This window comes from Streptomyces rubiginosohelvolus (assembly GCF_014649875.1).
In the GTDB taxonomy this organism is placed as follows: Bacteria; Actinomycetota; Actinomycetes; order Streptomycetales; family Streptomycetaceae; genus Streptomyces; species Streptomyces rubiginosohelvolus.
The window spans coordinates 1-227,587 of the sequence record NZ_BMTW01000002.1 but is presented as its reverse complement, the minus strand read 5'-3'; the positions used below and the strand labels follow the sequence as shown (position 1 = coordinate 227,587).

The 227,587-nt window shown below is 72.3% G+C and carries 204 protein-coding genes and 1 pseudogene (1 of these 205 cut by a window edge); 107 read left to right on the top strand and 98 right to left on the bottom strand.

From position 1 onward, the window contains the following. Positions 1-108, top strand: the final stretch of a protein-coding gene (locus IE134_RS08385; RefSeq protein WP_030709837.1) for a GDSL-type esterase/lipase family protein. Its footprint begins 1,287 nt before the window's first position; only the last 108 of its 1,395 coding nucleotides appear in the window; the start codon falls outside the window, past its left edge; its stop codon occupies positions 106-108. A gap of 56 nt (positions 109-164) precedes the next feature. Here IE134_RS08385 and IE134_RS08380 read toward each other — a convergent pair whose 3' ends face one another. From IE134_RS08380 to IE134_RS08355, 6 genes are all read right to left on the bottom strand, one after another. Continuing rightward, on the bottom strand, positions 165-2,294 hold the full coding sequence (locus IE134_RS08380) for a 3-hydroxyacyl-CoA dehydrogenase NAD-binding domain-containing protein (RefSeq protein WP_189430083.1): 2,130 nt from the start codon (positions 2,292-2,294) through the stop codon (positions 165-167). Beyond that, the gene (locus tag IE134_RS08375) at positions 2,291-3,511 is read right to left on the bottom strand and encodes a thiolase family protein (protein WP_030709839.1); all 1,221 of its coding nucleotides are present in this window, start codon (positions 3,509-3,511) and stop codon (positions 2,291-2,293) included. The genes IE134_RS08380 and IE134_RS08375 overlap by 4 nt, the downstream gene beginning before the upstream one ends. Before the next feature lie 150 nt (positions 3,512-3,661). Then, positions 3,662-4,360: a ferritin-like domain-containing protein gene (locus tag IE134_RS08370; protein ID WP_189430081.1), complete on the bottom strand. Its 699-nt coding sequence runs from the start codon at positions 4,358-4,360 to the stop codon at positions 3,662-3,664. A gap of 30 nt (positions 4,361-4,390) precedes the next feature. Continuing rightward, entirely contained in the window at positions 4,391-5,665 is a 1,275-nt protein-coding gene (locus IE134_RS08365; RefSeq protein ID WP_030709842.1) for an HRDC domain-containing protein, read from the bottom strand. A gap of 115 nt (positions 5,666-5,780) precedes the next feature. Then, positions 5,781-6,443 (bottom strand): response regulator transcription factor, encoded by a 663-nt coding sequence (locus IE134_RS08360; RefSeq protein ID WP_003965521.1) that lies wholly within the window; start codon positions 6,441-6,443, stop codon positions 5,781-5,783. 212 nt (positions 6,444-6,655) lie between these two features. Beyond that, positions 6,656-7,318 (bottom strand): DUF3000 domain-containing protein, encoded by a 663-nt coding sequence (locus IE134_RS08355; RefSeq protein ID WP_032786866.1) that lies wholly within the window; start codon positions 7,316-7,318, stop codon positions 6,656-6,658. 92 nt (positions 7,319-7,410) lie between these two features. On the opposite strand from IE134_RS08355, the gene hemE reads away from it, so the two are divergent. Then, a complete protein-coding gene (gene hemE / locus IE134_RS08350) occupies positions 7,411-8,508 on the top strand; it encodes a uroporphyrinogen decarboxylase (RefSeq protein ID WP_030709846.1) in 1,098 nt (365 codons plus the stop codon). A 42-nt stretch (positions 8,509-8,550) separates the two neighbouring features. Here the strand turns inward: hemE and IE134_RS08345 are convergent, their stop codons facing one another. Both IE134_RS08345 and IE134_RS08340 read right to left on the bottom strand, forming a co-directional pair. Then, the gene (locus IE134_RS08345; RefSeq protein WP_098018883.1) at positions 8,551-9,939 is read right to left on the bottom strand and encodes an FAD-dependent oxidoreductase; all 1,389 of its coding nucleotides are present in this window, start codon (positions 9,937-9,939) and stop codon (positions 8,551-8,553) included. A 67-nt stretch (positions 9,940-10,006) separates the two neighbouring features. Continuing rightward, complete coding sequence (locus IE134_RS08340) at positions 10,007-10,984, bottom strand: DUF4349 domain-containing protein (RefSeq protein WP_098018881.1); 978 nt, start codon at positions 10,982-10,984, stop codon at positions 10,007-10,009. A gap of 126 nt (positions 10,985-11,110) precedes the next feature. Between IE134_RS08340 and hemG the strand changes: the two genes are divergently transcribed. Both hemG and hemQ read left to right on the top strand, forming a co-directional pair. Next, positions 11,111-12,574 (top strand): protoporphyrinogen oxidase, encoded by a 1,464-nt coding sequence (hemG, locus tag IE134_RS08335; RefSeq protein WP_189430079.1) that lies wholly within the window; start codon positions 11,111-11,113, stop codon positions 12,572-12,574. 4 nt (positions 12,575-12,578) lie between these two features. Further along, on the top strand, positions 12,579-13,307 hold the full coding sequence (hemQ, locus tag IE134_RS08330) for a hydrogen peroxide-dependent heme synthase (protein ID WP_006128414.1): 729 nt from the start codon (positions 12,579-12,581) through the stop codon (positions 13,305-13,307). Between the two features lie 153 nt (positions 13,308-13,460). On the opposite strand, the gene IE134_RS08325 is transcribed toward hemQ, so the two are convergent. From IE134_RS08325 to IE134_RS08305, 5 genes are all read right to left on the bottom strand, one after another. Next, a complete protein-coding gene (locus IE134_RS08325; RefSeq protein WP_030709855.1) occupies positions 13,461-15,023 on the bottom strand; it encodes an alpha/beta hydrolase in 1,563 nt (520 codons plus the stop codon). Between the two features lie 147 nt (positions 15,024-15,170). Further along, positions 15,171-16,205, bottom strand: coding sequence for a TIGR04222 domain-containing membrane protein (locus IE134_RS08320; protein WP_030709856.1), 1,035 nt, complete (start codon positions 16,203-16,205; stop codon positions 15,171-15,173). Positions 16,206-16,210: 5 nt separating this feature from the next. Continuing rightward, entirely contained in the window at positions 16,211-17,593 is a 1,383-nt protein-coding gene (locus tag IE134_RS08315; RefSeq protein WP_030709858.1) for an MbnB/TglH/ChrH family RiPP precursor modification enzyme, read from the bottom strand. A 122-nt stretch (positions 17,594-17,715) separates the two neighbouring features. After that, complete coding sequence (locus tag IE134_RS08310; RefSeq protein ID WP_030709860.1) at positions 17,716-18,462, bottom strand: DUF4142 domain-containing protein; 747 nt, start codon at positions 18,460-18,462, stop codon at positions 17,716-17,718. Positions 18,463-18,663: 201 nt separating this feature from the next. Next, positions 18,664-19,392 (bottom strand): peptidyl-tRNA hydrolase, encoded by a 729-nt coding sequence (locus IE134_RS08305; protein WP_030709862.1) that lies wholly within the window; start codon positions 19,390-19,392, stop codon positions 18,664-18,666. 71 nt (positions 19,393-19,463) lie between these two features. On the opposite strand from IE134_RS08305, the gene IE134_RS08300 reads away from it, so the two are divergent. Then, positions 19,464-20,138: an AIM24 family protein gene (locus tag IE134_RS08300; RefSeq protein ID WP_030709864.1), complete on the top strand. Its 675-nt coding sequence runs from the start codon at positions 19,464-19,466 to the stop codon at positions 20,136-20,138. Further along, positions 20,135-20,353 carry a hypothetical protein gene (locus IE134_RS08295; protein WP_030709866.1) on the top strand — a complete coding sequence of 73 codons (219 nt, stop codon included), beginning with the start codon at positions 20,135-20,137 and terminating at the stop codon, positions 20,351-20,353. Before IE134_RS08300 ends, IE134_RS08295 begins: the two co-directional genes overlap by 4 nt. A 70-nt stretch (positions 20,354-20,423) precedes the next feature. On the opposite strand, the gene IE134_RS08290 is transcribed toward IE134_RS08295, so the two are convergent. From IE134_RS08290 to zapE, 5 genes are all read right to left on the bottom strand, one after another. Continuing rightward, complete coding sequence (locus IE134_RS08290) at positions 20,424-20,789, bottom strand: hypothetical protein (protein ID WP_189430077.1); 366 nt, start codon at positions 20,787-20,789, stop codon at positions 20,424-20,426. Positions 20,790-20,806: 17 nt separating this feature from the next. Beyond that, positions 20,807-21,523 carry a polysaccharide deacetylase family protein gene (locus IE134_RS08285; protein ID WP_229823460.1) on the bottom strand — a complete coding sequence of 239 codons (717 nt, stop codon included), beginning with the start codon at positions 21,521-21,523 and terminating at the stop codon, positions 20,807-20,809. Positions 21,524-21,774: 251 nt separating this feature from the next. Further along, positions 21,775-23,148 carry an alkaline phosphatase PhoX gene (locus IE134_RS08280; RefSeq protein WP_098895182.1) on the bottom strand — a complete coding sequence of 458 codons (1,374 nt, stop codon included), beginning with the start codon at positions 23,146-23,148 and terminating at the stop codon, positions 21,775-21,777. A gap of 184 nt (positions 23,149-23,332) precedes the next feature. Next, positions 23,333-23,758 carry an OsmC family protein gene (locus IE134_RS08275; RefSeq protein WP_010059393.1) on the bottom strand — a complete coding sequence of 142 codons (426 nt, stop codon included), beginning with the start codon at positions 23,756-23,758 and terminating at the stop codon, positions 23,333-23,335. 83 nt (positions 23,759-23,841) lie between these two features. Next, complete coding sequence (gene zapE / locus IE134_RS08270) at positions 23,842-24,936, bottom strand: cell division protein ZapE (protein ID WP_189430075.1); 1,095 nt, start codon at positions 24,934-24,936, stop codon at positions 23,842-23,844. A 37-nt stretch (positions 24,937-24,973) separates the two neighbouring features. Here zapE and IE134_RS08265 point away from each other — a divergent pair, with 37 nt between their 5' ends. The 4 genes from IE134_RS08265 (at position 24,974) to msrB (ending at position 28,308) form a co-directional block, all read left to right on the top strand. Then, on the top strand, positions 24,974-25,762 hold the full coding sequence (locus IE134_RS08265) for a pyrimidine reductase family protein (RefSeq protein ID WP_098018869.1): 789 nt from the start codon (positions 24,974-24,976) through the stop codon (positions 25,760-25,762). Positions 25,763-25,924: 162 nt separating this feature from the next. Next, the gene (locus tag IE134_RS08260; RefSeq protein ID WP_030709875.1) at positions 25,925-26,377 is read left to right on the top strand and encodes a hypothetical protein; all 453 of its coding nucleotides are present in this window, start codon (positions 25,925-25,927) and stop codon (positions 26,375-26,377) included. Positions 26,378-26,449: 72 nt separating this feature from the next. After that, a complete protein-coding gene (gene murC / locus IE134_RS08255; protein ID WP_098018867.1) occupies positions 26,450-27,850 on the top strand; it encodes a UDP-N-acetylmuramate--L-alanine ligase in 1,401 nt (466 codons plus the stop codon). A gap of 50 nt (positions 27,851-27,900) precedes the next feature. After that, positions 27,901-28,308 (top strand): peptide-methionine (R)-S-oxide reductase MsrB, encoded by a 408-nt coding sequence (msrB, locus tag IE134_RS08250; RefSeq protein ID WP_030709879.1) that lies wholly within the window; start codon positions 27,901-27,903, stop codon positions 28,306-28,308. A gap of 111 nt (positions 28,309-28,419) precedes the next feature. Here msrB and IE134_RS08245 read toward each other — a convergent pair whose 3' ends face one another. Together IE134_RS08245 and IE134_RS08240 are read right to left on the bottom strand one after the other, a co-directional pair. Next, the gene (locus IE134_RS08245; RefSeq protein ID WP_010059383.1) at positions 28,420-28,566 is read right to left on the bottom strand and encodes a hypothetical protein; all 147 of its coding nucleotides are present in this window, start codon (positions 28,564-28,566) and stop codon (positions 28,420-28,422) included. 82 nt (positions 28,567-28,648) lie between these two features. Beyond that, the gene (locus IE134_RS08240; protein ID WP_030709881.1) at positions 28,649-29,119 is read right to left on the bottom strand and encodes a hypothetical protein; all 471 of its coding nucleotides are present in this window, start codon (positions 29,117-29,119) and stop codon (positions 28,649-28,651) included. A 284-nt stretch (positions 29,120-29,403) separates the two neighbouring features. On the opposite strand from IE134_RS08240, the gene IE134_RS08235 reads away from it, so the two are divergent. From IE134_RS08235 to IE134_RS08225, 3 genes are all read left to right on the top strand, one after another. Next, complete coding sequence (locus IE134_RS08235) at positions 29,404-29,982, top strand: maltokinase N-terminal cap-like domain-containing protein (protein ID WP_030709883.1); 579 nt, start codon at positions 29,404-29,406, stop codon at positions 29,980-29,982. A gap of 248 nt (positions 29,983-30,230) precedes the next feature. Next, entirely contained in the window at positions 30,231-30,782 is a 552-nt protein-coding gene (locus IE134_RS08230; protein ID WP_189430073.1) for a hypothetical protein, read from the top strand. 33 nt (positions 30,783-30,815) lie between these two features. Beyond that, positions 30,816-31,643 carry a hypothetical protein gene (locus IE134_RS08225; RefSeq protein WP_189430071.1) on the top strand — a complete coding sequence of 276 codons (828 nt, stop codon included), beginning with the start codon at positions 30,816-30,818 and terminating at the stop codon, positions 31,641-31,643. Positions 31,644-31,650: 7 nt separating this feature from the next. Here IE134_RS08225 and IE134_RS08220 read toward each other — a convergent pair whose 3' ends face one another. Further along, complete coding sequence (locus tag IE134_RS08220) at positions 31,651-31,896, bottom strand: DUF397 domain-containing protein (protein ID WP_189430069.1); 246 nt, start codon at positions 31,894-31,896, stop codon at positions 31,651-31,653. Then, on the bottom strand, positions 31,893-32,771 hold the full coding sequence (locus IE134_RS08215; RefSeq protein ID WP_189430066.1) for a helix-turn-helix domain-containing protein: 879 nt from the start codon (positions 32,769-32,771) through the stop codon (positions 31,893-31,895). The genes IE134_RS08220 and IE134_RS08215 overlap by 4 nt, the downstream gene beginning before the upstream one ends. A gap of 153 nt (positions 32,772-32,924) precedes the next feature. Here IE134_RS08215 and IE134_RS08210 point away from each other — a divergent pair, with 153 nt between their 5' ends. Both IE134_RS08210 and IE134_RS08205 read left to right on the top strand, forming a co-directional pair. After that, entirely contained in the window at positions 32,925-33,386 is a 462-nt protein-coding gene (locus IE134_RS08210) for an ATP-binding protein (protein WP_179888162.1), read from the top strand. 108 nt (positions 33,387-33,494) lie between these two features. Then, positions 33,495-34,232, top strand: a complete 738-nt coding sequence (locus IE134_RS08205; RefSeq protein ID WP_098018901.1) for a dienelactone hydrolase family protein — start codon at positions 33,495-33,497, stop codon at positions 34,230-34,232. A gap of 17 nt (positions 34,233-34,249) precedes the next feature. Here the strand turns inward: IE134_RS08205 and IE134_RS08200 are convergent, their stop codons facing one another. Continuing rightward, positions 34,250-34,699 carry a MarR family winged helix-turn-helix transcriptional regulator gene (locus tag IE134_RS08200; protein ID WP_098018845.1) on the bottom strand — a complete coding sequence of 150 codons (450 nt, stop codon included), beginning with the start codon at positions 34,697-34,699 and terminating at the stop codon, positions 34,250-34,252. 63 nt (positions 34,700-34,762) lie between these two features. Here IE134_RS08200 and IE134_RS08195 point away from each other — a divergent pair, with 63 nt between their 5' ends. Further along, positions 34,763-35,131 carry a VOC family protein gene (locus IE134_RS08195; RefSeq protein ID WP_030709899.1) on the top strand — a complete coding sequence of 123 codons (369 nt, stop codon included), beginning with the start codon at positions 34,763-34,765 and terminating at the stop codon, positions 35,129-35,131. Between the two features lie 158 nt (positions 35,132-35,289). Further along, the gene (locus IE134_RS08190; protein ID WP_098018843.1) at positions 35,290-35,712 is read left to right on the top strand and encodes a hypothetical protein; all 423 of its coding nucleotides are present in this window, start codon (positions 35,290-35,292) and stop codon (positions 35,710-35,712) included. A gap of 25 nt (positions 35,713-35,737) precedes the next feature. On the opposite strand, the gene IE134_RS08185 is transcribed toward IE134_RS08190, so the two are convergent. Further along, positions 35,738-38,218: a GTPase-associated protein 1-related protein gene (locus IE134_RS08185; protein WP_189430064.1), complete on the bottom strand. Its 2,481-nt coding sequence runs from the start codon at positions 38,216-38,218 to the stop codon at positions 35,738-35,740. Between the two features lie 165 nt (positions 38,219-38,383). On the opposite strand from IE134_RS08185, the gene IE134_RS08180 reads away from it, so the two are divergent. The 7 genes from IE134_RS08180 (at position 38,384) to IE134_RS08150 (ending at position 48,473) form a co-directional block, all read left to right on the top strand. Next, positions 38,384-39,223, top strand: coding sequence for an alpha/beta fold hydrolase (locus tag IE134_RS08180; RefSeq protein ID WP_189430062.1), 840 nt, complete (start codon positions 38,384-38,386; stop codon positions 39,221-39,223). Between the two features lie 137 nt (positions 39,224-39,360). After that, positions 39,361-40,191 carry a hypothetical protein gene (locus tag IE134_RS08175; RefSeq protein ID WP_098018837.1) on the top strand — a complete coding sequence of 277 codons (831 nt, stop codon included), beginning with the start codon at positions 39,361-39,363 and terminating at the stop codon, positions 40,189-40,191. A gap of 9 nt (positions 40,192-40,200) precedes the next feature. Further along, positions 40,201-42,600, top strand: a complete 2,400-nt coding sequence (locus IE134_RS08170; protein ID WP_189430060.1) for a bifunctional serine/threonine-protein kinase/ABC transporter substrate-binding protein — start codon at positions 40,201-40,203, stop codon at positions 42,598-42,600. Between the two features lies 1 nt (position 42,601). Beyond that, complete coding sequence (locus IE134_RS08165; RefSeq protein ID WP_189430058.1) at positions 42,602-44,968, top strand: bifunctional serine/threonine-protein kinase/ABC transporter substrate-binding protein; 2,367 nt, start codon at positions 42,602-42,604, stop codon at positions 44,966-44,968. A gap of 254 nt (positions 44,969-45,222) precedes the next feature. Further along, on the top strand, positions 45,223-46,251 hold the full coding sequence (gene tdh, locus IE134_RS08160) for an L-threonine 3-dehydrogenase (RefSeq protein ID WP_030709918.1): 1,029 nt from the start codon (positions 45,223-45,225) through the stop codon (positions 46,249-46,251). A gap of 44 nt (positions 46,252-46,295) precedes the next feature. Next, positions 46,296-47,498, top strand: a complete 1,203-nt coding sequence (locus IE134_RS08155) for a glycine C-acetyltransferase (protein ID WP_189430056.1) — start codon at positions 46,296-46,298, stop codon at positions 47,496-47,498. Positions 47,499-47,546: 48 nt separating this feature from the next. Beyond that, the gene (locus IE134_RS08150) at positions 47,547-48,473 is read left to right on the top strand and encodes a LysR family transcriptional regulator (RefSeq protein ID WP_030709921.1); all 927 of its coding nucleotides are present in this window, start codon (positions 47,547-47,549) and stop codon (positions 48,471-48,473) included. A gap of 35 nt (positions 48,474-48,508) precedes the next feature. Here the strand turns inward: IE134_RS08150 and IE134_RS08145 are convergent, their stop codons facing one another. Further along, positions 48,509-49,765: a low temperature requirement protein A gene (locus tag IE134_RS08145; protein ID WP_030709922.1), complete on the bottom strand. Its 1,257-nt coding sequence runs from the start codon at positions 49,763-49,765 to the stop codon at positions 48,509-48,511. A gap of 6 nt (positions 49,766-49,771) precedes the next feature. Here IE134_RS08145 and IE134_RS08140 point away from each other — a divergent pair, with 6 nt between their 5' ends. Beyond that, complete coding sequence (locus IE134_RS08140; RefSeq protein WP_098020090.1) at positions 49,772-50,707, top strand: TetR/AcrR family transcriptional regulator C-terminal domain-containing protein; 936 nt, start codon at positions 49,772-49,774, stop codon at positions 50,705-50,707. 25 nt (positions 50,708-50,732) lie between these two features. Here IE134_RS08140 and IE134_RS08135 read toward each other — a convergent pair whose 3' ends face one another. Next, the gene (locus IE134_RS08135) at positions 50,733-51,125 is read right to left on the bottom strand and encodes a VOC family protein (protein WP_030709928.1); all 393 of its coding nucleotides are present in this window, start codon (positions 51,123-51,125) and stop codon (positions 50,733-50,735) included. Positions 51,126-51,226: 101 nt separating this feature from the next. Here IE134_RS08135 and IE134_RS08130 point away from each other — a divergent pair, with 101 nt between their 5' ends. Both IE134_RS08130 and IE134_RS08125 read left to right on the top strand, forming a co-directional pair. Continuing rightward, positions 51,227-51,901 (top strand): nucleoside/nucleotide kinase family protein, encoded by a 675-nt coding sequence (locus IE134_RS08130; RefSeq protein ID WP_179892678.1) that lies wholly within the window; start codon positions 51,227-51,229, stop codon positions 51,899-51,901. 246 nt (positions 51,902-52,147) lie between these two features. Then, entirely contained in the window at positions 52,148-53,296 is a 1,149-nt protein-coding gene (locus IE134_RS08125) for an aminopeptidase P family protein (RefSeq protein WP_030709936.1), read from the top strand. A gap of 24 nt (positions 53,297-53,320) precedes the next feature. On the opposite strand, the gene treZ is transcribed toward IE134_RS08125, so the two are convergent. After that, positions 53,321-55,081: a malto-oligosyltrehalose trehalohydrolase gene (treZ, locus tag IE134_RS08120; protein WP_030709938.1), complete on the bottom strand. Its 1,761-nt coding sequence runs from the start codon at positions 55,079-55,081 to the stop codon at positions 53,321-53,323. Between the two features lie 171 nt (positions 55,082-55,252). Here treZ and IE134_RS08115 point away from each other — a divergent pair, with 171 nt between their 5' ends. Together IE134_RS08115 and IE134_RS08110 are read left to right on the top strand one after the other, a co-directional pair. Next, positions 55,253-56,671 carry a GH1 family beta-glucosidase gene (locus tag IE134_RS08115; RefSeq protein ID WP_030709940.1) on the top strand — a complete coding sequence of 473 codons (1,419 nt, stop codon included), beginning with the start codon at positions 55,253-55,255 and terminating at the stop codon, positions 56,669-56,671. A 15-nt stretch (positions 56,672-56,686) separates the two neighbouring features. Then, positions 56,687-57,817, top strand: a complete 1,131-nt coding sequence (locus tag IE134_RS08110; RefSeq protein WP_189430054.1) for an alpha-L-fucosidase — start codon at positions 56,687-56,689, stop codon at positions 57,815-57,817. Here the strand turns inward: IE134_RS08110 and IE134_RS08105 are convergent. Both IE134_RS08105 and IE134_RS08100 read right to left on the bottom strand, forming a co-directional pair. After that, positions 57,789-58,700 (bottom strand): GNAT family N-acetyltransferase, encoded by a 912-nt coding sequence (locus tag IE134_RS08105; RefSeq protein ID WP_098895980.1) that lies wholly within the window; start codon positions 58,698-58,700, stop codon positions 57,789-57,791. The two genes, IE134_RS08110 and IE134_RS08105, sit on opposite strands and share 29 nt — an antisense overlap. A gap of 239 nt (positions 58,701-58,939) precedes the next feature. Beyond that, positions 58,940-59,917 carry a GNAT family N-acetyltransferase gene (locus IE134_RS08100; protein ID WP_189430052.1) on the bottom strand — a complete coding sequence of 326 codons (978 nt, stop codon included), beginning with the start codon at positions 59,915-59,917 and terminating at the stop codon, positions 58,940-58,942. 142 nt (positions 59,918-60,059) lie between these two features. Between IE134_RS08100 and IE134_RS08095 the strand changes: the two genes are divergently transcribed. Next, positions 60,060-60,797 (top strand): DUF1707 and FHA domain-containing protein, encoded by a 738-nt coding sequence (locus IE134_RS08095; protein WP_098020094.1) that lies wholly within the window; start codon positions 60,060-60,062, stop codon positions 60,795-60,797. Between the two features lie 196 nt (positions 60,798-60,993). Next, positions 60,994-62,028, top strand: a complete 1,035-nt coding sequence (locus tag IE134_RS08090; protein ID WP_189430051.1) for a cytochrome P450 — start codon at positions 60,994-60,996, stop codon at positions 62,026-62,028. 121 nt (positions 62,029-62,149) lie between these two features. Here IE134_RS08090 and treY read toward each other — a convergent pair whose 3' ends face one another. Next, positions 62,150-64,522 (bottom strand): malto-oligosyltrehalose synthase, encoded by a 2,373-nt coding sequence (treY, locus tag IE134_RS08085; protein ID WP_030709951.1) that lies wholly within the window; start codon positions 64,520-64,522, stop codon positions 62,150-62,152. A gap of 67 nt (positions 64,523-64,589) precedes the next feature. Then, the gene (glgX, locus tag IE134_RS08080; protein ID WP_030709953.1) at positions 64,590-66,719 is read right to left on the bottom strand and encodes a glycogen debranching protein GlgX; all 2,130 of its coding nucleotides are present in this window, start codon (positions 66,717-66,719) and stop codon (positions 64,590-64,592) included. Between the two features lie 392 nt (positions 66,720-67,111). On the opposite strand from glgX, the gene IE134_RS08075 reads away from it, so the two are divergent. Together IE134_RS08075 and IE134_RS08070 are read left to right on the top strand one after the other, a co-directional pair. Then, positions 67,112-68,347, top strand: a complete 1,236-nt coding sequence (locus IE134_RS08075) for a DUF5919 domain-containing protein (RefSeq protein WP_029182173.1) — start codon at positions 67,112-67,114, stop codon at positions 68,345-68,347. Between the two features lie 98 nt (positions 68,348-68,445). After that, positions 68,446-69,159, top strand: coding sequence for a 3'-5' exonuclease (locus IE134_RS08070; protein WP_189430049.1), 714 nt, complete (start codon positions 68,446-68,448; stop codon positions 69,157-69,159). A gap of 116 nt (positions 69,160-69,275) precedes the next feature. Here IE134_RS08070 and IE134_RS08065 read toward each other — a convergent pair whose 3' ends face one another. From IE134_RS08065 to IE134_RS08040, 6 genes are all read right to left on the bottom strand, one after another. After that, positions 69,276-69,629: a DUF4333 domain-containing protein gene (locus tag IE134_RS08065; protein WP_030709962.1), complete on the bottom strand. Its 354-nt coding sequence runs from the start codon at positions 69,627-69,629 to the stop codon at positions 69,276-69,278. 91 nt (positions 69,630-69,720) lie between these two features. Next, complete coding sequence (locus tag IE134_RS08060) at positions 69,721-70,233, bottom strand: hypothetical protein (protein WP_189430047.1); 513 nt, start codon at positions 70,231-70,233, stop codon at positions 69,721-69,723. 63 nt (positions 70,234-70,296) lie between these two features. Continuing rightward, complete coding sequence (locus tag IE134_RS08055; protein ID WP_030709966.1) at positions 70,297-70,794, bottom strand: hypothetical protein; 498 nt, start codon at positions 70,792-70,794, stop codon at positions 70,297-70,299. 58 nt (positions 70,795-70,852) lie between these two features. Beyond that, entirely contained in the window at positions 70,853-72,181 is a 1,329-nt protein-coding gene (locus IE134_RS08050) for a hypothetical protein (protein ID WP_189430046.1), read from the bottom strand. A gap of 11 nt (positions 72,182-72,192) precedes the next feature. After that, positions 72,193-72,600: an ANIS5 family metal-binding protein gene (locus IE134_RS08045; RefSeq protein WP_229823428.1), complete on the bottom strand. Its 408-nt coding sequence runs from the start codon at positions 72,598-72,600 to the stop codon at positions 72,193-72,195. 95 nt (positions 72,601-72,695) lie between these two features. After that, entirely contained in the window at positions 72,696-73,562 is an 867-nt protein-coding gene (locus IE134_RS08040) for a phosphotransferase enzyme family protein (protein WP_098020098.1), read from the bottom strand. Positions 73,563-73,706: 144 nt separating this feature from the next. On the opposite strand from IE134_RS08040, the gene IE134_RS08035 reads away from it, so the two are divergent. From IE134_RS08035 to IE134_RS08010, 6 genes and pseudogenes are all read left to right on the top strand, one after another. Beyond that, positions 73,707-74,723 carry a carbohydrate ABC transporter permease gene (locus IE134_RS08035; protein WP_189430042.1) on the top strand — a complete coding sequence of 339 codons (1,017 nt, stop codon included), beginning with the start codon at positions 73,707-73,709 and terminating at the stop codon, positions 74,721-74,723. Continuing rightward, complete coding sequence (locus tag IE134_RS08030) at positions 74,720-75,589, top strand: carbohydrate ABC transporter permease (protein WP_050513244.1); 870 nt, start codon at positions 74,720-74,722, stop codon at positions 75,587-75,589. Before IE134_RS08035 ends, IE134_RS08030 begins: the two co-directional genes overlap by 4 nt. After that, entirely contained in the window at positions 75,589-76,887 is a 1,299-nt protein-coding gene (locus tag IE134_RS08025; protein WP_189430040.1) for an ABC transporter substrate-binding protein, read from the top strand. Before IE134_RS08030 ends, IE134_RS08025 begins: the two co-directional genes overlap by 1 nt. Then, a pseudogene (gene mgt / locus IE134_RS08020) lies at positions 76,887-78,153 on the top strand (macrolide-inactivating glycosyltransferase). The gene IE134_RS08025 and the pseudogene mgt overlap by 1 nt, the downstream one beginning before the upstream one ends. A gap of 568 nt (positions 78,154-78,721) precedes the next feature. Next, entirely contained in the window at positions 78,722-79,924 is a 1,203-nt protein-coding gene (locus IE134_RS08015; protein WP_030709983.1) for a S8 family peptidase, read from the top strand. Between the two features lie 155 nt (positions 79,925-80,079). Continuing rightward, the gene (locus IE134_RS08010; protein ID WP_189430036.1) at positions 80,080-80,625 is read left to right on the top strand and encodes a DUF1697 domain-containing protein; all 546 of its coding nucleotides are present in this window, start codon (positions 80,080-80,082) and stop codon (positions 80,623-80,625) included. An 8-nt stretch (positions 80,626-80,633) separates the two neighbouring features. Here the strand turns inward: IE134_RS08010 and IE134_RS08005 are convergent, their stop codons facing one another. Then, on the bottom strand, positions 80,634-82,145 hold the full coding sequence (locus tag IE134_RS08005; RefSeq protein ID WP_189430034.1) for an alpha/beta hydrolase: 1,512 nt from the start codon (positions 82,143-82,145) through the stop codon (positions 80,634-80,636). A gap of 163 nt (positions 82,146-82,308) precedes the next feature. On the opposite strand from IE134_RS08005, the gene IE134_RS08000 reads away from it, so the two are divergent. From IE134_RS08000 to IE134_RS07965, 8 genes are all read left to right on the top strand, one after another. Then, a complete protein-coding gene (locus IE134_RS08000; protein ID WP_030709993.1) occupies positions 82,309-83,136 on the top strand; it encodes a MerR family transcriptional regulator in 828 nt (275 codons plus the stop codon). 78 nt (positions 83,137-83,214) lie between these two features. Further along, positions 83,215-84,906: an ABC transporter ATP-binding protein gene (locus IE134_RS07995; RefSeq protein WP_189430032.1), complete on the top strand. Its 1,692-nt coding sequence runs from the start codon at positions 83,215-83,217 to the stop codon at positions 84,904-84,906. Continuing rightward, complete coding sequence (locus tag IE134_RS07990; RefSeq protein WP_189430031.1) at positions 84,903-86,756, top strand: ABC transporter ATP-binding protein; 1,854 nt, start codon at positions 84,903-84,905, stop codon at positions 86,754-86,756. Before IE134_RS07995 ends, IE134_RS07990 begins: the two co-directional genes overlap by 4 nt. 67 nt (positions 86,757-86,823) lie before the next feature. Further along, positions 86,824-87,882, top strand: coding sequence for an iron-siderophore ABC transporter substrate-binding protein (locus IE134_RS07985; protein ID WP_030710002.1), 1,059 nt, complete (start codon positions 86,824-86,826; stop codon positions 87,880-87,882). 83 nt (positions 87,883-87,965) lie between these two features. Continuing rightward, complete coding sequence (locus IE134_RS07980; RefSeq protein WP_189430030.1) at positions 87,966-88,991, top strand: FecCD family ABC transporter permease; 1,026 nt, start codon at positions 87,966-87,968, stop codon at positions 88,989-88,991. 2 nt (positions 88,992-88,993) lie between these two features. Next, the gene (locus IE134_RS07975; protein WP_229823426.1) at positions 88,994-90,205 is read left to right on the top strand and encodes a FecCD family ABC transporter permease; all 1,212 of its coding nucleotides are present in this window, start codon (positions 88,994-88,996) and stop codon (positions 90,203-90,205) included. A gap of 3 nt (positions 90,206-90,208) precedes the next feature. Then, positions 90,209-91,048: an ABC transporter ATP-binding protein gene (locus IE134_RS07970; RefSeq protein ID WP_189430027.1), complete on the top strand. Its 840-nt coding sequence runs from the start codon at positions 90,209-90,211 to the stop codon at positions 91,046-91,048. Between the two features lie 85 nt (positions 91,049-91,133). Continuing rightward, positions 91,134-91,772 (top strand): mycothiol-dependent nitroreductase Rv2466c family protein, encoded by a 639-nt coding sequence (locus IE134_RS07965; RefSeq protein ID WP_189430025.1) that lies wholly within the window; start codon positions 91,134-91,136, stop codon positions 91,770-91,772. Between the two features lie 19 nt (positions 91,773-91,791). On the opposite strand, the gene IE134_RS07960 is transcribed toward IE134_RS07965, so the two are convergent. The 16 genes from IE134_RS07960 to IE134_RS07890 form a co-directional block, all read right to left on the bottom strand. After that, on the bottom strand, positions 91,792-92,646 hold the full coding sequence (locus IE134_RS07960; RefSeq protein WP_189430023.1) for a class I SAM-dependent methyltransferase: 855 nt from the start codon (positions 92,644-92,646) through the stop codon (positions 91,792-91,794). A gap of 110 nt (positions 92,647-92,756) precedes the next feature. Further along, a complete protein-coding gene (locus IE134_RS07955) occupies positions 92,757-93,509 on the bottom strand; it encodes a sirohydrochlorin chelatase (protein ID WP_030710009.1) in 753 nt (250 codons plus the stop codon). Positions 93,510-93,517: 8 nt separating this feature from the next. Further along, positions 93,518-94,444 carry an ABC transporter permease gene (locus IE134_RS07950; RefSeq protein ID WP_089116986.1) on the bottom strand — a complete coding sequence of 309 codons (927 nt, stop codon included), beginning with the start codon at positions 94,442-94,444 and terminating at the stop codon, positions 93,518-93,520. Next, positions 94,431-95,222 (bottom strand): ABC transporter ATP-binding protein, encoded by a 792-nt coding sequence (locus IE134_RS07945; RefSeq protein ID WP_030710012.1) that lies wholly within the window; start codon positions 95,220-95,222, stop codon positions 94,431-94,433. The genes IE134_RS07950 and IE134_RS07945 overlap by 14 nt, the downstream gene beginning before the upstream one ends. Positions 95,223-95,270: 48 nt before the next feature. Further along, positions 95,271-96,383, bottom strand: coding sequence for an aliphatic sulfonate ABC transporter substrate-binding protein (locus IE134_RS07940; RefSeq protein WP_030710014.1), 1,113 nt, complete (start codon positions 96,381-96,383; stop codon positions 95,271-95,273). A gap of 230 nt (positions 96,384-96,613) precedes the next feature. Beyond that, a complete protein-coding gene (locus IE134_RS07935) occupies positions 96,614-97,948 on the bottom strand; it encodes a sulfate adenylyltransferase subunit 1 (RefSeq protein ID WP_030710016.1) in 1,335 nt (444 codons plus the stop codon). Continuing rightward, positions 97,949-98,887: a sulfate adenylyltransferase subunit CysD gene (cysD, locus tag IE134_RS07930; RefSeq protein WP_030710019.1), complete on the bottom strand. Its 939-nt coding sequence runs from the start codon at positions 98,885-98,887 to the stop codon at positions 97,949-97,951. Continuing rightward, positions 98,884-99,429, bottom strand: coding sequence for an adenylyl-sulfate kinase (gene cysC / locus IE134_RS07925; protein WP_010059288.1), 546 nt, complete (start codon positions 99,427-99,429; stop codon positions 98,884-98,886). Before cysC ends, cysD begins: the two co-directional genes overlap by 4 nt. A 23-nt stretch (positions 99,430-99,452) precedes the next feature. Continuing rightward, positions 99,453-100,169: a phosphoadenylyl-sulfate reductase gene (locus tag IE134_RS07920; protein ID WP_030710021.1), complete on the bottom strand. Its 717-nt coding sequence runs from the start codon at positions 100,167-100,169 to the stop codon at positions 99,453-99,455. Further along, the gene (locus tag IE134_RS07915) at positions 100,166-100,345 is read right to left on the bottom strand and encodes a hypothetical protein (RefSeq protein WP_098019648.1); all 180 of its coding nucleotides are present in this window, start codon (positions 100,343-100,345) and stop codon (positions 100,166-100,168) included. Before IE134_RS07915 ends, IE134_RS07920 begins: the two co-directional genes overlap by 4 nt. Beyond that, the gene (locus tag IE134_RS07910; RefSeq protein ID WP_030710023.1) at positions 100,342-102,039 is read right to left on the bottom strand and encodes a nitrite/sulfite reductase; all 1,698 of its coding nucleotides are present in this window, start codon (positions 102,037-102,039) and stop codon (positions 100,342-100,344) included. Before IE134_RS07910 ends, IE134_RS07915 begins: the two co-directional genes overlap by 4 nt. Positions 102,040-102,153: 114 nt before the next feature. Beyond that, complete coding sequence (locus IE134_RS34600) at positions 102,154-102,237, bottom strand: putative leader peptide (RefSeq protein ID WP_309486338.1); 84 nt, start codon at positions 102,235-102,237, stop codon at positions 102,154-102,156. A 210-nt stretch (positions 102,238-102,447) separates the two neighbouring features. Then, positions 102,448-103,044, bottom strand: a complete 597-nt coding sequence (locus tag IE134_RS07905) for a GNAT family N-acetyltransferase (RefSeq protein ID WP_032786985.1) — start codon at positions 103,042-103,044, stop codon at positions 102,448-102,450. Positions 103,045-103,126: 82 nt separating this feature from the next. Then, positions 103,127-104,425, bottom strand: a complete 1,299-nt coding sequence (locus IE134_RS07900) for a helix-turn-helix domain-containing protein (RefSeq protein ID WP_030710027.1) — start codon at positions 104,423-104,425, stop codon at positions 103,127-103,129. Positions 104,426-104,667: 242 nt separating this feature from the next. Continuing rightward, positions 104,668-105,450 (bottom strand): SigB/SigF/SigG family RNA polymerase sigma factor, encoded by a 783-nt coding sequence (locus IE134_RS07895; protein WP_098019649.1) that lies wholly within the window; start codon positions 105,448-105,450, stop codon positions 104,668-104,670. 256 nt (positions 105,451-105,706) lie between these two features. Further along, the gene (locus IE134_RS07890; RefSeq protein ID WP_032768104.1) at positions 105,707-106,084 is read right to left on the bottom strand and encodes a DUF4267 domain-containing protein; all 378 of its coding nucleotides are present in this window, start codon (positions 106,082-106,084) and stop codon (positions 105,707-105,709) included. A 196-nt stretch (positions 106,085-106,280) separates the two neighbouring features. Here IE134_RS07890 and IE134_RS07885 point away from each other — a divergent pair, with 196 nt between their 5' ends. After that, positions 106,281-106,841, top strand: coding sequence for a DoxX family membrane protein (locus tag IE134_RS07885; protein ID WP_030710032.1), 561 nt, complete (start codon positions 106,281-106,283; stop codon positions 106,839-106,841). A gap of 54 nt (positions 106,842-106,895) precedes the next feature. Here IE134_RS07885 and IE134_RS07880 read toward each other — a convergent pair whose 3' ends face one another. Continuing rightward, positions 106,896-108,533 carry an acyl-CoA dehydrogenase family protein gene (locus IE134_RS07880; RefSeq protein ID WP_030710034.1) on the bottom strand — a complete coding sequence of 546 codons (1,638 nt, stop codon included), beginning with the start codon at positions 108,531-108,533 and terminating at the stop codon, positions 106,896-106,898. A gap of 74 nt (positions 108,534-108,607) precedes the next feature. Between IE134_RS07880 and IE134_RS07875 the strand changes: the two genes are divergently transcribed. Together IE134_RS07875 and IE134_RS07870 are read left to right on the top strand one after the other, a co-directional pair. Further along, positions 108,608-109,759 carry a YihY/virulence factor BrkB family protein gene (locus IE134_RS07875; protein ID WP_032768106.1) on the top strand — a complete coding sequence of 384 codons (1,152 nt, stop codon included), beginning with the start codon at positions 108,608-108,610 and terminating at the stop codon, positions 109,757-109,759. Positions 109,760-109,777: 18 nt separating this feature from the next. Continuing rightward, entirely contained in the window at positions 109,778-110,548 is a 771-nt protein-coding gene (locus IE134_RS07870; protein WP_189430021.1) for a DUF6597 domain-containing transcriptional factor, read from the top strand. Here the strand turns inward: IE134_RS07870 and IE134_RS07865 are convergent. From IE134_RS07865 to IE134_RS07850, 4 genes are all read right to left on the bottom strand, one after another. Then, positions 110,476-110,883, bottom strand: a complete 408-nt coding sequence (locus IE134_RS07865; protein WP_189430018.1) for a VOC family protein — start codon at positions 110,881-110,883, stop codon at positions 110,476-110,478. The two genes, IE134_RS07870 and IE134_RS07865, sit on opposite strands and share 73 nt — an antisense overlap. A gap of 71 nt (positions 110,884-110,954) precedes the next feature. Further along, a complete protein-coding gene (locus IE134_RS07860) occupies positions 110,955-112,505 on the bottom strand; it encodes a 3-hydroxyacyl-CoA dehydrogenase (protein ID WP_189430017.1) in 1,551 nt (516 codons plus the stop codon). A gap of 16 nt (positions 112,506-112,521) precedes the next feature. Continuing rightward, complete coding sequence (locus tag IE134_RS07855) at positions 112,522-113,307, bottom strand: CoA-transferase subunit beta (RefSeq protein WP_189430014.1); 786 nt, start codon at positions 113,305-113,307, stop codon at positions 112,522-112,524. After that, positions 113,304-114,215, bottom strand: coding sequence for a CoA transferase subunit A (locus IE134_RS07850; protein ID WP_179888315.1), 912 nt, complete (start codon positions 114,213-114,215; stop codon positions 113,304-113,306). The genes IE134_RS07855 and IE134_RS07850 overlap by 4 nt, the downstream gene beginning before the upstream one ends. Before the next feature lie 148 nt (positions 114,216-114,363). Between IE134_RS07850 and IE134_RS07845 the strand changes: the two genes are divergently transcribed. Together IE134_RS07845 and IE134_RS07840 are read left to right on the top strand one after the other, a co-directional pair. After that, complete coding sequence (locus IE134_RS07845) at positions 114,364-115,269, top strand: LysR family transcriptional regulator (protein ID WP_098895958.1); 906 nt, start codon at positions 114,364-114,366, stop codon at positions 115,267-115,269. A 137-nt stretch (positions 115,270-115,406) separates the two neighbouring features. Continuing rightward, positions 115,407-116,627, top strand: a complete 1,221-nt coding sequence (locus IE134_RS07840; protein WP_030710047.1) for an acetyl-CoA C-acetyltransferase — start codon at positions 115,407-115,409, stop codon at positions 116,625-116,627. Between the two features lie 22 nt (positions 116,628-116,649). On the opposite strand, the gene IE134_RS07835 is transcribed toward IE134_RS07840, so the two are convergent. Together IE134_RS07835 and IE134_RS34525 are read right to left on the bottom strand one after the other, a co-directional pair. Next, positions 116,650-117,924 carry an FAD-dependent monooxygenase gene (locus IE134_RS07835; RefSeq protein WP_229823457.1) on the bottom strand — a complete coding sequence of 425 codons (1,275 nt, stop codon included), beginning with the start codon at positions 117,922-117,924 and terminating at the stop codon, positions 116,650-116,652. Between the two features lie 196 nt (positions 117,925-118,120). Continuing rightward, a complete protein-coding gene (locus tag IE134_RS34525) occupies positions 118,121-118,798 on the bottom strand; it encodes a chaplin (protein ID WP_097945979.1) in 678 nt (225 codons plus the stop codon). A 555-nt stretch (positions 118,799-119,353) separates the two neighbouring features. Between IE134_RS34525 and IE134_RS07825 the strand changes: the two genes are divergently transcribed. The 6 genes from IE134_RS07825 to IE134_RS07800 all read left to right on the top strand — a co-directional run bounded on the left by IE134_RS07825 (position 119,354) and on the right by IE134_RS07800 (position 122,202). Further along, positions 119,354-119,755, top strand: coding sequence for a rodlin (locus tag IE134_RS07825; protein WP_030710050.1), 402 nt, complete (start codon positions 119,354-119,356; stop codon positions 119,753-119,755). Between the two features lie 249 nt (positions 119,756-120,004). Further along, positions 120,005-120,238, top strand: coding sequence for a chaplin (locus IE134_RS07820; protein WP_098895959.1), 234 nt, complete (start codon positions 120,005-120,007; stop codon positions 120,236-120,238). A gap of 246 nt (positions 120,239-120,484) precedes the next feature. Further along, complete coding sequence (locus IE134_RS07815) at positions 120,485-120,775, top strand: hypothetical protein (protein ID WP_010056891.1); 291 nt, start codon at positions 120,485-120,487, stop codon at positions 120,773-120,775. Between the two features lie 69 nt (positions 120,776-120,844). Further along, positions 120,845-121,255, top strand: coding sequence for a rodlin (locus tag IE134_RS07810; protein WP_030710052.1), 411 nt, complete (start codon positions 120,845-120,847; stop codon positions 121,253-121,255). Between the two features lie 199 nt (positions 121,256-121,454). After that, complete coding sequence (locus IE134_RS07805; RefSeq protein WP_189430012.1) at positions 121,455-121,676, top strand: hypothetical protein; 222 nt, start codon at positions 121,455-121,457, stop codon at positions 121,674-121,676. Positions 121,677-121,794: 118 nt separating this feature from the next. Next, the gene (locus tag IE134_RS07800; RefSeq protein ID WP_030710059.1) at positions 121,795-122,202 is read left to right on the top strand and encodes a rodlin; all 408 of its coding nucleotides are present in this window, start codon (positions 121,795-121,797) and stop codon (positions 122,200-122,202) included. Positions 122,203-122,354: 152 nt separating this feature from the next. On the opposite strand, the gene IE134_RS07795 is transcribed toward IE134_RS07800, so the two are convergent. Beyond that, entirely contained in the window at positions 122,355-122,855 is a 501-nt protein-coding gene (locus IE134_RS07795; protein WP_030710061.1) for a DUF5949 family protein, read from the bottom strand. A gap of 357 nt (positions 122,856-123,212) precedes the next feature. On the opposite strand from IE134_RS07795, the gene rsgA reads away from it, so the two are divergent. Together rsgA and IE134_RS07785 are read left to right on the top strand one after the other, a co-directional pair. Beyond that, entirely contained in the window at positions 123,213-124,376 is a 1,164-nt protein-coding gene (gene rsgA, locus IE134_RS07790) for a ribosome small subunit-dependent GTPase A (protein WP_030710063.1), read from the top strand. A 72-nt stretch (positions 124,377-124,448) separates the two neighbouring features. Then, positions 124,449-125,822 carry a DNA-3-methyladenine glycosylase 2 family protein gene (locus IE134_RS07785; protein ID WP_308431876.1) on the top strand — a complete coding sequence of 458 codons (1,374 nt, stop codon included), beginning with the start codon at positions 124,449-124,451 and terminating at the stop codon, positions 125,820-125,822. A 24-nt stretch (positions 125,823-125,846) separates the two neighbouring features. Here the strand turns inward: IE134_RS07785 and IE134_RS07780 are convergent, their stop codons facing one another. Together IE134_RS07780 and IE134_RS07775 are read right to left on the bottom strand one after the other, a co-directional pair. Continuing rightward, the gene (locus IE134_RS07780) at positions 125,847-126,329 is read right to left on the bottom strand and encodes a DUF456 domain-containing protein (RefSeq protein WP_030710067.1); all 483 of its coding nucleotides are present in this window, start codon (positions 126,327-126,329) and stop codon (positions 125,847-125,849) included. Between the two features lie 80 nt (positions 126,330-126,409). Then, positions 126,410-127,402 carry a helix-turn-helix transcriptional regulator gene (locus tag IE134_RS07775; protein WP_010064317.1) on the bottom strand — a complete coding sequence of 331 codons (993 nt, stop codon included), beginning with the start codon at positions 127,400-127,402 and terminating at the stop codon, positions 126,410-126,412. Between the two features lie 210 nt (positions 127,403-127,612). On the opposite strand from IE134_RS07775, the gene IE134_RS07770 reads away from it, so the two are divergent. The 3 genes from IE134_RS07770 to IE134_RS07760 all read left to right on the top strand — a co-directional run bounded on the left by IE134_RS07770 (position 127,613) and on the right by IE134_RS07760 (position 135,280). After that, on the top strand, positions 127,613-131,380 hold the full coding sequence (locus IE134_RS07770; protein ID WP_189430009.1) for a S8 family peptidase: 3,768 nt from the start codon (positions 127,613-127,615) through the stop codon (positions 131,378-131,380). Positions 131,381-131,586: 206 nt separating this feature from the next. After that, entirely contained in the window at positions 131,587-133,425 is a 1,839-nt protein-coding gene (locus IE134_RS07765; RefSeq protein ID WP_030710072.1) for a protein phosphatase 2C domain-containing protein, read from the top strand. Positions 133,426-133,537: 112 nt separating this feature from the next. After that, a complete protein-coding gene (locus IE134_RS07760) occupies positions 133,538-135,280 on the top strand; it encodes a pyruvate dehydrogenase (protein WP_030710074.1) in 1,743 nt (580 codons plus the stop codon). 5 nt (positions 135,281-135,285) lie between these two features. Here IE134_RS07760 and IE134_RS07755 read toward each other — a convergent pair whose 3' ends face one another. Continuing rightward, entirely contained in the window at positions 135,286-138,399 is a 3,114-nt protein-coding gene (locus IE134_RS07755) for an alpha-mannosidase (RefSeq protein ID WP_189430007.1), read from the bottom strand. A gap of 76 nt (positions 138,400-138,475) precedes the next feature. After that, complete coding sequence (locus tag IE134_RS07750) at positions 138,476-138,910, bottom strand: guanyl-specific ribonuclease (RefSeq protein ID WP_032787025.1); 435 nt, start codon at positions 138,908-138,910, stop codon at positions 138,476-138,478. 356 nt (positions 138,911-139,266) lie between these two features. Here IE134_RS07750 and IE134_RS07745 point away from each other — a divergent pair, with 356 nt between their 5' ends. After that, the gene (locus tag IE134_RS07745; RefSeq protein ID WP_030710080.1) at positions 139,267-139,632 is read left to right on the top strand and encodes an ATP-binding protein; all 366 of its coding nucleotides are present in this window, start codon (positions 139,267-139,269) and stop codon (positions 139,630-139,632) included. 23 nt (positions 139,633-139,655) lie between these two features. On the opposite strand, the gene IE134_RS07740 is transcribed toward IE134_RS07745, so the two are convergent. Further along, complete coding sequence (locus IE134_RS07740; RefSeq protein WP_030710082.1) at positions 139,656-140,750, bottom strand: DUF2637 domain-containing protein; 1,095 nt, start codon at positions 140,748-140,750, stop codon at positions 139,656-139,658. 192 nt (positions 140,751-140,942) lie between these two features. Continuing rightward, positions 140,943-141,791, bottom strand: a complete 849-nt coding sequence (locus tag IE134_RS07735; protein WP_189430004.1) for a (2Fe-2S)-binding protein — start codon at positions 141,789-141,791, stop codon at positions 140,943-140,945. A 146-nt stretch (positions 141,792-141,937) separates the two neighbouring features. Between IE134_RS07735 and IE134_RS07730 the strand changes: the two genes are divergently transcribed. Then, on the top strand, positions 141,938-142,744 hold the full coding sequence (locus IE134_RS07730; RefSeq protein WP_189430002.1) for a GntR family transcriptional regulator: 807 nt from the start codon (positions 141,938-141,940) through the stop codon (positions 142,742-142,744). Between the two features lie 48 nt (positions 142,745-142,792). Here IE134_RS07730 and IE134_RS07725 read toward each other — a convergent pair whose 3' ends face one another. Both IE134_RS07725 and IE134_RS07720 read right to left on the bottom strand, forming a co-directional pair. Continuing rightward, positions 142,793-143,575: a hypothetical protein gene (locus IE134_RS07725; protein WP_097974204.1), complete on the bottom strand. Its 783-nt coding sequence runs from the start codon at positions 143,573-143,575 to the stop codon at positions 142,793-142,795. A 182-nt stretch (positions 143,576-143,757) separates the two neighbouring features. Beyond that, a complete protein-coding gene (locus IE134_RS07720) occupies positions 143,758-145,506 on the bottom strand; it encodes a PucR family transcriptional regulator ligand-binding domain-containing protein (RefSeq protein WP_189430000.1) in 1,749 nt (582 codons plus the stop codon). Positions 145,507-145,808: 302 nt separating this feature from the next. On the opposite strand from IE134_RS07720, the gene IE134_RS07715 reads away from it, so the two are divergent. The 7 genes from IE134_RS07715 (at position 145,809) to IE134_RS07685 (ending at position 157,340) form a co-directional block, all read left to right on the top strand. After that, the gene (locus IE134_RS07715; protein ID WP_010064300.1) at positions 145,809-146,699 is read left to right on the top strand and encodes an FAD binding domain-containing protein; all 891 of its coding nucleotides are present in this window, start codon (positions 145,809-145,811) and stop codon (positions 146,697-146,699) included. A 2-nt stretch (positions 146,700-146,701) separates the two neighbouring features. After that, positions 146,702-147,301, top strand: coding sequence for a (2Fe-2S)-binding protein (locus IE134_RS07710; RefSeq protein ID WP_010064299.1), 600 nt, complete (start codon positions 146,702-146,704; stop codon positions 147,299-147,301). Next, positions 147,298-149,748 carry a xanthine dehydrogenase family protein molybdopterin-binding subunit gene (locus IE134_RS07705; protein WP_189429997.1) on the top strand — a complete coding sequence of 817 codons (2,451 nt, stop codon included), beginning with the start codon at positions 147,298-147,300 and terminating at the stop codon, positions 149,746-149,748. The genes IE134_RS07710 and IE134_RS07705 overlap by 4 nt, the downstream gene beginning before the upstream one ends. Positions 149,749-150,077: 329 nt before the next feature. After that, entirely contained in the window at positions 150,078-151,535 is a 1,458-nt protein-coding gene (locus IE134_RS07700; RefSeq protein WP_098895347.1) for an NCS2 family permease, read from the top strand. 36 nt (positions 151,536-151,571) lie between these two features. After that, positions 151,572-152,714, top strand: coding sequence for an XdhC family protein (locus tag IE134_RS07695; RefSeq protein WP_030710101.1), 1,143 nt, complete (start codon positions 151,572-151,574; stop codon positions 152,712-152,714). 204 nt (positions 152,715-152,918) lie between these two features. Further along, positions 152,919-156,584 (top strand): S8 family peptidase, encoded by a 3,666-nt coding sequence (locus IE134_RS07690; RefSeq protein WP_189430212.1) that lies wholly within the window; start codon positions 152,919-152,921, stop codon positions 156,582-156,584. Positions 156,585-156,668: 84 nt separating this feature from the next. Further along, on the top strand, positions 156,669-157,340 hold the full coding sequence (locus tag IE134_RS07685) for a hypothetical protein (RefSeq protein ID WP_098019835.1): 672 nt from the start codon (positions 156,669-156,671) through the stop codon (positions 157,338-157,340). Between the two features lie 42 nt (positions 157,341-157,382). Here the strand turns inward: IE134_RS07685 and IE134_RS07680 are convergent, their stop codons facing one another. From IE134_RS07680 to IE134_RS07665, 4 genes are all read right to left on the bottom strand, one after another. Then, positions 157,383-157,757 carry a hypothetical protein gene (locus IE134_RS07680; protein ID WP_189429995.1) on the bottom strand — a complete coding sequence of 125 codons (375 nt, stop codon included), beginning with the start codon at positions 157,755-157,757 and terminating at the stop codon, positions 157,383-157,385. 126 nt (positions 157,758-157,883) lie between these two features. Further along, complete coding sequence (locus IE134_RS07675) at positions 157,884-159,437, bottom strand: peptidoglycan-binding protein (RefSeq protein ID WP_189429993.1); 1,554 nt, start codon at positions 159,435-159,437, stop codon at positions 157,884-157,886. A gap of 234 nt (positions 159,438-159,671) precedes the next feature. After that, entirely contained in the window at positions 159,672-160,403 is a 732-nt protein-coding gene (locus IE134_RS07670) for a nitroreductase family protein (RefSeq protein ID WP_189429991.1), read from the bottom strand. An 88-nt stretch (positions 160,404-160,491) separates the two neighbouring features. Next, entirely contained in the window at positions 160,492-160,938 is a 447-nt protein-coding gene (locus tag IE134_RS07665; protein ID WP_030710117.1) for a nitroreductase family deazaflavin-dependent oxidoreductase, read from the bottom strand. Positions 160,939-161,202: 264 nt separating this feature from the next. Here IE134_RS07665 and IE134_RS07660 point away from each other — a divergent pair, with 264 nt between their 5' ends. Genes IE134_RS07660 through IE134_RS07650 form a run of 3 tightly spaced genes read left to right on the top strand, consistent with a single transcriptional unit; the run spans position 161,203 to position 163,644 of the window. Next, complete coding sequence (locus IE134_RS07660; protein WP_006128548.1) at positions 161,203-161,436, top strand: acyl carrier protein; 234 nt, start codon at positions 161,203-161,205, stop codon at positions 161,434-161,436. Beyond that, positions 161,433-162,698, top strand: coding sequence for a beta-ketoacyl-[acyl-carrier-protein] synthase family protein (locus IE134_RS07655; protein ID WP_189429989.1), 1,266 nt, complete (start codon positions 161,433-161,435; stop codon positions 162,696-162,698). The genes IE134_RS07660 and IE134_RS07655 overlap by 4 nt, the downstream gene beginning before the upstream one ends. Positions 162,699-162,720: 22 nt before the next feature. Beyond that, positions 162,721-163,644, top strand: a complete 924-nt coding sequence (locus IE134_RS07650; protein WP_030710121.1) for an alpha/beta fold hydrolase — start codon at positions 162,721-162,723, stop codon at positions 163,642-163,644. Between the two features lie 37 nt (positions 163,645-163,681). Here IE134_RS07650 and IE134_RS07645 read toward each other — a convergent pair whose 3' ends face one another. After that, on the bottom strand, positions 163,682-166,093 hold the full coding sequence (locus IE134_RS07645; protein ID WP_189429987.1) for a DUF8508 domain-containing protein: 2,412 nt from the start codon (positions 166,091-166,093) through the stop codon (positions 163,682-163,684). A gap of 533 nt (positions 166,094-166,626) precedes the next feature. Between IE134_RS07645 and IE134_RS07640 the strand changes: the two genes are divergently transcribed. The 8 genes from IE134_RS07640 to IE134_RS07605 all read left to right on the top strand — a co-directional run bounded on the left by IE134_RS07640 (position 166,627) and on the right by IE134_RS07605 (position 178,036). Next, positions 166,627-167,934: an ROK family transcriptional regulator gene (locus IE134_RS07640; RefSeq protein WP_030710125.1), complete on the top strand. Its 1,308-nt coding sequence runs from the start codon at positions 166,627-166,629 to the stop codon at positions 167,932-167,934. A 389-nt stretch (positions 167,935-168,323) separates the two neighbouring features. After that, entirely contained in the window at positions 168,324-168,839 is a 516-nt protein-coding gene (locus IE134_RS07635) for a flavin reductase family protein (protein ID WP_098895844.1), read from the top strand. 21 nt (positions 168,840-168,860) lie between these two features. Then, entirely contained in the window at positions 168,861-169,943 is a 1,083-nt protein-coding gene (locus IE134_RS07630) for an ABC transporter substrate-binding protein (protein WP_030710129.1), read from the top strand. 76 nt (positions 169,944-170,019) lie between these two features. Next, complete coding sequence (locus tag IE134_RS07625) at positions 170,020-170,913, top strand: ABC transporter permease (RefSeq protein ID WP_030710131.1); 894 nt, start codon at positions 170,020-170,022, stop codon at positions 170,911-170,913. Next, on the top strand, positions 170,889-171,638 hold the full coding sequence (locus tag IE134_RS07620) for an ABC transporter ATP-binding protein (protein ID WP_189429985.1): 750 nt from the start codon (positions 170,889-170,891) through the stop codon (positions 171,636-171,638). The genes IE134_RS07625 and IE134_RS07620 overlap by 25 nt, the downstream gene beginning before the upstream one ends. Before the next feature lie 160 nt (positions 171,639-171,798). Beyond that, entirely contained in the window at positions 171,799-173,175 is a 1,377-nt protein-coding gene (locus tag IE134_RS07615) for an LLM class flavin-dependent oxidoreductase (protein ID WP_030710136.1), read from the top strand. Then, entirely contained in the window at positions 173,172-177,005 is a 3,834-nt protein-coding gene (locus tag IE134_RS07610) for an ABC transporter ATP-binding protein (protein WP_189429983.1), read from the top strand. Before IE134_RS07615 ends, IE134_RS07610 begins: the two co-directional genes overlap by 4 nt. Then, positions 177,002-178,036: an aldo/keto reductase gene (locus IE134_RS07605; protein WP_030710141.1), complete on the top strand. Its 1,035-nt coding sequence runs from the start codon at positions 177,002-177,004 to the stop codon at positions 178,034-178,036. Before IE134_RS07610 ends, IE134_RS07605 begins: the two co-directional genes overlap by 4 nt. Positions 178,037-178,058: 22 nt before the next feature. Here IE134_RS07605 and IE134_RS07600 read toward each other — a convergent pair whose 3' ends face one another. Then, entirely contained in the window at positions 178,059-179,138 is a 1,080-nt protein-coding gene (locus IE134_RS07600; RefSeq protein ID WP_189429980.1) for a glycoside hydrolase family 5 protein, read from the bottom strand. A gap of 194 nt (positions 179,139-179,332) precedes the next feature. Continuing rightward, on the bottom strand, positions 179,333-179,728 hold the full coding sequence (locus IE134_RS07595; protein ID WP_029182718.1) for a VOC family protein: 396 nt from the start codon (positions 179,726-179,728) through the stop codon (positions 179,333-179,335). A gap of 129 nt (positions 179,729-179,857) precedes the next feature. Between IE134_RS07595 and IE134_RS07590 the strand changes: the two genes are divergently transcribed. Beyond that, complete coding sequence (locus tag IE134_RS07590) at positions 179,858-181,357, top strand: MFS transporter (RefSeq protein WP_030710146.1); 1,500 nt, start codon at positions 179,858-179,860, stop codon at positions 181,355-181,357. Beyond that, on the top strand, positions 181,354-182,403 hold the full coding sequence (locus IE134_RS07585; protein WP_189429978.1) for a glutathione S-transferase family protein: 1,050 nt from the start codon (positions 181,354-181,356) through the stop codon (positions 182,401-182,403). Before IE134_RS07590 ends, IE134_RS07585 begins: the two co-directional genes overlap by 4 nt. Before the next feature lie 9 nt (positions 182,404-182,412). Here IE134_RS07585 and IE134_RS07580 read toward each other — a convergent pair whose 3' ends face one another. Further along, complete coding sequence (locus tag IE134_RS07580; RefSeq protein WP_229823419.1) at positions 182,413-183,285, bottom strand: DMT family transporter; 873 nt, start codon at positions 183,283-183,285, stop codon at positions 182,413-182,415. A gap of 120 nt (positions 183,286-183,405) precedes the next feature. Between IE134_RS07580 and IE134_RS07575 the strand changes: the two genes are divergently transcribed. Next, positions 183,406-184,542 carry a winged helix DNA-binding domain-containing protein gene (locus IE134_RS07575; RefSeq protein ID WP_098020139.1) on the top strand — a complete coding sequence of 379 codons (1,137 nt, stop codon included), beginning with the start codon at positions 183,406-183,408 and terminating at the stop codon, positions 184,540-184,542. Positions 184,543-184,565: 23 nt separating this feature from the next. Here IE134_RS07575 and IE134_RS07570 read toward each other — a convergent pair whose 3' ends face one another. After that, positions 184,566-185,408, bottom strand: coding sequence for a response regulator transcription factor (locus IE134_RS07570; protein ID WP_030710158.1), 843 nt, complete (start codon positions 185,406-185,408; stop codon positions 184,566-184,568). A 129-nt stretch (positions 185,409-185,537) separates the two neighbouring features. On the opposite strand from IE134_RS07570, the gene IE134_RS07565 reads away from it, so the two are divergent. Together IE134_RS07565 and IE134_RS07560 are read left to right on the top strand one after the other, a co-directional pair. Then, the gene (locus IE134_RS07565) at positions 185,538-187,214 is read left to right on the top strand and encodes an AMP-binding protein (RefSeq protein WP_189429976.1); all 1,677 of its coding nucleotides are present in this window, start codon (positions 185,538-185,540) and stop codon (positions 187,212-187,214) included. Continuing rightward, the gene (locus tag IE134_RS07560) at positions 187,211-188,818 is read left to right on the top strand and encodes an AMP-binding protein (RefSeq protein WP_189429974.1); all 1,608 of its coding nucleotides are present in this window, start codon (positions 187,211-187,213) and stop codon (positions 188,816-188,818) included. The genes IE134_RS07565 and IE134_RS07560 overlap by 4 nt, the downstream gene beginning before the upstream one ends. A 22-nt stretch (positions 188,819-188,840) precedes the next feature. On the opposite strand, the gene IE134_RS07555 is transcribed toward IE134_RS07560, so the two are convergent. The 3 genes from IE134_RS07555 to IE134_RS07545 all read right to left on the bottom strand — a co-directional run bounded on the left by IE134_RS07555 (position 188,841) and on the right by IE134_RS07545 (position 190,470). Beyond that, a complete protein-coding gene (locus IE134_RS07555) occupies positions 188,841-189,038 on the bottom strand; it encodes a hypothetical protein (protein ID WP_010072609.1) in 198 nt (65 codons plus the stop codon). 9 nt (positions 189,039-189,047) lie between these two features. After that, positions 189,048-189,677: a GNAT family N-acetyltransferase gene (locus tag IE134_RS07550; RefSeq protein ID WP_030710164.1), complete on the bottom strand. Its 630-nt coding sequence runs from the start codon at positions 189,675-189,677 to the stop codon at positions 189,048-189,050. An 82-nt stretch (positions 189,678-189,759) separates the two neighbouring features. Beyond that, positions 189,760-190,470: a hypothetical protein gene (locus tag IE134_RS07545; protein ID WP_097882096.1), complete on the bottom strand. Its 711-nt coding sequence runs from the start codon at positions 190,468-190,470 to the stop codon at positions 189,760-189,762. Positions 190,471-190,730: 260 nt separating this feature from the next. Here IE134_RS07545 and gcl point away from each other — a divergent pair, with 260 nt between their 5' ends. Further along, on the top strand, positions 190,731-192,515 hold the full coding sequence (gene gcl, locus IE134_RS07540) for a glyoxylate carboligase (protein ID WP_030710168.1): 1,785 nt from the start codon (positions 190,731-190,733) through the stop codon (positions 192,513-192,515). A gap of 71 nt (positions 192,516-192,586) precedes the next feature. On the opposite strand, the gene IE134_RS07535 is transcribed toward gcl, so the two are convergent. Next, the gene (locus tag IE134_RS07535) at positions 192,587-193,336 is read right to left on the bottom strand and encodes an alpha/beta fold hydrolase (RefSeq protein ID WP_098020134.1); all 750 of its coding nucleotides are present in this window, start codon (positions 193,334-193,336) and stop codon (positions 192,587-192,589) included. A gap of 105 nt (positions 193,337-193,441) precedes the next feature. Here IE134_RS07535 and IE134_RS07530 point away from each other — a divergent pair, with 105 nt between their 5' ends. After that, the gene (locus tag IE134_RS07530) at positions 193,442-194,002 is read left to right on the top strand and encodes a TetR/AcrR family transcriptional regulator (protein WP_032768111.1); all 561 of its coding nucleotides are present in this window, start codon (positions 193,442-193,444) and stop codon (positions 194,000-194,002) included. Positions 194,003-194,437: 435 nt separating this feature from the next. On the opposite strand, the gene IE134_RS07525 is transcribed toward IE134_RS07530, so the two are convergent. The 8 genes from IE134_RS07525 to IE134_RS07490 form a co-directional block, all read right to left on the bottom strand. Then, positions 194,438-195,895 carry a catalase gene (locus IE134_RS07525; RefSeq protein ID WP_010064265.1) on the bottom strand — a complete coding sequence of 486 codons (1,458 nt, stop codon included), beginning with the start codon at positions 195,893-195,895 and terminating at the stop codon, positions 194,438-194,440. A gap of 211 nt (positions 195,896-196,106) precedes the next feature. Beyond that, positions 196,107-197,000: a 2-hydroxy-3-oxopropionate reductase gene (locus IE134_RS07520; RefSeq protein WP_030710177.1), complete on the bottom strand. Its 894-nt coding sequence runs from the start codon at positions 196,998-197,000 to the stop codon at positions 196,107-196,109. A gap of 68 nt (positions 197,001-197,068) precedes the next feature. Then, on the bottom strand, positions 197,069-197,908 hold the full coding sequence (locus IE134_RS07515) for a TIM barrel protein (protein WP_030710181.1): 840 nt from the start codon (positions 197,906-197,908) through the stop codon (positions 197,069-197,071). A 228-nt stretch (positions 197,909-198,136) separates the two neighbouring features. Then, on the bottom strand, positions 198,137-199,573 hold the full coding sequence (locus tag IE134_RS07510; RefSeq protein ID WP_030710182.1) for a cellulose binding domain-containing protein: 1,437 nt from the start codon (positions 199,571-199,573) through the stop codon (positions 198,137-198,139). Between the two features lie 37 nt (positions 199,574-199,610). Further along, positions 199,611-201,221 (bottom strand): beta-N-acetylhexosaminidase, encoded by a 1,611-nt coding sequence (locus IE134_RS07505; RefSeq protein WP_189429972.1) that lies wholly within the window; start codon positions 201,219-201,221, stop codon positions 199,611-199,613. A gap of 61 nt (positions 201,222-201,282) precedes the next feature. Beyond that, the gene (locus IE134_RS07500) at positions 201,283-202,128 is read right to left on the bottom strand and encodes a carbohydrate ABC transporter permease (protein WP_098020133.1); all 846 of its coding nucleotides are present in this window, start codon (positions 202,126-202,128) and stop codon (positions 201,283-201,285) included. After that, entirely contained in the window at positions 202,125-203,117 is a 993-nt protein-coding gene (locus IE134_RS07495; RefSeq protein WP_030710187.1) for a carbohydrate ABC transporter permease, read from the bottom strand. The genes IE134_RS07500 and IE134_RS07495 overlap by 4 nt, the downstream gene beginning before the upstream one ends. Positions 203,118-203,165: 48 nt before the next feature. Next, positions 203,166-204,434, bottom strand: coding sequence for an extracellular solute-binding protein (locus IE134_RS07490; protein WP_030710189.1), 1,269 nt, complete (start codon positions 204,432-204,434; stop codon positions 203,166-203,168). Positions 204,435-204,714: 280 nt separating this feature from the next. On the opposite strand from IE134_RS07490, the gene IE134_RS07485 reads away from it, so the two are divergent. The 11 genes from IE134_RS07485 to IE134_RS07435 all read left to right on the top strand — a co-directional run bounded on the left by IE134_RS07485 (position 204,715) and on the right by IE134_RS07435 (position 215,177). Continuing rightward, positions 204,715-205,554, top strand: coding sequence for a GntR family transcriptional regulator (locus IE134_RS07485; protein ID WP_030710190.1), 840 nt, complete (start codon positions 204,715-204,717; stop codon positions 205,552-205,554). A gap of 124 nt (positions 205,555-205,678) precedes the next feature. Beyond that, positions 205,679-206,911 (top strand): lactonase family protein, encoded by a 1,233-nt coding sequence (locus IE134_RS07480; RefSeq protein WP_030710191.1) that lies wholly within the window; start codon positions 205,679-205,681, stop codon positions 206,909-206,911. A 112-nt stretch (positions 206,912-207,023) separates the two neighbouring features. After that, entirely contained in the window at positions 207,024-207,275 is a 252-nt protein-coding gene (locus IE134_RS07475; protein ID WP_006128581.1) for a YkoF family thiamine-binding protein, read from the top strand. Then, the gene (locus IE134_RS07470) at positions 207,272-207,670 is read left to right on the top strand and encodes a helix-turn-helix domain-containing protein (RefSeq protein ID WP_030710192.1); all 399 of its coding nucleotides are present in this window, start codon (positions 207,272-207,274) and stop codon (positions 207,668-207,670) included. The genes IE134_RS07475 and IE134_RS07470 overlap by 4 nt, the downstream gene beginning before the upstream one ends. Before the next feature lie 164 nt (positions 207,671-207,834). Beyond that, positions 207,835-208,371 carry a 2-oxo-4-hydroxy-4-carboxy-5-ureidoimidazoline decarboxylase gene (uraD, locus tag IE134_RS07465; protein WP_189429970.1) on the top strand — a complete coding sequence of 179 codons (537 nt, stop codon included), beginning with the start codon at positions 207,835-207,837 and terminating at the stop codon, positions 208,369-208,371. Between the two features lie 20 nt (positions 208,372-208,391). Beyond that, positions 208,392-208,781 (top strand): hydroxyisourate hydrolase, encoded by a 390-nt coding sequence (gene uraH, locus IE134_RS07460; protein WP_030710199.1) that lies wholly within the window; start codon positions 208,392-208,394, stop codon positions 208,779-208,781. A 7-nt stretch (positions 208,782-208,788) separates the two neighbouring features. Then, a complete protein-coding gene (pucL, locus tag IE134_RS07455) occupies positions 208,789-209,712 on the top strand; it encodes a factor-independent urate hydroxylase (protein ID WP_010064248.1) in 924 nt (307 codons plus the stop codon). 68 nt (positions 209,713-209,780) lie between these two features. Continuing rightward, a complete protein-coding gene (locus IE134_RS07450; protein ID WP_030710200.1) occupies positions 209,781-211,184 on the top strand; it encodes a nucleobase:cation symporter-2 family protein in 1,404 nt (467 codons plus the stop codon). 45 nt (positions 211,185-211,229) lie between these two features. Then, positions 211,230-212,618 carry an 8-oxoguanine deaminase gene (locus IE134_RS07445; protein ID WP_030710201.1) on the top strand — a complete coding sequence of 463 codons (1,389 nt, stop codon included), beginning with the start codon at positions 211,230-211,232 and terminating at the stop codon, positions 212,616-212,618. Positions 212,619-212,959: 341 nt separating this feature from the next. Beyond that, on the top strand, positions 212,960-214,372 hold the full coding sequence (locus tag IE134_RS07440) for a nucleobase:cation symporter-2 family protein (protein WP_229823416.1): 1,413 nt from the start codon (positions 212,960-212,962) through the stop codon (positions 214,370-214,372). 121 nt (positions 214,373-214,493) lie between these two features. Continuing rightward, a complete protein-coding gene (locus IE134_RS07435; RefSeq protein WP_030710203.1) occupies positions 214,494-215,177 on the top strand; it encodes an alpha/beta fold hydrolase in 684 nt (227 codons plus the stop codon). A gap of 31 nt (positions 215,178-215,208) precedes the next feature. Here IE134_RS07435 and IE134_RS07430 read toward each other — a convergent pair whose 3' ends face one another. After that, complete coding sequence (locus tag IE134_RS07430; protein WP_030710204.1) at positions 215,209-215,586, bottom strand: VOC family protein; 378 nt, start codon at positions 215,584-215,586, stop codon at positions 215,209-215,211. 162 nt (positions 215,587-215,748) lie between these two features. Continuing rightward, positions 215,749-216,378 carry a TIGR03086 family metal-binding protein gene (locus tag IE134_RS07425; RefSeq protein WP_097983714.1) on the bottom strand — a complete coding sequence of 210 codons (630 nt, stop codon included), beginning with the start codon at positions 216,376-216,378 and terminating at the stop codon, positions 215,749-215,751. Between the two features lie 161 nt (positions 216,379-216,539). Between IE134_RS07425 and IE134_RS07420 the strand changes: the two genes are divergently transcribed. Together IE134_RS07420 and IE134_RS07415 are read left to right on the top strand one after the other, a co-directional pair. After that, positions 216,540-217,532, top strand: a complete 993-nt coding sequence (locus tag IE134_RS07420) for a fibronectin type III domain-containing protein (RefSeq protein ID WP_189429968.1) — start codon at positions 216,540-216,542, stop codon at positions 217,530-217,532. Between the two features lie 166 nt (positions 217,533-217,698). Continuing rightward, the gene (locus IE134_RS07415; RefSeq protein WP_189429966.1) at positions 217,699-218,304 is read left to right on the top strand and encodes an SMI1/KNR4 family protein; all 606 of its coding nucleotides are present in this window, start codon (positions 217,699-217,701) and stop codon (positions 218,302-218,304) included. Between the two features lie 312 nt (positions 218,305-218,616). Here the strand turns inward: IE134_RS07415 and aceB are convergent, their stop codons facing one another. Together aceB and IE134_RS07405 are read right to left on the bottom strand one after the other, a co-directional pair. After that, on the bottom strand, positions 218,617-220,236 hold the full coding sequence (aceB, locus tag IE134_RS07410; RefSeq protein WP_097990669.1) for a malate synthase A: 1,620 nt from the start codon (positions 220,234-220,236) through the stop codon (positions 218,617-218,619). Between the two features lie 285 nt (positions 220,237-220,521). Continuing rightward, positions 220,522-221,151 carry a nucleotidyltransferase family protein gene (locus tag IE134_RS07405; protein WP_373296748.1) on the bottom strand — a complete coding sequence of 210 codons (630 nt, stop codon included), beginning with the start codon at positions 221,149-221,151 and terminating at the stop codon, positions 220,522-220,524. Positions 221,152-221,353: 202 nt separating this feature from the next. On the opposite strand from IE134_RS07405, the gene IE134_RS07400 reads away from it, so the two are divergent. Beyond that, entirely contained in the window at positions 221,354-221,656 is a 303-nt protein-coding gene (locus IE134_RS07400; RefSeq protein WP_179888262.1) for a DUF5955 family protein, read from the top strand. Positions 221,657-221,715: 59 nt separating this feature from the next. On the opposite strand, the gene IE134_RS07395 is transcribed toward IE134_RS07400, so the two are convergent. Together IE134_RS07395 and IE134_RS07390 are read right to left on the bottom strand one after the other, a co-directional pair. Then, positions 221,716-222,369 (bottom strand): response regulator, encoded by a 654-nt coding sequence (locus IE134_RS07395; RefSeq protein ID WP_098895726.1) that lies wholly within the window; start codon positions 222,367-222,369, stop codon positions 221,716-221,718. Continuing rightward, positions 222,366-223,634 (bottom strand): sensor histidine kinase, encoded by a 1,269-nt coding sequence (locus tag IE134_RS07390; RefSeq protein ID WP_189429964.1) that lies wholly within the window; start codon positions 223,632-223,634, stop codon positions 222,366-222,368. The genes IE134_RS07395 and IE134_RS07390 overlap by 4 nt, the downstream gene beginning before the upstream one ends. A gap of 110 nt (positions 223,635-223,744) precedes the next feature. On the opposite strand from IE134_RS07390, the gene IE134_RS07385 reads away from it, so the two are divergent. Then, entirely contained in the window at positions 223,745-224,824 is a 1,080-nt protein-coding gene (locus IE134_RS07385) for an FtsX-like permease family protein (RefSeq protein ID WP_098895725.1), read from the top strand. Continuing rightward, entirely contained in the window at positions 224,821-225,501 is a 681-nt protein-coding gene (locus tag IE134_RS07380) for an ABC transporter ATP-binding protein (RefSeq protein ID WP_098020359.1), read from the top strand. Before IE134_RS07385 ends, IE134_RS07380 begins: the two co-directional genes overlap by 4 nt. 15 nt (positions 225,502-225,516) lie before the next feature. Here IE134_RS07380 and IE134_RS07375 read toward each other — a convergent pair whose 3' ends face one another. Further along, the gene (locus IE134_RS07375; protein ID WP_010064232.1) at positions 225,517-226,320 is read right to left on the bottom strand and encodes an IclR family transcriptional regulator; all 804 of its coding nucleotides are present in this window, start codon (positions 226,318-226,320) and stop codon (positions 225,517-225,519) included. 350 nt (positions 226,321-226,670) lie between these two features. Between IE134_RS07375 and allB the strand changes: the two genes are divergently transcribed. Beyond that, a partial coding sequence (allB, locus tag IE134_RS07370) for an allantoinase AllB (RefSeq protein ID WP_189429961.1) occupies positions 226,671-227,587 on the top strand: 917 nt, incomplete at its 3' end.

Here is a 227,587-nt window from a genome sequence, read left to right as displayed (position 1 = left end):
TTCAAGGTCGTCGGCATCCCGGAGAACAGCGGCATCCGCGCGGCCGGCAGCTCCCGTGAGGAGTGCGGCGAGGTGTGCAACCACCGCCCCTTCAGCGGCACTTGGTGATGCGGAACGGGCCGTACGGGATGATCCCGTACGGCCCGTTCGTCGTGAACCGGGCGTTACGCCGGAACGCTCGCCACACCCTGCGCGAGGAACGGCTTGCCGTTCACCCGCTGGGAGACGCCCTCACGGTCCAGGTACGGCGTGATGCCGCCCAGGTGGAAGGGCCAGCCCGCACCGGTGATCAGGCACAGGTCGATGTCCTGGGCCTCGGCGACGACGCCCTCCTCCAGCATCAGGCCGATCTCCTGCGCCACCGCGTCGAGCACGCGGTCGCGCGTCTGCTCCTCGGTCAGGACGGTGTCGCCCTGCTTGAGGAGCGCCGCGACCTCGGGGTCGAGGACCGGCGCGCCGGAGTCGTAGACGTAGAAGCCGCGCTTGCCGGCCTTGACGACCGCCGCGAGGTTCTGCGAGACGGTGAAGCGCTCCGGGAAGGAACGGTTCAGGGTCTCGGAGACGTGCAGGCCGATGGCCGGGCCGACCAGCTCCAGGAGCACCAGCGGGGACATCGGCAGGCCGAGCGGCTCGACGGCCTTCTCCGCGACCTCGACCGGGGTGCCCTCGTCGATGACGTTCTGGATCTCGCCCATGAAGCGGGTGAGGATGCGGTTGACGACGAACGCCGGGGCGTCCTTCACCAGGACCGCGGTCTTCTTCAGCTTCCGGGCCACACCGAACGCCGTGGCCAGCGAGGCGTCGTCCGTCTGCTCGCCGCGCACGATCTCCAGCAGCGGGAGGATCGCGACCGGGTTGAAGAAGTGGAAGCCGACGACCCGCTCGGGGTTCTTCAACTTCGACGCCATCTCGGTCACCGACAGCGAGGAGGTGTTGGTGGCGAGGATCGCGTGCGCCGGGGCGACCGCCTCGACCTCCGCGAACACCTGCTGCTTGACGCCGATCTCCTCGAAGACGGCCTCGATGATGAAGTCCGCGTCCGCGAAGCCCTCGGCCTTGTCGAGGACACCGGAGACCAGGCCCTTGAGGCGGTTGGCCTTGTCCTGGTTGATGCGGCCCTTGCCGAGCAGCTTCTCGATCTCGGCGTGGACGTAGCCCACACCCTTGTCGACGCGCTCCTGGTCGATGTCCGTGAGGACGACCGGGACCTCCAGGCGGCGCAGGAACAGCAGCGCCAGCTGCGAGGCCATCAGACCGGCGCCGACGACGCCGACCTTGGTGACCGGGCGGGCCAGGTTCTTGTCCGGGGCGCCGGCCGGGCGCTTGGCGCGCTTCTGGACCAGGTTGAAGGCGTAGATGCCGCTGCGCAGCTCGCCGCCCATGATCAGGTCCGCGAGCGCCTGGTCCTCGGCGTCGAAGCCGACGGACAGGTCGCCGTCCTTGGCCGCCGCGATGATGTCCAGCGCGCGGTACGCGGCCGGGGCCGCGCCGTGCACCTTGGAGTCCGCGATGGCCCGGCCGCGGGCGACGGCCGCGTCCCAGCCCTCGCCGCGGTCGATCTCGGGCCGCTCGACGGCGAGCTCGCCCTTGAGGACGGCCGCGGTCCAGATCAGCGACTGCTCCAGGAAGTCCGCGCCCTCGAAGATCGCGTCGGCGATGCCGAGCTCGTAGACCTGCTTGCCCTTGAGCTGACGGTTCTGGTTGAGCGAGTTCTCGATGATCACCGAGACCGCGCGGTCCGCGCCGATCAGGTTCGGGAGCAGCGCGCAGCCGCCCCAGCCGGGGACCAGACCGAGGAAGACCTCGGGCAGCGAGAACGCCGGGATCGCGGTGGAGACGGTGCGGTAGGAGCAGTGCAGACCGACCTCGACACCGCCGCCCATCGCCGCGCCGTTGTAGTACGCGAACGTCGGGACCGCGAGGCCGGAGAGGCGGCGGAAGACGTCGTGGCCGCCCTTGCCGATGGCGAGCGCGTCCTCGTGGCGGCCGAGCAGCTCGACGCCCTTGAGGTCGGCGCCGACGGCGAAGATGAACGGCTTGCCGGTGATGCCGACGCCGGTGATGGTGCCCTCCGACGCCTCCTTCTCGACCTGGTCGATCGCGGCGTCCAGGTTCGCCAGCGACTGCGGTCCGAAGGTGGTCGGCTTGGTGTGGTCCAGGCCGTTGTCCAGCGTGATGAGCGCGAACCGCCCGGCACCGGACGGCAGGTCCAGGTGGCGTACGTGCGCCTGCGTGACGACCTCGCCGGGGAACAGCTCGGCCGCACCCTTCAGAAGCTCAGTGGTGGAGCTCACTTGTTGCCTCCGTCGAAATTCGGGTTCTCCCAGATGACCGTGGCGCCCATGCCGAAGCCGACGCACATCGTCGTCAGGCCGTAGCGGACCTCGGGCTGCTCCTCGAACTGCCGGGCCAGCTGCGTCATGAGCCGGACACCGGAGGAGGCGAGCGGGTGGCCGTACGCGATCGCGCCGCCGTACTGGTTCACGCGGGCGTCGTCGTCCGCGATGCCGTAGTGCTCCAGGAAGGCGAGCACCTGCACGGCGAACGCCTCGTTGATCTCGAAGAGACCGATGTCGGAGATCGAGAGACCGGCCTGGGCCAGCGCCTTCTCGGTCGCCGGGATCGGGCCGTAGCCCATGACCTCCGGCTCGACGCCCGCGAAGGCGTACGACACGAGGCGCATCTTGACCGGGAGGCCCAGCTCGCGGGCGACGTCCTCGGCGGCGAGCAGCGAGGCGGTGGCGCCGTCGTTGAGACCCGCGGCGTTACCGGCCGTCACCCGGCCGTGGGCGCGGAAGGGGGTCTTGAGGCCCGCCAGCGACTCCAGCGTGGTGCCCGGGCGCATCGGCTCGTCGGCGGTGACCAGGCCCCAGCCCGTCTCGCCCGCCTCGGCGTTGGTGCGGCGCACCGAGACCGGTACCAGGTCCTGCTGGATCTTGCCGTTGGCGTACGCCTTGGCGGCCTTCTCCTGCGAACGCACCGCGTACTCGTCGGCGCGCTGCTTGGTGATCGTGGGGTAGCGGTCGTGCAGGTTCTCCGCCGTCATGCCCATGAACAGGGCGGACTCGTCGACCAGCTTCTCCGACACGAAGCGCGGGTTCGGGTCGACGCCCTCGCCCATCGGGTGGCGGCCCATGTGCTCGACGCCACCGGCCACGACGACGTCGTACGCGCCGAAGGCGATGGAACCGGCCGTCGAGGTGACGGCGGTCAGCGCGCCCGCGCACATGCGGTCGATCGAGTAGCCGGGGACGGACTGCGGCAGACCGGCCAGGATTCCGGCGGTGCGGCCCAGCGTGAGGCCCTGGTCCCCGATCTGCGTGGTCGCGGCGATGGCGACCTCGTCGATCTTCTTGGGGTCCAGGTCCGGGTTGCGGCGCAGCAGCTCCCGGATGGCCTTCACGACGAGGTCGTCGGCGCGGGTCTCGTGGTAGATGCCCTTCGGGCCCGCTTTGCCGAACGGGGTGCGGACGCCGTCGACGAAGACGACGTCCCGGATGGTACGAGGCACGGTGGCTCTCCTCCAGGGTGCGGGATGGCACTGCTGCGGGGCGCGCCACGGGGACGCACCGCCTGCCATCATGCTACTTGCGGGTAACCAGACTGCCCACCCCCCACGGCCGGAGCGTCGAAGGTCACACCGCCCCGGGTGGCCTCCCCCTCACCGCATCGTCGCGGCGATCGGCCCCGAGGACCGGACCACCTCCGCCACGAACCGTCCCCGGCCCACCCCCAGCCGCCGCAGCGCCGGGCCGTGGTCCACGGCCACCACCAGCGCGACCCCGGCCAGGGCGGCCCGCCACCCGGAGGTCACCAGCACCCGCACCGGCGGCGGCAGCGGGTGCAGCGCGCGGCGCAGGCGGTGGCAGTGGAAGGGCACGTGCCGCTCCTCGTCGGCGAGGATCCGCCCCGCCACCTCCCGCGTCAGCGCGTCGTCGGCCCCGTCCCGCAGGGTCCGGTAGTACCGCAGCGCGACCACCTCCGCGATCATCAGGACCAGCAGTTCGAGGCGGAGCCCCAGGGCCCGGCGGAGCGTCACGAAGACCCGGTCGCTCCAGTGCGAGGCGATCACCGGCGCGCCGCCGGAGGCCAGCAGAAGCGCCAGCAACCTGGCGTGATTTCGCTCCTCCGCGACGAACATCCGCACCGCCGACGCGTACTCCGCGTCACCGGCCGCCTCCGCTTTGGTGATCAGCTCGACCCCGTCGCCGTCCTCGCCGACCTGGAAGCGCTGGACACTGCGCCGGATCGCGGGGTGCAGGGGGACCCCGGTCCGCCATTCCGGATCGCCCCGCTCGGCCCGCTCGTCGCGCGCCGCCTCGAAGTCGCGTATCCAGTCCCCGTACGCCGTGGTCCCCATGCCCGCCCCCGGGTCAGCTCCTCGCGGGTGTCAGGCGGTGGCGTCCAGCGCCCGGACCAGGAGCGGGGCCACCTGCTGGATCTGCCAGTTCCGCGCCCCGTATCCGGCGAGGGTGTCCTCGACGGCGCCCGGGGTCGGGTTCTTCGGCGGCTCCCAGCAGATCCGGCGCACGGTGTCCGGGGTGATCAGGTTCTCCTGGGGCATGTGCAGGCGCTCCGCCAGCTCGGAGACCGCCGTGCGGGCGGCCGAGAGCCGGGCGGCGGCGGCCGGGTCCTTGTCGGCCCAGGAGCGCGGCGGGGGCGGCCCGGCCGGCTGCTGGCCCGGCTGCGGCAGCGCCGACTCCGGCAGCGCCTTGGCCCGGTCCACGGCCGCCTGCCACTGCTCCAGCTGACGGCGGCCCATGCGGTGGCCGAATCCCGGCAGCGCGGTCAGGGCTTGCACATCGACCGGCAGCGAGAGCGCGGCCTCGACGATCGCGGCGTCGCCGAGCACCTTGCCCGGCGAGACGTCCCGGCGCTGGGCGACCTGGTCACGGGTGGTCCACAGCTCCCGGACGACGGCCATCTGACGGCGGCGGCGCACCTTGTGCATGCCCGACGTACGGCGCCAGGGGTCCTTGCGGGGCGGGGCCGGCGGCGCGGCGGCGATGGCGTCGAACTCCTCCCGGGCCCACTCCAGCTTGCCCTGCCGCTCCAGCTCCTCCTCCAGCGCGTCGCGCAGGTCGATCAGGAGCTCGACGTCGAGGGCGGCGTAGCGCAGCCAGGGCTCGGGCAGCGGGCGGGTGGACCAGTCGACCGCGGAGTGGCCCTTCTCCAGGGCGTATCCGAGGACGTTCTCCACCATCGCGCCGAGGCCGACACGCGGGAAGCCCGCGAGCCGCCCCGCCAGCTCGGTGTCGAACAGCGAGGTGGGGGTCATGCCTATGTCCCGCAGGCACGGCAGGTCCTGGGTCGCGGCGTGCAGGATCCACTCGGTGCCGTCCAGCGCGGTGCCGAGACCGGAGAGGTCGGGGCAGCCGACCGGGTCGACCAGGGCGCTGCCCGCGCCCTCGCGGCGCAGTTGTACGAGGTAGGCGCGCTGGCCGTAGCGGTACCCCGAGGCGCGCTCGGCGTCGACGGCCACGGGGCCGGTGCCCGCGGCGAAGGCGGCGATCACCCGGGCGAGGGCGTCGTCGGACGTCACCACCGGGGGAATTCCCTCGCGCGGCTCCAGCAAGGGGATCGGCGCCGGGGCGACGTCGTCCGGGGGAGCGCCCCCGGTGGTTCGCAGTGAAGTGTCTGCTGCGGTCTCTTGGGCGTCGGTCACGTGTCAAGGGTATCTGTGTATGCACGGAGCCCGTCGACGGAACGTTCCGTCGACGGGCGGCCATGCACGTAATCCAGCCGGAGACGCATCGGTGCACGTCCTGGCGGGGGTGCGGTCAGTGGATGATGCCCGTCCGCAGGGCGACGGCGACCATTCCGGCACGGTCTCCGGTGCCGAGCTTGCGGGCGATGCGGGCGAGGTGGGACTTGACGGTCAGGGCGGAGAGGCCCATCGAGACGCCGATGGCCTTGTTGGACTGGCCTTCGGCGACCAGGCGGAGGACCTCCACCTCACGTCCGGAGAGTTCGCGGTAGCCGCCCGGGTGGCTCGGGGAACCGGGAGGCCTGCGGTGCATCCGGGCCGCGTTGGCGCCGATGGGGGCGACGCCGGGGCGGGTGGGGTGGCCGATGTTGGTTCGGGTGCCGGTGACGACGTAGCCCTTCACGCCGCCCGCGAGGGCGTTGCGAACGGCGCCGATGTCGTCGGCGGCGGACAGGGCGAGACCGTTGGGCCAGCCTGCGGCGCGGGTCTCGGACAGCAGGGTCAGCCCGGAACCGTCGGGCAGGTGGACGTCGGCAATGCAGATGTCGCGCGGGTTGCCGACGCGGGGACGTGCCTCCGCGATGGACGACGCCTCGATGACGTCACGTACTCCGAGGGCCCACAGATGGCGGGTGACGGTGGAACGGACGCGCGGGTCGGCCACGACGACCATGGCCGTCGGCTTGTTCGGGCGGTAGGCGACCAGGCTTGCGGGCTGCTCAAGGAGAACGGACACCAGGCCTCCTGGGGGGAGTGGCGGGACGGGCCGGCTCGGGGGATGAAGCCGGGGGCGAACCGTGCTTGAAGGGTCATTGACCTCTTCGGCAGCGGACCCGTCCTCCTTTAGGGGAAGATCACGATTTGGTGAGTAACAATTCGGGCAAATAGGACGCGCGATCGATTGTACGAAAAGAGATCCGGCGTATGTGCGATACGGGTGACGGAGTGTTACGAAACCTGTGGCCCGCGCCGCTGCGGCAACGTCACCACCGCCGCGTCGGACAGATCGGACGGCGGCAGCCCCGCGATCTGGCACAGCAGATCGCCCCAGGCCATCAGGTGTGACGCGGTGTCCGGGATCCCGCCGCGCCACTCCTTCGGCGTCCACGAGGCGCGGATCTCGATCTGGGTCGCCGGACGGCGCGCGGAGAGCGCACCGAAGTAGTGCGATCCGGCGCGTGTCACCGTCCCGCCGGCCTCCCCGTACGACAGGCCCCGCGCGTCCAGCGCACCCGTCAGCCAGGACCAGCACACCTCCGGCAGCAGCGGGTCCGCCGCCATCTCCGGCTCCAGCTCCGCGCGGACCAGGGTCACCAGCCGGAACGCCCCCTGCCAGGCGTCGTGCCCCGCCGGGTCGTGCAGCAGGACCAGTCTGCCGTCCGCGAGATCGTCCTCGCCGTCCACCACCGCCGCCTCCAGGGCGTACGCGTGCGGCGCGAGGCGCTGGGGCGGCCTGGTCGCCTCCACCTCCAGCTCCGGCCGCAGCCGCGCGGAGCGCAGCGCGTCCACCGCCGCCAGGAACGCGGGAGGCACGGGAGGGCCCTCCTCCCCGCGGTCCTTGTCCTCAACGCCGTCGGAATGATCGGAAAACTGTCCCTGAGCCGGAGCCATGCGGGGAAGAGTAGGCGGAAGGCGGGCCGCGCGCAGGGACAGACACCCGTGCGGGGCCGGGCTCCTTCGGCACGCGTGCGAAGATTCTGTGCGTGAGTGCCAACGACAGCCCTTCGGGCCAGCAGACGACGACCTCCGCCAGCCTCGACGCGGTCCGCAACGCCACCCACGACTCGGCGTTCCTCAAGGCCTGCCGCCGCGAACCCGTCCCGCACACACCGGTCTGGTTCATGCGCCAGGCGGGACGCTCGCTGCCCGAGTACCTGAAGGTCCGCGAGGGCATCGCGATGCTCGACTCCTGCATGATGCCGGAGCTGGTCGCCGAGATCACCCTGCAGCCCGTACGCCGCCACAAGGTCGACGCCGCGATCTACTTCAGCGACATCGTCGTGCCCCTGAAGGCCATCGGCATCGACCTCGACATCAAGCCCGGCGTCGGCCCCGTCATCGCCGAGCCGATCCGCACCCGCGCCGACCTGGCCCGGCTGCGCGACCTCACCCCCGAGGACGTCCCGTACGTCACCGAGGCCATCGGGATGCTCACCGCCGAGCTGGGCGCCACCCCGCTCATCGGCTTCGCCGGGGCCCCGTTCACGCTCGCCAGCTACCTCGTCGAGGGCGGCCCCTCGCGCAACCACGAGCGCACCAAGGCCATGATGTACGGCGACCCGCAGCTGTGGGCCGACCTCGTGGACCGGCTCGCGGAGATCACCGGCGCCTTCCTCAAGGTGCAGATCGAGGCCGGCGCCTCCGCCGTCCAGCTCTTCGACTCCTGGGTCGGCGCACTGGCCCCCGCCGACTACCGCCGTGCGGTGCTCCCCGCCTCCGCGAAGGTCTTCGACGCCGTCGCCCCCTACGGCGTCCCCCGCATCCACTTCGGCGTCGGCACCGGCGAGCTGCTCGGTCTGATGGGCGAGGCCGGGGCGGACGTCGTGGGCGTCGACTGGCGCGTCCCGCTGGACGAGGCCGCCCGCCGCGTCGGCCCCGGCAAGGCGCTCCAGGGCAACCTCGACCCGGCGGTGCTCTTCGCGCCGACCCCGGCCGTCGAGACCAAGACCCGCGAGGTGCTGGACGCCGCCGCCGGTCTGGAGGGCCACATCTTCAACCTGGGCCACGGCGTCATGCCGAACATGGACCCGGACGCGCTCACCCGCCTCGTGGGGTACGTCCACGAGCAGACCGCGCGCTGAAATACCCCGGGGGCCGGCCGGAAGGCCGGCCCCCGGGGTATTTCAGCTCCCCGCGCCCCGCACCGCCGCCACCGTCTTGCGGGCGGCCACCAGCACCGGGTCCCAGACCGGCGAGAACGGCGGGGCGTAGCCGAGGTCGAGCGCCGTCATCTGCTCCACCGTCATCCCGGCCGTCAGCGCCACCGCCGCCACGTCCACCCGCTTGGCCGCCCCGTCCCGGCCGACGATCTGCACCCCGAGCAGCCGGCCCGTACGCAGCTCCGCGATCATCTTCACCGTCATCGGCTTCGCCCCCGGGTAGTACCCCGCCCGCCCCGTCGACTCGATCGTCGCCGTGACATAGCGCAGCCCCACCGCGCGGGCGTCCTTCTCCCGCAGCCCGGTCCGGGCGATCTCCAGGTCACAGACCTTGCTCACCGCCGTACCGACCACACCGGGGAACGTGCCGTAGCCGCCCCCGATGTTGGAACCGATCACCTGGCCGTGCTTGTTGGCGTGGGTGCCCAGCGCGATGTGCCGGGTGCGGCCCGCCACCAGGTCCAGGACCTCCACGCAGTCGCCGCCCGCCCAGATGTTGTCGTGGCCCACGACCCGCATCGCCAGGTCCGTCAGCAGTCCGCCGTGCGGCCCCACCGGCAGGCCCGCGTCGCGCGCGAGCCCCGTCTCCGGCTCCACGCCGATGCCGAGGACCACCACGTCCGCCGGATACGTCCTCGCGTCCGTCGCCACCTCGGTGACCCGGCCGTCGGGACCCGTGAGGATCTTCGTCACGGCCGCCCCGTTGACCGTGGTGATGCCGAGACCGTCCATCGCCTCGTGGACGAGCCGCCCCATGTCCGCGTCGAGCGTCGCCATCGGCTGCTCGCCCCGGTTGAGGACGGTCACCTCGAAGCCCCGCTTGAGCATCGCCTCGGCCATCTCGACGCCGATGTACCCTGCGCCCACCACGACCGCCCGCCGGGGCCCCTCGGAACGCAGCGCGTCCAGCGAGTCCAGCAGCGCCTGCCCGTCGTCCAGGGTCTGCACCCCGTGCACCCCGGCCGCGTCCATCCCCGGCAGCGCCGGGCGCACCGGACGGGCCCCGGTGGCGATGACCAGCTTGTCGAAGCCCGTCCAGTACGTCTCCCCGCTCTCCCGGTCCAGCGCCTTCACCCGCTGACCGGCCACGTCCAGCTCGGTCACCTCGGTCCGCATCCGCAGATCGATGTCCCGCTCGCGGTGCTCCTCGGGGGTGCGCGCGATCAGGTCGTCCCGGGCCTCGACGTCGCCGCCCACCCAGTACGGGATGCCGCAGGCGGAGTACGAGGTGAAGTGGCCGCGCTCGAACGCGACGATCTCCAGCGCGTCCGGCCCCTTCAGCCTGCGGGCCTGAGACGCGGCGGACATGCCCGCCGCGTCACCGCCGATGACCACCAGTCGCTCCGCTGCCATGCCGGGTCCCTTCCGCCGGTTCGCCGCATCGGCGAATCAGGGCCCCACGCTACGACGCCGGAGCGCTTCAGGAGGCCGAGGCACCGTCCTTCCCGGCCGGGGCCGTCGTCACCACCGGAGCCGCACGGCGCGAGGCCTTGCGCTTCCGCAGCACCCGCCACACCACGACCGCCAGGGCCGCCGTGAGCAGGAACGGGAACGCGGCCCCGAACGCCACCGCGATCCACCGCAGCATCGTCACGAACGCGTCCCAGCCGCCACCCAGCGCGTCCAGGAACCCGGGGTCCTCGTCCTTCGACCCGTCGTCGCCCGGGGCGTCCGGCGGCGTCAGGTCCAGCGTGATCGTCGCCAGCGAGGTCCGGTCCTTCAGGCTCGCCTGCTGGGCCAGCAGCGACTCCAGATCGGACTGACGGCTGCTCAGCTCGCCCTCCAGGGCCACCACATCGCTGATCTTCTCCGCCTGGTCCATCAGCTCCCGCACCCGCGCCACACTCGCGCGCTGGGTGGAGATCCGGCTGTCCACGTCGACCACCTGGTCGGTGACGTCCTTCGCGTTCGAGGTGCGCGACAGCAGCTTCCCGGAACCCGCCAGCTCCCGCAGCACCTCCTGGAACCGCTCCTGCGGCACCCGCAGCACCAGGTGCGAGGTCTCGTAGGTGTCGTCGAGCCGCTCGGTGTTCTCCGACGCGACCAGGCCCCCCGCGCCTTCCGCCGCACCGCGCGCGGCGGCCACGGCCTTCGGGACGCTCTTCACCTCGACGGACAGCGTGGCCGTACGGATCACATGGGTGCCCCCCGGCTTCGGTGCCGCCTTCTTCCCGGCCGCCTTCCCGTCCGCCTGCTCCTCGGAAGCGGCGGAGGCGGCTGCCCCGCCCTCGTCCGCGAACCCCTCGCGCGGCGCGGACTTCACGTCCGCCTTCGCGCCGTCCGACGAGTCGCCCGACGCCCCGCAGCCGCCGACGGCGAGCAGCAGGCCGAGCGACCCGGCCACGAGCGCCGCACGTGCGCGGACGAACGACCGCCCGCTCTTGCTCTCCACATCCATAACTGGTCCCCCCAGGACGTTCGTTGATGGTGAACGTTCGACGCGGCGGCTCCGGCACCGGTTGCCGGAGGGCGGTTTCGAAGCGGTCACGGTCAGGACTCGGTACGGGTTTGAGAGAGTGGACCCATGCAGCGTTCTCAACAGCGTGCGGAAACGCCCCCGGGGCACGTCGTCGTCATCGGCGGCGGCATCGCCGGTCTGGCGGCCGCCCACCACCTGGTCGCCACCGGCCTGCGGGTCACCCTCCTGGAGGCCACGGACCGGCTCGGCGGCAAGCTCATGACCGGCGAGATCGCGGGCGTCCAGGTCGACCTGGGGGCCGAGTCGATGCTCGCCCGGCGCCCCGAGGCGGTCGCGCTGGCCGAGGCGGTGGGCCTCGGCGACCGGCTCCAGCCGCCCGCCACCGCCACCGCGTCGCTCTGGACGCGCGACGCGCTGCGCCCCATGCCCAAGGGCCACGTCATGGGAGTCCCCGGCGACCCGGCGGTCCTCGGCGAGGTGCTGTCCCCCGAGGGCCTGGCCCGGATCGCCGAGGACCGCGACCTCACCCCGACCCCCGTCGGCGACGACGTCGCGGTCGGCGCGTACGTCGCCGACCGGCTCGGCCGCGAGGTCGTGGACCGGCTGGTGGAGCCCCTCCTCGGCGGGGTCTACGCCGGAGACGCCTACCGGATCTCGATGCGCGCCGCCGTACCCCAGCTCTTCGAGGCCATGAAGGAGGGCGGCCCGCTGCTCGACGGCGTCCGCCGCATCCAGGAGCGGGCCGCCGCCCGGCAGCAGACCGGCCCCGTCTTCCAGGGCATCGCGGGCGGCATCGGCACCCTCCCGGCCGCCGTCGGCGACGCCGTACGGGCCGGGGGCGGTGAGATCCTCACCGAGACCCCCGTCCTCGGCCTGACCCGTACGGAATCGGGCTGGGCCGTCCGCACCGACACCCGGACCATCGCCGCCGACGGCATCGTCCTCGCCACCCCCGCCTGGTCGGCCGGCACCCTGCTGGCCGCCGAGTCCCCGGCCGCCTCCGCCGAGCTGTCCGGTGTCGAGTACGCGTCGATGGCCCTGGTCACCCTGGCCTTCCGGCGCACCGACATCGAGGCGTACGAGGCCCTGCGCGGCCGCTCCGGCTTCCTCGTGCCGCCGGTCGACGGGCACACGATCAAGGCGTCCACGTTCTCCAGCAACAAGTGGCAGTGGGTCGCCGACGCCGCCCCCGACCTGTTCGTGCTCCGCACCTCCGTCGGCCGCTACGGCGAGGAGGACCACCTCCACCGCGAGGACGAGGAGCTCGTCGCCGTCTCCCTGCGCGACCTCGCCGCCGCCACCGGCCTCACCGCCCGGCCCGTCGACACCGAGGTCACCCGCTGGATCGGCGGCCTGCCGCAGTACCCGGTCGGCCATCTGACCCGGGTCGCCCGCATCCGCGACGAGGTCGCCAAGCTGCCCGCCCTGCGGGTCTGCGGCGCGGTCTACGACGGGGTGGGCATCCCCGCCTGCATCGCGAGCGCCCGCCGCGCGGCCGACGAGATCGCGAGCGAGATCATCGCCACGCCGACCCTGGTTCGGGGCACGGGGAGCGAGGCGGGACAATAGCCGTATGAGTGCTCCTGAGACTGTGACATCAAGCAAGAGTCCGAACGCCGGCAAGAAGGCCAAGGACCTCAACGAGGTCATCCGCTACACCCTGTGGTCGGTCTTCAAACTGCGCGACGTCCTCCCGCTGGACCGCGCGGGCTACGCCGACGAGGTCCAGGAGCTGTTCGACCAGCTCGCGGCCAAGGACATCACCGTCCGGGGCACCTACGACCTGTCCGGGCTGCGGGCCGACGCGGACATCATGATCTGGTGGCACGCCGAGACCTCGGACCAGCTCCAGGACGCGTACAACCTCTTCAGGCGCACCAAGCTCGGCCGCGCGCTCGACCCGGTCTGGTCGAACATGGCGCTGCACCGCCCCGCCGAGTTCAACAAGTCGCACATCCCGGCGTTCCTCGCCGACGAGACGCCCCGCGACTACATCAGCGTCTACCCCTTCGTCCGGTCCTACGACTGGTACCTGCTGCCCGACGAGGACCGCCGCCGCATGCTCGCGGACCACGGCAAGATGGCCCGGGGCTACCCGGACGTCCGCGCCAACACCGTCGCCTCGTTCTCGCTCGGCGACTACGAGTGGATCCTCGCCTTCGAGGCGGACGAGCTGTACCGCATCGTCGACCTGATGCGTCACCTGCGCGCCTCCGAGGCACGGCTCCACGTGCGCGAGGAGGTCCCGTTCTACACGGGCCGCAGGAAGAGCGTCGCAGACCTGGTGGCCGGGCTCGCATAACCAGCGAGTCCCGCACCACCCCAACCCGGAAGATCAGAGAGTCGGGCACCGGGCACCGATCGTGCCGTCCGCCTCTCCAGCGACACCGGGTTCGGCTTCGGGGGCCGTCGCACCGTAAAGGTGCGGCGGCCCCCGCTCCGTTCTCTCCCGACGTCAGTCCAGCGACACGGGGTTGGGCTCCGGGTGCGCGGCACAGTCCGCACCCCGCCCCGGCACCTCACCGGTCAGCAGATACCGGCGCAGATGATCGTCGACGCAGGTGTTACCCGCCCCGCCGATGCCATGCGTACCCGCGTCCCGCTCCGTCACCAGCGACGAGCCGGGCAGCCGCTTCCGCAGCTCCAGCGCCCCCTTGTACGGGGTCGCCGCGTCCCGCTCCGCCGCCAGGATCAGCGTGGGCGGCAGCTCGCCCCACCCCACGCGGACGTCCAGCGGCCGCTGCCGGGGAGCGGGCCAGAAGGCGCACGGCAGGTTCGAGAAGGCGTTGTCCCACGTCTCGAAGGGCGCGACGCGCGCCAGCTCCGTGTGGTCCCGGTCCCAGACCTCGAAGTCCTCGGGCCAGGGCGCGTCGTTGCACTCGACGGCCGTGTACACCGCCTGGGCGTTCTCGTTGTCCTTCGCCGCCACCGCGCGCGGCGACGCCTGCGCGACCAGCGGCTCCGGGTTGCCCCGGACGTACTCCGACAGGGCCGTCGCGCGCATCGCCCAGTAGTCGTCGTAGTAACCGGCCCCCAGGAACGCCGAGTGCAGCTGCCCCGGCCCGACCTTGCCGCCGGCCGGCTTCACCGCCAGCTCGGCCCGCACCTCGTCGTAGCGCCGTTGCACCGCCTCGGGGGTGGTCCCCAGGTGGTACACGGCGTCGTGCTTGGCGACCCAGCGGCGGAAGTCCTCCCAGCGCGCCTCGAAGGCCAGCGACTGGCCCATGTTGGAGCGGTACCAGATCTGCTCCGGGTCCGGGTCGACCGCCGAATCGAAGACCATGCGGCGTACGTGGGAGGGGAACAGCGTCGCGTACAGCGCCCCGAAGTACGTCCCGTACGACGCCCCCATGAACGTCAGCCGGCTCTCGCCGAGCGCGGCCCGCAGCACGTCCAGGTCCCGGGCGTTGTTCAGCGAGGTGTAGTGCCGCAGCGTCTCGCCCGCGTGCTCCGCGCACCCCTGCGCGTACGCCTTCGCTCGGGCGACGCGCCGCTCCTTGTACTCCTGGGTCGGATGCGTCGGCGCCTCGGTCGGGCCCTTGGTGTACGCGGCGGGGTCCTGGCAACTCAGCGGCGCGGAGGAGCCGTTCACCCCGCGCGGGGCGTAGCCGACCAGGTCGTACGCCTCGGCGATCTCCTTCCACTCCGGCAGCTCCCCGGCCAGAGGGAAGGTGATGCTGGACGCGCCGGGGCCGCCCGGGTTGTAGACGAACGCGCCCTGCCGCTCCTTCGCCGGACCGGTGGCGGGCGTCCGGCTGACGGTCAGTTCGAGCTGCCGCCCGTCCGGCTCCGCGTAGTCGAGGGGCACCGTCACCGTGCCGCACTTCAGGGAGTCCGGGAGCATCTCCTCCTCGGGGCAGGCGGCGAAGTCGATCCCGGCGGCGGTGGCCCGGGCGGCGGCGATCGCGGCGCCCCGGGCCTCGGCGGAACCGGGGCGTTCCCAGGCCCCCGCCGGAGCGGCGGCGAGGGCGGACAGGACCAGGGAGCCGATCGATGTGTAGAGCGCAGCAGTTCTCACGCGCGGGGGCCTCTCTGCGGATGCGGAGAGGAAGGGTCGGGCGGTCAGGAGGATATGTCCAGCACCGCCCTGGAATGTCGCCGGAATCCACCCTGATGGGCGGTCAAGATCCCTACATGAGCGCCTTGTTCAGGCCTGGAGCCTGCTTCACGACCCACCACCGCCGCAGCCGCCGCCCCCGCCTCCGCCTCCGCAACTGGAACCACCGGAGCTGCCGCAGCTCGACCCGCCGCCGCCTCCGCACCCGGACCCCGAGGAGCACCCGGAGCCGCCCCCGCAGCCCGATCCGGAGCCGCCCCCGGTCGACCCGCCGCAACTGGAGCCGCCCGGACCGGACGCGGCGCACCAGACCGTCGCCACGCCGACGGCGGTGACACCCGTCGCCGTGGATCCGCCGACCCGCGCGGAGGACCGCCGACGCGGAGCGCTCAGCCGTGCCGCGGCCGTCAACTGGGCCTGGAGCACCGGGTCCGGCAGGGCGCGCAGGCCCAGGGTGGCGACGAGATGGGCGGGGGTCACCACATGGGCGTAGGCGGCCCGGAACGACTGGGCGGCGTGGCGCCCCGACGCCGTGAGGCGGCCCGCGGCGGAGTTGGCGACGATCAGCCCGGTGAACGAGCCGATCACGATCGCGGGCAGCATCTTCATGATGAACGGGACCGAGAAGTCCAGGGAGTCGTCCGTGGCGAACTGGACGAACGTCAGCAACATGCTCAGCGGCACAGCGATCAGGCACACGATCCCCTGGGTCAGCCCCCACCGCCGCAGCGGGCGGAGCCGGTGGGGTGGCACCAGCAGCCCGCGCGCCGCGAGCCCGTCGCCGACCTCCTGGACCGCCGGGTGCCGCATCACCGCTTCCCGCAGGACGTGCAGGGCGCCGTTCGGGGCGGCGGCCAGCTCCTGGAGCACCGCGCGTTCCACCGGGTCGTTCGCCTGAGCCCGCTGGACGGCGACGATGCCGGGCCCGCCGACGGCCAGCCGGCCGTCCGCGTGCAGGGCGGTCAGGGCGGTGTCCACGACCCTCGCCGGACCGCCGTTGAGGAACGCGACCTCGTACAGGTCGTGAAGGGCGACGCCGGGGCCCGGAGAGGGGCGGCGGGACCGCTCGACCACCGCTTTGACGACGAGCAGCACCGACGAGACGACGACCGCGAAGGTCGCCAGCAGAGCGAGCGTGTTCATGGCGGTCACTTCCCCACGAGGACGGCACGGGCCGCCCGGACCAGACGGGTGGTACGGCGCGGGGGCCGGGCGCCCGACCGGTCCTGCCACCAGTACGTCAGCCGGCGCCGCGCCACCGGATCGGCCGGACCGCCCGCGATGAGCACGTGCTCCGCGAAGTCCAGGGCGTCACGGCGGTAGCCGCCGGACATCGGGCGGCTCCCGGCGTACGCGAGGAACGCGGCGCGGTAGCCGTCGCCGAGGATCTCCGGCAGTTCGGGGGCCACCTTGGCGACGACGTCGGCACGCTTGGCGGCCAGCGCCCGGCTCTGCACCCGCAGCCGCCGGTGGTCGAAGCCCTCGGGGGCGGGCGTTCCGGCGACCAGGGCGGAGAGCAGGGCGGTCTGCGCGACGGCGGTACGGTCACGGGTGCCGGCGGGCACGGGGGCGGGTGCGGTCGTGCGGGCCCCGGTGCCGGCGCTGCCGTCGGACGCGGGACCAGGGGCCGGGCTCGAGAGCGGCCCCCGGTCCGCCGAGGGGACGGCCTTCCGTGGCGCTGCCCGGTCCGGCCCCGCGTCCGCCGAGGGCGCCGCCTTCCGCAGCGTCGCCCGGATCGCGTCCAGTTCGCCCGCCAGCTCCGCGCCCGGCGGGAAGGCGTCGTCGCGCTCCAGCAGCACGCCGGGCGGATCGACCCGGGAGCGCAGCTCGGCCAGCACCTCCAGGACGGGTTCGGACACCGGGTGGGCGTGCGTGTCGTGCCAGACGCCGTTCTTCTCGACCCCGCCCGCCACATGGACGTACGCGATGGCCTCCACGGGCAGTTCGTCCAGCGCCTTCGCCGGGTCCTGGCCGAGGTTGACGTGGTTGGTGTGCAGATTGGCCACGTCGATCAGCAGCCGCACCCCGGTCCGCTCGACCAGCTCCGCCAGGAACTGCCCCTCGGTGAGCTCCTCGCCGGGCCAGGTGATCAGCGCGGCGATGTTCTCCAGGGCGAGCGGCACCGGCAGCGAGTCCTGCGCGATCCGTACGTTCTCGCACAGCACGTCCAGCGCGTCCCAGGTGCGGGGCACCGGCAGCAGGTGCCCCGCCTCCAGCCTCGGCGACGCGGTCAGTGGCCCCCCGGCCCGTACGAACGCGATGTGCTCGGTCACCAGGGGCGCCCCCAGCAGTTCGGCGCGCGCCGCGAGACCGGCGAGCCGGTCGGGGTCGGGGCGGTCCGCGCCGCCGAGGCCGAGCGCCACCCCGTGCGGCACGACGGTCACCCCGCGCTCGCGAAGCCGCACCAGGGAGTCCGGGAGGTGGTCGGCGCAGAGGTTCTCCGCGACCGCCTCCACCCAGTCGATCCCGCTCAGCGACTCCACCTCGGCCGCGATCTCCGGCCGCCAGCCGATACCGATACCCAGTTCCATGACGTCCCCCGTCCCCCTGCTCACCTCGTTCTGTTCAGGGGTCATGGCCCCGTCGCGCGGCGATGAACCCGACCGGGGGGACGTTCAGAGCTTCATTTGAGGTTCCGGACCCGCCGCCGTCGTTATGGCATCGGCATCATCGTGGGTGGCACCGGGCGTGAGGTGAAGGACTGGTCGCCGGTCGGCGTCACCGGCACCGGGGCCAGCGGGGCCTGGCCGTCGCGGGGCATCGACGGGCCGGAAGGACTGGACGTCGACCCGCTCACCGCTTCGCGCGCCAGGGCGTCGAAGTCGACGAACCCGGTCGCCTCCAGCATGGTGATGTGGTCCAGCACGGTCTGGTTGGCATCGCTCGCCAGCTGCCGGATCAGCGTGTTCCGGGTGGTGTGGCGGACCTGGCCGATCAGGCCGAAGACCTTGCCGTGGGCGGCGCGCAGGATGTTGGCGAACTTCCGCTCGTACGCGTCCCCGCTCGCCGCCGTCAGCTCCCGCAGCCACTCCTGCTGCTGGGCGGTCGGCTGGTTGGGCAGCTCCACCCCGAGCTTCGCCGCCACGTCCCGGGCCCGCCGGTCCAGGTCCGTGTGCCCGACGACGAGATGGTCCCCGGCGGCCTTCGTCGCCTCGCTGGGCGCCCGCTCGATCGCCTGCTGCCCGGCGGGCAGCTCCCACAGGCCGGCGAGCCGAACCTTGACCAGGAAGTCCCGGTCGGTCGCGGAGAGCGGCCCCCACTGGGTGGCGACGCTGGACGCGTTGAGATTCGCCTCGCCGGTGCCCGAACGGTCCGCGTAGGACCAGACGGGGAACGCGATCGCGCCGACTGTGGCGACCAGTGCCGCGATGATGAGGGCCGTGCCGTTGATGCGTCGCAACAAGGTGTCTCCCGGGCCGAGGCGTGACAGCGTCGATCGAACAGGCGTCAATCAACCGCCAATCGACTGGCTGTGCAGGCTACTTGGCGGTAATGCCGATGGGGCAGTACCGGGAGATACGTCAGAGGAACGAGAAACGTTCAGCGCGCGGGCGATGAGGTCGCGGCTCCGCGACGGGGCCCGCTGTGGTCGCCGTCCCGTTCAGCGGCGCAGCGCCGGGTGGTCGGCGATCACCGTGCAGGAGCCCGGGGCGATCTCGGTGAACCCCGCGTCGCGCACCACCGGCAGCCCGCCGGCCGTCAGCTCCCGCCAGCGCTCCGCCCCGGGGGTGGCCACGGAGAGCGGGAACCCGGCCTCGCGCCAGGCCTTGCGCTCGGTCTCGGACAGCTCCCACCAGGCGAGCTGCGCCCCGTGCCCGGCCTGGGCCATTGTCTTGCCCGCCGACATGTCGACATCGGGGTTCAGCCACAGCACCGGGCCCGAGAGGTCGGGCGCGGCGGGCGGCTCGGGGTCGTCCAGGTCGGTGCCCGACACCTGGAGCTTGGCCAGCTCCTTGGGCCAGCCGTCCAGCGGAATCGGCGGGAACACCCGTACTTCCGCGCCGTCCTCGCCGGTCACCGTGATGCCGTCGAGCGCTGCCGCCTTGCGCCACTCCGCACCGCGCGCCCGGCGCACGACCTTCCGGATCCGGGCGTCCTGCCAGTCCCGCATGGCCGCGGCCCACTCGCCGTCGCCGAGGGACCGCTCGTCGGAGAGGATCGTCAGCACCGCCCGGGCGGCGGCCCGCAGCGCGTCGGTGCGGGCGGGCGGGTCCGTCTTCTCCAGGTGGAGCACCAGAGGCAGGACGAACTGCGGCGCCTGGTCGCGGTCGGTCGGGCCGCTGCGGAACGGGCTCCCGGAGGCGGGGGAGGGGGTGTCATGGCTGGTCACCGTCCCAGTCTGCCAGGCGGACGAGGTCACCTGCTTGGCGGAACGACCGGGTCCGGGTGAGGATGCTCCGCATGAAGAGCGATCTCTTTTCCAGCGAGCACATGGCCCAGCCGGCCACCGCCCCGGGGATGACCCTGCAGAACGCGAAATCCATCAAGTACGCCGTCAACGGGGAGATGCACGCCCGGCAGGGCTCGATGATCGCCTTCCGCGGCAACCTCCAGTTCGAGCGCAAGGGCCAGGGCATCGGCGGCATGCTCAAGCGTGCCGTCACCGGCGAGGGGCTGGCCCTCATGGCCGTCCGGGGCCAGGGCGAGGCATGGTTCGCGCACGAGGCGGCGAACTGTTTCATCGTGGAGCTGGACCAGGGCGACTCGATCACCATCAACGGCCGCAACGTCCTCTGCTTCGACCCCACCCTCTCCTACGAGATCAAGACCGTGAAGGGCGCCGGAATGGCCGGCGGCGGCCTCTTCAACAGCGTCTTCACGGGCTACGGCAAGCTCGGCCTGATGTGCGAGGGCACCCCGATCGTGATCCCCGTGACGGCCGCCCAGCCGGTGTACGTGGACACGGACGCGGTCGTCGGCTGGAGCCAGCAGCTCACGACCAGCCTGAACCGCTCCCAGAGCGTCGGCTCGATGGTCCGCGGCGGCTCCGGCGAGGCCGTCCAGCTGATGCTCCAGGGCGAGGGCTTCGTCATCGTCCGTCCCAGCGAGGCCCGGCCCGAGAAGACCTCCAATTGAGCCGGGAAACGGTCGACCCGTACGACGGGGGCACGTACTGCGACTCCCCGGAGCCGAGCACGACCGCCCCGCCCGCCGGGACTGCCGAAGGGCCTCCGTACGCCGAGTGCGTGCTGTGCCGCGAGCCGACCGAGTACCCGGAGTCGACGAAGGGCGCCACGCTCTGCCCGGTCTGCGCCTGGCAGGAGGCGGGCCGCACGGCCTGTTCCGGCTAGGGCGTACTGCCCGGCGGGGCGTTCGTGCGTGGCCGCGCCGGGCCACGCACGAGGGGTGCCAAGACACCCCCTAGAGCCCGCCGGCCCACCCGAAGGTGAGGTTGTACGCGCGCTGGAGCGCGTGCCGGCCCTGGTCGCCGTCGGCGTACGTCCAGGAGAGGGTCGCGGCGAACCAGAGAAGGAACACCCCGCTCACGACGGCCAGAGCGACCCACTGGCCGAACCAGCCGAGGAGTATCAGGGCCACCGCCACGATGGCCGCGCCGAGGTGCGCTTCCCGCGAGTCGAGTCCCGCGGCCTTGCGTCTCGCTCTGCGCGCGTCTCGCTCCGCGGCGAAGCGCTCCTCGCGCACGGCCTGTGGTTCGTTCTCGTCGAAGTACATGTCGTGCCCCCCCTCGTCCCCGGCCCTGACCATACCGGCGTTCGGAACGGGCACGTCGGGCAGTCCTTGCGTCAGGCGCCGCCCTCCATCAGCTCCGACACCTTCACGAACCGGTACCCGCGCTCCCGCAGCTCCGGCACGATCCGGCGTACCGCCGCCTCGGTGGCCGGGGCCGCGCTGCGGGTGCAGTGCATCACCACGAGCGAGCCAGGCCGGACCCCGTCCAGCACCTGCTCGGCGACCGCGTCCGCGTCCGTGGCGAAGGCGTCGCCGCTGACCACGTCCCACTGGACGGCCGTCACGTTCGCCGGGGCCAGGGCGCGCAGCGCCGTGTCGTCGTAACAGCCTCCGGGGAAGCGGAAGTACGGCACCACGTTCCGCACCCCCGCCTTCCGGAATGCGGTGAAGGCCCGTTCGACGTCGCGGGTCATCGCGTTCTTGCCGACCACCGGCAGCCCGTAGCAGGGGGAGCTGAACGCGTGGTGGCTGTAGGAGTGGTTGGCGACCTCGAACAGGGGGTCGGCGCCGATGGCCTTCGCCTGGGCCGGGTACTCCTCGGCCCAGCGGCCGGTCATGAAGACCGTGGAGGGCACCTTCAGCCGGCGCAGCAGCGTGACCAGCTCCGGATTGTCGAACCGCTCGCCCGAGGCGGCCCGGGGGCCCTGGTCGGCCGTCATGTCGGCGTCGAAGGTGAGGGCCACGACCTTCTCCGCCGGGCCGCCGCCCGCGCCCCCGCCCGTCGTTCTCCGTTCGAAGACCGGGGTGCGGCCCGCCGGGCCGGGGGCCATCGTCGGCGGCTTCTTCGGGGCGGGGGAGGCCGAAGCGGGTGGCGGCGGGGGAGCGGGTGCGGGGGACTCGCCCCCGCACCCGGTCAGGGCGGTGCCGGTCAGCACCCCCGCGACCGCCAGAACCGTCGTCTGCCGTGCCTTCCGGGCCTTCCGAGTCTTCCGTGCAGCAGTGATCACTCACGGAAAATATCCGACAATATGGTTATTTCGGTCGGTGGCACTCCGAAGGTGGGCGCCGGGAAACGGCTACCTCAGCACCACGGCCCCGTCACCGCGAACGTCGTCCCCGGCGTGTAGCAGTTCACGTACATCGTCGAGCCGTCCGGCGAGAACGTGACCCCCGCGAACTCGCCCCATTCCGGCTCCTCGGGCGTCCCGATGTTCTGCCGCCCGCGCGCCATCGCGTACACCTCGCCGCGCCGGGTCACCCCGAGCACATGCTGCGCGCCGCCGCCGTCCTCGCAGACCATCAGCCCGCCGTCGGCCGCCAGGCAGATGTTGTCCGGGGACTCGCCGGGCAGCTGGATGTCGGTGTCCGGGCCGAAGATCACCACCAGGGTCAGCCGTCGCTTCTTCGGCTCGTAGCGCCACACCTGCCCGTAGTGGTCGGCCGCCGAGCCCTCGTCGCGGTGGGCGAAGCTGGAGACGAAGTAGACCGAGGACCCGCCCCAGTAGCAGCCCTCCAGTTTCTGCGCGTGCGTGATCCCCTTCGGCCCGAAGTCCTGGAAGCGGATCGCCGTCTCCTTCGCCAGCGGGTCCGGTACGGGGACCCACTCGATCCGGTCGAAGCTCGTGCCGGTCTCCTGGACGACGGAGAGGTCGGGCACGCCCGGGACTCGCATCGCCTCCAGTTCCCCGCCCGCCCGGAGCGAACCGGTGCCGCCGAGCGGCTTCTCGGGGAGGAAGCGGTAGAAGAGCCCGAACGGCTTCTCGAACGCGTCCTCCGTCTCGTACACGATCCCCGACTTCGGGTCGACGGCGATCGCCTCGTGCTGGAATCGGCCCATCGCGGTCAGCGGGACGGCCCCGGTGCGGCGCGGATCGGCGCCGTCCACCTCGAAGATGAAGCCGTGGTCCTTGGTGTACCCGTTGGTCCCGGCCTTGTCCTCGTTCTCCTCGCAGGTCAGCCAGGTGCGCCAGGGGGTGGGCCCGCCCGCGCAGTTGACCGCCGTACCCGCGATGGCGACCCGCTCGCCGAGCACCTTGTTGCGGCCGTCCAGCTCCAGCGACGTACAGCCGCCCTTGGCCGCCGGGTCGTACGTCAGCCCCGGAATCGTCGGCACGCCGATCTCGGCCGTGTGCCGGTTCTCGTGATTGCGGACCAGGTGGATCCGCCCGTTGCGGCCCCGCAGGGCGGCCATGCCGTCGTGGTTGCTCGGCACCGGGCCCTCGCCGGAGCGCAGCGGCTCGCCCTCCCGGGACAGCACCCGGTAGCGGAATCCTTTCGGCAGGTCGAGCAGACCGTCCGGATCGGGGACGAGGGGGCCGTAACCGTTGTGGCCGCGCGCGGCTGCTGTGCCCGCGAAGAGTTCGGAGAAGGCCCCCGTGAAGGCGATCGCTGCGGCTGCGCCGCTGCCTGCCAGGACCTGACGTCGGGTTGCGGTGGAGCGGGGTGCGGTTGACATGAGGTGACTCCCTGTTGGCGGACAGGTGAAGTGACCCGCACGTGTGTAGCACGCACAGAGGCGCGGGGGAACCATGCGCGCCCCCGCGCCCCGTGTTGCTGCTGGGACGGCCCAGACGGGAAGAGCCGTCCGTGGCCGGTCGGTCCGGCGTCGGCCGACGGGCCGGTCCGGCGAGGCCGACCGGTCAGGCCAGCGAAGCCGACAGCGTGATCGTCGTGCCCGTCAGCGCCTGGCTGACCGGGCAGTTCGCCTTGGCGTCCTCGGCCGCCTTCACGAAGCCGGCCTCGTCGAGACCGGGGACCTCACCCACGACGCTGAGGTGGATTCCGGTGATACCGGTGCCGGGCTGGAAGGTGACATCCGCCTTCGTCTCCAGCTTCGTCGGCGCGGTGCCGGCCTGGGCAAGACCGTGCGAGAGCGCCATCGAGAAGCAGCTGGAGTGCGCGGCGGCGATCAGCTCCTCCGGGCTGGTCTTGCCGTTCGCCGCCTCGGAGCGGGACGGCCAGGAGACGTCGTACTCACCGATGCCGGAGGAGTCGAAGGTGACGACCCCCTTGCCCTCGATCAGGTTGCCTTCCCAGACCGTGTGCGCCTGACGCGTGGTAGCCATGCTGGATCCCTTCGAACGGTGTGCGCGGTTGTACGGGATAACACGGGCACCTCGCGGTGTCCCGTTGCGTTACGCCCCCGAACCTACTGCGCCACCAGCCCCTTCGCGTCACGCGCCAGCGCCGTCAGCCGGGAGATCGCCCGGAAGTACTTCTTCCGGTACCCGCCGTTCAGCATCTCGTCGCTGAACAGCCGGTCGAACGGCAGCCCGGAGGCGAGCACCGGGACCTCCCGGTCGTACAGCCGGTCGGCCAGCACCACCAGGCGCAACGCCGTCGACTGGTCGGGCACCGCCGTCACCCCGGTCAGGCAGACCGCGCCCAGCTCGTCGGTGAGCGCGCCGTACCGGCTCGGGTGCACCTTCGCCAGGTGGTCCAGCAGCCCCGGGAAGTCGTCCAGCGACGCGCCCGGCGTGGCGTACGCGGCCCGGGTCACCTGTTCGTCGCTGTACGGCGGCGGGGCCTCGGGCAGACCGCGGTGCCGGTAGTCCTCGCCGTCGATGCGCAGCGGGCGGAAGTGCGCGGACAGGCCCTGGATCTCGCGCAGGAAGTCGGCGGCGGCGAACCGGCCCTCACCGAGCTTGCCCGGCAGGGTGTTCGAGGTCGCGGCGAGCGCCACCCCTGCCTCCACGAGCCGGCTGAGCAGCGAGGACACCAGCACGGTGTCGCCCGGGTCGTCCAGCTCGAACTCGTCGATGCACAGCAGCCGGTGACCGCTGAGCGTCCGCACGGTCTGCTGGAACCCCAGCGCGCCCACCAGGTTGGTCAGTTCCACGAACGTGCCGAACGCCTTCAGTGACGGCTCGGCGGGCGTGGCGTGCCAGAGGGAGGCCAGCAGGTGGGTCTTGCCGACGCCGTAGCCGCCGTCGAGATACACCCCGCGCGGCCCGGCCGGCGCGGCAGGCTTCTTGCTCCCGAACCACTTGCGGCGGCCGGAACCCGTCGCGTGCGCCCCGCCGAGCCCGGCGGCGAACCCCTCCAGGACCGTGACCGCCTCGCTCTGGCTGGGCTGGTCGGGGTCGGGTACGTACGTGTCGAAGCGCACCGAATCGAAGCGCGGCGGCGGCACCATCTCGGCGACCAGACGGTCGGCGGGGACGTGCGGCTCGCGGGCGCACAGGGACAGCGGGGCCGTTTCGGCAAGGGGGCTCTGCCCCGGAAACGCGGTGGATGACGACACAACTCTCCACCCTAAGGCCCGTGCCAGACTGCAACCCATGCGAAGCCTGTTCCCTGTGACGGACCTGACAACGACGGGCGCCGCCGCCCCCGACCGCGAGTGGAGCCTCGACGAGCTCGCGGAGGCGTACGCCTACCCGGCCGCCCTCCCCGACGGGACCCCCTGGCTGCGCGCCAACATGGTCTCAACGCTCGACGGGGCCGCCCAGCACGACGGCCGCTCGCAGCCCATCTCCTGCGCCGCCGACATGCGGATCTTCGGCACCCTGCGGGGCCTGGCCGACGTGGTGATCGCCGGGGCCGAGACCGTACGGCAGGAGGGATACCGTCCGGCCCGCGCCCGGGAGGCGTTCGCGGAGCGCCGGGCGGCCGCCGGGCAGGGTCCCGCGCCCGCCGTCGCGGTGGTGACCGGCTCCCTGGACCTGGACTTCTCGCTGCCGCTGTTCACCGAGCCGCTCGTCCCGACCCTCGTCGTGACCGGCGCCGGGGCCCCCGCCGACCGGATCGAGGCGGCCCGGAAGGCGGGCGCCGACGTGGTGATCGCGGGCGACGGGACCCGGGTGGACCCGGCCCGCGTGGTGCGCGAGCTGGCCGCCCGGGGGCTGCGCCGCCAGCTCACCGAGGGAGGGCCCCGGCTGCTCGGCCAGTTCGTGGCGGCCGGCGTGCTGGACGAGCTCTGCCTGACGCTCTCCCCGATGCTCACTGCGGGTGACGCTCAGCGCATCGCCGGAGGTCCCGGGGTCGCCCTGCCGGAACGTTTTTTCCTGGCATCGCTGCTGGAAGAGGCCGGTTTCCTCTTCTCTCGGTACCGTCGGACTGACAGTTAGCGGAATTTACCGTTCCGCTTAGCTTCGGCTGGGCACACTTACCCCTGCAACCCCGTGGAAGCGCGGGGAAGGATGGTTTCAGCAAACGACCGTCGACGGTCGAGCCGGCGGTCGACGAGACGAAGAAGCGGAAGGGCGCCTGTCGTGTTCACAAGCGTTTTGATGATCGAGAAGCCGCTCACTCCCGAGGACGTGGACTTCGTCACCACGCTCCACGGCGAGGAGCGGATCTCGTTCGTCGTTCTGTTGCAGCCGCGCGGTGACCAGGCCGATGTTCTGCTGCGCGCGATCGACGACGTGGCGATGGGAGAGCTGAAGGAAGCGGTGCGCGAAGGGGAGGAGCCGGAGGGCAGCGAGGCCCGTGAACCCGCCGAGATCGGCCTGGAGTACTCCCTACGGGCCCTGCGCCAGGCCGGCTCCGAAGCCGTCGGACAGGTGGTCGAGGATCACCCTCTGGACAAACTGACGACCGTCGTCGAGGAGGCGGGCGCGGACGAGGTCATCGTCCTGACGGCCCCGCACTACGTGGAGGAGTTCTTCCACCGCGACTGGGCCTCCCGGGCCCGCCACAAGGTGGGCGTCCCGGTGCTCAAGCTCTTCGCGCACAGCGAATAGGCTGAAGCCGCGCGGTCCGGGCTGGCCCTCGGCCGCCTCATCGGAACCCGAACCACGACCGCAGGAGTACAGATGGCACCCGGCATTCCCGCCGCCATGGAACGACCCCACTTCATCGGCATCGGCGGCGCCGGAATGTCGGGCATCGCGAAGATCCTCGCCCAGCGGGGCGCGAAGGTGGCGGGCAGCGACGCCAAGGAGTCCGCCACCGCCGAGTCGCTGCGGGCGCTGGGGGCGACCGTGCACATCGGGCACGCGGCAGGGCACCTGGCCGAGGACGCGTCCTGCGTGGTCGTCTCCAGCGCCATCCGCGCCGACAACCCGGAGCTGCTCCGGGCCAACGAGCTGGCCGTCCCGGTCGTCCACCGCTCGGACGCCCTGGCCTCCCTGATGAACGGCCTGCGGGCCATCGCGGTGGCCGGCACGCACGGCAAGACGACCACCACCTCCATGCTGGCCGTCGCCCTCTCCTCGCTGAGCCTGGCCCCCTCGTACGCCATCGGCGGCGACCTGGAGGGCCCCGGCACCAATGCCACGCATGGCGAGGGGGACATCTTCGTCGCGGAGGCGGACGAGAGCGACCGCAGCTTCCAGAAGTACGACCCCGAGGTCGCGATCGTCCTCAACGTCGAGCTGGACCACCACGCGAACTACGCCTCGATGGACGAGATCTACGACTCCTTCGAGACCTTCGTCGGCAAGATCGTCCCCGGCGGCACCCTCGTGATCTCCGCCGACCAGCCCGGCGCGGTCGAGCTGACCCGCCGGGTCCGTGACCTCTCCGACCTCAAGGTCGTCACCTACGGCTCCGCCGAGGACGCCGACGTACGCGTCCACAAGGTCACCCCGCGCGGCCTGACCAGCGAGGTCACCGTCCTGCTGAACGGCAAGTTCCTCACCTTCACGGTCTCCGTCCCCGGCGCCCACTACGCCCACAACGCGGTCGCCGCGCTCGCCGCCGGGGTCGCCCTCGGCATCCCGGCGCACAACCTGGCCTCCGCCCTCGGCAGCTACACCGGGGTCAAGCGCCGCCTCCAGCTCAAGGGCGAGGCGGCGGGCGTGCAGGTCATCGACTCGTACGCGCACCACCCGACCGAGATGACCGCCGACCTGGAAGCCATGCGCGGCGCGGCCGCCGACGCCCGCATCCTGGTCGTCTTCCAGCCGCACCTGTTCTCCCGTACACAGGAGCTGGGCACCGAGATGGGCCAGGCCCTCGCCCTGGCCGATGCCTCCGTGGTCCTGGACATCTACCCGGCCCGAGAGGACCCGATCCCCGGCATCACCAGCGCCCTGATCATCGACGCGGCGAAGGCGGCCGGGGCCGAGGTCACCGCCGTCCACGACCAGGCCGACGTGCCGGCCGCGATCGCGGGAATGGCGAAGCCCGGCGATCTCGTTCTCACCATGGGAGCGGGCGACGTCACCGACCTCGGCCCGCGCATCCTGGACCACCTGTCGAGCGCCCGGTAGCCGAGAGGCGACCGGGGCGAGCGACCACCTGTCGAGCTGAGGAGCGAGCCGTGCCGTACGACGTCGAGAAGCCGGACGAGCAGTGGCGGGAAGAGCTGACCCCCGCCGAGTACGCGGTGCTGCGCCAGGCCGGCACCGAGCCCGCCTTCCGCGGTGAGTACACGGACACCAAGACGGCGGGCGTCTACTCCTGCCGGGCCTGTGGGGCGGAGCTGTTCCGCTCCGACACCAAGTTCGAGTCGCACTGCGGCTGGCCGTCCTTCTACGACCCGAAGGACACCGACGCGGTCGAGCTGATCGAGGACCGCAGCCACGGCATGGTCCGCACCGAGGTGCGCTGCGCCCGCTGCGGCTCGCACCTGGGCCACGTCTTCGAGGGCGAGGGCTACGCCACCCCGACGGACCAGCGTTACTGCATCAACTCGATCTCCCTGACGCTGGCGCCGGACGAGAGCTGAGCCGTACGCCGACGGACCGGAACGCGAAGATGCCCGCACGGGGAGACCTGTGCGGGCATCTTCTGCGTTCGCTTCCCGTCGCCGCTCCGGCCTTCCGCCGGAGCGCCGGGGTCACCGGCGTCCGCGCAGCCGTCCGAGCAGGCCGCGGGCCTGGGCGCGCTTGCGGGGGTCGGCCGCGGCACGCCGGGCCGACGCGATGGTCCGACGGCCCTGGGGGCTGCGGGTGAACTGGGTGATGCGGGCGATCAGGCGGGACATGGTTCCTCCTCGGTGGCGTCTGCCTCTCGCTTACCCCGTAAACGCCCGGTCGCACGCTCCCGATCCTTCACTGACGCGCACCTCACTCCTGGCGGGGCCCCTCGGCCGCCTCCGACCGCAGCAGCGGGTGGATGACCCCCGGGAAGACGGTCGCCTGCACGACCTCCTCGGCCGACCCGCCCTTGACGACGGTCTCGGCGACGCCCCAGGGCCGCCCGGCCAGGTGGACGGTGAGGGTGTACGAGGAGGAGCAGCCGGTGCACTCGTAGCGGTCGGCCCAGGTCTCGACCTCGGTGGTGGAGCCCGGGTAGCGCTTCACGTGCCGGTGGCGGGCGTGACAGTGGTCGCAGGTCTCGCCCGGCTCGCAGGTCCCGCCGCAGGGGCAGGGCACGTCGAACGAATCGGCGGGCGTCCAGCGCTGCACGAGGACGGCGTCGCGGGTGGCGGCGGTGTCCTTCATGGCCTTGAGATTGCGGGCGGCGACGTTGTACGACTCGCCGGTGGCGGCCATCCGGTCGCGGATGACGTCCTTGCGTCCACGGTTGGTCGTCATGGTGGGGCAGGTCCTCCTGGGTCTGGGTGCACGCAGCCCGTCAGGAGGCTCACGAGTCGTACGGATCTCCCTTTACGGTACCGGCCCGGCCCGGGCGCTCCGGACCGCGCGGGCCGCCCGCCGCCGGAACACCCCTTCCTGCGGGAAGCAGCCCTCCGCTAGGCCGGTCCGACAGAGCGGTGGCTCGGCCCTCACACGCTCGTGCGAGCCAGGATAGGTTCGCTCACGCCCCCCGTCCCGCCCCATGGGAGGACGGACGCAGACCGACCGATGAGGGAGCCTCCGTGGCCACCGTTCACCGCACCACCATGACGCCCACCAAGCTGGAGCTGATCACCCGCTGGCTGCCGCAGCAGAAGTGGTACGCGGGCCCCACGGGAACGCCGGATCTGACGAGCGCCGGCGGGTTCCGGCTGGACGACCCGGCGGGCGAGGTCGGGATCGAGTTCATGGTCGTGGTGGACACCGCCGCAGGGGAGCCGGTGGCGTACCTGGTGCCGCTGAGCTATCGCGGTGCGGCCCTGGAGGACGCCCCCGACGAGGCTCTGATCGGCACCGCCGAGCATGGGGTGCTCGGCACCCGGTGGATCTACGACGGCGCCCACGACCCGGTGGTACTGGCGCAGTTGGGTGCTCTGCTGCGCGGTGAGACGGAACCGCAGCACCAGCGCGAGAGCGACACCCCCGACCCGACCGTCACCGTCCGGGGAACCGGTCCGGCCGAGGGGTTCGACGTCCGTATCAACCGGGTCCTGCCGTCCACGGGGGCCGAGCAGCAGCCGACGGCACACCTGGTCGCCGCGTGGACCTGGCCGGACGGCACGGCCGCGCAGGGCGTGTTCGCGGCCGTCGCGACGCGGTAGACGCGGGAGGGGCCGTCCGCGAGGGCGGACGCCCCCTCGGGAACGCCGTGACCCGACGCCACGCCCCGCAGGTCAGTCGAGGATCTCGGCCGCCTGGTCATCGGCCCCCCTGCACAACCGGTGCTCATCGGTCCCGCCGGTTCGAACAGCAGGATCGCGGTCTCCTCGATCGCGCCACCCCCCTGCGGCGGAGGCGGATCATCACGCGGCGGGACGTGCCGGGCCGGGCGGTGCGGGAGGTTCGGGTCATGACGACGAACCCCACCACGCCCGCCCCCGGGGTGCTGCCGCCTCCGCGGTGGGCGGTGCGTGCAGCCCACGTCGTGGCCTGGTCGACCGTCCCCTCCGGGATGTGGCGGATCGCGCTCGTGCTGGGGGTGCCGGTGGGGGTGATGGAGCGGGAGGAATTCCTCGCCGGGTTCCCCGGCCACTCGCCGCTGATCGCGATGGCCTACGTCCTGCTGATCGGCGCGGTCGCCGAGACCGCCTCGTACCTCACGCTCGGCCTGGTACGGCCCTGGGGCGAGGTGGTCCCGCGCTGGATTCCGCTCCTCGGCGGACGCCCCGTCGACCGGCGGTTCGCGGTCCTCGCCGCTTCGCTGGGAGCCCTCGCGGTCACGGTCCTGTGGTGGGTGCTCTTCTTCGGCGGCCTGCTGACCGCCCCCAGCCCGGACCCCGGCATATCGGCGGGGGAGGTCCTCTTCGTCGCCTCGTACGCCCCGCTCCTGCTGTGGGGCCCGCTGCTGGCGGCGGTGACCTGGTCGTACCACCGACGGCACCGGGTACGCGCGGGGGCGTGACCGGGACCGGACCGGCGCGGGTACCGTGCCCGCATGTGCATATCGACAGGTGAGGCGGCGTTCTCCGGCACGATCCTGTACTGCGGGCGCCAACACCACGGCGAGCACGGCCTCATCCACGTCCTGGGCTACCAGAACACGGCGGTCAACCTGGCGGACGGCCCGAACGCCATGCTGCTGCACGTGCCGACGAGGCAGCTCACACCGCGACACTTCCTCTCGGCGGGGCGCTCCGGCGACGTCCTGCGGCGCATGGTCTCCGCCGTGGAGGACGCCGCAGCGGCGGCCGACGGCATCGCGTGGATGGGCGCGGAACCGCGGGCGGCCGTCCAGGTCTTCGACCATGACGTCTACACGGTGCTCCTGGCGGACGACCCCACAGCCGTCCCCGCCGCACTGTGGCAGGTGCCGCCGCACCGACGCCCCGATCTCGACCCGGAGCTCCTGCACTTCTACGCCGAGCACCTCCCGGACCACACCATCGTCGTGTGCTGCTTCGACAACGCCGAAGCGCGCCAGGCCAAGCCCCTGCTGCTGTGGTACCAGCCCCTGGACCCCGACCGGCTGACCGTACCGGCCCTGGACAGCCACACCGGCAAGGCACCGGACCTCGACGCCGCCGTACTAGTGGACCACTGGGTGCTGTTCTCCACCGACGAGGCCGCCGCCGACTGGGGCGCGCCGGTCGAGTACTCCGGGGGCATGCGCCACAGCATGCGCGAGTTTCTCCCCGCAGCGGTCATCGGGCGGCAGTACGGAGACGGGCAGACGCTGCCGAACGGGGACTTCACCATCAGCCATGGTGATCTGCTCGGCGGCGACCCGGACCGGATCGAGCGTCGGCAGCCGGCCCGGCGTTGACTGCTGCTCAGCCCTGGACGGCGTATGAGAGGAAGCGCGTCCAGGAGGCGGGGGTGAGGGCGAGTTGGGGGCTCTCGTCGAGCTTGGAGTCGCGGACGTGGACGGTGGAGGGGCAGGTGGCGACCTCGACGCAATCGTCACCGGAGCCGCTGCTGTAGCTCGACTTGCGCCACTCCAGGGCGACCTCGACGCAGGAGTCGCCGGAGCCGCTGCTGTAGCTGCTCTTGAACCAGGCCAGGGGTGTGGTGCTCATCTCGCTCCTCGCATCCGCCGCATCAGGCTCTTGGAGTCGTCCAACGAGAGAGCCTGTGAACGCATACTTGCACACCGCATTTGGAGTGCGCTGATCACTTTGGGGTCGGAGACGAACTGCCCTTGCTCCTGCCCTTCCAGATAGCCGAACCACTGGTGATCCGGCGTCTCCAGTAGCCGCATCGGCCCATGCAGCCCCGCGTGGTGATGGCGTACGAGCGGCATGATCTGGATGTCCACGTTGCGCAGCTCGGACAGGTCGAGGATGTGGTCGAGCAGTTCCCGGGTGACTTCCTTGCCCCCCAAGTCCCGGAGGAACAGATGCTCTTCGAGGATGAAGCTGAAGGAGGTGTTCGGCCGCTCACGCAGCAGTTGCTGACGCTCCAGCCGAGCCGCGAGCTGCGCCTCGATCTGCTCGTCGGTGAGCGGCGGCAACTGATCGGCGAACAACGTCCGCGCGTACGCGGCCGTCTGCAACAGCCCCGGAATCAACCGGCACTCGTACGTGTACAGGCTCAGCGCCGACAGCTCCAGTTCCGCCCACTGCCGGAACCAACTCGCCAGCCCCTTGCGCCGCGTCAGATGCTTTGCCGCCGCCAGGATCACCCCGAACGCGTCGAGGATGCTGTCCGCGCGCTCCGCGAAGTCCGGTGGTGGGAGGCGGCGGCCCTGCTCGATGGAGGCGACGGTCTCGGGGGAGTACCCGACGAGCGGGGCGAACTGTTCCTGCGTCAGCCGTGCCCGCTTGCGGAAGGTCTTGACGACTTCCCCGAACATCTTGAGGCTGTACTGCGGTTCGGGCTCGGCGCTGCGCACGCTGCCGTTGCCGAAGGTCCCGTGGATCGGGCTGTCCATGCTGTCCGTGCCGTGCGTCATGTACGGCCACCTCCCCGTGCGCCTGTCCTGGTTCGCGACCCGTCCATGCTCACGGAACGTGACCCGTACCGTCTACCCTTCGCGCCCGTACGCTGACGCAGCGTACGGGTTTCTGACCTGGTGAGTGAGGCCCGCGCCCCGGAATCTGGGGGCATGGAAGCGCCTACGACGACCCAACCTCCCGTAACCGTACGTGTGTTCAACCGGCAATTCGTCTCGGAACCACGCGGCGCCCGGCTCGCCCGCCGCGTCGGCCTGCACAAGCTGCACACCTGGGGCATCCCGTACCTCGGTGACGCCTCGGAGTCGGCGGCCCTGATCATCGGGGAGCTGACGGCCAACGCGGTGACTCATGGCCGCGTCGCCGGCCGCAACTTCGAACTGCGCCTGTCACACATGCCCGGCGATCCGGAAACGCCGGGCCTCCTGCGGATCGAGGTCTCCGACGCCCGGGGTGAGCGCCGGCCGCCCTTCCCCGGCGAGATCACGGCCCCGGCGGACGGTTCCGACAGCGGGCGCGGGCTGCTGATCGTGGAGGCCCTGGCGGACCGCTGGGCGGTGCTCGACCGCAGCCCGGGCAAGACGGTCCGGGCGGAGCTGGACCTGCTGTACTGAGAGAAATAGCCAGGTGTGCGGCGGGTGAACTCCCGCGCTGTTCTGCCACTGGCAGAACAGCGGCCGGACCGGGCTCGACGGTCGGTACGGTCCCGTCTTATGACGGCGATGACAGCGGTGACGACGCGTACGGTCGAGTATCCGGCCGACGGTTTGACGATGGTCGGGTACCTCGCGCTCCCGGCCGGTGTCGACCCCCGGCCCGCCGTTCTGCTCGGGCCGGAGGGCATGGGGCTCAGCGACGTCGAGCGCCGCCGTGCCGACGCGCTGGCCGAACTGGGCTACGTAACGCTGGCCTTCGACCTGCACGGCGGGCGCTACCTGGGCGATCCGGAGGAGATGCTGGCCCGTTGCCTGCCGCTCCTGGCTGACCCGGACCGGATGCGGGACATCGGCCATGCGGCGCTCGACGTGTTGCGCGCCGAACCGCGGACCGACCCCGACCGGATCGCCGCCGTCGGCTACGGCACCGGGGGAGCCATCGGGCTGGAGCTCGGGCGCGACGGTGTCGACCTGCGTGCGATCGGGACCGTCAACGCGACGACCACGGGCCGACCGGGCGAGGCGGCGAACATCCGCTGCCCGGTGTGGGCCGGGGTCGGGTCGGAGGACCCGATCATGTCGCCCGAGCAGCGGAACGCGTTCACCGCCGAGATGCAGGCCGCGGGCGTCGACTGGCGCCTCACGGTCTACGGCGGAGCCTTGCACGCCTTCCACCACCCGACGGTCGACCACGCCACGGTCCCCGGCGTCGGCCACCACCCCCGGCACGCGCGACGCGCCTGGCGCGACGTCGTCGAACTGCTCGCCGAGTGCGTGCCAGTGGCGGACGAGCTGGGGGCGTGAACCCAGGGGCTGGTGGGCTATGCGGGGCCGCGCAGTGAATCGATCATGCTCCGGAGGGCCCGGAACGCGATTTCCTGCTCGTCCTCGGTCATGCCGGCCAGCATTCTGACCTCGACGGCCCTGACCGCCGCGGACGCCTCCTCCAGGCTCTGTCGTCCACGAGGTGTGAGCTGTGCGGGGAGGACCTTCCCCACTGCCGCCTCGGCGGGCCTGGTCACGTAGCCGTCCCGTTCCAGGGCCTGGAGCAGCACGTTCATCGACTGCCGGGTCACGAACGCGCCGCGCGCGAGCTCGGAGTTCGACATGCCCGGCCGTTGGGCCAGCAGTTCGAGGCAGGAGTAGTGCGTCACGGTCATCCCGAGGGGGCGCAGGACCTCCTCCATGGCTACCCGCAGGGCGGTCGAAGCCTCTTTCAGCAGGTAGCCCAGCGAGGTGTCCAGGTCGACGCCGGTGTCTCTTTTGCTCATGTCAGGAGTCTGACATACAGTGGTGCGTGTCAGGAATCTGACACGAAGAGAAGGAGTGCCACCATGCCCGCCACCGGTCCCGACTTCATCTCGTTCCAGGCGCGCGACCTCGCCGCCTCGCAGGCGTTCTACGAGCAGTACCTCGGCCTCGTCCGCTCACCGGCCGGACCCCCGCACGCCGTCGTCTTCGAGACGAAGCCGATCGCGTTCGCCCTGCGCGAGGTCATTCCCGGGACGGATCTCGCATCGGTCGCCCAGCCCGGCATCGGCGCCGCGATCTGGCTCCACGCCACGGACGTCCAGGCCATCCACGACGCGCTCGCCGCCGACGGCCACGCCATCGTCTCGGCGCCGATCGACGGCCCCTTCGGCCGGACGTTCACCTTCGCGGACCCCGACGGCTACCATGTCACGCTGCACGACCGCGCATGACGGGCCGGTTCTGTCCGAAGCGATCCCGCGGAGGCACCCGCGCTCTGCCCCCGAGATGCCGGGTCGCCCAGGGTGCCGACCTGTCCTGGGCGAGCAGGGGCAACGTATGCGTGTGCGATGGAGAGACAATCGGCGGCCGGTTTCAGTGGGAGAAACGCGTGGGTGGGTACAACTTCGATCTGCCGCCGAAAGCCACCCCGGAGGTCATCACTGAGCGCGGGCAACTGGCCGACGAGGCCTGCCGTGCACTGGTTCGGGCGGGTATCTCCGCCTACCGAGAAGACCTCGACGAGCATTCCGGCGGCAGACCCGGTGCGCACGTCCGGGTGGACCCTCTCGCGGACGGTGGTGTCCTGGTGGACTGGAATACCCAGGCGGAACTGACGGCCGCAGCGGTAGACCTTCTGGAGCGGGGTGTTGATCCGTCGCATCTGCCCCGGGAGATCCGCCACTTCGAAACCGTGCAGACCTGTATGCGGGACGCCGTCCTGGGCATTCTTGCCTCGGCGGGGTTCCAGGTGGAGAAGGCGGACGCGCACAGTTACGGAAATGCCGTTCAGGTGAAGGGATTCACCCACTGACCCCACACGGTCGGGCTCTCGGGGCTCACCCCCGCCGCACCCGCCCCGCGATCCGGCGGCCCAGACGGCCCAGCGTGCTCGAACGGTTCCAGGTGCGGAAGGCCTCCGCCCGGCCGCTGCTGCCCGTGCGGCCCACCGTCGCCTCGACCTCCGCGACGTCCTCGGCCGACATGGCGCGGACGGCCGGGCGCAGGACCTCGTCGAGGAGGGCGGCGGCGACCGGGGGCCAGGTCCTGCCCGCGTGCGGGTGGGCGGTCCAGACGGTGAAGCAGTCCGCCGCGTAGGCGGGCTGGGTGCGCAGCCGGGTCCGTACCGTTTCCGTCCGGGCGGTGCGGTTGTACGCGGCGATCAGCTCCGTGTCGTCGCCGTGGACGAAGTCGTACAGCTCGGCGCCCGGGCGGTCCGGGGCCAGCAGCCGTTCGACCAACGCCGCGTGGGCCCGCTCCCTCAGTGCCGGTTCGACCGGTTCCGCCTGGGCGCACAGGGTGCGGACCGTCTCCGCCCAGCCGGGTTCCGGCGCACCCGTGCGCAGTTCGCGGACCAGGTCCAGCAGCAGGAGGCCCGCCCGCTCCCGGCCGCCGATCTCCCCGGGGAAGCCGCGCAGGAGGTCGTGGGCGAGGGCCGCCGCCTCGTCGGTGCTCGCAGCGGACGGGCCGGTCGAGGGCGTTCCCGTGGCGGACGCGCTCAACGCCGCCTCGACCAGGCGGGCCCACGTACCGGCCGCGCGGTGCGAGTCCGACGTGGCCGCGTCGAGCAGGAGGCGGGCCTCCTCGACCGTCGGGGCCCGGTCCTCCCACACCAGGCCCACCGCCGTGCGCAGGACCAGCGGTTCGGCGAAGGGGGAGAGGCCGGCCGCCCGCAGCACCCGGTGCCACACCGCCGCCCGGTCCCCGCCCAGCGTCGCCATCGCCCCCGGTACCTCGGCGCACATCCGCAGGTGCGGCAACGCCTGCGTCCCCGTGAACGGCAGCGCCACCCGCTCCAGGAACCGGGCCACCGCCCCGGGGTCCTGCGGGGCGATCCGGTCCAGCGCGCCCAGCAACGCCGTCCGCACCTCGAACTGCTCGTCCAGCAGTTCCAGCAGGGCCGGGGCGAAGTCAGGGGTGTCCGCTCCTCCCTCTGCCGCGGCCTCCGCCAGTAGCGCCGGTGCCAGGCGGTCCACGACCTCCGGCAGCGCATCCGTACCGTCCACGCCCAGCAGCCGTGCCACCCGCAGCAGTTGGACGGTCCGCGCCACCGAACGGGTCCCGGCCGTATCACTCAGCTCGGTGAGGATCTCCGGGGCGAGCCGCTCCGCTACCGCCGCGCCCTCCGGCCCCACGAACGCGTCCCGGCGCGGCAGTTCCAGCGAGCCGTTGCCGCCCCGTACGGCCTCCGTCACCAGCATGGCCGCCAGCGGAGCGGTCACCGCTGCGGGGCAGCGGCCCTCCAGGGCGCCGAACAGCCGTCCCGCCGCGTCGAATTCGGGGCCCGTACGGTCGTCGATGCCGGGGGAGGTGAGGGCCTCGACCAGCTGGCCCGTACGTTTGGCGTCCAGGGCGTACGGACGGTCCGCCGCCCAACCGGCCGCCGCCGCACGCTCGTCCGGCCCGAGCGCGATCCCCGCGCACAGGGCCGTCACCGCCAACGGGCCTGCCGCGAAAGGCTCCCCGGGCAGTTCCCGCGCCTCCCGGAACAGCTCAGGCGAGCGGCTCCGCCACACCCGCGCCGCCGTCGCCGCCCACGCGTCGTCCATACCGCCGGCCGACGGGGGCTGCCCCGCGCACACATGTACCCGCAGGCCCGCCGCCCGGGCCGCCTCCGCGTCCTCGGGCAGCACTCCCACCACCCGCGCCGCCGAACTCCCCGGCCGCCGGGTGTACGTGGTGAACGTCAGCCGCTCCGCGCTCTCCCTCGGCAGGGTCACGGACGCGAGCCCCAGCCACCGGGCCACGTCCGCGCACTGCCGCTCGACCAGCACCACCGGCCGCCCACCGGGCTCCGTCGGCTCGCTCGCCCGGCGCAGATCCGCCAGGACGGCCGCGAGCCAGGGCCCGCGCGACACGGCGAAGTCGTCCAGGCCTTCCGAGACCGCCGTCGGTCCCGGAGGCAGCGTCAGCGGGTCCGGTATCGCGCCGCCGGGTGTCACCGCCACCCAGTGCGGCGACCGCCACGCCTCGACCGGCAGCCGGTCGCCGGGCAGCGGCACCCCCGGCGGCAGATGCACCGCGTGCGCGTGGAACCGGACCCCCGGCCCCGTGGCGCCGGCCGTGGCCCGTACCGGGGCCGACCGGGACACCAGACGGCTGCCGTCGGAGAGGGCGGCGTACGTGAACGACTGCGGCAGTGAACGCAGTTCGCCGTCCGACGGGCGGTCGGCAACGCCGTCGGGAAGCTCGTGGCGCAGCAAGGGCTCGATCTCCGCCAGCAGCGCCCCGGACACCCCGGGACCGACCGCCGTGAACCGGCCCGCCGTTCCCTCGTCCCCCGGCGCGGCGGAGGTGTAGTGCACCTGTGCAAGGCTCATCTGTCGGCCCTCTTCGTCCTGCCGCGCCCGGTCCCCGTGCCCACCCCGTACGGCTGGGTCGGGGGAGAAGTCCGCAGCCGCGGGGGCGACGTTATCAAGGACGGGGAGGGAATCCCTACGCTGCGTCAGGTGCTGGCCCGAGGGCGGCGGGACTATGTTGACCGCATGGGCGATGTGAGGCTTTCGGCGGGCGTGATCGAGTACCCCGACACCGGTGGCGACGGGCCTGTCGTGGTCCTCCTGCACGGCGTGGCCATGAACGGTTCGCTGTGGGACGAGGTGGTCGCCGGGCTCGGCGACGGGGTGCGGTGCATCGTGCCGACCCTGCCGCTCGGCGGGCACCGCAGGCCCATGGACGCCGGGGCCGACCTGTCCGTCCTCGGGGTCGCGCGGCTGGTCGCCGAGTTCCTGGAAGCCCTCCGACTGGAGGACGTGACACTCGTGATGAACGACTGGGGCGGCGCTCAGGCCCTGGTCGCGGACGGGACGGCCGACCGGATCGGCCGGCTCGTCATCACCTCCTGCGAGGCGTTCGACAACTATCCGCCCGGGCTGCCCGGGCGGAACCTCGCCGCCTTCGCCAGGCTGCCCGGAGGGATCCGGGCCGCCTTCTCCCTGCTCCGGCTGAAGCCCGCCCGGCTGCTGCCCATGACCTGGGGATGGATGAGCAAACGGCCCGTCCCGCACGCCACGATGGACGACTGGTTCCGGCCGCTGCTGACCTCGGCCGAGATCCGGCGCGACCTGCGCGCCTATGTCCTCGGCGTACCGGAGAAGGCCGAACTCCTGCGCTGGGCCGAGCAACTGCGCACCTTCGACCGGCCCGCGCTGGTGGTCTGGGCGACCGAGGACCGGGTCATGCCGCCGGACCACGGGCGACGCCTCGCCGACATCCTCCCGCAGGGACGGCTGGTGGAGGTGGCCGACAGCTACACGCTCCTTCCCCAGGACCGGCCGGACGCCCTCGTCGAGCACCTCCGTACCTTTCTGGCGGAGACCGGCTGACCACCCGGCCGGAACGGCTCCGCGAGAGGCGGAGTGCCCGCATGTCCCGATGAGGCAACAGTGCCCGGACCCCTCCACGGCGACGGCCCGCCGAACCTATGATCGATGCGGCGTCGAGGAGGAGCGGGGGAAGCGCTGTGACCTGTCACGTGCCGTTAAGAGGGGGCCGGTTCGCGCTGTCTCTCGCCCTGGCCGCCGTGCTGCTGGCCGGTTGTACGGGTGCGGCGGACGAACCCGGGACGACGGAGCGGCGGGGCGCCTCGGCGAGCGCGGCCCCGGACTCCGTGGCCGGCACCGACGCCGAACCGTCCGCCGAGCCGACGAAGACACCGGACCCCGACCCCGCCCGGTTCCCCACGACCCGGGCCGCGGCACTGGATCTCATCGACCGGGTCATCGCCGACCCCGACAGCTTCGGTCCCGGGGTGGTGAAGCGGAGCCCGTACGAGAGCGGCCCGGACACCTGGCCCGTGCTCGGCGAGGACTGCGTCTGGCAGCAGCGGAAGCCCGGCCACAGCGTCCTGGCCACCCTCACCCGGTCGTTCGAGGTGCCCGCGGCGGCGGGCAAGGGGCCGGTGCGCCTCGGCGCCGTCGTCACCGTGCACCGCACCCGCCAGGACGCGGCCTGGGAGATGGCGGAGTCGATCGAGGAGACGATGCGCTGCCCCACGCAGCAGCTGCGCGAGGGTGAACTGATCGGATCCATGGTCGCCGCCGCGCTGTTCGGCGGCGAGGCCACCCAGACCAACTCCGAGGACGCCCTCAGTGAGGTGGGGGAGTACCGGAGTTCCGAACTCGGCGGGCCGCACCACTACGCCTGGCAGCAGGCGCAGACCCTCCAGTTCACCGTCGCCGTGACCGGCAAGGGGGCGAAGGGGCGTACTCGGGACGAGATCGACAACCTGGTCGTCCAGGCGCAGGCCGCCATGCTGGTCCGGCTGGAATCCGCCGTCGAGAAGCAGAGCTGAGGCCCGGCGATGGACGACCTGCGACCCACCGACCCCGCCCGGATCGCCGGCCACCGGCTCCTCGGCCGCCTCGGAGCCGGCGGCATGGGTGTCGTCTACCTCGGCCGCACCGATGCCGGAGCGCTCGCCGCGATCAAGGTGATCCTGCCCGAGTACGCCGGGGACGAGGACTTCCGGGCCCGCTTCCGCCGTGAGGCCGAGGCCGCCCGCCGGGTCGACAGCCCCTGGGCCGTGTCCGTCACCGGCGCCGACACGGAGGCCGAACGGCCTTGGCTCGCGACCGAGTTCGTCCCGGGGCCGACGCTGTCCGACGTCGTCGCCCGACGCGGACCGCTGCCCGTGCGCAGCGTCACCGTCCTCGGCCGACTGGTCGCCCGCGCCCTGGCCGCCGTGCACGCCGCCGGGCTCGTCCACCGCGACGTGAAACCGGGCAACGTCCTGCTGACGGCGAGCGGGCCCCGGCTGATCGACTTCGGGATCGCCCGCGCCGCCGACGCGACCGCCCTGACCGCCACGGGGCTGATCGTGGGGACGCCGGGGTTTCTGCCGCCGGAGGGGGTGGCCGGGGGCGCGGGCGGGGCCACCGGGCCGGCCGGGTCCGCCGGGGCGGCCGAGGCCACTGGGTCCGCCGGGGCGGCAGGGTCTGCTGGCCCTACCGGGTCTCCGGGCCCCACCGGGTCTCCGGGCCCTACCGGGTCTCCGGGCCCCACCGGGCCGCCCGGCCCCACCGGGTCTCCCGGGTCCGTCGGCCCCACCGGCCCTCCCGGATCCGCCGGGGACGTCTTTTCGCTCGGCTGTCTCCTGGCCTACGCGGCCACCGGCCGGCCGCCCTTCGGCAGCGGTGCGGTCGACGCCGTCCTCTACCGCACCGTGCACGACGCCCCCGACCTCGGCGGCGTCGAGGACCCCGTACTGCGCGCGCTGCTGGAGCGGTGCCTCGCCAAGGACCCCGGCGAGCGTCCAGCCGCCGCCGACCTCGACACCCTGATCGCCGAGGACCTGCCCGCCGGGGCCACCGCCGACTGGCTGCCCGAGGACGTCGTCCGGATCATCGCGGACCGGGCCGCCGCGCTCCTGGCCCTGCCCGCCATCGACGCCACCGTCGCCGTCGCCGAGGAGCCCGGGCCTCCGCAACCCGCCCCCGGCCGACGGCGGTTCCTGCTCATCGCGGCCGGCGGCGCTCTCGCCCTCGGCGGCGGAGCCTTCGCCGCCGTACGGCTCACCGGCGACGAAGCGGAAGGGGCAGGCGGCGACGGGGCTCCGGGCGGACGGCGCCTGATCATCGGCGTGCACGCCGACCTCACCGGCCCCCTCAGCGCCGCCGGACGCGCCCAGGAACGCGGCGTCCGGCTCGCCGTCGACCGCTTCAACTCCCCCGACGACCAGCCCTTCCGGCTCGCCGTGAAGGTCCTCGACGACCAAGGGGACCCCGCCCGCTCGGCCCGGGTCGCCGAGGAGTTCGCCCATGATCCGGAGGTCGTCGCGGTCATCGGCCCCACGAGCGACGAGTCGGCGGGGGCCGCCCTGTCCGCGTACGACGAAGCCGTGATGCCGGTCCTCACGGTGTCGGCCCTCCAAATAGCCTTCCCGCGCCGCGCGAACGCCTCCTTCTTCCAGGCCGCCCCCTCCTACGCCTCGCTCGCCGTCCCCATCGTCAACCGCCTTCTCCTGCGCCCCGACGTCGAGCGGCTGGGCGTCCTGATCGACCGGGCCGGCGGGCAGGCGGCCTACCAGTCGGGCTACTCGGCCAACCTGCTGACCCCCAGCCTCACCACCGGTACCACCCACCCCCGCGTGGTGCCCGCCGGGACCACCGTCTTCGACCCGGTCATCACCGACCTCCTCGCGCATCGGAGCGACGCCCTCTTCTACGCCGGTGACGCAACCGGCGCCGCCCGGGTCGCCCGCATCCTGGCCGACCTCTCCTTCGCCGGACCATGCATGGCCCAACATGCCGTCATGGGGCCGGAGTTCCTCGAACAGGCGGGCGCGGCAGCCGACGGCTGGGAGTTCGTCGCCCCGTTCATCGACGCCAACGCCCCGGCCGCCGCGACGTTCGCCGCCGCCCACCGCAAACGCTTCGGCGCCGCGCCCGCCGCCTGGTCCGCCGAGGCGTACGACGTGGCCGGGCTCGTCGCCCGCGAACTGGCCGGCCTCGCGGAGGCGGCGGCCAAGGGGGCGACGCCCGCGGCCAAGGGGGCGTCCGCGAGTGTCACGCCCTCCGGCGACGGCCGGCCCACCCGGTCCGCGCTCACCGCCGCGATCGCCGGCGCCCGGTACGAAGGGGTCTCGCGCTCCTACGCGTTCGACAAGGAACGTCAGCAACTCGTCAGCCGGGAAGCCCACTTGTACCGGGTGGAGGACGGCCGCCTCCGCTACCTCGGCCCCGCCCCGAAACCGGAGAGCTGACGTGCGGCCTCTCACCTCCGAGGACCCCCGCACCGTCGGCCCCTACCGCACCCTCGTCCGGCTCGGCGCGGGCGGCATGGGCGTGGTCTACCTGGCGCGCTCGGCGGGCGGGTCGCTCGCCGCCGTGAAGGTGATCCGGGCCGAGCACGCCGCCGACCCCGGCTTCCGGGCCCGGTTCCGTCGCGAGGCCGAGGCGGCCGCCCGGATCACCGGGCCCTGGGTGGTCCCGGTGCTCGGCGCCGACACCGAGGCCCGCGAACCGTGGCTGGCGACCGCATTCGTCCCCGGACCCTCGCTGGCCCAGGTGGTGACGGCCGGCGGCCCGCTGCCCCCGGTCACCGTCCGGGCGCTCGGGAGCCGGCTCGCCGAGGCTCTCGCCGCGGTCCACGAGGCCGGGCTGATCCACCGCGACGTCAAACCCGGCAACGTGCTCCTCGCGCTCGACGGCCCCCGCCTCATCGACTTCGGGATCGCCCGCCACGAGGGCGCCACCGCGCTGACCGCCACCGGCGCGGTGATCGGGACGCCCGGCTACCTGGCCCCCGAGCAGGCATCGGCCGGGCCGCTGGGGCCGCCGTGCGACGTGTTCTCCCTCGGCTGCGTCCTCGTGTACGCGGCGACCGGGCGGGGGCCGTTCGGCGAGGGCGGCGGGGCGGGTGCCCTGTTCCGTACGGTCCACGAGGAGCCGGACCTGACGGGCGTCCCGTCCCACCTGACCCCTCTGATCGCCGCCTGCCTCGCGAAGGACCCGGCCGCCCGGCCGACCGCGAGCCGGCTCCGCGACGCGACGGCGGCGGACGGGGAGCCGGCCCCGGACCCGGGCGAGACCCCGCACCCGGGCGACTTCCGGGCCCCTGCCCCAGCCCGGCCGAGGCCGTCGGATCCCCGCGAGTCCCTCCGCGCCGCCCCGGCCCCGGGCGAGCCCCTGGACCCGGCTCGGCCGCGGACGCCGCACCCGAGCGAAGCACCCGCCCCAGCCCCCACCCCCTGGCAGCCCCCCGCCGGCCTCCCCGCCCTGATCGCCGAGCGGTCCGCCGCCGCCCTCGCGCTGCCGGACCCCGAGCCGCTGCCCACCACGCTCACCCCTGCCGGGGACGCAACCGCCGGGCACGAAGCCACAGGCCAGGAAGGCGGGCCCACCCGTCGCCGGGTTCTGACCGGCGCGGCCGCCGGGGCCGTCCTCCTCGTCGGCGGATCCGCCGCGGGCTGGAACGCCCTGCGGGGGCGCGGCGGCCGGGCGGGCGGTTCCCCGGCCGGGTCCGGGGAGTCGCCCACGTACACGATCGGGCTCCACGCCGACCTCGGCGGACCCGGCCGGGCCACCGGGCTGGCCCATCAGCGCGGCGCCCAGCTCGCCGTCGCCGACCACAACTCCCGCGAGGACACGGCGTTCCGGCTCGCCCTGCGCACCGAGGACGACGCGGGCGACCCGGCGGCGGCGCTCCGGGTGGCCGGGCGGCTGGCCGCCGATCCCGCGGTCGTCGCGGTCCTCGGGCCGACCGGCGCAGTCCTGCGCGCGGACCTCGTCCAGCGCTACGGAGAGGCGCGCCTCGCCACCGTCGTCGTCGCGGCCGGAACCAGCACCGTCGAGTCCGGCACCGGGCTGAACCTCTGTCTCACCCGCCCCCTGGACCGCATGCTCACCCCCGGCCTGATCGGCTACCTGACCAGCACCCGCCCCGCGACCCGCATCCTCCTCGTCGAGGACGCCGCCGATCCCGGGCTCGCGGGGGAGATCGGGAGCGCGTTCCGCGAGGCCACCCCCACCGGTGCCACGCTCCTCGAACACCCCCTCGCCCGGGGCGACGCGGGCTTCGGGGCGGTCGCCCGTAAGGCCGTGAGCAGCGGGGCGGACGCCGTGGTGCTCGGGGGCGGCGACCCGTCCCGGGCAGCCCGCCTCGCCACCGCACTCGCGGGCGAGGGCTTCACCGGCGCCCGGGTCGGTGTCGGCCCCGCCCTCGGGCCCGCCTTCCTCGACGGGGCGGGCGCGGCGGCCGACGGCTGGGTCTTCGCCGAGGCGTACGCCGACCCCGCCGCCCTCCCCGCGGTCCGGGCGTTCACCGCCGCCCACCGCAAGCGCTTCGGCGCACCCCCGGCGACCTGGGCCGCCGAGGCGTACGACGCGGTCGGACTCATCGCCCGCGCCGCCGGGACCACCAGCGCATCCGGCGAGGTGCGCAGCGGTATCGGCGGGCGGCTCGTGCGCACCGAGCACCGGGGGATCGTGCGGACCCTCGCCTTCGACGCCTCGACCCGCCAGGTGCGCATCCCGGGCGGGATCTTCCTCCACCGGATCGAGAACGGCCGCCCCCGCTTCCTGGGCCCGTACGGGGAGGTCCGGGAGGCGTCCGGCGGCAGCGGTCGGTGAAGCCCCGGCCAGGTGTGAAGATCTCCTGCGGCGGCGCTTAAGAAATCCTCGATGGACCGGGGACCCCGCCGTACGGCAGCCTTCTCGGTGACGGCCGGGGACGGCGCGTGGAGCTTTCCGAGATGCTCCGTCCCGTCCCGCCGAACCCCCACCATGGGGGGTGACACCCAAGACCACCCCGGGCCACAGGGTTCTCCGACATGCCCCGCGGCCCGGGGTATTCACTCGCGTACCGACGTCAGGGAGCCACAGCCGTGAAGGCACTCGTCAAGCAGAAGGCCGAGCCCGGACTGTGGCTGATGGACGTGCCGGAGCCGGAGTACGGCCCCTCCGACGTCCTGATCAAGGTCCTGCGCACCGGCATCTGCGGCACCGACCTGCACATCCGCGCCTATGACGGCTGGGCCCAGCAGGCGGTCACCACCCCGCTGATCCTCGGCCACGAGTTCGTCGGCGAGGTCGCCGCGATCGGCTCCGACGTCGCCGACATCGCCACCGGCGACCTGGTCAGCGGCGAGGGCCACCTCGTCTGCGGCAAGTGCCGCAACTGTCTCGCCGGCCGCCGCCACCTCTGCCGCTCCACGATCGGCCTCGGGGTCGGCCGCGACGGGGCGTTCGCGGAGTACGTCGTCCTGCCCGCCTCCAACGTGTGGGTGCACCGGGTCCCCGTCGACCTCGACATCGCGGCGATCTTCGACCCGTTCGGCAACGCCGTGCACACCGCGCTCTCCTTCCCGCTCGTCGGCGAGGACGTCCTGATCACCGGCGCGGGCCCGATCGGCATCATGGCCGCCGCCGTCGCCAAGCACGCCGGCGCCCGCAACGTCGTCATCACCGACGTCAGCGAGGCCCGCCTCGCCCTGGCCCGCAAGGTCGGCGTCAGCCTCGCCCTGAACGTCGCCGACCGCACCATCGCGGACGGGCAGCGCGAACTCGGCCTGCGCGAGGGCTTCGACATCGGCCTGGAGATGTCCGGCCGCCCCGAGGCGATGCGCGACATGGTCGCGAACATGACGCACGGCGGCCGGATCGCCATGCTCGGCCTGCCCGCCGAGGAGTTCGCCGTCGACTGGGCCCGCATCGTCACCTCGATGATCACCATCAAGGGCATCTACGGCCGCGAGATGTACGAGACCTGGTACGCCATGTCCGTCCTGCTGGAGGGCGGCCTCGACCTCGCCCCCGTGATCACCGGCCGGTACGGCTTCCGCGACTTCGAGGCCGCCTTCGACGACGCGGCGAGCGGCCTCGGCGGCAAGGTCATCCTCGACTGGACCGTCTGACCGTCTCCCACCTGGTCCGTTACCTGATCTCCTAAGGAATCCGCATGTTCGACTCCGTACGCGACGATCTGCGCACCACCCTCGACGAGATCCGCGCCGCCGGGCTGCACAAGCCCGAGCGCGTGATCGGCACCCCGCAGTCCGCGACCGTCGAGGTCACCTCCGGCGGCCGCCCCGGCGAGGTCCTCAACTTCTGCGCCAACAACTACCTCGGCCTCGCCGACCACCCCGAGGTCATCGCCGCCGCCCACGAGGCGCTGGACCGCTGGGGCTACGGGATGGCCTCGGTCCGCTTCATCTGCGGCACCCAGGAGGTCCACAAGGAGCTGGAGCAGCGGCTCTCGGCCTTCCTCGGCCAGGAGGACACGATCCTCTACTCCTCCTGCTTCGACGCCAACGGCGGAGTCTTCGAGACCCTGCTCGGCCCCGAGGACGCGGTCATCTCCGACGCCCTCAACCACGCCTCCATCATCGACGGCATCCGGCTCTCCAAGGCCAAGCGCCACCGCTACGCCAATCGCGACATGGCCGAACTGGAGACGCAGCTCAAGGAGGCGTCCGGCGCGCGCCGCCGCCTCATCGTCACCGACGGCGTCTTCTCCATGGACGGGTACGTCGCCCCGCTCCAGGAGATCTGCGACCTGGCCGACCGCTACGACGCCATGGTCATGGTCGACGACTCCCACGCCGTCGGCTTCGTCGGCCCCGGCGGCCGGGGCACGCCCGAGCTGCACGGCGTGATGGACCGGGTCGACATCATCACCGGCACCCTCGGCAAGGCGCTCGGCGGAGCCTCCGGCGGTTACGTCGCGGCCCGCGCGGAGATCGTCGCCCTGCTGCGCCAGCGCTCGCGCCCGTACCTCTTCTCCAACACCCTCGCCCCGGTCATCGCCGCCGCCTCCCTCAAGGTCATCGACCTGCTGGAGTCCGCCGGGGACCTGCGCGAGCAGCTCGCCGCCAACACCGAGCTGTTCCGCACCCGGATGACCGCCGAGGGCTTCGACATCCTCCCCGGCGACCACGCCATCGCCCCCGTCATGATCGGCGACGCGGGCAAGGCGGGCCGGATGGCGGAACTGCTCCTGGAGCGCGGTGTGTACGTGATCGGCTTCTCGTACCCCGTCGTCCCGCAGGGCGCGGCCCGCATCCGCGTCCAGCTCTCGGCCGCGCACTCCACCGCCGATGTGAACCGCGCCGTGGACGCGTTCGTCGACGCCCGGACCGCGCTGGAGGCGAAAGCCGCCTGACCTGCCGACCGGGTCGGTGGTTCCGCCACCACCTGGGACAATGGGCACATGATCGATGCGCGGCGGCTGCGAATCCTCCGTGCGGTGGCCGACCACCGCACGGTGACCGCGGCCGCCGCCGCGTTGTACCTGACCCCCTCAGCCGTCTCCCAGCAGCTCGCCGCCCTGGAGCAGGAGACCGGCCACCGCCTCGTCGAACGCGGGGCGCGCGGCGCCCGGCTCACCGCCGCCGGGGAGATCCTGCTCAGCCACACCAACCTGGTCCTCGCCCAGCTGGAGCGGGCCGAGGCGGAGCTGGCCGACTACAGCGCGGGCGTCGCCGGTACGGTCACGGTCGCCGCGTTCGCCACCGGCATCGGCCTCGTCCTCGCCCCCGCCCTCACCGAGCTGGCCCGCACCGCGCCCGGCATCCGGGTCAAGGTCCAGGACGCGGAGGGCGACGCGAGCGTGCCGATGGTCCTTGACCGGCAGGTGGATGTGGCGGTCGCCGTCGAATACCGGGGCGCGCCCGCCGAGGACGACCGCCGGCTCACCCGCGTCCCGCTGTACTCGGAGCCGTTCGACGCGGTGCTCCCGGTGGGCCACCGCCTCGCCGACCAGGCCCAGGTGGCGGTCGCGGACCTGGCGAAGGACCCGTGGATCGGGCCCTACCCGGGCAACCCCTGCCATGACGTGGTGGTCCTGGCCTGCGAGTACGCCGGTTTCGCCCCGCGCCTGGACCACTCGTCGGACGACTTCCACGCGGTGGTCGCCCTGGCCGGGGCGGATGCCGGGGTGGCGCTGGTGCCCCGCTCCGCGCTGCGCGGGATGGAGCTGACCGGGGTCGTCGTCCGCCCGGTCGAGGGCAGCGCCCCCACCCGCCGGGTCTTCGCGGCCGTACGCCAGGGGGCCGAGGGCCATCCGCTGATCCGGCCGGTGCTGGACGCGATGGAGGCGGTGGCCGTACGCGAGGCGGGGCTGGCCGCCCGGGCGTGACCCCAGGGCCGTAGGGCCCGGCGCCCCAGGGCCCGTCAGGCAACCCGAGGCACCGTCCGCCGGAGCCTGCGCCCCCGTCGCCCCGCCGGACCCGCTCCCGGAGCCCCCGGGTCGTAGGCGATCTGCCAGCAGACCAGCGCCACCAGGATCCAGATCGTCGCCCAGGCCGGCAGCGCCGCCCCGAGCGGGGCCAGCGCCACCGACACCGCCAGGCACGGCAGTGCCCACCCCAGCAGCCAGATCCGGTCGGACCGGTCCGCGAGCGGAAGCGCCGCCACCAGACCGGCCGCGAAATACCCCGCCATCGCCCCGCACAGCAGCCAGTGCCGGCCCTTCGGCAGCACGTCGTCGACATGCGCGACCGCCGAACCCAGCGCGGTTGCCAGCGCGACCAGGAAGCCGGTCATCACCGCGTGCAGCAGCATCGCCAGCCTCGGCGCGAGCGCTCCCTTGCGCAGATGGGGGATGCCGTTGGTGCCGTAGAGCAGGCTCAGCGTGCAGATCGCGGCCAGCAGCCCGAACGCCCCGAGGCCGGTGGCGGCGAGCGGCCCGTCCCAGCCGTCGCGCTCGGACGCCGCGTCGATGATCTGGATGACGCCCTCGCCCAGCACGATGATCACGTACAGCCCGAGGCGTTCGCCCATGTGCGCGGCGTCGATCCGCGACTCGCCGAGCCGGGGCGGTTCGGCGACGGGACCGTGCGCGGGGCCCGGCGGCGGGCGGCCGTCGCGGCGGCGCGCGGCCCGTTCGCCCGCCCGCCGCAGGGTGCGCTCGCGGGTGGAGACCAGCAGGGTGACGATGTCCAGCGCGATGCCGAGCGCCCAGAGCCAGTAGCGCAGCGGGGTGTCCACGAAGAGCGAGACGAGCCAGGGCACCGCGCCCGCCCCGAACTGGGCCAGCGGCCAGTCCACCACGATGCTGCCCCGCCGCCAGACCTGGCCCGCCTGCCAGCGCAGCGCCACATAGGCGATGACGAAGGCGGTCGCGTGGCTCGACTGGACGGTGTGCACGGAGGCGGCCATCACGGCCATGCCGAACATCGCGATCAGCAGCGTGCGGACCCGGGTCTCGGAGGCCGCGATGTCCCCGTAGACGGCGAACCCGGCCCAGGTGGTCCAGAAGGCCAGGTAGACCACCGCGTACAGGGCGAGGTCCGCCGGCTGGGGGCCGTCGTGCAGCAGCCGGGCCAGCTGGCCGGCCCCGGCGACGACGACGAGGTCGAAGAACAGCTCGTTCCAGCCGGCGTGCCGCTCGGCCGGTGCGACGCTCCCCGTGGACTCCTTGGCCTCCATGGACCCATGGTCATCGGACGGGGTCCGGCCGCGCCTCGGCTGTGGGCCGAATGCCGACTGCCGAATGCCGACGCCCCCGGCCGTCCGGACCAGGGGCGTCGGCCCGGCGCCCGCGTCCCTTCCACCCGGCGTATCACCCAGGACTGGGGCGTCGCCATGGCGACCGCGACGAAGGCGCTCGCCACGCTGCAACAGGACGGTCTGGTGCGCGCGGTGCCCGGCGTCGGCACCGTGGTCGCCGCGTCGGGGAGGGAACGGGACGCGGCTCCCCACCGCGGACTCACCCGCGACCGCATCATCCGCGCGGCGATCGCCCTCGTCGACTCCGAAGGACTCGCGGCGCTCTCCATGCGCCGGGTCGCCACCGACTTCGGCGTCTCCACCATGGCGCTCCACCGCCACGTCCCGAGCAAGGGCGAGCTCGTACGGCTGATGTCGGAGGCGGTGTTCGACGGAGAACCGCCGGGGTCCCGGCCCTCCGGCTGGCGCGCCCAACTGGAGCGGGAAGCACGGTGGTTGTGGACCCGCTATCAGCGCCACCCCTGGCTGGCGCGAGCCATGGCCGCCCTCACCCGGCCGATGGCCTCGCCCCATGCGATGCGGTACACCGAGCGGGTCCTCGCCGCCCTCAAGGGCCCGGGTCTGACCCCGGACCAGATCATCCACGTCCACCTCGCCCTTCACGGATGCGCCCAGGGCGTCGCGGCGGCCGTCGAGCTGGAGGCGCAGGCCCGGCAGGACACCGGCATGACGCCCGAGGAGTGGATGGCCTCCAACGAACTGCGGCTGGCGGAGATCCAGGCTGCCGGTTCCTATCCGAACCTGTCCACGCTCTTCGGCGAGGAGGAATTCGACCTCGAACTCGACACGCTCTTCGAATTCGGGCTCGCCCGGCTGCTGGACGGGGTCGCCTCACTCATCGAGCGGCCCGGGAGCCGATGACCGTCACGGCGTGGCCGCCACGGAGTCAGCCGGCCGGCTGGAGCAGATCCCACCGGTTGCCGTACAGGTCCTCGAAGACCGCGACCGAGCCGTACGTCTCGTGGCGCGGCTCCTCCAGGAAGCGCACCCCGGCCGCGCGCATCCGCGCGTGGTCGGCCGCGAAGTCCTCGGTGTGCAGGAAGAAGCCGACCCGGCCGCCCGTCTGCGCGCCCACGGCCCCGGCCTGCGCCTCGTCCTTCGCCCGGGCCAGCAGCAGCCCCGTGCCGTCCGCCGCCCCGCGCGGGCGCACCATCACCCAGCGGGTGCCGTCGCCCCGGTCGGTGTCCTCCACCAGCTCGAAGCCGAGCGCGTCGCGGTAGAACGCGAGCGCCTCGTCGTAGTCGCGGACGACCAGGGTGACCAGGGCGATGTGGGACATGGGGGGCCTTTCGGAAGCTCTGGGGCGGCGGGGGCCGGGAGTCATGACGTTATACGTAACACTAACGCGTCGGTCCCCGGCCTCCGGGCACAATGCGCCGCATGGACTTCGTGGACGCTACGAGCACCGGCGGCCGGGCCGCGCTGAACGACCGGGCCCGCGCCCTCGCGGACACCGGACAGCGGCGCATCCTCGGGATCGCGGGCCCGCCCGGGGCCGGGAAGTCCACTCTGGCGGACCGGCTGGTCGCGGCCCTGGACGGACGCGCCGCCCTCGTCCCGATGGACGGCTTCCATCTGGCCGCCGCCGAGCTGGACCGCCTCGGCCGCGCCGACCGCAAGGGCGCGCCCGACACCTTCGACGCGGCCGGGTACGGGGCCCTGCTGCGGCGGCTGCGGGCGCCGGACCCGGTGCACGCGGTCTACGCCCCGGCCTTCGACCGGTCCCTGGAGGAGCCGGTCGCCGGGTCGCTGCCCGTCCCGCCGGACGTCCCGCTCGTCGTCACCGAGGGCAACTACCTGCTGCTCGACGACGGGCCCTGGGCCCCGGTGCGCGGACTGCTGGACGAGGTGTGGTTCCTGGATCTCGACCCGGAGGTCCGGGTACGTCGACTTGTCGACCGGCATGTGCACCACGGCAGGCTCCGGCGCGACGCGGAGGAGTGGGTGGCCCGGTCCGACGAGGCGAACGCCCGGCTGGTCGAGCGGGGCCGTGACCGGGCGGACCTGATCGTGCGGCTGCCCGGCGGGCGACGGCCGACGGCGACCGAGGCCTGACGGCGACCGAGACCTGACGGCGACCGAGGCCTGACGGCGACCGAGGCCTGACGGCGACCGAGGTCTGACGGTGACCGAGGTCTGACAGCGACCGGCGCGACCGACGGCTGACGCCCCGGCAGGCACGCCGGGCCGGAAGCCGGTCGCGGACACACCGAGGTCTGACACGCGGCCGGAAGCCGGTCGCGTACGCCCGGCCGGGCGGGCAGGATGCTGTGTGCCGTGTCGCACCGCCAGGAGGTCCTGATGTCGAGCCCGAGCCCGTTCGCCCAGCAGTCCGCTCCGCCCCCGCCCTTCACCGCCGACGACTACCGGGCCCGGATGGCACGGGCCGCCGAGTCCGCCGCCGAGGCCGGGCTCGCCGGGGTGATCGTCGCGCCGGGCCCCGACCTCGTCCACCTCACCGGCTACCGCCCCGTGAGCACCGAGCGCCTCACCCTCCTCGTGCTGCGGGCCGGCCACGACCCGGTGCTGGTGGTCCCGACCCTGGAGGCCCCCGACGCGGCCGCCGCCACCGGGGCGCCCGCGCTGACCCTGCGGGACTGGACCGACGGCAAGGACCCGTACGAGGTGACCGCCCCGCTGCTGGCGGCCGAGGGCCGCTTCGGCGTCAGCGACAACGCCTGGGCCATGCATCTGCTGGGCCTCCAGCGGCAGTTGCCCGGCACCTCCTACACCGCGCTCACCGAGGCCCTGCCGATGCTCCGCGCGGTGAAGGACGCCGCCGAGCTGGAACGGCTCGCCGCCGCCGGGGCCGCCGCCGACGCCACGTACGACGAAATCCTCAAGGTGCGCTTCTCCGGCCGCCGGGAGGTCGACGTGGCCATGGATCTCGCCGCGCTGCTGCGGGAGTTCGGGCACTCCCAGGTGGACTTCACCGTCGTCGGATCCGGCCCCAACGGGGCCAACCCGCACCACGAGGCGGGCGAACGCACCATCGAGCGCGGCGACATGGTGGTCCTCGACTTCGGCGGTCTGAAGCACGGTTACGGCTCCGACACCTCCCGTACGGTCCATGTCGGCGAGCCCACCGCCGAGGAGCAGCGGGTCCACGACATCGTCCGCGAGGCCCAGCAGGCGGGCTGCGCCGCCGTCCGGCCCGGCGTCGCCTGCCAGGAGATCGACCGGGCCGCGCGCGCGGTGATCACCGAATTCGGCTACGGCGACCGGTTCATCCACCGCACCGGCCACGGCATCGGCGTCACCACCCACGAGCCGCCCTACATGATCGAGGGCGAGGAGCAGCCGCTCGTCCCCGGCATGTGCTTTTCCGTGGAGCCGGGCATCTACCTCCCCGGCCGCTTCGGTGTCCGGATCGAGGACATCGTGGCGGTGACCGAGGACGGCGGGCGGCGGCTCAACACCACCGCCCGCGAACTGGCCGTCGTGGAGTAGGAGCGGGAGCGCGGATGAGGGAGTTCAGTCGTCCGCGAGCACCACGCACGACTCCGGCGGCAGGTGCAGCACCCCGTCAGGACCCGGTGCCTCGACCGGTTCCCAGGCCGCCAGCACCCGCCCCCCGGAGCGGCGGTGGCGTCCGAGGCCGAGCGGGATCGCCGCGGGCTTGTCCGCCAGGTTCACCACGACCCGCAGATCCCCCCTGCGGTACGCGAACCACCGCGCGTCCTCGTCGAACGCGGTCTTCACCGCCGCCAGATCCGGGTCGTGCAGATCGGGCAACGTCCGCCGCAGCGCGATCAGTTCGCGATACCAGGCGAGCAGCCGTGCGTGCGGTTCGCGCTCCGGCTCGGACCAGTCGAGGCAGGACCGGTCCCGGGTCGCCGGGTCCTGCGGGTCGGGGATCTCCTCCTCCGCCCAGCCGTGCGCCCCGAACTCCCGCCGCCTGCCGTTGCGTACGGCCTCGGCCAGCTCCGGATCCGTGTGGTCGGTGAAGAACTGCCACGGGGTGCGCGCCCCCCACTCCTCGCCCATGAACAGCATCGGGGTGAAGGGCCCGGTCAGCACGAGCGCGGCGGCGCACGCCTGGAGGCCGGGGGAGAGGGAGGAGGCCAGCCGGTCGCCCAGCGCCCGGTTGCCGATCTGGTCGTGCGTCTGCGCGTACCCGACGAAGCGGTGCGCCGGGGTGCGGGACACGTCGACCGGGCGGCCGTGGGTCCGGCCCCGGAAGCTGGACCACGTCCCGTTGTGGAAGAACGCCGACGTCACCGTCTTGGCGAGGGCGGCCAGCGGGGCGCGGGCGAAGTCGGCGTAGTAGCCCTGCGACTCACCGGAGAGCGCGGTGTGCAGGGCGTGGTGGAAGTCGTCGTTCCACTGGGCGTGCAGCCCGAGGCCGCCCGCCGGGCGCGGGGTCGTGGTGCGCGGGTCGCAGAGGTCGGACTCGGCGATCAGCCCGAGCGGACGGCCCAGCTCCACCGCCAGCGCGTCGACCGCCGCCGACAGCTCCTCCAGGAACGTCAGCGCCCGGGTGTCGGCCAGTGCGTGCACCGCGTCGAGCCGCAGCCCGTCCAGCCGGTAGTCGCGCAGCCAGGCCAGGGCGCTCCCCAGCAGGAACGCCCGCACCTCGTCCGAGCCCGGCGCGTCCAGATTGACCGCCGCGCCCCACGGGGTGTGGTGGGTGTCGGTGAAGTACGGGCCGAAGGCCGGGAGGTGGTTGCCGGAGGGGCCCAGGTGGTTGTGGACGACGTCCAGGACCACCCCGAGCCCCAGCTCGTGGGCCGTGTCGACAAAGCGTTTAAGTCCCTCCGGCCCGCCGTACGGCTCGTGCACCGCCCACAGCGAGACGCCCTCGTACCCCCAGCCGTTGACCCCCGGGAACGGGCACACCGGCATCAGCGACACATGGGTGACCCCCAGCTCCGCCAGATGGCCCAGCCGGGCCGCCGCCGCGTCGAACGTGCCCTCCGGGGTGTACGTCCCCACATGCAGCTCGTACAGCACCGCCCGGTTCAGCCGGCGCCCCGCCCACCCGTTGCGCCAGGCGTACGCCTCCTGGTCGACGACCGCGCTCGGGCCGTCGGGCCCGTCCGGCTGCCGCCGCGACCGGGGGTCCGGCAGGAGGGGCCCGTCGTCCACCCGGAAGCCGTACCGGTCCCCGTCCGAGGCCTCCGCCCGAGCCGTCCACCACCCCTCGCGCTCCGCGTCACGCTCCATGGGGGACCGGACGTCCGCCGCCTCCAGCACGACCGAGTCCGCGTCGGGGGCCCACACCTCGAACTGCATCCACCACTCCTCGTCCCTGGGCGGGGCGCGCGGTCGCCCGGGGCCGGGCTCCACGATCCTCGCGACAGGCTCTGTTGCCGCCCGCCACCGGCGATTAAGGTCTGGTCCTGATCATTGCCCGGCGAGGCGCCCGCTCATACGGATTCCCACGTACGGCTGCTGGAGGCCGCGATGTCCCTGCCGATCTTCCCGCCCGGCTTCCTCTGGGGAGCCTCCGCCTCCGCGTTCCAGACCGAGGGGGCGGTGGACGCGGACGGCAAGGGCCCCTCGGGCTGGGACGCCTTCGCCGCGCTGCCCGGCCGGATCAAGGACGGCACCGACACCACCCGGGGCACCGGCTTCCACGCCCGCTACCGCGAGGACGTCGCCCTGCTGGCCGGGCTCGGCGCCGACGCCTTCCGGTTCTCCGTCAGCTGGCCCCGCGTGGTGCCCGGCGGCAGCGGGGCCGTCAACGCCGACGGGCTCGACTTCTACGACCGGCTCGTCGACGAACTGTGCGCCCACGGCATCACCCCCGCCCCGACCCTCTACCACTGGGACACCCCGCTCCCGCTGGAGGAAGCGGGGGGCTGGCTCGACCGGGACACCGCCTACCGCTTCGCCGAGTACGCCGGCATCGTCGCCGAACGTCTCGCCGACCGGGTCCCCCTGTGGATCACGATCAACGAACCCGCCGAGGTCACCCTCCTCGGCTACGCCTTGGGCGAGCACGCCCCCGGCCGCACCCTCCTCTTCGACGCCCTGCCCGCCGCCCACCACCAGCTCCTCGCCCACGGCCTCGCCGTCCGCGCCCTGCGCGCGGCGGGCGCCGACAACATCGGGGCCGCCTTCTCGCACGCCCCGGTCTGGACGGCCGGCGACAGCGACGAGGACCGCTTCGGCGCGGAGCTGTACGACACGCTCACCAACTGGCTCTTCGCCGACCCCGTCCTCACCGGCCGCTACCCGGACGACGGCCTCGCCGCCCTGATGCCGGGCCCGGTCGCCGAGGACCTGAAGGTCATCTCCACCCCGCTCGACTGGTACGGCATCAACTACTACAACCCGACCCTCGTCGGCGCCCCCCGCCCCGAAGCCCTGGAGACCTTCTCCGGCTTCTCCATGCCCGCCGAACTCCCCTTCGGGATACGGGAGATCGAGGGGTACGAGAAGACCGGCTTCGGCTGGCCCATCGTCCCCGAGGGCCTCACCGAGATCGTCACCACCCTGCACACCCGCTACGGCGACCGCCTCCCGCCGCTCTACATCACGGAGAACGGCTGCGCCCTGGAGGAACCCCTCGCCGACGACCGCCGGATCGCCTATCTGGAGAGCCACCTCACCGCCCTGCGCGCGGCGATGGACGCCGGGGTGGACGTACGCGGCTACTTCACCTGGTCGCTGACCGACAACGTGGAGTGGACGGAAGGGGCCTCGCAACGGTTCGGCCTGGTCCACATCGACTACGAGACCCTGACCCGTACGCCGAAGGCCTCGTACGCCTGGTACCGCGACCTGATCCGCGCACAGAAGACACAGAAGACACAGAAACAGAAGACACAGAAGCGGAACCCGGCGGTCGAGGGGGCTTACGCGGCACCCCCCGAGTGATCAATACTTCCCGCCATGGTCGCTTCATGGTGGTCCCGGGCCCGGCTGGGGATCTTCGTTCACTGGACACCCGCATCCGTCCCCGGCTGGGCCCCGCCCTACGTCCCCGCCGCCGAACTCCCGGCGGCGGGCCGGCGTGCGCCGCTGGGCTGGACCTCGTACGCGGAGTGGTACGAGAACGCGCTCCGCTTCCCCGGCTCCCCGGTCTCCGCCCACCACCGCGCCACCTACGGGAAGCGCCCCTACACGGACTTCGGCCGCGACCTCGAGGACGGGCTCACCGGCTGGGACCCGGCCGCCTGGGCCCGCTCCTTCCGTGAGGCGGGAGCCGGATACGCCGTCCTGGTCACCAAGCACCACGACGGGTTCTGCCTCTGGCCCTCGGAGACGGAGAACCCGCACCGCACCGGCTGGCACACCACCCGGGACGTCGTCGGCGAGTTCGCCGAAGCCGTACGGGCCGAGGGCCTGCGCTTCGGCGTCTACTACTCCGGCGGGCTCGACTGGACCTTCGACGACCGGCCCATCGGCACGGCGGCCGACATGTTCTCCGCCGTCCCGCGCGGACGCTACCCCGCCTACGCCGACGCGCAGCTGCGGGAGCTGATCCGCCGCTACCGGCCGGACATCCTCTGGAACGACATCGCCTGGCCCGCCTCCGCCGACGAGATCCGCTCACTCGTCGACTTCTACCGCTTCACCGTCCCGCACGGCGTCGTCAACGACCGCCTGCTGCCGTACGCACCGCACTGGCGAGGCCTGGGTCTGCCGGGCGCGAAGGCGCTGTACAACTGGTGGGACCGCCGGACGGTGGCGCAGGGCGAAGGTTTCGTCCCGCGCACACCGCCCGTCTTCGACTTCCGTACGCCGGAGTACGCCCGCTACGAGGGCTCCGACCCGTACGAGATCACCCGGGGCGTCGACCACAGCTTCGGCTACAACCGCAACTCCGGCCCGGACGCCTTCATCGACCGCGCGACGCTGACCTCACTGGTCCGCGACACGGCGGCCGACGGCGGCAACGTGCTGCTCAACGTGGGGCCGCGCGGCGAGGACGCGACGATCCCCGCCGAGCAGCGACTCCGCCTGGAGTGGCTGGCCGAGGAGGCCGGCGCCCTCACGCCAGATGGACCCACTCCTGGATGACCGGGTACCCGGCACGGGCGAACGCGGCGGCCATCGGCGCGTTCCCCTGATCCGTGGCCCCCGCGACGAACTCGGCGCCCTGCTCGACCAGGAAGCGTGTGCACTCCACCAGCAGGTCGTAGCCGTACCCGTGCCCGCGCGCCTCGGGCACGACCCCGATGAAGCCGACGCAGGGCCCCGACGGATTGTGCGCGGGCACCTGGATGCCCGCCACCTCACCGTCCGGGGTGTACGCGAGCCGCCACCACTCCCTCGGCGAGGGGCACCAGTGGAAGAACTCCAACTCCTCGCGCGCCGCCGCGTCCAGGCCGCCGGGGCCCTCGATGGCCTTGAGAGCGTGGGCGTCCAGCGTGGCCGAGTGCACCCGGCGCAGCACATCGAGGATGACCGCGTCGTCCGGCTCCGGGCGGTAGGTGAGCCGGCCCGTCCGCTCGGGCAGGGGGCAGCCGGGGGTCCAGCGGTAGCGGTAGCGCTCGACCAGCGGCTTCATCCCGGCGGCCGTCGCGGCGGCGACCCGCTCCTCGACGGCGGCCCGCACCGCCGGGTCGTCCCGCCATCCGGCGGGCGCGATCAGCTCGTACTCCTTGTCGAACGGGGCGCGGCGCAGGAGTTCGGCGCCCGCCTCCGCCTCCCCGTCCGCGAAGTCGAACCAGTTGAGGACGACGGGCTCGGTGTCCTCGGGCCCGCCCCACCAGGCGGCCCTGGCGACCACCTTGCCGTCGCGCAGGGCGACCCAGGTCCAGTCGGGGCGGTACTCGCCGCCGTCGGCGGTCGACGTGTAGTGGTGGCCGAAGGCGGCCCGGCCGACGAAGGGGCTGTCCTGGAACGTGGTGAAGAGTGCGGCGTCGCTCGGCGTGAGCGCGCGGATGACCAGCTCGGTCATGAAGGTGTCCTCCGGGACGGAATGCCGCGCTCCCGGTCAGACGAGGTCCGACACCGCCCGGTGGACGGGACGGGAGCGCGAGAGTGAGTTGCTGCGGGTGGTGGTGCGGCTGTTCGCGCGCATGTCTCTCGCCTCCTTCCACGACGGGCGCCGGATGTCGAAGCAGACCGTAGCCGCCGCCGACGCCCGCCGTCCACCGAATATCAGGGAAGCCGTTCCGGACCCGCCCAGCACCGGTCCTAGCTCTCGTCCTGACCCTTCTCCGCGTCCCACGTCATGTTGAACGCCCGCTCGAAGTTGACGTACCCGAGCCGCTCGAAGGACCTGGCCATCGGTACGTTGCCGAGGTCGGTCGCCGCCCGGATCCGCTCCACGCCCTCGGCCGCCAGCACCCGGGTGCCCTCGGCGAGGAGATCGTCGATGTACCCCTGGCCGCGCCGGGCGGGCAGCACCCCGATGTACGCGATGACCGGGTGGTAGTTGTTGCGGGCCGGGATCACGAAGCCGACCGGTTCGCCGGCGGGCAGTTCGGCGATCCGCCACCAGGCCATCGGGGTCGCATACCCCGCCAGCTCCTCGTCGTAGTGCTTCTCGGCCGCCGCGCGGGCGTCGAGCCCGGACGCCAGGTCCTCCTGCCCGTGGGCGTCGAGGGTGCCCTCCATCACCGGCGTCATCAGCGCCAGCAGATCCTCCCGGCCGGTGACCGGACGGAACACCAGCCGGCCGGAGTCCCCGGGCACCGGCGTACCGGCGCGCCACTCCAGCCGCAGCCGCTCCACCAGCATCCGCGCCCCGGTCGCCTCCGCCGCCGCGATCCGGGCCCCGACGGCTTCCCGGGCCACCGGGTCCTCGCGCCAGTCCGGCGGTACGAACCGCCCGTACTCCGGCCGCTGCGCACCGGCCGGAACCACAGCAGCCGTCGCCGTCTCCAGCAGCCGGACGCCCATCTCGACGCGTTCCGGGGCGGGCAGCGCGTCGTCCAGGTCGAAGAAGTCCAGCGCCACCGGCTCGCCGCCCGGCGCGTTCGTCCACCAGGCGGCCCTGGCGACGACCCGCTCGCCGTCCAGGGCGACCCACATCCACTCCGGGCGGCGGAGTCCGGTGGCGAGGTCGTCGGCCAGCTCATGGTCGAGTACGTACGAAAGACGGAGGAACAGGTCGAGTTCGCCTGGTCCGGACAGCGGACGGAACGTCAGGCGGGATGGCGCAGGGGGCACACGGTCTCCTCGTGGTGGGTGAGCGGCAGACCCTAGCAAGGGGGTCCGGCGGCCGTCGCGCGATAAAGCGGCGCAGGTCAGCGCGGGAGGAAACACGGCCTCGTCTGGACACTCCGGGCCCTTCGGCCCGACAATCGTCGACGTGACATCCTCCTTCGAGTTCCACACGAGTGCCGCGCGGCTGTCGGACGCCCAGCGCGACCGTGTCGTCGGCGTGCTCAGAGAAGGTGCCGCACAGGGCAAGCTGTCGCACGACACCTTCATGCGCCGCATGGAACTCGCCCTCGTCGCCCGCCGCCCGGAGGAACTGGCGGCCCTCACCGCCGATCTGGAGAGCGGCGGCCGCTGGTCGACGGGACTGGTCCGCGCGGTGGGCGGGATCTCCGCCTTCCCCGGGCGGCTGCGCCGCGCCTGGCAGACCGAGCGGCTCCCCAAGCTGCTGCTCCCCGCGCCCGGCCCGTATCCGCTGCTGATCGGCCGCGACCCGGCGAACGGGCTGCGCCTCAACCACGAGACGGTCTCCCGGCTGCACGCCGAACTCTCCGCGCAGAACGGCCGCTGGGTGCTGCGCGACCTCGGCTCCACCAACGGCACCTGCGTCAACGGCCAGCGGCTCGTCGGCTCCATCCCGGTGCGCGACGGCGATCAGGTGAGCTTCGGCCGGATGAGCTTCCGCCTGACCGCCCCGGACCGCCTTCCGGCGCAGCCGTCCCGGCCGCAGGACCGCCTGCCCGAACTGCCCCCGCACGCACCCCGGCCGTCCGCCGCCGCCCCGCCCCAGCTCCCGCCGCGCGCCCCCGAACCCCCGTCGAACGGGCCCGTCCGTCCGGAGCCCGGCTCCGACCGCCCGCCGCAGGGGCCCGGCGTTCCGTCTGTCTGAGTTCGGCCGCCTGCCGCGGGGGTCTGGCGGCCTTCACGCAGCTGCTCGGCGCCCTGCCCACCACCGGAATCCGCCCCGTGTGCCCCGGCGAACCCTCACCCGAACGGCCGTACGCCGACTGCGGCGCGCCTCCGTCGGTGGTCCGCTGAGAGGACGCGCGCCGACCGTCGGCGCACCGAAATCCAGGGGGTGCGGGATGCCGGTCGAACGCCCCGACGCCCTGCCCGCCGCCCGGCGTCCGCACCGGCTCTCGGGTGGCCTGCCGGGCCTGCTGGCGCCGGGGGCCACGACGGATCCGTACAGGCTGCGCCTCTACCGCCTGCTGCGCACCGACTACCCCCTCGGCTACGACCCGGCCCTCGGCGCCTGGCTGCTGAGCCGGTACGGGGATGTGGCCCTGGCCCTCACGGACCCCCGGTTCGCCGGCTACCCGCACGACGGGGCCCCGCGCGGCCGGGCCCCCGTCCCGCTCGGCCTCTGCCGGGGCAGCCTGGTCTGCGGCCCGCTCACCGTGCCGTGGAGCACGGCCGCCCCCGCCGTCGAGCGGACGGCGTACGTCCTGGCCCGCCGGATCGCCGGGCGCGACCAGGCGGACCTGGTCGCCGACTTCTGCCGGTGGCTGCCCGCCGGGGCCGCCGCCGCGGCGGCCGGGCTCGCCCACCCGGACCTGAGCACCCTGCCCCGGGGTGCCCGCCATCGGCGTGCCCTCGGGGGAGCCGGTGACTGCACCGGGTCCACCGCGCTCCGCGAGCACGCCCTCGCCTCGTTCCTCGCGAACATGCTCGACGACCCCGACCTGCTGGCCGCCGCGACCGTCGGAGAAGCGTGCGTCGATGGCTCCGGGTCGCTGCTCGGGCGCGCCTGGGCCGAGACGCTGCGCCGCGATCCGCCCGTCCAGATCGTGCTGCGCCGTACCCGCACCGAGGTCGCCGTCAGCGGCGGTACGCTCCCCGCCGACGCACCCGTCGCCTGCCTCATCGGCGCGGCGGGCCGTGACCCGGCCCGGTTCGCCGCACCCGACCGGTTCGACCCGCTGCGCGCCGACGGCGACCCGCTGCTCATCGGTCCGGCCGGCTGCCCCGCCGCCCTCCTCGGCAGGCTGGAGGCCGAACACGGCCTGCGCGCCCTGCTGACGGCGATGCCCGGCATCCGCTGGGCCGACGGCTTCCGCCCGGTGGCGGGCGGGCTCCTCACCCGCGGCCCGCGCGCCTTGCTCGTACGCCCGTCCTGAGGGCGGGAGCGCGGGCCGCCCGCGCATGCCCCGACGCCCCGGCCGGAGCGCGGGCCGACCGTGCACGTCCCGGGGCGGGCCCCTCCCCGCCGACGCGCGGCCGCTCTCCGGGGCCGCCTCCTCAGTCGCCCACCCGCCGCAGCAGCGCCACCGGCCGCTCGGCGAACAGTTCGCCCGCCGCCACCGTGGCCCCCGTGAACTCCCGGCCGGGCGACGCCGACAGCACATCCCGCCACGGGCCCCCGTCCGGCAGTTCCAGCACCGTGTCCCGCCAGCCCCCGCCCTCGGCCAGCCGCAGCGACAGACGGGTCACCGCCGTGACCACCTCGCCCGAGCGGCAGAAAGCCAGCAGATGCGGGGCGGCCGGACCGGTCGCCGTCAGCGGTGCGTACGTCCCCGACTCACCGAACACGCCCGGCAGTTCGCGGCGCAGCCCCAGCGCGGTCGCCGTCAGCGCCTGCTTCTCGTCCGGAACGTCCGGCCGCCGGAACGGCCGCCGGTTGTCCGGGTCGACCAATGCCAGGTACTCGCTCTCCGTGCCCTGGTAGAGATCCGGCACCCCCGGCATCGTCAGGTGCACCAGCGCCGCCCCCAGCACCTGGGCCCGGACATGCGGGGCGAGCGCGTCCGCGAACTCGGCGATCAGCCTCCGGGGCACGCCCTCCCCGCACCCCGGCCCGGCCGCGACGAAGTCCGACACCGCGCGCTCGTAGGCCGGGTCCGACTCCGTCCAGCTGGTGAAGAGCCCCGCCTCACGCACCGCCTTCAGCAGTGCGGGCTCCAGCCGCCCGCCCAGCTCGCCGGGCGGCAGCTCCGCGCAGCCGTACGCCGACTGCCAGGCGGTCCACGCCAGTTGAGGGTCCGGGGCGGCGACCGGCGTCGCCGCCGTCAGCTCCGCCAGCAGTGCCGCCCACCGCTCCGGGCACTGGGACAGCGCCGCGATCCGGGCCCGGACGTCCGCGCTGCGCTTCGTGTCGTGCGTGGTCAGGACCGTGCCGGTGGCGGGCCAGTCGCGGGCGATCCTGGCGGCGAAGGAGTGGAACTCCTGCGGTGACACGGCGGGTTGCCCCGGGTCGCCGCCCACCTCGGTGGCCGAGATCAGGGGGACGTACCGGTAGAACGCGGTGTCCTCCTCCGACTTGGCGTGCAGCGCCGACGCGGTCTGGGCGAACCGGGCGCAGAAGGCAGCCTGTTCCTCCCCGCCGCCGAGCCGCCCGAGCGCCAGATCCCGTACGACGTCGACGGCCGCAGCCTCCTCCGGGACGGAGAACACCGTCTTCGCCTCCCGTACCGCCGTCTCGGTCAGCGTCTCCTCGGCGATCCGGGTCGGCGGCTCGCCCGCCGTGACGTACGGCCGGTAGACCGGGATGCGCACCAGCAGCTCCCGGATCGCGGTCCGCAGCGCCCACGGGGCGTGGTCCCGCAGCGCCGGGTCCCGGTCGCAGATCGCGGCCGCCAGCCGGGTCAGCCACGCGGTCTCGGCGGCCAGCTCGTGCGTCACCACCCGGTACGCGGCCCGGCGCACCGTCGCCGTCCAGTCACCGCCCCGGTCGCCGGGCGGGCCCGCGAACTCCCGGTAGCGACCGACCAGTTCCTCCGCTCCGGTCGGGTCGGTGAACACCCCGTCAATACGGCGCAGGGCGTCGTACCCGGTGGTGCCCGCGACCGCCCACTCCGCCGGGAGGTGCTCGTCGCCGGTGAGGATCTTCTCCACCACCGTCCAGCGCCCGCCGGTGGCCTCGTTCAGCCGCTCCAGATAGGCGGCGGGTGCGGCGAGGCCGTCGGGGTGGTCGATGCGCAGCCCGTCGAGGACGCCGTCGCGGAGCAGTTCGAGGACCTTGGCGTGGGTGTCCTCGAAGACCTCCGGGTGCTCGACGCGGACCCCGATCAGCTCCGGCACGGTGAAGAACCGCCGGTAGTTCAGCTCGGTGCGGGCCAGCCGCCACCAGCCGAGCCGGTAGTGCTGCTCCGCCAGCAGCTCAGGCAGCGGGAGGTCCGCCGTGCCGGCCCGGAGCGGGAACTCCAGGTCGTGGTAGCGCAGCACCTCCCCGTCCACGGCCAGGTGCTCCAGCTCCTGGCCGAGCGGCCCGGCCAGCACCGGCAGCAGCACCTGGCCGCCGCCCGCCGCCCAGTCGATGTCGAACCAGCGGGCGTACGGGGAGGCCGCGCCCTCGCGCAGCACCTCCCACAGCCGGCGGTTGTGCCGGGGCGAGGCGGCCATGTGGTTGGGCACGATGTCCAGGACCAGCCCGAGCCCGTGCTCCCGGGCGGCCGAGGCCAGCGACCGCAGCCCCTCCTCACCGCCCAGCTCCGCCCGGACCCGGCTGTGGTCGACCACGTCGTACCCGTGGGTGGAGCCGGGGACCGCCTCCAGGACGGGTGAGAGGTGGAGATGCGAGACGCCGAGCGCGGCGAGATACGGCACGGCCTTCTCTGCGGCGGCGAACGGGAAGTCGGGCTGGAGCTGAAGCCGGTACGTGGCGGAGGGCGTCATGGACTTCTACGTACCCCGCCCGGGGCGATCTGTGTCACCCCGGGCGGGACGCTCACCCTCGTCGCCCTCAGGCGGGACGCTTCAGCACGGTCAGGCTGCGCCCGATCAGGGTCACCTGCTCGCCCTCGGCCACCTTCGGCCCCGTGCCGGGCGGCACCCCGTCGGGGCGCGCCGTGTCCACGACGACCTGCCACTGCTCTCCGTGGGCGACCGGGACGGCGAAGTCCAGCGTCTCGGCGCTCGCGTTGAACATCAGCAGGAACGAGTCGTCGGAGATCCGCTCCCCGCGCGGCCCCGGCTCCGAGATCGCGTGGCCGTTGAGGAACACGGTCATCGCCTTGGCGTGCGCCGCCTGCCAGTCCTGTTGCGTCATCTCCTCGCCCTCGGGGGTGAACCAGGCGATGTCGGACAGGTCGTCATGCGTGCCTTCGACCGGCCGCCCGTGGAAGAAGCGGCGGCGCCGGAAGACCGGGTGGTCGCGGCGCAGCCACACCATGGCCCGGGTGAACTCCAGCAGGGTGGACGCCGGGGCGTCGGCCGGCTCGTTGGGATCGGGCCAGTGCACCCAGGCCAGTTCGTTGTCCTGGCAGTAGGCGTTGTTGTTGCCCTTCTGCGTACGGGCGAACTCGTCGCCGTGGCTCAGCATCGGCACGCCCTGCGACAGCATCAGCGTGGCGATGAAGTTCCGCATCTGGCGGGCCCGCAGCTCCAGGATCTCCGGATCGTCGGTCTCGCCCTCGGCGCCGCAGTTCCAGGAGCGGTTGTGGCTCTCGCCGTCGCGGTTGTCCTCGCCGTTGGCGTCGTTGCGCTTCTCGTTGTACGAGACCATGTCGTGCAGCGTGAAGCCGTCGTGGCAGGTGGTGAAGTTGATCGAGGCGAGCGGGCGGCGGCCGTCGTCCTGGTAGAGGTCGGAGGAGCCGGTGAGGCGGCCCGCGAACTCCGCGAGCGTGCGCGGCTCGCCCCGCCACAGATCGCGGACCGTGTCGCGGTACTTGCCGTTCCACTCGGTCCACAGCGGCGGGAAGTTGCCCACCTGATAGCCGCCCTCGCCGACGTCCCACGGCTCCGCGATCAGCTTCACCTGGCTGACCACCGGATCCTGCTGCACCAGGTCGAAGAACGAGGAAAGCCGGTCCACCTCGTGGAACTGGCGGGCGAGCGTGGCCGCCAGATCGAAGCGGAAGCCGTCCACATGCATCTCGGTCACCCAGTACCGCAGGGAGTCCATGATCATCTGGAGGACGTGCGGGGACCGCATGAGCAGGGAGTTTCCCGTGCCCGTGGTGTCCATGTAATAGCGCTGATCGTCGGTGAGCCGGTAGTAGGAGGCGTTGTCGAGACCGCGGAAGGAGAGCGTGGGCCCGAGGTGGTTGCCCTCGGCGGTGTGGTTGTAGACCACGTCGAGGATGACCTCGATGCCCGCCTGGTGGAGCGCCTTCACCGCCTGCTTGAACTCCAGCACCTGTTCGCCGCGGTCGCCCCAGGACGCGTAGGTGTTGTGCGGGGCGAAGAAGCCGATGGTGTTGTAGCCCCAGTAGTTGGCCAGCCCCATGTCCGCGAGGCGGTGGTCCTGGACGAACTGGTGGACCGGCATCAGCTCGATCGCGGTGACACCCAGCTCGGTGAGGTGGGCGATCACCTCCGGGTGCGCGAGCCCCGCGTAGGTGCCGCGCAGCTCGGGCGGGAGCGCCGGATGGAGCATGGTCAGGCCCTTCACATGGGCCTCGTAGATGACGGTCCGGTGGTAGTCCGTACGGGGGAGGCGGTCGTCGCCCCAGTCGAAGTACGGGTTGACCACCACCGAGCTCATGGTGTGCGGCGCGGAGTCGAGGTCGTTGCGGGCGTCCGGCTTGCCGAAGGGGTAGCCGTACACCGCCTCGCCCCACTCGATCTTCCCGGCGATCGCGCGGGCGTACGGGTCGAGCAGCAGCTTCGCGGAGTTGCAGCGCGTCCCGTTCTGCGGTTCGTAGGGGCCGTGCACCCGGAAGCCGTACCGCTGCCCCGGCATGATCCCGGGAAGGTAGGCGTGGCGCACGAACGCGTCCGACTCGCGGAGTTCCACCGCCGTTTCTGAACCGTCGTCGTGCAAGAGGCACAACTCGATCCGGTGGGCGGCCTCGGAGAAGACCGCGAAGTTGGTTCCGGCGCCGTCATACGTGGCGCCGAGGGGATAAGCGTGTCCCGGCCAGACCTGCATGATGAGAACTCTTCCATTCCTGATCCGGGTTCGGAGGCTTTCCGCGGTCCTTCACTCCCCGCATGTTCCCCGAAAACGCGATGCCCACCTAGGACGTCACGCGGTACGTCGGACCCCCGTCGCCCCTGTCCGGCCGACCGGTCAACTTCGGACACCCCCGTGCCGCCCCGGACGTGCTTGCGGACCCCCGCGTTCGGTGAGCGTCCGGATTCCGCTCCGCGACGGGGTCCCAATCACTATGAATCCGCTCACTCCACCCGATCTCGCCGCAAGGAACAAGCCTTACGATCAGGGGAGTTGAGAAAGTCGCCTGCGCATCGGGCTGCGTCGGATCACGCTCCCGGAGTACCCTTCCTTGATCGTTGGGTGGGGGAGTGGAAGGCGGTACGCGGGTGAGCTCGGGAGGGTTCGAGCTACCCCCAGGTGACGCAGGTCACGAGGGGGAATCGACCGATGCCCCGCCCGGGGCGGTGTCCCTCGCGCAGCCCATGGAGATAGGCGCCGAGCTGGACTGGGGATCGGAGGCCTGGGGCGAGGTGCGTACGCGCGCCCAGCGCGCCGGGCGGGCCTATATCTGGCTGAATCTGGTCGAACAACGCCTACGGGCCGTCGTCGCCGCGGTGCTCCGGCCGATCTACGAGCCGGTGCACGGCGAGGAGTGGGTGGTGGCCGCGGCCGGACCGGCCGGGCAGGAGTGGGTGCAGCGCGCCGTCGCCGTACGCGAGGTCTCGCGCCGCAAGGGCTATCTGCTCGACCCGGCCGACGACAACGTCCTCAGCTTCCTCACGCTGCCGCAGCTGCGCGAGCTGATGGTCCAGCACTGGCCGTGCTTCGAGCCGTACTTCGACGACCGGCGCGATGTCGAGCTGGCCCTGGACGAGCTGGAGGTCGCGCGTAACGTGGTCTCCCGCAACCGCGCGCTGAACGAGGCGGTCCTCGCCCAGGCGGAACGGGCCTCCGCCCGGCTGCTCGACATCCTCGGCAGCGGGGCCGGGGTGCCGTCGGCCGACCGGCTGCCGGTGGACGCGGTGGAGGAGCTGGTCGGCGACCGGTACGCGGACGTGGTCTCCGTCCACCCCGACCGGGTCCGGCTCCAGCGCCAGCTGCCCGCCGAGGACCTCTTCGGCGGGGCGCGGCGGCTCGACGCCATCGGCATAGGCCTCAACCTGCTCGTGCAGAACTTCTCCGGCCGCCGGCTCGTACGGCTCGCGGAGTCGGGCTGCCGGGTCCGGCTGCTGTTCATCAACCCGGCCAGCAGCGCGGTGCGCCGCAGGGAGCGGGAACTCGGCCTCAAGAAGGGCGAGCTGAGCCGCTCGGTGGAGATGAACATCCTGCACATGCGCCGCGTCCGCTCCAAGCTCCGCGACCCCGGAGCGTTCCAGATCCAGGTCTTCGACGAGACCCCGCGCTTCACCGCCTACCTGGTGGACGGCGACGGCCCGGACGCGGTGGGCGTCGTCCAGCCCTATCTGCGGCGGGCCCGGGGCATGGAGGCGCCGGTGCTGGTGCTGCGCGGCGGGGGCAGACGCACAGTGGTGCGGGAGGGCCAGGACAACGAGCACGGGCTCTTCGAGACGTACCGCGAGGAGTTCGAATCGGTCTGGACGGACTCGAGGCCGGTCTCCTGACCTCCCCGACCCTCCACCGGCGTTGTCAGTGGCCCGTGCGAAGGTGGTCATCACTCGGGGGGAGCACCACGGGGGAGCACCACGAAGGAGGTATCGGGATGAGCTGGCACCGGGGCACACTGGTCGGCTTCGACCTGGAGACGACGGGGACCGACGTCGAGAGCGACCGGATCGTCACCGCCGCACTCGTCCGGCTGGACCCGGACGGCACGGTCGCCGAGCAGCGGACCTGGCTGCTCGATCCGGGCGTGGTGATACCGGAGCAGGCCTCCGCGATCCACGGCATCGGCACGGACCACGCCCGCAAGCACGGGGCGCGGGCCGCCTCCGCGGTCGAGGAGATCGCCCGGGCGGTCGCCGAAGTGCTGTGCTCGGACGTCCCGCTGGTGGTGATGAACGCCCGCTACGACCTCTCGCTGCTGGACCGCGAATGCCGCAGGTACGGACTGCCGTCGGTCGAGGAGCGCGTCGGCGGCGCGCCGTCACCCGTCATCGACCCGCTGGTCATCGACAAGCACGTCGACAAGTACCGCAAGGGCAAGCGGGCCCTCCAGGCGCTGTGCGACCACTACGGGGTCACGCTCGACGGAGCCCACGACGCGACCGCCGACGCGGTGGCCGCGGTGCGCGTGGTACGCCGGATGGGAGAGCGCCACCGGCCCGTCGCCACCCTGCCGCCCGACGAACTGCACGCCCTTCAGATACGGGCGGCGGCCGAACAGTCGGCCTCGCTCCAGGACTATCTGCGGCGCACCACGGATCCCACGGCGGTGGTCGAGTCGGCGTGGCCGGTCATTCCCCGCGGCGCCTGAGCCGGGCCGGCCGCTCGTTCTCCCGGATGCGCTGACCGTTATCCGGCCAGCGCATCCGGCGGAGAGCCTGCGCGTCCGCGGAAAGATCCGACGTTGTGGCCCAGTCGGTCCGTGTGTCAGTTGGGGGCCGGGGAAGCCGTGTCGTCGGCCTTGATGTCGAAGTTGATCTGATCCCCGTCGACCGAGGTCACCTTGACCGACACGCCCAACGTGCTGCCGTCCTTCGCCGTGAGCGTGCAGCGGGTGGTCGTACCGACCTTCCCAGCGAGGTCCTCGGGACAGGTGATGTCCGGCTTCGGCTGGTTCGTGGTGGCCGCGAGTTTTTCGGAGACCGTCGTGGCGAGCTTGTCCGAAGACAGCTTCGACTCAGAGTTTCCGACGCTGACCGACCCCGAACAGCCGACGAGCAGCGCGCCGGAGGCCACGACGGAGAGGCTCCACGTCACTGTGGTCGAACGGGCTATGGGCATGGGGGCTCCATTTCGAGTAATGCGAGACGGTCGGCGGAAGCATACGTGGCGCCGCGCCGCTGATTTTTTTTGGAGGGTATCGACGGGCCACTCAGAGCTTGCCGAAGATCACTCCGCGCCATGTCCAGCCCGACTGGAGGGTGGTTTCCCTCAGTGGGTCCGTCATCCACGCGCTGTCGAAGCTGAATGTCTTGGTTGCTTCGAGGCGGCCGCTCTCCCCCCGCTGGAGGGTGTACTGGCGTGAAATGGTCCTGCCTCCGCCGCGCGTGTACTTCGCCGAAGTCTGCAGTCGCGGAGGATTTCCGACGCGCTTGACTTCCCAACTTTCCTCAAGGGCGCGCACCTCGGGGACGTCCTCGGCCAGACGCATCCGGATCCGGACGGCGTGCGTCAGCTGGGACTGCACGAAGATGTGCTGCCAGGCGGGCTCGGTGATCCGCCACTGGGCCACGAGATCGGCACCGTGTGCCGCGCCGCCGCTGATGAGGTAGGGGACATCCGGCCCGTTGAGACCAAGCAGGGCTGTCCGCAACTCCTCGGCTGGTCGTGGAGCCGTCTCGGCATTGGGGTGTCTGGTTCCGGTCAACTTGTCGAAGAGTCCCATAAGGTTCACCTGTGAGGGGTCGAATTGTCGGTGCGGGAAAGGCTGGTCGTCCCGGCGGACGCCCTACGACGTCGCGTCGGTGTCCGGGCGGACCGTGCGCACGAAGTCCCGGAAATCCTCGACGACGTCGCCGTGCTGGGCCGCGGTCACCGTCAGGACCAGCCGGATCACCGCTCGCTTGCTCGGATCGTCGACGTCCAGCATGGCCAGGTAGACCTGCGACTGGACGAGGTCGCGGAGCGTGCCCCCTGCGGCCGCTGAGATTGACAAGGTCTGGGTGAGTCCAGGAGCCTCCTCGGAACCGACCTCCCGACGTTCCGTGATGTCGACCGATGCATTGGACCTGCGCAGGTTCTCCACAGATTCGTCAGCGATCTCGGGGAGCGTCGCCGGGTCCGGGCGGAAAGCGCCGTCGACCGTGATGTTCGCGGTGAACCCCTCATACGGGTGCGAGTGGAGGGCGACGAACGCCGTGCCCGGCGCGCCCACTCCGTCCGGTGGCGTGGCGCGCCAGCCATCCGGCAGCTCGAACGCGATCGGTACGGGCAGGGTGGTGGTCATCCCGGTCTCTCCTATCGGTAACGGTGTGCTCACGACAGCGGGTCTGCGCCGACGTGCGTCAGAACAGGCTGCCGATCCCGTCTCCTACCCAACTCGCCGCATCGCCCACGGCCCCAGCCGCATCGCCCACCGTATCCACGACCTTCCCCGGGTCGACGGTGAACTCGAAGCCCACGGCGCCGCCGAGGGCAGGGGAAAGGCCCACCTTCGGGCCGAAGTGCCATACGCCGTTGGCATCCTTACCGGCCAGAGTCACCTCGGCGCCCGGACCGGCCCAGCCCTCGGCTGTGACGCCCACCCCGAGGCCACCGACATCCGCACCTGCACTTGCGCCGGCTTTGGCACCTGCGAAGGCCTCCGCGCTCAGAACTGCTCCGTTCGTACCGGCTCCCACGTTGACTCCGGCCTCCGCGCCGGCCATGGTTTCAGCTCGGCCGTATACGCCAGTGGGGCCGGCGTCGGCGGTGCCGCTGGCCGAGGCCTCACCGCCCGCGAAGCCCTTGGCCTCGGCCTGGGCGCCCTCATTGGTGATGCCCGCAGCTGCCGAGGCCTTGGCGCCCGCATAGGCTTCCGCTTCTCCGGCCAGCTTCGTGGAATCCTTGGTGAGTGTGCCCTCAGCCTTGGCGCGACCGAGGTCGGCGTGCGCCTCGGCTTCGGCCAGCTTGCCCTTTCCGATGTTCGGACCGCTGGCGTCCGTCCCCACTCCTGGCCCCGAGGCCTCGGACTCGCCCTCGGAGACCCACCCGTCCTTCTTGCCCGGCGCGGGGTCCGGCTTGCCAGCCTTCGCCAGATCGCCCACGGCCGACGTGTTGAACCCGCCGATGCCGATGCCGTCCATCGAGACATCGTTCGTCGCGCGGGACAGGGCGCGCTTCACACTCTGGTCGACGTCGTCGACGGCCTTGACCGCCTTGGCTATCTGGTCGGTCCAGCCCTGCGCCTTCTCCCGGGCGTCGGCCAGCAGGCGGGTGTGGTCGGGGTCGTGCTGGAACGCGTACTTCTCCTGCGCGGAGAGGTTGTCGTACCCGACGTAGGTCGCCTTGCCGGCGCTGTCGACCTTGTAGTCCTTCTTCTCGGCGTCCGCGCCCAGTTCTTTGACCGCCTTCTGCAGGCGGCTCAGCTCGGTCTGCGCGTCCGTGAGAAGACTGGCGACGGCCAGCGCCTCGGCCTTCGCCGCCCCGAACTCGAAGGCGGTGGCCTGGGCGCCGCTCTGCTGGGCGCCGAAGGCCTCGCCCTGCCAGTTCCCGTTGGTGAGCACCGCCTGCACGTTCTGCGCGTAGTCGGTCTTCAGCTCACCGAAGCGCTCGCCCATCTTCTTCCACGCGGCGGCCACGTCCGTGAACGAGGACAGATCGGCCGTCATCACGTCCTGATAGTTCAGCGTCATGATGGCGCCCGTCACATCCCGTCGAAGCTGCTGGGCGGGCGAATGGAGTTCAACTGGCCGCCGGTGGCGAGGTCTTGGTTGTTGAAGATGGTCTTCGCACCCTCCAGGCCGTTCAGCTCCCGCTGCAACCGTCCCATCAGCCGGTTGACCTGCGCCTGCCAAGCGCCCAGCGCGTCGGAGACGCCTTGGTCCGAGGCCCAGGCGGAGAGCCCCTTCAGCCCGGTGTCCTGCTTGATCAGAGGGCTCGGGGGAGCCGCCGACGGGGCGAGGAAGGGAACCCGCACCGATCCGCCGTCGGCCGCCATGCTGCCGGCCGACCGGGTGTCGGGCATCATGTGCTCTTTCATGTACTTCGCCGCGCGCTGCTTGTCGCTCGCCGAGCTCGCGAGCTTCTGCTCGCCGCCTTCTCCGGTACCCATGGGCAACCCCCGTTGCAATCGGACCTGTTCGGCCTGGCGGCCGCGATGCATAGTACGGAAGGATCATCAGACGCCGGTCGTCGCCCCCGGGTCGTTCAGAACGGGTACCAGCGGACCTCGGTGTCGCCCTCGCGCAGCGACGCCACCCGGCGGCGGAACTCCGCGAGTGCCTTCGGGTTGGCCGGGGCGTGCTGGGAGACCCAGGCGCAGCTCGCCGTCTCGCGGGCGCCGCGCAGGACCGCGCAGCCCTCCCACTCCCGGACGTCCCAGCCGTACGCGGCGGTGAAGGCGTCGTAGGCCGCCGGGTCGAGGCCGTAGCGGTCGCGGGAGAGGGCGAGGACGACCAGGTCGTGTTCCCGCAGGTCGGCGGAGAACGTCTCCAGGTCGACCAGGACCGGGCCGTCCGGGCCGACATGGACGTTGCGCGGGAGCGCGTCGCCGTGGATCGGGCCCGGGGGGAGGTGGGGGACCAGCGCGGCGGCCGCGGCCGCGAAGCCGTCGCGGCGCTCGCGGAGGTAGTCGGCGTCCGCCGGGTCGATCGCGTCGCCCGCCAGGGTCAGCCAGCGCTCGACCCCGCCGAGCAGCTCGCGGCGCGGCAGCGTGAAGTCCGTCGGGGCGGGCAGCGCGTGCACCCGGGTCAGCAGCGGGGCGAGGTCGCGCGGTTCGGCGGGGCGTACGGCGTCCGGGAGCCGGTGCCACAGCGTCACCGGGTGGCCCTCGACCAGGCGCGGCTCACGCTCGGCCGCGCGGACGGCCGGGACGCCGGACGCGGCGAGCCAGTCGGCGAGCGCCACCTCACGCTCCGCCCGCGCCCGCAGCTCGGGGTGGCCGGTGGCGTCCCGGCCGACCTTGATCACCAGGTCGCCGGCGGCGAACACCGCGTTCTCGCCCAGCGCGAGCAGCTCCGCCGCACCGGAGAACCCGGCGGCTGTCAGCACCTCGCGCGCACGCATCTCGTCCATGGGTGCGATTTTCGCATCCTCGCAGGCCACCTTGACGAACCGACGGCCCGTCAGCACGATGACGGAGGCCTCCCGGGCAGCCGGAACGGGATGAAGTCCGCCTCAGGTACACATCAGATAGCAACGCGACAGAGGGGTCTTCTCGTGACATCGGTGACCGCGACGAAGCGGTCCGGACCGGACGACCCGCACGGCGGGCACAGTGGACGGGACGGACACGGCGGACAGGGAGGACGGCCGCGGAGGTCCTGGCGGCCGGGCCCCTCCGGGCCGCCGCCCCGGGGCAAGGCGTTCGGGGACCGGGCCGCCTGGTTCCTGGTCCTGCCCGCGCTCATCCCGATCCTGATCCTCAGCGTCGGACCGCTCCTCTACGGCATCGCGCTCGCCTTCACCGACGCCCAGTCCGGCCGGACCCGCTCCACCCAGTGGATCGGCACCCTGAACTTCCAGGACCTGCTGCACGACACCCTGTTCTGGGACTCGTTCCGGATCGGCCTGGTCTGGGCCGTCGGCGTCACCGTCCCCCAGTTCCTCCTGGCCCTCGGCCTCGCCCTGCTGCTCAACCAGAACCTGCGGCTGCGCTGGCTCGCCCGGGCGCTGGCGATCGTCCCCTGGGCGATGCCCGAGGTCGTCGTCGGCATCATGTGGCGGCTCGTCTACAACCCGGACGCCGGCATCCTCAACGAGACCATCCGCGATCTCGGACTCGGCGACGGGCGGGACTGGCTGACCGGTCTCGCCACCGCGCTGCCCGCCGTGATCCTCGTCGGCATCTGGGCCGGCATGCCGCAGACCACCGTGGCCCTGCTCGCCGGGCTCCAGAACACCCCGCGCGAACTCCACGAGGCGGCCGCCCTGGACGGCGCGGGCGCCTGGCGCCGGTTCCGTACGGTCACCTGGCCCGCGATCAAGCCCATCGCGCTCGCGATCTCCGCGCTCAACCTGATCTGGAACTTCAACTCCTTCGCCCTGGTCTACGTCCTGACCAGCGGCGGACCCGGCGGCCGGACCCGGCTGCCGATGCTCTTCGCCTACGAGGAGGCCTTCCGCTACGGGCAGTTCGGCTACGCCGCGGCGATGGGCTGCGTGATGGTCGCGGTGATCTCCGTACTCCTCGCCGTCTATCTCGTCGGCCGGCTCAGGGGAGGTGAGGACCGATGAGGCGCGGAGCCGACGCCCGTGAGTCCACCGGGCTGCGTACCGGCCGGGCCGCGCGCACCGGGCAGTATCTGGCCCTCCTGGCGTATCTGGTCTTCCTCGCGTTCCCGTTCGTGTGGCTGATCTCGACCGCCTTCAAACCCGCCCGCGAACTGGGCTCGCTGCACCCCACCTGGATTCCCGAGAACCCCACCCTGGACAACTTCCGGCAGGCCTTCGACGAGCAGCCGTTGCTCCAGGCCGCGGGCAACTCGCTGGTCGCCGCCGTCTCCGCCGCGTTGATCGCCGTCGTGATCGCCACCCCGATGGCCTATGTGATGGCCCGCCACCGGGGCCGCCTCGCCACCGCGGCGACCGGCTGGGTCGTGGTCAGCCAGGCGTTCCCGTTCGTCCTGGTGATCATCCCGCTCTTCCTGATCCTGAAGAACCTGCATCTGATCAACACCCTGTGGGGGCTGATCCTCGTCTACGTCGTCTGGTCGCTGCCCTTCGCGTTGTGGATGCTCGCCGGGTACGTGCGTGCCGTGCCCACCGAGCTGGAGGAGGCCGCCGCCGTGGACGGCGCGGGCCGCGTCCGTACCCTCGTCTCGGTCGTCGCCCCGTTGCTCGCCCCCGGCATCGTCGCCACGGCGCTGTTCGCGTTCATCACCGCGTGGAACGAGTTCTTCTTCGCGCTCGTCCTGCTCAAGACCCCGGAGAAGCAGACCTTGCCGGTCGTCCTCACCCACTTCCTCGGCGCGGAGGGCGTGGCCGACCTCGGACCGCTCGCCGCCGCCGCGTTCCTCGCCACCCTCCCCTCTCTCGTGCTCTTCGCCTTCATCCAGCGGCGGATCACCGGCGGGATGACGGCCGGGGCGGTGAAGCACTGATGCGCGCCACTCTCCGGCGGGCGGCCACCGCCGTCGCCGTCCTGGCCCTGCTGGTCACCGGCTGCTCCGGCGGCGACGGTGACGGGCGGGACGCGGACGGCACGATCCGGCTCCGCTTCCAGTCGCTGGCCTGGCAGAAGGAGTCCGTCGACGCCAACAAGCAGTTGGTGAAGGAGTGGAACGCCGCCCACCCCGACGTCCAGGTGGAGTACGTCCAGGGCAGCTGGGACAGCGTCCACGACCAGCTCCTCACCTCCTTCGAGGGCGGCGAGGCCCCCGACATCATCCACGACGCCTCCGACGACCTGGCCGACTTCGCGTACGGGGGCTACCTCGCCGATCTGCGCCCTCTCCTGCCCACCCGGCTCAAGGCGGACATCCCCGAACAGTCCTGGCGCACCACCACGTTCGGCGAGGGTGTCCACGGGGTGCCCTTCCTCCAGGAGCCCCGGGTCCTGATCGCCAGCACGAAGCTGCTGAAGGCCTCGGGCGCGCGCATCCCGACCCCGGAGCGCCCCTGGAGCTGGGAGGAGTTCCGGCAGGTGACGAAGGAGCTGACGGGGAAGGGGCGGTACGGGATCGCCTGGCCGCTGAAGGAGCCGGTCTCCGTCACCCTCAACCTGGGCCTGTCCGGGGGCGGACAGCTCTTCCACCGCGACGGTGACGGCAAGGCGGTCCTGCGCTTCGAACCGGGCGACGGCGTGGTCACCGGCACCATCCACGACCAGGTCAACACCGATGGCAGCGCGGCCCGCAGCGCGCTGGGCATGGGCGGTTCGGACGCGCTGCCCGGGTTCTTCGGCGGCAAGTACGCGATGCTGCCGCTCGGCTTCTCCTACCGCCAGCAGATCATCCAGCAGGCCCCCGAAGGGTTCGACTGGACGGTCCTGCCGATGCCCGCGGGCGCGGGCGGCGCGGTCCAGGGCGTGAGCCCGCAGACGCTGTCGGTCGCCGAGGAGAGCCCGCACAAGAAGGAGGCCGTCGCGTTCATCGACTTCCTGCTGCGCCCCGCGAACATGGTGCGCCTCGCCCGGGGCGACTGGATGCTGCCCACCGGGACCGAGGCGCTGGCCGATCCGTCGCTGCGCTCCGCCGAGCACGGGTGGGCCGTCGGCGCCGCGCTCGCCGAAGGGCTGCGGCCGGCGCCCGCCCAGTCGGTGCGCGGCTATCCCGAGTGGAAGGACAAGGTGGCGACCCCCGCGTACCAGGAGTTCTACAGCGGCGCGATCGATACCGACGAGCTGAGCAAGAGGCTGGTGGAGGACGGGAATCGGGTGCTGGCCCGCTACCAGCGCTGATCCCGAGCGGATCCGCCCACAGGAAGAAGTTGCACGAGACGTCTCGTCTCGTTTAGAGTCACCGGCATGACGGAATCCCCGCGTGCCCACATCGCCATGTTCTCCATCGCCGCCCACGGACATGTGAACCCGAGCCTCGACGTGATCCGCGAGCTCGTCGACCGTGGACACCGTGTCAGCTACGCCATCCCCACCTCCTTCGCGGAGAAGGTCGCCGCCACCGGCGCCGAGCCGGTGATCTGGACCTCGACCCTGCCGACCGACGACGACCCCGACGCCTGGGGGACGGAGCTGATCGACAACATCGAACCCTTCCTCGCCGACGCCATCCAGGCCCTCCCGCAGCTCGCGGAGGCCTTCGCGGGCGACGAGCCCGACCTCGTCCTGCACGACATCACCTCCTATCCCGCCCGCGTCCTCGCCCACCGCTGGGGCGTCCCCGCCGTCTCCCTCTGGCCCAACCTGGTCCCCTGGGAGGGGTACGAGCAGGAGGTCGGCGAGCCGATGACCGCCGAGCTGAAGCAGACCGAGCGCGGCAAGGCGTACTACGCGCGCTTCGACGGCTGGCTCGCCGAGAACGGCCTCGGTCATGTCCCCAGCGACGACTTCGTGGCCCGCCCCCGCCGCGGCCTCGTCCTGATCCCCGAGGCGCTCCAGCCGAACGCGGACCGGGTGGACCGCGAGATGTACACCTTCGTCGGCGCCTGCCAGGGCGACCGCGCGGACCAGGGGGAGTGGCAGCGGCCCGCCGACGCCGAGAAGGTGCTGCTGGTCTCGCTCGGCTCCTCGTTCACCAAGCAGCCCGCCTTCTACCGCGAGTGCCTCGCGGCCTTCGGTGACCTGCCCGGCTGGCATGTGGTGCTCCAGATCGGCGCGCACGTCGACCCCGCCGAACTCGGTGACGTACCGGGGAATGTGGAGGTGCGCTCCTGGGTGCCGCAGCTGGCCGTCCTCAAGCAGGCCGACGCCTTCATCACCCACGCAGGTGCGGGCGGCAGCCAGGAGGGGCTCGCCACGGGCACCCCGATGGTCGCCGTGCCGCAGGCTGTCGACCAGTTCGGCAACGCGGACATGCTCCAGTCCCTGGGGGTGGCCCGGCATCTGCCGATGGAGGAAGCGAACGCCGCGAGTCTGCGCGAGGCGGTGCTCGCCTTGGTGGAGGATCCCGAAGTGGCCGCCCGGTGCGCGCGCCTGAGCGAGCAGATGGCGGGGGAGGGCGGCACGCCGAGGGCCGCGGACCTCATCGAGGCGGAGCTGTCGCGCTGAGCGGATCCGCCTGACTGATATCCGGACGTTCTCCGTCCCGCCCCGACCGCCGCGACCTGCGGTTACCCGGGGCGGGACGCTTCTGTTACGGCTCCGTGAACCCGATATCGCGGCGGGGGCGGTCGGCGCATCTGCACGCACGCCCTTGCGATTTCACACCCGGGACCGGGCGTTCACCCCTCTTGCGCACACCTTCACGGGTCTTCACATGTCTTCACGCATGGTCACTCCTGCCCCAGAGGGCATGAGGCGGCCGCGGGTGGCGGTCGGGCGAGGAGTGTCCGATGCCTCAAGTGCCGCTCTGAACAGGCGGAATGCAAGGGGAGAGGGCCTTCACGGGGTGGTCACGGAATCGTCGATTCCGGCGAGGTAACTGCTCGACCGGCCGCCACGGCCGTGGTGACCAGCCATGGCCGATTTCTTATTACGAAACCTTGTTGAGCAAGTCACACCTCCATGAGGGTCTTGATCTGCGCTCGTCAATCGGTCAAGGTTTCGACCCAACCCCCGGAGATCTTCCGGCCGAGGGTCAATCCCCCCACAAAGAATGACGAGGAGAACCCTCTCCATGGCCAAGCACCAGCGCACCCGTCGCATCAAGCTCACCGCCGCGATCACCGCCGTGGCGGCCGCCGCCGGAGTCACCCTTCTCGGAACCTCGTTCGCGGGAGCCGCACCGGCCCCCATGGGCACGGTCTACGGCGCGGACGCCGCGACCGCCGTCTCCGGCAGCTACATCGTCATGCTGGACGAGAAGAAGGCCGACAAGTCCGAGCTCGCCAAGGAGTACGGCGGCAAGCTCAAGCGCAACTACGACTCCAGCATCAACGGCTTCTCCGCCAGCGGCCTTTCGGAGACCGAGGCCAAGCGCCTCGCCGCCGACCCGGCCGTCGCGAAGGTGGTGCAGAACAAGAAGTTCAGCATCAACGCCACCCAGGAGAACCCGCCGTCGTGGGGTCTGGACCGCATCGACCAGACCGAGACCGCCGGTGACAAGGCGTACAACTACCCCGACGCCGCGGGCGAGGGCGTCACCGCGTACGTCATCGACACCGGTGTCCGCGTCACCCACGAGGACTTCGAGGGCCGCGCCACCTCCGGCTTCGACGCCATCGACAACGACGACGACGCCGACGACGGCAACGGGCACGGCACCCACGTGGCGGGCACCATAGCCGGGGCCGCGCACGGCGTCGCCAAGAAGGCGAACATCGTGGCCGTCCGCGTCCTGGACGACAACGGCTCGGGCACCACCGAGCAGGTCATCGCCGGGATCGACTGGGTCGCCGCCAACGCCAAGGGCCCGTCCGTCGCCAACATGAGCCTCGGCGGCGGGGCCGACCCGGCCCTCGACGAGGCGGTCCAGAAGGCCATCGCCGCGGGCATCACCTTCGGTGTGGCCGCCGGCAACGAGTCCAGCGACGCCGGCCAGGGCTCGCCCTCCCGCGTCCCCGAGGCGATCACCGTCGCCTCGTCCACGGAGGCCGACGAGCAGTCGGACTTCTCCAACTTCGGTTCGGTCGTCGACATCTACGCCCCGGGCTCGGACATCACGTCCACCTGGAACGACAGCGACAGCGGCACCAACACCATCTCCGGTACGTCCATGGCCACCCCGCACGTCGTCGGCGCGGCCGCCGTCTACCTGGCGGGCCACCAGGACGCCACCCCGGAGGCCGTCGCCACGGCGCTCACCGAGGGAGCCACCCCGGACGCCATCACCAACGCCACCGAGGGCACGGCGAACAAGCTCCTCAAGGTCGTCGAGTAACACCCCGGCCAGTACCCCGGTTCCGACCGGATGCCGGGCGGCGGTGGTCACACACCCCGCCGCCCGGCCACCATCCGCACAGCAGCCGCCGCGCTCGCCCCCACGGGGCGCGGCGGCTGCGGCGTGTCCGGGGATGCGCTCTAGGGTGGGTCGCCATGACGACGTATGCGGCGCTCCTGCGCGGGATCAACGTGGGCGGCAGCAAGAAGGTCCCGATGCCCGAACTGCGCGATGTGCTCGCCGGACTGGGGCACACCGGCATCGCCACGCATCTGCAGAGCGGCAACGCCGTCTTCCGCAGCGACAGCGAGGACGCCGACGCCCTCGGCGCAGCCCTGGAGCAGGCCCTGCGGGAGCGGTTCGGGTTCGCCGTCGACTGCCTCGTCCGCGACGCCGCGTATCTCGCGGCCGTCGCCGACGCCTGCCCCTTCCCCGCCGCCGAGCTGGAGGGCAAGCAGCTCCACGTCACCTACGTCGACCAGCCCCTGGACCCCGAACGCTTCGCGGACCTGGACGCGGAGGCGTTCCTGCCGGAGGAGTTCCGGCTCGGCGACCGCTGCGTGTACCTGTACGCCCCCGACGGCCTCGGCCGCTCCAAGCTGGCCGTCGAGCTGGGCCGCCCCCGCCATGTGAAAGGCATCGTCGCCACCACCCGTAACTGGAACACCGTGGCGAAACTGGTGGAGCTGACCCGGGACTGACCCCCGGCTCAGCCCGCCCGGCAGAACGTGTCCTTCCCGGGCATCTTCCCGTCGACGAGGTAGCGGGTGGTGGTGTTCAGCGCGCAGGGATTGTCGCCGTACACATAGACCCCGTGACCGCTGTCGTCCACGCTGACCAGCCGGGACCGGTCCGCGAACTTCTTCCGCAGCAGCTTCCCGCCGACGTGCGGGGTCGGCACGTCGCGCAGGTTCTGGACGAGCAGGATGTTGCGCGGCCCCTCGTCGTCGATCGCCACCGGCTTCTCGGCCGGGGGGTACGGCCAGGAGGCGCACGGCATGATGTTGGCCGTGGCGGCCCCGAACATCGGGTAGCGCGCACGGTCCTCGGCGACCCCCTTGCGGTAGGTGTCCACGCTCGTGGGCCACGCGATGTCGTTGCAGCTCACGGCCAGGAAGACGGAGAGCTGGTTGTCCAGCGAAGGCGGGGTGTCCGCCGCCCGGCCGCCGGCGTCCGCCACGCGCACGGACGCGGTGTCACCGCTCTTCAGCGCCTGCCAGTGCTGGGCCAGCTTGGCGTACTGCACCTCCTTGAACAGGTAGCCGAAGGTGAGCTGGCGCAGCACGTTGCCGTCGAAGCCGTCGACCGGCTTCTCGTCGAGCCGTTCCGCGAGGGTGAAGTAGGTGCGGCGGACCTCGGCGGGGGTCCGGCCGAGACCGTAGCTGTCGTGACGGGCGGCCGCCCACCGGGCGAAGTCGGGGAACGTCTGCTCCACCCCGAGCGCGTAGCGGCGCATACCGTCACGGTCGAGGTGGGTGTCGCCGATGTTGCTGTCCAGCACGATGCGGTCGGAGCGCTCGGGGAACATCGACGCGTAGGCGGCCCCGAGCGCCGTGCCGTAGGAGTAGCCCAGGAAGCTGGTCTTCTCCTCCCCGAGAGCCGTCCGGATGCGGTCCAGGTCGCGGGCGGTGTTGGCCGTGGTCAGGTGGGGCAGCACCCCGTCCTTGTCGCGCCGCGCGCACTGCTCGGCCACCTCCTTCACCACCTTCGCCCGCGCGGTGACCGCCGCGTCGTCGACCGCGTACGGCGGGATGTTGGCGAAGTAGGGGCCCTCCGGGGTGAATCCGCAGGCCACCGGTGCCGAGCGTCCGATACCCCGGGTGTCCATGCCGATCACGTCGTAGGTGTCCAGCACCTCGGAGGGGATGCCCCGGTTCGCCAGGAACGCGGGCTGCGACAGCCCCGAGCCGCCGGGGCCGCCCGGGTTGAGCATCAGCGTGCCGCGCCGCTTGTCCGGGTTCGTGCTCGCCAGCCGGGAGATCATCAGCTCGATCCGGTCGCCGCCCGGGTCGGCGTAGTCCTTCGGTACGGGGACGGTGCCGCACTCCAGGACGACCGGCGCCGCCTCGGCCGCCACGTCCTCGGGGCAGGCGCCCCACCGTACGGTCGGTCCCTCCTTCTCCTCGGCGCCCGCCGGTCCCGCGACGAGCGACCCGCTCAGGCCGAGGCCGAGGGCGACCGCCAGGGCCGCGCTCCGCCGGATACCGCGTCCTCGTGTCATATCCGCATCTCCCCATGGGCTGAAGGTGGTTGACCGCGCCCATCGCACTCCGTGCCCCAAGGGCACAGTCAAGCCCGACCCGCGCGAGGTGATCCGTGGCGGCCGGGGGGCAGGGGAGAGGCAGGGGCCCCTCCCGGTGACGGAACCCCGGAAAGGGACTCCCATGACATGGAGCACGCGTCAGCTGGCGGAACTCGCGGGCACGACGCTCAAGACGGTCCGGCACTACCACAAGCTGGGTCTGCTGGAGGAGCCGGAGCGCGCTCCGAGCGGCTACAAGCGGTACGACGTACGGCACCTGGTCCGGCTGATGGGCATCCGCCGGCTGACCGACCTCGGCGTGCCGCTCTCCGACATCCCCACGGTGGCCGCCGCCGACGCGCGGTCGACGGAGACCCTCCGCGCCCTGGACGCCGAACTCGCGGCGAACATCGAGCGCCAGCAGCACATGCGCCGCCAACTGGCCGCGATCCTGGAGGACGGGGCCTCGCTCGACCTGCCCGCGGACTTCGGGGCCGCCGCCGCCACGCTGCCCCGGGCCCAGCAGGACCTCCTGGTGGCGTATTCGAGCGTCCTCACGCCGACGGCGATGTCCGTCATCCGGGACCAGTACACGCGCCCCCGGGACGAGGTCGCCGAGGAGTTCGAGCAGCTGCCGGCCGACGCCCCCGAGGACGTGCGCCGCAGACTGGCGGCGCACCTGGCGGCCGAGGTCCGGGCCCAGCGGGCGGACCACTCCTTCATCACGGACCTGGACGCCGCGTCCCGGCGGAACGGGAAGCTCACCCGGTCCGTCGTCACGCAGGCCCTGATCACGTTCTACAACGAGGCCCAGCTCGATGTCCTGCGCCATCTGCACGACCTGCTCGAACAGGAGGAGGCGGACGGCGGCGCGGACGGGGGCGGCCGGGTCGGCCGGGACGGCAAAGGCGAGCAGGATCACGGCGGCGATCACGACCCGCCCCGGGGCACCCCCGGCGCGACAGGTTAGCCTTGCCTTCGTTTGGCCGGAGGCAGGTGGCCTGAAATCCCCCCTCCGCTGTTCGTAGACATGCTGAGGAGCAGGTGAGTGGGGGCTGACAGCGCCGGGCGTGGCGTCATACGCCGTGCTGTCGCGGGACAGCGTCGGGACGTGACCGTCGGATCGGTCCTGGGCGCCTGCCATCAGATCGGCGAGGCGCTCGTCCCCGTACTCATCGGGCTGATCGTCGACCGCGCCGTGGTGCGGCCCGACGGGGGAGCGCTGGCGATCTGGCTGGTGGTCCTCGCCGTCGTCTACACCCTGCTCTCCTTCGGCTTCCGCTTCGGCGCCCGCGCCGGTGAACGCGCCGCCGAACAGGCCGCCCACCAGCTCCGCCTGGACGTCGTCCGCCGGGTCCTCGCCCCGCACGGGGGCGCGGAGGCCGGCCGTCCGCCCGGCGCGCTGGTGAACGTGGCCACCGAGGACGCCCGCCGCGTAGGGGCCGTCAACATGGCCCTGACCCTCGGCATCGCCGCGGTCGTCGGCGTCGTCGCGGGCGCGGTGCTCCTGCTCCGCGCCTCCCTGCCCCTCGGGCTCCTCGTCCTGATCGGCGCCCCGGTCCTGATGGCGCTCGGCCACTTCCTGGCCCGGCCCCTGGAACACCGCAGCGAGGCCGAACAGGAACAGGCCGCCCACGCCTCCGGGGTGGCCGCCGACCTCGTCGCCGGGGTCCGGGTGCTCAAGGGCCTGCGGGCCGAGCGCGCCGCCGTCGACCGCTACCGCGCCACCAGCCAGGCCTCCCGCGACGCCAATGTGCGCGCCGCCCGCGCCGCCGCCCTCCAGACCGGCCTGATGCTCACGCTGACCGGCTCGTTCATCGCGCTCGTCGCCCTCGTCGGCGGCCGCCTGGTCCTCAGCGACTCCATCGGCCTCGGCGCCCTCGTCTCCGCCGTCGGCCTCGCCCTCTTCCTGCCGGGACCGATCAGCGTGCTGGCCTGGGTCGGCGCCGAACTGGCCAAGGGCCGTGCCTCCGCCGCCCGGATCGCCGACGTGCTGGCCGCCCCGGGCGAGACGACCGGCGGCACCGCTGAACCGGCCGCCCCCGCCCCCGGCGAACTGCGCCTGAACGGACTCGGCCACGCCGGACTCGACGCCCTCGACCTGACCGTCCGCCCCGGCGAACACCTCGGCATCGTCGTCACCGACCCGGCCGACGCCGCCACCCTTCTGCACTGTCTGGCCCGCCGCTGCGACCCGGAGCGGGGCAGCGTCGAACTCGACGGCGTCCCCCTCACCGAACTGGCCCCCGCCGCCCTGCGCTCCGCGCTCCTCGTCGCCGAGCACGACGCCCAGCTCTTCGACGGCACCCTCCTGGAGAACGTCACCGCCGCCGCCCCCGACGGGAGCGACCCGCGCGCCGCCATGGACGCCGCCGCCGTCGACGAGGTGGCCTCCGCCCTGGCCGGCGGCACCGGCGGCCGGATCGGCGAGCGCGGCAGCTCGCTCTCCGGCGGCCAGCGCCAGCGCGTCGCCCTGGCCCGCGCACTCGCCGCCGACCGCGGCGTCCTCGTCGTCCACGACCCCACCACCGCGGTCGACGCCGCCACCGAGGCCCGGATCGCCGCCGGCATCCGGCGCGCCCGCACCGGCCGCACCACCGTCCTGGTCACCAGCAGCCCCGCCCTGCTCGCCGCCACCGACCGCGTCGTCCTCGTCGACGGCGGCACGATCACCGCCGAGGCCCCGCACGAGGACCTCGTACGCGACCATCCCGTCTACCGCACGGCGGTGCTCACATGACCACGGACTCGCCCACGCCGGACACCGGCCCCGAGCTGCTCCCCATCGCCACCACCGCCCGCACCCGGGCCGCCCTGCGCACGCTGATCCGCCCCGACCGGGGCCTCGCCCTGACCGGCATCGGCATCCTGGTCGCGGCCACCGCCGTCGGCCTCCTCGTCCAGCCGCTGCTGGGCCGGATCGTCGACATCGTCGCCGACGGCCGCCCCGCCGGGGACCTGACCCTCCCGGTCGTCCTCCTCGTCGCGGTCGCCGTCGTCCAGGGCCTCACCACCACGCTCGGGCTCACCCGGATCGCCCGGCTCGGCGAGACCGTACTGGCCCGGCTGCGTGAGCGGTTCGTCGAACGCGCCCTGAACCTCCCCGCCGACCGGCTGGAACGCGCCGGGGCCGGCGACCTCACCGCCCGCGTCACCGGCGATGTCGCCCGGGTCGCCGAAGCCGTCCGCTCCGCGCTGCCCGAAATGGCCCGCTCCGTCCTCGCGATCGTCCTCACCCTCGGCGCGCTGGCCCTCCTGGACGTACGGTTCCTGCTCGCCGCGCTCCTCGCCGTCCCCGTCCAACTGCTCACCGCCCGCTGGTACGTACGCCGCGCCCTCACCCTGTACGCCGACCAGCGGGTCGCCAACGGGGCCCAGCAGCAACAGCTCCTGGAGACCATCGGCGGCGCCGTGACCGTACGCGGCCACCGGCTGGAGGAGCAGCACACCGAGCGCAGTGCCGGACGCTCGCGCAAGGCCGTCGACCTCACCATGCGCAGCGTCAACCTGGTGCTCGGCTTCTACGGGCGGCTGCACATCGCCGAGTACATCGGCCTGGCCGCCGTCCTGATCGCCGGATTCTGGCTGGTCCGCGACGGCGCGGTGTCGATCGGGACGGCCACCGCCGCCGCCCTCTACTTCCACAGCCTCTTCGGACCCGTCAACGCCGCCCTGGTGCTGCTCGACGACGCCCAGTCGGCGGCGGCCGGACTGGCCCGGCTGGTCGGCGTGACCGACCTCGCGGAGCAGCCGGAGCCGGCGGCCGGGGAGCCGGCGGCCGGAAAGGCTGAGGCCGGAAAGGCCGCGCCCGCCTCCGTACCGCGTCAGCGCATCGCTTCTTCCGAAGCCGCCGTCACCGTGCGCGCCGTCAGCCACGCCTACGGGCCCGGCCGCCCCGTCCTGCACGAGGTCTCCCTCACTCTGGAGCCCGGCGAGCACGTGGCGCTCGTCGGGACCAGCGGGGCCGGGAAGTCGACCCTCGCCCGGATCGTCGCGGGCGTCCAGCAGCCCACCTCGGGCTCGGTCACCGCACCGGCGGGCACTGGCTCCGCAGCTGCCGGCGTGGGCGAACACCCGGTCGTCCTGGTCACCCAGGAGGTCCACGTCTTCACCGGCACCCTCGCCGAGGACCTCCGGCTCGCCCGCCCCGATGCCTCCGACGCCGACCTGCGCACCGCCCTGGCCACGGTGCACGCCCTGGAATGGGCCGAGGCGCTCCCCGAGGGGCTCGCCACCGTCGTCGGCGAGGGCGGCCACCGCCTCGACCCCGCCCGCGCCCAGCAACTCGCCCTCGCCCGGCTCGTCCTGGCCGACCCCGCCCTCGCCGTCCTCGACGAGGCGACCGCCGAGGCGGGCAGCGCGGGCGCCCGGGTCCTCGAACGCTCCGCCGAGGCTGCCCTCGCCGGCCGCACCGCCCTGGTCGTCGCCCACCGTCTCACCCAGGCCGTCGCCGCCGACCGGGTCGTCGTGCTGGAGGCCGGCCGCGTCGTCGAGAGCGGCCCGCACGACGAACTGCGCGACGCGGACGGACCGTACGCCGCCCTCTGGCACGCCTGGTCCGGAAGCCGCACCACCGCACCGCACCCCTGACCCCACGCACCACCCGCCCCCCCCGCCCCGTCCCCGGCGAATGCCGACGCCCCCGAAGGAATCCGTCATGTTCCGCATGATCCAGCGCACCCGGCTGACCGCCGTGGCCGCGTCCGCCCTGCTGCTGTTCGGAGCCGCCGCCTGCGGGTCCGGCGAGAGCGACGACGAGGCGGCACCGTCCGGCGACAGTGCACCGAAGGGGGCCTTCCCGGTCACCCTCGACCACAAGTACGGCACCACCACCGTCAAGAAGGACCCGCAGCGCATCGTCACCGTCGGCCTCTCCGACCAGGACGCGGTCCTCGCCCTCGGCAAGGTGCCCGTCGGCACGACCGAGTGGTTCGGCGAGTTCAAGGGCGCCATCGGCCCGTGGGCCGAGAAGGCGCTCGGCGACAAGGCGCGCCCCACCGTCCTGCACGACGACGGCACCGGCCCGCAGGTCGAGAAGATCGCCTCGCTGCGCCCCGACCTGATCCTCGCGCTGTACTCGGGCCTCACCAAGGACCAGTACCGCACCCTCTCCAAGATCGCCCCGGTCGTCGCCCAGCCCAAGGAAGGCGCGGACTGGGGGATCTCCTGGCAGGACCAGACCACGCAGGTCGGCAAGGCCCTCGGCAAGAGCGACGAGGCGAAGGCGCTGGTCGCGAAGACCGAGAAGCACATCGCCGACGCCGCGGCCGCGCACCCCGAGTTCAAGGGCAAGACCGCCGTCATGGCGACGCCGTACGAGGGCATGTACGTCTACGGCCCGCAGGACAACCGCTCGCGCGTGCTGACCGGCCTCGGCTTCCAGCTTCCGACGGGCCTCGACAAGGTCGTCGGTGAGGCGTTCGGTGCCAACATCAGCAAGGAGCGCACCGACCTCCTCGACACGGACGCCGTCGCCTGGATCGTCACCGACCCGGCCAAGGACGCCAAGAAGCTCCACGCCGACCCGCTGTACGGCAAGCTCGACGCGGTCAAGGAGGGCCGTGAGGTCATGATCAAGGAGAGCAGCCACTTCGGCAGCGCCATCTCCTTCGTGACCCCGCTGAGCATCCCGTACACCGTCGACCGCCTGGTCCCGATGCTGTCGGCCGCCGTCGACGGCAAGACCGACACGAAGGTCGAGCACCCCGCGTCCTGACGCCTTTCCCCTTCCGGGCCGCCCCGCGTCGGCGGGGCGGCCGCCCACCCTCCCGTGAGGAACCGGACCGTGGAGCCAGCCCCGTGACCCGCCCCGCCCGATGGCGTCCCGCCCTGCTCGTGGCCGCGCTCGCCGCGCTGCTGGCCGTGCTCTGCCTGCTCTCGATCGGCCTCGGGGCGCTCAGCATCCCGCCCGGCGACGTGATCAAGGCCCTGACGGGACAGCCGACCGGCCCCCGGATCGAGGACGTCATCTGGTCCGTGCGCATCCCGCGTACGGCGCTGGGCCTGGCCGCCGGAGCGGCGCTCGGCCTCTCCGGCTGCGTGATGCAGGCCCTGACCCGCAACCCGCTGGCCGACCCCGGCATCCTCGGCGTCAGCGCCGGGGCCGCGTTCGCCATCGTCATCGCCGCCGGAGTCGCCGGGATCGGCTCGCTGTTCGGCTACATCTGGTTCGCCTTCGCCGGAGCCATGGCGGCCAGCGTCGTCGTCTATCTGCTGGGCCGGATGGGGCGTTCGGGGTCGACCCCGGTGAAGCTGGCCCTCGCCGGAGTCGCCGTCACCGCCGTGCTGTCCTCGCTGACCAGCGCCGTCGTCCTCACCGACCCGGCCGCGCTGGACCGCTTCCGGTTCTGGTCGGCCGGCTCGCTCGCCGACCAGGACGCCTCCACCGTGCTGCGGATCCTGCCCTTCCTCGGGCTCGGCTCCCTCCTCGCCCTGGCGAGCGCCCCCGCCCTCAACAGCCTCGCCCTCGGCGACGACGTGGCCGCGTCCCTCGGCCGCAAGCTCGGCCTCGTCCGCCTCCAGGGCGTCGTCGCCGTCACGCTGCTCACCGGGGCGGCCGTCGCCGTGATCGGGCCCGTCGTCTTCATCGGCCTGGTCGTCCCGCACGTCGCCCGGGTCCTCGCCCAGTACGCCGGACTCGGCCCCGACCACCGCTGGCTGCTGCCGCTCTCGGCCGCGCTCGCCGCGGGGCTGCTGCTCGGCGCGGACATCCTCGGCCGGGTGATCGCCCGCCCCGTCGAGGTACAGGCCGGGATCATCGTCGCTTTCATCGGCGGACCGTTCTTCATCGCCCTGGTCCGCCGACGTCGCCTCGCGGAGATCTGACCATGACACCGGACACCCCGCTTTCGAAGACCGCCGGGCCCGACGGGCCCACCGACACCGTGCCCGAGAAGACCACCGGGCTCACCAAGTCCACCGGGGCCACGGCGACCACCGGGCCGGGCAAGTCCGCCGGCACCACGGCGACCACCGGGCCCCGCGCGCCGCTCCCGAAGGGCGTCGCGCGCCCCTTCCGCCTCGCCTTCCCGCCGCTCTCCGGCACCCTGCGCCCCCGTCAGCTCGCCGTCACCGCGGGGCTCGCCGTCGCCGTGTTCGCGGCGCTGTGCTGGCACGTCTCCATCGGCGAGTACGGGATCCCGCTCGCCGACGTCGCCCGGGCGCTGACCGGCTCCGGGGACGCGGGGACCCTCCTCGTCGTCCAGGAACTGCGGCTGCCCCGCGCCATGACGGGCCTGCTGGCGGGCATCGCGTTCGGCATGTCCGGCGCGCTCCTCCAGACGATGACCCGCAACCCCCTGGCCAGCCCCGACATGATCGGCCTCACCCAGGGCGCCGGGACGGCCGTCGTCGCGGGCATCGTGCTCGGCTGGGACTTCGGCCTCGGCACCCAGGCGCTCGGTCTCTTCGGTGCCCTCGCCAGCGCCCTGATCGTCTACGGGCTCGCCTGGCGGCGCGGCACCACGGGCTACCGCATCATCCTCGTCGGCATCGGCGTCTCCTGGATCTGCCTCAGCGCCACCGACTACCTGCTCGCCCGGGGCGGCCGCTTCCAGGCCCAGGCCGCCCTCGGCTGGCTCGTCGGCAACCTCAACGGCCGTGACTGGCAACAGGCCGAGCCCCTTGCGTACGCCCTCGTCGTCCTGGTCCCCACCGCCCTGCTCATCGGCCGCCTCATGCGTACGCTGCAACTCGGCGACGACGTGGCCAAGGGGCTCGGCACCCGCGTCCAGACCGTCCGGCTCACTGTCCTGCTCACCGGTGTCGGTCTGGTCGCCTTCGCCACCGCGGCGGCCGGACCCGTGGCGTTCGTGGCGCTCGCCGCCCCGCAGATCGCCCAGCGGCTGTGCCGCACCGCCTGGCCGCCGCCGCTCGCCGCCGGACTCACCGGCGCTCTCGTCGTCCTCGCGTCCGACGTCCTCGCACGCGAACTGATCCCCGGCACCGAACTGCCCGTCGGGATCGTCACCGGAGTGCTCGGCGCCCCGGTGCTGCTCTGGCTGCTCATCCGCGTCAACCGCGCGGGCTCAGGAGGCTGACCGATGTCCACCGCCGAACCCGACCTGCGGGCCGAGGGCCTGCACCTGGGCTACGACGACCGAGCCGTCGTCAGCGGCCTCGACCTGGCCGTGCCGCCGGGCCGGATCACCGCCATCGTCGGCGCCAACGCCTGCGGCAAGTCGACCCTGCTGCGCGCCCTGGCCCGCCTCCTCGCCCCGCGCGACGGCGCGGTCAGCCTGGACGGACGGGCCCTGCACTCCATCCCCACCCGGGAGCTGGCCCAGCAGCTCGGCATCCTGCCGCAGTCGCCGGTCGCCCCCGACGGCCTCACCGTCATCGACCTGGTCAACCGGGGCCGCTCCCCGCACCAGACGTGGTGGCGGCAGTGGACCAAGGCGGACGAGCAGGCGGTGCACGACGCGCTCGCCGCCACCGGCACCACCGACCTCGCCGACCGGGCGGTCGACGAACTCTCCGGCGGTCAGCGCCAGCGCGCCTGGATCGCGATGGCCGTCGCCCAGGGCACCCCGGTCCTCCTTCTCGACGAGCCGACGACGTATCTCGACCTCGCCCACCAGATCGACGTGCTGGACCTCGTCGTCGACCTGAACCGGCGCGAGGGACGCACGATCGTCATGGTCCTGCACGACCTCAACCAGGCCTGCCGGTACGCGGACCACGTCATCGCGATGAAGAAGGGCGCCATCGTCGCCGAGGGCGCCCCCTCCGACGTGATCACCGCCGAGACGGTCGAGGACGTCTTCGGCCTGCGCTGCCAGGTGACCACGGACCCGGTCAGCCGCACCCCGCTGGTGATCCCGGTCGGCCGTCACCACACCCCGGAGCCGGAGTCCGAGGAGCCGGCCAAGACCCTCGGCTGACGGGCCGGACACCCGCGAGTGGCCCACCGGATCAGCGGCGGATTGGCCCGGGAGGCCACGCCACTCGCTGCCTAGGCTGAGGCGTATGAGCACACAGCACCCCGCCACCGGACCCGTCGCCCGCACCACGGTCGACTTCTTCTTCGACCCCGCCTGCCCGTTCGCGTGGATCACCTCCCGCTGGATGCTGGAGGTGGAGCGGCACCGGGACATCGACCTGCGCTTCCGCCCCATGAGCCTCTACCTGCACAACGAGGGCAACGAACTGCCCGACGGGTACCGCGAGCTCGTCGACAAGTCGATCGGCCCCGTCCGGGTGGCCGTCGCCGTGGCGGCCGCCCACGGCGACGGAGTCCTGCGGGACCTGTACACCGCGCTCGGCACCCGCATCCACCGGCACAAGGAGGAGGACTTCGACGCCGTGATCGCCGCCTCCCTGGCCGAACTGGACCTGCCCGCCGCCCTGGCGGAAGCGGCCCACTCCACGGCGTACGACACCGAGGTCGCCCGCCACCACGACGCGGGCAAGGACCCGGAGCAGGACGCGTACGTGGGAACGCCGACGATCCACGTCGACGGCACGGTCTGGTTCGGCCCGGTCCTCAACGCGATCCCGCGCGGCGAGAAGGCGGCCGAACTCTTCGACAGCTTCCGGGTCCTGGCGAACCACCCGGGCTTCTTCGAACTCAAGCGCGCCCGGTCCGGCGGGCTGTCCTACGACTGAGACGCCGCTGAGGCGAAGGTCAGCGCGCGGTGACCGAGTACGCGGCGAGCGGACGGTTGCCGCGCTCCACGGCAACGGCCCGCAGGACGTCGGCCTGGCTGAGGACGAGGCGGCGCACCGGCTCGGGCAGCGACGCCAGATGCTCCTCCGCTCCGACCAGGTCGAGACAGGCCGCGACCTCCCAGTCGCCGTCCTGAAGACCTTCGGTGTCGACCGGCTCGCTTCCCTCGGCCGCCCAGCCGGCCTCGGGCAGGAGCCGCAGCAACTCCTCGCGGGAGAAGGGCGTGCGCACATTGCCCTGGCCACGTGAACCGGCGGCCTCGATCTGCCCCTGGATCAGCACCGCGAGGAGATGGGCCAACTGGTCGCCGGACGTGGGCGTCACGTCCCACTCGGTGAACCACAAGTGCCCCGCCCACCGCCGTGCCCGGGCCAGAGTGTCCCGGAGCTGCCCGAGCGAGGCGAAGTACCAGGAACAGTGCGCGAGCACGACATGGTCGAAAGAGCCGGCGGGGAAGTCGACGGACGGGTCGAGGACGTCGGTGCCGAAACGGAAGTCGATGCGGGGTCCGAGAGGGCCCGCCGCGAGCCGGTCCGCCGATTCCCCGAGCGTGACCGGTGAGCCGTAGGAGGGGTCGGCCACATCGATGGCCACCACGCGCCCCTCGGGCCCGACCGCCTCCGCGAGGACAGCGGTCATGTCACCCTGACCGCAGCCCAGTTCCAGGACGGTCGAGCCGGGCGCGATGTCCCAGCTCGCCACGAGCGTGGCGCGGTGGCGGGTCTGGACGAGCTGGCCGTCCGGGCTGTGATCGGCGGCGGCCATGCCGGCCGCGAGCGAAGGAGCCTTGGCGGGGAGATCGGAGTGCTTCACGGAGTCCTTGGTGTACGCGACGGGCCGGTGCGGCCCGATGGTACGAAACGTACGGGCAGGGCGCCTCCCGGTTTCCCCGGCACTCCCCGGTGCCGCGGCACGCCCGGCCCTCACGCCGACAGCGACGCCCCCACCGGCACCCGCGCCTCGTCGAACCGGTTCAGCAGCAGCCGTGCCAACTCCGGGGCGGGGCCCAGCACATCGGCCAGGACGTCCGCGCCGGCAGCCTCGGCGCCCGCCGCGATGCGGTCGGGGAGCCGGCCGGGCGCGATGACGTACGGGGCCACCGCCACCCGCTCCACGCCCTCGGCGCGCAGTTCCCGTACCACGTCCTCGGTACGGGGAAGGAGTGCGGAGGCGAACGCAGGCCGCACGGCGCACCAACCGGTGTGCCGCAGCTCCCGCGCGATTTCAGCGATCACTGCGATCGCCTCCGGGTCTGAGGATCCCGCCGACGCCAGGACGAGCCCGGTCCGGGGGAGATCGCCGGGACGGACCCCGGCCTCCCGCAGCCGCCGCCCCAGAGTGGCGTTGAGCAGCGGGGACGGACCGAGGACGTCGGCCTGCCGGATGTGCAGCCTCGGCAGCCGGGCGCGGGCCTCGCGCAGGACCGAGGGGATGTCGGTCTTGGCGTGGAACGCCCGGGTCAGCAGGAGGGGGAGGGCGACGACCTCGTCCGCCCCCTGTGCCGCCAGGCGCTCCAGCACCCGGGGCACCGACGGGGCGTTGAACTCCAGGAACGCCGTCTCCACCCGCAGTCCCGGCCGCTCGGCGCGGACCCGCTCGGTGAGCGCGTGCACGGTCGCGGCGTGCCGCGGGTCGCGGCTGCCGTGGGCGATGACGAGGAGCGTGGGATGCGTCATGGGAAGGCTCAGTTCTTGACGAGGAGACCGCGGCTGCGCAGCACCCACCGCTCCAGCGGACTGAAGATGAGCAGGTCGATGGCGATGCCGACGAACAGGATGAGCAGGATCGACAGGAAGATGCCGGGCATGTCGAAGTTGCTGCGGCCGTTCTCCAGCAACTGACCCAGTCCCAGGCCCAGTTCGGGCGACGAGGCGATGATCTCGGCGGCCATCAGGGAGCGCCAGGAGAACGCCCAGCCCTGCTTGAGACCCGCCAGATAGCCGGGCAGCGCCGCCGGGAGCACGATGTGCCAGGTCCCGCGCAGCCCGGTCGCGCCCAGCGTGCGGCCCGCCCGGAGGAACAGCGGCGGCACCTGGTCGACGCCGGAGACCAGACCGTTGGCGATCGAGGGCACCGCGCCCAGCAGGATCACCGCGAACATCATCTGGTCGTTCAGCCCGAGCCAGATCACCGCCGGGGCCACCCACGCCACCGAGGGCAGCGACTGGAGCCCGGACAGGATCGGGCCGATCGCGGCCCGGACCAGCTTCACCCGGGCGACCAGCAGCCCCAGCGGCGTACCGATCGCGACCGCCAGCAGGAAGCCGAACAGACCGCGCGAGACGCTGGTCCAGACGACCTCCAGCAGCGTGCCCGCCAGCCACATGTCCTTGGCGCTGTCCCACACCGCGGACGGCGGCGGCAGCTTGTACACCTCGGTGACCTCGGCGCGGACCAGCAGCTCCCAGACCACCAGGACCAGCGCCACCGCCACGACCGGCGGCAGCACCTTCTGCAGGAGCACCTCGCGCACCGGGGTGCGGCGGATCTGTACGGCGTCGAGCGCGTCGAGGCCGGCCTCCAGGCCCGCCAGGTCGTCGGGCTTCTTGTCGACCGGTCCGGCCGCCTCGTCCGGCCGCTTCCGGTCGGACGTGATGTCAGTGCTGGCCATGTCGGCGGATCTCCCCACGCAGTTCTTCGGTGATCTCGACGGACAGCTCCGCCACGGCGGTGTCCTCGATGCGGCGCGGCTGCTCGATGTCGACCGTCCACTCCCGGGCGATCCGGCCCGGCCGGGACGAGAGCAGAACGACGCGCTGCGCGAGCCGTACGGCCTCGCGCACGTTGTGGGTGACGAACAGGACCGAGGCGTTCGTCTCCCGCCAGATCCGGGTCAGCTCGTCGTGCAGCACATCGCGGGTGATGGCGTCCAGCGCCGCGAACGGCTCGTCCATCAGCAGCAGTTGGCTGTCCTGCGCGAGCGCCCGGGCCATCGCCACCCGCTGGCGCATACCGCCGGACAGCTCGTGCACCCGCTTGCCGTACGCCCCGCCGAGCCGGACCAGTTCGAGCAGCCGCTCCGCCTCGGTGCGGCGCTCCGACTTCGGCACCCCGCGCAGCCGCAGGGCCAGTTCGATGTTCTTGCCCGCGGTCAGCCACGGGAAGAGGGCGTGCTCCTGGAACATCAGGGCCGGCCGCCCGCCGGGGGTCTCGATGGACCCCTTCGACGGGCGGTCGAGTCCGGCCACCAGATTGAGCAGCGTCGACTTTCCGCACCCGGACGCTCCCAGGAGGGTGACGAACTCACCCGGAGCGACATCGAGGGTGATGTCGTCCAGCACGAGCTGCTGCCCCGTGGGTCCGGCGAAGGACTTCGAGACATGTGCGAGACGGGCTGCGTGCTCGACCGTCGTACGGTCCTCGGCCTTGGTGAGGGTAGGGGTCGCCATGGTCGTCACCTCCTGGGATTCCTTACGTCCTGCTGCGGATCGGGCGGGCTACTTGACGCCGAGACCGGCGTCGGCGACCTCGGGCAGGCCCTCGGCCTTGAGGATCTTGTTCAGCGGGCCCAGGTCGTAGATGCCCTGGAGGTTCGGCTCCTCGAGCAGACCGGACTTCACCGAGTAACCGGCCTGCGTCTTGAGCGTCTCGGCCAGCGGGTCATTGGTGATCTCGATGGACTCCCACGCGGGGTCGAGGATCTCCTGGGGCAGCGGCTTGCCGCTCAGCTTCTCCAGCGCCTTGTTGGCGGACGCCTTGGCCTCGTCCGGGTTGGCGTTGATCCACTTGTTGGTGGACACCGAACCCTTCAGCACCGCCTCGACCACGTCCGGGTGCTCGTCGAGGAACTTCTGCGACACGATGATGTTCGTGATCACGAACTTCTTGTCGGGCCACAGGTCCTTCTCGTCGAGGAGCACCTTCGCGCCCTCGGAGACCAGCTTGGACGCCGTCGGCTCGGGCACCCACGCCCCGTCCAGGTCACCGGACTTGTAGGCGTCCGGGGTCACCTTGTTGTCCGAGCGGACCACGGAGACATCGCCCTTGCCGCTCTGGGCGTCGACCTTCCAGCCCTTCTCGGAGATCCAGTTGAGGAACGCCACGTCCTGGGTGTTGCCGAGCTGCGGGGTGGCGATCTTCTTGCCCTTGAGGTCGTCCAGGGTCTTGATCTTGTCCGGGTTGACGACCAGCTTCACCCCGCCGGAGGCCGAACCGGAGATGATCCGCAGCCCCTTGCCCTGGGACTTGCTGTAGCCGTTGATGGAGGGGGAGGGGCCGATGAAGCCGATGTCGATGGAGCCGGCGTTCAGCGCCTCGATCTCGGACGGGCCCGCGTTGAAGGTCGTCGACTCGACCTTGGTGCCGCCCAGTTCCTTCTGGATGGTGCCTTCCTGGATACCGACCAGGGCGGTGGCGTGCGTGAGGTTCGGGAAATACCCGATCTTCACGGTGTCGGAGGAGAGCTTCTTCCCTCCGGCGGAGACGTTCGTCTTGGCGTCGTCGTCCTTCGCCTCGGAGCCGTAGCCGCAGGCGGTGGCCGCCAGGGCGAGCAGCGGCAGGGCGGCGACGGCGGCGAGGCCGCGGCGAACGGTGGAACGGGGGGCAGGCACGGGAGGCTTTCCTCTCGTTGGCCCGGTCCCGTGCCCCGCTGTCTGGTCAGGGGGGCACGGCCGGGAGGTCGGCAGGTCTTCGGCGGTACGGGTGCGGGGGGTTCAGGGCGCGCGAGCGGTGCGCGTACGTCATCACGCACATCGCCCGACCCCGCCCTGGCCGCTGCCGAGGGCGCCGCTGCCCACCCGGCCGCCCTCCTTCGCGAAGGAGGAGAAGAAGTCGGTCGCCATCAGAAGTCCCATTCGGCGTCGTCGTCGGCCGCCACGACGGCCTCGGCGGCGGCGGCGAACGCGGCACCCGCCATTCCGGCGCTCAGCGTCGTCCCGTCCGCCGGGTCGATCAGCAGGAACGAGCCGGTGCGCCGCGAGTCCTCGTAGGAGTCGAGCGCGAGCGGCTCGGCGGTCCGCACGACGACCCGCCCGATGTCGTTGGCGACGAGCTGCCCGGGCGCCGGGTGCTGGGAGAGGTCGTCCAGGGTCAGCCGGGACGGGATGTCCTTGACGATCGCCTTGACGGTGCGGGTGGTGTGCTTGAGCAGCACCCGCTGGCCCACCGAGAGCGGCTGGTCGGCCACGTGGCAGACGGTCGCCTCGACGTCCTGCGTGACCGGCGGGGCGTCGTCGGCGGGGGCGATCAGGTCGCCGCGCGAGATGTCGATGTCGTCGGCCAGCCGGAGCGTCACCGACTGCGGGGCCCACGCGATGTCCACGCTCTCGCCGAGCGCGTCGATGCCGGTGATCGTCGTCGTACGCCCCGAGGGGAGTACGGAGACGGACTCGCCGACCCGGAACACCCCGGCGGCGATCTGACCGGCGTAGCCCCGGTAGTCGGGGTGCTCGGCGGACTGCGGGCGGATCACGTACTGCACGGGGAAGCGCGCGTGGCAGGCGGTGAGGTCGTGGCTGACCGGGACCGTCTCCAGGTGTTCCAGGACGGTCGGCCCGCCGTACCAGTCCATGTGCGCGGACGGCTCCACCACGTTGTCCCCGGCCAGCGCCGAGATCGGGATCGCGGTGATCTCCGGGACGCCGAGGGAAGCGGCGTACGCGGTGAACTCCTCGGCTATCGCGGCGAACACGGGCTCCGCGTAGTCGACGAGGTCCATCTTGTTGACGGCCAGCACCACGTGCGGGACGCGCAGGAGGGCGGCGACGGCGGCGTGCCGGCGGGTCTGCTCGACGACCCCGTTGCGGGCGTCGACCAGCACCACGGCCAGCTCGGCGGTGGAGGCGCCGGTCACCATGTTCCGGGTGTACTGCACATGGCCCGGGGTGTCGGCGAGGATGAACCGCCGCCGGGTGGTGGCGAAGTAGCGGTAGGCGACGTCGATGGTGATGCCCTGCTCGCGCTCGGCGCGCAGCCCGTCGGTCAGCAGCGCCAGGTCCGGCGCCTCCTGGCCGCGGTTGAGCGAGGCCTGCTCGACGGCCTCCAGCTGGTCGGTGAGGACCGACTTGGAGTCGTGCAGCAGTCGGCCCACGAGCGTGGACTTGCCGTCGTCGACGGACCCGGCGGTGGCGAAGCGCAGCAGGGTGGTGGCGCTCAACTGCTCAGCTGTGGTGGTCATTTAGAAGTACCCCTCGCGCTTGCGGTCTTCCATCGCGGCCTCGGACATCTTGTCGTCGGCGCGGGTCGCGCCCCGCTCGGTGAGCCGGGAGGCGGCGATCTCGGTGATCACGGCGTCCAGCGTGGTGGCGTCGGAGTCGACGGCCCCGGTGCAGGACATGTCGCCGACCGTGCGGTAGCGCACGAGCCGGGTCTCGGTGGCCTCGTGCTCCTTCGGCCCGCCCCAGTGACCCGCCGTCAGCCACATGCCGTTGCGGTTGAACACCTCGCGCTCGTGGGCGAAGTAGATCTCCGGCAGCTCGATGCCCTCGCGCTCGATGTACTGCCAGACGTCCAGCTCGGTCCAGTTGGAGATCGGGAAGACCCGGACGTGCTCGCCGGGGGCGTGCCGGCCGTTGTACAGCTGCCACAGCTCGGGCCGCTGGCGGCGCGGGTCCCACTGGGAGAACTCGTCGCGCAGCGAGAACACCCGCTCCTTGGCGCGCGCCTTCTCCTCGTCGCGCCGCCCGCCGCCGAAGACCGCGTCGAAGCGGTGCTGCTGGATCGCCTCGGTCAGCGGCACGGTCTGGAGCGGGTTGCGGGTGCCGTCGGGGCGCTCGCGGAGCTTCCCGGCGTCGATGTACTCCTGCACGGAGGCGACGTGCAGCCGCAGCCCGTGCTTCGCGACCGTACGGTCGCGGTAGTCGAGGACCTCGGGGAAGTTGTGCCCGGTGTCCACGTGCAGCAGCGTGAACGGCACCGGCGCGGGCGCGAACGCCTTCAGCGCCAGGTGCAGCATCACGATGGAGTCCTTGCCGCCGGAGAACAGGATCACCGGCCGCTCGAACTCGCCCGCCACCTCGCGGAAGATGTGGACCGCCTCGGACTCCAGGGAGTCCAGGTGGCTGAGCGCGTACGGGTTCGATGTGCCCTCGGACACGGTGGTGGTGACGGCACTCACGCCAGGCCCCTCTCGGTGAGCAGCGCGTGAAGCGCCGCCGCTGACTCCTGCACGGTCTGCTGGTGCGACTCGATCCGCAGGTCGGGCGATTCGGGGGCCTCGTAGGGGTCGTCGACCCCGGTGAGCCCGCTGATCTCGCCGGCCGCCTGCTTGGCGTAAAGGCCCTTCACATCGCGTACGGAGCACACCTCGACGGGCGTCGCGACGTGCACCTCCAGGTAGGTGGTCGACTCGGCGGCGTGCCGCTTGCGGACGGCCTCGCGGCTGTCGGCGAACGGGGCGATGACGGGGACCAGCACCTTCACGCCGTTGGCGGCGAGGAGTTCGGCGACGAAGCCGATCCGGGCCACGTTGGTGTGCCGGTCCTCGCGGGAGAAGCCGAGTCCCGCGGAGAGGAACTCGCGGATCTCGTCGCCGTCGAGCACCTCCACCTTGTGGCCCTCGGTCCGCAGCCGGCCCGCCAGCTCGTACGCGATGGTGGTCTTGCCCGCGCTCGGCAGACCGGTGAGCCAGATCGTGGCCCCCGTCTCCGTCACGCTCATCGAAGTCTCCTGATCAGTCGTCATCAGCCGTGCAGCCCGCATTCGGTCTTGCCGCGCCCGGCCCACCGGCCGGCCCGTGCGTCCTCGCCCTCCAGCACCCGGCGGGTGCAGGGCGCGCAGCCGACGGAGGCGTAACCGTCCATAAGCAGCGGGTTGGTGAGCACGCCGTGCTCGGCGACGTAGGCGTCCACGTCGTCCTGGGTCCAGCGGGCGATGGGGGAGACCTTCACCTTGCGGCGCTTGGCGTCCCAGCCGACGACCGGGGTGTTCGCCCGGGTCGGCGACTCGTCACGGCGCAGCCCCGTCGCCCACGCGGCGTACGCGGTCAGGCCGTCCTCCAACGGCTTCACCTTGCGCAGCGCGCAGCACAGGTCGGGGTCCCGGTCGTGCAGCTTCTCGCCGTACTCCGCGTCTTGTTCGGCGACCGTCTGCCGGGGGGTGATCGTGATGACGTTGACGTCCATCACCGCGTCCACCGCGTCCCGGGTGCCGATGGTCTCCGGGAAGTGGTAGCCGGTGTCCAGGAAGACCACGTCCACGCCCGGCAGCACCCGCGACGCCAGGTGCGCGACCACCGCGTCCTCCATCGAGGAGGTGACGCAGAAGCGGGGCCCGAAGGTGTCGGTCGCCCACTTCAGGATCTCGATGGCGGAGGCGTCCTCCAGCTCCCGTCCGGCCCGCTCGGCCAGCTCACGGAGCTCCTCGTCGGTCAGCTCTCCGCTCAGCAGAGTGTCCGTCATATCGCGTCCCCTTCACCGTCGCTGCGCTGAACGCCCCGGGTCAGCAGACCCAGGAACTTCAGCTGGAACGCACGGTTGCAGGAAGCACATTCCCAGGCGCCGTGACCGGTCTCGTTGGGGCGCAGGTCCTCGTCACCGCAGTACGGGCAGTAGAACGGGGCGGCTCGCTCGCTCATGACAGCGACTCCGCACTGGCGCGCGCCGCCCAGGTCGCGAAGCGCTCGCCGTCCTCGCGTTCTTCCTGGAACCGGCCGAGCACCCGCTCGACGTAGTCCGGCAGTTCGGCCGACGTGACCTTCAGACCGCGGACCTTGCGGCCGAACCCGGCCTCCAGGCCGAGCGCCCCGCCGAGGTGCACCTGGTAGCCCTCGACCTGTTCGCCGTTCTCGTCCAGCATCAGCTGGCCCTTGAGACCGATGTCCGCGACCTGGATGCGGGCGCAGGCGTTCGGGCAGCCGTTGATGTTGATGGTGATCGGCTGGTCGAACTCCGGGATGCGGCGCTCCAGTTCGTCGATCAGGGAGGCGCCGCGCGCCTTCGTCTCGACGATCGCCAGCTTGCAGAACTCGATGCCGGTGCAGGCCATCGTGCCGCGCCGGAACGGGGACGGGGTGACCCGCAGGTCCAGCGCCTCCAGACCGGCTACCAGGGATTCCACCTGCTCCTCGGCCACGTCCAGCACGATCATCTTCTGCTCGGCGGTGGTCCGCACCCGGCCGGAGCCGTGTGCCTCGGCGACCTCGGCGATCTTGGTGAGCGTGGAGCCGTCGACCCGGCCCACCCGCGCGGCGAAGCCGACGTAGAAGCGGCCGTCCTTCTGCCGGTGCACCCCGAGGTGGTCGCGCCAGGTCTGGGCGGGCTGCTCGGGCGCGGGCCCGTCGACCAGCTTCCGCTTCAGGTACTCGTCCTCCAGGATCTGGCGGAACTTCTCCGCGCCCCAGTCCGCGACCAGGAACTTCAGCCGGGCACGGGTGCGCAGCCGTCGGTAGCCGTAGTCGCGGAAGATCCCGATGACCCCGCCGTACACGTCCGCCACCTCGTCCAGCGGCACCCAGGCGCCGAGGCGCACCCCGAGCTTGGGGTTGGTGGAGAGGCCGCCGCCGACCCAGAGGTCGAAGCCGGGGCCGTGCTCCGGGTGGTTCACGCCGACGAAGGCGATGTCGTTGATCTCGTGCGCCACGTCCAGGTGCGGGGAGCCGGAGACGGCGGACTTGAACTTGCGGGGCAGGTTGGAGAAGTCGGGGTTGCCGATGAACCGGCGCTGGATCTCGTCGATCGCGGGCGTGCCGTCGATGATCTCGTTCTCGGCGATGCCCGCGACGGGGGAGCCGAGGATCACGCGGGGCGTGTCACCGCAGGCCTCGGTGGTGGACAGGCCCACCTCTTCGAGCCGCCGCCAGATCTCCGGCACGTCCTCGATGCGGATCCAGTGGTACTGCACGTTCTGCCGGTCGGTGAGGTCGGCGGTCCCGCGCGCGAACTCCTGCGAGATCTCCCCGACCACCCGCAGCTGCTGCGTGGTCAGCCGGCCCCCGTCGATCCGGACCCGCAGCATGAAGTACTTGTCGTCCAGCTCCTCCGGCTCCAGCACGGCGGTCTTGCCGCCGTCGATGCCGGGCTTGCGCTGTGTGTAAAGACCCCACCAGCGCATGCGTCCGCGCAGGTCGTTCGGGTCGATCGAGTCGAAGCCGCGCTTGGAATAGATCGTCTCAATACGTGTCCGTACGTTGAGACCGTCGTCGTCCTTCTTGAACTGCTCGTTCCCATTGAGGGGCGTGTGGTGGCCCACGGCCCACTGACCTTCACCACGGTGGCGTCCGGCCTTGCGGCGGGGCGTGGCGGTCGCAGGCTGTTCCGGGGTAGCGGCCATGGCAATACGTCCTTCGGGACTGCGGGAGGGCGGCTCTGAGCGGCACACTCGCGCTGAGGCGCGGCGGTGCGCAGGCGGTTCAGAGGTAAGAGAAGTGCGGCGGTGCTGGGTCTCTCAGCTCGCCGGACAGATGGCGCTGGACATGCGGCCGAGGTCGACGTGGCGTCGACTCACCAAGGCAATTCCAGTTCCAGACATGACGGAAGCGTGTCACGCGCATCTCGGGACAGTCCACCACTATCCGCTATGTGGACGGCTGGGTCTCGAAGAGTGGGACGATGTGGTGCCGGTCACGGAGTGCTTCATCGGCATTACCGACAAATCGCCTGTGCAGGGCCCGGAAGGCCGGTATGCGGGGACGCGAAGAAGGGGGCGGTGATGCCACCGCCCCTCCGGGCCTCCGGACGGTCAGGAGGCGTACGCCCCCGGCCACGGACCGGGCGTCGCCACCTCCGGTTCCACCTCGGTCTTCGTGTCGAAGAGCCGGAAGCCGCGCCGCAGGTAGTTGTCCATGGCGTGCGGCCCGTCCTTGGAGCAGGTGTGCAGCCACACCCGCTTCGTCGCCGGCCTCCCCGGCCAGCGCTCCGCCAGGTCCCAGGCGCGCGCCACACCGTGACTGAGGAGGTGGCCGCCGATCCGCCGCCCCCGGAACGCGGGGATCAGCCCGAAGTACATGATCTCGACCACGCCGTCGTCCTGCGGGTCCAGCTCGACGTACCCCGCAGGCGTCCCGTTCTCGTACGCCACCCACGTCTCCGCGCCGGGCCGCTCCAGGACCTCCTGCCACTGGGCGTACGTCAGGCTCAGCCGGTCGGTCCACCGGATGTCCCCGCCCACCGCGGAGTAGAGGAAGCGGCTGAACTCCGGCAGCGGAACCTCGGACCGGACGATGCGGACATCCCCCTCGGGCGCGCGCGCCGGGCGGAGGTCGGCGGGCGATGTCTGCTCCAGGGACCAGACGGTCACCTCGGTGGTCGGCGCTGCGGGCTGCGGGATGTCGCTCATGACGGCCAGAAAACCATGGAGCCGGACACCGGCGCACAGCGGCCCCGCCCCGGACCGCCCGCACGCGCCGCAGCGGCCTCTCTCAGGTGGCCCGGGCCGCCCTGCGGGCCTCCGCCACCACCGGTGCCAGGGAGTGCGGCAGCAGATCCGCGCCGTGCTCCGGATGGATCACCTCCACCTCCACCCCGTCCCCGAAGCGGTACGGGCGGTGGGCCAGGACCTCCGCCAGATGCCGCCGCAGCCGGGAGATCTCGGCCCGGACCGTCACCGTCCGGGTCGCGTCCCCGAAGATGTCCCGCGCCAGCTCCGAAGCCGTCCGCCCCTGCCGGTGCACCGCCAGCGCGTACAGCAGCTCCGCGTGGCGCGGCGAGAGCCGCTGCTTCACGCTGCCCAGCGGCCCCGTCAGATGCACGGCGAGCGCCCGGGGCCGGCTCAGGTCCAGCACCACCCGGCGCGGCGCCCCCGCCGTCGTCCCGACGTCGTCCACCTGCACCAGCCAGCCGCCCGGCAGCGGCTCGACCTGGCACATGCCCAGCGAGGGCAGCCACACCGGACCCTGCCGCAGCGACTTCGGCAGCGGCAGCCGGTCCACCGGAGGCATCCCGGTCACCGCCGCCAGCCGCCCGTGCACGTCCACCGCCAGCGCCCGCCCGCCGATCCGGCACAGGATCGGCGCGGCCACCGCGCGCAGCCGCTCGATCTCCGCCAGGTGCCGGGTGCGGATCTCACCCTCGGCGAGCCGGGCCACCGAGTCGACCAGGGCCAGCGTCGCCGGATGGAAGGTGGACGCGGGACCGCTGATGTCGACGATCCCGATCAGCCGCCCGTCGCGCGGATCCCGCACCGGGGCCGCCGCACAGGTCCAGCCGTGCAGCGCCCGGATGAAGTGCTCGGCGGAGTGCACCTGGACGGGGACCCGGGCGGCCAGCGCCGTCCCGATCGCGTTCGTCCCGGTCGCCGCCTCGGCCCAGGCCGCGCCTTCCTCCAGGCAGATGTCGTGGGCCCGGCGCAGCACCCCCGTGTTGCCCTGCCGCCACAGCACCCGGCCCTCGGTGTCGGTCACCACCATGATCTGCTGCGCGGCGTCCGCGATCGAGGCCAGTCCCGCCCGCAGGAACGGCATCAGTTCGCCGAGCGCCGTGCTGCGCCGCCGGTGCTCGATCTCGTCCGCCTCCAGCAGCTCGCTCTCCGGCGACTGGTCGGGATCGATGCCGCTGCGCACCACCCGGTCCCAGGAGGCGTCGATCTCCGCCCGGGGCGCGACACCGGACGGCTCGCCCGCGAGCCGGGCCTCCCGCGCCCGATGGAGCAACCGGGTGGCCTGGCGGCCCGCCCCCTGGCCCGTCACCCGCAGCACCCCCGCCGAACCTGTCTCCGTCATGGTCCCCGTTCCCCCCGAACGCTTCCCCGCCCATCCTGCCGTTCACCAGGGCCGGTTGCGGAGCAGTCCACACAATGGTTGCAACCCTTTGCAACTCTGGCGATGCGCATCGGGCCCGTACGAGAGTGGGAGGACACTGGGTGCCGGACCTGATCCGGCCGCCCGGTGTGAAGAAGCATGGAGGGTGGTGCCGTGTCGGCGCAGCACCACCCTCCTTCGCTTCCGGCGGGGGCCGGGACGGCTCAGCAGAGCATTCCGGCCCGCAGTTCCGCGAGGGTGCTCCTCAGAATGCGGGAGACGTGCATCTGCGAGACGCCGAGCCGGGCGCCGATCTGCGCCTGGGTCAGCTCCTGGCCGTAGCGGAGTTCCAGCACCGTGCGCCGGCGGTCGTCGAGCGCGGCCAGCAGGGGCGCCAGGGCGTGCAGATCCTCCACGCGCTCCAGTCGGCCGTCCTCGTCCCTCAGGATGTCGGACCAGGCCGGCGCGGGCCCCCCGGAATCGGAGTCGTTGCGCAGGGGGGCGTCGAGGGACCCGGCGTTGTAGCCGTTCGCGGCGATCTCGGCCTCGGCCACCTCTTCCCTGGGCAGGCCCAGATGACGGGCCAGTTCCGCACGGGTGGGGGAGCGGTCGAGACGCGCCGCCAGATCCTCGTGGCCGGCCTCGACCGCGGACCTCAGTTCCTTGAGCCGCCGGGGAACCTGTACGGACCAGGTGGTGTCCCGGAAGAGCCGCTTGATCTCGCCGCTGATATAGGGGAGAGCGAACGCGGGGAATTCCACTTGGCGCGCGAGCTCGAAGCGTTCGATGGCTTTGATGAGACCGATGGTGCCCACTTGCAGGACATCTTCGAACTGCCCGTTCCGCAGCGTGCGATATCGCCTGGCCGCATAGCGCACCAAGTGCATGTGTGCCTCGACGAGCGTGTTGCGGGCGTACTGGAATGCGGCTGTTCCCTCCTCCAGGTCGGCGAGCTGTTCGAAGAGCAGTCGGCTGATTTCCCGCGCGTCTGCCGACGGGTGGTCCATCCGTTCCTGACCGGCTGGAAAATCATTCCCTGCTGTCGGAGCTGTCGCAGAGATTCCGATAAGAGCCCTCATGGCACCTTTCCGGGCGGCGTGGCGAACATTTTCACCGTGAACCTACATGTCCCGGAGGGGGGTTGAGTGCGGTGCCTCGCGGAATCGTCATTCCCCGCGAGGTCATACGAAAAGGCGTGATGAGCATAAGAATGCGGGGGGCCGCTCCGGTCGAGCGGGCCCCCTGCTCCCTTCGGCCCTCTCCCTATTTCCGTACGCTCCGCGACACCAGGCCCGCCACCGCGCACAGCGCGCCCCAGCCTCCCGCGACCGCGGCGGCCTTCCGCCGAGCGGCCGGATCGGGGAGCTGCGTACCGAAGAGCACCGCGTCACCGAGGTCGGACGCGACCCTGCACACGGTCGCCGCCCGCAGCGCCGAGCCCTCCTTCGCTGCCAGCATGGCGAGCCCGCTCGCGAGGTCCCTGGCTCCGACGGCGCGGATCAGCAGCGCGGTCGCCGCCGGCACGGACCCGTCCTCGTCGTCCAGGCCGCACGGGCGGGCCATCAGCGCCGGGCGTACCAGAATGCCCACCCCGTAGGCGGCGGTCGCCGCACCCGCCCACCGCACCGGCCAAGCTCCCACCGCGTCCTCCTCAGGTATCCACCGACGTGCGTCCATCGGTATCCAGGCGTCGACGCGTAGGCGTCGTCGCGACGGACCACGGGTTCCCGCGCTCTGCCCGTACGACACCTGCCGACCGCCGATCGGCCGTCCCCATCCCGGAGTACGCCGGTACGGCGAGGTGTGTGGTCCGGGCAGGACGGGGCAACGGACGGACATGGCTGTTCTGCGCAGAGTCGCCCGGCCCCTGCTGGCCGCGAAATTCATCCGTGACGGGATCGCGGCGGTCCGCGATCCCGCCCTCCCCGACCCGCCGGAGGACGCCCGGGGTGAGCGGGAGGCCCCCGCACTCGCCACGCGCCTCCCGTTCCTGCCCGAGGATCCCGAGCAGCTCGTCCGCCTCCAGGGCGCGGTGCAGCTCGGGGCCGGTGCCCTGCTCGCCCTGGGGCGCGCGCCCCGGCTGGCGTCCGCGGCCCTCGCGGTCACCCTGGTGTCCTCCGCCCTCACGGCCGGCGGCCGCGGGCCGGACGACGGTTCCGGGGCGCGGCGCGTGGACCTCCTCACCGACCTGTCCCTGCTCGGCGGGCTGCTGATCGCCGCGGCCGACACCCACGGCAAGCCCTCGCTCGCGTACCGGACCCGTCGGACGGCGGCCCACGCGTCCGACGCGGTCAGCCACCGTGCCCATGCCGTCTCCCACCAGGTGGGGAATGCGGCGGGCACGACCGTCGACAGCGTCACGCACTCCGTCGAGGCCGCCCGCAAGCGCCTCTCCTGAGCCCGAGCGCGAGAGGACCCACCCGGCCTCCGGGCGGGTCCTCTCGCGTGAGCCCTAGTCCGCCGACGGCCGGGCCCGTGCCACCACCGAGGCCAGATCCAGCCTGTGCGGCAGCGTCCCGAACACCGCGCCCCCGTCCCCGCCGAGCCGCGACGCGCAGAACGCGTCGGCCACCTCCGGCGGGGCCCAGCGCACCAGCAGCGACCCCTGGAGCACCAGCGCGAACCGCTCCACCAGCCGCCGCGCCCGCGCCTCGATGCCGTCCAGATCGGCCAGCTCCGTCAGCAGCCCCTTGATCGCCGCGTCCAGCCGGTGATCCGCCCCGCGCGCCCGCCCGACCTCCCGCAGGAACGCGTCCAGCGCCCGCGGCTCCCGCTGGAGCGCCCGCAGCACATCCAGCGCCTGGACGTTCCCCGAACCCTCCCAGATCGAGTTGAGCGGCGCCTCGCGCAGCAGCCGGGGCATCCCCGACTCCTCGACGTAACCGTTCCCGCCCAGGCACTCCAGCGCCTCGCCCACCACGGCGGTGCAGCGCTTGGTGACCCAGAACTTCGCCGCGGGCAGCGCGAGCCGCAGGAACGCCCGCTCCTCCTCGGTGTCCGCGTCGTACGCCGCCGCCAGCCGCATCGCCAGCACCGTCGCCGCCTCCGACTCCAGGGCCAGGTCGGCCAGGACGTTGCGCATCAGGGGCTTGTCGATCAGCGGCCCGCCGAACGCGCTGCGGTACGCGCTGTGATGGACCGCCTGCGCCACCGCCTGCCGCATCAGCCCCGCCGAACCCACCACGCAGTCGAGACGGGTGGCCGCCACCATCTCGATGATGGTGCGCACCCCGCGCCCCTCCGCACCGACGAGGCGGGCCCAGGTCCCGTCGAACTCGACCTCGGCGGACGCGTTGGACCGGTTGCCCAGCTTGTCCTTCAGCCGCTGGATCAGGAACACGTTGCGCGTGCCGTCCGGCAGCACACGCGGCACCAGGAAGCAGCTCAGCCCGCCCGCCGCCCGCGCCAGCACCAGGAAACCGTCCGACATCGGCGCTGAACAGAACCACTTGTGCCCGGTGAGCAGGTACTCGCCCGCGCCGGACAGCGGTTCGGCCCGGGTCGTGTTGGACCGTACGTCGGTGCCGCCCTGCTTCTCCGTCATGCCCATTCCGAAGAGCACCCCGGCCTTCTCGCGAGCATTCCGCAGCCCCTCCACGTACGTGTGCGAGGTCAGCAGCGGCTCCCACACGGCGGCCAGCTCCGGATCGGCGCGCAGTGCGGGCACCGCGGCATGCGTCATCGACAGCGGGCAGCCGTGCCCCGCCTCGGCCTGCGTCCAGACCAGGAACCCCGCCGCACGCCGGACATGACCGGCCGGCCGCCCCCAGGCGTCCGTCAGCCCGGCGGACACGGCATGGCCCAGCAGCCGGTGCCAGGACGGATGGAACTCCACCTCGTCGACGCGATGCCCGTAACGGTCATGTGTCCGCAGAACGGGCGGGTGCGCGTTCGCCTGCGCACCCCACTCCTGGGCCTGGGCGGATCCCGCGGCCCGGCCGAGCTCGCCGAGCTCCTCCAGCGCCACGGGCAGGACTCCGGGCTCGATGTGCCGCTCGACGGCCTCGGACAGGACCCGGTCGGTGGCGAAGACGTCATGGCCGACCAGCGGCGGAACCTGATTGGTCACGGTGTGGGTGGTGGCTGCCATGCCGATACGGTAAGGAGGTGCAGGCAGCAAATGAAACACCCGAGCGGCCACCGGGCCGGCTCCACCGGGCGCGAGTGCTCTACCGCAACGTCTCCAAACGGCGCATGGCGTGGCACTTGCTCAAGGACACCGTCAACTCGTGCATCGAGTACCGCATTCTGGGCCTCGCGGCCGAGGCGGCGTTCTTCACCCTGCTCTCGCTGCCCCCGCTGCTGCTCGGCATGATCGGACTGCTCGGTTACGTCGACGAGTGGACGACCACCACCACGGTCGCCTCCATCGAGCGCAACATCCTCTCCGCCTCCCAGACGGTGCTGTCCGAGCGCGGGGTCAACGACTTCGCCAAACCGCTGCTCGCCGACGTCACGACCGGGGCCCGCCCCGACGTCATCTCCCTCGGCTTCGCCATCGCCCTGTGGTCGGGCTCCCGCGCGGTGAACGTCTTCATCGACACCATCACCGTGATGTACGGCCTCGACGGCCACCGCGGCATCGTCAAGACCCGGCTGCTCGCCTTCCTGCTGTACGTCGTCGCGCTGCTGCTCGGCGCGGTGGTGCTGCCGCTGCTGGTCGTCGGCCCGGACCGGGTGGTCGAGTTCGTGCCCTGGGGCACCGAGGTCATAGCCGTCCTGTACTGGCCGCTCGTGATACTGCTGACCATCGCGTTCCTCACGACGCTCTACCACGTGTCCGTGCCCGTCCGTTCGCCCTGGATCGAGGACGTTCCCGGGGCGCTGGTGGCGCTGGGCATGTGGGTCCTCGGCAGCTTCCTGCTCCGGATCTACCTGACCAGCACGGTCGAGGGCCCGACCATCTACGGCTCCCTGGCGGCGCCGATCGCCGTCCTGCTGTGGATCGGCATCTCCGCCTTCGCGGTCCTGGTCGGCGCCGCGGTCAACGCGGCCATCGACCGGGTGTGGCCCTCGCTCGCCACGGCCGCCGCCCGCGAGGCCACCGAGCGTGTCAGGGCCGCGCAGGCCGCCGAGTTCGTCGCCCGCACCCGCTCGGCCGCCTACGACGGCACGGACGACGACGATGACGAGGACGACGGCCCCGCGTACATGCCCTCCGAGTTCCCCGAGCGCTGGTCCCGCTTCCTGCCGCCCGACGACGTGAAGTCCCGGCTCCACGCGACCTGGGAGAAGGAGCCCAAGGACACGAAGGAGCCGAGGGAGACCAAGGAGTCGGGGGAGCCCGCCGAGAACAGGGAACCGCCCACCCGCTGACCGCGCTAGCGTGGAGACATGCCCCGGCGACACCAGAGGTACCAGGAGCGGCCCTCCCGGCTGGACGGGGCCGTCGTCTGGACCCTGGACGTCCCGCCGGGCCCCGGGCAGCCCGCCCGGTCCGTGCTCCCCGACGGCTGCATGGACCTGATCTGGACCGCCGGCCGCCTGGTCGTCGCCGGGCCCGACACCCACGCGTTCCAGGTCGACCCGCGCAACCGGGGCTCCTGCGCCGCGATCCGGTTCGCGCCCGGCACCGCCCCCGTCCTCCTCGGCGCACCGGCGCACGAACTGCGCGACCACCGGATCGACCTGACCGAGCTCTGGCCCCGTAGAGCCGTCGCCGCGCTCACCGGCCGCCTCGCCCGGTCCGCCGACCCCGCCGCCGCCCTGGAGGAGTTCGCGCTCGCCCGGTCCGCCGACACCGGACCGCCCGACCCGCTCACGGCGGCCGTCGCCGACGGGCTGCGGCGCGGCAGGAGCGTCGCGTCGACGGCCGCCGAGGTCGGCCTCGGCGCCCGCCAGCTGCACCGCCGCTCCCTGGCCGCCTTCGGCTACGGCCCGAAGACGCTGGCCCGCATCCTCCGCCTGCAACGCGCCCTGGCCCTGGTCCGCACCGGCCTGCCCTACGCCGAGGCGGCCTGCGCGGCGGGCTGCACCGACCAGGCGCACCTGGCCCGGGAGATGCGCGACCTGGCCGGTACGACCCTGGGGGCCTACTTCGCGGCAGGGGAGGCGGCGGCGAACAACGACACCCCGCACCCGTCCGGGTCCAGCACCACCGCGTAGCGCTGCCCCCACACCGCGTCCCACGGCTTCAGATGCCCGGTGTACCCGGCGTCGACCAGCTCCGCGTACAACGCGTCCACCTCCGCCGGACTGTCGCAGACGAACGCCAGCGCGACCCGCTCACCCCCACCCGCCGGACGCTGCCAGTCCGGGTCGAACGAGGCGATGACCTCCTCCGTGTCCCACAGCAGCCGCTGCCCGCCCGGCAGGGTCACTTCGACATGGGGCGCGGACTCCGCCCCCTCGGGGATGTCGAGACCGAGCCGCCGGTAGAAGGCGAGCGAGGCCGCGAGGTCGGAGGTGATGATGCTGATGGCGTCGAGTCGTGGAGTCATGCCCCGACCGTATGCACGCGGTACCACGGCCGTCTTGTACGAATCGGTCACCCGTGGGCTCACTCCAGGGTTCACCCCAGGCAGTCCGCCGGCGACGTTCCCGGATCGGTCAGCGCGAGACCCAGGGCGGCCCGCTCCGTGACCCACCGCGTCGGGCGGTGGCGCGGGTCGCCGGTCGACGCGTGCAGCGCCCGCTGCAGCGCCAGCATCCGTCCGGCCCCGATCCGCTCCCCCCACGCCAGCGGCCCGGCCGGATAGCCGAGGCCCGTGGTCACCGCGAGATCGATGTCGGCGGGCGCGGCCAGCGAGCGTTCCGCGATCGAGCAGCCGACCGCGACGACGGAGGACAGCAGTCGCTGCGCGACCGAGCCCGCGGTGTCCCGCACCACCGACACCCCGTACGGTTCCTCGCCCCCGGCCGCCCGGGCCAGCACCGCCCGCGCGTCCCGGGCGGCCGCCGGGTCACCGGCCGCCGTCACCGCCATGACCCGCCGCCGCCCCGCCGGGGGCAGCACCTCCACGCCGAACGTACGCTCCCGGGGCAGCCCGCCCTCCGCGACCGCCGCCGACACCGGCGTCCCCCAGACGGGCACCAGCACCACGGCCTCCGCCGACGGCCCCGCGCCCCGCTCGACGCGGACCCCCGCCGCCTCCAGCGACGCGGTCAGCTCCTCCTCGTACGCAGCCGTCTCCGGCCGCCCGGCCGAGGCCAGGAACACCGGGCGGTCCGCGTCCCCGGTCACCGGGCTCTCCGGTGCGGGGCCGGACGCCCCGTCGCCGTACGCGTACCAGCCCCGGCCCGTCTTACGGCCGTGCAGCCCGGCCACCACCCGGTTCGGGGTCAGGAAGGACGGCCGCAGCCGGTCCTCGTACCGGAAGCCCTGCCAGATCGAGTCGATCACCGCTGCCGTCACATCGAGACCGGTCAGGTCCATCAGTTCGAAGGGGCCCATGCGCAGCCCCAGCACGTCCCGGGCGATCCGGTCGATCTCCGCCGGGTCCGCCACCGACTCCTCCAGCAGCGCGAGCGCCTCGGTCACCACCCCCCGGCCGGCGTGGTTGACCAGGAAACCGGGGGTGTCGGCGACGGTCACCGCCCGGTGCCCGCAGCCCTCGACCAGCTCGGTGAGCAGGACCGGGATCTCCGGGCGGGTGGCCGCGCCCGGCACCACCTCGACGATCCGCATCAGCGGCACCGGGTTGAAGAAGTGCAGCCCGGCCAGGCGCGACGGGTCCTGGAGCGTGGCCGCGATCCGGGTCACCGACAGGGAGGAGGTGTTCGTCGCGAAGACGGCGGAGGCGGGCACCGCCCGCTCCAGCCTCCCGAACACCTCTGCCTTCGTCTCCAGGTCCTCCCGGACCGCCTCGATCACCAGCTCCACGTCCGGGCCCGCCGCCCACGGCTCGGCGAGCGGCACCAGCCGGGCCACCGCGGCGTCCCGGTCGGCGGCGGTCGTCCGGCCCTTCGCGACCGCCCGGTCCAGCATCGACGCGACGAAGTCCAGGGCCTCCTTCACCGCCTCGGGCCGTACGTCACCCAGCTCCACGGTGTGTCCCGCGCTCGCCGCCCACTGGGCGATGCCCCGGCCCATGGCCCCGGCTCCGACGATCCTGATACGCATGGCAGTTACGGCCCTTTCAGCGGAGGTAGACACGGTTCGGGTCGACATCGTCGCGCAGGAGCCGCAGCTCCGCGGAGGTGGGCGGGGCCGTCGTCGCGAGCCGGCCGGCGGTCTTCAGCTCCCAGCCGGTGGCGGCCCGCACCTGCTCGACGCTCACCCCGGGATGCACGGCGACCAGCCGCAGCTCGTCCCCGACACCCGCCCGGGCGAGAACACCCAGCTCGGTGATGACCCGGGTGACCCCGGCGCCGAGCGGGCGGATGCCGTCCGCGAGCGCCCGGTCGGGACCCGGCGTCGTACAGAAGTCCAGCACGTCGGCGAAGGAGCGCGGGGTGTGGCGGCGCATCACCACGAACACCTCCCGGGCGTTCGCCATCACCTCGACCGCGCCCCCGGAACCCGGCAGCCGTACCGACGGGCTCTCCCACTCCCCGATCACCGAGGTGTTGAGGCTGCCCCACCGGTCGATCTGCGCCGCCCCCAGGAAGCCCACGTCGATGTGCCCGCCCTGGAGCACCGAGCCGAACAGCGTGGCCATGGACACCACCGCCTCCGCCCCCGTGATCAGGACCGCGTCCGCGATGGTCTCCGGCAGATGGGAGGGGTGCGCCCCGCAGACCCCGGACTCGTACACCACCTCGATGCCCGGAGCGACGGTCAGCCGCGCCAGCTCGGTCGCGAGCGTCGGCAGCCCGATCCCCGCGAACACCGTTCGCCGCCCGGCCAGTTCGCGCGCGGCGACGACGGAGAGCAGCTCGGAGGAGGTGACGGCCCGCGTGGACCGCGTCCGGTCCCCGCTCACAGCCGCCTCCCGTAGTCCACCGATCCGCTCGGCGCCTCGCCGACCGCCAGCCCCGCCCAGAACTCCTCGCCCAGCTTCGCCACGTACGCCGCGTGGTCGGCGGTCCCGTACACCCACTCCTCCAGCCATCCCCGCAGCCGCGCCGGATCCTTGCTGATCGCGGACCAGGCCCGGTAGAAGGCGTTGTCCCGGTCGTAGTAGCCCTGCGCGAACGACGGATGCGCCCCCCGCGGGCAGAGGACCACCGCGTCCACCGCGTGGGCGGGGACGAGGGTGCGGTTCGGGTCCGCGCGGATCACCTCGTCCGCCACCAGCTCCTCCACCACCACGACCGCCTTCTCCGCCGCGTACACCGCCTCGGCCTGGACCCCGGTCAGCCCCCAGATCTGGGTGTTGCCCCGGCGGTCGGCCCGCTGGGCGTGGATGAACGTCACGTCCGGGTGGACGGGCGGTACGACGTAGATGTCCTCGGTGGATCCGTCGGCGGCCGGATAGGGCGAAGTGACTTTGCGGATGCCGGGGTTGACCGAAGGCAGGTCGCTGCCCGCGTAACTGCGCAGGGGGTAGAACGGCAGCCGCTGCGCACCGGCGAGGTAGCGGCACACCATCCCGTAGTGGCTGTACTCCTCGAACACCAGCGGCTCGGGATCGGCGTGCTCGATCCGCCGCCGCAGCTCACCGAGCGAACCGGCGGAGGAGTTGCCCACGAACGAGGAGACCAGCCGCGTCACGCACCCGGCGGCCAGCATCTGGTCCACCACGATGTCCGCCGTCATCCGGACGACCGTGAGATCCCGGCGGCCCTGCCGGATGATCTCGTGTCCGGCGGCGGTCGGGATGAGATGGGTGAACCCTTCGAGGCTCACGGTGTCCCCGTCGTGGACGAAGGCGGCGACCGCCTCCCGCATCGACAGGACCTTGCCGGCCCCTCTGCCCGCCCCGGCCGTCCGCTCCACCGTGCCCCTCACCCTCCGTATGCGCCGACCCCACGGTGTCAGCGCCATTGATGGCTGTCCAATACCGAATTAAGGTCGGATCGAGACGCCGGGAGTATCAATGGAACTACGTCACCTCAACGCCTTCCTCGCCGTCGCCGAGGAACTGCACTTCGGCCGGGCCGCCAAGCGGCTCCAGATGGCCCAGCCCCCGCTGAGCCAGCAGATCCGCCAGCTGGAGAAGGAGCTCGGCGTCCAGCTCTTCCACCGCAACACCCGCTCGGTCCGGCTCACCAGCGCGGGGGAGTCCTTCCTCGAACCGGTACGGACCGTCCTGGACGACCTGGCCACCGCCGTCCGGGCGGCCAGATCAGCGGGGATCGGCGAGTACGGCCGGGTCACCATCGGCTTCGCCGGGGCCTCCAGCCACGAGACGCTGCCCCGGCTCACCCGCGCCGTGCGCGCCGCCCACCCCGGGCTCGAACTCGTCATGACCGGCCAGACGTACGCCAACACCGCCCTGTCCCGGGTCGCCGACGGCTCGCTCGACCTCGGCTTCGTCCGGCTTCCGGTGACCCGGCCCGGCGTCGCCCACCGGGTGATCGACGAGGAGGAACTGGTCTGCGCCCTGCCCTCCGACCACCCGCTCGCCCGGCGGGAGACCGTGCCCCTCGACGTACTCGCCGGCGAACCGTTCGTCTCCTTCCCCGCCAACTCCGGCTCCACCGTCCGCGACGCCATGACCCAGGCCTGCGAGAGCGCCGGGTTCACCCCGCGCATCGTCCAGGAGGCCCCCGACTCCTACACCATCCTCGCCCTGGTCGCCGCCGGGGTCGGCGTCACCCTCACGGTCACCTCCGTCCAGCACATCCAGCAGAACGGCCTGGTCTACCGCCCCCTGGCCGGTCCGACCGTCCGCCTCCGCGCCGCCCTGGCCTGGCGCGCCGACAACCCCTCCGCCGCCCTGCGCGCGGTGCTCGCCGTGGCGGAGGAAGCGCTGCCGACACCCGTGCGTACGCTCGGTTGAGACGCACAGCCTCTCAACCCGGTGCACATTCGATATTGGACCGACTCAGTGACGCGGTGCGAAGGTCGTTGCACCGCGAAACGCGTCCACCGCACCGCGCCCCCGTTCCCCGCCCCCGACCCCAGGGAAGGCCCTCCGTGCCGCTCGACGTCGTCATCTGCGAACCCCTGCGCACCCCCATCGGCCGGTTCGGCGGGGCCTTCGCCCAGCAGACCCCGGCCGCACTGGCCGCACGCGTCATCGCGGAGATCGTCACCCGCACCGGCATCGACCCCGACCGGGTCGACGAAGTGATCCTCGGCCACGCCTACCCGACCAGCGAGGCCCCCGCCATCGGCCGGGTCGCCGCCCTGGACGCCGGACTGCCCACCACGGTCACCGGCTCCCAGACCGACCGCCGCTGCGGCTCCGGGCTCCAGGCGGTGCTGGACGCGGCGATGCAGATCCGGGCCGGGTTCAGCGACGTCGTGATCGCGGGCGGCGTCGACGTGATGAGCGCCGCCCCCTACTACACCCACGACGGACGCTGGGGCATCAAGGGCCCCGGCCTCCAGCTCCACGACGCCCTCGCCCGGGGCCGCGTGACCGCCGGCGGCGTCAACCACCCGGTCCCTGGCGGGATGATCGAGACGGCGGAGAACCTGCGCCGGGAGTACGGCATCAGCCGCGCCGACCAGGACGCCCTGGCGCTGCGCTCCCAGCAGCGGGCCGCCCGCGCCGCCGCCGAGGGCCGCTACGACGCGGAGACCGTCCCCGTCACCGTACGCACCCGCAAGGGCGAGACGGTCGTCACCGCCGACGAACACCCCCGCCCCGACACGACCGCCGAGCAACTCGCCGCACTCCGCCCCATGATGGCGAAGTCCGACCCGGACGCCACCGTCACCGCGGGCAACGCCAGCGGCCAGAACGACGCGGCCGCAGCCTGCCTGGTCACCAGCGCCGGGACCGCCGAACGCCTCGGCCTCACCCCGCTCGTCCGCCTCGTCTCCTTCGCCCGCGCCGGGGTGCCCGCCGCGACGATGGGCATCGCCCCCGTCGCCGCCACCCGCACCGCCCTGGACCGGGCGGGCCTCGCACTCGCCGACCTCGACCTGATCGAGCTGAACGAGGCGTTCGCCGCCCAGGTGCTGGCCTGCACCAGGGAGTTGGGCCTCGGCGAGAAGGACCACGAGCAGCGGATCAACGTCAACGGCTCGGGCATCTCGCTGGGCCACCCGGTCGGCGCCACCGGGGCCCGCATCCTCGCCACCCTCACCCGCGAACTCCACCGCCGCGAGGCCCGGTACGGCCTGGAGACGATGTGCATCGGCGGCGGCCAGGGCCTCGCCGCGGTCTTCGAACGCATCGCGGACTGAGGGCCGTTCGCGCGGAGCCGCCTCACCCGGAGACGGTCGCCTCCGACCCCGCATCCGGTTCGGGACGCCGCACGGCCGAGGCGGCGGAAGCGGTCGGGCCCGCCGACGCGATCGCGACGGCCGGTCCGGCGGCCTTCCCGGGGTCCTCGTAGAGGTAGTGCCACGTCCCGGCCAGCACTCCGCGGAACCAGACGTCCACCTCCTCCTGCCCCATCGCCGGCCAGTCGGGAACCTCCTCGACCAGGGCGCGCCCCATCCGGCGGCCCAGCTCGACCAACTTGGCTCCCGCCGCCGTGCGTTCGTCCGCGTACCGCTCCAGCGCCGTGGCGGGATCCGGCCCCTCGCGCAGGACCCGCTCCAGGCACAGGGCGTCCTGCAGCGCCTTGACCGCACCGGTGGCGGTGTGCGGCCTGGTCACCCCCGCCGCGTCCCCGGCCAGCAGCAGGGGCGGGCGGGCGACCCGGGGGGCCTGCACATCGGCGACCGGGTGGCAGGCCGTCGCCCGGCGACCGCCCCGCGCGACGATGTCCGCCCAGGCCGCCGGAAAATGCTCCTTCGCCAGCTCCTGGACGTACGGTCCGGGCTCGGCACCCCCGGGCGGCCGGCCGTAGACGGCGTACGCGAGCAGCCGGTTGCCCGGCCCGGTGCTGCCGTCGCCGTCCTGCGGGCCGCCGGGGATCAGGTAGAAGATGCCGTGCCCGCCGGGGAAGCCCAGCGTCACCCACGCGCCGCGCAGGAGGTCCAGCTCCCGGGGGTGCCCGGCCAGTGCGCCGAGCGGGATCGCGCCACGCCAGACCAGATACGGGGCCGGCTCCGTCCGAAGCCCCGGTGCGAGCAACCGCCGGGTGGCCGAGGCGTGTCCGTCGGCGCCCACGACCACGTCGTACGGCTCATCGCCCCGCGCCGAGGTGATCACCGCCCGACCGGCCGCGTCCACCCGGACCGAGGCCACCGGCTGCCCCTGGAGATACCGCACGGACCCGGCGCTCGCGCGCAACGACTGCCACAGCAGACCCCAGTTGCACGGGGTCACGGGGGAGGGCTGGCGGGCCAGTTCGCGCGCGGACCTCCCGCCCGGCTCCCGCGTCAGCCAGACCCGCGTCCCGACGGGAGCCGTCGGCATGTCCGTGTCCAGATAGCCGGACCCGACCAGCTCCGCGTGGAGCGGCGGCGGGATGACGATGCCGAACCCCCGGTCCTGGAGTTCGGCGCCGCTCCGTTCGTACACGGTGACGTCCGCCCCGGACCGCGAGCCCGCGACGGCCGCCGCGCACCCCGCGATGCTGCCGCCGACCACCCCGATGCGCAACGCTGCCGCCACGTCCCGGCCCTTCCCGCTCGTCGCCCCGGCGTTCCGCGCGGTACGCGATGCCGTGGTCATCGTTCCATCGCCCGGCCCGGCCTTCCCGGCGAACGGGCCGCCGCACACGCGGAAGGTCCGACCGGACAGTCCCCGCTGTCCGGCCGGACCTCGTTCTCCCGCAGGAGCTCTATCAGTCCCGCGCGTTGCGGGTGCGACGCATCAGCACCGCACCGCCGAGCAGGAGCGCGGCGCTCGCGCCCGCGGCCAGACCCAGGTCGGCTGCGCCGGTGTCGGCCAGGTGCGCGCCCGGGGTGTTGGACCCCGGCGTGCCGGACCCGGGAGTGTCCGAACCGGGCGTGTCGGTGCCGGGCGTGTCGGTCGGCGGCTCGTCGACGGGCGGCTGGTCCACGGGCGGCTCGTCGACCGGCGGTTCGTCGACCGGGGGCTCGTCGACCGGCGGTTCGTCCACGGGCGGCTCGTCGACCGGGGGCTCGTCCACCGGAGGCTCATCCACCGGAGGTTCGTCGACCGGGGGTTCGTCGACCGGCGGCTCGTCCACGGGCGGCTCATCCACCGGGGGCTCGTCCACCGGCGGCTTGACCGGAGGGTGTTCGTGCTTCGGGCCGTCGGCGTTCACGCACTTGTTGCCGAAGGCCGGGTTCAGCAGAGCGATCACATTGACGGTGTTGCCGCACACATTGACCGGGACGTGCACCGGCACCTGCACGGCGTTGCCCGAACCGACCCCCGGCGAACCGACGGCCGCGCCCTCGGCCGACGCATCGGCGTGCGCGGTGCCGCCCACCGCCGCCAGGAGGCCCGAGGCGGCCGCCATGACGATCATGCTTTTATTCAAGACCTGTCGCATTACTTGCCCTTTCTGAGGACATTCGCGAGGACATCGCGTGGGTGCTTCGCGCGCGGACAACGGGCAGCCATCGGGCGGAGCCGCTGCACAGCCGGATCCGGCGGGAAGCCATGGTGAAAGTGGTGAAGACGTGCGCGCTGGACGACTGCCATAACGACACAGACGTCACGCGGGAAACTTGGAGGTGCGTGGAAATTGTGTAATCACCCGAACGGGTGGTGTCGCAGTATCCCGTCCATCCCGGTTCGCAGAACAAGAAAAACGATTCGCCCTCAACTCCACTGTTCTCCGCCGGTGTTGACCGCGTTCGGGTATCTGTCACAGCTGCGGCGCGGCGGCACGGGCGTCGGCGCTCGCCCACTCGTTCGGGCGAAATGAGTCCGAGAGGTCTGTGCAATTCCTTCACGAGCGGACTGCCGTACGAAATCGCCGCGCGAAGGAGAGGAGGGGATCTCCTCGTGTCCGGCATTCGGGTGAATGGGCGGAACCTAACGTCGCGTGGTGAGTTGACCAGGGGGCTCCGCCGCGGGGCAACCAGTACGAGAAGGGTTAATCGTGATCAAGAAGGTTCTGGCTACGGGCGCTGTCGCCGCCTCCATCCTCGGTCTCGGTGCGACGCAGGCCATGGCCATCGCCAACGACGGCGGCACGACCTCGGTCAACGGCAACGGCGCCTCGCAGTCGTACGGCAACTCCGAGACCCACGGTGACTGGAGCCCGCAGTTCGCGCTCGTCCAGGGCTCGCTGAACAAGCCCTGCATCGCGCTCCCGGCCAAGGCGAACGTCGGTTCGCTCATCGGTCTCGTGCCGGTCGCGGTCCAGGACATCAACGTCCTGTCCTCCCCGCAGAACCAGCAGTGCACCGAGAACTCCACCCAGGCCAAGGGTGACGAGGCGCTGTCGCACATCCTGGAGGACATCCCGGTCCTCTCCGGCAACGGCGTCGGCAACAACTGACCCGCAGCCGCCCTACTCGGGCCCGGGCCCTCGGCGTTCCTCCACCGAGCGGCCCGGGCCCGTTGCTTTCCCGGAACGAGACTGCTGCATTCGGGCGGATATCCGGAAATCCGCCCGACGAACAGTTCCGATTCCGGTCGTTCATCGTTACGTAGGACAGCGCAGGAGTCCTGAGCGAAGCAGTATCAGGCTCGGGTGCGGCACGACAGTCGTGACCGCACCGGACTCCGCCGAGGAAAGGGAAGAAACGTGAAGTTCACCAAGGTTGCCGCCGTCGCCGCCGGTACGTTCCTGGCGATGGGCGTCGCCGCGCCGGCCATGGCCGACTCGGGCGCCGAGGCCGTCGCCGCGGGTTCGCCGGGTGTGCTGTCGGGCAACATCCTGCAGGTCCCGGTCCACATTCCGGTCAACCTCTGCGGTAACACCGTCAACGTGATCGGCGCGCTGAACCCGGCGTTCGGCAACACCTGCATCAACAAGTAACTCTCCGATCTGCCGGGCTTCCGGCCCGCAGTTCGGTGGGCCCCGGGCGGCACATGCCGTCCGGGGCCTTTTCGCTGCCCGAGTGACTCGTGAACGGTGCCGGAGAAATTCCGCGCCCCACAGTTTCCCGGAAGCGGCCTGATCGTTGATCAGGAAGAAAGCGGCAGAAGTCACAGGTAAAGAAAGCTTGTGTGCGGCACGGAGACGTGACCGAAAGCAGACGCCGCGCAGAAGGGAACCAGAAAAGTGAAGTACGCGAAGACCGCAGCCCTCGTTGTCGGTTCCGTGGCTGCCCTCGGATCGGCCGCTCCCGCCTTCGCGGCTCCCACGCCCACGGCCCCCAACTTCAGCCTCGACAGCGGCCTGAACCAGGTGATGGCCAGTGCCCCGCAGGTCGTCGACCCGCTGGTGGACACGGCCGCCGAGACCACCGAGACGCTCTCGGAGGACGGCACGGTCGGCAAGGTGGCGGGCCAGGCAACCGGTGCGGTCGAGGGCGCCGCCCCGCTGCTCGGCGGTGTTCCCCTCGGCGGCTGACCGCCGCACCACGACCATCCCCCCGGGCTTCTCCGCCTGATACGTATCACTTTCCAGAAGGGCTCTTCCATGTTCAAGAAGTTCATGTCCACGGCGGCCGTCGCCGTCTCCATCGTCGGCGTCTCCGCCGCGGCCGCCCCGTCCGCCATGGCCATCGCCAACGACGGCGGCACCACCACGGTCAACGGCAACGGCGCCTCCCAGGCGTACGGCAACTCCGAGACCCACGGTGACTGGAGCCCGCAGTTCGCGCTCATCCAGGGCTCGCTGAACAAGCCCTGCATCGCCCTCCCGGCCAAGGCGAACGTCGGCTCGCTGCTCGGCGTCGTGCCGATCTCCGTCCAGGACATCAACGTCCTGTCCTCCCCGCAGAACCAGCAGTGCACCGAGAACTCCACCCAGGCCAAGGGTGACGAGGCTCTGTCGCACCTGCTGAACGACATCCCGATCCTCTCGGGCAACGGCGCCGGCAACAGCTGAGACCGCGTGACCCCGGTCCGCTCCCGGTGACCACCTGGGGCCGGTCCATCCGTACGGCGACCGTTCTTCGCCGGACCGGACGGACCGGCCCCTCGCCATGTGCCGAGTCGGGTGCCGGTGTCTTCCCCCGGGTCAACCGGTTGGGCCGGATGCCGTAGCCCCGGCTGACGGTTCGGGCCGGGCCGGGTAGGGCATCGGCATGGATCCGTACGACAGTCAGATCTCGCAGAGCGCCGAACGGTGGCCCGCGCCGGGCGGCGGCACACCGATCTACGACCGGCTCGTCGCCGAATGGCAGGCGGCCGGAGGCGACCACCCCCTGGCGGAACCGCAGCCCGGCCCCGCCCCCCGCCGCGGTGGATTCGTGCCGCCGGCGCGCACCGCGGACCAGGTCCCCGGGCCCGAGACGCCCGGAAACTGACCAGAAGCGTCGACCTTGCGCCGGAACGAACCCATATGAGTGGTACTGCGCAACCGATCAGGGGCAGCGGCAGTTGATCAGTACGTTCCACAACGGGACGCTCCGAAAGGTGAAGTTGATGAAGAAGATGATGGCCGGCGCTGCAGTGGCCGTGTCCCTGCTCGGTCTGTCCGCAGTCGCGGCTCCCACGGCCATGGCGATCGGCAACGACGGCGGCACCACCACGCTCAACGGGAACGGTGCCGAGTCGGAGATCGGCAACGCGGAGACGGAGGGTGACTGGAGCCCGCAGAACCAGCTCGTTCAGGGCACCCTGAACAAGCTCTGCGTCGGCCTGCCCCTCAAGGCGAACGTCGGTTCGCTCGTCGGCATCGTGCCGATCGCGGTCCAGGACGTCAACGTCCTGTCCAACCCGCAGAACCAGCAGTGCGCCGACAACTCCACCCAGGCCAAGGGCGACGAGCCGCTGTCGCACATCCTGGACGACATCCCGGTCCTCTCGGGCAACGGCGTCGGCAACAACTGACGCACCACAGCCTGACGCAGTCGGCGCGGGCGGTCCGAGGGGTCACTCCTCGGGCCGCCCGTTCGCGTCTCGACACGGCATCGGGCACATGACGAGGCCCACCACCCCCCGTGGGGTGGTGGGCCTCGTCATGTGCGGGGCGGCGTAACGCCTCAGCCCAGGGAACGGACCGGGAGCAGGCAGTGGGCGGCGGTGCGGACGACCTCCTCGTCGGCGGCGAAGGCCCGCAACTGGTCCTCGCTGACCGGCTGCCCGGGAACGGCCTCCGGCCACGGGGTCGTGGCGAACATCCCGTACACCTGGCCCTGCGCCTGGGCCGCGGCCAGCCACTCCGCGGGGGCCGGGTACTGCGCGCTGAGGTGAGGCAGGGTCAGGACGGCCTGGCCCGCCTGGACGAGAAGCTTCGCCTGGATGCCCGGGCTCTCGGCGGCGTCCTGGATCGAGCCGCCGACATGGAGGCCCGCACGCTCCAGCGCGGCGCGCATGGCCTCGCGGCCGACCACCGGACCGTCCTGCCCGTCGCCCAGCGAGTACGCGAGGAGAAAGGCGGTGTCCTGGTCCGCGTCGGGCTGCCGGCCGCTCCAGCCGATCAGGATCTGGGTGCCCAACTGGGCCGGGGTGAACATGCCGGTGGAGGCCTGGGGTGTGGTCATGCTCGGCACCCTAACGGCCCCGGACCGGGGCCCATGCACACGTATCACCCGATCGAGGGAGATTGCGGCCATCCCTCGCGAATAAGCCTGCTCGAACGTCCCCCGACCGTGGTCCCGAGTAAATCGGTTGACGGTGTTCCCGGGGGGCGGGCTAGGGTGATCACCGTTCCGCCGGAAGCCAGTTCCGGGACCGAGAACCAGAGGAATCAGGAGGTGAGGACATTGATGACTGTCGTTGCGATGGGCACTGCCCACAACCGGAAGAGCATCGTCCTCATCCCCGTGGCCACCGGCTGACCACTTCTCTCCTTTCCGCGCCGAGCGCGCGCGCCGGGGCCACCCTGTGAAGGGTTTCCCTTGTCTTTCCCGCTTTCCTCCCTCTCTTCCTCCGCTGTCTCCTCCTCGCATCCGCTGACTCCGTACGGCTGGGACGAGGACTGGGCGGCAGCCTTCTCCCCGTACGCCGAGCAGGGGCTCGTGCCGGGCCGCGTCGTGCGCGTGGACCGCGGCCGGTGCGACGTGATCACCGCCGACGGCACGGTCCGCGCCGACACCGCGTTCGTCGTACCCCGCGACCCGATGCGGATCGTCTGCACCGGCGACTGGGTGGCGCTCGACGCCGACGGCGACCCGCGCTTCGTCCGTACGCTGCTGCCGCGCCGTACCGCCTTCGTCCGCTCGACGTCCTCGCAGCGGTCCGAGGGCCAGGTGCTCGCCACCAACATCGACCACATCGCCATCTGCGTCTCGCTCGCCGTCGAGCTGGACCTGGGACGGGTCGAGCGGTTCCTCGCGCTCGCCCTGTCCAGCTCCGAGGGCGCCGCGCTGCTGGGCGACGGCTCCGGCGGGGAGCGGCAGCCCCAGCCGATCGTGGTCCTGACCAAGGCCGACCTGGTGCCCGACGCGGTCACCCTGTCCCACCTCGTCCAGGACATCGAGGCCATCGCGCCCGGCGTCCAGGTGCTGCCCGTCAGCTCCACCACCGGTGAGGGGCTCGACGTCTTCGGCGCCATCGTCTCCGGCGGTACGAGCGTGCTGCTCGGCATCTCCGGCGCCGGCAAGTCCACCCTGGCCAACACCCTGCTCGGCCAGGACGTGATGGACGTACAGGCGGCCCGTGACGCCGACGGCAAGGGCCGGCACACCACCACGACCCGCAACCTCCTGCTCCTGCCGCAGGGAGGCGTCCTCATCGACACCCCAGGGCTGCGCGGCGTCGGCCTCTTCGACGCCGAGACCGGGGTCGGGGAGGTGTTCTCCGAGATCGAGGAGCTGGCCGGGGAATGCCGGTTCCACGACTGCGCCCACGAAGCCGAGCCGGGGTGTGCCGTCCTCGGCGCCCTGGAGGACGGAACCCTGCCCGAGCGGCGGCTGGAGAGCTACCGCAAGCTGATCCGCGAGAACCAGCGGATCGTCGCCAAGACCGACGCCCGGGTGCGCGCCGAGATCCTGCGGGACTGGAAGCGCAAGGGCGCGGAAGGGCGCGCGGCCATGCAGGCCAAGCGCGGCCGGGTCCGGTAGCCGCCACCACCGGGTTCGACGTCCGAAAACCGCGAGTGGGGTGGCCCCGGCTGCCGCACACTGGACGGTGTGATGGACGATCGGACCCGGTACGAGGCGGTGAGCAGCCGCGACGCACGGTTCGACGGCGCGTTCTTCTTCGCCGTCGTGACCACCGGCATCTACTGCCGGCCCAGCTGCCCCGCCGTCACGCCCAAACGCGCCAACGTGCGCTTCTACCCCACCGCGGCCGCGGCCCAGTCGGGCGGCTTCCGGGCCTGCCGCCGCTGCCGCCCGGACGCCGTGCCCGGCTCCGCCGAGTGGAACGTCCGCGCGGACGTCGTCGGCCGGGCCATGCGCCTGATCGGCGACGGCGTCGTCGACCGCGAAGGCGTCCCCGGACTCGCCGGGCGGCTCGGCTACAGCGCCCGGCAGGTCCAGCGCCAGCTCAACGCCGAGCTGGGCGCCGGGCCCGTCGCGCTCGCCCGCGCCCAGCGCTCCCACACCGCCCGGGTGCTCCTCCAGACCACCCCGCTGCCGGTCACCGAGATCGCCTTCGCCGCCGGGTTCGCCAGCGTGCGGCAGTTCAACGACACCATCCGGCAGATCTACGCCCGCACCCCCAGCGCCCTGCGCGCCGAAGCGGGTACGGGGCTCGGCGGCGGCCGCCGCGAGGGGCTGCGGGCCGGGATCCCGCTCCGGCTCGCCCACCGGGGCCCGTACGCCACGGCCGCCCTGTTCGACCTGCTGGCCGCCGAAGCGGTCGCCCGGGTCGAGGAGGTGGCCGGCACACCCGGTTCCCGCACCTACCGGCGCACCCTGCGGCTGCCGTACGGCTCCGGGCTCGTCGCGGTCGACGAGGCGTCGCCCGGCGGCCCCTGGCTGGAGGCGCGGATCCAGCTCACCGACCTGCGCGACCTGACCACCGCCGTCCAGCGGGTGCGCCGCCTGTTCGACCTGGACGCCGATCCGTACGCCGTGGACGAGGCCCTGGCCGCCGACCCTCGGCTCGCCCCGCTGGTCGGCGCCCGCCCCGGGCTGCGCTCGCCGGGCGCGGCCGACCCGGAGGAGGCCGCGGTGAGGGTCCTGGTGGGGCGCGCGGCGGCCGGCGAGCTGGTCGAGCGGTACGGGAAGACGCTGGACGTGCCCTGCGGCGGGCTCACCCACCTGTTCCCGCAGCCGGACGTGCTCGCCGGGTCCGCCGAGGACCCGGCGCTGCGAGCCTTGGCCGCCGCGCTCGCCGACGGCCGGTTGCGGCTGGACGCCGGGGCCGACCGGGACGAGGCGGAGGAGGCGCTGCTGACGCTGCCCGGGATCGGCCGGTCCACCGCCGCCCTGATCCGGATACGGGCGCTCGGCGACCCCGACGTGGACCCGTACGGAACACCGGGCGCGGAGCGGTGGCGGCCCTGGCGCTCGTACGCCGTACGCCATCTGGAGACGGCGGAGGCGAGGGCGCTGAGCTGACGCGGGCCGCCGGACGCCCCCGGTTCAGGCCCAGAGCACCGCGCCCAGCCAGGCGCCCGCCACCAGCAGGCAGCAGAACAGCTCCACCAGTACCGCGTAGCCCGTCGCCCGCATCACCGAGCGCACCGACGTCCAGGCCGCGCCCCGGCCGCCCAGGCGCAGCCGCTCCGCCCCGAAGATGGCCCCCACGTACCCGAGGACCCCGCCCACCACGGGCACCACGAAGAACCCGACGATCCCCGCGACCCCGCCGATCATCAGGGTCCGGCGGGGCGCCCCCGACTCACCCGGGCGGCGCGGTGGCAGCAGCGGTTTGAGGGCCTGGTTCAGCAGCATCAGCCCCGTCGCGCCGATCAGGACGCCCCAGGCGGCCGGCGTCATGTCGGTGAGCGCCCACCACAGCACCGCCGCCCAGACGATCGCCTGCCCCGGCACACCCGGCAGCAGTACGCCGACCAGACCCAGCAGCATGACCAGGCCGACGGCGACGAGCTGCCACACACTCATCTGACCAGCGTGCCGGAGAGTGTCCCGCTCCGCCCGTCAGCGCACCCCGGCCACCTGCGGCGATGAGGCGGCGGGACCCCTCAGCCCTGCGACCCGGTACGGGCCACCCAGCCACGCTCGTACGCGTGCCAGCCCAGCTGGAGCCGGGTCGAGACGCCGGTCAGCTCCATCAGGCCCTTGACCCGGCGCTGCACGGTCCGCAGCCCCAGATCCAGCTGCTTGGCCACACTGGCGTCGGTCAGCCCCGCCAGCAGCAGGGACAGGATCTCCAGGTCCGTCGGATCCGGCCCGACGCCGTCCTCGCGCACCCCGCCGCCCTCGCCGAGACGCAACGGCATGGCATCGCGCCACACCGCCTCGAACAGGCCCATCAGCGACTCCAGCAGACCGCTGGCGTGCACCACCAGGGCCGCGGGCTCCGCGCCCCGCGCGGTCAGCGGGACCATCGCGAGGCTCCCGTCGGCCACCACCAGCTTCGTCGGCACCCGGTCCACCACCCGGCACCGCTCGTCCCGGCTCAGCGCCGCCGACAGCTCCAGGATCCCGTACGGCGTCGACAGCACCTCGCGCTCGACCACCACCCGGTAGCTCACCCCGCGCGAGGCGGCCCGCTCCTCGGACTCGTTCTCCATCCCGGTCACCGCGATCGGCTTCCCCGTCACCAGCGCGCACACCTCGGACACCGCGCCCAGTTGCAACTGGTGGAAGCGCTGGGTGACTGCGCTCGCCCCCGTCACCACCTCCACCAGATCGTGCACCGCCGGTTCGCTCGCCTCGGCCCGGTACTCCTCGGCGAGCAGCGCCGACGCCAGCTCCGCCTGCTCCAGCTCGTGCCGCTGCTGGATCAGCAGCGCGCCGAGCGCCACCCCGGGCGGCGCCGCCACCCAGCGTCCCGGCCGGGCCGAGGACTGGGCGGCGAGACCCTGCTGCTCCAGCCGCCGCAGTACACGTTCGGCGTCCGCCTCCGGAAGCGCCAGCCGGTGCGCGAGATCGGTGAGCTCCGCGGCTCCCGCCGCGACGAGCGCGCGGTACGCGGTCTCCTGTCTCTCGTCGAGACCAATGGCCCCCAGCATTCTCCGACCTCCCCGGACGTGGCTGATCGCGCATCGCGGCGCCCCTGCGGCGGGCCCCGCGTGGCGGGAAAGGGCCACGGCGTAAACCCGCCGCCCACATCATCCCCCGTACCCCTGGCCCCTCTGCCAGTGTGGCGCCACCGCAGCACCAACAACCTCCGGGATAAGCCCTCTTGGGCTGCTTCGTTCCGGAATGACCTGGGGAGAGCGATGCGCCCGATATCGCGTACGGCACTCGGAACGGCGACCGCCGCCGTGCTCGCCGTCACCGTGATCGCGCCGTCGGTGGCCGCGCCACCGGACGGGCGAGACGCGAAGAGTCCGATCACCGGGAGCGCGGCCGCCGCCAGGGACCCGAAGCCCGTCACGCTGACGCTCGTCACCGGCGACCGGGTGCTGGTGACCACGGACGCCTCGGGCGCGGCCGCCGCCTCCGCCCTGCCCCGCGCGGACGGCAGCGTGCCCCTCGTCCAGACCCGGCAGTCCGGCCCGGACCTGTACGTCTACCCCGAGTCCGCCGTGTCCGCGCTCGCCGCCGGCACCGTGGACGAGGAGCTGTTCAACGTCACCGGGCTGATCCGCCAGGGGTACGACGACAGCCGCGCCGACTCCGTCCCGCTGATCGCCACCTACACCGGCGACACCGCCCGCCGCACCCTCGTCACCCCGCGCGGGGCGGAGCGCGGAGCGGCCCTCGACATCATCGGCGGACTGGCGCTCAAGGCCGACAAGAAGCGCGCCGCCGACTTCTGGGCCGACCTCACCGCACCCCGCTCCCGTGCGGGCTCCGGCCTCAAGAAGCTCTGGCTCGACCGTAAGGTTCAGGCCAGTCTCGACAAGTCGACGAAGCAGGTCGGCGCGGACCGCGCCTGGGCCGCCGGCTACGACGGCACCGGCACCAAGGTCGCCGTCCTGGACACCGGGGCGGACGCCGAACACCCCGACCTCCAGGGCCGGATCACCGCATCGGAGAACTTCACCGACTCCGCCGACACCGACGACCGCCAGGGCCACGGCACCCATGTCGCCTCCACCGCCGGCGGCTCCGGCGCGGCCAGCGACGGGAAGAACAAGGGCGTCGCACCCGGCGCCGACCTGATGGTCGGCAAGGTCCTCAACGACAGCGGTTCCGGCGCCGCCTCCTGGATCATCGCGGGCATGCAGTGGGCCGTCGACAACAAGGCCGACGTCGTCTCCATGAGCCTTGGCAGCGCCGAACCCACCGACTGCACCGACCCCATGAGCCTCGCCGCCACCGAACTCGGCAAGAACAAGCACACGTTGTTCGTGGTCGCCGCCGGAAACCTCGGCCCGTCCCTCAACACCGTCTCCTCGCCCGGCTGCGCCCCCGGCGTCCTGACCGTGGGCGCGGTGGACCGCGACGACTCGACGGCCAACTTCTCCAGCCGCGGCCCCGCGATCGTCTCGCACACCCTCAAGCCCGAGATCGCCGCGCCCGGCGTCGGCATCTCCGCCGCGTCTGCGGGCGGCCGGGGCTCACAGGCGTACCGCTCGATGTCCGGTACGTCGATGGCGACCCCGCATGTCGCGGGCGCGGCGGCCGTGGTGAAGCAGCGTCACCCCGGGTGGACCGCGCAGCAGATCAAGGCGGCCCTCGTCTCCTCGGCGCGCAGCGCCGTCCCCGGTGACGTACGCGAGACCGGAGGCGGCCGCCTCGATGTCGACCGCGCCGTGCGTACGCCCGTGACGGGCGCCCCCGCCGTGCAGGGCGGCACCTTCAACTGGCCGCAGGACAAAAGCGATCGCACCACCGTCGCCGTGCCCTACACCAACACGAGCGGCAAGCGGGTGAAGCTGTCGCTGAAGGTCGCGGGCGTCACCGGCAACGACGGCTCGGCCGTCCGCTCGACGATCGCCTCGCTCGGCCGCACGTCCGTCACCGTGCCCGCCGGGGAGACCGTCGAGGTGCCGCTCGCCCTCGACCCCGCCGCCCGGCTGACCGCCGCCCAGTACGGCGACGTCACCGGCCGCGTCCTCGCCACGGCCACCGGGGGAGTGCAGGTCTCCACCCCGTTCTCCCTGTACGTGGCACCGGAGACGGTCACCCTGCGCGTCAAGCTCGTCGACCGCACCGGCAAGCCCGCCGACGGTGTCTCGTCCCTCGACCTCATCGGCACCGACACCGCCTCCGGCGAACGCCGCTTCAACGAGGGCGCCACCGACCAGACCTTCCAGGTCCGGCCCGGTGCCTACTTCGTCTCCAGCTTCATCGCGACGCCCGACACCACCGACCCGACCGGCCGGCTCGTCGGCTCCGTCGGCTACCTGGCCCGCCCCCAGCTGAACGTCACCAAGGACACCACCCTCGTCCTCGACGCCCGCAAGGCCCACCGCCTGAAGGTGCGGACCGAGGACCGGGTCGCCGAGACACGCGGCGCGACTCTCGCGTTCGGGCGCTCCTGGGACGACACCTGGCTGCACTCCGGATCCATCTCCGGCACCGGGATCATCAAGGACTACCTGGTCGACGTCCAGGGCAAGGCCCGTGACGGGGACTTCGAGTTCACCTCCTTCTGGCGCGCCTACGCCCCGCAGATCCAGAAGTTCTCCCTCGTCGGCGCAGCCGCCCTGCACCCCAGGCCCGCCACCACGGGCTCGGTCAACCTGGACGGCACCGGCCGCGCCGATGTCGTCGACGCCGGTGCGGGCAGCGCCGCCGAACTGGAGGCCGCCGGAGCGAAGGACCGGATCGCCCTGGTGAAGGTGGGCGACGACGCGTCGAACGTCCTGGCCCAGGCGCGGGCCGCCCAGGCAGCCGGGGCTAAGGCGCTCCTGGTGCACCGCACCTCGGCCGGCGACTGGCAGCCGGGCCTCGGCTACGGGGCCGCGCCCCTGCCGGTCCTCGGCCTGCGCGCCGACGAGGCCGCCGTACTGAAGAAGGCCCTCGGGAAGGGCAAGGCGGAGGTCTCCTGGACCGCCACGGCCGTCAGCCCGTTCGTCTACAACCTGTCGTTCCCCGAGAAGGGGCAGCTCACCTCGGACCGCACCTACCAGGTCCGGGACAAGAAGCTCGGGTCGGTCGTCTCCACCCATGAATCCATGGGCGTGGCGGCCGACTTCATCGACACCCTCCTCGTCTCCCGCCCCTACGGCGCGACCTACAGCGCGTCCACGCTCGCCCTCGTCGCCGCCCCCGGAAAGCGCACCGAGTTCTACACGGCGGGGGACACGGTCTGGCAGAAGATGCTCTCGTCCAGCTTCCCGTGGGGCGAGCTGATGACGGGCAACGCCCGTACGTACCAGGCGGGTCGGGCCACGACGGAGCAGTGGTACCGGGGCCTGCTGGTCCCCGGCGCCCCGCGCGACGCCGAGGGCGAGGAGGCTCTCGCCGGTGAACGGCAGGACGATCTCATCGGCGTCGCCCCCGCCTTCATGACCGACACCGAACACGTCGGCCAGCAGGGCTCGTTCGGTGACATCGGCTCCATGCGGCTGAAGCGCGACGGCGACGTCATCGGCGAGAGCGGCTATCCGTTCGGAGTCTTCACCGTGCCCGCGGAGGGCGCCGCGTACGAACTCACCCTGATGACCACGAAGATCGGCTCGCCCGCCGCGGTCTGGAAGCGGTCCACACAGACGGAGACCACCTGGGGCTTCCGCTCCGAGCGGAAGCCGGACGTGGCGTCGCAGGGGCTTCCGCTGCTCTTCCCGCGCTACGACGTGCCCACCGACGGCATGAAGACGGTGCCCGCGAAGAACGGGCAGCGGATCGGGCTCGCCGTGACCGGGCACGCCGGGTACACCCCCGGCGAACTCACCGGTGCCAAGGTCTCGTTCAGCTACGACGGCGGCGAGATCTGGCACGCGGCCACCACCGCGCAGCAGGGCGGCCGCTGGAGCGCGACCGTCGACCACGCGGACGCGGCCGGCAAGTCCGTCACGCTGCGGACGGAACTGACCGACGCGAACGGCACCTCCGTCGTCCAGACCGTCAACGACGCGTACGCCGTGCGCTGAGAGGGCGGGCACAGCGAGCCACTGAGTCGCTGAACCGATGATCGGCTGAGCATATGACCGGCTGAAACGCCGACATGCCGATCGTTCCGACCGGTCCGCCGGGCGTCCTTCCCGTGGGGGGTGGGGCCGCCCGGCGGACCCTGTTTACGGGCCACTTTTTCCCGATGCCCCGTTTTCGGGCCGCCTTCGCGGTCGACAATAGGGGCATGAGTCAGCAGGGGGAGAAGCCCGCCGCCCACGAGGACGACTGGTGGCGCAAGCTGTACGACGAGTCCGCGCCGGACACCGGTCCCGGCCGCGCGGCCGACAGCCTCGACGACCGCTTCGACTCCGTGTCGGACACGGTGAGCGGCCCGGCGGACACCCGCCGGGCCACCGCACGCGCAACGGCCCGCGACCCGTACGCGGACGCCTACGAGGACCCGTTCGCGGACCGCTACGAGTCCCCGGACGCCGACGGCCACGAGGACCCGTACCCGGTCGGTGACCCGGTGGCCTCGGGCCCGTTCCCGGACCCGCCGGCGGTCCCGGCTCCGCCTCCACCGGGGCCGGCCCCGGTGGTGATCCCGGACCCGGCAGTGGCATCGGGGCCGGTCGAGGAGTTGAGACCGGGCCGGGCAGCGGTGCCGGACCCGGCCTCGGATCCGTCACTGGCCCCGGGCCGTCCCCCGGCTTCCGCAGCCGGACCGGCTCCGGACTTCGTGCCGGCCCCGCCCGAATCGTCTCCTTCGGCAGCGCCCTCGGCAGAGGTTCCGGGCCCACCGTCGGCTCCGGCTTCGGCTTCGGCTCCTGCACCGGCTTCGACCCCGGCAGCCGTGCCCGCCCAGCCCTCCGCCCCGCCTTCCGGCCTCGTGCCGGACCCCCGTATCTCGCCCCCGCCTCCGCCCACCGCGCCCCCCACCACCAGCTTCCCCGCCCCCTGGGAAGCGCCCGGCGGGCAGGCCGGGCCCCGGACCTTCGCCGCGCCGCGGGTGCCGGCCGCCGCGGCCGAGGCCGACGGGCAGCCGGAAGCCGGTCTCGCCCCCGACCCCAGCGCGCTGCACGAACTGCCGCCCGATCCCTCGGTCGCCGCCGACGTACGGCCGGCCGTTGCGCATCTGGGGGACCGGCCGCCCACCTACGACGCCGAACCCGCCGCCCTGCCCTCCGCCACCTCGGAGAATCTGGACGGCCTCGTCCCCGACACCGTTCTGGACGGCGCGCGCTACGGGACGTACACCCTGCGCACCGCCTCCGTGCGCGGCGACTCCGCCCGGTTCCGGGGCGAACCCCGGCGCGACGGGCTGCTCACCGCCCGCTTCGGGGCCGCCGAGAGCGCCCTCGTCCTCGTCGCCGTGGCGGGCGGCAGGCGGGACGGCGAGGCGGCCCACCTCGCCGCGGCCGACGCCTGCCGCTGGATCGGCGGGGCCGTCGCCCGCAGCCACCTCCGGCTGTCCGAGGACATAAGAGCGGGGCGCCGGGGCGACCTGAAATCGGGGCTGCACCGGCTCACCGACCGTACCTACGGCAAGCTGCGCGCCCGCGCCGCCGAACTGGGCGTCGACCCCGACGCGTACACCGCGAGCCTCCGCTGCCTCCTGCTGTCCGCCGACCCCGACTGCCGCACCCGGGTCTTCTTCGGCGTCGGCAGCGGCGGCCTTTTCCGGCTCCGCGACGGGCTCTGGCAGGACCTGGAGCCCTTCATCCCGGAAGGCGGCCCGGCCACGCGGCCCGGCGACGAGCCGGAGGCGGGACCGGACGGCGACCGGCTGACCATGGACCTCCAGATCACCGGGCCGGCGTCGCCGAACGGCGAAGGGTCCCCGCAGCCGCCCGGCCGGCCCTTCCGCTTCCGGGCCTCCGTGGCGCGGCCCGGCGACACGCTGATGCTGTGCAGCAACGGACTCGCCGAGCCCATGCGGGGCGAGCCCGCCCTCCCCGGTGAGCTCGCCGAGCGCTGGGGGAGCGCAGGGCCACCCGGACTGCCCGCCTTCCTCGCCGACACCCAGCTCCGGATCAAGGGGTACGCAGACGACCGCACCTGCGCCGCCGTCTGGGAGGCGTAACCGCGCGCCCCGTGGGTTGATGGATTCCGGAGCCCGGCGGAACGCCGTTTCGCCGCTCCGGTCCCCGGACAACCGACGTGCACGGAGCACGGGCAAGGAAGGGCGCGCACCCATGGCCAAGCAGAACGTGGCGGAGCAGTTCGTCGACATCCTCGCCAGGGCGGGCGTGAAACGTCTGTACGGCGTCGTCGGCGACAGCCTGAACCCCGTTGTGGACGCCATCCGGCGTAACCCGTCCGTCGACTGGGTCCATGTCCGGCACGAGGAGACCGCCGCCTTCGCCGCCGGAGCCGAAGCACAGGTCACGGGCTCGCTCGCGGCCTGCGCGGGCTCCTGCGGGCCGGGCAATCTGCATCTGATCAACGGCCTGTACGACGCGCACCGCTCCATGGCCCCGGTGCTGGCCCTCGCCTCGCACATCCCTTCCAGCGAGATCGGCCTCGGCTACTTCCAGGAGACCCATCCCGAGCTGCTGTTCCAGGAGTGCAGCCACTACAACGAGATGATCTCCCACCCGGAGCAGATGCCGAGGCTGCTCCAGACGGCGATCCAGCACGCGATCGGGCGCGGCGGCGTCAGTGTCGTCACGATGCCGGGCGACGTCGCCTCCAAGCCCGCCCCCGAGAAGTCCATCGAGCACGCCCTCGTCACCGCGCGGCCCACCGTGCGCCCCGGCGACGACGAGATCGACAAGCTCTGCCGCATGGTGGACGAGGCCAAACGGGTGACCCTGTTCTGCGGCAGCGGCACGGCCGGGGCTCACGCCGAGGTCATGGAGTTCGCCGAGAAGATCAAGTCCCCGGTCGGGCACGCGCTGCGCGGCAAGGAATGGATCCAGTACGACAATCCGTACGACGTCGGGATGAGCGGGCTGCTCGGCTACGGCGCCGCGTACGAGGCGACCCACGAGTGCGACCTCCTCATCCTGCTCGGCACCGACTTCCCCTACAACGCCTTCCTCCCGGACGACGTGAAGATCGTCCAGGTCGATGTGCGCCCCGAACACCTGGGCCGCCGCTCCAAGCTCGACCTCGCGGTCTGGGGCGACGTGCGCGAGACCCTGCGCTGCCTCACTCCGCGGGTGAAGCCCAAGTCCGACCGCAAGTTCCTCGACCGGATGCTGAAGAAGCACGCGAACGCGCTGGAAGGCGTGGTCAAGGCCTACACCCGCAAGGTCGAGAAGCATGTCCCGATCCACCCCGAGTACGTCGCCTCCGTGCTGGACGAGATGGCCGACGAGGACGCCGTGTTCACCGTCGACACCGGCATGAACAATGTGTGGGCCGCCCGCTATCTGACGCCCAACGGCAAGCGCAGGGTGATCGGTTCGTTCAGCCACGGCTCCATGGCCAACGCTCTGCCGCAGGCGATCGGCGCCCAGTTCACCGACCTGAACCGGCAGGTCGTCGCCATGGCCGGCGACGGCGGATTCTCCATGCTGATGGGCGACTTCCTCACCCTGGTCCAGTACGACCTGCCGGTGAAGGTCGTCCTGTTCAACAACTCCTCGCTCGGCATGGTCGAGTTGGAGATGCTGGTGGCCGGCCTGCCGTCGTACGGGACGACCAATGCGAACACCGACTACGCGGCCATCGCCCGGGCGGCCGGGGCCTACGGGGTACGCGTGGAGAAGCCCAAGCAGTTGCAGTCCGCGCTCAAGGACGCGTTCAAGCACAAGGGGCCCGCGCTCGTCGACGTCGTCACCGACCCGAACGCGCTCTCCATCCCGCCGAAGATCAGCGCCGAGATGGTCACGGGCTTCGCGCTCTCCGCCAGCAAGATCGTGCTGGACGGCGGAGTGGGCCGGATGCTCCAGATGGCCCGCTCCAACCTTCGTAACGTGCCGCGTCCCTAAGTCCTTCAGGCGGGCGTCAGGCGCACCGTCAGGATCTCGAACGGCCGCAGGTCGAGGACCGTGCCGTCCTCGTCGGTCTCCGCCGGGTGCAGCGGCCGTTCCAGCAGATCGGTGATCCGGGCCTCCGTGACCGGGAACGCCACCTTCAGACGGGTCCGCGCCCGGCCGCCCGCCGACTCGTAGAGCCGTACGATCACGTCCCCGTTCCGGTTCTCGGCGAGCTTGACCGACTCGACCGTCACCGCCGGATGCCCCGTCGACGCCAGTGCGGGCACCACCGGGGCCACCGCCGCCCGCAGCGGGAGGTTCAGCGCCAGGCCCTCCCGTACGGCGTCCGTCACCTCCGCGCCGGGCGCGAGCGCGTAACGGAAGCGGTGCACGCCCAGATCGGTGTGCGGGTCCGGGCTGTGCGGGGCGCGCAGCAGCGTCAGCCGGACGGTCGTGCCCAGCCCGTCCGGGTGCGGGGTGCGGGTCACATCGTGGCCGTACGTCGAGTCGTTGAGCAGCGCGACCCCGTAGCCCGGTTCGGCGACCCGGAGCCAGCGGTGGGCGCAGATCTCGAAACGGGCGGCGTCCCAGGACGTGTTGTCGTGGGTCGCCCGGTGGACATGGCCGAACTGGATCTCGGCGGTGGACCGTTCGGCGTGCACATCGAGCGGGAAGGCCGCCTTGAGGACCTTCTCCGACTCCTGCCAGTCCACCTCGGTGTCGATGTCGAGCTGCCGTGCCCCCGCCGCGAGCCGTACCTCCTGCACGGCGGTCGACTTCCCGAACGAACGCACCACCCGCACGGCCGCCCGCAGCGGCCCCTCCTCCACCAGGGTCACGGAGTCGGCGGCGGTGAGATCGGTGCGGGTGTTCCGGTAATGCCGGTCGATGTCCCACGCGTCCCAGTGGTTGGGGTGGTCCGGGTGCAGCTGGAGGAGGTTGGCCCGGGCGCCCGGGGCCAGCACCTCGCGCCCGGCGACCAGATCGCGGACCGAGGAGACCAGCCCGTCGCCGTCCACCGTCACCCGCGACAGCCCGTTGTCCAGGACGATGTCACCTGCATCCGAGGCTTCCGCCGTCACCGGGTGCTCCGGGACCGCCGCCCCGTCCAGCAGGCCCGCCCCGAGCCCCGGACTCCGCGCCAGCACCGCCGCCCGGCCCTCGCCCAGCTCCTGGAGGTGGGCCCCCGACGGCAGCACCCCGGTTGCCTCCGCGTCCAGCTCGATCACCTGGACCCGTTCGTACGGCGATGAGTTGAGCGCCACCAGGCCCTCGGCCGCGCCCAGTGACGCCACCGCGTCGGCCAGCAGGTCCGCCAGCTCGGCGCGGACCTCCTCGTAGGTGTCCCTGGCCTCACGGTGCACCCAGGCGATCGACGATCCGGGCAGGATGTCGTGGAACTGGTGCAGCAGCACCGTCTTCCACACCCGGTCAAGGCGCTCGTACGGATAGCGGTAGGAGGGGGAGCGCAGGGCGGCCGCCGTCGCCCACAACTCGGCCTCGCGCAGCAGATGTTCGCTGCGCCGGTTGCCCTGCTTGGTCTTCGCCTGCGTGGTGTACGTGGCCCGGTGCAGCTCCAGGTACAGCTCGCCCGACCAGACGGGCGCCCGCTCCCCGTACTCCTCCTCGGCCGCCGCGAAGAACGCCGAGGGCTTCTCGACCGTCACGCGCGGCGAGCCCTCCAGATCCCGCAGTCGGCGGGCCCGCTCCAGCATCTCGCGGGTCGGACCACCCCCGCCGTCACCCCAGCCGAACGGCACCAGGGAACGCGTCGCCCTGCCCTTGTCGGCGAAGTTCTTCTCCGCGTGCGCCAGTTGCCGGGCGTGGAGCTGGGCGTTGTAGGTGTCGACCGGCGGGAAGTGGGTGAAGACCCGGGTGCCGTCGATGCCCTCCCACCAGAAGGTGTGGTGCGGCATCTTGTTGTGCTGGTTCCAGGACAGCTTCTGGGTGAGGAACCACTTCACCCCTGCCAGTTTCGCCAGTTGGGGGAAGGCGGCGGTGTAGCCGAAGGAGTCCGGCAGCCAGATCTCCTCCGTCTCGACGCCCAGCTCCTCCTCGAAGAACCGCTTTCCGTGGACGAGTTGGCGGGCCAGCGCCTCGCCGCCCGGCATGTTGGCGTCCGACTCCACCCACATCGAGCCGACCGGCGCCCACTGCCCCGCCGCCACCGCCTCCTTGATCCGCTCCCAGATGTGCGGCTGGTGCTCCTTCACCCAGGCGTACTGCTGGGCCTGCGAACAGGCGAAGACCAGCTCCGGGTAGTCCCGCGCGAGGGCGGTGACATTGGCGAACGTACGAGAGGCCTTGCGCACGGTCTCGCGCAGCGGCCAGAGCCACGCCGAGTCGATGTGCGCGTGCCCGGCCGCCGAGATCCGGTGCGCGCTCGCCGAGGCGGGCCGCGTCAGCACCTCGGCCAGCGCCGCCCGGCCCGCCGCTGCGGTGCCGGAGACGTCGTGCAGGTCCAGAGCGTCGAGCATCGACTCCAGCGCCCGCAGGATCTCGTGCCGCCGCGACCGGTCGTCGGGCAGCTCGTGCATCAGCTCCGACAGCACCTCGATGTCCAGGACCAGATGCCAGACCTCCTCGTCGAGGACCGCGAGATCGGCGGAGGCGAAGCGGTACAGGGGGCGGTCGCCGGACGTCAGCACATCACCGAGCGGGGTCGGGGCGAACCCGTGCTCCAGGATGGCCGGATTGGCGGCCGCCTCCAGAAGCAGATCGACCGGCTCCCCGCCCGCCGCCGGGTGCGCGAGCGTCAGATGCCGGTTGCGGGGATGAACACCCTTCAGAGGGACGCCCAGATGGTCGTACAGCATCCCCTCCGCCTGGAATCCCGGACCCTGGCCCGTGAACCCCGGGTCGACGACCACCTCCACCCGGCGCCCCGACCACTCCCCGGGCACCGCTCCTCGCAGCCGGAACCAGCTGGTGGACCAGGGCTTCCCCCACTCCGTACCGGCCGTGAACGGCGCGAAGTCCGCCCCGAGGGCCTCCGTCACCGGCACCGGCTCGCCCGGGGCGTGCCACACGGACACGGTGAGCGGGGTGCGGGCGGCGTACTGGGCCGGGCGGACGAACTGGTGGAGGGCCCTCTCCAGGCGGCCCTCCACCAGGGTGCGGTCGTCGTGCATCACGCAGCTCCTCGGGAAGGGGTGGGGCTCAGGTTCCTTCCCCGGGAGCGCGCGGAACACCCCTCGGAAGCGGGGGTCAGCAGCCGTGGTCGACCAGGTCGAAGGAGGCGTAGTGGTCGGCGGTGTAGTAGTCCTCCTCGTTCTGCTCGCCGGTGACGATCCGGCGGGCGCCCCGGTCGTCGGAACCGGGCGTGATGACCGTGTACTCGTGGTAGTAGCCGGTGGACTGATCCGGCAGCAGACCCTCGCGGTTCTGGAAGACGGTGCCGTCCTGCTCGTACGGGAACGGCCCGCCCTGCTCGATCAGATCCAGGGTGTCGTGCGCCTGGGACGGCAGGGCGGAGTAGCAGATGCTGCCGACCGCCGCCGCCCGGAACGCGGTCGCGGAATAGGCGGTGGTGGAGGTCGTCGCCGGGGTGGCGGCCTGGGCCGTGACCGGGCCCGAGGCGAGGAGAAGGGACAGGAGGGCGGCCGAGCCGCCGAGCCGGGTGATGCGTGGGGGGATGCGCATGCCATCATGATGACGCGCGTAGAAGTTGGGTCGTCAACGTCAACTCGGGTGTATTCGCCGGACGTTAACCGGAGCTGCGCCTATGTGGTGATGACGTGCGCGGGTGGGATGTTCCGTGCGCCCCTCGCCGCTCCCGCCCTTTCACTTATTGATGGACCCGCAAGCGTGACCGTGTGCGTACAGGGGCATGCATCCCGTGAGGCTGTTCGACGGGCAGCCGGATCGAAGGAGGTCGGTTCACTGTGCGGGCGGGGGAAATGGCGAAGCGTCAGAAGAGGGCCACGGTCGTCGAGGGGCGCGGCCCCCGGGGCCGGAGACCGGGTGAGGCTTCGCAGCCGGCCCGGATGCGCCGCAGAGTGGGGCACACCGAACGGTCGGCGGTGGGGGAGGTCCGCCGTGAGCTGCGGGAGTTCCTCCGGCACCGCTCCGGCGAGGAACAGACCGACGCGGCCGAGCTGTTGGTGAGCGAGCTGGTGACCAACGCGCTCATCCACACCCGGCACGGGGCCGTGGTCACCGCCACGGCGACAGCCGCCCGACTGCGGGTGGAGGTACAGGACTTCGCGTCCGAGGATCTGCCCGCGCCGTACGTACCGAACGCCGACGACGGTACGCACGGCAGGGGCCTGATCCTGGTCCGGAGCCTGGCCGACGCCTGGGGCGTGGAGGCACAGGCCCTGGGCAAGGTCGTCTGGTTCGAGCTGCACGGCGGAAGGCCCTGAGGGCCCTCCGCCGCGCGACGGGATCAGCCGAACTGCTGCTCCAGATCCTTCAGTTTCTGTTCCAGCGAGTCGAGCCGGGGGAGTGTCTGGGTGTCGTCCTCGGCAGTGAGGTCGACGGTCCGCGGATCACTTCCCTGGTTCGGTGCGTCCAGACTCTTCGGGCTCGAACCATCGGCCGTCGGCTTCGGGCCGACGGCTTGCAGGGATGGCCGGGGTCGCAGAGGCAGCTGACCCGGCTCTGCTATGGCAGGCTCCGCGACGGCCGGGGCCGCGCCTCCCGAAGCGGGGGCGAGGGCGGGCACATCGACCTGCTGCCCGCTCCGGCCGCGCCCCCAGACCCGGTTCTGCCGGTTCAGGGCCTTGATGCGGGCCCGGTCCAGCTTGGCCTGGTCCCTGCGGCGCAGCCGGTCCTGCTCCTGCTCCTTGCGGTCCTCCCGCACCTCGTCCACCGCCTCGTCCAGGGTGCGGACGCCCTCCAGGAGCATCAGCGACCAGGCGCCGAAGGTCTCCCGGGGGGCCCGCAGCCAGCGGACGATCCGGATCTGCGGCAACGGACGGGGCACCAGGCCCTGTTCGCGCAGTGCCGCGCGGCGGGTCTGCTTCAGCGCGCGGTCGAAGAGCACCGCGGCCGAGAGGGACATCCCCGCGAAGAAGTGCGGAGCGCCCGCGTGGTCCATGCCCCGGGGGGCGTGCACCCAGTTGAACCAGGCGGCGGCCCCGGCGAACGTCCACACCAGCAGCCGGGAGCCGAGCGCCGCGTCTCCGTGGCTCGCCTCCCGTACGGCCAGCACGGAACAGAACATCGCGGCCCCGTCCAGTCCGAACGGGACCAGATACTCCCAGCCGCCGCTGAGGTTCAGGTTCTGCCGGCCGAAGCCGACGAGCCCGTGGAAGGAGAGCGCGGCGGCGACCGCCGCGCAGCAGAACAGCAGGACGTAACTGGCGGTGGCGTACAGCGCTTCCTTGCGTCTGCGGCGCTCCTCGCTGCGTTCCCAGGAGTCGTCGGCCGCGGCCTTGGCACGCTTACCGCGTGCGACCACCGTCACCGCCGCCATGACCCCCACGAGCAGTACGGCGCCCGGAAGCAGCCAGTCAAGCGATATGTCGGTCAGTCTCATGCGCGGTCCCTTGCGTCACGTAGGGCGTTTCGTACGCCATCGTGACGGAATTCCCGTCCCGCTCCGGTGGTTTCGGGACAAGAGCACGCCATGGGGGAAGGAGAGGCTATCGATGGGTGGAATCTTCTCGAACTCCCGCCCGGTCAAGCCGAGTTGTGTTCGATTCCACGTCCCCCGGACGGGCGGTGTGGATCAGGAAGCCGCGGCGAGCTTGCGCACCCGGTCCGCGTCACAGGTACGCGGGCAGGTCACACAGGTGTCCTCGGGGCGCAGGGTGTAGAAGAGGCAGCAGCTCGCCCGGTCCCGGGTCGGCAGCGACTGCCCGTCGGGACCGGTCAGCTCGCGGAAGCCCGCCGTGCCGACGTACGGCTTCGTCGTGCCGGGGAGCAGCAGCTCCAGCTCGGCCATCGCGCGGCGCTCCTCGCCCATCAGATGCGCCACATACCAGAGGCCCTCGACGATCTCGTCCGTCGCCATCCCCCACAGGGCCCGCTTCCCGCGCCGCATACGGGGACCGAAGCCCTCCAGCACCGGACCGAGGTGCTCGGTCAGCGAGGCCAGGACCTCGGCCCGCAGCGCCGCCTCGTCCGGCACGACCCGGGCCCCCGGCAGCGTGGCCGCCGGGTCGTCCGGCAGACAGGCGAATTCCCTCACCCGCACGGTCAGGTGCCCCAGCGCCCGCTGGAAGGCCACGTCCTCCACCGGGATCCGTGGCACCCGGCGCTGCAGGAACCACGGCACGGTCACCAGCAGACAGGCGGGCCACGCGTACCGGTGCAGACCGAAGCTCGCCACCACGTCCGGGCGGGCCTGCTGGCCGTAGTCGCGCAGCACCTGGGCGTTGTCCCAGGCCAGGAAGGTGTCCACGGCGGCTCCGCCGGCCGCCAGCTCCGCCGCGCCGACCCAGCCCGCGCCGGACGGGGCGACGGCGTCGCCGTCGAGCACATTGGCCCGCAGACCGGGGAACACCTCGGTCAGGCGGGCGTACGCGGCGGTCACGGGGGACGTCGCGGCACCGGTGAACGGCGGGGAGAGGGTCATGCAGGGGACCACCGAATCGGGATCGTTTGCAGGTAAGGCTTACCTTACCCGACGCCATCGATGTTTGAACTGCAGCCTCGGTCTTCTATCGTGCACAGGAGGTCCGGCGCACGCGAGTCGGCCCGCGGCGGATGGAGGAGGACCGGGTGGAGCAGGGCAGCGCGCGCGAGGGCGCACGTCCGGCGTACGCCCCCGGAGCGTTCCCTCACGCCCCGGGGAACGCCGCCCGCGTACCGCAGGACCGGGTGCCGGAGCAGGCCCGGGGCCGGCAAGGTGAGGAAGAGGGGGCCCGGGGCGAGCACACCCACGGTGAGCCCCCCGCGCCGCGTGCCGTGCGGCGCCACTCCGTCCGCGGCCAGATCCTGGACGCGTTGCGGGCCGCTCTCGTCGACGGGGAGCTGGTGCCCGGCCAGGTGTACTCCGCCCCCGCGCTCGGCGCCCGCTTCGGGGTCTCCGCCACGCCGGTGCGCGAGGCCATGCAGCGGCTGGCCGTCGAGGGCGCCGTCGAGGTCGTGCCGAACCGCGGCTTCCGGGTCACCGAACGCGGCCCCCGCGAGCTGGCCGAGCTGGCCGAGGTGCGGGCGCTGATCGAGGTCCCGGTGATGCTGGGCCTGGCCCGGACGGTCCCGGCGCACCGCTGGAGCGTCCTGCGTCCGCTGGCGGAGGCCACGGTCGCCGCGGCTGCCGTGGGCGACCGGGCCGCCTACGCCGAATCGGACCGGGCCTTCCACCGGGCGGTCCTCACCCTGTCGGGCAACGAGCAGCTCGTGTCCATCGCCGACGAACTGCACCGGCGCTCCCAGTGGCCCCTGGTAGCGGGCCCCGCCACCCGCCGGGCCGAACTGCTGGCCGACGCCGCCGAGCACACCGCCCTGCTCGACGCCCTGATCGCCCAGGACCTCACCGTCGTCCAGGCCCTGGTCCGCGAACACTTCACCGGCGCCGACGGCTGACCGGTGGGGGGCCCGCGGTCCCCGCCACCGGTCAGCCCCCGCCTTCGCTCAGCTCGCCTCGGCGGTGCGCTGGGCCGGGGGCCCCAGATACGGGGCCAGCCAGGTCGGCACGCCGCCCAGGAGCCGGAACAGCCGGCCGGCCTCGGCCCGCAGCCGGGCCGCCTCAGGCTCGTCCTCCGCCTCCGCCAGCGAGATCAGCGCCGGGGCCGTGCCGACCAGGAACCCCAGCTCCTCCCGGATCCGCAGTGATTCGGCGAAGCCGTGCCGGGCCTCGGCCAGCTCCCCCTCGCGCAGCGCGAGCGCGGCCAGATGCCGCCAGGTGGACGACAGCAGCAGCTCGTCGCCCAGCGTCCCCGCACCGGCGTGCGCCCGGCGGAAGGCGGCGCGCGCGGCCTCCGGCGACTCCGCGATGTTCTGGGCGATCAGCCCGCGCCGGAAGTCCAGCAGCGGACGGGCGGGCGACGCGGGAGCCAGCAGAGCCGCCGACCGGCTCAGCGCCACGCTCGCCTCGTCGGCCCGGTCCCGTACCGCCAGGAGGGTGGAGGCGTACGCCAGATGGCCCCGCTCGGAGGCGGCGGCGCCCCGCTCGTCGTCGCTGCGGGCGATGGCCTCCGCCGTGCGCAGGGCGTCCTCGGCCTCGGTCCACCCCTGCCCGGTGTAGAGACACCGCTCGGTCAGCAGCGCGGTGCGCTGGAGCGCCGCGGCCGGAACGGTGCCCGCGTCGTCCTCCAGCAGGGCGGCCGCGTCCGTCCAGCAGGCGCGGGACCGCAGCCGCCATACCGCGGTCTGGAGCGGCGGATCGTCATCTGCTGTCGTTCCGGAACCAGACATGGCGGTATGCGCCACATTGCCCTCCCCGAGCGCGCCATTGTGCTGTTGAGTGCTTGAGTGATGCCGCATCTCAGCACGGATCGGCACTCCGGGCCAAGAGGTCCGGGCAATGTCAGGTGAAAGATTTCACAATCGCTCGAAGGGTGACGAGGGCCCGGCGGACCCCGTGCGCGGCCGGAAGATCAGCTCATGCGCAGGGCGAGGAAGAAGTCGAGCTTGTCCTCCAGGCGCGAAAGGTCACGCCCCGTCAACTGCTCGATGCGGCCGACGCGGTAGCGCAGCGTGTTGACGTGCAGGTGCAGCCGGGCCGCGCAACGGGTCCACGACCCGTCGCAGTCCAGGAAGGCTTCCAGCGTCTCGATCAGCTCCGCCCGGTGGCGCCGGTCGTAGTCGCGCAGCGGGTCCAGCAGCCGGGCGGTGAAGGCGCGCCGGACGTCGTCGGGGACGAACGGCAGCAGCAGCACGTGCGAGGCCAGCTCGTGGTGACCGGCGGCGCAGACCCGCCCCGGCCGGGCCGCGGCCACCCGGCGGGCGTGCCGGGCCTCCTCCAGCGCGCCGCGCAGCCCTTCGGCGGAATGCACAGCCGCGCTGACACCCAGTGTCAGCCGGCCGTCGTCGGCGAGCCCGGCCGAGAGCGGTTCGCGTACGGAGGCGAGCAGCGCGTCGGCGTGGAGTCCGGGCTCTCCGGCAAGCGCGTCGGCGTCCTCGCCGTCCGCCCGTCCCGCATCGCCCTCCCCGCTCTCGGACTCCGGGAGCGCGGTGACGATCGCGGGCAGCGGCACCAGGGCGATGGCCTCCTCGCCCGTGTGGGCGACGGCGATCCGGTCGGCGGAGTCGGGGCCGCTGACCGCCGGGTCGACGAGGATCTCCTCCAGCAGGGCCTGGGCCACCGGGCCGCTCGCGATCTCGCCCGCCGCCGCGGCCTGGCCCGAGGTGCTCCAGTCGACCCGGGCCACCACGACCTGCCACTGCGGGGCCACGCCGAGGCCGGGCAGCAGGACCGGTGCGGCGACCCGCAGCCGGGCCGCGATCTCGGCGGGGGCGGCGCCCGCCTGGACCAGCTCCAGCACCTCCTGGGCGAGCCTGCGGCGTACCGTACGGGCCGCGTCGCGGCGGTCGCGCTCGACCGCGATCAGCTGGGTGACGCCCTGGAGCAGGTCGAGCCGGGCCGCGGGCCAGTCCGATGCGTCCGCCTCGACCGCCAGCAGCCAGTCGGAGAGCACCGACTCCCGTACGTCACGGGCGGCCGGCACGGCGCCCCGGCCGGTGTTCCGGATCGGGAAGAGCGAATACGTCGTACCGGCGACCGCCGCCCGGTGCGGGGCCCGGCGGCCCGTCCGGGTCGCGGCCAGGTGGTGCCCGGCCAGCGTGGCGCCCAGCGGGCCGGGCAGCGGGGCGCCCGCCCCGGCGATCTGGCGGCCGGTGGGGGAGAGGACCCAGGCCCGCAGGTCCAGGTCGGAGGTGAGGAGGTCCAGGACCACCTCGGGGCCGCCGCCCGCCGGGCCCGAGGTCATCAGCCGCCGGTGCCGGTCCACCACGGCCGCCAGATCGCCCGCCCGCTCGCCGGAGACCTGTCGTACGACATACTCGGTGATCGTTGCGAACGCAACGGTCTCGTGCACGGCGAAGAGGGGCAGCCGGTGGTGCAGGCACGCCTCGACGAGATCGGCGGGGATGTCACCGAGCTCCGCCTCGCCGGCCGCGAGACCGGCCACCCCGGCGCCCGCCAGGATCCGGACGAACGGCTCGGAGTCCGCCGCGTCCCGGCGCCAGGCGAGGCCCGTGAGCACCAGTTCGCCGCCGGAGAGGTAGCGGCTGGGGTCGCGCAGGTCGGTCGTCATGACGCCCCGGACCGTGCGGTCCAGCTCGTCCTCGCCGCCGAGCAGCCGCAGGCCCAGCGCGTCGGTCTCCAGCAGTGCGCGCAGCCGCATCTCGTCGCCGCCGATCTTTCGTAGGGAACGGGTGAGGGTGAAGGGGGTCGTGGGGTGGGGGAGCGGTGGGGCGGACGGGGTATCTGTGAATTGCGGTGAGGTTACCGATCCCCGTCATTCGTTCGAATCTACAAGACGAGGACGGAGACCAGCCAACTCCTTCAGTGTTTCGGTGACTGCACCCGCCGGGGCCGGGCTTGTGTACTGGGCCACACACCACGTGAACACCACATGAACGAGCCAGTCGAGGCAGGCCGTCCCCGGCCCCGGCGAACGACCGATTGAGAAGAAGAGAGCCACTCATGGACTTCCTTCGCCCCGCCAGCTGGGAGGAGGCGCTCGCCGCCAAGGCCGAGCACCCCACGGCTGTGCCCATCGCGGGCGGCACCGATGTGATGGTCGAGATCAACTTCGACCACCGGCGGCCCGAGTACCTCCTGGACCTGAACCGCATCGGTGAGCTGTCCGAGTGGGAGGTGGGCCAGGAGAAGGTGCGGCTCGGCGCCTCCGTGCCGTACAGCAGCATCATGGACCACCTGCGCGCCGAGCTGCCCGGCCTGGCGCTCGCCTCGCACACGGTCGCCTCGCCGCAGATCCGCAACCGCGGCGGCGTCGGCGGCAACCTCGGCACCGCCTCGCCGGCCGGTGACGCGCACCCCGCCCTCCTCGCCGCCGACTGCGAGGTCGAGGCCGAGTCCGTCCGCGGCACGCGGCTGATTCCCATCGACGCTTTCTACACAGGCGTCAAGCGCAACGCCCTGGAGCCGGACGAGCTGATCCGCGCCGTGCACATCAAGAAGGCCGACGGACCGCAGCAGTACTCCAAGGTCGGCACCCGTAACGCCATGGTCATCGCGGTCTGCGCGTTCGGGATCGCCCTGCACCCCGAGACCCGCACCGTGCGCACCGGCATCGGCTCCGCCGCCCCGACGCCCATCCGGGCCAAGGAGGCGGAGGACTTCCTGAACGCCGCGCTCGAAGAGGGCGGGTTCTGGGAGAACGGGAAGATCATCACCCCCGCGATCGCCAAGCAGTTCGCCGCCCTCGCGTCCGGCGCCTGCAACCCGATCGACGACGTGCGCGGCACGGCGAAGTACCGCAGGCACGCGGTCGGCATCATGGCCCGCCGCACGCTCGGCTGGACCTGGGAGCAGTACCGCGGCGCGGGCCGCACGCTGGAAGGAGCTGCGTAACCATGCGAGTCAATTTCACGGTCAACGGCCGTCAGCAGGAAGCCGACGACGTCTGGGAGGGCGAGTCCCTCCTCTATGTCCTGCGTGAGCGCATGGGCCTGCCCGGCTCCAAGAACGCCTGCGAGCAGGGCGAGTGCGGTTCCTGCACCGTCCGTCTGGACGGCGTCCCGGTCTGCGCGTGCCTGGTGGCCGCCGGACAGGTCGAGGGCCGCGAGGTCGTCACCGTCGAGGGTCTCGCCGACTACGCCAAGCACCGCGAGGACGCCCACCCCGGTGGCGGCTGCGCCTCCGGTGCCTGCGGCACCACCCTCGACTCGGCCAAGCGCTGGCAGGCCCGGCCCACCGACGGCCAGACCGGCGAGGCCGTCGAACTGGCCCCGATCCAGCAGGCGTTCATCGACGCCGGAGCCGTCCAGTGCGGCTTCTGCACCCCCGGCCTGCTGGTCGCCGCCGACGAACTGCTGGAGAACACCCCCTCCCCGTCCGACCAGGACATCCGCGAGGCGCTCTCCGGCAACCTCTGCCGCTGCACCGGTTACGAGAAGATCCTCGACGCGGTCCGCCTCGCGGCCGCCCGCCAGGGAGAGGCGGTCCAGTCATGACGACGCGCCCCGAAGCCACCACGCGCCCCGCGGCCACGATGCCGAAGGCCCAGAGCACACCGTCCGGCACCCCGACCAAGATCACCCAGGGGTCGCCCACCAAGGGCGGCATCGGCGAGTCCACGCTCCGCCCCGACGGGACCCTCAAGGTCACCGGCGAGTTCGCGTACTCCTCCGACATGTGGCACGAGGACATGCTGTGGGGCCAGACCCTGCGCTCCACCGTTGCCCACGCGGAGATCGTCTCCATCGACACCTCCGAGGCGCTGGCCACCTCCGGCGTCTACGCGGTGATGACGTACGACGACCTGCCCGCCGCGATGAAGAACTACGGCCTGGAGATCCAGGACACCCCGGTTCTCGCGAACGGCAAGGTCCGCCACCACGGTGAGCCGGTCGCCATCGTGGCCGCGGACCACCCGGAGACGGCCCGCCGCGCCGCCGCCAAGATCAAGATCGAGTACCGCGAGCTGCCGCTCATCACCGACGAGGCCTCGGCGACCGCCCCCGACGCCGTGCTCGTCCACGAGGGCCGGGACGACCACCACATCGGCCACGTCCCGCACCCCAACATCGTGCACCGCCAGCCGATCATCCGCGGCGACGCCGACGAGGCCGCCAAGCGCGCCGATGTCATCGTCACGGGCGAGTACGTCTTCGGCATGCAGGACCAGGCCTTCCTCGGCCCCGAGTCCGGGCTCGCCGTGCCCTCCGAGGACGGCGGCGTCGAGCTGTACGTCGCCACCCAGTGGCTGCACTCGGACCTCGGCCAGATCGCCCCCGTCCTCGGCCTGCCCGAGGACAAGGTCCGCATGACGCTCTCCGGCGTCGGCGGGGCCTTCGGCGGCCGCGAGGACATCTCGATGCAGATCCACGCCTGCCTGCTGGCGCTCCGCACCGGCAAGCCGGTCAAGATCGTCTACAACCGGTTCGAGTCCTTCTTCGGCCACGTCCACCGGCACCCGGCGAAGCTCCACTACGAGCACGGCGCCACCAAGGACGGCAAGCTCACGCACATGAAGTGCCGCATCGTCCTGGACGGCGGGGCCTACGCCTCCGCCTCCCCGGCCGTCGTCGGCAACGCCTCCTCGCTCTCGGTCGGCCCGTACAAGATCGAGGACGTCGACATCGAGGCGGTCGCTCTCTACACCAACAACCCGCCCTGCGGCGCGATGCGCGGCTTCGGCGCGGTCCAGGCGTGCTTCGCCTACGAGGCGCAGATAGACAAGCTCGCCGCGAAGCTCGACATGGACCCGGTGGAGTTCCGGCAGCTCAACGCCATGGAGCAGGGCACCCTGCTGCCCACCGGACAGGCCTGCGACTCGCCGGCCCCGGTCGCCGAGCTGCTGCGCCGGGTCAAGGCCCGCCCGCTGCCGCCCGAGCAGGAGTGGCTGACGGCCGGCGCCGACGGCACCTCCGTCGACGTACGCGCCCTGCCCGGCGGACTCTCCAACACCACCCACGGCGAAGGCGTCGTCCGCGGTGTCGGCTACGCGGTCGGTCTGAAGAACGTCGGCTTCTCCGAGGGCTTCGACGACTACTCCACCGCCCGGGTGCGGATGGAGGTCATCAACGGCGAACCGGTGGCCACCGTGCACACCGCGATGGCCGAGGTCGGCCAGGGCGGTGTCACCGTGCACGCCCAGATCGCGCGTACCGAACTCGGTGTCAACCAGGTCACCATCCACCCGGCCGACACCCGTGTCGGCTCCGCCGGTTCCACCTCCGCCTCCCGCCAGACGTACGTCACCGGCGGAGCGGTCAAGAACTCCTGCGAAGCCGTACGGGAACAGGTCCTGGAGATCGGCCGGCGCAAGTTCGGCACCTACCACCCGGCCTGGGCCACCGCCGAACTCCTCCTGGAGGGCGGCAAGGTCGTCACCGACGGCGGCGAGGTCCTCGCGGACCTGGCCGACGTGCTGGAGGACGAGGCCATCGACATCGAGCTGGAGTGGCGCCACCGGCCCACCGAAGCCTTCGACCTCCGCACCGGACAGGGCAACGGCCACGTCCAGTACTCGTTCGCCGCCCACCGCGCGGTCGTCGAGGTCGACACCGAGCTCGGCCTGGTCAAGGTCATCGAACTGGCCTGCGCCCAGGACGTCGGGAAGGCGCTCAACCCGCTCTCCGTCCTCGGCCAGATCCAGGGCGGCACCCTCCAGGGCATGGGCGTGGCGGTGATGGAGGAGATCATCGTCGACCCGAAGACCGCGAAGGTGCGCAACCCCTCCTTCACGGACTACCTCCTCCCCACGATCCTCGACACGCCGACGATCCCGGTCGACGTGCTCGAACTCGCCGACGAGCACGCCCCCTACGGGCTGCGCGGCATCGGCGAGGCCCCCACCCTGTCGTCCACCCCGGCCGTCCTCGCGGCGATCCGGAACGCGACGGGCCTCGAGCTCAACAGGACACCGGTGCGGCCCGAACACCTCACCACCACCTGAGAGCCTGCCGGGTGACCTCTCACCCGTCGTCACCCGGCAGCCTCCGAGCGGTCCCCCCATCTCTCCGGGCGGTGCGAAGCCGAGAACGTCACACTTTTCCGCACCCCGCACCGCCCGGAGGCCCAAGTACCGCACCGCTCGCGGTTCTTCTCCGCCGTGCCCGAGAGCACGGCAGCGCCTCACGGATCATCCGTGCCGCCGGCACATCCGTTCTGCTTCAACAGTTCGTCCCGGCCGTCCCCGGGTCGTGCAGCCGACGCAGTCATCCCAAATCCCGCATTCAGGAATCTCCAAGCGGGTGCCCCTGTGAACCTTGGGAGTCAGGCATCATGACCCAGCAGTCAGTGGAACCGAAAACCAGTCCGGAAAGCGCGGGCCCCGGCTCACGCGTCCCCGCCGGAAGATCATGGCTCGACCGGTACTTCCACATATCCGAACGAGGATCCACGGTCGCGCGCGAGGTGCGCGGCGGCGTCACGACCTTCATGGCCATGGCGTACATCCTCCTGCTCAACCCGCTGATCCTGGGCGGGGAGGACGTCAACGGCAACCTCCTCAGCCAGCCCGGCCTGATCACCGCGACCGCCCTGGCGGCTGCCGCGACGACCCTGCTCATGGGCTTCGTCGGCAAGGTGCCCCTGGCGCTCGCCGCCGGGCTCAGCGTCTCCGGTGTGCTCGCCTCGCAGGTCGCGCCCAACATGACCTGGCCGCAGGCCATGGGCATGTGTGTGATCTACGGTGTGGTGATCTGTCTCCTGGTGGTCACCGGCCTCCGCGAGATGATCATGAACGCGATCCCGCTCGCGCTCAAGCACGGCATCACCATGGGCATCGGGCTCTTCATCGCCCTCATCGGCCTCTACAAGGCCGGATTCGTCCACCAGGGCGAGGCGACCCCCGTCACCCTCGGCCCGGCCGGTGAACTCGCCGGCTGGCCCGTCCTGATCTTCTGCGTGACCCTGCTGCTCATCTTCATGCTCCAGGCGCGCAACATCCCCGGCGCGATCCTGATCGGCATCGTCGTCGGCACGCTGGTCGCGATCATCATCAACGCGATCGTCGACATCGACCCCAAGACGTGGAGCAGCGGCCCGCCCGAGCTGGACGGCAGCGCGGTCTCCACCCCGGACTTCTCGCTCTTCGGAAACGTCGAGTTCGGCGGCTGGGGCGACGTCGGCGTGATGACCGTCGGCATGATCGTCTTCACCCTGGTGCTGGCCGGGTTCTTCGACGCGATGGCCACCATCATCGGCGTCGGCACCGAGGCCAAGCTCGCCGACGACAAGGGGCGTATGCCGGGCCTGTCCAAGGCGCTGTTCATCGACGGCGCCGGCGGTGTCATCGGCGGTGTCGCCTCCGGCTCCGGCCAGACGGTCTTCGTGGAATCGGCCACCGGCGTCGGCGAAGGGGCCCGGACCGGCCTCGCCTCCGCCGTCACCGGCCTCTTCTTCGCCGCCTGCCTCTTCTTCACCCCGCTCACCGCGATCGTGCCGACCGAGGTGGCTTCCGCCGCCCTCGTCGTCATCGGCGCGATGATGATGCAGAACGCCCGGCACGTGGACTGGGGCGACCGATCCGTCGCCATCCCGGTCTTCCTGACCGTGGTCCTGATGCCCTTCACGTACACCATCACCACCGGTGTCGCCGCGGGTGTCATCTCCTACTCCGCCATCAAGCTCGCCCAGGGCCGGGCCCGCGAGGTCGGGGCCTTCATGTGGGGGCTGACGGTGATCTTCATCGTCTTCTTCGCCCTCAACCCGATCGAGAGCTGGCTGGGCGTCCACTGACGCCCGGGCCCCCTTCCCGCTTAAGGAGAGAACGCCATGCTGGACATCGCCGAAGAGCTGCACCGGTGGGTCTCGCAGGGACGCGAGTTCGCCGTCGCCACCGTGGTGGCGGTCGGCGGCAGCGCGCCCCGGCAGCCCGGCGCGGCCCTCGCCGTCGACCGCGACGGCACGGCCGTCGGGTCGGTCTCCGGCGGCTGCGTGGAGGGGGCCGTGTACGAACTGTGCCAACAGGCCATGGAGGACGGCCGGCCCGTCCGTGAGCGCTTCGGCTACAGCGACGAGGACGCCTTCGCGGTCGGCCTGACCTGCGGCGGCATCATCGACATCCTGGTGACCCCGGTCCGGGCGGACGACCCCGCCCGGCCGGTGTTCGCCGCCGCGCTCGCGGCCGCCGCCGAGGGGACGGCGGCCGCACTGGCCCGGGTCACGGACGGCCCCGAGGAACTGCTCGGCCTGCCGCTCCTGGTCCGCCCCGACGGGAGTTACGAGGGCGGGCTCGGCGGCCACCCGGCGCTCGACCGGACCGCCGCCGCCGAGACCCGGGCCCTCCTGGACGCGGGCCGCACCGGACCGCTCGCCATCGGCGCGGAGGGCTCCCGCTGCGGCCGGCCCATCGAGCTGCTGGTCGAGTCCAGCGTGCCGCCGCCCCGCATGATCGTCTTCGGCGCCATCGACTTCGCGGCGGCCCTGGTGCGCGCCGGGAAGTTCCTCGGCTACCGGGTCACCGTCTGCGATGCCCGCCCGGTCTTCGCCACCGCGGCCCGCTTCCCCGAGGCCGACGAGATCGTCGTCGAATGGCCCCACCGCTACCTCGCCGGGACCGAGACCGACGCCCGTACCGTGCTCTGCGTCCTCACCCACGACGCCAAGTTCGACGTACCGCTCCTTGAGGCGGCCCTCCGGCTCCCGGTCGCCTACGTCGGCGCGATGGGCTCGCGCCGCACCCACCTGGAGCGCAACGACCGGCTGCGTGAGGTCGGCCTCACCGACCGCGAACTGGCCCGGCTGCACTCACCGATCGGCCTCGACCTCGGCGCCCGTACGCCGGAGGAGACGGCCCTGTCCATCGCGGCCGAGATCGTCGCGGTCCGGCGCGGCGGCAGCGGCGTACCGCTCACCGGGGCCCACACCCCCATCCACCACGACAGCAGCGGGCAGCCGCTCGCCTCGGTGGCCTGAAACGCCCGTCAACACCCCGTCCATCCCGGGCGGGTTACCGCCACGGCGGTTTCCCGCCCGCCCGGAACGCAGCGGTCACCCCGGATCAACCGGTAGATCAGCTGCATGACTTCTTCCCCCTCCTCCGTTCCCGGCCGGGCGAGATCCGCCCGCCCAGGACGCAGAGCCCTGCTCCTGGCGACCTCGGCGGCCCTCCTGGGCGGCATGCTGGTCCCCTTCGCCGGTGGGGGCACCGCCGGCGCCGCCCCCGCACCGCGCCCCGAGGCCCCGCGCTCCGACGTCACCACCGAGAGCCACACCGTCACCCTGGTCACCGGCGACGTCGTGCGGTACGTGGACGGCCCCGGCGACCGGGACACCGTCACCGTGGACCGCCCCGACGGCGCGAGCGGCGGTGTCCGCATCCAGCAGGCGGGCGAGGACGTGTACGTGCTGCCCGACGAGGCCACCACGCTGATCGCGGCGGGCACCCTGGACCGGCGGCTGTTCAACGTCTCGGCCCTGGTGAGGATGGGCTACGACGACGAGGGCACCGGGGCCGTCCCGGTCATCGCCACCTACTCGCCCGCGCGCGCCAAGGCCCTGCCCGCCGCCCCGCGCGGTGCGAAGAAGGTCCGCACCCTCGCCTCCATCCACGGGTCCGCGCTCAGTGCCGACAAGGACGGGGCGCGCACCTTCTGGGACGCCATCACCCGTAGCCCGGGCGCCCGTTCGCTCGACGGCGGGATCGCGAAGCTCTGGCTGGACGGCCGCTCCGAGGCGCTGCTCGCCGAGTCCGTGCCGCAGGTGAAGGCCCCCGAGGCGTGGGCCGCGGGCTTCGACGGCAAGGGCACCAAGGTCGCCGTCCTGGACACCGGCATCGACGCCGGCCACCCGGACGTCAAGGACCGCCTCGTCGGCACCCGCAGCTTCGTTCCCGGCGAGGAGGTCGACGACAAGAACGGCCACGGCACGCACGTCGCCTCCACCATCGCCGGATCCGGCGCGGCGTCCGACGGCGCGAACAAGGGGGTCGCCCCGGCCGCCGACCTGCTCGTCGGCAAGGTCCTCAGCGACGAGGGCTCCGGAGCGGACTCCGGGATCATCGAGGCCATGGAGTGGGCGAAGGCCGAAGGGGCCGACATCGTCTCCATGAGCCTCGGCTCCCCGGTGCCCGACGACGGCACCGACCCGATGTCCCAGGCGGTCAACTCCCTCTCGGCGGACGGCGGTCCGCTCTTCGTGATCGCGGCGGGCAACGCGTACGGGGCGGGCACGATCGGCTCGCCCGGCTCGGCGGAGCAGGCGCTCACCATTGCCGCGGTCGACAAGCAGGACGGCCGCGCCGACTTCTCCTCCATGGGCCCGCTGGTCCGCTCGCACGGACTGAAGCCCGACCTGTCGGCCCCCGGCGTCGACATCAACGCCGCCGCCTCGCAGTCCGTCCCCGGCGCCGAGGGCATGTACCGGTCGATGTCCGGTACGTCGATGGCCACGCCCCATGTCGCGGGCGCGGCGGCCATTCTGAAGCAGCGTCATCCCGACTGGACCGGTCAGCACATCAAGGACGCGCTGATGACCTCGTCCGAGAAGCTGGACGCGTACACGCCGTACCAGCAGGGCACCGGCCGGCTCGATGTGAAGGCGGCGATCGACACCACGATCGAGGCCACCGGCTCGGTCGAGGTCGCCTCCTACGCCTGGCCGCACAGCCCCTCCGACGAGGTCGCCGAGCGCACGATCACCTACCGCAACACGGGTGAGGCGGACGTCACGCTGAACCTGGCCACCGACACGGACGAGGCGGCCTACACGCTCTCCACCGACACGCTGACCGTCCCGGCGGGCGGTACCGCCGAAGCGGTCCTGTCCCTGGACCCGGCGGAGGTCGCTGTCGACACCACCTTCTCCGGCCAGGTCGTCGCCACCGACGCGGCGGGCACGACGGTCGCGCACACCGGGTTCGCGCTCACCAAGGAGAAGGAGCTGCACGACCTGACGCTGAAGCTCCGCGACAGGGCGGGCAAGCCGATGGACGGCCTGGTCGTCCTCGGCGAACTGGGCGACCCGCAGCTCGGCCTCGTCCAGATCAGCGGCGGCGAGACCACGTTGCGCCTGCCGCCGGGCAACTACACCGCCTGGGCCTCCGTGGACGTCGACGGCGACCGCCCCGACTCCCAGGCCGTCGCGTTCCTCGCGGCCCCGGAGACGATCCTCACCGGCTCCACCACGGTCACCCTCGACGCGTCCAAGGCCCGCAAGGTCAGCGTGCGCACCCCGAAGGAGACCGAGACCCGCCAGCTCCGCTACGACATGGCGCGCACCGCACCGGACGGCACGGTCCAGCGTGACGCGTACCAAATACCGCTCACTTACGACCAGTTGTGGGCGAGCCCCACCAAGAAGGTGAAGGAGGGCGACTTCAGCTTCCTGACCCGCTGGCGGCAGGGCGAGGAGCTGATCGACGTCGAGGCCGACGGCCGTGACGTACCGGTCCACGTCCAGGGCGGCGCGGCGATCGCCGAGGACAGCGAGCAGAAGCTGAGCCCGGTGTACGCGGGCAAGGGCGCACCGGCGGACTACCAGGGCCTGAACGCGCGCGGCAAGGCCGTCGTGATCACCCGCAGCGCGGATGTCACCCCCGCCGAGCGTCTCGCGACCGCGCTGGCCGCCGGGGCGAAGGCCCTCTTCGTCGTCAACGACGAGCGTGGCGTGGCGATGGAGAGCTACACCCCCTACGGCGAACAGACCACGATCCCCGTCGCGTCGGTCCAGAGGTCCGCGGGCGAGACCCTGATCCGCGCCGCACAGCGCGGCAAGAAGATCGAGATCGACCAGAAGAGGTTCGCGGACCACCTCTACGACCTGGTCGACCGCCACGACGGCACGATCCCGGACCGCTCGCTGGCCTTCGCACCCTCGACCCGTCAGCTGGCGAAGGTGGAGAACACCTTCTACGGCCACAAGAAGACGCTCGGCGGCGGCTACCGTTACGACATCCCGGACTACGGTCCCGGCCTCGGCTTCGAGGAGTACGAGCAGTTCCCCGACGTCCGCACCGAATGGGTCAACCCGCTGCCGGGCGACTCGTTCTGGTACGAGAACCACTCGGTCCTCAACGCGGAGGAGTCCGACCGCGCCCACGAGATGCGCAGCGCCGAACTGGACTACCGGGCGGGCCAGGACTACCGCGCCGAGTGGTTCGCCCCGGTGACCCGCCCCCGCCTGGGCACCGGCTACTGGGGCCCGTTCCGCACGGTCGACAACGACCTCCAGTTCAACATCACCCCGTGGACGGACGCGGGCGCGGGCCACTCCGGCTCGATGCCCGAGAACGAGTACGACACCACTTCGTACGCCTTCTACCAGGGCGACACGCAGCTCAAGAAGGGCGCGGGCAGAGCGGGTTACATCGGCGACCTCTCCGCCGAGAAGCGCCCCTACCGCCTGGTCATCGACTCGGCACGCGACGCGAAGACCTGGAAGACGTCGACCCGTACGCACTCCGAGTGGGGCTTCGTCTCCGGCGCCCTGGACGAGGCCGGCCCCTACCAGGCCGACATCCCGCTGCTCCAGCTGGACTACGCCGTCGACACCGACCTGGCCGGCGACGTCCGCTCCGGCCGCACGACGGAGATCGGTCTCACCTCCGGCACCCAGGAATGGCTGCCGGGCGCGGTGAAGGCCGACAAGGCTTCCCTGTCGGTCAGTTACGACGACGGCAAGAGCTGGACGAAGCTGGAGCTGCGCAAGAAGAAGACCGGCGAGTGGACCGCGAAGTTCCGCACCCCGTCGAAGGGCGCGACCTCGGTCTCGCTCAAGGCCCACGCGGAGGGCCCCGGCGGACTCGTCGTCGACCAGGAGATCATCCGGGCCTTCGGCCTGAAGTGAGCCCCTGACCTGGTCCCGCGCTCCCTGCGACGGGAGTGCGGGACCAGGTGCGTCAGCCTGCGGCCGGTGCGGTTGGATGGCCCCATGAGCGTTCATGACGTGGCCCGTCGGCTGCCTGGCATATCCGCCCTCACCGATCTCTGCCGTTCCCTGGCGATGCTCGACGCGATCCTGTCTCCGGAGTGGGACCACCGCTGGCACAGCTTCGACGCGCAGTGGTCGCCGACCGAGGCGATGGCCTCGATGCAGGACGGGCAGGGCGGGGAGTACTCCATCGTCTTCTCCGCCGACGGCGCCTACGCGCGCGGCTTCGACCACGAGTCGCCGATGAGCCCGTACGTGGACGACGGGCCCTGGCCCGGGGTGCTCGACGAGGTGCCCGAGGTGTTCCGCCGTTACGTGGACGAGCCGTCGTTCAGGGACGAGTTCGGCATGCCCGTCGTCACCGCCTGCCTCTGGCGCGAGAGCGGGGACGACCGCTGGCGGGCGGGGGCCGTGGAGTTCCCGGAGGACGGGGAGGACTCCGACGGGGCCGACTGGCTCTTCCAGCTCCTCGTCATCGGGAGCCCCGAGTCGTACCAGGAGTGGGCCGAGGACTACTTCGAGGTGGACATCGACCTCGAAGCCGTACGCCATGTCTACGCGCTGCGACCGCTGACGGACGAGGTCGTCACCGCGATCAATCCGGAGCGGGTGCCCGCCGAACTTGCCAAGGACATCAAGGAGATCGGGTATCCGGCCGACGCGGGCGAGTGAGCCGGTGAGCCCTTCGGGGCCGACCCGTCGGTGGCCGTGGGGTCAGTCGTCCTCCTCCGGGACCGCCGGATCCCGCCTGGCCAGCACCTCCGCCACCGGCACCCCGGTCCGGGCCGCCACGGCCAGGCGGGCCCGGACCTCCGCGCCGGTGCGCGGGCGGAAGCGTGGCCGCTTGCCGAAGCCGCACGGCTCCAGGCCCTCGTAGCGCAGGCCCGCCCCCAGCACCGCCGCCACCGCGCTCCAGGCGTCGGTGTCACGGCGCGGCGGGGGAGCGAAGTCGTGGCCCGCGCAGACGAGCACACGGCCGCAGTTCGGGCACAGCGGGGCGCCGCTGTCCAGGGGGAGCCGCTTGAAGCTGACGCGGCAGGGGACGCAGGCGTAGTGCAGCTTGTAGTGGACCATCGCGTAGAAGCACACACGGCGACGCTACCCGGCCGGTCCGGCACCCGACAGGCCCGGGCGGGCACCCCCGGGTGGCATCTGGCGCGCGTACAGGCCCGGGCGGGCCCCTCCACGCTCGGGAGGGCCCGCCCGGGGCCGTACTCACTTGCCGTTCTGCAGGGCCGTCCACGTGGCCGGGCCCACCTGGCCGTCGACGCCCAGCTTGCGGGTGGTCTGGAAGCTGCGGACCGCCGTTTCCGTGGTCGGGCCGAAGCTGCCGTCCACGCCCACGGTCTTGCCGAGCGCCGCCGTCAGGGCGCGCTGGAGCCGCTTCACCGCATCGCCCGAACTGCCCTGCTTCAGCAGCGGGGTCGTGCCGGCCGACAGCAGGGCCGTCCAGGTCTTCGGGCCGACCGCCCCGTCCGCGTCGAGGGAGCGGGCCCGCTGGAACGCCTGCACCGCGCTCTTCGTGGTGGCGCCGAAGAGGCCGTCCACCGTGCCCGGGCTGTACTTCTGCGCGGTGAGCAGCGTCTGGACGGCGGTCACCTGCGGGCCCGACGAGCCGGACTGCTGCGTGGTGTAGAGGGGGAACGTCAGACCGTCGCCGCCGTTGCCCGGGTCACCGTCGATCAGCTGCATGTAGTAGTTCCAGTCCCAGTGGGGGCCGGGGTCGGTGTGGTCGTTGCCGGGCACCTCGCTGTGGCCGACGATGTGCGCCCGATCCTTCGGGATGCCGAACTCGGCGCTGAGGTGCGAGGTCAGCGCGGCCGACGAGCGGTACATCGCGTCGGTGAACCAGGCCGGTTCGTCGACCCACCCCTCGTGCTCGATCCCGACGGACGAGGCGTTGGCGCTGCGCGCGTGCCACGCCGTGTCCTTGTCCCGGACCGTCTGGGTGACCTCCCCGTCCGACGACCGGATCACATAGTGGGCGCTGACCTGGGACGCCGGGTTCTGGAACCAGCTGATGGAACCCGCGTACGAGCCCTGGGTGACGTGCACGACCACCTTGTCGACGGTCGCGGTGCGGCCCACGGCGAAGTTCTCGGCGTGGGCGGGCACCCAGCGCGCCGAGGGGTAGTCCTCGCTCTGCGCGTAGACGTCGGACGCCGACACCTCGCCCTTTTCCGGGGCGACCGGGCGGGAGGGCACGAGCACCTCCTCGCCGCCGGTCACCGTCGCGGACACGCCCTCGGCGAGGAAGGTGAAGACCGCGTCCGCGTAGAGCGCGGCCGCAGGCCCGTCGGCGGCGCTGTAGCGGGCCACCGCCGGATACCAGGCGTTCACGTCCCGGCGCTCGGCCGCGTCCAGCCCCAGCGCGTCGGCGTGGTCGCGCAGGACGGCCGCGCCGCCGAGGATGTTGGCCGTCGTGTCCCGGCGCAGCCGGGCCGCGCTCTTGCCGGTCAGCTCGGCGGCCTTCTCCAGGGAACGGTTCGTGGGGTTGCTCGCCAGGTGCATGACGCCGTAGCCGTTCGCCTGGCTCGGCTTGCCCGCGTGTCCGTTCAGCCGGGACTCGCCGTAGCCCACGGCGGCCAGCAGATCGCGCGGTACGCCGTACTCCTGGGACGCGTCGGCGAAGGCGCGGTTCATCGGATCGGCCGTGTCCGCGAGCGGGGCGGCGTGCGCCGGCTGCCCGGTGGCGAGAAGGGCCGCGGCGGTGAGGGCCGCCACGGCACAGGCGCCGGCCCGGGTCCGGGCGGCGGTGCGTAGGCGCATGAGGGCTCCTGCTCTGTGGGAGGAAGTAAAAAGCCCTCGGGCCCGGGTGGGCCAGAGGGAATGCCGAACCCGGCCAGGCTATCGATCTGAGGCGTACATGACAAAGGGATGCGCCGCAGATCCCGCTGGCAACATCCTGCAAATTCACAGGAGTTGCTCGACCCGCTGAGCCCGTCGGGTGACATCGAGTGTCACCCGACAGGGGTGCGGCCGCCGGTTGACGCGGACCGGCCGCTACCAGCGGTCGCGGTGGATGACGTCCGCCACGGGACGCCGCCGGACGGGCCCGAAGTTGCCCGCGGGCCACCCCACCGGAACGACGGCGAACGTCGCCATGTCCTCCGGGATGCCCAGCTCCTTCTTCCACTCCTGTTCCAGCATCAGATGCCAGATGGTGATGTTCGCCGCCAGCCCCAGCCCCCGGGCCGCCAGCAGCAGATTCTGCACCCCGGGATAGACGCAGGAGCCCTCCGCCAGCGCCTGGAAGCGGGTCTGCGTGTTCATCATGTGCTCCGTGCCCGCCGGACCGAGCGCCCGCGCCGACGCGGCGAGACCCTCCTCGTCCAGGCGCGGCTCCGGGAACCGGTAGCACGGCACGATCAGCACCGGGGTGTCGGCGAAGTGGTCGCGCTGGTACTCGATCGCCGCGACCATCCGGCCGTACGCCACCTCGTCCATGCCCTCGGGGGCGTACTTCCCGGTCGTCGCCAGATACGCGTCCACGCACCGCTTCCACAGCGGGGCGAGCCGCGCCATCACCTGGCGGTCGGTCACCACCACGTACTCGTAACACTGCATGTTGCCGCCGCTGGGGCCCCAGACGGCCGCCTGTATCAGCTGCTCCACCAGCTCCTCCGGCACCGGATCCGGCTTGAGCCGGCGCATGGCACGCATCGTGGACATGGTGTCGAAGAGGGCGGGGCCGCCGAGGGCGGACGGGTCGGCCTGAACCGTTTCCATGGTCATGATCGCGGAGTTTACGGTTCCGACCGGCGCGCCATAAGGGCTACCGGCAGCCGGACTTCGCGACCTCCGCACCCGCCGTCCCGCGGCCTCAGGTCCGCGTCAGCCGTACGACCGGGATGTCCCGCTCGGTGCCCGCCTGGTACTCCCCGTAGCGCGGGAACAGCTCCACCAGACCCGGCCAGACCCGTGCCTTCTCCTCGGCCGGCAGCGTCGCCGCGACCGCCCCGAACCGCTCGGTCTCCACCCGCAGTTGGACCTCCGGGTTCGCCTGGAGGTTCAGATACCACAGCGGCGGACGGTCCGAGCCGCCGTTGGACGCCACGATCAGATAGTCCTCGCCGTCCCGCCCGTACATCAGCACCGTGCGCCGCACCGTACCGCTGCGCCGGCCGACGTAATCCATCAGCAGACAGGGGACACCGAGCTGCGTCGTGCCCTTCGTGCCGCCGGAGGACTCGTACAGCTCGGCCTGCCGGGCGACCCAGTCGGCGGGGCTCAGCGCGACCTCCGCATTGCCGTCCTGCTCGGCCGTCATGCGTTTCTCCTTCTCTCGTGGCGCCCCGTACGGGCTGCGCCTCCATCCTGGCATCCCCGTCCCCTGCCCTCCCTCGTCACCGCACCTCGGATTCGTACACCTGGACAGCCCACCCACCGCACGGGGGAACGCGGGCCGGGGGTCCGCCCGCGAAGGCGTATAAAGGTTCCTTCCGGAGCAGCCGGCGTCCCTCGATGGCCCCTCCCCCCACCTCCCCTCACCACGCGGCAGGCGTCACCGCGTCACCGAGCCCAGGAGAGCCGAATGAGCACGTCGGAAGAGATCAGCACGCTGCTGGTGACGAAGTTCGGAACCGACCCCGAGGCCATCCGCCCCGATGTTCCGCTGCACCGCCTGCGGCTGGACTCCCTCGCCCTGGAGGAGCTGCGGCTGCACATCGAGGACCGGCTCGACGTGGACCTGGAGGACGTCGCGCTCACCTCGCGCGACACCGTCGGCCGCCTCGTCGAGGCCGTGCAGGGGAAGGTCACCGCATGAGCGCGGCCGCCGCAGCCCCCTACCGCCGGACCCCGCTCGCCCCGTTCGCCGCCGCCGTCACCGGCGTCGGCCTGGTCACCTCGGCCGGTACGGGCACGGCCGCCGCCTGGCACGGCGTCACCGAGGGCCTCGCGCCGTCCGCCGCACCCCGGCCCGAACTCGACGGTCTGCCCTGCGACTTCTTCTACTCCGTCACCGACTGCGACCCGGGAGCCGTCCTCGGCGTGGCCACCCAGCGGCTGATGGACCGCTTCGCCCAGCTCGCCGTCATCGCCGCCCGTGAGGCCGTCGCCGACGCCGGGCTCGACCCGGCCGTCTGGGACAGCGGCCGCGTCGGCGTCGTCATCGGCTCCGCCCACGGCGGACTGTCCTTCTACGACGAACAGGCCGCCGCGCTCGCCGCGCGCGGCCCCCGCCGCGTCTCCCCGAAACTCGCCCCGCTCAGCGTCGTCAACGGCGCGGCCAGCAGCGTCAGCCTGGACCTCGGCGTCCACGGACCCAGCCAGGCCGTCTCCACCGCCTGCTCCTCCGGCACCGTCGCCATCGGCACCGCCCACCAGATGCTCCGCTCCGGGGCCTGCGACATCGTCATCACGGGCGGCGCGGAATCCACCTGCACCCGCCTCCTGATCGCCAGCGCCTGCAGCCTCAAGGCCGTCTCCACCCGCCGCGAGGACCCCGCGGCCGCGTGCCGCCCCTTCGACACCCACCGCGACGGCTTCGTCGTCGGCGAGGGCGCGGGCCTGCTCGTCCTGGAACACCCGGACCACGCCCGCGCCCGGGGCGCCACCGTACGCGCCCACGTGAACGGTTACGGGGCCTCCAGCGACGCCCACTCCGCCGTCGCCCCGGACCCGGAAGGACTCGGCATCGAACGCGCCCTGCGCACCGCGCTCGCCGACGCCGGCCTCTCCCCGGACGACGTCGGGCACGTCAACGCCCACGGCACCTCGACGCTCTCCAACGACCTGATCGAGGCGACGATGCTGCGCCGGGTCCTCGGCGACAGCCCCCTGGTGACTTCCACCAAGGCGATGACCGGCCACACCCTCGGCGCGGCCGGCGGCATCGAGACCGCGCTCACCGTGCTCGCCCTCCAGCACCAACTGGTGCCGCCGACGGTCAACCTGGACGCACCCGACCCGCAGATCCCGATCGAGGTGGTCGCCAAGGAAGCCCGCGCCGCCTCCTTCGACTGCGCCGTCAAGACCTCGCTCGGCTTCGGCGGGCACAACGCGGCACTCGTCCTCACCAGGCCCTGAGCGGAAGGGAACGCAGCACCCCATGCCCGAGGAGATCATCCGGACCCTGTCGGCCGACGGAGTGCGCTACGGCTACCGCGTCCTGCCGTACGACCGGAGCGGCGGGGCCGTCCCCCGTACCGAACCGACGCTCATTCTCGGCGGCGCGCTCCAGGGCATGTTCGGCTGGCCCCAGATGGACGACCACCTGGGCCCGGCCACCGACGTGGTCACCGCCGACCTGCCCGGCATGGGCGGCGCCGACCCGCTCCCGCCAGGACCCAGCGCCGATCTGCTGCGCCGCGCCGTCCTCGGCATCGCCGACGACCTCGGCGCCCCCCGGCTCAACGTCTTCGGCTTCTCCTACGGCACCGCCATCGCCTTCGGCTTCGCCCAGCACCATCCGGAGCGGGTGGCCCGGCTCGCCCTCGGCGGGGTGCCGGTCCACATCGACGCCGCCCAGGTCGCCTGCTGGGAGCGGGCCCGGCAGCAACTGGCCGCCGGGGACCGCGAGGGCTTCGCCGCCACGGCGGCCGATGCGCTGATGTGCCTCGACCCCGAACGCCCCGTACATCGCCGGGAGTTGGCCCGGCGTTATGTGCGGCGCTCCTTCCTTCACGCGCTCACCCACTCGCCCCACGCGGCGGACTCGCTCCACCGGGCGCTGGCCGACCGGCCCGACTTCACCGGCGGACTCACCGGCGTACCGGCGCTGGTCTTCGCTGGGGAGCACGACACGGTCACCTCGCCCGCGCGGCAGCGGGAGTTCGCCGCGACGATCGAGGGGAGCCGGTTCCTGACGGTCGGGGAGTCCGACCACTGGGTGGTCCTGGAGCGGGCCGAGGAGGTGGCCTCGCTGGTCACCGGGTTCTTCACCGGGCGGGAGCAGCCGGTGGCCGCAACTTCTCGTGCGACCGGTGCTGTTGTGCTGCCGCGCCAGGCCACGGCCCCGGCCGGGCGGACCTGAGCTTCGGTCCGCCGGCCGGGGCCGTGTGCCCCGCGTCCTACCAGGGCCAGAGGCCGCCGACCTTGATCCGCACCACCTGCGGGTCGTGGTCGCTCGCCTGGTCGGCGAACTCGGCGTTGATGTGCACCACGTCGTAGTCGAGGCGGCGGACGCCGGGGCTCGTCAGGATGTGGTCCAGCGTCTGCGAGTTGCCGTCGAAGACATAGCTGTACCGCTCGCCGACGGGCAGGGTGCTGATCAGCGGCTTCAGCGCCTTGCCCTTGGTCAGCGCCTTCATCGTCGGGGAGAACTCGAAGTCGTTGAAGTCCCCGAGCGCGACGACCCGCGCCGACCGGTCCGCCTTCAGCAGTGAGGTGACGAAGGTGTTGACCTCGGCGGCCTGCTGGATCCGCTTCGTCTCCGAGGACCGCGTCGGCTCCTGGTAGCGGCCGTGCAGCGGCTGGTCGCCGCCCTTGGAAGCGAAGTGGTTGCCGATGACGAAGACCGGCTTGCCCCGGAAGACGAACTCGCCCACCAGCGGCTTGCGGCTGTCCGCCCACGCCGGGCTCGCCGGGTTGATCCGGCCCGGGGACGCGGACAGCTTGACGCCCAGCCAGGTGTCGACGGCCCGCACCGGCGTGGTGGCGTCGCCCCCCGGCCGGTCGGTGAAGGAGACCCGCTTCGGGTTGTAGAGGAAGACGTTGCGGATGTTGCCGCCCGGCTCGCCGCCGTCCTTGTTGTTCTCGGGAGCGATGTAGCGCCAGGCGTAGCGCGGCCCGCCCTTCGCGACGACCGCGTCCGTGAACCGCTTCAGCGTCGCCTCGGAGCCCGTCGTGCCGTCGTTCACCGCACCGTTGTCGTCCTGGATCTCCTCCAGCGAGACGATGTCGGGGGAGGACAGGTTGACCGCGACGCCCTCGGCCAGGGTGTCGAACTTGGCCTGGTCGTCGCCCGCGTCGAGGTTCTCCACGTTGTACGTGGCGACCGCCAGCTCGTCCTTCTTCTGCTTGCGGGTCACCTCGCGCCGCAGCTTGTTGTCGACGACCGTGCCCAGCTCGGTGGCCTGCACGTTGTAGCCGCCGTAGCTCGCGTAGTCGAGTACGCCGGTGGTGCGGCCCTTCAGCACGTCGCCCACGTTCGCCGTCGGAACCGGCTGCGCCGGGTCCAGCGACATCACCTTGAGGCGGCCGGTGTTCTGGTCCTCGTACGAGGCGTAGAGCGTGCCGCCGCGCCGGGTCGGGTTCTCCTTCGGCTTGACCGTCACCCAGATCTCGTCGTACGCGGTCGTCGCCCCGGTCACCCGGGTGTCGGCGATCCGGATCCGGGAGCCCTCCAGCGCCTCGTACAGGTCCAGGGCGTACGTGGCCGGGTCCAGCAGGAGCGCGTCGATCGCCCCGCCGTCCGCCGAGGGCACGTAACGGCCGGGCACCGAGCGGGCGTCGAGGACGACCGGGGCGGGCAGCGCGTTGCCGGAGGAGAGCACGGTGACGCGGGGCGCGGTGATCTGGGTGAGCGACTGGGTGCCGGTGCCCGGGTAGTACTCCGCGACCTTGCCGCTGACCAGGACGGAGTCCCCGGCCTTCACGGTCGGTGCGGTGGAGCCCGTGTAGACGAACAGGCCCTCGCCGGTGCGCGGGTCGTTGTCGGGTGCCGTGTCCTGGATCCAGAAGCCGCGCGAGCCGCCGGCCCGGACGCCCGTGACGATGCCCGGGACACCGGTGACCGCCGTGCCCTCCAGCGGGGAGACGCGGGTGGTGCCCTGGATGTCGTGGATCCGGACGTCGCCGGGCTCGGTCGGGCCGGGCTCCTCCGGCGGCTGCCCGCCGCCGGACGTCTCGCCCTTGGTGTTGACCGGGGTGGGCGCGCCCGCGGTGAGGTCGGCGGCGTTGTCGTCGGTGTCGGCGAGCGAGGCGGCGCGCGCGACGGACGCGGTGGCCGAGGCGCCGGGGACCGGGCCGCTGCCCTCCCGGACGACCGCGGAGCCGTACCCGACCAGATCGACGATCCGGGTGTCCGCCGCGCAGTCCGCCGCCGACTTGCAGGTGAGCGGGGCTGTCCCGGAGACCAGGGCGACGGTGCCGCTGCCCGCCGCCATGGCGGCGGTGCCGGTGGCGTCCGCGGTGGGCAGCGCGACCGTGCCGCCGGTGCCCGCGGCCTGCGCGACCAGATAGCGGCCGCCGGGCGCGATCGAGCCGGACAGCTCGGAGACCTGCCACTGCGATCCGGCCGACGGGCTGCCCGGCAGGTACTGGACGCTGAGGCCGCCGACCTCGAACGGCGCCGAGCCGGCGTTGGCCAGCTCGACGAAGTCCCGGGTCAGCGTCGCGCCGGAGTTGCCCCCACCGCCGTACACCTCGGAGATGACGGCGGTGGCCGACGGCGCCGCCTGGGCGGCGGGCAGGGCGGTCACCGCGAGAGCGACGGCGACGGCGCCGGTCAGCAGGACGGAACCGGATCTGTATATCTGCACGGGAGGAGCCCCCAACTGAACTGAGTAGTAGGGGCAAAAGCTATGCGCGTAGAACGGGGCATGACAAGGCATCATCGGTTAATTCCCGGCATCAACCGGATGGAGAGCAGGTCTCCCCGGTCCCGCCCGACGCCCGTACACCCGCTGCGTACGCCCGCCATGCCGCTGCCATACCCCCGCCACGCGCCCGCCACGTGCGGCAACAGGAGGCAACACGCCCTGCTGAGACGGCCGTCCACCATGCGGTCAACAGTTTGACCGGGTTACGCCGATCCGGCTACGTTGCGCGCCATGCAGCGATCCGCACACCTGACGACGCGAGGTCATGTCGACCTGAAGCGCGTGTGCTCCGCGGCGTGTCACCGGGCCTGAACGCACCCCGCCCACCGCGACCGCCACCGGAGCCCTCCCGGTGCGTGTCCGGGCGACCGTTCCACGGGAGAAGCCGCAACCCCGCAGGGTTTTCGGCACCAGGCTCCGTCCGGACGCCTTCCCGCACGGCCCGCTGCCATCGAGGACCTGTGAAGACACCAGTGAAGCGTCCGCCCGTGCCCCACCGCCGCACCACCACCCCTCTGCGCCGCTCGGACATCCCGGCCGCCGGGCCCGCCCGCCGCGTCCCGGGCACCGGCTCCGTGCTGGGCGCGATCCTCGACCACGGGCCCGTCGCCCGTTCCACCGTCGCCCGCCTCACCGGTCTCTCCCCGGCGGCGGTCACCGGCCACGTCGGGCAGCTGCTGGCGCGCGGCCTCGTCCGCGAGGGTGCGGAGACCGCCGGTCCCAAGGGGCTCGGCCGCCCCCACATCCCCGTGGAGATCGACACCGGCCGCTACCTGGTCGCCGGGGCCCATGTCGCCGTCGCGCACTCCACCGTCTCGCTGATGGACCTGCGCGGACGGATCGTCGCCGAGGACCGGCAGCCGCACGCCGTCGGGGCGAGGGGCCCCTACGCCACCGTCCCCGGCGGCTCCCCGCGCGGCCTGGCGACCGGGCCCGCCCTGCTGCGCGACCTGGCCGACCGGCTGCCCCGCCTCGTCGACGCGCACGCCGCAGGACGGACCGTCCTCGCCCTCGGCTTCGCCACCGGCCACCGGGTGGACCCGGCCGCCGGGGTCGTCGTCGAGCATCCGCACCTGGGCTGGCGGGACGTCCCGGTGCGCGAGATCCTCGAAGCCGCCACCGGTCTCCCGGTCCATGTGGACAGCCACTCCCGGGCGTTGGCCCGCGCCGAGCAGCTGTTCGGCGAGACGTCGACCCGGGCCAGTACGGTCCTGCTCTTCGTCGGGGCCGTGGTGGACGCGGCGTTCGCCAGCTCCGGGAGCCTGCACCTGGGCCCCCGCTCCGGCGCGGGCAGCGTGGCCCATCTGCCGCTCGGGTCGGGCGGATCGGGCGGTGCCGAACCCTGTTCGTGCGGCCGTACCGGCTGCCTCCAGTCGGAGGTCTCCGAGCGGGCCATGGTGCGCCGAGCCGCCGAACAGGGCCTGATCGTCGGGTCGTTCACCGAACTGCTCGACGGAGCCCTGGCCGGGGACGAGCGGGCCCTCGGACTCTTCCGTCGCCGGGCCCTGCTCGTCGGCCGGGCCGCGGCCCTGCTGCTGGACATGTTCGACCCGGAGGTCCTCGTGGTCGTCGAGCCGGGAGCCGGCCGCCTGCCGGAGTGCCTGGCGGATCTGCGGGCCGAGGTGGCGCGGCGCTCCTGGGTCTGCGACGACCCGGAACGGGCCGTGGTGCCCAGCAGCTTCACCGGCTCGGTGCTGGCCACGGCAGGTGGTGCGGTGGCGCTCGGCGCGCTCTACACCGACCCGCTGGGGCCCTGGCCCGCGCTGCCCGCCGTCTCCTGAAGCCGTACGCCGGTCCGTACGCCGGACTCGTTTCCCGGCCGGTGCGGAACCCGACTTAATTCAGAACGTTGCATTGTTGACCGGCCCGACAGCCCCACAGGACAATGGATTCATGACCAGCCGACAGCGTATTCAGCAGAGCGTGCCCCGCGCGGCACGCCGCTGTCGCACGGCTGCGCCGGTGAGGAATTTCTCCCGGCCCTGTCGTTGTCGCTCCTGTCCGGGTTCCTGACAGCGCCCCGTCGTATTCCTGACGCCATTTCGTTGCGTTCCTGACGGTCTCCGTAAATCCGTAACAGTCGTAACAGGTGGCAGCGCCATGGTGTCTTCGCGCCTCCGTGCGCCCATTTCCCGTATTCCCCTCCTTCCTTTCCGTCTTTCCGGGAGAGATGTTGACCGTCACCGTGCCCTCCTATGCTCCTGTCCAATCCCCCGCCCATCCCCCTGAGCGTTTCAAGCAGATCTTCCGCCGCTACCCGGCCGGCGTGGTCGTCGTCACCGCCGACTCCGGCCGCGGACCCATCGGGTTCACCGCCACCTCGCTCACCTCGCTGTCCCTGGACCCGCAGCTCGTCTCGTACGGCATCGGCACCGCGACCTCCTCCTGGCCCCATGTCGAGGTGGCGGCCTCCACCGTCGTCAACTTCCTGGGCGCCGACCAGGAAACGCTCGCCCGGACCTTCGCCACCAGCGGAATCGACCGGTTCGCCGCCCCCACCGGCTGGCGCCGGCTGCCCGGGGGCGAGCCGGTGCTCGACGGGGTGGCCGGCTGGCTGCGCCTGGAGACCGAGCAGATCGTGCCCGCCGGCGACCACCGGATCGTCATCGCCCGGGTCACCGCGTCCTGGCTCGACGAGGGCCGCAGCCCGCTGCTGTTCCACGACGGCTCCTACCACTCCCTCTGAACAGACCCAGGAAACGCACCCATGCCTCGTCACCGGTCCAACGACCTTTCCGCGACCACCCGAACCGTGGGCCGCCGGTCCTTTCTCGCTCTCGCCACCGGAACGGTTCTCGGCCTCACCGCCTGCTCCCCGCAGACCAAGAGCGTGGCCAGTTCCGAACCCGCCGGGAAACTTCCCTCGGGGGCACCGCCGCCGGGCACGAAGCTGACCGTCGCGGTCCGCACGACGCGACTCCAGCTCGAACCGGCGGGGCTGAAAAAGGATCTGGCCTTCACCGTCTCCGAATGGCCGAACCTCAGCGCGGGACCCGACATCATCCAGGGATTCCGGGCGCAGTCGATCGACCTCGCCTCCAACGCCGGAATTCCCCCGATCCAGGCCAAGGCCATCGGCGTCGACACGAAGATCGTCGCCGTCCAGGTGCGCCCGCGGCCCATCTACACCTTCGCCACGGCTCCGGGGTCGGACATCGCGTCGGTGGAGGACTTCCGGGGCAAGAAGATCGGCTTCTCGCAGGGCCAGGCCCAGGGCGTCGTCGTCCTGCGCGCCCTGAAGAAGGCCGGGCTGAAGAACAGCGACGTCGAACTCGTCGCCCTGCCCAGCACCCAGTTCCTCACCGCCCTCCAGTCCAAGCAGGTCGACGTGGCGCCGCTGGGCGAGCCGACCCTCACCAAGTACCTCGACCAGTACGGCAAGGACGGTGCCACCGGCGTCACGACCGACGTAGTCGACCTGCTCACCGTGCTGTGGGCCCCGGTGGAGGTCCTCGACGACCCCGCGAAGGCCGCCGCCGTCCGCAGCTTCGTCCCGCTGTGGGCCAAGGGCCTCGTCTGGGCCTGGGAGAACTCCGACGAGTGGATCGACACGTACTACGTGAAGGACCAGGGCGTCTCCGAGGCCGACGGCCGGCGCATCGTCTCCTCCCTCCACCAGCCGCAGTTCCCGGTCAGCTGGGACAAGGCCATCGCCTGGGAGCAGGAGACCGCCGACCTGATGGCCGAAGGCGGCTTCGTGCCGAAGCAGGACGTCGCCGACCTCTTCGACCGCCGCTTCGAGGGCCTGGCCGCCGAGTCCGTACCCGCCAAGTATCGGGAGACGTCATGACCGACCGCTCCGCACCCACCGCGGGAGACGCCATGACCGCCGACCCGTCCGCACCGGCCGCCGCCACGGAGGCGTCATGACCGACCTGCTGCCCACGGCCCGCACCGGCGGCGGGCCCGCCGTCCTCACCAAGAGCGCCGCACCCCCGCAGGACCCGCCCCAGGCCCCCGGCCCCCGGGTCGCCCGGGGCACCCGGCGGCGGCTCGGACCCGGCCGGTCCCTGCCCTTCGGCCGGCTCATCGGCCCCGCCCTGCTCGTCGCCCTGTGGTGGGCGGCCTCCGCCTCCGGCTACCTGGACCCGCGCATCCTGTCCGGGCCCGGGACCGTGATCTCCACCGCGGGGGACCTGGTGGCCACCGGACGGCTCCAGGACAACGTCCTCATCTCCCTCCAGCGCGCGGGACTCGGCCTCTTCTTCGGCGTCGTCAGCGGGGTCGTCCTCGCCGTCGCCGCCGGGCTCAGCCGCACCGGCGAGTACCTCCTCGACGGACCGCTCCAGATCAAGCGCGCCATCCCCTCCCTCGCCATGCTGCCCCTGCTGATCCTCTGGCTCGGCATCGGCGAGGAGATGAAGGTGACCGTCATCGCCCTCGGTGTCGCGGTCAGCATGTACATCAACACCTACGCCTTCCTGACCTCCATCGACAGCCGGTACGTGGAGCTCGCGGAAGGACTCGACCTCGGCCGCGCCCAGTTCATCCGCAAGGTCGTCATCCCCGGCTCGCTGCCCGGCTTCTTCGTCGGCCTCCGCCTCGGCGTCACCTCGTCCTGGGTCGGACTGATCGTCGTCGAGCAGATCAACGCCACCAGCGGTATCGGCTACATGATGTTCCAGGCCCAGCAGTACGCGCAGTCCGACGTGATCATCGTGGGCCTGGTGGCCTACGGGATCTTCGGCTTCGCCTCGGACGCGGGCGTTCGTGCCATCGAGAGGAGGGCCCTGTCATGGCGACGCACCCTGGCGGGCTGATCACGAAGGCCGCGCCCGCGGTCCGGACGCGGCGGCTGGTACGGAAGTTCGGCGACCGGGTCATCCTGAAGGAGCTGGACCTCACCGTGGCACCGGGGGAGTTCACCGCCCTCCTCGGCCGCAGCGGATCGGGCAAGTCCACCCTGCTGCGGGCCGTAGCCCGGCTCGACCACACCGTCGAGGGATCGGGCGAACTCACCGTCCCCGAAAGGGTGTCGCTCTCCTTCCAGGACTCCCGGCTGCTGCCCTGGCTCCGCGTCCTGGACAACGTGACCCTCGGGCTCCGCGGCCCCGGCGCCCGCGAACGCGGCCTCACCGCACTGGAGGAGGTCGGCCTCGCCGGCCGCGACCGCTCCTGGCCGCACGAGCTGTCCGGCGGCGAACAGCAGCGCGCCGCCCTCGCCCGTGCCCTGGTCCGCGAACCCGAACTCCTGCTGGCCGACGAGCCGTTCGGCGCCCTCGACGCGCTGACCCGGATCAAGATGCACGGCCTGCTCCGCGAACTGTACGAGCGCCACCGCCCCGCCGTCCTCCTGGTCACCCATGACGTGGACGAGGCCGTGGAGCTGGCCGACCGGGTCCTCGTCCTGGAGGACGGGCTGATCTCCGTCGACCTCGCCATCGACCTGCCCACCCTGCGCTCGCGCCGCGACGCCCGCTTCCAGGAGTACCGCGACACCCTGCTCACCGCGCTCGGGGTCGCCCAGCCGCCCGCGCCCGCCTGACGCCGGTCCCCACCCCCGTACGCCCGGGAACCCCGCCAGCTCGCCCGGCGCGGGTTCCTACCACCCTCGTACGCCCGGGAACCCCGCCAGGGCTCGCCCGGCGCGGGTTCCCACCCCCGTACGCCCCCGGAACCTCACCCGCCCCTGCCTGGAGACACCCATGCCCGCAGCCAAGACCCGCAAGCAGCTCCACCTCAACGCCTTCCTCATGTCCACCGGCCACCACGAGGCGTCCTGGCGGCTCCCCGAGAGCCCCGCCGAGGCCGGCTCCGACATCGCGCACTACAAGAACCTCGCCCGGATCGCCGAACGCGGCCGCCTCGACTCCCTGTTCCTCGCCGACAGCCCGGTCCTCATGGGCGACCCCGGCCGCCGCCCCGCCGCCAAGCTGGAACCCACCGTCCTGCTCACCGCGCTCGCCGGGGCCACCGAGCGCATCGGGCTCATCGCCACCGCGTCCACCAGCTACAACGAGCCCTACAACCTGGCCCGCAGGTTCGCCTCGCTGGACCATGTCTCCGGCGGCCGGGCCGGCTGGAACATCGTCACCACCGCCGGGGCCGACGCCGCCCGCAACTTCGGCCTGGACGACACCCCGCTGCACCGCGAGCGCTACCGCCGCGCCGCCGAGTTCGTCGAGGTCTCCACCAAACTGTGGGACAGCTGGGCGGACGACGCGGTCGTCGCCGACAAGGAGAAGGGCGTCCACGCGCTCGCCGAACGGGTCAAAGCCATCGACCACCGGGGCGAGTTCTTCCGCGTCGACGGACCCCTCAACGTCCAGCGCCCGCCGCAGGGCCACCCGCTGCTCGTGCAGGCCGGATCCAGCGAGGACGGCAAGGACTTCGCCGCCCGCTACGCCGAAGCCGTCTTCACCGCCCAGCAGACCCTGGAGGAGGGCATCGCCTTCTACAAGGACGTCAAGGCGCGTGCTGTGGCGCTCGGCCGCGACCCCGACACCATCAAGATCCTGCCCGGCATCGTCCCCGTCATCGGCGACACCGAGGCCGAGGCCCGGGAACTCGACGCCGAACTGGACCGCCTCATCGTCCCCGAGTACGCCAAGCGGCAGCTCGCCCTGCGCCTGAGGATCGCCCCGGACGACCTCGACCTCGACGCCGAACTCCCCGAGGACATCCCCACCGAGGACGAGATCGAGGGTGCCAAGAGCCGCTACACGCTCATCGTCGAGCTGGCCCGACGCGAGAAGCTGACGATCCGTCAACTCATCGGCAGGCTCGGCGGCGGACGCGGCCACCGCACCTTCGCCGGCACCGCCGTCCAGGTCGCCGACACCATCGAGCACTGGTACGACAGCGGGGCCGCCGACGGCTTCAACATCATGCCCGCCGTGCTCCCCTCGGGCCTGGAGGTCTTCGTCGACCGCGTGGTCCCGATCCTCCAGGAACGCGGACTGTTCCGCACCGAGTACACCGGCTCCACCCTGCGCGAGCACTACGGCCTGCCGCGCCCCGCCAACCAGCTCTTCGACACGGCCGCCGCCCAGGCCGACCTGGCCACGGCGGGGGCCCGGTGACGGACTGTACGACGCGCGGCGGTGCCGTCCCTCCGTCGCAGGAGGGCGGCACCGCCCACACCCCCGGCCCCGGCTGGGTCCGGCGGCTGTCCGGCTACTGCCTCCGCCACCGCACCGACCTCCTCCTCGCCTTCGGAGCCGCGCTCGTCGCCGCGTTGGCCACCGCCACCCTGCCGCTCGTCCTGCGCCATGTCGTGGACGGCCTCGCCGACGGCACCGGTTCCCTCGTCCCCTGGATCTCCCTGCTCGCCGCCCTCGGCGCCGTCCGCTTCGGTGCGAGCTTCACCCGCCGCTACCGCTCCGGACGGCTCTCCCTCGGCGTGCAGTACGACCTGCGCAACGACGCCTTCGCCGCACTCCTGAGGCTCGGCGGTGCTCAGCAGGACGGCCTGCGCACCGGCCAGGTGGTGAGCCGCTCCATCTCCGACATCACCCTCGTCCAGACCCTGCTGCAGTTCCTGCCGAACCTCACCGGCAACGCCCTGATGTTCCTGTGCTCGCTGGTCTTCATGGCGCTTCTCTCGCCCCTGCTGACCGTCGTCGCCCTCGTCGTCGGCCCGCTGCTCTACCTGATCGCCCTGCGCAGCCGCCGCGACCTCTTCCCCGCCAACTGGCACGCCCAGCAGGAGGCCGCCGAGGTCGCCTCCACCGTCGAGGCGACCGTCACCGGCGTCCGCGTCGTCAAGGGCTTCGGCCAGGAGGACCGCGAACTGGCCGGGCTGGAGGAACGCGCCCGCGGCCTGTTCGCCTCCCGGCTCCGCGTCGTCCGCTTCACCGGCCGCTACAACCCGGCGCTCCAGGCCGTCCCCGCCCTCGGCCAGGTCGCCGTCCTCGCCCTCGGCGGCTGGATGGCCCTGCACGGCCGGATCTCGCTCGGCACGTTCCTCGCCTTCACCACCTACCTCGGCTCTTTCGTCACCCCGGTCCGCCAGGTCGCCACCCTCCTCACGGTCTGGCAGCAGGCCCGTGCCGGAGCCGAACGCGTGCTGGAGGTCGTCGACGAGGCCCCGGCCATCACCGACGCCCCGGACGCCCGCGACCTGCCCGACCGGCCGCCCGCCCTCTCCTGGCAGGACGTCACCTTCCGGCACGGGGAAGGACCGCCGCTCCTCGACGGCTTCACGCTCGACGTCCGGCCCGGCGAGACCCTCGCCCTGATCGGCGCCGCCGGATCCGGCAAGTCGACCGCCGCCGCCCTGCTGCCCCGGTTCTACGACGTACCCTCCGGGACGGTCGCCGTCGACGGCACCGACGTACGGCAGCTCTCCCTCGCCTCGCTGCGCTCCCGGATCGGCTACGTCTTCGAGGAGAGCCTGCTGGTCTCCGACACCGTGCGCGCCAACATCGCCTACGGCGCGCCGGACGCCACCGACGAGCAGATCCGCGCCGCCGCCCGGACCGCCCGCGCCGACGCGTTCCTCGAACGGCTCCCGCAGGGGTACGACACCGTCGTCGGCGAGCAGGGGCTGACCCTCTCCGGCGGCCAGCGCCAGCGCATCGCGCTCGCCCGCGCCCTGGTCGGCGACCCGGCGATCCTGGTCCTCGACGACGCCACCTCGGCCATCGACGCCCGGGTCGAGGCCGAGATTCACGCCGGGCTCCACACGGAGACCCGCCGCCGGACGACCCTGATCGTGGCGCACCGCCGATCCACCCTGGAGCTCGCCGACCGGATCGCCGTGCTGGACGGCGGACGCGTCGCCGACACCGGCACCCTCGACGAACTCCGTTCCCGATCCGCCCTGTTCCGTACGCTGCTGTCCACCGCCGAGCCCACCGCCTCCGAACCCGTGGCGCAGGCCCCGGCGGGCGGGGTGACCGCGGACCTCTGGCTGCGGGACGCGGCGGCGGAGGGCGACACCGACGAGTCCACCGCCGTCCGGGCCGCCCAGGCGCTCGCCGAGGCCGCCGCCACCGCCGGGCCCGGGCGCGGCGGCCCCGGCGGCGGGGTCCTCGGCTCGGCCCCGCCCAGCCCCGAGCTGATCGCCGGCCTCGCCCGCCTCCCGCTGCCCGAGGCCGACCCGAAGGTGCCCACCGCCCAGGCGGTGGCCGCCGACCCGGCCTTCCACCTCGGCACCCTGCTGCGGCCCTTCCGCCTCCCGCTGGCCCTCGGGCTGCTGCTCGTCGCCCTCGACGCCGCCGCGCAGATCGCCGTACCGGTCCTGGTCCGCCACGGGGTGGACCACGGCGTCGCCCGGCAGGCCGGGGGAGTCCTGCTGGCGGCGGCCGCCTGCGCGGGCCTGGTCGTCACGGCGAACTGGCTGATCGGAATCGCCCAGGTCCGCACCACCGGACGCACCGGCGAACGGCTGCTCTACACCCTGCGGGTGAAGACCTTCGCCCAGCTCCAGCGGCTCGGACTCGACTACTACGAGCGGGAGCTCGGCGGCCGGATCATGACCCGGATGACCACGGACGTGGACGCCCTGTCGAACTTCCTCCAGACCGGGCTGATCACCGCCGTCGTCAGCCTGCTCACCGTCCTCGGCGTGCTGGTCGCCCTGCTGGTCATCGACGCGGGCCTCGCCGTCGTCCTGCTCCTCGCCCTCCCGGTCCTGATCGGCGCGACCGCCCTCTTCCGGCACCACTCCGTCCCCGCCTACCGGGAGGCCCGCGAACGCGTCAGCGCGGTCAACGCCTGCCTCCAGGAGAACGTCACCGCCATCCGCGTCACCCAGGCGTTCCGCCGCGAGGAGCGCAACGCCCGCGACTTCGCCCAACTCGCCTGGGGATTCCGGGACTCACGGCTGCGCGCCCAGCGGTACATGGGCACCTTCTTCCCGTTCGTGGAGTTCCTCGGCACCCTGTCCACCGCCGCCGTCCTGGCCGTCGGCGCGGGCCAGGTCCGCTCCGGTGAACTCAGCGCGGGCACCCTGATCGCCTTCCTGCTCTACGTTGAGCTGTTCTTCTCGCCCATCCAGCAGCTCTCGCAGGTCTTCGACGGCTACCAGCAGGCCGTCATCGGCCTCGGCCGTCTCCGCTCCCTGATGCGCACACCGGCCGGCACCCCGCCCGCCGAACAACCCGTAAGGATAAGGAAGTTGCGCGGTGAGGTGGAGTTCGACGAGGTGTCCTTCGGTTACGCGGGCGGCGGCGGGCGCGACGTCCTGCACGGGCTGCGGCTGCGCATCGAGCCCGGCGAGACCGTCGCCCTGGTCGGGGCCACCGGCGCGGGCAAGTCCACCGTCGTCAAACTGCTGGCCCGCTTCTACGACCCGACCGGCGGCACCGTACGCGTCGACGGCCACGATCTCCGGGACGTCGACCTGCCCGCCTTCCGGCGCAGGCTCGGGCTCGTCCCGCAGGAGCCGTACCTCTTCAGCGGGACCGTGCGGGACGCCATCGCCTACGGGCGGCCCGACGCCACCGACGCCGAGGTGGAGGCCGCCGCCCGGGCCGTGGGCGCGCACGACATGATCGCCGGGCTCCGGCTCGGCTACCTCCAGCAGGTGGGGGAGCGGGGCCGGGCCCTGTCCGCCGGACAGCGCCAGCTCCTCGCCCTGGCCCGGGCCGAACTCGTCGACCCGGACATCCTGTTGCTCGACGAGGCCACCGCCTCGCTCGACCTCGCCACGGAACGCCGGGTCGCCGCCGCGACGGACGCCCTGTGCCGTCGCCGTACGACCGTGGTCGTCGCCCACCGGCTGACCACCGCCGCCCGCGCCGACCGGGTGGTCGTCCTGGACGCCGGAACCGTCGTCGAGAGCGGCACCCACACCGAACTCCTCGCGGCCCGGGGCCCGTACCACCGGCTGTGGGAGGCCTTCCGGCAGGCACCGCAGGACCACCCCGCCACCATCAGTGAACTCGTCAAGGAGAGTGCAGGATGACCGAATACCGCAACCTCGGCCGCACCGGCGTCCAGGTCAGCCCCCTCGCACTGGGCACCATGATGTTCGGTGCGCGCGGCAACACCGATCACGACGACGGTGTCCGGATCATCCACCACGCCCTCGACTCCGGCATCAACTTCGTCGACACCGCCGACGTCTACTCGCAGGGCGAGTCCGAGACCATCGTCGGCAAGGCGCTCGCGGGCAGCCGGCGCGACAACGTGGTGCTGGCCACCAAGTTCCACGGGCGACTGGGCGACGACCCCAACGAGTCCGGCAACAGCCGACGTTGGATCATCCGCGAGGTCGAGAACAGCCTGCGACGGCTGGGCACCGACTGGATCGACCTCTACCAGGTCCACCGCCCCGAGCCCGACACCGACTTCGACGAGACCCTCGGCGCGCTCTCCGACCTGGTCCACCAGGGCAAGATCCGCTACATCGGCACCTCCACCTTCGAACCCTCCGCCATCGTCGAGGGCCAGTGGACCGCCGAGCGCCGGGGCCGTGAACGCGTCGTCGCCGAGCAGCCCCCGTACTCGCTGCTGGCCCGGGGCATCGAACGCGAAGTGCTCCCGGTGGCCCAGCGGTACGGGCTCGGCGTGCTCTCCTGGAGCCCGCTCGCGGGCGGCTGGCTGACCGGCCGCTACCGCACGGGCGCCGAGCAGCCGGCCTCCAGCCGCGCCGAGCGCCAGGCCGCCCGGTTCGACATCACCGCGCCGGAGAACGCCGCCAAGCTGGCAGCGGCCGACGCACTCGCGGTCCTCGCCGAGGAGGCCGGGCTCACGCTCGTCCAACTGGCCCTGGCCTTCGTGCTGGAGCACCCGGTCGTCACCTCGGCGATCATCGGGCCGCGCACCTTCGAGCAGTTGGAGAGCCAGCTCGGCGCCGACAAGGTGAGGCTGAGCCGGGACGTCCTCGACCGGATCGACGAGATCGTCCCGCCCGGCGTCAACCTGTCGTCGCGCGACGCCGGTTACGCCCCGGCGGTCCTCACCGACGCCTCCCTGCGCCGCCGTACGGCCTGACGGCGCGGGGAGCGGGCCGGGGTCACTGGCGGATGCGGTCGCGGATCCAGACCCCGGCCTCCTTCAGGACCCCGGTCCCCGCCCACGTGCTGCCGTTGCAGGTGCCGGTCTTGAAGACGGCGCCGGAGCGGTGGTCGTCGGAGTAGTTCCAGTTGGTCCAGGAGATCTTCTTGCGCTTCATCAGGTCGAGGTAGCGCTGCGACATGGTGAAGTCGTTGGCGCCCTCGCCCGCGTAGTTCTGCGTCCCGAACTCCGTGACGAACACGGGCAGCCGGTCGGAGGCCCGGTCGAGGGTGTTCAGGTACTCCTCGCGGTGCGAGGCCGCGTAGAAGTGGAAGGTGTACATGATGTTCGAGGCTTTGACGGGGTTGTTCACGACCTCGGACTCGTTGGAGCCCTCGGACACGCCGAAGGACGACCAGGCGCGCGTGCCGACCAGGACGACCGCGTCCGGGTCCTCGGCCCGGATCACCGGGATGATCTGCTCGGCGTACGACTTGATGGCCGACCAGCTCACCCCCGAGGGCTCGTTGGCGATCTCGTAGAGCACACCCGGGTGGTTCTTGTACTTCTTCGCCATCGCCGTGAAGAAGGTCTTGGCCCGCGCCAGATTCGCGTTCGGATCGCCCGGGGTCAGCATGTGCCAGTCGATCACCGCGTACATGCCGCGCGCGTGCGCCGCGTCGATGAACTTCTGCGCACGGGCGGTGAATCCGGCCGGGTCCGTCTCGTAGCCGCCCTCCTGTACGTAGGTGGAGACGCGCAGCACGTCGGAGCGCCAGTCCTGGGCGAGCGCGTCGAGCGAGCCGCCGGTGACGCACTGGGCGTACCACTGGGTGCCGTGCGTGCTCATGCCGTTGAGCGCGACCGCCTGGCCGGAGGCGTTGCAGAGCTGGCGGCCGCAGACCGAGAGCTGCCCGTTGGCGGCGAGCGGGGTGGCGGCGGTGGGGGCGGCGGGCGCCGGTGCGGCTCCGGCGCGGACGGGAGCCATCAGCGCGGTGACGACACCGAGCGCGGACACGGCGAGCAGAGCCTTGCGGGCCATTCTGCGGCGGCCGGTCGTGACGGTGGGGCCGGTGGGGGGAGTGGGGCGCTGGTGCATGGTGGTGCTCCCTTCGGAGGGGGGTGGGAGGCGCCATGTCGGCAGAACTGAAAGTAAAGCTTCCTTCCAATTGGCGTCAACGGTGGTGGGAAACTTTCCTTCCTATTAACGCGCTTGGCGGAAGAGCCCGTTGGGGGCTCCTCCGCCAAGCGTCCGTCCTGGATGTGCCGGTGTGCCGGTGTGCCTAGGTCCGCTCAGTCCTCCCGCAGCGGATAGACCGCCAGCGAGAACGAGTGCCCCGCCGGATCCCCGTACACCCGCACGTCCCGGGGCCCGCTGTTGCTCTCACCGGTGTCGACGGGCCGGGCGCCGAGCGATATCGCCTCCCGCTCGGCCTCGTCGATGTCCTCCCGCGCCACCAGGATCCGCAGATGCGCCTGCTGCGAGTCCTCCGGACGCGGCCAGCTCGGCGGGGCGTAGCCGTGGTCGCGGCGGATCGCGAGCCGGACGCCGTCGTTGCCGACGATCTCGACGAAGTCGGGGTCGGTGCCGATCCGGGTCTCCGCGCCGAGCAGACCGGCGTAGAACTCGGCCAGCTCCATGGGTTCGGCACAGTCAAGGACGAGGACGCTCGTTTTCTCCACAGTCATGCGGGAACCCCTACCCCCGGCGGACGCCGACACGCCGTGCCGGACCCGTCCCGGAAAACCGGAATCCGGGCCACCGGTGCGGCCGCGTCCCGGATGAGGAAACACCCCACGCGACCTAAGGTGCGAACCATGGCACGGAGCACGGCGCAGCCCGGGCCGACCGGGGGCGACGCCGCCCCGGACGGCCCCGACCCCCGGCGTTGGCAGGCACTCGCCGTCTGCCTGGTCGCGGGCTTCATGACCCTGCTGGACGTCTCCATCGTCAACGTCGCCCTCCCCTCCATCAGGGAAGGGCTGAACACCCCCGAGTCCGACCTCCAATGGGTGCTCTCCGGTTACGCCCTCGCCTTCGGCCTCTTCCTCATCCCGGCCGGACGCCTCGGCGACGCGCGGGGCCGCCGGGCGGTCTTCATGGCGGGACTCGCCCTCTTCACCCTGGCCTCCGCCGCCTGCGGCGCCGCCCAGTCCAGCCTGTGGCTGGTGATCGCCCGTCTGGTGCAGGGCATCGCGGGCGGTCTGATCTCCCCGCAGATCTCCGCCCTGATCCAGCAGATGTTCTCCGGGCGCGAGCGCGGCCGCGCCTTCGGCATGTTCGGCACCGTCGTCGGCATCTCCACGGCCGTCGGCCCGCTGCTCGGCGGACTCCTCATCCAGGCCGCCGGACCCGAGCACGGCTGGCGCTGGGTCTTCTACGTCAACCTCCCGCTCGGCGTCGTCTGCCTCCTGCTCGCCCACCGGCTGCTGCCCGACACCCCCTCCGCGACCCGGGTCCGCCCCCGAGACCTGGACCCGTTCGGCGTGCTGCTCCTGGGCGCCGGGGTACTGGCCCTGCTGCTGCCGTTCGTCCAGGCCCAGCAGTGGCCCGGCAACGCGAAGTGGCTGCTGCTGCTCCTGGCCGCCGCCCTGCTCACGGGGTTCGTCGCCTGGGAGTCGCGGTGCACGGGCGGACGCGTCCAGCCGGTCCTGGACCTGGCGCTGTTCCGGCTGCGCTCCTACTGGCTGGGCTGCCTGCTGATCCTGCTCTACTTCGCCGGGTTCACCTCGATCTTCTTCGTCACGACCCTCTACCTCCAGTCCGGCCTCGGCTACTCCGCCCTCCTCGCCGGACTCGCCATCACCCCCTTCGCCCTCGGCTCCGGCGTCGCCGCGTCCATCGGCGGGCGGCTCGTCGGCCGCTTCGGCCGCCCGCTGGTGGTGGCGGGCCTGGCCATGGTCGCGCTCGGCCTCGCGGGCACCGCCCTCGCCGTCCACCTGGTCCCCGGCCGCGGCGCGGGCTGGGCCATGGCCGCCCCGCTGCTGTTCGCCGGCCTCGGCAGCGGTCTGGTCATCGCCCCGAACCAGACCCTGACGCTGGCGGAGGTCCCCGTCCACCAGGCGGGCAGCGCCGGGGGCACCCTGCAGACCGGCCAGCGGGTCGGCTCCGCGATCGGCATCGCCGCCGTCGGCGCGGTGTTCTTCGCCCAGGTCGGCCCCGACGGCTGGGCCGACGCGTACGACCACGGGCTCATCGTCTCCGTCGCCTTCGTCCTGGCCGCCCTGATCGTGGCGGTGGCCGATGTCGGAGCCGGACGACGGGGCAGACGACGTGACGAACGACAGGACACCGACGCAACGAGGAGCGCGGCATGAGCGACACGACCACGGACGCCACCGGCGACAGCGCCGGGAGCGGCGGCAACGACTCCTACGGCCACAAGCCGTTCAAGCGGTCCAAGAGCCACTTCCCCGACCGGATCACCGCGGACGGCCGCGACGGCTGGCCCGTCGAACCCGGCCGCTACCGGCTCGCCGTCAGCCGGGCCTGCCCCTGGGCGAGCCGCGCCCTGGTCTCCCGGCGGCTCCTCGGCCTGGAGGACGCCCTCTCCCTCGCCGTCGCCGACCCGATCCAGGACGACCGCAGCTGGCGTTTCACCCTCGACCCGGACGGCAAGGACCCCGTCCTCGGCATCCGCCACCTCAGCGAGGCCTACGACGCCCGGGAGCGCGACTACCCCGGCGGTGTCAGCGTGCCCGCGATCGTGGACGTACCGAGCGGGCAGCTCGTCACCAACGACTACCAGCAGATCACCCTCGACCTCGCCACCGAGTGGACCGCCCTGCACCGCCCCGGCGCCCCCGACCTCTACCCCGCACCGCTGCGCGCGGAGATCGACGAGGTGATGGAGGGCATCTACCGGGACATCAACAACGGCGTCTACAAGTGCGGTTTCGCCAGCTCCCAGCAGGAGTACGAGGAGGCGTACGAGGCCCTCTTCGCCCGCCTGGACGAGATCTCCGCCCGCCTCGCCGACCGCCGCTACCTGGTCGGCGACACCATCACCGAGGCCGACATCCGCCTCTTCACCACCCTGGTCCGCTTCGACCCCGTCTACCACGGCCACTTCAAGTGCAACCGGAACAAGCTGACCGAGGACCCCGTCCTGTGGGCGTACGCCCGCGACCTCTACCAGACGCCCGGATTCGGCGACACCGTCGACTTCGACCACATCAAGCGGCACTACTACCAGGTGCACACGGGCATCAACCCGACCGGCATCGTCCCGGCCGGACCCGACCTCTCCGGCTGGACCACCCCGCACCACCGCGAACAGCTCGGCGGCCGCCCCTTCGGCGACGGCACACCCCCGGGCCCGGTACCGGCGGGCGAGCGGGTCACCCCGCTTCCTTCCCGCTGACCGGGCCGCTCAGCGAGGGGCGGCCGGTGGTGGCGCGAGCGTGCCCCTGGCCAGCGGCGTACGGGCCAGGCGCACGCAGCCCGTGGCGATCAGGGCCAGCGCGGCCAGCTCGGGCAGCAGCCACCACCCGGTCCGCAGCTCCTCGTCGAACAGCGTCACCCCGTACAGGATGCTGATCAGCGCGTCCCCCAGCGTCAGCATCGGCTGAACGGCCACCAGACTGCCCGCCTGCAGCGCGTTCTGGAGCAGGAACAGCGCACCCACCCCGGCCGCCGCCGTGGCGTACAGCTGCCAGGACGCCAGCAGCGCGACCACCCCGCCGTCGTCCAGGTTCGCCATCGCGTCCTTCATCAGCGCCGCCGTCAGCGCGTACCCGCAGGCGGCGGCCAGACCCAGCAGCGCCGCCCGGGCGTTGCCCCGGGTGCGGAGCGCGGCGACGATCAGCCCCGCCTCGAACACCCCGGTCACCAGGAGCGCCGGAATCCACGCGAAGTCCTCCACCGTGTCGCGGCCCTCGACCGGGGCGGCCGCCGCCATACCGAGCGCCAGGCCCGCCGTGACCGCCGCGACCCCGGACCAGACGACCGCGTCCGCCCGCACCCGCATCACCAGACCGGCGACCAGCAGCGTCAGCGGCAGCTCGATCACGAAGATCGGCTGGACCACCGCGATCGGCCCGGTGGCCAGCGCGATCGCCTGGCAGACCGCCGCCACGATCACCAGCCCGATCCCCGCCAGCCACACCTTCTGCCGCACCAGACGGGTCATCAGCGACAGCCGCATCGCGTCGCTGTCGGGCACCTCCATCGCCGCCCGGCGCTGGAGCACCGAGGCGGAACCGTTGCTGAGGGCGGTCAGGACGGCGAACAGGACACTGATCACCCGGCCCATCATGGCGGCGGCCCGCCCGGGGCGCGCGGCGCACAGGTCCGGTGGGCGTAACGCACGTACTCCGCGACGTGCGGACCGTAACCGACCGCAAGCCCCGGTAGCGTGCCGGCCATGGCCGCGAAGACGCACCGCACCGCCGCACCGCCCGCCGTCCTCACCCCCCGGGCGCTGAACCGGGCGACCCTGGACCGGCAGCTCCTGCTGCGCCGGTCGCCGATGTCCGCGAAGGACGCGGTCACCCATCTCGTCGGACTCCAGGCCCAGAACACCAAGCCCCCGTACTTCCAGCTGTACGCCCGGCTCGCGGACTTCGACCCCGAGGAGCTGTCCGGACTGATGGAGTCCCGGGAGGCCGTCCGGACCGTCTCCCTGCGCTCCACCCTCCACACCCATACGGCGGACGACGCGCTCACCCTGGTCCCGCTGGTGCGGGCGCCGCGCGACCGGGAGCTGAAGGGTTTCCGGCGCGGGCTGGAAGGGGTGGACCTGGACCGGCTCGCGGGGGTGGCCGAGGAGTTCGTGGAGGAGCGCCCGCGCCCGCTGGGGGAGTTGCGCGAGGAGCTCCTCACCCACTGGCCGGACGCCGACCCCCTCGCGCTCTCCGTCGCCGCCCGCTGTCTGCTGCCCCTGGTCCAGGTCACCCCGCGCGGACTGTGGGGCCGCAGCGGGCAGGTGGCCCTGACCACTGTCGAGCACTGGCTCGGCCGGTCCGCCGAACCCGCGCCCGGGCTCGATGACACCGTGCTGCGCTACCTGGGCGCGTTCGGCCCCGCCTCGGTGATGGACTTCCAGGCGTGGGCGGGCCTCACCCGCACCAAGGAGGTCTTCGAAAGGCTGCGGCCCGGGCTGCTCACCTTCCGCGACGAGCGGGGCGTCGAGCTGTTCGACCTCCCGGACGCCCCGCGCCCCGACCCGGAGACCCCGGCCCCACCGCGTTTCCTGCCCGAGTTCGACAATGTCCTGCTCGGCCACGCCGACCGCACCCGGGTCATCCCCGAGGTCAACAAGGGGCGCAACGGAAAGGGCAACCAGACGTACGGGAGTGTCCTCGTCGACGGCTTCCTCGACGCCCTCTGGCGCATCGACCGCGAGGGCGGGACCGCGATCCTGACCGTGCAGACACTGCGGAGACCGACCCGCGCGCAGCGTACGGAGATCAGCGAGGAGGCTGCGCGGATGCTGACGGTGATGACGGACGCCACGGACCACGACGTCCGGTTCGGCACGTTCCTGGACTTCGGGGACTGAGCCCCGCGACCGGCGGCTCCAGGTCAGGGCAGCAGCCCCGCCCGGCGGGCCGCCACCACCGCCTCCAGCCGGGTGTGCGCCCCCAGCTTCCGCATTGCGGACCGCAGATACCCCTTCACCGTCTCGGGCCGCAGCCCCAGCCGCTCGGCCGCCGCCGCGTTCGTCGCGCCGGCCGCCACGCACGCCACCACGTCCACCTCGCGCGGGGCGAGGCGGATCTCCCGGGCCATGGACGCCTTGGACCCCGACGCCGAGGCGAGCCGCCCGCAGACCTCCAGCAACTCGTCGCGCAGGGCCGGGTCGACGACCCTGGGCACCAGGGCGCGCAGGTCGCGGTGGGCCTCGCGCACGTCCTCCCAGGCACCCGGCACCGCGTCCGGATCGCTCACCCGCTCCCGGCCCGCCGCCAGCAACTGCCGCGCCGAGTCCCGTACCGCGAGCGACTGCTCCACATCACGGGCCGCCGCCACCACCGCGTCGAACGTCCGGTCGCCGAGCGTCACCGGCGTACGCAGCGCCCCGTACAGCACGCCCCGCACCGCACGGCGGACGACGACGGGGACCGCGACGACCGAACGCAGGCCCTCCGCCGCCACCGCCGCGTCGTACTCATGGCTGATGTGGCGGGAGGTGGCGTAGTCGGTCACCGCGCAGGGCCGGGACAGCGCGATGGCCTTGCCGCCGAGGCCGCTCCCGGCGGAGATGACGAGACCTCGCAGGGCGCTGGTCTGCGCCCCGTTCAGCTCGGCGATCCGTGCGTGGCGCGCGTCCGACAGCAGCCCGCCGAACACCACGGGAAGTCCGCTCGTGCGGCGCAGCCTCAGCAGCGCCGCCTGCATCTCCACCGCATCGACCGCTTCCGGCACTCCGACGCCCCTCCACCCGGCCCGCACAGCCCCCCGGACGGGGGAGAGGACCACCCCCGTCCGGGGGTGGTGAGACCTGGGTCACTGTTTACATGATGTTAGGCGACCGGTCCGTAATGAGGAGGGCACATGTCGGCAACCAGCGCGACCGAGACGTTCCGGGCCGCCCGGGACTTCCTGCTGGAGCACCGCGAGGACTACGAGCGGGCGTACGCCGGCTTCCGCTGGCCGCGGGCGGACCACTTCAACTGGGCGCTGGACTGGTTCGACGTCATCGCCGAGAACAACGACCGCACCGCCCTGCACATCGTCGAGGAGGACGGCCGACGCACCGAGGTGTCCTTCGCCGCGATGTCGATGCGCTCCGACCGGACCGCCAACTGGCTGAAGGCGCAGGGCGTACGGGAGGGCGACCGCATCCTGGTGATGCTCGGCAACCAGGTCGAGCTGTGGGAGACCGCCCTCGCCGCGATGAAGCTGCGCGCCGTCGTCATCCCCGCCACCCCGCTGCTCGGCCCCGCCGACCTGCGCGACCGGGTGGAGCGCGGCCGGGTGCGCCATGTGCTGGTGCGGGACGCGGACACCGCGAAGTTCGACGAGGTCCCCGGCCGCTACACCCGGATCGCGGTCGGCGAGGAGGTGGCGGGCTGGCGGTCGTACGCGGAGGCGGCCGACGCGCCGGCCGCGTTCACGCCCGGCCGGGAGACGGACGCGGACGAACCGCTGATGCTCTACTTCACCTCGGGCACCACCGCCAGTCCCAAACTGGTCGAGCACACCCATGTGTCCTATCCCGTGGGCCACTTGGCGACGATGTACTGGATCGGCCTCAAGCCGGGCGACGTCCATCTGAACATCTCGTCGCCCGGCTGGGCCAAGCACGCCTGGTCCAACCTCTTCGCCCCGTGGACAGCCGAGGCCACCGTCTTCATCTTCAACTACACCCGCTTCGACGCGGGCCGGCTGATGGCCGAGATGGACCGCTCGGGCATCACCAGTTTCTGCGCCCCGCCCACGGTCTGGCGGATGCTCATCCAGGCGGACCTGAGCCAGCTGGCCACCCCGCCGCGCGAGGTCGTCGCGGCCGGTGAGCCGCTGAACCCGGAGGTCATCGAGACGGTCCGGCGGGAGTGGGGGGTCACCATCCGGGATGGGTTCGGGCAGACCGAGACCGCCGTCCAGGTCGCCAACAGCCCCGGCCAGCCCCTGAAGACCGGCTCCATGGGCCGCCCGAGCCCCGGTTTCATCGTCGAACTCCTCGACCCGGTGACCGGGCAGCCCGGGGCGGCCGAGGGGGAGATCGCCCTCGACCTGTCCGACCGCCCCGTCGGCCTGATGACCGGCTACCACGGGGACCCCGACCGCACGGCCGAGGCGATGGCCGGCGGCTACTACCGCACCGGGGACATCGGCGCCCGCGACGAGGACGGCTACATCACCTATGTCGGCCGCGCCGACGACGTGTTCAAGGCATCCGACTACAAGATCTCGCCGTTCGAGCTGGAGAGCGCCCTGCTGGAACACGAGGCGGTCGCCGAGGCCGCCGTCGTTCCCGCCCCCGACCCGCTCCGCCTCGCCGTCCCGAAGGCGTACGTCGTGCTCGCGGAGGGCTGGGAGCCCGGACCGGACACCGCGAAGGTCCTCTTCGAGCACTCCCGGGCGGTCCTCGCCCCGTACAAACGCATCCGCAGGCTGGAGTTCGCGGAGCTGCCCAAGACCGTCTCGGGCAAGATCCGCCGCATCGAACTCCGCGAACGCACCGCTCTCGGCACCGGCGCCGAGTACGACGAGGGGGACCTGAAGTGAGCCTGCTCTCCTACGCGCACGGCATCGGCGACACCGCGCTGCTCGGCGACACCATCGGCCGCAACCTCGACCGGACGGCCGCCGCGCACGGCGACCGCGAGGCCCTGGTCGACGTGGCCTCGGGCCGGCGCTGGACGTATACGGAATTCGTCGCGGACGTCGACGAGCTGGCCCGGGCCCTGATGGCGTCGGGGGTGGCGAAGGGCGACCGGGTCGGCATCTGGGCGGTCAACTGCCCCGAGTGGGTGCTCGTCCAGTACGCCACGGCCCGGATCGGGGCCGTCATGGTCACCGTCAACCCGGCCTACCGCGCCCACGAGGTGGAGTTCGTCCTGAAGCAGGCGGGCATCTCCCTGCTGATCGCCTCGCTCTCCCACCGCACCAGCGACTACCGCGCCCTCGTCGAGGAGGTCCGCGGCAACTGCCCCGGCCTGCGGGCCGTCCACTACATCGGCGACCCGTCCTGGGCGGAGCTGACCGCCGCCGCCCCCGCCGTCACACGTGATCAACTGGCCGCCCGCGAGGCGGAGCTGTCCTGCGACGACCCGATCAACATCCAGTACACCTCGGGCACCACCGGCTTCCCCAAGGGCGCGACGCTCTCCCACCACAACATCCTCAACAACGGCTATTTCGTGGGGGAGACGATCGCCTACACCGAGGCGGACCGGGTCTGCCTCCCGGTGCCCTTCTACCACTGCTTCGGCATGGTCATGGGCAACCTCGCCGCCACCTCGCACGGCGCCTGCATCGTGATCCCCGGCCCGTCCTTCGAACCCGCCACCGTGCTCGCCGCCGTCCAGCAGGAGCGCTGCACCTCGCTGTACGGGGTGCCCACCATGTTCATCGCCGAACTGAACCTGCCGGACTTCGCCGCGTACGACCTCTCCTCGCTGCGCACCGGGATCATGGCCGGTTCCCCCTGCCCGGCCGAGGTGATGAACCGGGTCGTCGCCGAGATGCACATGGCCGAGGTGTCCATCTGCTACGGGATGACGGAGACCTCCCCCGTCTCCACCCAGACCCGCCGCGACGACGACCTGGAGCGCCGCACCGGCACGGTCGGCCGCGTGCTGCCGCACATCGAGGTCAAGGTCGTCGACCCGGTCACCGGCGTCACGCTGCCGCGCGGCAGCTCGGGCGAACTGCGCACCCGGGGCTACAGCGTGATGCTCGGCTACTGGGACCAGCCCGACCGCACCGCCGAGGTGATCGACGCGGGGCGGTGGATGCACACGGGAGACCTCGCCGTCATGGGTGAGGACGGGTACGTCCAGGTCGTGGGCCGGATCAAGGACATGATCATCCGGGGCGGCGAGAACGTGTACCCGAGGGAGATCGAGGAGTTCCTGCACGGCCACCCGAAGATCGCCGACGTGCAGGTGGTCGGGGTCCCGGACGAACGCTACGGCGAGGAGATCCTGGCCTGCGTCATCCCCCGGGACCCGGCCGACCCGCCCACCCTGGAGGAGCTCACCGAGCACTGCCGGGAGCGGCTCGCGCACTACAAGATCCCACGCAGGCTGCGGATCCTGGAGACCTTCCCGATGACGGTCAGCGGAAAGGTCCGCAAGATCGAACTGCGTGAGACGTACGCGGACTGAGAGGGATGGGCGGGGCGCCGGGTCAGGCGGCTTCGATGATGTCGGGGTCGCCCCGGGTCGCCGCCGCCCACTCGATGAGCAGCACCTCGTACGTCGCCGCCTCCACGGCGGACCAGTCCGGTCCGGTGGCGTCGACGAGCGCGCGGATGGCCTCGTTGGCCTGCTCGGCGGCGGGCGCGGGGCGGTCTGCGGGGTGGGAGCTGTCGGGGAGTAAAGCCATGCGCACAGTTTAAGGGCCGCCACTGACAGCGAGGGCTCCCGAAGCGTCGGCGGCCCCCGAAGTGTCCGGAACCGGTGGGGTCTTCGCCGGCTTCGGGCCAGGCGACGGCCGGGGGACGGGCGACAGTTCGCGTCGCATGCAGACCCGGGGCCAGCGGTCGAGGCCGTGCTGGGCCTCCTCGGCGCGGATCGCGCGGAGCCCGTCGGTGAGTTCGTGCTCGGTCAGGGCCCGGAAGCCGATCCGGGCGTAGTACGGGGCGTTCCACGGCACGTCGGTGAAGGTGGTCAGGGTGAGCGCCGTCATGCCCCGCCGCGCGGCCACGGCGGCGAGGTGGGCGATCAGGTCCCGGCCGATACCCCGGCGGGCGGCGGTGGGGTCGACCGAGACCTGCTCGATGTGCAGGGCGTCGTCGACGGGATCGGCGAGCACATAGCCGAGCGGCCGGTCGCCGGTGGCGGAGAGGGGGTCGGTGGCCACCCAGCAACGGCCTGCCTGCCGGTAGCTCTCCAGCAGGTCGAGCGGGGGCGGATCGTCGTCGGCCACGAAGGCCATGCCCAGGGTGCGGAACGGTTCCCCTGCGGCGCGCTCGATGTCCTGGAGCACCGGGAGATCCGAGCGTCTGGCGGAGCGGATACGCATGTACTCAGTGTGCCGCGCCGGAGGCCGGACCGGTACGCGGGTGGCCGGATCCGCCTCCCCGGGCGGTGCCCGGGTCGTCCGTTCAGGCGCCGGTGCTGACCAGCTCGTCGGCCGGGCTGTTCACCGGCTGCGGGGTCCCGGTCAGGTCCAGTACGAAGAGCGGAAGACCGACGCCGTCCGCGCGGGCCCGGGCGTCGGGGGCGTACCCCGCGAGGGAGAAGAACACCCCGGTCGCCGAGGTGCCCAGCGCGTTGAGCCAGAGGGTCTCGACCGCGCGCAGTGTGGCCGGGCGGGTGCTGGAGTCGACCCGGGCGATGACGCCGTCGCCCCGCAGATCGATGCCGGAGGCCGGGCCCGCGCCGGGCCGGCCGACGTCCCGGTAGCCGAGCCAGGTCAGGTACAGGCCGGCCGTGCTCACCGCGTCGTGGCCCGTACGGATCGTCATCGGGCTGAACGCGGGGCGCGGGTGCGCGGCGGTACGCGGCAGGGGGATGTGGGCCGGCGAGACCGGCGCTGCGGGGGCCTCGGCGGTCGCCACGGGACGCACCGGTATCCGCAGGACGGTGCCGCACGGGCAGCACAGCTCGGGCTGCGGCCACTGGTCCTCCCGGGCGCAGGACGAGCAGCGGACGGTGACCCAGACGTCGTTCCAGCTGCGGTGGCCGACCCGGACGGCCGGGGCGCCGGCCAGCAGTGGCGGGGCGGTGGGCATGCCGCACGGGCAGGGGTAGGCCGGGGTGCTGTAGGCGTGGTCCCGGTTGCAGACGGGGCACCGGACCGGGACGGACTCCACGTATCTCTCCCTCCGGCACGGCCGCGCGGCCGACTCCGCTCCGTGCCTGACTCGTCACCCCATCGTCCACCAGGAGCGAGGCTCTGGGGAGGGGATCGGCGTACTTCCTGCGGCGCGTGCGGCGGTGCGCGCCCTTGACTGCGATCGCCTCAGCTTCTAGATTGCTTCCATATAGCAGAACTAAGTTTCCGTAATACGGAATTCGTGCTCTCAGGTGGCGCGACAGAGCCCGACTCCACCAATCCCGAGCAGGAGCTTCCATGCCTCGTATGACCGCTGCCCGAGCGGCAGTTGAGATCCTGAAGCGCGAAGGCGTCAGCAACGCGTTCGGCGTTCCGGGCGCGGCGATCAACCCCTTCTACGCGGCCCTCAAGGCCTCGGGCGGGGTCCACCACACGCTGGCCCGCCACGTCGAGGGCGCCTCCCACATGGCGGAGGGGTACACCCGGGCCAAGGCCGGCAACATCGGCGTCTGCATCGGTACGTCGGGCCCGGCGGGCACCGACATGATCACCGGGCTGTACTCGGCCATCGCCGACTCCATCCCGATCCTCTGCATCACCGGCCAGGCGCCGACGGCGGTCCTGCACAAGGAGGACTTCCAGGCCGTCGACATCTCCTCGATCGCCAAGCCGGTCACCAAGGCCGCGACCACCGTCCTGGAGGCCGCGCAGGTCCCCGGCGTCTTCCAGCAGGCCTTCCACCTGATGCGCACCGGCCGTCCCGGCCCGGTCCTCATCGACCTGCCGATCGACGTCCAGCTCACCGAGATCGAGTTCGACCCCGAGCTGTACGAGCCCATCCCGGTGCACAAGCCCGCGGCCTCCCGCAAGCAGATCGAGCGGGCGATCCAGATGCTGAACGCGTCGGAGCGCCCGGTGCTCGTCGCGGGCGGCGGCATCATCAACGCCGACGCCTCCGAGCTGCTCGTGGAGTTCGCCGAGCTGACCGGCGTTCCCGTCATCCCGACCCTGATGGGCTGGGGCATCCTTCCCGACGACCACGAGCTGAACGCCGGCATGGTCGGCCTCCAGACCTCGCACCGCTACGGCAACGCGAACTTCCTGGAGTCCGACTTCGTCCTCGGCATCGGCAACCGCTGGGCCAACCGCCACACCGGCAAGCTGGACGTCTACACCCAGGGCCGCACCTTCGTCCACGTCGACATCGAGCCCACCCAGATCGGCAAGATCTTCGCCCCGGACCTCGGCATCGCCTCCGACGCCAAGGCCGCGCTGGAGCTCTTCGTCGAGGTGGCGCGCGAGCTGAAGGCGGCGGGCGAGCTGAAGGACCGCTCGGCCTGGGCCGCCTCCACACAGGAGCGCAAGGCGACCCTCCAGCGCAAGACGCACTTCGACAACGTGCCGCTCAAGCCGCAGCGCGTGTACGAGGAGATGAACCGGGCGTTCGGCCCGGAGACCCGTTACGTCACCACGATCGGGCTCTCCCAGATCGCGGGCGCGCAGATGCTGCACGTCTACAAGCCCCGCCACTGGATCAACTGCGGCCAGGCGGGTCCGCTGGGCTGGACGATCCCGGCCGCCCTGGGCGTCGCCACCGCGGACCCGGAGGGCACGGTCGTCGCGCTCTCCGGCGATTACGACTTCCAGTTCATGCTGGAGGAGCTGGCCGTCGGCGCGCAGCACCGCATCCCGTACGTCCACGTCCTGGTGAACAACTCCTACCTGGGGCTCATCCGCCAGGCGCAGCGCAACTTCGACATCGACTTCCAGGTCAACCTGGAGTTCGAGAACCTCAACTCCCCGGAGCTGGGCGTCTACGGCGTCGACCACGTCAAGGTCGTCGAGGGCCTCGGCTGCAAGGCGATCCGGGTCACCGAGCCCGACCAGCTGCTGCCGGCCTTCGAGGAGGCGAAGAAGCTGGCGGCGGAGTTCCGCGTCCCGGTGGTCGTCGAGGCGATCCTGGAGCGGGTCACGAACATCGCGATGAGCGGGACCGACATCGCGTCGGTGAACGAGTTCGAGGACCTGGCGACGGACCCGTCCCACGCCCCGACGGCGATCCGCCCGCTCGCGGCGTCCTGACGGACCTGCCACCCGCGAGGGCCCTTGCCCCGGAGCACGGCTCCGGGGCAAGGGCCCTCCGTGCGTTCGGTTCAGCTTGCTTCGCACGCCGCCCAGAAGCGCTCCAGCGCCTCCGCTCCCCGGTCGGGGTCCTGGAGCATCCAGTAGTGGGTGAGCCCGTCCAGCTCCTCCGTCCGCGCTCCGAGGCGGGCGGCCACCTCGTGGTCCAGCGCGGGCTGCGCCATCGGGTCGCCGGTCGGGGCGAGGACGAGGCCGGGCGCCGGGGCGGGGCCGTCGAACTCCCGTCCCCAGTCGGCGTGGAGGTGGGGCCGGGCCGACCGGTAGAGCGCGAGGACGGCCGCGCTCATCACCTCGTCGTGCACGGCGTCGACCTCGGTCGCCAGTTCGGCGCTCATCCCGCGGGGACGCAGGAAATCGCCGAAGGACGGGCTGCCGGGGGAGTCGGCGCGCAGCGACGCGAGCAGTTCCTCGCCCTGCGGGCTCTGCTGGAAGAGGACGGCCGCCTCGTGCCACCGGTAGTCGGGGTGCCAGCCGTGGGCCACGTCCGAGACCCAACTGCGCACCGGAACGTCGTACGCGGAGACGACCCGCATCGCCAGGTGCGCCCCCCAGTCGTGGCCGACCAGGTCCACCGGTCCGCCGAGCGCGCGCAGTTCGTCCGCCAGCCAGGCGGCGTACGCCTCCTTGTCCACCAGGCCGGCCGGTCGGGGGCTGCCGAATCCGGGCAGCCGCAGGGCCAGGGCGGGGCGGTCGATCCGCTCCCGGAGGGCATTCCAGACGGCGGGGGTCTCCGGCACTCCGTGGACGAACACGACGGTCATGACGGCTCCTGACAGAGAAGTGGATTACCTATCCACTTGACCGTAGCAGCGAGCTGATAGGTTATCCACATCGGTTGTCGAGGAGAGGTGCCGAGGAGGGGTGTGATGAGGGCCGACGCCGTACGCAACAGGGAGAAGGTCTTCGATGAGGCCCGGCGGGCCGTCGCCGACGGGGAGACCGGGCTCACCCTCAACGAACTCGCGCGCAGGGCGGGCGTGGGCGTCGGGACGGTCTACCGGGTCTTCCCCACGCAGCGGGCCATGCTGGAAAGTGTCCTGGAGGAGGCGGTGCGCCGGCTCACCGACGCGGCCGAGGAGGCCCACGGGCGGTCCGATCCCGCCTCGGCCCTCGTGGACTTTCTGCGCACGGCGCTCGCGGCGGCGCTGGCCCGGCCCGGTCTCATCGACGTGCTGATCACCGGGTCCGACGAGACGGAGTCCCTGAGCCGGGCCAAGGGGGAGCTGGTCGCGGCGGTCTCGGGTCTGCTCGGACTGGTGCGCCCGGTCCCCGCTCTCACCGGTGAGAATCTGCTGAAGCTGTTGTGTGGGCTGGTGCATGCGGTGGGGGAGCATCCGGTGGAGCGGAGGGGGGCGGCTGCCGATGCGTATCTTGCTTTGCTGCGGGGCGGCTTGGCCCCGAACTCCAGCGTTCCGCCCGACGCTTGAGGGCGGACCCGCCATCCCAGCCTGCCCGGCGTTTGAGGGCGGAACCCTGGGACGGGCGGGCCTGAACCCCTTCGGGCAGCGAATCGCCCGTGTCCCTGCATGGAGGGTGCGGCCCCACCACCGCAAGGGTTCCGTCCTCAAACGCCGGACGGGCTGGGGTGGTGCGGGCTCACGGGCTGGAAATGGTGCGGGCGCACGCAGAAGGGCGTGGAGTACGGGACCGTATCCGTACTCCACGCCCTCGTTCAGGGGGTGACAGGGACCGCGGCGGCGACGATCGGCCCGGGCGAGGGCGTCTTCTTCAGGTCAGAAGACGGTCCCCGGGCCTTCACCACCGCACTGGCATCGCACAGCCGCCGCGGCCTCGTCGTCCTGCCCGTGCCGCGCGGCACCCCTCATCCGGGTGCGCGGTACGGGCAGGGTCCAGGGGGAGGCTCAGTCCTCGCGCAGGGCGCGGACGGCCTCCTCCACGCGCTTGCCGTAGTCGGCGTCGGCGGCGTGGAAGTGGGCGAGGTTCTTCTCGATCACGTCGTCGCGGGTGACCTGCGACAGGCCTCCGGCGATGTTCGCGACCAGGCGGCCCTTCTCGTCCTCCGACATGAGCCGGAAGAGTTCGCCCGCCTGGAAGAAGTCGTCGTCCTTGGTGTGGGCGGGGGCCTCGTGCGTGCCCGTCCAGCCGTGGATCGCGAGCGGCGCGGCGAGCGCCGCGTCGGTCTGCGCCGGACCGGCGTACGAGTTGGGCTCGTAGTTCTTGTCGTGGCGCGAGCCGTTGCGGGTCGCGTGCAGGCCGTCGCGGCCGTAGTTGTCGACGACGGCGGTGCGCGGCGCGTTCACCGGCAGGTGGGTGTGGTTGACGCCCAGGCGGTAGCGGTGCGCGTCCGCGTAGGCGAACAGCCGGCCCTGGAGCATCTTGTCCGGGGAGGGACCGATGCCGGGCACGAAGTTGTTCGGGGAGAACGCGGCCTGCTCGACCTCGGCGAAGACGTTGTCAGGGTTCCGGTCCAGGACCAGGCGGCCGACCCGCTGGAGCGGGTAGTCGCTGTGCGGCCACACCTTGGTGAGGTCGAACGGGTTGAACCGGTAGTCCGCGGCCTCGGCGGCCGGCATCACCTGGACGTGCAGCGTCCAGGACGGGTTGACGCCGCGCTCGATGGCCTGGAGCAGGTCCGTCTGGTGCGAGTTGGCGTCCTTGCCGACGAGCTCGGCGGCCTGGTCGGCGGAGAGGGACCGCACGCCCTGGTTCGTCTTGAAGTGGTACTTGACGAAGAAGGCCTCGCCCTCGGCGTTCGTCCACTGGTAGGTGTGCGAGCCGTAGCCGTTCATGTGACGGTACGAGGCGGGGATGCCGCGGTCGCCCATCAGCCAGGTGACCTGGTGCGTCGCCTCGGGGGCGTGCGCCCAGAAGTCCCAGACGTTGTCCGGCTCCTGCTTGCCCGTGAACGGGTCGCGCTTCTGCGAGTGGATGAAGTCGGGGAACTTGATCGGGTCCTTGATGAAGAACACCGGGGTGTTGTTGCCGACCAGGTCGTAATTGCCCTCGTCCGTGTAGAACTTGAGGGCGAAGCCGCGCGGGTCGCGGACCGCGTCCGCGCCGCCGAGCGAGTCGGCGACGGTGGAGAAGCGGAGGAATGTCTCGGTGCGTTTGCCGACCGAGGAGAGGAAGTCGGCGCTGGTGAAGCCCGTGACGTCGTCGGTCACCTCGAAGTAGCCGTACGCACCGGAACCACGGGCGTGCACGACGCGCTCCGGGATGCGCTCACGGTTGAAGCGGGCGAGCTTCTCCAGGAGGTGCTGGTCCTGGAGGAGGATCGGTCCACCGACACCGGCGGTGGCGGAGTTCTGGTTGTCGGCGACCGGGGCGCCTGACTCGGTCGTGAGCACACGCTTAGCCATGTGGCGGGATGACCTTTCGTACGAGCTGCTGACGGCTTGAGGAGCGTAGATTCGCCGCGGAGAGAACGTCAACAGTTTGTTGAAAACGAAGTGTGTGGTTCCGGGCCGCGGCAGCGCCTGGGCGCGACAGGACAGGTGTCAGCGCCACCGCGGCCCGGAGATCAGGGGGCCCGCCGTGCGGGCCGGGGCGCCTCACGGCGCCTGGGGGAGGTCAGACCTGGGAGCCGGACAGCCGCTCGACCGAGCGCAGCAGCGCCGAGTGGTCGAGGCCGCCGTCGCCCTGGGCGCGCAGCGAGGCGACCAGCTGGGCGACGACACCGCCGACGGGCAGGGCCGCGCCGACGTTGCGGGCGGCGTCCGTGACGATGCCCATGTCCTTGTGGTGCAGGTCGATCCGGAAGCCCGGGGCGAAGTCCCGCTTCAGGAAGTTGTCCTTCTTGCGGGTCAGCACGGTCGAGCCGGCGAGGCCCCCGTTGAGGACGTCGAGCGCGGCGGTGAGGTCGACCCCGGACTTCTCCAGGAAGACCACGGCCTCGGCGCAGGCCTGGATGTTGACCGCGACGATCAGCTGGTTGGCCGCCTTCACCGTCTGGCCGGAGCCGTGCGGGCCGCAGAGCACGATGGTCTTGCCCAGCGCGTCCAGGAGCGGCTTCGCGGCGTCGAAGTCCGCCTGCTCACCGCCGACCATGATGGACAGGACCGCCTCGATGGCACCGGCCTCGCCGCCGGAGACCGGCGCGTCCAGGACCCGGATGCCCTTCTCGGCCGCGTTCTTGGCGAGGTCGACCGAGGTCTGCGGGGTGATGGAGGACATGTCCACCAGCAGCGCGCCGCGCTTCGCGTTCTCCAGGATGCCGTCCGGGCCGTACGCGATGGCCTCGACCTGCGGCGATGCGGGCACCATCGTGATGACGACATCCGCGTCCTTGACCGCGTCCGCGATCGAGGAGGCGCCGGTGCCGCCGGCCGCGACCAGCCGGTCGATCTTGTCCTGCTCCAGGGTGTATCCGGTGACGGAGTAACCGGCCTTGATCAGGTTCTCCGACATGGGGGAGCCCATGATGCCGAGACCGATCCAGGCGACCTTGGGGAGGTTGTTGCTCATGAGGGTGCCTTCCTGAAAAACGTGTGTACGTAAGGGGGTTGGACTCACCCCGCGGTGGGCCCGGCCGGTCAGCCGGCGGCTCGGGCCGATGCCGGAAGCCAGTCGAAGGCCTCCGCACTCGGCCGGTCGCCCGGCTTGTACTCCAGGCCGACCCAGCCCGCGTAACCGGCGTCCTTCAGCTCGTCCAGGAGCCGCTCCAGCGGGAGCGAGCCGGTGCCCGGCGCGCCGCGGCCCGGGTTGTCGGCGATCTGGACGTGGCCGGTCTTGGCGGCGTACGCCTTGATGACCTGGCTGAGGTCCTCGCCGTTCATCGAGAGGTGGTACAGGTCCAGCAGGAACTTCGCGTTCCCGAGGCCCGTCGCCGCGTTGACCTTGTCGACGACCTCGATCGCGGCCGGTGCGCTGACCAGCGGATAGAGCGGCGACTCCGGCTTGTTCAGGGTCTCGATCAGGAGGATCGCCCCGACGCGGTCCGCCGCGCGGGCGGCCAGCACCAGGTTCTCCAGCGCGAGCGCGTCCTGGACCTGCGGGTCCACGCCCTCGACGCGGTTGCCGTACAGCGCGTTGAGCGCCGTGCAGCCGACCGAGGCGGCGAAGTCGGCCGCCACCTCGATGTTCTCCCGGAAGCGGTCCGACTCCGAGCCGGGCACGGAGAGCGCGCCGCGGTCGGGGCCGGGCAGCTGTCCGGCGTAGAAGTTCAGTCCCACGAGCTGGGTGCCGGCGTCGTCGAGCGCCTTCTTGAGGGCGTCGAGCTCAGCTCGGATGGGGGTGGGGGTCTCGATCCAGGGCCACCACAGCTCGACCGCGGTGAAGCCCGCCGCGGCGGCTGCCGCGGGACGCTCCAGGAGCGGGAGTTCCGTGAAGAGGATCGAGAGGTTCACATCGAAGCGCTGGTCCGGGTATCCCATGAGGATGTCGGCGCTCCTTCCGTATTGCGGAAGTTAGTTTCTGCTTAACGGAAGATTGCCCGGAGGGAGGCAGGGCTGTCAAGGGGGTGCCGCAAAATTCGCCCCGGTCGGCGGCGTACGGAAGGCGTACGGAATCGGTGGCAGCAGCCCCTCCCGGGCATACGAAAGCGGGGCGAGGGCCGCCGTCGACCCCCGCCCCGCCCGGCTCTCACGCCGTACGTACTGCCCCTAGCTGCCCGGAACCGTGTCCTCGAAGCTCGTCCCCGCACTGCGGTACGCCCCGACCATCGCGTTCACCTGGGAGGGGGTGAGCACTTGGTCCTTCACATGCAGGACGTAGTCCACCTGCTGGTCGTAGGCGCGGGGTGTCGTGCTCGGCTGGCCCGCCAGATCGATCAGCCACTGGTTGAAGTTGATCGACATCGGCCGCTCGGGCAGATACGCCGCCCCGTGCGTGCCGAAGTGCTGACCGTCGACGTAGTACGTGATCTGGTTGTCGTCGATCGTCACCACCAGGTCGTGCCAGCCCGCGTACGACTGCCGGGCCTCGCTGTGCGCGTTGACCGCCTCCCACGGGTCGGGCCGGTAGGTCTCCCACGAGGTCGTGTAGAGGATGTTCGCCGGCTCGCCCCAGCCGCCGTTCGGCAGATACTCGAAGTCGTACTCCGCGTAGTCGTCCGCCATCGGCGCCTTGAGGTCGTTGATGGTGAAGAACGTCTGCACGATCCGGTCGCCGTCCGGGCCCGAGCGCGGCGTGTCGCTGAACTTCACCCGAGACGCGTACGTGCCGTTCTTGAACTTCATCGACTTGGTCAGGACCTCGGTGTGCTTCGTCGAAGCGCCTGTGCCCGCCGTCGAGGTCTCCAGGTTCATCACCGAGTTCCCGCTCTGCGAGGCGAAGGTGACGTTCTCGGGAGCCCAGGTCGCGCCCGGCACTCCGGGGCCGCCGGAGTTGGACCGTACGCTCCAGCCGTTGGCGTTGATCTTCGGGTCGGTGTGGGAGCTGTAGTTGAAGTCGTCGAAGAGCCGGGGGCCGTCGGTCGGCGGGTCCGTCGGGTCCGGCGGGTCGGTCGGGCCGTTGCCCCCGGGCGCCTCGCCCCACACGGTCGCCCCGTTCACGTGGGCCGTCACCTTGGACCAGTCGCCGTACGCGGTCCGGTCCGGGCCGAAGGAGTAGTCGTCGGACTGGACGAGCGAGGCCCAGGAGCTCTGGTGGAAGCGGAGTTGCATGTCTCCGGTGTCCGCGCCCGGGGCGAGCGAGCCCGCCCCGGCGGTGAAGCCGATCTCCAGGTAGCGGTCGGCGGTGGCGGTCGGGTTCGCGAGCGTCCCGAACGTACCGGTGATGTTCGCGCACCCCTTCACCGCCCAGGAACAGGCGAACCGGTAGGCGGCGGACGGCGAGTCGGCCTTGAAGTAGTAGCGGACCTTCACGCCGCTCAGCGGTACGGAGGTGGAGCCGGCGTTGCGGACCTTCAGCCACGGCTCGCTCTGGTCGGCGCTCGCACCGGACGCGCTCGTACGGTACTGGACCACGATCCCGTCGGCCGCGGCGGACGCCGAGGACGGCAGGGTGGCCAGACCGGTGGCGGCCAGGGCCACGGCGGCGGCCGATGCGGCGGCGGTGCGCAGCCTGGACCTGTGCGGATTCCTGCGTGATGTGTTCACAGGCGTGTTCCTCTCCGGAACGGTGGTGGGGGACGGGTTACGGGTGGAGTCGCGCTGTTCCTGCGGAGGGGGACGCGGACACGGCCGTCGCGAGCGACCGCGCGTCCAGGGGGCGGTAGGGGACGCCCAGGGCGTCCAGCCGGGCGGTGTGGTGACGCAGCCGCTCGACGAACCCCGGCCAGTCGCCGCGCCCGCCGGACCAGGAACGGTCGGCCAGCGCGCAGAGCCGGGGAAAGCTGAGGTACTCGATCTCCTCGGGGGTGCGGGCGTACTCCGTCCACAGCTGGACCTGGGTCCCGAGCACCCGGGCCCGCTCCGCCTCCGGCCAGTCGTGCGGGGCCGGTTCGTAGCCGTGGACGGTGTGCAGGGGGACCGGCGCGCCGGGCTGGGCGACCGGCTCGGACGGGTCCGTGGACTGGGCGTAGTCGAGATAGGTCGCCCGGTGGTGCGCGGCGATCACCTGATGGCCGCGGCGGGCGGCGGCCCGGGCGTGCGTGGCGTCGCGCCAGGTCATCACCGTGAATTCCGGGGGGAGTTCGGCGCCGTTCTCGACCCAGCCGAGGGGGATCCGGCCGCGCTCGACCAGGAACGCCCCGATGCGGCCCATGAACCAGCCGTGCAGTTCGGCCGGGCCCGCGAGCCCGAGGGCCGCCGCGCGTTCCCGGGCGGCCGGGCTGTCCTCCCACTCGGTGGTCGGGCACTCCTCGCCGCCGATGTGGATGTACGGCGACGGGAAGACGTCCATCACCTCCTCCAGCACGGCCCGGCAGAAGTCGAAGACCCCCTCGTGCACGCCGAGGATCGTGTCGCACACCCCCCACCGGGTCCACACATCCAGCCGCCGACCGGGATGGTTGCCCAGCTCCGGGTAGGCGGCGAGCGCGGCCCGCACATGGCCGGGCATCTCGATCTCCGGCACGACGGTGATCCCGCGCTCCGCGGCGTACCGCACCAGGCCCCTCAACTCCGCCTTGGTGTAGTGCCCTTCGTGCGGCACCGCGTCGAAGTGCGCCCCGTCCGGGCCGGCCGGGCCCTTCTGCGACCGAGCCCGCCGGGAGCCGACCGAGATCAGCCGGGGGTAGGCGTCGACCGGCATCCGCCAGCCCTGGTCGTCGGTGAGGTGGAGGTGCAGGACGTTCAGCTTGTGCAGCGCCAGCAGGTCCACGTACCGGCGCAGATAGCCGATCGGCTGGAAGCGGCGCGCCACGTCCAGCATCGCCCCGCGCCACGGCCGGTCCGGTACGTCGGTGATCTCGACGCAGGGCAGCTCCCAGGAGCCGGTGCCCGTCGCCCCGCCCGACAGGGCCTCGGTGGGCAGGAGTTGGCGGATCGTCTGGATGCCCCGGAGCAGCCCGGTGCGGTGGGCGGCGCGCAGCTGGAGTGCCTGCGGGCCGACCGTCAGCCCGTATCCCTCCTGGCCGAGGCCGCCGAGCCGGTCGTCCAGGGCGAGGACGACCCGGCCGTCGGGCGACGGTGTGAGCGGCAGGCCCGCGGGGTGGCCGACCAGGGTGCGCAGCAGGTCCGCCGCCGGTTCCGCCCCCGGCAGCGCGCGGACGGTGGTGTCCCGGTCCAGGGTGAGCCGGCCGCCGAGCGAGGAGACCTTGCCGGGGTGGGGGAGGAGGGAGGGGGCGGGGTGCGGTGCGGGCACGGGCGTCTCCGTGTTCGGTTCGCGGACGGGGGCGAGGGGGCCGATCGGCGTGCTCCGCCGCTCAGCCCTTCACGGCACCGGCGGCGAAGCCGGACGTGACATGGCGCTGGAGCAGCAGGAAGATCACCAGGGCGGGCAGCGCGAAGAGCGTCGAGGCGGCCATCGTGGCGCCCCAGTCGGTGCCGAAGGTGTTCTGGAAGGACGACAGCCAGACCGGCAGCGTCCGGTTGTCCTGCTGCTTGATGATCAGGAAGTTGGCGTAGGCGAACTCGTTCCAGGCGGTGATGAAGCCGAACAGCGAGGTCGCCATCAGCCCCGGCGCCAGCAGCGGCATCGCCACCCGCCAGAACGCCCCGGTCCGGGTGCAGCCGTCGACCTGCGCCGCCTCCTCCAGCTCCGGCGGGATCGTCCCGATGAAGCCGCGCAGCACCACGACGGTGAATGGCAGCGTGATCATGAAGTAGATCAGCGTCAGGGTCGGCAGCCGGTCGAGCATGTTCGTGTCCCGGGAGATGATGTAGATGGGGATGATCAGCGACTCCCAGGGCGCCATCTGCGCGATGAAGATCATCAGCATGAACTGCCGCCGGCCCCGCCACCGCAGCCGCGCCACGGCGTAGGCCGCGCCCAGCGCCACCAGCAGCGCCAGCAGGACCGCCCCCAGCGTCACGAGGATGCTGTTGCGCCAGAACAGGGCGAACCCGTCGGCGTCCACGGCCCGTTGGAAGTGATCGAGGGTCCAGGTGCGCGGGAAGAGCTGCGGGTCCGACGACTGGATGTCCTTCGACGGCTTGAAGGCCGTGGAGATCATCCAGTACACGGGGAAGAGGCAGACCGCGACGGTCACGGCGGCCGCGAGGTACAGCGGCAGGCGTCGGAGCCGGAGGCGCACGGCAGGTGAGTTCATCGGGTTTCGTCCTCCTGGCGGAGCATCTGGCGGAAGTAGAGGACGAGCACCCCGGACATCAGGACCACGGTGACCATCGAGGCGGCGGAACCGAGGTCGTACCGCTGGCTGGAGAGCGCCGTCTGCACGGCGTAGACCGGCAGGATCGTCGTGGCGTCGCCCGGCCCGCCCCGGGTCATCACCCAGATCTGGACGAACGCCTTGAACGTCCAGATCACCTCCAGCGACACCACCAGCAGGAAGATCGGCCGCAGGATCGGGAAGGTGACCGAGCGGAAGATCCGCCCCGCGCCCGCCCCGTCCAGCCGCGCCGACTCGTACAGCTCGGGGGAGACGGTGGTCAGCGCCGAGTACAGGGTGATCGCGGCGAACGGCACCGACTGCCACACGATCAGCGTCACCAGGATCGCGAAGGCCGCGGTGCCGTTGGCGAACCACGGATAGCGGTCGAAGGAGTCGAGGCCGAGCGAGGTCAGCGACCAGTTGACGATGCCGAACTCCGAGTGGAACAGCCACTGGAAGACGGTGGTCGCCGCGACCACCGGCATCGCCCAGGCCAGCACGAGCGAGCACAGCACCACCGTCCGCCCGATCCGGCCCAGCCGCTCCACCATCAGGGCGACCAGGGTGGCGATCACCATGATCAGGACGACGTTGACCGCCATGAAGAGGAAGGTGCGGCGGACCACCTCCCAGAAGCGCGGGTCTGTCAGCAGCGTCCGGTAGTTCCGCAGGCCGACGAAGTCCGCGTCACCGGCGATCAGTTGGCGCAGCCGGAAGTCCTGGAACGAGATCAGGACGGCCCGCACCAGCGGGTAGACCAGCAGATAGAGCATGCCGCCGACGGCCGGGGCGACCAGGGCGTACGGCCAGAGGTTCCTCGCCCTGCCCGTTCCCCCGCGCCGGGGCGGGGACTTGCGCACGGCGAGGCGCGGGGCCGGGCGTCGCCGGGGAATGCGGGGTGCGGTCCGTTGGTCGATGACCGGCACGGCACGCCTCCTTCCTGCTGTTCCGGGAATCCGGGAAGGGGAGACGGGTCAGGAACCGGCGTTCATGGCCCGGGTGATGTCCTGCGAGGCCTTCGCCGCCTCCTTCGCGGGATCGCCCCCGGTGAGCACGGCCGTCATGTAGTCCTTGATCGGGTTCTCCGCCTCGACCGCCGCCCAGCCCGGGGTGTTGGGCGTGGCGTGCCCGTTGGCCGCGCCGACCGCCATCGCGGCGGCCCCCGGGTCGTCGGCCACGGCGGAGGCCAGCGAGGTCCGGTTCGGTACGTAGCTCATGGCGACGGCGAGCTTCTTCTGCCAGGTCTCCCCGGTCAGCTCCTTGATGAAGGTGACCGCCTCGTCGGGGTGGGCCGCGGCGGCCGGCACGACCAGATCGGAGCCGCCGGTGAAGACCGCGCCCGGGGTGTCCGCCGTCTTGCCCGGGATCGGGAAGAAGGCGAGCTTGCCCTTGAGTTCGGGGTTGTTCTCCGCGATGACGTTGGCCCCGCCCGGAGTGGAGATGACCTGGGCCACCTGGCCCTGGGCCATCACCTCGGCCTGCGGCGGATCGTCCTCGTCGGAGTCCTTGGGGCCCTTGCCGAGCGCCTGGAGCTCCTCGTAGAACGCCATGCCGCGCAGCGCCTCGGGGGTGTCCAGCGCGCCGGACCACTTCCCGCCGGACTCGGCTGCGAGGTCGCCGCCCTCGTCCCAGATGAACCCGGCCAGCGCGTACCACATCTGTCCGGGCAGGTAGATGCCCTGCGTGCCGCCCTTGTTGAGCTTCGTCGTGGCGTCGATCCACTGCCCACGGGTCTTGATCCCGGCCGCGTCGACGCCCGCCTTCTCGAAGAGGTCGGTGCGGTAGATGACCACCCGGTTCGCCGCGTAGTACGGGATGCCGTACTGCTTGCCCTCGTACGAGCCCGGCTCGGCCAGGCCGCTCAGCCAGTCCTCGCCGTTCAGCTCGTCCTTCCGGTCGCTGAGGTCGAGCAGTCCGCCGCTCTCCGCGAACTGGGCCACCTGGGTGTTGCCCGCCTCGATGACGTCCGGGGCGTCGTTGCTGGCCAGGGCGGCGGTGATCTTCTGGCCGATCCCGTCCCACTCCTGGATCTGGATCTTCACGTCGATCGTCGGGTGGCGTTTCTCGAAGTCCGCGCTGAACTCCTTCTGGAACTGCGCCGAGACGCTGTCGCGCATCAGCCAGACGTCCACCGTCGTCCGGCCGTCCCCGTTCGCGGATTCCGGTCCGGACGACGAACTACAGGCACTGAGCGCGGCGGTCAGGGCGAGCACGGACCCACCGGCGAGCAAGCGGTACTTCACGGTTCACCTCGGAAGCGATACGGATGGGACGGACCTGACGAGGCCTGACCACCTGACCAGTTGAGCTCACTGGACAGCTTGCCTGTCGGTGGTGGATGAAGGTGGCATAGACCAATGGGGCCGTCAACCCCCTGCGTAGAAAGGGAAATTGGTGATCTATGCGTAACGTGGACGACCGATCCGCCCGTAGTGAGCGCTACACTTCGCCTGACCAGCAAGCCAGTTGAGGCATCGGGGTGGTCAACTGGTAAGAAAGGCACAGTCTTCGGGAGGGGAGAGCATGGACGGGAATGTGCCGGGGACGGTGCTCAAACGGGAGCGGACCCGCGATGCCGTACTGGAGCTGATCGAGTCACGCAGCCCCGGGGACGCCATCCCCTCGGAGCGCGCCCTGTGCGCCCTGCTCGGCGTCTCCCGGCCCACGGTGCGCGCGGCGGTCGACGAACTGGTCGCCGCCGGGCTCCTGGTGCGCGAGCACGGCCGGGGCATGTTCGTCGCCCCCGCCAAGATCACTCAGGAGCTGGTCGCCGGGGACCGCGCGCTCAGCGTGCCGCAGGCGGCCGGTGCCTGGTCGAGCCGGCTGCTGGAGTTCACCACGCTCCAGGCGGGGGCCCGCGTCGGCCGCAAGCTGCGCATGTCACCGGCCGCCGAGATCGTCTACGTGGCACGGCTGCGGCTGGTCGACGGGGCGCCGATGGCCATAGAGCATCTGCACATCCGGGCGGAGCTGGTGCCGGGGCTCAGCGCGCAGGAGCTGGAGAGCGGCGATCTGTACGAGCACCTTCGCGCCACCCACGGCGTGCACGTCCACGAGGCGGTGCAGGCGATCGAACCCACCGTCGTGACCCGCGCCGAGGCCGGGCTGCTCGATGTCCCGGAGCTGTCCCCGGCGCTGCTCTTCGAGCGGCTGACCTCCGACACCACGGGCCGGCCGGTGGAGTACGTCCACTCGCTCTACCGGGGCGACCGCTACCGGATCGTCTCCCGGCTCGCCCTCGGCCCGGCGGCCGAGGTGGCCCCCGACCTGGAGGGACACCACCCGGGCATCCCGCCCGGCGACTTCGCCCACGGCGACGCCATCGCCTCGTCGACCAGGGGGGACATCCAGGCTGCAGGCTGATCGCCCGTCACCTCCCGGCGTTGCAGAGGATGCAACTCATGTTGCGCCTCTTGCCGTGCGGGCGTCGGCGGGCCAGGGTGGCGGACGCATCCGAAGCAGCCGACCCCCACCCGAGGTGCCTCGCATGAAGCCGTCCCCCCACCCGTACTCCGGCCCCGAACGCCCCGCGCCCGGCCTCCCCGCCCTTCCCGGCCGCCGGGGCTTCCTCGGCGGCCTGCTGGCCACCGCCGCCCTGGCGGCCGCGGGGCCCGCCCTCGCCACCCCCGCCCACGCCGCGGCCCGTCCGGCCCCCGCGCCCGCCCCGCCGAACGCCCCGCGCGCCACTCGCCCGCTGCTCCTCGGCACGTACACCTCCGAGGCGGGAGGCGGCACCGGCATCGGCACCGCCGCGTACGACACGGCCACCGGCGCGATCACTCCGGGCCCCGTGATCACCGGCGTCGACAACCCCTCCTACCTGGCCCTCCACCCCTCCGGCTCCACCGTCTACGCGGTCGCCGAGCAGGAAGCCGGCGCGGTCACCGCCGTGGGACGCGCGCCGGACGGGACGTACGAGGTGCTCGGCAGCCGTCCCACCGGCGGCTCCGGGACCACCCACCTCTCCGTGCACCCGTCCGGGCGCTGGCTGCTGAGCGCGAACTACGGCTCGGGCAGCGTCGCCGTGCACCCGATCGCCGAGGACGGTTCGCTGGGCGAACGCACCGACCTGGTCACCCACAGCTCGCCGCCGCCCGGACCCGGCCAGGGCGGGCCGCACGCCCACCAGATCGTCACCGCCCCCGACGGAGGCCATGTCCTCGCCGTCGACCTGGGCACCGACACCGTGTACACGTACGCACTCGACGAGTCCGCCGGGACGCTCACCGAGGTCTCCCGCGCCGCCCTGGCGCCCGGCTCCGGCCCCCGCCACCTGGCCTTCCACCCCGACGGGCGCTCCGCCTACCTGGCCTGCGAGCTGGACAACACCCTGGTCGTCTGCGCGTACGACCCCGCCACCGGCGCCCTCACCCCGGGGCCCGGGCAGTCCACCGGCACGGGATCCGGCACCAGCTATCCCTCCCAGCCGGTCGTCACCGGCGACGGGGCGTACGTCTACCTCGCCAACCGGGGCCCCAACAGCCTCACCCGTTACGCCGTGGAGGACGACGGGGCGGCCGTCCGGCTGCTGGACACCGTGCCCGTCGGCGGCGACTGGCCCCGGCAGCTCGCCCTGTCCCCGGACAGCACCCTGCTCTTCGCCGCCAACCAGCGCTCCTCCACCGTCACCGTCTTCGGCGTCGGCCCCGACGGCTCCCTCACCGCCGCCGGTGACCCCTTCCCGGCGCCGGTCGCGGTCTGCGTCCTGCCGCTCCCGTGACCACCGCCGTACGGGGGCCCCGCGCACACCGGGGGCGGGGGCCCCGGGCAGCGGTTACAGTCGTGGCCGAGCCGCGCGCCCGCACCCGCGGCGAGGACATCAGGGAGGCACAGTGCGCTTGAGGGTGGAATTCACCACCGAGCCCTTCGATCTCGACGAGGCGCCCACCCACGCGGTGGTGGCCCGGGAGGTGATCCAGGGCGCCGAGCTGGACGCTGTCGACGTCGGCCCCTTCGGCAACACCGCGGAAGGGGGCGCGGACGAGGTGCTCACCGCCGTGGACTCCCTGCTGCGCCAGGCCCTGGCCTCGGGCGCCACCCGGGTCTCGCTCCAGGTGAACGTGATCGAGGAGGAGATCCGGTGACCGAATCCGCCGATAACGTTCCGGTCACCGTCGACCACCCCTTCGTATCGGCCGTCAAGCCGCTCGTCGACGCGATGGGCGCCGAGCTGCTGGGCCCCGAGCAGGCCCAGCCGGACGATGTGGTGCTCGCCTGGGAGGGCCAGGACGTCATAGCCGTACGCCTGCCCCAGCTCTCCGACTCGCTGGACCACATCCTCGCCGCGATGGAGCGACGGCACGGGATGCCGCTCTCCGACCTGGACCGCAAGGCCAAGCAGAGCGTCGTCCGGACCCTGGAGGCACGCGGTGCCTTCTCCGTACGGCACGGGGTGGAGACCGTGGCCGGCGCCCTGGGCGTATCCCGGTTCACCGTGTACAACTACCTGAACCGGGAACATACGGCCAAGGGTGAGTAGTTGTGCGAACCCGCCGAACGCACAGGAAAGCCGCCGTCCGCATGCCGGGACGGCGGCTTTCTTCGTTCGCGAGATTTCAACAAAGTGTTGACGTCGTGTTGCGGAGGGCGTTAGCTATCCGCAGCCCGAACAACGCACAGCGAAAAACAGCCACGGAGGCTCCCGTGACTTCGAGCTCCACACCGGGCCTCACCCGGTTCAACACCCTGGCGGACGGCGAGGCCACCCCCGCACTGCACGAGGTGTGTGCCAGTGCGACCTGGGGAAACACGATCCTCGCCGGGCGTCCGTACGCCACCGAAGAAGCCCTGCTCTCCGCGAGCGAGGCCGCCATGGCGACGCTCACCGCGGAGGATCTGGCCGAAGCGATGGCCGGCCACCCGCCGATCGGCCGCCCGAAGCCCGGCGACCCGACCTCCTCCCGTGAGCAGCGGGGGATGGCCGGCGCCTCCGAGGAGCTCAAGACCGAGATGCTCGAACTGAACCTGGCCTACCAGGAGCGGTTCGGACATGTCTTCCTGATCTGCGCCACCGGCGCCACCGGTGAGCAGATGCGCGACGCGGTGAAGTCCCGGATCGGGAACTCGCCCGAGCAGGAGCAGGAGATCGTGCGCACCGAACTGGGCAAGATCAACCGCATCCGGCTGACCCGTCTCGTGACGGAGGCCCTCGCAGAGGACGCCCCCGCACAGGACTCTTGAGATCTAGGAGAGTGACGGTCTTGAGTACCGACACGACCGCATCGGTGTCCACCCACATCCTGGACACCAGCATCGGCCGCCCCGCCGCGTCCGTCGCCGTCTCGCTCGCCGCCCGCAGCGGCAGCGACGCGCCGTACGTGACGCTCGGAGCGTCCGCGACCGATGCGGACGGGCGTTGCAAGGACCTGCCGGCGCTGCCGGAAGGCACGACCCACGTGCGTCTCGCATTCGACACCGAGACGTATTTTTCCAAGAAGCAAGCCGAGGCGCAGCAGGACGCCCCCCGCGTAAGGGACAGCGGCGCGTTCTTCCCGGAAGTGACGATCGCCTTCGCGGTCGTCCCGGGCGAGCACTACCACGTACCGCTGCTGCTCAACCCGTTCGGCTACTCCGTTTACCGAGGGAGCTAGCACCGACATGCCCACGATTCTCGGCCAGAACCAGTACGGCAAAGCAGAGAACCGCGTCGTCAAGATCACGCGGGACGGCGACACCCACCACATCAAGGACCTGAACGTCTCTGTCGCCCTCTCCGGCGACATGGACGACGTGCACTACTCCGGCTCCAACGCCAACGTCCTGCCGACCGACACCACCAAGAACACGGTGTTCGCGTTCGCCAAGGAGCACGGGATCGAGTCCGCCGAGCAGTTCGGCATCCACCTCGCCCGGCACTTCGTCTCCTCGCAGGAGCCGATCCACCGCGCCCGGATCCGGATCGAGGAGTACAGCTGGGAGCGCATCGCGACCTCCGACGGCAACTCCAAGTTCATCGGCGCCGACGAGGTCAGGCACTCCTTCGCCCGCAAGGGCATGGAGACCCGCGTCTCCCAGATCACCTACGACGGTGAGAACTGGGAGGTCATCTCGGGCCTCAAGGACCTGACCGTGATGAACTCGACCAATTCCGAGTTCTGGGGCTACGTCAAGGACAAGTACACGACGCTGAAGGAGGCGTACGACCGCATCCTGGCGACGGACGTCTCGGCCCGCTGGCGCTATAACTGGACCAGCGACGAGCAGCGCATGCCGAACTGGGAGAAGTCCTACGAGCAGGCGCGCAAGCACATGCTCCACGCCTTCGCCGAGACGTACTCCCTCTCGCTCCAGCAGACCCTCTACCAAATGGGTTCGCGCATCATCAACAGCCGCAGCGAGATCGACGAGATCCGCTTCTCGCTGCCGAACAACCACCACTTCCTGGTGGACCTCGAACCGTTCGGCCTCAAGAACGACAACGAGGTCTACTTCGCGGCGGACCGTCCCTACGGTCTGATCGAGGCCACCGTGCTCCGGGACGGCGTCGAGCCGAAGATCCCGGTCGACATGACCAACCTCTGACGCGGCACTGAACCGGCCGCCGTCCGCCCATAGACGGGCGGCGGCCGGTCATCCCGGAGGGAACACCCATGGCACAGCCTGCAACGGGGCCGGCCGAAAGCCCAGGCAAAGACCCCTCGAAAACCCTCGCCGACACGGCAGTTCACCCGGTCGACGAGAAGCTTCCCCCCGCGCGGCTCGTCCCCGCCGCGCTCCAGCACATCGCCGCCATGTACGCGGGCGTCGTCACCCCTCCGCTGATCATCGGCCAGGCCGTCGGCCTGGACACCGCCGGCATGACCCGGCTCATCGCGGCCAGCCTCCTGATCGCCGGACTCGCCACCATCCTCCAGACGATCGGTCTCGGCCCCTTCGCCGGAAACCGGCTCCCCTTCGTCAACGCAGCCTCCTCCGCCGGGATCGCGCCGATGCTCGCCATCGCCGAGACCAGCGCACCGGGCCACCAACTCCCCGCGATCTACGGGGCGGTGCTCGTCGCCGGAGTCTTCTGCCTGGCCGTCGGGCCGTTCTTCGGCCGACTGCTGCGCTTCTTCCCGCCGCTCGTCACCGGCGTGGTCATCACCCTCATCGGCGTCACCCTCATGCCCGTGCCCGTGGCCTGGGCGCAGGGCGGCGACGCCACCGCCGACGACTTCGGCGCCATGAAGTACCTGGCGCTGGCCGCCTTCACCCTCGTCGTCATCCTGCTCGTCCAGCGCTTCGGGCGCGGCTTCCTCAAGCAAGTCGCCCTGCTGGTGGGCATGTTCGTCGGCACGCTGGCCGCGATCCCGTTCGGACTCGCCGACTTCTCCGCGCTGAAGTCCGCACCGCTCGCCGCCCTGCCGACGCCCTTCGCCTTCGGAGCGCCGGAGTTCCAGCCCGCCGCGATCCTCTCGCTCTGCATCGTCATGCTCGTCCTGATGACGGAGTCCTCCGCCGGGATGCTCGCCCTCGGCGAGATCTGCGAGCGCCGCACCGACGGGCGTACGATCACCCGCGGCCTGCGCACCGACGGCATCGCCACCCTCCTCGGCCCGGTCTTCGGCGGCTTTCCCACCAGCGCCTTCGCCCAGAACGTCGGGGTCGTCTCACTGACCCGCGTCCGCAGCCGGTACGTCGTCGCGGCGGCGGGCGGAGCCCTGCTGATCCTCGGCGCCTTCCCGGTGCTCGGCGCGGTCGTCTCGCTCGTGCCCATGCCCGTCCTCGGCGGCGCCGGCATCGTCCTCTTCGGCTCCATCGCGGTCAGCGGCATCCGTACGCTCTCCGAGGCGGGCCTCGACGACAGCTCCAACATCATCCTGGTGGCCGTCGCGCTCGGCGCGGGCATCATCCCGCTCGCCGCGCCCACCTTCTACGCCGGATTCCCGGCCTGGGCGCAGACTGTCCTCGGCTCCGGGATCAGCGCGGGAGCACTGGTCGCGGTCGTGCTCAACCTGTTCTTCCACCATCTCGGCACCCACAGCCGTAACGCTGTGGCACTCAAATCCTCCTAGGGTCCTGCCGTGCCCACATCGCCACAGAGAGAAGAAGGAAGCGCCATGGCAGCTTCGGCAGACCCTCAGCGCATCGTCATCGAGAACTGTTCGATCGCCACCGTCGACGCCCACGACACGGAGTACGCCTCCGGGTACATCGTCGTGGCGGACAACCGCATCGAGTCCGTCGGCGCGGGCAAGGCCCCGGAGGGCCTGACCGGTGTCGTCCGGCGCATCGACGGCACCGGGCACCTCGCCACCCCCGGCCTGGTCAACACCCACCACCACTTCTACCAGTGGATCACCCGGGGCCTGGCCACCGATCACAACCTCTTCAACTGGCTGGTCGCCCTCTACCCGACCTGGGCGCGCATCGACGAGCCGATGGCCCGCGCCGCCGCGCAGGGCTCGCTCGCGATGATGGCCCGCGGCGGGGTCACCACCGCCATGGACCACCACTACGTCTTCCCGAAGGGCTCCGGCGACCTGTCCGGCGCCATCATCGGGGCCGCCCGTGAGATGGGCGTACGCTTCACCCTCGCCCGGGGCTCCATGGACCGCAGCGAGAAGGACGGCGGCCTGCCCCCTGACTTCGCCGTCGAGACCCTGGAGGGCGCGCTCGCCGCCACCGAGGCGACGATCGACGCCCACCACGACGCCTCCTTCGACGCCATGACCCAGGTCGCCGTCGCTCCCTGCTCGCCCTTCTCGGTCTCCACCGAACTGATGCGCCAGGGCGCCGAGCTGGCCCGCCGCAAGGGTGTGCGGCTGCACACCCACGGCTCGGAGACCGTCGAGGAGGAGCAGTTCTGCAAGGAGCTGTTCGGGATGGGCCCGACCGAGTACTTCGAGTCGACCGGCTGGCTCGGCAACGACGTGTGGATGGCCCACTGCGTCCACATGAACGACTCGGACATCGCCGCCTTCGCCCGTACGGGAACCGGCGTCGCCCACTGCCCGTCCTCCAACGCCCGCCTCGCCGCCGGCATCGCCCGGGTCCCCGACATGCTCGCCGCCGGTGTACCCGTCGGCCTCGGCGTGGACGGCACCGCCTCCAACGAGTCCGGCGAACTCCACACCGAGCTGCGCAACGCGCTGCTCATCAACCGCCTCGGCGCCCACCGCGAGGCCGCCCTGAACGCCCGTCAGGCCCTGCGCCTCGGGACCTTCGGCGGGGCCCAGGTGCTGGGCCGCGCCGACCAGATCGGCTCCCTGGAGGCCGGCAAGCTCGCCGACCTCGTCCTGTGGAAGCTGGACACCCTGGCCCACTCCTCGATCGCCGACCCGGTGACCGCGCTCATCTTCGGCGCGGCCGCCCCGGTGACCCTCTCCCTCGTCGACGGCAAGCCGGTCGTCGAGGGCAACCACCTCACCACGGTGGACGAGGACGCCATCGCCCGCGTCACCCGCGACGAGGCCCGCCGCCTCGCGCAGATCGCCGCCGGGGCCTGACCCCCGGCGGCATCCCCGACCGGCCGGTCTGGGGGGACGGCCCGAGACCGGCCGCCGTGGACCCGAGCGGGGTCCACGGCAGCCGGTCCGGCGGACGCGCGCCCCATGGTGCGCGCCCGCCGGACCGGTGATGAACGCTGCCCGCACACACCCCCGTGCGCGCCCCTTCCGCACCCCCCTCTGCACGACCTGCACCACCTGAGAGAGCCGCAAGCACCACCGCACCACTTACGCACCACCTCCCTGAACCCCACGTCGCCGACGACGTGTAACCGACCGGAGGAACCGCCGTGGCCGCTAAGCCCAGGTTTCGCAAAGACGCAGACGCAGCCTCCCCCGACGTGACGGACGACGCCGTCACGGAAGCAGAAGCAGGTGACGGCCGGAAACATCCGGTCGACGAAACCCTCCCCCCACTGAAGATGTTCACCAGCGGCCTCCAGCACGTGGCCGCCATGTACGCGGGCGTGGTGGCCCCGCCGCTCATCGTGGGGCCGGCCGTCGGCCTCACCGCCAAGGAGACCGCCTTCCTGATGGGGGCGAGCCTCTTCACCGCGGGGATCGCCACCCTGCTCCAGACCATCGGCTTCTGGAAGGTCGGCGCCCGGCTGCCCTTCGTCAACGGCGTCTCGTTCGCCGGGGTCGCCCCGATGATCGCGATAGGCAAGGACCGGGGCCACGACGGGATAGCCGTGATCTTCGGCGCGATCATCGTCGCGAGTCTTCTGGGCTTCGTCCTCGCCCCGTACTTCTGCAAACTGGTGCGCTTCTTCCCGCCCGTCGTCACCGGCACCGTGATCACCCTGATCGGCGTTTCGCTCCTCCCGGTCGCCTTCAACTGGTCCCAGGGCGGCAACGCCACGGCCGACGACTACGGTTCGATGACCAACATCACCATGGCCGCCGTGACCCTGGTCATCGTGCTGGCCCTGCGCAAGCTGCTGAGCGGCTTCCTCCAGCAGATCGCGATCCTGCTCGGCCTGGTCATCGGCACGCTCATCGCCATCCCGGCCGGCATCACCGACTTCGGCGCCATCAAGGAAGCCGACGTGGTGGGCTTCCCGACCCCGTTCGCCTTCGGCGCCCCGCAGTTCGAGATCGCGGCCATCATCTCCATGTGCATCGTGATGCTCGTCTGCATGACCGAGTCCACGGCCGACATGCTGGCCCTCGGCAAGATCGTCGGCCGCCCGGCGGACGAGAAGATCATCGAGGGCGGTCTGCGCGCCGACACCCTCGGCAGCGCCATCAGCCCGCTCTTCAACGGCTTCATGTGCAGCGCCTTCGCCCAGAACGTCGGCCTCGTCGCCATGACCAAGATCCGCAGCCGCTTCGTCGTCGCGGCGGGCGGCGGCATCCTCATCGTCCTCGGCCTGGTCCCCGTCGCGGCCTCCGTCATCGCCCTCGTACCGCTCCCGGTGCTCGGCGGCGCGGGCATCGTCCTCTTCGGTACGGTCGCGGCCAGCGGCATCCAGACCCTGGCGACCGCTGCCATGGAGAAGGGCGAGAACGCGCTGATCGTGGCGGCGGCCCTCGGTATCGGCCTGATCCCGATCGCGGCGCCGCAGTTCTACCACGCCTTCCCGGAAAGCCTGCTGGTCGTCCTCGACTCGGGCATCTCCACCGGCTGTGTGGTGGCGATCGTGCTGAACCTCGCCTTCAACCACTTCGGCCGCAAGCCGGAGGCGGCGGACGAGGAGCAGCAGCCCGGCGAACACGTGGTGCCGGCGGCCGCCGGGGTGGGCGTCCACTGACCCCTGGGGGATGTCCGCCTCGTGACAGCGGCCCGGTGGGACCCCGCACGGTCCCGCCGGGCCGGCGCGCGTCCGGGACCCGTGGCGCGGGCGGCCGCCCGTCGGCGGTAGCGTCGGGGGCATGGAAGATCAGTCTGTTGTGGATGTCGGCGATGTGCGCCTCGCGTACCGGGCCTGGGGCGACGCGTTCGGCTCGCCCGTCGTGCTGCTGCACGGCCTCGGCGGTTCGGCCGCGCACTGGGAGGCGGCCGGCACCCTGCTGGGCCAGGAGTGGCGGGTCTACGCCCTGGACCTGCGCGGCCACGGCGAGAGCGACTGGCCCGACGACTACGACCTGGAGCTGATGGCCGAGGACGTCGTGGGCTTCCTCGACGAACTGGAGCTGGACCGGGTCGGCCTCGTCGGCCACGGCATGGGAGGCGTCGTCGCCCGGTTGGTGGCCCAGGAGCACTCCGACCGGGTGGAGCGGCTGGTGCTGGTGGAGACCCCGGCCCCGTTCCCCGGCGACCCGGGGCCGGCCGGCCGTGCCGAGGGCCCGGTGGACTACGACGAGAACGCGGTCCCCGCCGTCCACGACCAGCTCGCCGACCCCGGCCCGGACGCGGCCGAGCACCTCGGCGACATCGTCTCCCCGACGCTGATCATCACCGGGGGCCCGGAGAGCGAGATGGAACAGCACCGCCAGGCGGACGTGGCCGCCCTCGTCCCGGACTGCCGCCTGATCACGGTCCCGGGCGGCCACCGCATGCACGAGACCCGGGCGGACCAGGTGGCGGCGCACATCACGGAGTTCTTCACCAGCTGAGAGGCTTCATGCGCGCGGGTGCGCGCGGCGGTCAGGGACGGATGATCCGGCGGACCAGCTCCGGCGTCCACTCGACGTACTCGATCTCCACTCCGTCGGCATGCCGGGCGTAGAGGAACCGCCCCGTCGGCCCGGCGGTCTCGGGAGTGGTGATCGTGGCGTCGGCGCGCTTCAGGGTGGCCTGCAGAGCGCTCAGGTCGTCCACGACGACCGTCGCGGAGGCGTGGGCGTACCGCGCGCGTTCCTCGGCCGGGCCCGCGATGACCAGGAAGTTCCCGATGGCGGCGAGGGCGATCTCCTCGAAGGCCGTGCGCAGATGGGGCTGCTCGCCGGTCAGCTCCTCCAGCAGCGGCAGTGCCTGGTCGAGGTCGTCGGCCCAGAGGCGCGCGTAGGTTTTGAGGATGGTCATGAGGGGGCGCTCCCAGCGGTCTCTTCCCGTGTGCTGTCCCGTGTTCTGGAACCGTAGGCGGGCAGGTCCACCACGGGGAAGAAGGCACTTTTCGGTGAGAGAGGCACCTGGACGAAACCGAGCGGTGCCTCACGCATCCGTGATGTGGCGGGCCTCCTTGCCTCAGACCACCGACGGCCGCCAGTCCGGGCGCCGACCGCTGAGCGCGATCACCCGGTCCAGCAGCGGGGCGTCGGCCGGCACCGGGACGGGCGGCGCGAAGATGCCTCCGCGGTCCGGGTCGTCCTCGTCCGGGGCGAGCAGCACCTCGCAGGACCGCAGCTCGGCCTCGCCCGCCGTGTACGGCTGCCCGGTCGAGCGGGCCAGGTCCCAGCCGTGGATCACGAGTTCGTTGAGCGCGACGGCCCCGGCCACCTCGCCGGGCAGCTCGATCCCGCCCGCCCGGGTCATGCCCGTCCAGGCGTCGGGCGAGCGCCAGGCCGCCGCCACCTCCTCCAGCCGCCGGGGCAACACCTCGCGCCAGTCGTCGTCGAGGACGGGGAGGGCCGCGTCGGGGGAGGTGGCCGTGCTCGGCCCGAGGTCCTTGCGGGCGGCGTCGCGGAAGGCGGTGGCCAGCCCGGTGAGATGGCCGAGCAGCTCCCGTACGGCGTAGTCGGGGCAGGGGGTGGGTCCGTCCAGCGCGCCGTCGTCGACCGGACCGAGCAGTTCGGCGATCCGCCGGGCGGCCGGCTCCAGGTCAGGAAGGCCGGCGGGCTCGTGCGAGGCAGGCGCGGGGGTCTCATGCGTGTCCATACAGAGAAGACACCTCCGCCACCGGAAACTCATCGGTCGACGCACCTGTCCGGAGCGGCGCGGCGGGCGACGCAACCCGGCATATAGCGGAAGGTTCCCGGCCGGACTCTTGTCGGAGGCCCCCACGACATGTCATACAGGTCTGGACCATTGCTGTCCGGATGGAAGGCACCACCGTGCAACGCCCCCACATATCTGCCGCGTTGGCCTGTTCCGCCCTGCTTCTGACCCCCCTCCTCTCCGCCTGCGGTGGTACCGCCGAAGCCGACACCCAGCCGCCCGGCACGCCGGAGAACGTGACCGCCCAGGCCAGTAGCTCCACCTCGGTGCACGTCATGTGGAAGGCCGCCCCCGACGACGAGAAAGTCGCCGGATACGAGGTCTACCGGGGAAAGAGCAAGGTCAAGAGCGTCCCGATGACGAAGACCATGATCGACGTCGACGGTCTGACGGCCTCGACGGACTACACCTTCAGCGTCCGGGCCAAGGACACGGCAGGGAACCTCTCCGCGCCCAGCAAGGCCGTCCCCGTCACCACCCAGGCCACCCCGCCGAAGGACGACGAGCCCCCCACCACCCCGGCGAAGCTGACCGGCCGCGCCGACGGAAGCCGTGGAGCCACGCTCACCTGGGGTGCGGCCAAGGACGACGTCGGCGTCACCTCGTACGACATCTACCAGGAGGACTCCCGGATCCACAGCGTCCCCGCCTCCGAGACCACGGCGAAGCTCACGGGGCTGCGCCCGGGGACCGTCTACACCTTCACCGTCCGGGCCCGGGACGCCTCCGACAAATCCTCGGCCGACAGCAACACCCTCGACCTCACCACCGCGTCCGCCCCCGGCGCCCCCGCGAGCACGGCCCCCACCGGCCTGCGGACCGAAGTGGCCAAGGCGGGCGACCTGTTCGCCCTGGACCTGTCCTGGGACCAGCCCGACACGGGCGGGACCATCCCCGCGTACGAGCTGTACATGAACGGCAAGCTGACCACCACCATCGTCTGGGGCGGTACGCCCCCCAAGGGCCGTGCCACCTACCGGCTCGACCTCCCCGACCCGGCGGGCACCCGCTACTCGGTGAAGCTCAGGGCGAAGCTCCCGGACGGCAAGTGGGGCGACTTCTCGGCCCAGCGGACGGTGGTCCTGGCGGACTGACGATCCAGGGGGCGGGCATCACCAGGTCATCCCCGTGCCGCCCCCTGCCGCCCTCCCGTCGTGCCGACTGCCGCGCCGCCTCCGGACGCCCCCGCCCCGCACCGCCCCCGGGCGATGGCCGGCCCACTCTTGCGGTGCCCGTACGTCCTCCGCGAGGCTGCCGGCCATGACCGTTGACGAGGCATGGGACGGCATCGAGGACTGGCTGCGCGCCAATGCCCCAGGCAGCCACTCGGGGCTTCCTCCGCCGGCCGCCCCGGGGAAGATCCAGGCGGCACAGGACACGACCGGCTGCGCCTTTCCGGCCGAGTTGGCGGCCTCGCTGGCCCGGCACGATGGGTCGGGCGAGTTCCTCCTGCCGCCGCTTCACCGGCTCCATGGCACCCGTCTGATCGTGGCGGAGTACCGCACATACCGGCGCGCGGAGCAGGAGCGGAGCCCGGGGGAGCACACCTGGTGGGACGCGCGCTGGATACCGCTCGCCGACGACGGATGCGGAAACAGCCTCTTTATCAGCCAGGCGCCCGGGCCTTCGTTCGGCCGGATCGGAGACCACACCAAGGACGGCGGCGGATCGTTCTCCGAGGATGGGGCGTCGGCGTCGCTCGGGGCGTTCCTTGAGTCGACGGCCCAGGGTCTCCATGACGGTCACTGGGATGAGTACGAGCCGTACGTCGACGACGACGGCTTCCTGGACTGGCGCGAGCCGGACGCGGACATCGTCGTGGCCTGGGACATGCAGGAGATGAACCGGCGCTACGGGTTCGGGTGAGGAGTGCGGATGGAGCGGCAACGCACGGGAAAGCCGACGGACGCGGAAGCGGGGGTGCTGCCGCCCGCGACGCGTGCACCACGCTGGCGTACCGCCGGCTGGGTGCTCGCCGGGCGGCTGTGCGCCGCAGCATCGAGCGGGCGCTCCCCGGGGCGGCCGGCAGGGCATGCACGGACGGTGGACGGGGGGACGTGTGAGCGAGCTCCTGACCGGTCGGCCGACGTCCATGGGGCCAGGGGGTCAGGCGACAGCCCCGTCCCCGGCGCTGTGCGGTGCCGGGGACGGGGCCGTGCTTCGTGCACGCGGTCCGGATCAGCGCAGCTGCTCGTACGCGGGCAGGGTCAGGAAGTCCGCGTAGTCCTGGTCCAGGGAGACCTGGAGCAGGAGGTCGTGAGCCTGCTGCCACTTGCCGGCGGTGAAGGTCTCCTCGCCGATCTCCTCGCGGATCGCGGCCAGTTCCTCGGCGGCGACCTTGCGGGCCAGGTCCGCGGTGGCGTGCTCGCCGTTCTCGAAGACCACGTCCGCGTTGATCCACTGCCAGATCTGCGAGCGGGAGATCTCGGCGGTGGCCGCGTCCTCCATCAGGTTGAAGATGGCGACCGCGCCCAGGCCGCGCAGCCAGGCCTCGATGTAGCGGATGCCGACCGCGACGGCGTTGCGCAGGCCGTCGTACGTGGGGCTCGCGTCGAGCGAGTCGATGGCGATCAGATCGCCCGGGGCCACCGCGACGTCCTCGCGCAGCCGGTCCTTCTGGTTGGGCTTCTCGCCGAGGACCGCGTCGAAGGAGGCCAGGGCGATCGGGACCAGGTCGGGGTGGGCGACCCAGGAGCCGTCGAAGCCGTCGTTCGCCTCGCGGTCCTTGTCGGCCTTGACCTTCTCGAAGGCCACCTTGTTGACCTCGGCGTCGCGGCGCGAGGGGATGAAGGCCGCCATGCCGCCGATCGCGTGCGCGCCGCGCTTGTGGCAGGTGCGGACCAGGAGTTCGGTGTACGCCCGCATGAACGGGGCGGTCATCGTCACCGCGTTGCGGTCCGGCAGGACGAACTTGGCGCCGCCGTCACGGAAGTTCTTGACGATGGAGAAGAGGTAGTCCCAGCGGCCCGCGTTCAGCCCGGCGGCGTGGTCGCGCAGCTCGTAGAGGATCTCCTCCATCTCGTACGCGGCGGTGATCGTCTCGATCAGGACGGTCGCGCGGACCGTGCCCTGCGGGATGCCGACGTAGTCCTGGGCGAAGACGAAGATGTCGTTCCAGAGGCGGGCCTCCAGGTGCGACTCCGTCTTCGGCAGGTAGAAGTACGGGCCCTTGCCGAGGTCGATCAGCCGCTGCGCGTTGTGGAAGAAGTAGAGGCCGAAGTCGACCAGCGCGCCGGGCACGGAGACGCCGTCCAGCTGGAGGTGACGCTCCTCCAGGTGCCAGCCGCGCGGTCGCATGACCACCGTGGCCAGCTCGTCGGCGGACTTCAGCGCGTACGACTTGCCGGACTTCGGGTCGGTGAAGTCGATGCGGCGCTCGTAGGCGTCGGTGAGGTTGAGCTGGCCGAGGACGACGTTCTCCCACGTGGGGGCGGACGCGTCCTCGAAGTCGGCGAGCCAGACCTTCGCGCCCGAGTTCAGGGCGTTGATGGTCATCTTGCGGTCGGTCGGACCGGTGATCTCCACGCGGCGGTCGTTCAGCGCCGCCGGCGCGGGCGCGACCTTCCAGGAGTCGTCCGCGCGGACCGCCGCCGTCTCGGGCAGGAAGTCCAGCGTGGACGTGCGGGCGATCTCGGCGCGGCGCTCTCCGCGCCGGGCGAGCAGCTCATTGCGGCGCGGGGTGAACTGCCGGTGCAGTTCGGCCACGAACGCGAGGGCCGCGTCGGTCAGGACCTCTTCCTGCCGGGGCAGGGGCTCGGCATCGACGATGGCCAGCGTGGACGGCGCTGGTGCGGACATGAGCTGTCACTCCTTCAGCGGGCGGCGGCGTCTCGACGGCCGCCGGGTCGCCTGAGACGGCACGGCGTGCCATGGCTCCGAGATACGGCCGTGGGTGCCGTCTGAGGTTCAGAGGGCTTCTGACCAGTGGATAGTAGTTTCCTCATGGTGGAAGTTCAATGGTTTGTTGATGTCGAGATTCTCCGGGTCGACAGAAACGGGCCGACGGCGGCGCAGCGTGCCAGCGCGGCCACGCACGGTTGACCGCCCTCGGCGGGCCGCCCCGCCGAGGGCGGCGGCTCCGCGTCACTCCAGGTGCTTGAGGTCCTGCGAGGTGTCGATGTCGTACGCCTCGGCCACATCCGAACACTCCACGAGCGTGATCGCATCGCGGTGCTCCCGCAGATAGGCGCGCGCTCCCTGGTCGCCGACGGCCGCCGCCGCGATGTCCGGCCACCGGTCCGCCCCGAACAGCACCGGATGGCCTCGCTCCCCGCCGTACGAGGCCGCCGCCAGGCTCATGCGCGAGCCGTACGCGAGCCGCACCCGCGCCACCGCCTCCGCGCCGATCCCCGGCTGATCGACCAGGAGGACGAGCGCCGCATCCGCGTCCGTAGCCGTCAGGGCCGCCAGACCCAGCCGGAGCGAGGAGCCCATCCCCTCCTCCCAGCCCGGGTTCACGCTCACCGAGCAGCCGGTGAGATCCGCCCGGGCCCGCACCTCCTCGGCCGCCGCGCCCAGCACCACGTGCAGCGGGCCGCAGCCGCCGTTGCGCAGGGAGCGCACCGCGTGCTCGATCAGCGGGCGGCCCCGGTGCGCCAGCAGCGCCTTCGGGCGGCCGCCGAGCCGACGGCCCCCTCCGGCCGCCAGTAGCACCCCCGCGACCTCGGGGTTCTTCGCCCTGTGCGGGCCGTCCGTCGCCATGTCCTCAACCATGAGGTCTGGATACCACTGAGTCCTTCGCACACGCGACACGCATGTCACCCTCAGGGGTAACCCTGATTTCTTTCCGTGGGCTGGCGCGCACTGCCTGTTATGGCGTTAACTTGCGGGCGAACCCGGGGACTTGGCCACCACCCCGGATTCGGGGGAGACACCGGCACAAGGACGTGCGAGGGGGAGTGCTGTGTTGCGAAGCGTGGGACAGAAGCCGCTGACCGGCAGCGACGAGGACCCGAGGGTGGCCGAGCTGCGGATGGCCGTCTCGCGGCTGCGCCGGGAGCTGGCCGGTCTCCGGACCGACTTCCCCGACCGGCCGATCGCCGAGGACGAGCTGGCGGCCCTGGACGCCATGGCCGTCAGCGGTGTCCCGGAGATCCCCCGGATGCGCCGTTCCCTGCTGCTGATCGCGGGGGCGATCGGCTCGGTGAGCGCGGTGGCGGCGGGCCTGCGCGAGGTGCGCAACGCGGTCGACCTCTTCGGCGAGCCCCCGCGCGGGTGAACGCCCCCACGGAGCGTCCGGCCGGATGACCCGCCGGGTGACCCGCCGGGCGTGTCCCGTCAGCGGCGGATGAGCCTGCGGGCCGTGGCCGCGGCGACCGCCGACGTACGGGAGTCGACGCCCAGCTTGGCGTAGATGTGCACCAGGTGGGACTTCACCGTGGCCTGGCTCAGGAACAGCCGCTTGCTGATCCGCAGGTTCGACAGGCCCTCCCCGACCAGCTGCAGCACCTCCAGCTCCCGCCGGGTCAGCGCCTCGGCCGGGGTGCGCATCCGGTCCATCAGCCGGTGCGCCACCGAGGGCGCCAGCGCCGAACGGCCCGCCGCCGCCGTGCGCACCGCGGCCGACAGCTCCTGCGGCGGCGCGTCCTTCAGCAGATAGCCGCTCGCCCCGGCCTCGACCGCCGCCAGGATGTCCGCGTCGGAGTCGTACGTCGTGAGGATCAGGACCCGGGGGCCGTCCGGTGCGGCGGTGATCGTCGCCGTGGCCTCCGCACCGTGCATCCCCGCCCCGAACTGCAGGTCCATCAGGACCACGTCGAAGCCGCCCGCCGCCGCCAGAGCGACGGCCTCCTCGGCGGTGGCGGCCTCACCGGCGACCCGGAAGCCCGGCTCGGTGTCCAGCACCGCGCGCAGCCCCGCCCGGACCACCGGATGGTCGTCCGCGAGCAGCAGCCGGACCGTGTCCCCGCCCTCGCCCGAGCCCTTGGTCACGCCGCACGCTCCGCTTCCGCGACGGGCAGCGGCAGCGTGAGCGCCACCGCCGTGCCCTGGCCGGGCGCCGACTCCACGCTCAGCGCACCGCCGAGCGATCCGGCGCGCGCCCGCATCGCCGGCAGCCCGAAGCCGCCGTCACCGCCCTCGCCCCGCTCCTGGACCGGAGCCCCCGACGGGTCGAACCCCCGCCCGTCGTCCACGACGTCCAGCGCCACCGAGGTGTCCATGAAGCTCAGGGTGATCTCCGCCCGACGGGCCTCCGCGTGGCGCACCGTGTTGGCCAGCGCCGACTGGGCGGTCCGCAGCAGCGCCACCTCGTACGGGGTCGGCAGCTTCACCGGGGTGCCGCTGACCGCGAACCGAACGGTCAGCTCCGGGGCGGTCGTGCGCGCGCAGAGCCGCTCCAGCGCGGCGGCCAGCGACCCGCGCTCCAGGTCCGGCGGGGTCAGCGCCCGCACGAAGGAGCGAGCCTCGGCCAGATTGGCCTGCGCCGCCTCACGGGCGGCCCGCACGTGCGGGGCGGCCGGGGCGTTCTCGGGCAGCGATCGTTCGGCGGCGCGCAGCAGCAACTGGATGCTGGACAGCCCCTGGGCCAGCGTGTCGTGGATCTCCCGGGCCAGGCGCTCGCGCTCGGCGAGCGTCCCGGCGGTACGTTCCGCCTCGGCGAGGTCCGCCCGGGTGGCGACCAGCTCCACGATCAGCTCCCGCCGCCGTTCGCTCTCCCGGAAGAGGGCGTCGTACCCGAGGACCGTGGCGACGGCGACCGCCGCGCCGATCAACGGCCCGATGAACGCGCCGGGTTCGATCTCCTGCCGGTGCACGACGAAGCTCGTGATCGCGGCGGCGGCGGTGACCACGACGGCGGGCAGCGCCCAGCGCATCGGCAGGAAGTGGAGCTGGAGGAAGTAGAGCGGGAAGGCCACCCACAGGGCGTCCGGCGACAGCACCAGCAGCACCGCCCACAGCGCCCACAACCCGCCCAGCCACCACGCCCCCGCCGGCGTGCCCGGCTGTACGGAGAACGCCGGCCGTACGGAGTCGCCAGGCTGTGCGACGGAGGTGCCCGGCCGTTCGGAGGACGAGCGCGCCGCCCCCGCCGCGTACAGGGCCGCCGTCAGCAGCGTCACGGTCACGACCGCCACCGTGTCCGGCGCGCCCTCGCCCACCGCGCGCACCATCACCAGGGCCAGCAGCCCCGCCAGCAGCGCGTGCAGACAGAGCCGCAGGGCAGCCGTGACGTGGGTGTGCGATCGCGAATCCATGGTCCGTCCAGCGTAGCCGCGGGCTCTCCGGACCCGGTCAATCGAAAGGTTGATCCCGGGCCCGTCCGCCGCGCGATGTTTTCCCGTCCGCCCCGGACGACGCTGGGGCCATGTTCGTCGCATGGAGAGACCTCCGCTTCGCCAAGGGCCGGTTCGCGCTCATGGGCTCGGTCGTGGTGCTGATCACGCTGCTCGTGGGCCTGCTGTCCGGCCTCACCGCCGGGCTCGCCCGGGAGAACACCTCGGCCGTCACCGGGCTCGACGCCGACCACCTGGCCTTCGCCGCGCCCCCGGGCGGGCAGGCGGAGTCGTTCGCCGACTCGACCGTGCGGGAGGACGACTGGCTGGCCTGGGCCGCCCGGCCCGGGGTCGAGGCCGCGCAGCCGGTCGGCATCCGCACCCTGAACGCCAACGCCGGTGAGCGGAGCGCCGCCGTGTCGGCCTTCGGCGTCGAACCGGACGGCACGCTCGGGCCGGACGGGATCGGCCCCGGGCGCATCGTGCTCTCCGAGGAGGCGGCCGAGGAGCTGGGCGCCGCCGCCGGTGACCGGATCGCGCTCGGCGCAACCGAACGGGAGGTCGCCGCCGTCGCCACCGACGCCTCGTACAGCCACACACCCGTCGTCTGGACCACCCTCGACGACTGGCAGCAGGTCGGCCACGACGGTGCCGGGCCCGCCGAACAGGCGACCGTGATCGCCCTGACCACCACCGGCGGGGTGGACCTCGCGGCGGGGGACGCGGCGGCGGGCACCAGCACCCTCACCCTCGACGACTCCCTCACGGCGATCGGCTCCTACCAGGCGGAGAACGGCTCGCTGCAACTGATGCGCGGCTTCCTCTTCGCCATCTCCGCGCTGGTCATCGGCGCGTTCTTCACCGTCTGGACGATCCAGCGCAGCGGTGACGTCGCCGTACTGAAGGCGCTCGGCGCGTCGACCCCGTACCTCCTGCGCGACGCGCTGGGACAGGCCGTCGTGATGCTCGTCCTCGGTACGGGACTGGGCGCCGCCCTCGCCGCCGGGGCCGGGGCCCTGATCGGCGGGGGAGCCGTGCCGTTCGTCCTGGACGCGGCGACCGTGCTCGTCCCGGCCGCCGTGATGATCGCCCTCGGCGCGCTCGGGGCCGCCCTGTCCGTCCGGCGGATCACCGCCGTCGACCCGCTCACCGCACTCGGGAGTGCCCGATGACGCTCACCCTGACCGACGTCACCCTCACCTACCCGGACGGCGAGGGCCGGCTCACCGCCCTGGACCGGGTCTCGCTGGACGTACCGCCGGGCACGCTCACCGCCGTCGTCGGGCCGTCCGGCTCGGGCAAGTCGAGCCTGCTCGCGGCCGCCGCCACCCTGGTCACCCCGGACTCCGGTGAGGTCGTGGTGGCCGGGACACCGACGGCCGGGCTGAGCCGCGCGGGGCGGGCGGCGCTGCGCCGGGACCGGATCGGCATCGTCTTCCAGCAGCCCAGCCTGCTGCCCTCGCTGACCGCCGCCGAACAGCTCCAGGCCATGCGTCATCTGTCCGGGGGATCCGCCCGCGGTGCCCGGCGCCGGGCCCTGGAACTGCTCGACGCGGTCGGGCTCGCCGACCGCGCCGGCCGGCGGCCGCACCAGCTCTCGGGCGGTCAGCGCCAGCGCGTCAACATCGCGCGGGCCCTGATGAACGAGCCGGCGGTCCTGCTCGTCGACGAGCCGACCAGCGCACTCGACCACGTACGCGGCGGGGCCGTGCTCGACCTGATCGTCACCCTGACCCGGGAGCGCGCCACCGCCACGGTGCTGGTCACGCACGACCGGACGCACCTGGACCGGGTGGACCGCACGGTGACGATGGACGACGGACGGCTCACGGTCCCGGCCGGGGTGTGAAACGCCCGGGGGAGGTCAGCCCCCGTTCGTCCCACTGCTCGCCAGCGCCTCGGACAGCTCGCCCGCGACCTGCTGGAGGATCGGCACGATCCGCTCCGTGGCCGCCTCCGTCACCCGTCCCGCCGGGCCCGAGATGGAGATCGCGGCCGAGGTGGGGGAGTTCGGCACGGAGACCGCGAGGCACCGCACCCCGATCTCCTGCTCGTTGTCGTCCACCGCGTATCCGGCGCGCCGCACCTGCTCCAGGGCGTCGAGGAAGCCCTCCGGCGTGGTGATCGTCTTCTCCGTGGCGGCGGGCATGCCCGTACGGGCGAGGAGCGCGCGGACCTCGTCGGCGGGGGTGTGCGCGAGGAGCGCCTTGCCCACGCCGGTGGAGTGGGGCAGGACGCGCCGGCCGACCTCGGTGAACATCCGCATCGAGTGCTTGGACGGCACCTGGGCGACGTACACGATCTCGTCCCCGTCCAGCAGCGCCATGTTCGCCGTCTCGCCGGTCTCCTCGACCAGTCGGCTGAGGTAGGGGCGGGCCCAGGTGCCCAGCAGCCGGGAGGCGGACTCGCCGAGCCGGATCAGCCGGGGGCCCAGCGCGTAACGGCGGTTGGGCTGCTGGCGTACGTACCCGCAGACGACCAGGGTGCGCATCAGCCGGTGGATGGTCGGCAGGGGCAGACCGCTGCTCGCGGACAGCTCGCTCAGCCCGACCTCGCCCCCGGCGTCGGCCATCCGCTCCAGCAGATCGAAGGCGCGCTCAAGGGACTGCACCCCACCGCTGGTACCGGAGGGCTTGGAGTCGGCTGTGCTGGCGTGGGACGGCGGCACGTCAACGGTCCTTTCGAAGCGGAAGGCAAGGCAGCAGCCTACCGGGCGGTTCCGATGGGGCCCACAGCTCCCCGGTCGGCGTCCGTGCCGGTCAGGGCCTGTTTTGTCCGGGTGCCGCCGGTCGGTTCGGACGGCTCGGCGCCGCCCCTCCTGGCCCATGCTACGTTCCGCAGTTCGAAAACCGACTTTTACTTTGTGGAAACCTCCAGTCGTGGCGGCAGGGCTGGCCCGTCGGGCCGCCGTACCGGAAGGTGGGTCTTGACGAGGGGGTTTCCCGAGTGAAGACTCCATCGGAGCTTCAACAGTTCGTTGAATTCCTGTTGTGATCATCCTGGAGTGAAGGAGCACAGGTGTCCGGTGTGGACGTGAACCTGGTACTGCGCTCGACGCGCGTCGTCACCCCCGAGGGCACCCGCCCGGCGGCGGTCGCCGTCGCGGGCGGGACGATCGACGCGGTCCTGCCGTACGACGCCGACGTGCCCGCGGGCGCCCGTCTGGAGGACTTCGGCGACGACGTCCTGCTGCCCGGCCTGGTCGACACCCACGTCCATGTGAACGACCCCGGCCGCACCGAGTGGGAGGGCTTCTGGACCGCCACCCGCGCGGCCGCCGCCGGTGGCATCACCACGCTCCTGGACATGCCGCTCAACTCCCTCCCGCCGACCACCACCGTCGACCACCTGCGGACCAAGCAGCAGGTCGCCGCCCCCAAGGCGCACGTCGACACCGGCTTCTGGGGCGGTGCGATCCCGTCCAACGTCAAGGACCTGCGACCGCTGTACGAGGCCGGGGTCTTCGGCTTCAAGTGCTTCCTGTCGCCCTCCGGGGTGGAGGAGTTCCCGGAGCTGGACCAGGAACAACTGGCACGCTCCATGGCGGAGATCGCCGGATTCGGCGGACTGCTCATCGTCCACGCCGAGGACCCGCACCACCTGGCCGACGCCCCGCAGCGCCCCGGCCCCGCCTATGCCGACTTCCTGGCCTCCCGCCCGCGCGATGCCGAGAACACCGCGATCGAAGGGCTCATCGCCCACGCCAAGCGGCTGAACGCCCGCGTCCACGTCCTGCATCTGTCGTCCTCCGACGCGCTGCCGCTGATCGCCGCCGCGAAGCGCGAGGGAGTCCGCGTCACCGTCGAGTCCTGCCCGCACTTCCTCACCCTCACCGCCGAGGAAGTCCCGGACGGGGCGACCGAGTTCAAGTGCTGCCCGCCGATCCGCGAGGCCGCCAACCAGGACATCCTGTGGGCCGGGCTCGCCGACGGCAC

Excerpts from the sequence above, each read along its gene's own strand:
- IE134_RS08370 (WP_189430081.1), bottom strand. The coding sequence starts at position 4,360 with ATGGGGACCACGGCGTACGGGGACTGGATACGCGACTTCGAGGCGGCG.
- IE134_RS08355 (WP_032786866.1), bottom strand. The coding sequence starts at position 7,318 with ATGGCTCCGGCTCAGGGACAGTTTTCCGATCATTCCGACGGCGTTGAG.
- IE134_RS08345 (WP_098018883.1), bottom strand. The coding sequence starts at position 9,939 with ATGGCAGCGGAGCGACTGGTGGTCATCGGCGGTGACGCGGCGGGCATG.
- IE134_RS08340 (WP_098018881.1), bottom strand. The coding sequence starts at position 10,984 with ATGGATGTGGAGAGCAAGAGCGGGCGGTCGTTCGTCCGCGCACGTGCG.
- hemG (WP_189430079.1), top strand. The coding sequence starts at position 11,111 with ATGCAGCGTTCTCAACAGCGTGCGGAAACGCCCCCGGGGCACGTCGTC.
- hemQ (WP_006128414.1), top strand. The coding sequence starts at position 12,579 with ATGAGTGCTCCTGAGACTGTGACATCAAGCAAGAGTCCGAACGCCGGC.
- IE134_RS08320 (WP_030709856.1), bottom strand. The coding sequence starts at position 16,205 with ATGAACACGCTCGCTCTGCTGGCGACCTTCGCGGTCGTCGTCTCGTCG.
- IE134_RS08315 (WP_030709858.1), bottom strand. The coding sequence starts at position 17,593 with ATGGAACTGGGTATCGGTATCGGCTGGCGGCCGGAGATCGCGGCCGAG.
- IE134_RS08300 (WP_030709864.1), top strand. The coding sequence starts at position 19,464 with ATGAAGAGCGATCTCTTTTCCAGCGAGCACATGGCCCAGCCGGCCACC.
- IE134_RS08285 (WP_229823460.1), bottom strand. The coding sequence starts at position 21,523 with ATGGCCCCCGGCCCGGCGGGCCGCACCCCGGTCTTCGAACGGAGAACG.
- IE134_RS08280 (WP_098895182.1), bottom strand. The coding sequence starts at position 23,148 with ATGTCAACCGCACCCCGCTCCACCGCAACCCGACGTCAGGTCCTGGCA.
- IE134_RS08275 (WP_010059393.1), bottom strand. The coding sequence starts at position 23,758 with ATGGCTACCACGCGTCAGGCGCACACGGTCTGGGAAGGCAACCTGATC.
- IE134_RS08265 (WP_098018869.1), top strand. The coding sequence starts at position 24,974 with ATGCGAAGCCTGTTCCCTGTGACGGACCTGACAACGACGGGCGCCGCC.
- IE134_RS08260 (WP_030709875.1), top strand. The coding sequence starts at position 25,925 with ATGATCGAGAAGCCGCTCACTCCCGAGGACGTGGACTTCGTCACCACG.
- murC (WP_098018867.1), top strand. The coding sequence starts at position 26,450 with ATGGCACCCGGCATTCCCGCCGCCATGGAACGACCCCACTTCATCGGC.
- IE134_RS08245 (WP_010059383.1), bottom strand. The coding sequence starts at position 28,566 with ATGTCCCGCCTGATCGCCCGCATCACCCAGTTCACCCGCAGCCCCCAG.
- IE134_RS08240 (WP_030709881.1), bottom strand. The coding sequence starts at position 29,119 with ATGACGACCAACCGTGGACGCAAGGACGTCATCCGCGACCGGATGGCC.
- IE134_RS08230 (WP_189430073.1), top strand. The coding sequence starts at position 30,231 with ATGACGACGAACCCCACCACGCCCGCCCCCGGGGTGCTGCCGCCTCCG.
- IE134_RS08225 (WP_189430071.1), top strand. The coding sequence starts at position 30,816 with ATGTGCATATCGACAGGTGAGGCGGCGTTCTCCGGCACGATCCTGTAC.
- IE134_RS08220 (WP_189430069.1), bottom strand. The coding sequence starts at position 31,896 with ATGAGCACCACACCCCTGGCCTGGTTCAAGAGCAGCTACAGCAGCGGC.
- IE134_RS08215 (WP_189430066.1), bottom strand. The coding sequence starts at position 32,771 with ATGACGCACGGCACGGACAGCATGGACAGCCCGATCCACGGGACCTTC.
- IE134_RS08210 (WP_179888162.1), top strand. The coding sequence starts at position 32,925 with ATGGAAGCGCCTACGACGACCCAACCTCCCGTAACCGTACGTGTGTTC.
- IE134_RS08205 (WP_098018901.1), top strand. The coding sequence starts at position 33,495 with ATGACAGCGGTGACGACGCGTACGGTCGAGTATCCGGCCGACGGTTTG.
- IE134_RS08200 (WP_098018845.1), bottom strand. The coding sequence starts at position 34,699 with ATGAGCAAAAGAGACACCGGCGTCGACCTGGACACCTCGCTGGGCTAC.
- IE134_RS08195 (WP_030709899.1), top strand. The coding sequence starts at position 34,763 with ATGCCCGCCACCGGTCCCGACTTCATCTCGTTCCAGGCGCGCGACCTC.
- IE134_RS08185 (WP_189430064.1), bottom strand. The coding sequence starts at position 38,218 with ATGAGCCTTGCACAGGTGCACTACACCTCCGCCGCGCCGGGGGACGAG.
- IE134_RS08180 (WP_189430062.1), top strand. The coding sequence starts at position 38,384 with ATGGGCGATGTGAGGCTTTCGGCGGGCGTGATCGAGTACCCCGACACC.
- IE134_RS08170 (WP_189430060.1), top strand. The coding sequence starts at position 40,201 with ATGGACGACCTGCGACCCACCGACCCCGCCCGGATCGCCGGCCACCGG.
- IE134_RS08155 (WP_189430056.1), top strand. The coding sequence starts at position 46,296 with ATGTTCGACTCCGTACGCGACGATCTGCGCACCACCCTCGACGAGATC.
- IE134_RS08150 (WP_030709921.1), top strand. The coding sequence starts at position 47,547 with ATGATCGATGCGCGGCGGCTGCGAATCCTCCGTGCGGTGGCCGACCAC.
- IE134_RS08145 (WP_030709922.1), bottom strand. The coding sequence starts at position 49,765 with ATGGAGGCCAAGGAGTCCACGGGGAGCGTCGCACCGGCCGAGCGGCAC.
- IE134_RS08140 (WP_098020090.1), top strand. The coding sequence starts at position 49,772 with ATGGTCATCGGACGGGGTCCGGCCGCGCCTCGGCTGTGGGCCGAATGC.
- IE134_RS08135 (WP_030709928.1), bottom strand. The coding sequence starts at position 51,125 with ATGTCCCACATCGCCCTGGTCACCCTGGTCGTCCGCGACTACGACGAG.
- IE134_RS08130 (WP_179892678.1), top strand. The coding sequence starts at position 51,227 with ATGGACTTCGTGGACGCTACGAGCACCGGCGGCCGGGCCGCGCTGAAC.
- IE134_RS08125 (WP_030709936.1), top strand. The coding sequence starts at position 52,148 with ATGTCGAGCCCGAGCCCGTTCGCCCAGCAGTCCGCTCCGCCCCCGCCC.
- treZ (WP_030709938.1), bottom strand. The coding sequence starts at position 55,081 with ATGCAGTTCGAGGTGTGGGCCCCCGACGCGGACTCGGTCGTGCTGGAG.
- IE134_RS08115 (WP_030709940.1), top strand. The coding sequence starts at position 55,253 with ATGTCCCTGCCGATCTTCCCGCCCGGCTTCCTCTGGGGAGCCTCCGCC.
- IE134_RS08110 (WP_189430054.1), top strand. The coding sequence starts at position 56,687 with ATGGTCGCTTCATGGTGGTCCCGGGCCCGGCTGGGGATCTTCGTTCAC.
- IE134_RS08105 (WP_098895980.1), bottom strand. The coding sequence starts at position 58,700 with ATGACCGAGCTGGTCATCCGCGCGCTCACGCCGAGCGACGCCGCACTC.
- IE134_RS08090 (WP_189430051.1), top strand. The coding sequence starts at position 60,994 with ATGCCGGTCGAACGCCCCGACGCCCTGCCCGCCGCCCGGCGTCCGCAC.
- treY (WP_030709951.1), bottom strand. The coding sequence starts at position 64,522 with ATGACGCCCTCCGCCACGTACCGGCTTCAGCTCCAGCCCGACTTCCCG.
- glgX (WP_030709953.1), bottom strand. The coding sequence starts at position 66,719 with ATGCAGGTCTGGCCGGGACACGCTTATCCCCTCGGCGCCACGTATGAC.
- IE134_RS08070 (WP_189430049.1), top strand. The coding sequence starts at position 68,446 with ATGAGCTGGCACCGGGGCACACTGGTCGGCTTCGACCTGGAGACGACG.
- IE134_RS08065 (WP_030709962.1), bottom strand. The coding sequence starts at position 69,629 with ATGCCCATAGCCCGTTCGACCACAGTGACGTGGAGCCTCTCCGTCGTG.
- IE134_RS08060 (WP_189430047.1), bottom strand. The coding sequence starts at position 70,233 with ATGGGACTCTTCGACAAGTTGACCGGAACCAGACACCCCAATGCCGAG.
- IE134_RS08055 (WP_030709966.1), bottom strand. The coding sequence starts at position 70,794 with ATGACCACCACCCTGCCCGTACCGATCGCGTTCGAGCTGCCGGATGGC.
- IE134_RS08050 (WP_189430046.1), bottom strand. The coding sequence starts at position 72,181 with ATGACGCTGAACTATCAGGACGTGATGACGGCCGATCTGTCCTCGTTC.
- IE134_RS08045 (WP_229823428.1), bottom strand. The coding sequence starts at position 72,600 with ATGGGTACCGGAGAAGGCGGCGAGCAGAAGCTCGCGAGCTCGGCGAGC.
- IE134_RS08040 (WP_098020098.1), bottom strand. The coding sequence starts at position 73,562 with ATGGACGAGATGCGTGCGCGCGAGGTGCTGACAGCCGCCGGGTTCTCC.
- IE134_RS08030 (WP_050513244.1), top strand. The coding sequence starts at position 74,720 with ATGAGGCGCGGAGCCGACGCCCGTGAGTCCACCGGGCTGCGTACCGGC.
- IE134_RS08025 (WP_189430040.1), top strand. The coding sequence starts at position 75,589 with ATGCGCGCCACTCTCCGGCGGGCGGCCACCGCCGTCGCCGTCCTGGCC.
- IE134_RS08015 (WP_030709983.1), top strand. The coding sequence starts at position 78,722 with ATGGCCAAGCACCAGCGCACCCGTCGCATCAAGCTCACCGCCGCGATC.
- IE134_RS08010 (WP_189430036.1), top strand. The coding sequence starts at position 80,080 with ATGACGACGTATGCGGCGCTCCTGCGCGGGATCAACGTGGGCGGCAGC.
- IE134_RS08005 (WP_189430034.1), bottom strand. The coding sequence starts at position 82,145 with ATGACACGAGGACGCGGTATCCGGCGGAGCGCGGCCCTGGCGGTCGCC.
- IE134_RS08000 (WP_030709993.1), top strand. The coding sequence starts at position 82,309 with ATGACATGGAGCACGCGTCAGCTGGCGGAACTCGCGGGCACGACGCTC.
- IE134_RS07990 (WP_189430031.1), top strand. The coding sequence starts at position 84,903 with ATGACCACGGACTCGCCCACGCCGGACACCGGCCCCGAGCTGCTCCCC.
- IE134_RS07985 (WP_030710002.1), top strand. The coding sequence starts at position 86,824 with ATGTTCCGCATGATCCAGCGCACCCGGCTGACCGCCGTGGCCGCGTCC.
- IE134_RS07975 (WP_229823426.1), top strand. The coding sequence starts at position 88,994 with ATGACACCGGACACCCCGCTTTCGAAGACCGCCGGGCCCGACGGGCCC.
- IE134_RS07970 (WP_189430027.1), top strand. The coding sequence starts at position 90,209 with ATGTCCACCGCCGAACCCGACCTGCGGGCCGAGGGCCTGCACCTGGGC.
- IE134_RS07965 (WP_189430025.1), top strand. The coding sequence starts at position 91,134 with ATGAGCACACAGCACCCCGCCACCGGACCCGTCGCCCGCACCACGGTC.
- IE134_RS07955 (WP_030710009.1), bottom strand. The coding sequence starts at position 93,509 with ATGACGCATCCCACGCTCCTCGTCATCGCCCACGGCAGCCGCGACCCG.
- IE134_RS07950 (WP_089116986.1), bottom strand. The coding sequence starts at position 94,444 with ATGGCCAGCACTGACATCACGTCCGACCGGAAGCGGCCGGACGAGGCG.
- IE134_RS07945 (WP_030710012.1), bottom strand. The coding sequence starts at position 95,222 with ATGGCGACCCCTACCCTCACCAAGGCCGAGGACCGTACGACGGTCGAG.
- IE134_RS07935 (WP_030710016.1), bottom strand. The coding sequence starts at position 97,948 with ATGACCACCACAGCTGAGCAGTTGAGCGCCACCACCCTGCTGCGCTTC.
- cysC (WP_010059288.1), bottom strand. The coding sequence starts at position 99,429 with ATGAGCGTGACGGAGACGGGGGCCACGATCTGGCTCACCGGTCTGCCG.
- IE134_RS07920 (WP_030710021.1), bottom strand. The coding sequence starts at position 100,169 with ATGACGGACACTCTGCTGAGCGGAGAGCTGACCGACGAGGAGCTCCGT.
- IE134_RS07915 (WP_098019648.1), bottom strand. The coding sequence starts at position 100,345 with ATGAGCGAGCGAGCCGCCCCGTTCTACTGCCCGTACTGCGGTGACGAG.
- IE134_RS07910 (WP_030710023.1), bottom strand. The coding sequence starts at position 102,039 with ATGGCCGCTACCCCGGAACAGCCTGCGACCGCCACGCCCCGCCGCAAG.
- IE134_RS34600 (WP_309486338.1), bottom strand. The coding sequence starts at position 102,237 with ATGTCTGGAACTGGAATTGCCTTGGTGAGTCGACGCCACGTCGACCTC.
- IE134_RS07905 (WP_032786985.1), bottom strand. The coding sequence starts at position 103,044 with ATGAGCGACATCCCGCAGCCCGCAGCGCCGACCACCGAGGTGACCGTC.
- IE134_RS07900 (WP_030710027.1), bottom strand. The coding sequence starts at position 104,425 with ATGACGGAGACAGGTTCGGCGGGGGTGCTGCGGGTGACGGGCCAGGGG.
- IE134_RS07895 (WP_098019649.1), bottom strand. The coding sequence starts at position 105,450 with ATGGACCACCCGTCGGCAGACGCGCGGGAAATCAGCCGACTGCTCTTC.
- IE134_RS07885 (WP_030710032.1), top strand. The coding sequence starts at position 106,281 with ATGGCTGTTCTGCGCAGAGTCGCCCGGCCCCTGCTGGCCGCGAAATTC.
- IE134_RS07880 (WP_030710034.1), bottom strand. The coding sequence starts at position 108,533 with ATGGCAGCCACCACCCACACCGTGACCAATCAGGTTCCGCCGCTGGTC.
- IE134_RS07870 (WP_189430021.1), top strand. The coding sequence starts at position 109,778 with ATGCCCCGGCGACACCAGAGGTACCAGGAGCGGCCCTCCCGGCTGGAC.
- IE134_RS07865 (WP_189430018.1), bottom strand. The coding sequence starts at position 110,883 with ATGACTCCACGACTCGACGCCATCAGCATCATCACCTCCGACCTCGCG.
- IE134_RS07860 (WP_189430017.1), bottom strand. The coding sequence starts at position 112,505 with ATGCGTATCAGGATCGTCGGAGCCGGGGCCATGGGCCGGGGCATCGCC.
- IE134_RS07850 (WP_179888315.1), bottom strand. The coding sequence starts at position 114,215 with ATGCGGGAGGCGGTCGCCGCCTTCGTCCACGACGGGGACACCGTGAGC.
- IE134_RS07845 (WP_098895958.1), top strand. The coding sequence starts at position 114,364 with ATGGAACTACGTCACCTCAACGCCTTCCTCGCCGTCGCCGAGGAACTG.
- IE134_RS34525 (WP_097945979.1), bottom strand. The coding sequence starts at position 118,798 with ATGCGACAGGTCTTGAATAAAAGCATGATCGTCATGGCGGCCGCCTCG.
- IE134_RS07810 (WP_030710052.1), top strand. The coding sequence starts at position 120,845 with ATGTTCAAGAAGTTCATGTCCACGGCGGCCGTCGCCGTCTCCATCGTC.
- IE134_RS07805 (WP_189430012.1), top strand. The coding sequence starts at position 121,455 with ATGGATCCGTACGACAGTCAGATCTCGCAGAGCGCCGAACGGTGGCCC.
- IE134_RS07800 (WP_030710059.1), top strand. The coding sequence starts at position 121,795 with ATGAAGAAGATGATGGCCGGCGCTGCAGTGGCCGTGTCCCTGCTCGGT.
- IE134_RS07795 (WP_030710061.1), bottom strand. The coding sequence starts at position 122,855 with ATGACCACACCCCAGGCCTCCACCGGCATGTTCACCCCGGCCCAGTTG.
- IE134_RS07785 (WP_308431876.1), top strand. The coding sequence starts at position 124,449 with ATGGACGATCGGACCCGGTACGAGGCGGTGAGCAGCCGCGACGCACGG.
- IE134_RS07780 (WP_030710067.1), bottom strand. The coding sequence starts at position 126,329 with ATGAGTGTGTGGCAGCTCGTCGCCGTCGGCCTGGTCATGCTGCTGGGT.
- IE134_RS07775 (WP_010064317.1), bottom strand. The coding sequence starts at position 127,402 with ATGCTGGGGGCCATTGGTCTCGACGAGAGACAGGAGACCGCGTACCGC.
- IE134_RS07770 (WP_189430009.1), top strand. The coding sequence starts at position 127,613 with ATGCGCCCGATATCGCGTACGGCACTCGGAACGGCGACCGCCGCCGTG.
- IE134_RS07765 (WP_030710072.1), top strand. The coding sequence starts at position 131,587 with ATGAGTCAGCAGGGGGAGAAGCCCGCCGCCCACGAGGACGACTGGTGG.
- IE134_RS07760 (WP_030710074.1), top strand. The coding sequence starts at position 133,538 with ATGGCCAAGCAGAACGTGGCGGAGCAGTTCGTCGACATCCTCGCCAGG.
- IE134_RS07755 (WP_189430007.1), bottom strand. The coding sequence starts at position 138,399 with ATGCACGACGACCGCACCCTGGTGGAGGGCCGCCTGGAGAGGGCCCTC.
- IE134_RS07750 (WP_032787025.1), bottom strand. The coding sequence starts at position 138,910 with ATGCGCATCCCCCCACGCATCACCCGGCTCGGCGGCTCGGCCGCCCTC.
- IE134_RS07740 (WP_030710082.1), bottom strand. The coding sequence starts at position 140,750 with ATGAGACTGACCGACATATCGCTTGACTGGCTGCTTCCGGGCGCCGTA.
- IE134_RS07735 (WP_189430004.1), bottom strand. The coding sequence starts at position 141,791 with ATGACCCTCTCCCCGCCGTTCACCGGTGCCGCGACGTCCCCCGTGACC.
- IE134_RS07725 (WP_097974204.1), bottom strand. The coding sequence starts at position 143,575 with ATGTCTGGTTCCGGAACGACAGCAGATGACGATCCGCCGCTCCAGACC.
- IE134_RS07720 (WP_189430000.1), bottom strand. The coding sequence starts at position 145,506 with ATGCGGCTGCGCGCACTGCTGGAGACCGACGCGCTGGGCCTGCGGCTG.
- IE134_RS07715 (WP_010064300.1), top strand. The coding sequence starts at position 145,809 with ATGGACTTCCTTCGCCCCGCCAGCTGGGAGGAGGCGCTCGCCGCCAAG.
- IE134_RS07710 (WP_010064299.1), top strand. The coding sequence starts at position 146,702 with ATGCGAGTCAATTTCACGGTCAACGGCCGTCAGCAGGAAGCCGACGAC.
- IE134_RS07705 (WP_189429997.1), top strand. The coding sequence starts at position 147,298 with ATGACGACGCGCCCCGAAGCCACCACGCGCCCCGCGGCCACGATGCCG.
- IE134_RS07700 (WP_098895347.1), top strand. The coding sequence starts at position 150,078 with ATGACCCAGCAGTCAGTGGAACCGAAAACCAGTCCGGAAAGCGCGGGC.
- IE134_RS07695 (WP_030710101.1), top strand. The coding sequence starts at position 151,572 with ATGCTGGACATCGCCGAAGAGCTGCACCGGTGGGTCTCGCAGGGACGC.
- IE134_RS07690 (WP_189430212.1), top strand. The coding sequence starts at position 152,919 with ATGCTGGTCCCCTTCGCCGGTGGGGGCACCGCCGGCGCCGCCCCCGCA.
- IE134_RS07685 (WP_098019835.1), top strand. The coding sequence starts at position 156,669 with ATGAGCGTTCATGACGTGGCCCGTCGGCTGCCTGGCATATCCGCCCTC.
- IE134_RS07675 (WP_189429993.1), bottom strand. The coding sequence starts at position 159,437 with ATGCGCCTACGCACCGCCGCCCGGACCCGGGCCGGCGCCTGTGCCGTG.
- IE134_RS07670 (WP_189429991.1), bottom strand. The coding sequence starts at position 160,403 with ATGACCATGGAAACGGTTCAGGCCGACCCGTCCGCCCTCGGCGGCCCC.
- IE134_RS07665 (WP_030710117.1), bottom strand. The coding sequence starts at position 160,938 with ATGACGGCCGAGCAGGACGGCAATGCGGAGGTCGCGCTGAGCCCCGCC.
- IE134_RS07660 (WP_006128548.1), top strand. The coding sequence starts at position 161,203 with ATGAGCACGTCGGAAGAGATCAGCACGCTGCTGGTGACGAAGTTCGGA.
- IE134_RS07655 (WP_189429989.1), top strand. The coding sequence starts at position 161,433 with ATGAGCGCGGCCGCCGCAGCCCCCTACCGCCGGACCCCGCTCGCCCCG.
- IE134_RS07650 (WP_030710121.1), top strand. The coding sequence starts at position 162,721 with ATGCCCGAGGAGATCATCCGGACCCTGTCGGCCGACGGAGTGCGCTAC.
- IE134_RS07635 (WP_098895844.1), top strand. The coding sequence starts at position 168,324 with ATGTTGACCGTCACCGTGCCCTCCTATGCTCCTGTCCAATCCCCCGCC.
- IE134_RS07630 (WP_030710129.1), top strand. The coding sequence starts at position 168,861 with ATGCCTCGTCACCGGTCCAACGACCTTTCCGCGACCACCCGAACCGTG.
- IE134_RS07625 (WP_030710131.1), top strand. The coding sequence starts at position 170,020 with ATGACCGACCTGCTGCCCACGGCCCGCACCGGCGGCGGGCCCGCCGTC.
- IE134_RS07620 (WP_189429985.1), top strand. The coding sequence starts at position 170,889 with ATGGCGACGCACCCTGGCGGGCTGATCACGAAGGCCGCGCCCGCGGTC.
- IE134_RS07615 (WP_030710136.1), top strand. The coding sequence starts at position 171,799 with ATGCCCGCAGCCAAGACCCGCAAGCAGCTCCACCTCAACGCCTTCCTC.
- IE134_RS07605 (WP_030710141.1), top strand. The coding sequence starts at position 177,002 with ATGACCGAATACCGCAACCTCGGCCGCACCGGCGTCCAGGTCAGCCCC.
- IE134_RS07600 (WP_189429980.1), bottom strand. The coding sequence starts at position 179,138 with ATGCACCAGCGCCCCACTCCCCCCACCGGCCCCACCGTCACGACCGGC.
- IE134_RS07595 (WP_029182718.1), bottom strand. The coding sequence starts at position 179,728 with ATGACTGTGGAGAAAACGAGCGTCCTCGTCCTTGACTGTGCCGAACCC.
- IE134_RS07590 (WP_030710146.1), top strand. The coding sequence starts at position 179,858 with ATGGCACGGAGCACGGCGCAGCCCGGGCCGACCGGGGGCGACGCCGCC.
- IE134_RS07585 (WP_189429978.1), top strand. The coding sequence starts at position 181,354 with ATGAGCGACACGACCACGGACGCCACCGGCGACAGCGCCGGGAGCGGC.
- IE134_RS07575 (WP_098020139.1), top strand. The coding sequence starts at position 183,406 with ATGGCCGCGAAGACGCACCGCACCGCCGCACCGCCCGCCGTCCTCACC.
- IE134_RS07565 (WP_189429976.1), top strand. The coding sequence starts at position 185,538 with ATGTCGGCAACCAGCGCGACCGAGACGTTCCGGGCCGCCCGGGACTTC.
- IE134_RS07555 (WP_010072609.1), bottom strand. The coding sequence starts at position 189,038 with ATGGCTTTACTCCCCGACAGCTCCCACCCCGCAGACCGCCCCGCGCCC.
- IE134_RS07550 (WP_030710164.1), bottom strand. The coding sequence starts at position 189,677 with ATGCGTATCCGCTCCGCCAGACGCTCGGATCTCCCGGTGCTCCAGGAC.
- gcl (WP_030710168.1), top strand. The coding sequence starts at position 190,731 with ATGCCTCGTATGACCGCTGCCCGAGCGGCAGTTGAGATCCTGAAGCGC.
- IE134_RS07535 (WP_098020134.1), bottom strand. The coding sequence starts at position 193,336 with ATGACCGTCGTGTTCGTCCACGGAGTGCCGGAGACCCCCGCCGTCTGG.
- IE134_RS07530 (WP_032768111.1), top strand. The coding sequence starts at position 193,442 with ATGAGGGCCGACGCCGTACGCAACAGGGAGAAGGTCTTCGATGAGGCC.
- IE134_RS07525 (WP_010064265.1), bottom strand. The coding sequence starts at position 195,895 with ATGGCTAAGCGTGTGCTCACGACCGAGTCAGGCGCCCCGGTCGCCGAC.
- IE134_RS07520 (WP_030710177.1), bottom strand. The coding sequence starts at position 197,000 with ATGAGCAACAACCTCCCCAAGGTCGCCTGGATCGGTCTCGGCATCATG.
- IE134_RS07515 (WP_030710181.1), bottom strand. The coding sequence starts at position 197,908 with ATGGGATACCCGGACCAGCGCTTCGATGTGAACCTCTCGATCCTCTTC.
- IE134_RS07500 (WP_098020133.1), bottom strand. The coding sequence starts at position 202,128 with ATGAACTCACCTGCCGTGCGCCTCCGGCTCCGACGCCTGCCGCTGTAC.
- IE134_RS07485 (WP_030710190.1), top strand. The coding sequence starts at position 204,715 with ATGGACGGGAATGTGCCGGGGACGGTGCTCAAACGGGAGCGGACCCGC.
- IE134_RS07480 (WP_030710191.1), top strand. The coding sequence starts at position 205,679 with ATGAAGCCGTCCCCCCACCCGTACTCCGGCCCCGAACGCCCCGCGCCC.
- pucL (WP_010064248.1), top strand. The coding sequence starts at position 208,789 with ATGCCCACGATTCTCGGCCAGAACCAGTACGGCAAAGCAGAGAACCGC.
- IE134_RS07450 (WP_030710200.1), top strand. The coding sequence starts at position 209,781 with ATGGCACAGCCTGCAACGGGGCCGGCCGAAAGCCCAGGCAAAGACCCC.
- IE134_RS07445 (WP_030710201.1), top strand. The coding sequence starts at position 211,230 with ATGGCAGCTTCGGCAGACCCTCAGCGCATCGTCATCGAGAACTGTTCG.
- IE134_RS07435 (WP_030710203.1), top strand. The coding sequence starts at position 214,494 with ATGGAAGATCAGTCTGTTGTGGATGTCGGCGATGTGCGCCTCGCGTAC.
- IE134_RS07430 (WP_030710204.1), bottom strand. The coding sequence starts at position 215,586 with ATGACCATCCTCAAAACCTACGCGCGCCTCTGGGCCGACGACCTCGAC.
- IE134_RS07425 (WP_097983714.1), bottom strand. The coding sequence starts at position 216,378 with ATGGACACGCATGAGACCCCCGCGCCTGCCTCGCACGAGCCCGCCGGC.
- IE134_RS07420 (WP_189429968.1), top strand. The coding sequence starts at position 216,540 with ATGGAAGGCACCACCGTGCAACGCCCCCACATATCTGCCGCGTTGGCC.
- IE134_RS07415 (WP_189429966.1), top strand. The coding sequence starts at position 217,699 with ATGACCGTTGACGAGGCATGGGACGGCATCGAGGACTGGCTGCGCGCC.
- aceB (WP_097990669.1), bottom strand. The coding sequence starts at position 220,236 with ATGTCCGCACCAGCGCCGTCCACGCTGGCCATCGTCGATGCCGAGCCC.
- IE134_RS07405 (WP_373296748.1), bottom strand. The coding sequence starts at position 221,151 with ATGGTTGAGGACATGGCGACGGACGGCCCGCACAGGGCGAAGAACCCC.
- IE134_RS07390 (WP_189429964.1), bottom strand. The coding sequence starts at position 223,634 with ATGGATTCGCGATCGCACACCCACGTCACGGCTGCCCTGCGGCTCTGT.
- IE134_RS07385 (WP_098895725.1), top strand. The coding sequence starts at position 223,745 with ATGTTCGTCGCATGGAGAGACCTCCGCTTCGCCAAGGGCCGGTTCGCG.
- IE134_RS07380 (WP_098020359.1), top strand. The coding sequence starts at position 224,821 with ATGACGCTCACCCTGACCGACGTCACCCTCACCTACCCGGACGGCGAG.